The organism is Streptomyces sp. NPDC002463 (assembly GCF_042889835.1).
Classification (GTDB): Bacteria; Actinomycetota; Actinomycetes; order Streptomycetales; family Streptomycetaceae; genus Streptomyces; species Streptomyces nymphaeiformis.
On sequence record NZ_JBIARL010000002.1, the window covers coordinates 206,383 to 436,596 of the forward strand.

The 230,214-nt window shown below is 72.4% G+C and carries 202 protein-coding genes, 1 tRNA gene, 3 pseudogenes and 2 riboswitches (1 of these 208 only partly in view); of the genes and pseudogenes, 127 read left to right on the forward strand and 79 right to left on the reverse strand.

Annotation, left to right across the window (positions count from 1 at the left end; genetic code table 11):
• Positions 1–172: 172 nt before the first annotated feature.
• The 3 genes from ACFYX3_RS06080 to ACFYX3_RS06090 all read right to left on the reverse strand — a co-directional run bounded on the left by ACFYX3_RS06080 (position 173) and on the right by ACFYX3_RS06090 (position 2,772).
• Complete coding sequence (locus ACFYX3_RS06080; protein WP_389008641.1) at positions 173–1,252, reverse strand: S1C family serine protease; 1,080 nt, start codon at positions 1,250–1,252, stop codon at positions 173–175.
• A 72-nt stretch (positions 1,253–1,324) separates the two neighbouring features.
• On the reverse strand, positions 1,325–2,101 hold the full coding sequence (locus ACFYX3_RS06085; protein ID WP_359518225.1) for a methyltransferase domain-containing protein: 777 nt from the start codon (positions 2,099–2,101) through the stop codon (positions 1,325–1,327).
• 65 nt (positions 2,102–2,166) lie between these two features.
• Complete coding sequence (locus ACFYX3_RS06090) at positions 2,167–2,772, reverse strand: DUF3043 domain-containing protein (RefSeq protein ID WP_389008645.1); 606 nt, start codon at positions 2,770–2,772, stop codon at positions 2,167–2,169.
• Positions 2,773–3,045: 273 nt separating this feature from the next.
• Here ACFYX3_RS06090 and ACFYX3_RS06095 point away from each other — a divergent pair, with 273 nt between their 5' ends.
• The 5 genes from ACFYX3_RS06095 to ACFYX3_RS06115 all read left to right on the forward strand — a co-directional run bounded on the left by ACFYX3_RS06095 (position 3,046) and on the right by ACFYX3_RS06115 (position 9,460).
• A complete protein-coding gene (locus ACFYX3_RS06095) occupies positions 3,046–3,843 on the forward strand; it encodes a PspA/IM30 family protein (protein ID WP_359518231.1) in 798 nt (265 codons plus the stop codon).
• 31 nt (positions 3,844–3,874) lie between these two features.
• The gene (locus ACFYX3_RS06100; protein WP_389008648.1) at positions 3,875–4,153 is read left to right on the forward strand and encodes a hypothetical protein; all 279 of its coding nucleotides are present in this window, start codon (positions 3,875–3,877) and stop codon (positions 4,151–4,153) included.
• A gap of 63 nt (positions 4,154–4,216) precedes the next feature.
• Positions 4,217–5,473: a sensor histidine kinase gene (locus ACFYX3_RS06105; protein WP_389008651.1), complete on the forward strand. Its 1,257-nt coding sequence runs from the start codon at positions 4,217–4,219 to the stop codon at positions 5,471–5,473.
• Positions 5,470–6,159 (forward strand): response regulator, encoded by a 690-nt coding sequence (locus ACFYX3_RS06110; RefSeq protein WP_376594911.1) that lies wholly within the window; start codon positions 5,470–5,472, stop codon positions 6,157–6,159. The genes ACFYX3_RS06105 and ACFYX3_RS06110 overlap by 4 nt, the downstream gene beginning before the upstream one ends.
• 178 nt (positions 6,160–6,337) lie before the next feature.
• A complete protein-coding gene (locus tag ACFYX3_RS06115) occupies positions 6,338–9,460 on the forward strand; it encodes an efflux RND transporter permease subunit (protein WP_389008655.1) in 3,123 nt (1,040 codons plus the stop codon).
• Between the two features lie 91 nt (positions 9,461–9,551).
• Here ACFYX3_RS06115 and nadA read toward each other — a convergent pair whose 3' ends face one another.
• Positions 9,552–10,730, reverse strand: coding sequence for a quinolinate synthase NadA (gene nadA, locus ACFYX3_RS06120; RefSeq protein WP_184930039.1), 1,179 nt, complete (start codon positions 10,728–10,730; stop codon positions 9,552–9,554).
• A 239-nt stretch (positions 10,731–10,969) separates the two neighbouring features.
• Here nadA and ACFYX3_RS06125 point away from each other — a divergent pair, with 239 nt between their 5' ends.
• A complete protein-coding gene (locus tag ACFYX3_RS06125) occupies positions 10,970–11,326 on the forward strand; it encodes an iron-sulfur cluster assembly accessory protein (protein WP_015033024.1) in 357 nt (118 codons plus the stop codon).
• 72 nt (positions 11,327–11,398) lie between these two features.
• Here the strand turns inward: ACFYX3_RS06125 and ACFYX3_RS06130 are convergent, their stop codons facing one another.
• Both ACFYX3_RS06130 and ACFYX3_RS06135 read right to left on the reverse strand, forming a co-directional pair.
• Positions 11,399–12,853, reverse strand: a complete 1,455-nt coding sequence (locus tag ACFYX3_RS06130; RefSeq protein ID WP_389008660.1) for a hypothetical protein — start codon at positions 12,851–12,853, stop codon at positions 11,399–11,401.
• Positions 12,854–12,919: 66 nt separating this feature from the next.
• Entirely contained in the window at positions 12,920–13,126 is a 207-nt protein-coding gene (locus ACFYX3_RS06135) for a hypothetical protein (RefSeq protein ID WP_359518245.1), read from the reverse strand.
• Between the two features lie 130 nt (positions 13,127–13,256).
• On the opposite strand from ACFYX3_RS06135, the gene ACFYX3_RS06140 reads away from it, so the two are divergent.
• Entirely contained in the window at positions 13,257–14,231 is a 975-nt protein-coding gene (locus ACFYX3_RS06140; RefSeq protein WP_389008665.1) for a carbohydrate kinase family protein, read from the forward strand.
• Positions 14,232–14,629: 398 nt separating this feature from the next.
• On the opposite strand, the gene ACFYX3_RS06145 is transcribed toward ACFYX3_RS06140, so the two are convergent.
• Entirely contained in the window at positions 14,630–16,015 is a 1,386-nt protein-coding gene (locus tag ACFYX3_RS06145) for a cysteine desulfurase/sulfurtransferase TusA family protein (protein WP_389008668.1), read from the reverse strand.
• A 493-nt stretch (positions 16,016–16,508) separates the two neighbouring features.
• Between ACFYX3_RS06145 and coxB the strand changes: the two genes are divergently transcribed.
• The 4 genes from coxB to ACFYX3_RS06165 all read left to right on the forward strand — a co-directional run bounded on the left by coxB (position 16,509) and on the right by ACFYX3_RS06165 (position 20,975).
• Positions 16,509–17,474 (forward strand): cytochrome c oxidase subunit II, encoded by a 966-nt coding sequence (gene coxB / locus ACFYX3_RS06150; protein WP_389008671.1) that lies wholly within the window; start codon positions 16,509–16,511, stop codon positions 17,472–17,474.
• Positions 17,471–19,204, forward strand: a complete 1,734-nt coding sequence (ctaD, locus tag ACFYX3_RS06155; RefSeq protein WP_376594079.1) for a cytochrome c oxidase subunit I — start codon at positions 17,471–17,473, stop codon at positions 19,202–19,204. Before coxB ends, ctaD begins: the two co-directional genes overlap by 4 nt.
• Positions 19,201–19,599 carry a cytochrome c oxidase subunit 4 gene (locus ACFYX3_RS06160; protein ID WP_376594080.1) on the forward strand — a complete coding sequence of 133 codons (399 nt, stop codon included), beginning with the start codon at positions 19,201–19,203 and terminating at the stop codon, positions 19,597–19,599. Before ctaD ends, ACFYX3_RS06160 begins: the two co-directional genes overlap by 4 nt.
• Positions 19,600–19,721: 122 nt before the next feature.
• Entirely contained in the window at positions 19,722–20,975 is a 1,254-nt protein-coding gene (locus ACFYX3_RS06165; RefSeq protein WP_389008675.1) for an Ig-like domain-containing protein, read from the forward strand.
• A gap of 17 nt (positions 20,976–20,992) precedes the next feature.
• On the opposite strand, the gene ACFYX3_RS06170 is transcribed toward ACFYX3_RS06165, so the two are convergent.
• The gene (locus ACFYX3_RS06170) at positions 20,993–21,394 is read right to left on the reverse strand and encodes a hypothetical protein (protein ID WP_123451510.1); all 402 of its coding nucleotides are present in this window, start codon (positions 21,392–21,394) and stop codon (positions 20,993–20,995) included.
• 202 nt (positions 21,395–21,596) lie between these two features.
• On the opposite strand from ACFYX3_RS06170, the gene ACFYX3_RS06175 reads away from it, so the two are divergent.
• The 6 genes from ACFYX3_RS06175 to ACFYX3_RS06200 all read left to right on the forward strand — a co-directional run bounded on the left by ACFYX3_RS06175 (position 21,597) and on the right by ACFYX3_RS06200 (position 28,752).
• Entirely contained in the window at positions 21,597–22,217 is a 621-nt protein-coding gene (locus tag ACFYX3_RS06175; protein WP_389008679.1) for a heme-copper oxidase subunit III, read from the forward strand.
• Positions 22,218–22,291: 74 nt separating this feature from the next.
• Entirely contained in the window at positions 22,292–23,101 is an 810-nt protein-coding gene (locus ACFYX3_RS06180; RefSeq protein WP_389008682.1) for a c-type cytochrome, read from the forward strand.
• Positions 23,098–24,150, forward strand: coding sequence for a Rieske 2Fe-2S domain-containing protein (locus ACFYX3_RS06185; protein WP_382651770.1), 1,053 nt, complete (start codon positions 23,098–23,100; stop codon positions 24,148–24,150). The genes ACFYX3_RS06180 and ACFYX3_RS06185 overlap by 4 nt, the downstream gene beginning before the upstream one ends.
• Positions 24,147–25,769, forward strand: coding sequence for a cytochrome bc complex cytochrome b subunit (locus ACFYX3_RS06190; RefSeq protein ID WP_389008685.1), 1,623 nt, complete (start codon positions 24,147–24,149; stop codon positions 25,767–25,769). Before ACFYX3_RS06185 ends, ACFYX3_RS06190 begins: the two co-directional genes overlap by 4 nt.
• Positions 25,770–25,899: 130 nt before the next feature.
• On the forward strand, positions 25,900–26,964 hold the full coding sequence (gene trpD / locus ACFYX3_RS06195) for an anthranilate phosphoribosyltransferase (RefSeq protein WP_389008688.1): 1,065 nt from the start codon (positions 25,900–25,902) through the stop codon (positions 26,962–26,964).
• Positions 26,965–27,051: 87 nt separating this feature from the next.
• Positions 27,052–27,168, forward strand: a riboswitch (SAM riboswitch).
• Positions 27,169–27,354: 186 nt separating this feature from the next.
• Entirely contained in the window at positions 27,355–28,752 is a 1,398-nt protein-coding gene (locus ACFYX3_RS06200; protein ID WP_389008691.1) for an aminotransferase class V-fold PLP-dependent enzyme, read from the forward strand.
• Between the two features lie 69 nt (positions 28,753–28,821).
• Here ACFYX3_RS06200 and ACFYX3_RS06205 read toward each other — a convergent pair whose 3' ends face one another.
• On the reverse strand, positions 28,822–29,103 hold the full coding sequence (locus tag ACFYX3_RS06205) for an Lrp/AsnC family transcriptional regulator (protein ID WP_017238849.1): 282 nt from the start codon (positions 29,101–29,103) through the stop codon (positions 28,822–28,824).
• A complete protein-coding gene (locus ACFYX3_RS06210) occupies positions 29,100–29,834 on the reverse strand; it encodes a rhomboid family intramembrane serine protease (RefSeq protein WP_359515905.1) in 735 nt (244 codons plus the stop codon). Before ACFYX3_RS06210 ends, ACFYX3_RS06205 begins: the two co-directional genes overlap by 4 nt.
• 159 nt (positions 29,835–29,993) lie before the next feature.
• Here ACFYX3_RS06210 and ACFYX3_RS06215 point away from each other — a divergent pair, with 159 nt between their 5' ends.
• From ACFYX3_RS06215 to ACFYX3_RS06235, 5 genes are all read left to right on the forward strand, one after another.
• Positions 29,994–30,236, forward strand: a complete 243-nt coding sequence (locus ACFYX3_RS06215; protein ID WP_055644001.1) for a hypothetical protein — start codon at positions 29,994–29,996, stop codon at positions 30,234–30,236.
• 33 nt (positions 30,237–30,269) lie between these two features.
• A complete protein-coding gene (locus tag ACFYX3_RS06220; RefSeq protein WP_389008696.1) occupies positions 30,270–31,634 on the forward strand; it encodes an NYN domain-containing protein in 1,365 nt (454 codons plus the stop codon).
• A gap of 256 nt (positions 31,635–31,890) precedes the next feature.
• Complete coding sequence (locus tag ACFYX3_RS06225) at positions 31,891–32,922, forward strand: NlpC/P60 family protein (protein ID WP_389008699.1); 1,032 nt, start codon at positions 31,891–31,893, stop codon at positions 32,920–32,922.
• A gap of 195 nt (positions 32,923–33,117) precedes the next feature.
• Positions 33,118–34,152, forward strand: a complete 1,035-nt coding sequence (locus ACFYX3_RS06230) for an NlpC/P60 family protein (protein WP_389008702.1) — start codon at positions 33,118–33,120, stop codon at positions 34,150–34,152.
• A 92-nt stretch (positions 34,153–34,244) separates the two neighbouring features.
• On the forward strand, positions 34,245–35,459 hold the full coding sequence (locus ACFYX3_RS06235; RefSeq protein WP_389008705.1) for a hypothetical protein: 1,215 nt from the start codon (positions 34,245–34,247) through the stop codon (positions 35,457–35,459).
• Here ACFYX3_RS06235 and ACFYX3_RS06240 read toward each other — a convergent pair.
• Positions 35,456–35,980 carry a PadR family transcriptional regulator gene (locus ACFYX3_RS06240; RefSeq protein ID WP_389008708.1) on the reverse strand — a complete coding sequence of 175 codons (525 nt, stop codon included), beginning with the start codon at positions 35,978–35,980 and terminating at the stop codon, positions 35,456–35,458. The two genes, ACFYX3_RS06235 and ACFYX3_RS06240, sit on opposite strands and share 4 nt — an antisense overlap.
• Positions 35,981–36,081: 101 nt before the next feature.
• Here ACFYX3_RS06240 and ACFYX3_RS06245 point away from each other — a divergent pair, with 101 nt between their 5' ends.
• Positions 36,082–37,437, forward strand: a complete 1,356-nt coding sequence (locus ACFYX3_RS06245; protein ID WP_389008711.1) for an MATE family efflux transporter — start codon at positions 36,082–36,084, stop codon at positions 37,435–37,437.
• Here the strand turns inward: ACFYX3_RS06245 and ACFYX3_RS06250 are convergent.
• Entirely contained in the window at positions 37,398–38,675 is a 1,278-nt protein-coding gene (locus ACFYX3_RS06250) for a glycosyltransferase 87 family protein (RefSeq protein ID WP_389008714.1), read from the reverse strand. The genes ACFYX3_RS06245 and ACFYX3_RS06250 overlap by 40 nt on opposite strands.
• A 122-nt stretch (positions 38,676–38,797) precedes the next feature.
• Here ACFYX3_RS06250 and ACFYX3_RS06255 point away from each other — a divergent pair, with 122 nt between their 5' ends.
• Positions 38,798–39,940, forward strand: a complete 1,143-nt coding sequence (locus ACFYX3_RS06255) for a glycosyltransferase family 4 protein (RefSeq protein WP_184930048.1) — start codon at positions 38,798–38,800, stop codon at positions 39,938–39,940.
• A gap of 58 nt (positions 39,941–39,998) precedes the next feature.
• On the opposite strand, the gene ACFYX3_RS06260 is transcribed toward ACFYX3_RS06255, so the two are convergent.
• Entirely contained in the window at positions 39,999–41,795 is a 1,797-nt protein-coding gene (locus ACFYX3_RS06260; RefSeq protein WP_382651737.1) for an AMP-dependent synthetase/ligase, read from the reverse strand.
• Between the two features lie 258 nt (positions 41,796–42,053).
• On the opposite strand from ACFYX3_RS06260, the gene ACFYX3_RS06265 reads away from it, so the two are divergent.
• The 6 genes from ACFYX3_RS06265 (at position 42,054) to ACFYX3_RS06290 (ending at position 47,127) form a co-directional block, all read left to right on the forward strand.
• Entirely contained in the window at positions 42,054–42,821 is a 768-nt protein-coding gene (locus ACFYX3_RS06265) for a metallophosphoesterase (RefSeq protein WP_389008719.1), read from the forward strand.
• 101 nt (positions 42,822–42,922) lie between these two features.
• Positions 42,923–43,363 (forward strand): SRPBCC family protein, encoded by a 441-nt coding sequence (locus ACFYX3_RS06270; protein ID WP_352025280.1) that lies wholly within the window; start codon positions 42,923–42,925, stop codon positions 43,361–43,363.
• 313 nt (positions 43,364–43,676) lie between these two features.
• Entirely contained in the window at positions 43,677–44,798 is a 1,122-nt protein-coding gene (locus ACFYX3_RS06275) for an ArsA family ATPase (protein ID WP_389008724.1), read from the forward strand.
• A gap of 44 nt (positions 44,799–44,842) precedes the next feature.
• Positions 44,843–45,298, forward strand: coding sequence for a DUF5304 domain-containing protein (locus ACFYX3_RS06280; RefSeq protein ID WP_389008727.1), 456 nt, complete (start codon positions 44,843–44,845; stop codon positions 45,296–45,298).
• A 66-nt stretch (positions 45,299–45,364) separates the two neighbouring features.
• Entirely contained in the window at positions 45,365–46,306 is a 942-nt protein-coding gene (locus ACFYX3_RS06285; RefSeq protein WP_389008730.1) for an ROK family glucokinase, read from the forward strand.
• 77 nt (positions 46,307–46,383) lie between these two features.
• Positions 46,384–47,127 (forward strand): endonuclease/exonuclease/phosphatase family protein, encoded by a 744-nt coding sequence (locus ACFYX3_RS06290; protein ID WP_376584648.1) that lies wholly within the window; start codon positions 46,384–46,386, stop codon positions 47,125–47,127.
• A gap of 6 nt (positions 47,128–47,133) precedes the next feature.
• Here ACFYX3_RS06290 and ACFYX3_RS06295 read toward each other — a convergent pair whose 3' ends face one another.
• Both ACFYX3_RS06295 and ACFYX3_RS06300 read right to left on the reverse strand, forming a co-directional pair.
• Positions 47,134–47,772, reverse strand: coding sequence for a hypothetical protein (locus ACFYX3_RS06295; protein ID WP_389008734.1), 639 nt, complete (start codon positions 47,770–47,772; stop codon positions 47,134–47,136).
• Positions 47,765–48,547: an alpha/beta hydrolase gene (locus ACFYX3_RS06300; RefSeq protein ID WP_376584651.1), complete on the reverse strand. Its 783-nt coding sequence runs from the start codon at positions 48,545–48,547 to the stop codon at positions 47,765–47,767. The genes ACFYX3_RS06295 and ACFYX3_RS06300 overlap by 8 nt, the downstream gene beginning before the upstream one ends.
• Before the next feature lie 188 nt (positions 48,548–48,735).
• Here ACFYX3_RS06300 and ACFYX3_RS06305 point away from each other — a divergent pair, with 188 nt between their 5' ends.
• The 4 genes from ACFYX3_RS06305 (at position 48,736) to ACFYX3_RS06320 (ending at position 52,493) form a co-directional block, all read left to right on the forward strand.
• Positions 48,736–49,467, forward strand: a complete 732-nt coding sequence (locus ACFYX3_RS06305; protein WP_116161434.1) for a lysophospholipid acyltransferase family protein — start codon at positions 48,736–48,738, stop codon at positions 49,465–49,467.
• Positions 49,468–49,500: 33 nt separating this feature from the next.
• The gene (gene macS, locus ACFYX3_RS06310; protein WP_389008739.1) at positions 49,501–50,712 is read left to right on the forward strand and encodes a MacS family sensor histidine kinase; all 1,212 of its coding nucleotides are present in this window, start codon (positions 49,501–49,503) and stop codon (positions 50,710–50,712) included.
• Positions 50,709–51,380 carry a response regulator gene (locus ACFYX3_RS06315; RefSeq protein ID WP_382651717.1) on the forward strand — a complete coding sequence of 224 codons (672 nt, stop codon included), beginning with the start codon at positions 50,709–50,711 and terminating at the stop codon, positions 51,378–51,380. The genes macS and ACFYX3_RS06315 overlap by 4 nt, the downstream gene beginning before the upstream one ends.
• A gap of 114 nt (positions 51,381–51,494) precedes the next feature.
• On the forward strand, positions 51,495–52,493 hold the full coding sequence (locus ACFYX3_RS06320; protein WP_389008743.1) for a 2-hydroxyacid dehydrogenase: 999 nt from the start codon (positions 51,495–51,497) through the stop codon (positions 52,491–52,493).
• On the opposite strand, the gene ACFYX3_RS06325 is transcribed toward ACFYX3_RS06320, so the two are convergent.
• The 3 genes from ACFYX3_RS06325 to ACFYX3_RS06335 form a co-directional block, all read right to left on the reverse strand.
• Positions 52,490–54,415, reverse strand: a complete 1,926-nt coding sequence (locus ACFYX3_RS06325) for an anthranilate synthase family protein (RefSeq protein WP_389008746.1) — start codon at positions 54,413–54,415, stop codon at positions 52,490–52,492. The genes ACFYX3_RS06320 and ACFYX3_RS06325 overlap by 4 nt on opposite strands.
• A 108-nt stretch (positions 54,416–54,523) precedes the next feature.
• Positions 54,524–54,580 (reverse strand): trp operon leader peptide, encoded by a 57-nt coding sequence (locus tag ACFYX3_RS06330; protein WP_101392327.1) that lies wholly within the window; start codon positions 54,578–54,580, stop codon positions 54,524–54,526.
• A gap of 92 nt (positions 54,581–54,672) precedes the next feature.
• Positions 54,673–57,483 (reverse strand): N-acetylmuramoyl-L-alanine amidase, encoded by a 2,811-nt coding sequence (locus tag ACFYX3_RS06335; protein ID WP_389008749.1) that lies wholly within the window; start codon positions 57,481–57,483, stop codon positions 54,673–54,675.
• A 119-nt stretch (positions 57,484–57,602) separates the two neighbouring features.
• On the opposite strand from ACFYX3_RS06335, the gene ACFYX3_RS06340 reads away from it, so the two are divergent.
• Complete coding sequence (locus ACFYX3_RS06340) at positions 57,603–59,003, forward strand: class II 3-deoxy-7-phosphoheptulonate synthase (protein WP_221517657.1); 1,401 nt, start codon at positions 57,603–57,605, stop codon at positions 59,001–59,003.
• A gap of 122 nt (positions 59,004–59,125) precedes the next feature.
• A complete protein-coding gene (locus ACFYX3_RS06345) occupies positions 59,126–59,374 on the forward strand; it encodes a bacterioferritin-associated ferredoxin (protein WP_385665331.1) in 249 nt (82 codons plus the stop codon).
• Positions 59,375–59,390: 16 nt separating this feature from the next.
• Here the strand turns inward: ACFYX3_RS06345 and bfr are convergent, their stop codons facing one another.
• Positions 59,391–59,867, reverse strand: a complete 477-nt coding sequence (bfr, locus tag ACFYX3_RS06350; RefSeq protein ID WP_043223049.1) for a bacterioferritin — start codon at positions 59,865–59,867, stop codon at positions 59,391–59,393.
• Between the two features lie 178 nt (positions 59,868–60,045).
• On the opposite strand from bfr, the gene ACFYX3_RS06355 reads away from it, so the two are divergent.
• On the forward strand, positions 60,046–60,702 hold the full coding sequence (locus tag ACFYX3_RS06355; RefSeq protein ID WP_382651702.1) for a sulfite oxidase-like oxidoreductase: 657 nt from the start codon (positions 60,046–60,048) through the stop codon (positions 60,700–60,702).
• A gap of 31 nt (positions 60,703–60,733) precedes the next feature.
• Here ACFYX3_RS06355 and ACFYX3_RS06360 read toward each other — a convergent pair.
• The 6 genes and pseudogenes from ACFYX3_RS06360 to thiO form a co-directional block, all read right to left on the reverse strand.
• Positions 60,734–61,246: pseudogene (locus ACFYX3_RS06360) on the reverse strand (DUF4396 domain-containing protein); the annotation flags it as partial.
• A 274-nt stretch (positions 61,247–61,520) separates the two neighbouring features.
• Positions 61,521–62,381 carry a deoxyribonuclease IV gene (locus ACFYX3_RS06365; protein WP_359515864.1) on the reverse strand — a complete coding sequence of 287 codons (861 nt, stop codon included), beginning with the start codon at positions 62,379–62,381 and terminating at the stop codon, positions 61,521–61,523.
• A 6-nt stretch (positions 62,382–62,387) separates the two neighbouring features.
• Positions 62,388–64,283 (reverse strand): Stk1 family PASTA domain-containing Ser/Thr kinase, encoded by a 1,896-nt coding sequence (gene pknB / locus ACFYX3_RS06370; protein WP_389008755.1) that lies wholly within the window; start codon positions 64,281–64,283, stop codon positions 62,388–62,390.
• Between the two features lie 92 nt (positions 64,284–64,375).
• A complete protein-coding gene (locus tag ACFYX3_RS06375; RefSeq protein WP_389008758.1) occupies positions 64,376–65,170 on the reverse strand; it encodes a thiazole synthase in 795 nt (264 codons plus the stop codon).
• A gap of 5 nt (positions 65,171–65,175) precedes the next feature.
• Complete coding sequence (thiS, locus tag ACFYX3_RS06380) at positions 65,176–65,376, reverse strand: sulfur carrier protein ThiS (protein ID WP_376584672.1); 201 nt, start codon at positions 65,374–65,376, stop codon at positions 65,176–65,178.
• Positions 65,373–66,572: a glycine oxidase ThiO gene (gene thiO / locus ACFYX3_RS06385; protein ID WP_389008761.1), complete on the reverse strand. Its 1,200-nt coding sequence runs from the start codon at positions 66,570–66,572 to the stop codon at positions 65,373–65,375. The genes thiS and thiO overlap by 4 nt, the downstream gene beginning before the upstream one ends.
• A riboswitch (TPP riboswitch) is annotated at positions 66,570–66,682 on the reverse strand. Its footprint overlaps the gene before it by 3 nt.
• A 133-nt stretch (positions 66,683–66,815) precedes the next feature.
• Here thiO and ACFYX3_RS06390 point away from each other — a divergent pair.
• From ACFYX3_RS06390 to ACFYX3_RS06410, 5 genes are all read left to right on the forward strand, one after another.
• A complete protein-coding gene (locus ACFYX3_RS06390) occupies positions 66,816–67,979 on the forward strand; it encodes an NAD(P)/FAD-dependent oxidoreductase (RefSeq protein ID WP_382652744.1) in 1,164 nt (387 codons plus the stop codon).
• A gap of 43 nt (positions 67,980–68,022) precedes the next feature.
• Positions 68,023–68,388, forward strand: a complete 366-nt coding sequence (locus tag ACFYX3_RS06395; protein WP_376584676.1) for an Rv2175c family DNA-binding protein — start codon at positions 68,023–68,025, stop codon at positions 68,386–68,388.
• 118 nt (positions 68,389–68,506) lie between these two features.
• On the forward strand, positions 68,507–69,160 hold the full coding sequence (thiE, locus tag ACFYX3_RS06400) for a thiamine phosphate synthase (RefSeq protein ID WP_389008764.1): 654 nt from the start codon (positions 68,507–68,509) through the stop codon (positions 69,158–69,160).
• 116 nt (positions 69,161–69,276) lie between these two features.
• Positions 69,277–70,194, forward strand: a complete 918-nt coding sequence (gene metF / locus ACFYX3_RS06405; RefSeq protein ID WP_389008767.1) for a methylenetetrahydrofolate reductase [NAD(P)H] — start codon at positions 69,277–69,279, stop codon at positions 70,192–70,194.
• 54 nt (positions 70,195–70,248) lie between these two features.
• On the forward strand, positions 70,249–71,076 hold the full coding sequence (locus tag ACFYX3_RS06410; RefSeq protein ID WP_389008770.1) for a hypothetical protein: 828 nt from the start codon (positions 70,249–70,251) through the stop codon (positions 71,074–71,076).
• Positions 71,077–71,080: 4 nt separating this feature from the next.
• On the opposite strand, the gene ACFYX3_RS06415 is transcribed toward ACFYX3_RS06410, so the two are convergent.
• From ACFYX3_RS06415 to ACFYX3_RS06435, 5 genes are all read right to left on the reverse strand, one after another.
• Positions 71,081–72,490, reverse strand: coding sequence for a phytoene desaturase family protein (locus tag ACFYX3_RS06415; RefSeq protein ID WP_389008773.1), 1,410 nt, complete (start codon positions 72,488–72,490; stop codon positions 71,081–71,083).
• Positions 72,491–72,544: 54 nt separating this feature from the next.
• Entirely contained in the window at positions 72,545–73,192 is a 648-nt protein-coding gene (locus ACFYX3_RS06420) for a DUF4126 domain-containing protein (protein WP_382651685.1), read from the reverse strand.
• A 325-nt stretch (positions 73,193–73,517) separates the two neighbouring features.
• Entirely contained in the window at positions 73,518–74,126 is a 609-nt protein-coding gene (locus tag ACFYX3_RS06425; RefSeq protein WP_376584688.1) for a TetR/AcrR family transcriptional regulator, read from the reverse strand.
• A gap of 19 nt (positions 74,127–74,145) precedes the next feature.
• Positions 74,146–76,254, reverse strand: a complete 2,109-nt coding sequence (locus ACFYX3_RS06430) for a YhgE/Pip family protein (RefSeq protein WP_389008777.1) — start codon at positions 76,252–76,254, stop codon at positions 74,146–74,148.
• Positions 76,226–77,188 carry an ATP-binding cassette domain-containing protein gene (locus ACFYX3_RS06435; protein WP_389008780.1) on the reverse strand — a complete coding sequence of 321 codons (963 nt, stop codon included), beginning with the start codon at positions 77,186–77,188 and terminating at the stop codon, positions 76,226–76,228. The genes ACFYX3_RS06430 and ACFYX3_RS06435 overlap by 29 nt, the downstream gene beginning before the upstream one ends.
• Positions 77,189–77,349: 161 nt before the next feature.
• Here ACFYX3_RS06435 and ACFYX3_RS06440 point away from each other — a divergent pair, with 161 nt between their 5' ends.
• The 3 genes from ACFYX3_RS06440 (at position 77,350) to ACFYX3_RS06450 (ending at position 79,384) form a co-directional block, all read left to right on the forward strand.
• On the forward strand, positions 77,350–77,868 hold the full coding sequence (locus ACFYX3_RS06440) for an SAV_6107 family HEPN domain-containing protein (protein WP_389008783.1): 519 nt from the start codon (positions 77,350–77,352) through the stop codon (positions 77,866–77,868).
• Between the two features lie 68 nt (positions 77,869–77,936).
• A complete protein-coding gene (locus tag ACFYX3_RS06445) occupies positions 77,937–78,725 on the forward strand; it encodes a class I SAM-dependent methyltransferase (RefSeq protein WP_389008786.1) in 789 nt (262 codons plus the stop codon).
• A gap of 269 nt (positions 78,726–78,994) precedes the next feature.
• Complete coding sequence (locus tag ACFYX3_RS06450; protein ID WP_116161464.1) at positions 78,995–79,384, forward strand: DUF3040 domain-containing protein; 390 nt, start codon at positions 78,995–78,997, stop codon at positions 79,382–79,384.
• A 191-nt stretch (positions 79,385–79,575) separates the two neighbouring features.
• Here the strand turns inward: ACFYX3_RS06450 and ACFYX3_RS06455 are convergent, their stop codons facing one another.
• The 4 genes from ACFYX3_RS06455 to ACFYX3_RS06470 all read right to left on the reverse strand — a co-directional run bounded on the left by ACFYX3_RS06455 (position 79,576) and on the right by ACFYX3_RS06470 (position 85,000).
• A complete protein-coding gene (locus ACFYX3_RS06455) occupies positions 79,576–81,966 on the reverse strand; it encodes a DUF3488 and DUF4129 domain-containing transglutaminase family protein (protein WP_389008789.1) in 2,391 nt (796 codons plus the stop codon).
• Entirely contained in the window at positions 81,963–83,318 is a 1,356-nt protein-coding gene (locus tag ACFYX3_RS06460) for a DUF58 domain-containing protein (protein WP_376584701.1), read from the reverse strand. The genes ACFYX3_RS06455 and ACFYX3_RS06460 overlap by 4 nt, the downstream gene beginning before the upstream one ends.
• Complete coding sequence (locus tag ACFYX3_RS06465) at positions 83,318–84,337, reverse strand: AAA family ATPase (protein WP_389008792.1); 1,020 nt, start codon at positions 84,335–84,337, stop codon at positions 83,318–83,320. Before ACFYX3_RS06465 ends, ACFYX3_RS06460 begins: the two co-directional genes overlap by 1 nt.
• A gap of 123 nt (positions 84,338–84,460) precedes the next feature.
• Complete coding sequence (locus ACFYX3_RS06470) at positions 84,461–85,000, reverse strand: beta-class carbonic anhydrase (protein ID WP_389008795.1); 540 nt, start codon at positions 84,998–85,000, stop codon at positions 84,461–84,463.
• Positions 85,001–85,279: 279 nt separating this feature from the next.
• Between ACFYX3_RS06470 and rsmH the strand changes: the two genes are divergently transcribed.
• From rsmH to ACFYX3_RS06550, 16 genes are all read left to right on the forward strand, one after another.
• Positions 85,280–86,236: a 16S rRNA (cytosine(1402)-N(4))-methyltransferase RsmH gene (gene rsmH / locus ACFYX3_RS06475; RefSeq protein ID WP_382651665.1), complete on the forward strand. Its 957-nt coding sequence runs from the start codon at positions 85,280–85,282 to the stop codon at positions 86,234–86,236.
• Positions 86,233–86,733: a hypothetical protein gene (locus ACFYX3_RS06480; RefSeq protein WP_376584705.1), complete on the forward strand. Its 501-nt coding sequence runs from the start codon at positions 86,233–86,235 to the stop codon at positions 86,731–86,733. The genes rsmH and ACFYX3_RS06480 overlap by 4 nt, the downstream gene beginning before the upstream one ends.
• A gap of 7 nt (positions 86,734–86,740) precedes the next feature.
• Entirely contained in the window at positions 86,741–88,723 is a 1,983-nt protein-coding gene (locus ACFYX3_RS06485; RefSeq protein WP_389008800.1) for a penicillin-binding transpeptidase domain-containing protein, read from the forward strand.
• Positions 88,724–88,739: 16 nt separating this feature from the next.
• Complete coding sequence (locus ACFYX3_RS06490) at positions 88,740–90,413, forward strand: UDP-N-acetylmuramoyl-L-alanyl-D-glutamate--2,6-diaminopimelate ligase (protein WP_389008802.1); 1,674 nt, start codon at positions 88,740–88,742, stop codon at positions 90,411–90,413.
• 4 nt (positions 90,414–90,417) lie between these two features.
• Positions 90,418–91,842, forward strand: a complete 1,425-nt coding sequence (murF, locus tag ACFYX3_RS06495; RefSeq protein ID WP_389008805.1) for a UDP-N-acetylmuramoyl-tripeptide--D-alanyl-D-alanine ligase — start codon at positions 90,418–90,420, stop codon at positions 91,840–91,842.
• On the forward strand, positions 91,839–92,909 hold the full coding sequence (gene mraY / locus ACFYX3_RS06500) for a phospho-N-acetylmuramoyl-pentapeptide-transferase (protein WP_376584713.1): 1,071 nt from the start codon (positions 91,839–91,841) through the stop codon (positions 92,907–92,909). The genes murF and mraY overlap by 4 nt, the downstream gene beginning before the upstream one ends.
• Positions 92,891–94,330 (forward strand): UDP-N-acetylmuramoyl-L-alanine--D-glutamate ligase, encoded by a 1,440-nt coding sequence (gene murD, locus ACFYX3_RS06505; protein ID WP_376584714.1) that lies wholly within the window; start codon positions 92,891–92,893, stop codon positions 94,328–94,330. The genes mraY and murD overlap by 19 nt, the downstream gene beginning before the upstream one ends.
• Positions 94,331–94,385: 55 nt before the next feature.
• The gene (gene ftsW, locus ACFYX3_RS06510; RefSeq protein ID WP_389008809.1) at positions 94,386–95,726 is read left to right on the forward strand and encodes a putative lipid II flippase FtsW; all 1,341 of its coding nucleotides are present in this window, start codon (positions 94,386–94,388) and stop codon (positions 95,724–95,726) included.
• A gap of 6 nt (positions 95,727–95,732) precedes the next feature.
• On the forward strand, positions 95,733–96,818 hold the full coding sequence (murG, locus tag ACFYX3_RS06515; RefSeq protein ID WP_351180661.1) for an undecaprenyldiphospho-muramoylpentapeptide beta-N-acetylglucosaminyltransferase: 1,086 nt from the start codon (positions 95,733–95,735) through the stop codon (positions 96,816–96,818).
• 36 nt (positions 96,819–96,854) lie between these two features.
• The gene (locus tag ACFYX3_RS06520; protein WP_389008812.1) at positions 96,855–97,658 is read left to right on the forward strand and encodes a cell division protein FtsQ/DivIB; all 804 of its coding nucleotides are present in this window, start codon (positions 96,855–96,857) and stop codon (positions 97,656–97,658) included.
• Between the two features lie 277 nt (positions 97,659–97,935).
• Complete coding sequence (ftsZ, locus tag ACFYX3_RS06525; RefSeq protein ID WP_359515802.1) at positions 97,936–99,150, forward strand: cell division protein FtsZ; 1,215 nt, start codon at positions 97,936–97,938, stop codon at positions 99,148–99,150.
• Positions 99,147–99,887, forward strand: coding sequence for a peptidoglycan editing factor PgeF (pgeF, locus tag ACFYX3_RS06530; protein WP_389008816.1), 741 nt, complete (start codon positions 99,147–99,149; stop codon positions 99,885–99,887). Before ftsZ ends, pgeF begins: the two co-directional genes overlap by 4 nt.
• Positions 99,884–100,603 (forward strand): YggS family pyridoxal phosphate-dependent enzyme, encoded by a 720-nt coding sequence (locus ACFYX3_RS06535; RefSeq protein ID WP_116161481.1) that lies wholly within the window; start codon positions 99,884–99,886, stop codon positions 100,601–100,603. Before pgeF ends, ACFYX3_RS06535 begins: the two co-directional genes overlap by 4 nt.
• Positions 100,604–100,725: 122 nt before the next feature.
• A complete protein-coding gene (locus tag ACFYX3_RS06540) occupies positions 100,726–101,346 on the forward strand; it encodes a cell division protein SepF (protein WP_030693462.1) in 621 nt (206 codons plus the stop codon).
• 80 nt (positions 101,347–101,426) lie between these two features.
• A complete protein-coding gene (locus tag ACFYX3_RS06545) occupies positions 101,427–101,717 on the forward strand; it encodes a YggT family protein (RefSeq protein ID WP_017238790.1) in 291 nt (96 codons plus the stop codon).
• Positions 101,718–101,784: 67 nt separating this feature from the next.
• Positions 101,785–102,894 carry a DivIVA domain-containing protein gene (locus tag ACFYX3_RS06550; RefSeq protein WP_389008821.1) on the forward strand — a complete coding sequence of 370 codons (1,110 nt, stop codon included), beginning with the start codon at positions 101,785–101,787 and terminating at the stop codon, positions 102,892–102,894.
• Between the two features lie 398 nt (positions 102,895–103,292).
• On the opposite strand, the gene ileS is transcribed toward ACFYX3_RS06550, so the two are convergent.
• Positions 103,293–106,427: an isoleucine--tRNA ligase gene (gene ileS, locus ACFYX3_RS06555; RefSeq protein ID WP_389008824.1), complete on the reverse strand. Its 3,135-nt coding sequence runs from the start codon at positions 106,425–106,427 to the stop codon at positions 103,293–103,295.
• 543 nt (positions 106,428–106,970) lie between these two features.
• Here ileS and ACFYX3_RS06560 point away from each other — a divergent pair.
• The 6 genes from ACFYX3_RS06560 (at position 106,971) to ACFYX3_RS06585 (ending at position 112,232) form a co-directional block, all read left to right on the forward strand.
• A complete protein-coding gene (locus tag ACFYX3_RS06560; protein ID WP_389008827.1) occupies positions 106,971–107,786 on the forward strand; it encodes a TraR/DksA C4-type zinc finger protein in 816 nt (271 codons plus the stop codon).
• A gap of 80 nt (positions 107,787–107,866) precedes the next feature.
• Complete coding sequence (gene lspA, locus ACFYX3_RS06565; protein WP_389008830.1) at positions 107,867–108,523, forward strand: signal peptidase II; 657 nt, start codon at positions 107,867–107,869, stop codon at positions 108,521–108,523.
• Positions 108,524–108,540: 17 nt separating this feature from the next.
• Positions 108,541–109,482 (forward strand): RluA family pseudouridine synthase, encoded by a 942-nt coding sequence (locus ACFYX3_RS06570; RefSeq protein WP_359515787.1) that lies wholly within the window; start codon positions 108,541–108,543, stop codon positions 109,480–109,482.
• On the forward strand, positions 109,479–109,946 hold the full coding sequence (locus tag ACFYX3_RS06575; protein ID WP_382651633.1) for a GNAT family N-acetyltransferase: 468 nt from the start codon (positions 109,479–109,481) through the stop codon (positions 109,944–109,946). The genes ACFYX3_RS06570 and ACFYX3_RS06575 overlap by 4 nt, the downstream gene beginning before the upstream one ends.
• Before the next feature lie 70 nt (positions 109,947–110,016).
• The gene (locus ACFYX3_RS06580; protein ID WP_116161488.1) at positions 110,017–111,603 is read left to right on the forward strand and encodes a Na+/H+ antiporter; all 1,587 of its coding nucleotides are present in this window, start codon (positions 110,017–110,019) and stop codon (positions 111,601–111,603) included.
• Between the two features lie 59 nt (positions 111,604–111,662).
• Positions 111,663–112,232, forward strand: coding sequence for a dienelactone hydrolase family protein (locus ACFYX3_RS06585; protein WP_382651630.1), 570 nt, complete (start codon positions 111,663–111,665; stop codon positions 112,230–112,232).
• Positions 112,233–112,312: 80 nt separating this feature from the next.
• On the opposite strand, the gene ACFYX3_RS06590 is transcribed toward ACFYX3_RS06585, so the two are convergent.
• The 5 genes from ACFYX3_RS06590 to ACFYX3_RS06610 form a co-directional block, all read right to left on the reverse strand.
• Positions 112,313–113,272 (reverse strand): zinc metalloprotease, encoded by a 960-nt coding sequence (locus ACFYX3_RS06590; protein WP_376584741.1) that lies wholly within the window; start codon positions 113,270–113,272, stop codon positions 112,313–112,315.
• Positions 113,273–113,598: 326 nt separating this feature from the next.
• Positions 113,599–115,248 carry an alkaline phosphatase D family protein gene (locus ACFYX3_RS06595; RefSeq protein ID WP_389008837.1) on the reverse strand — a complete coding sequence of 550 codons (1,650 nt, stop codon included), beginning with the start codon at positions 115,246–115,248 and terminating at the stop codon, positions 113,599–113,601.
• A gap of 185 nt (positions 115,249–115,433) precedes the next feature.
• Positions 115,434–116,249: a DsbA family protein gene (locus ACFYX3_RS06600; RefSeq protein WP_389008840.1), complete on the reverse strand. Its 816-nt coding sequence runs from the start codon at positions 116,247–116,249 to the stop codon at positions 115,434–115,436.
• Positions 116,250–116,300: 51 nt separating this feature from the next.
• Complete coding sequence (locus tag ACFYX3_RS06605; protein ID WP_389008843.1) at positions 116,301–116,987, reverse strand: hypothetical protein; 687 nt, start codon at positions 116,985–116,987, stop codon at positions 116,301–116,303.
• Positions 116,988–117,047: 60 nt separating this feature from the next.
• Complete coding sequence (locus tag ACFYX3_RS06610) at positions 117,048–118,373, reverse strand: DUF2252 domain-containing protein (protein ID WP_389008846.1); 1,326 nt, start codon at positions 118,371–118,373, stop codon at positions 117,048–117,050.
• 233 nt (positions 118,374–118,606) lie between these two features.
• Between ACFYX3_RS06610 and dnaE the strand changes: the two genes are divergently transcribed.
• The gene (gene dnaE / locus ACFYX3_RS06615; protein ID WP_389008849.1) at positions 118,607–122,146 is read left to right on the forward strand and encodes a DNA polymerase III subunit alpha; all 3,540 of its coding nucleotides are present in this window, start codon (positions 118,607–118,609) and stop codon (positions 122,144–122,146) included.
• A 68-nt stretch (positions 122,147–122,214) separates the two neighbouring features.
• On the opposite strand, the gene ACFYX3_RS06620 is transcribed toward dnaE, so the two are convergent.
• The gene (locus tag ACFYX3_RS06620; protein ID WP_376584751.1) at positions 122,215–122,388 is read right to left on the reverse strand and encodes a hypothetical protein; all 174 of its coding nucleotides are present in this window, start codon (positions 122,386–122,388) and stop codon (positions 122,215–122,217) included.
• A gap of 216 nt (positions 122,389–122,604) precedes the next feature.
• On the opposite strand from ACFYX3_RS06620, the gene ACFYX3_RS06625 reads away from it, so the two are divergent.
• The 4 genes from ACFYX3_RS06625 to ACFYX3_RS06640 are packed head-to-tail and all read left to right on the forward strand — an operon-like array spanning position 122,605 to position 126,469.
• Positions 122,605–123,936, forward strand: coding sequence for an NYN domain-containing protein (locus ACFYX3_RS06625; protein WP_389008852.1), 1,332 nt, complete (start codon positions 122,605–122,607; stop codon positions 123,934–123,936).
• 20 nt (positions 123,937–123,956) lie between these two features.
• Positions 123,957–124,928 carry an ABC transporter ATP-binding protein gene (locus ACFYX3_RS06630; protein WP_181924894.1) on the forward strand — a complete coding sequence of 324 codons (972 nt, stop codon included), beginning with the start codon at positions 123,957–123,959 and terminating at the stop codon, positions 124,926–124,928.
• A gap of 40 nt (positions 124,929–124,968) precedes the next feature.
• Positions 124,969–125,796: an ABC transporter permease gene (locus ACFYX3_RS06635; RefSeq protein ID WP_389008855.1), complete on the forward strand. Its 828-nt coding sequence runs from the start codon at positions 124,969–124,971 to the stop codon at positions 125,794–125,796.
• Positions 125,797–125,830: 34 nt separating this feature from the next.
• Positions 125,831–126,469, forward strand: a complete 639-nt coding sequence (locus tag ACFYX3_RS06640; RefSeq protein ID WP_389008858.1) for a DUF2567 domain-containing protein — start codon at positions 125,831–125,833, stop codon at positions 126,467–126,469.
• A gap of 27 nt (positions 126,470–126,496) precedes the next feature.
• Here ACFYX3_RS06640 and ybaK read toward each other — a convergent pair whose 3' ends face one another.
• From ybaK to ACFYX3_RS06660, 4 genes are all read right to left on the reverse strand, one after another.
• Positions 126,497–126,994, reverse strand: coding sequence for a Cys-tRNA(Pro) deacylase (ybaK, locus tag ACFYX3_RS06645; protein WP_116161498.1), 498 nt, complete (start codon positions 126,992–126,994; stop codon positions 126,497–126,499).
• Between the two features lie 57 nt (positions 126,995–127,051).
• A complete protein-coding gene (locus tag ACFYX3_RS06650; protein ID WP_376584759.1) occupies positions 127,052–127,789 on the reverse strand; it encodes an LON peptidase substrate-binding domain-containing protein in 738 nt (245 codons plus the stop codon).
• An 11-nt stretch (positions 127,790–127,800) separates the two neighbouring features.
• The gene (locus ACFYX3_RS06655) at positions 127,801–128,892 is read right to left on the reverse strand and encodes a hypothetical protein (RefSeq protein ID WP_389008861.1); all 1,092 of its coding nucleotides are present in this window, start codon (positions 128,890–128,892) and stop codon (positions 127,801–127,803) included.
• Between the two features lie 106 nt (positions 128,893–128,998).
• Positions 128,999–130,603: an oxidoreductase gene (locus ACFYX3_RS06660; RefSeq protein WP_389008864.1), complete on the reverse strand. Its 1,605-nt coding sequence runs from the start codon at positions 130,601–130,603 to the stop codon at positions 128,999–129,001.
• A 215-nt stretch (positions 130,604–130,818) separates the two neighbouring features.
• Here ACFYX3_RS06660 and hisD point away from each other — a divergent pair, with 215 nt between their 5' ends.
• The 10 genes from hisD (at position 130,819) to ACFYX3_RS06710 (ending at position 138,476) form a co-directional block, all read left to right on the forward strand.
• Complete coding sequence (hisD, locus tag ACFYX3_RS06665; protein WP_389008866.1) at positions 130,819–132,162, forward strand: histidinol dehydrogenase; 1,344 nt, start codon at positions 130,819–130,821, stop codon at positions 132,160–132,162.
• On the forward strand, positions 132,159–133,271 hold the full coding sequence (locus ACFYX3_RS06670) for a histidinol-phosphate transaminase (RefSeq protein ID WP_376584766.1): 1,113 nt from the start codon (positions 132,159–132,161) through the stop codon (positions 133,269–133,271). Before hisD ends, ACFYX3_RS06670 begins: the two co-directional genes overlap by 4 nt.
• On the forward strand, positions 133,268–133,861 hold the full coding sequence (gene hisB, locus ACFYX3_RS06675; RefSeq protein ID WP_030492957.1) for an imidazoleglycerol-phosphate dehydratase HisB: 594 nt from the start codon (positions 133,268–133,270) through the stop codon (positions 133,859–133,861). Before ACFYX3_RS06670 ends, hisB begins: the two co-directional genes overlap by 4 nt.
• A gap of 2 nt (positions 133,862–133,863) precedes the next feature.
• Entirely contained in the window at positions 133,864–134,028 is a 165-nt protein-coding gene (locus ACFYX3_RS06680; protein ID WP_389008869.1) for a hypothetical protein, read from the forward strand.
• Positions 134,025–134,672 carry an imidazole glycerol phosphate synthase subunit HisH gene (gene hisH / locus ACFYX3_RS06685; RefSeq protein WP_359518856.1) on the forward strand — a complete coding sequence of 216 codons (648 nt, stop codon included), beginning with the start codon at positions 134,025–134,027 and terminating at the stop codon, positions 134,670–134,672. The genes ACFYX3_RS06680 and hisH overlap by 4 nt, the downstream gene beginning before the upstream one ends.
• Positions 134,669–135,397 (forward strand): bifunctional 1-(5-phosphoribosyl)-5-((5-phosphoribosylamino)methylideneamino)imidazole-4-carboxamide isomerase/phosphoribosylanthranilate isomerase PriA, encoded by a 729-nt coding sequence (gene priA, locus ACFYX3_RS06690; RefSeq protein ID WP_389008872.1) that lies wholly within the window; start codon positions 134,669–134,671, stop codon positions 135,395–135,397. Before hisH ends, priA begins: the two co-directional genes overlap by 4 nt.
• Positions 135,394–135,786: a RidA family protein gene (locus tag ACFYX3_RS06695; protein WP_389008875.1), complete on the forward strand. Its 393-nt coding sequence runs from the start codon at positions 135,394–135,396 to the stop codon at positions 135,784–135,786. Before priA ends, ACFYX3_RS06695 begins: the two co-directional genes overlap by 4 nt.
• On the forward strand, positions 135,783–136,538 hold the full coding sequence (gene hisF / locus ACFYX3_RS06700) for an imidazole glycerol phosphate synthase subunit HisF (protein WP_389008878.1): 756 nt from the start codon (positions 135,783–135,785) through the stop codon (positions 136,536–136,538). Before ACFYX3_RS06695 ends, hisF begins: the two co-directional genes overlap by 4 nt.
• Positions 136,539–136,656: 118 nt before the next feature.
• Positions 136,657–137,244, forward strand: coding sequence for a helix-turn-helix domain-containing protein (locus tag ACFYX3_RS06705; RefSeq protein WP_389008881.1), 588 nt, complete (start codon positions 136,657–136,659; stop codon positions 137,242–137,244).
• A complete protein-coding gene (locus ACFYX3_RS06710) occupies positions 137,241–138,476 on the forward strand; it encodes an MFS transporter (RefSeq protein WP_389008884.1) in 1,236 nt (411 codons plus the stop codon). The genes ACFYX3_RS06705 and ACFYX3_RS06710 overlap by 4 nt, the downstream gene beginning before the upstream one ends.
• Before the next feature lie 9 nt (positions 138,477–138,485).
• Here the strand turns inward: ACFYX3_RS06710 and ACFYX3_RS06715 are convergent, their stop codons facing one another.
• Positions 138,486–139,121, reverse strand: a complete 636-nt coding sequence (locus ACFYX3_RS06715) for a TIGR03085 family metal-binding protein (RefSeq protein ID WP_382651580.1) — start codon at positions 139,119–139,121, stop codon at positions 138,486–138,488.
• 76 nt (positions 139,122–139,197) lie between these two features.
• Here ACFYX3_RS06715 and hisI point away from each other — a divergent pair, with 76 nt between their 5' ends.
• The 11 genes from hisI (at position 139,198) to lgt (ending at position 148,515) form a co-directional block, all read left to right on the forward strand.
• On the forward strand, positions 139,198–139,572 hold the full coding sequence (gene hisI, locus ACFYX3_RS06720; RefSeq protein ID WP_389009447.1) for a phosphoribosyl-AMP cyclohydrolase: 375 nt from the start codon (positions 139,198–139,200) through the stop codon (positions 139,570–139,572).
• 11 nt (positions 139,573–139,583) lie between these two features.
• On the forward strand, positions 139,584–141,074 hold the full coding sequence (locus tag ACFYX3_RS06725; protein ID WP_389008888.1) for an anthranilate synthase component I: 1,491 nt from the start codon (positions 139,584–139,586) through the stop codon (positions 141,072–141,074).
• A gap of 14 nt (positions 141,075–141,088) precedes the next feature.
• Complete coding sequence (locus tag ACFYX3_RS06730; protein ID WP_382651574.1) at positions 141,089–141,739, forward strand: TIGR02234 family membrane protein; 651 nt, start codon at positions 141,089–141,091, stop codon at positions 141,737–141,739.
• 124 nt (positions 141,740–141,863) lie between these two features.
• Positions 141,864–142,118: an HGxxPAAW family protein gene (locus tag ACFYX3_RS06735; protein WP_376584784.1), complete on the forward strand. Its 255-nt coding sequence runs from the start codon at positions 141,864–141,866 to the stop codon at positions 142,116–142,118.
• A 308-nt stretch (positions 142,119–142,426) separates the two neighbouring features.
• The gene (locus tag ACFYX3_RS06740) at positions 142,427–142,903 is read left to right on the forward strand and encodes a DUF2752 domain-containing protein (RefSeq protein WP_389009450.1); all 477 of its coding nucleotides are present in this window, start codon (positions 142,427–142,429) and stop codon (positions 142,901–142,903) included.
• A 127-nt stretch (positions 142,904–143,030) separates the two neighbouring features.
• On the forward strand, positions 143,031–143,840 hold the full coding sequence (gene trpC / locus ACFYX3_RS06745) for an indole-3-glycerol phosphate synthase TrpC (RefSeq protein WP_376584785.1): 810 nt from the start codon (positions 143,031–143,033) through the stop codon (positions 143,838–143,840).
• 7 nt (positions 143,841–143,847) lie between these two features.
• The gene (trpM, locus tag ACFYX3_RS06750) at positions 143,848–144,135 is read left to right on the forward strand and encodes a tryptophan biosynthesis modulator TrpM (protein WP_389008893.1); all 288 of its coding nucleotides are present in this window, start codon (positions 143,848–143,850) and stop codon (positions 144,133–144,135) included.
• Between the two features lie 356 nt (positions 144,136–144,491).
• Positions 144,492–145,739 carry a tryptophan synthase subunit beta gene (trpB, locus tag ACFYX3_RS06755; protein ID WP_359520171.1) on the forward strand — a complete coding sequence of 416 codons (1,248 nt, stop codon included), beginning with the start codon at positions 144,492–144,494 and terminating at the stop codon, positions 145,737–145,739.
• Positions 145,736–146,557: a tryptophan synthase subunit alpha gene (trpA, locus tag ACFYX3_RS06760; protein ID WP_389008897.1), complete on the forward strand. Its 822-nt coding sequence runs from the start codon at positions 145,736–145,738 to the stop codon at positions 146,555–146,557. Before trpB ends, trpA begins: the two co-directional genes overlap by 4 nt.
• Before the next feature lie 64 nt (positions 146,558–146,621).
• Complete coding sequence (locus ACFYX3_RS06765) at positions 146,622–147,443, forward strand: thioredoxin domain-containing protein (protein WP_389008900.1); 822 nt, start codon at positions 146,622–146,624, stop codon at positions 147,441–147,443.
• An 88-nt stretch (positions 147,444–147,531) separates the two neighbouring features.
• Complete coding sequence (lgt, locus tag ACFYX3_RS06770) at positions 147,532–148,515, forward strand: prolipoprotein diacylglyceryl transferase (RefSeq protein ID WP_389008903.1); 984 nt, start codon at positions 147,532–147,534, stop codon at positions 148,513–148,515.
• Between the two features lie 72 nt (positions 148,516–148,587).
• Here lgt and ACFYX3_RS06775 read toward each other — a convergent pair whose 3' ends face one another.
• The 7 genes from ACFYX3_RS06775 to ACFYX3_RS06805 all read right to left on the reverse strand — a co-directional run bounded on the left by ACFYX3_RS06775 (position 148,588) and on the right by ACFYX3_RS06805 (position 156,797).
• Positions 148,588–149,448, reverse strand: coding sequence for an HpcH/HpaI aldolase/citrate lyase family protein (locus ACFYX3_RS06775; protein WP_389008906.1), 861 nt, complete (start codon positions 149,446–149,448; stop codon positions 148,588–148,590).
• Positions 149,445–150,647, reverse strand: a complete 1,203-nt coding sequence (locus tag ACFYX3_RS06780; protein ID WP_376584797.1) for a CaiB/BaiF CoA transferase family protein — start codon at positions 150,645–150,647, stop codon at positions 149,445–149,447. Before ACFYX3_RS06780 ends, ACFYX3_RS06775 begins: the two co-directional genes overlap by 4 nt.
• Positions 150,644–151,564 (reverse strand): ribokinase, encoded by a 921-nt coding sequence (rbsK, locus tag ACFYX3_RS06785; RefSeq protein ID WP_389008910.1) that lies wholly within the window; start codon positions 151,562–151,564, stop codon positions 150,644–150,646. The genes ACFYX3_RS06780 and rbsK overlap by 4 nt, the downstream gene beginning before the upstream one ends.
• Positions 151,561–153,171, reverse strand: a complete 1,611-nt coding sequence (locus tag ACFYX3_RS06790; RefSeq protein ID WP_389008913.1) for an ADP-ribosylglycohydrolase family protein — start codon at positions 153,169–153,171, stop codon at positions 151,561–151,563. The genes rbsK and ACFYX3_RS06790 overlap by 4 nt, the downstream gene beginning before the upstream one ends.
• A complete protein-coding gene (locus ACFYX3_RS06795) occupies positions 153,168–154,319 on the reverse strand; it encodes an ADP-ribosylglycohydrolase family protein (protein WP_389008916.1) in 1,152 nt (383 codons plus the stop codon). The genes ACFYX3_RS06790 and ACFYX3_RS06795 overlap by 4 nt, the downstream gene beginning before the upstream one ends.
• A complete protein-coding gene (locus ACFYX3_RS06800) occupies positions 154,300–155,634 on the reverse strand; it encodes an ADP-ribosylglycohydrolase family protein (protein WP_389008919.1) in 1,335 nt (444 codons plus the stop codon). Before ACFYX3_RS06800 ends, ACFYX3_RS06795 begins: the two co-directional genes overlap by 20 nt.
• Before the next feature lie 167 nt (positions 155,635–155,801).
• The gene (locus ACFYX3_RS06805) at positions 155,802–156,797 is read right to left on the reverse strand and encodes an ADP-ribosylglycohydrolase family protein (RefSeq protein ID WP_389008922.1); all 996 of its coding nucleotides are present in this window, start codon (positions 156,795–156,797) and stop codon (positions 155,802–155,804) included.
• 261 nt (positions 156,798–157,058) lie between these two features.
• Here ACFYX3_RS06805 and ACFYX3_RS06810 point away from each other — a divergent pair, with 261 nt between their 5' ends.
• The 3 genes from ACFYX3_RS06810 to ACFYX3_RS06820 all read left to right on the forward strand — a co-directional run bounded on the left by ACFYX3_RS06810 (position 157,059) and on the right by ACFYX3_RS06820 (position 164,300).
• Positions 157,059–157,787 carry a VIT1/CCC1 transporter family protein gene (locus tag ACFYX3_RS06810; RefSeq protein WP_382651542.1) on the forward strand — a complete coding sequence of 243 codons (729 nt, stop codon included), beginning with the start codon at positions 157,059–157,061 and terminating at the stop codon, positions 157,785–157,787.
• Positions 157,788–158,284: 497 nt separating this feature from the next.
• Complete coding sequence (gene gltB, locus ACFYX3_RS06815) at positions 158,285–162,847, forward strand: glutamate synthase large subunit (RefSeq protein WP_389008925.1); 4,563 nt, start codon at positions 158,285–158,287, stop codon at positions 162,845–162,847.
• Entirely contained in the window at positions 162,840–164,300 is a 1,461-nt protein-coding gene (locus ACFYX3_RS06820; RefSeq protein WP_389008928.1) for a glutamate synthase subunit beta, read from the forward strand. Before gltB ends, ACFYX3_RS06820 begins: the two co-directional genes overlap by 8 nt.
• A 98-nt stretch (positions 164,301–164,398) precedes the next feature.
• Here the strand turns inward: ACFYX3_RS06820 and ACFYX3_RS06825 are convergent, their stop codons facing one another.
• Complete coding sequence (locus tag ACFYX3_RS06825) at positions 164,399–165,514, reverse strand: LLM class flavin-dependent oxidoreductase (protein WP_389008931.1); 1,116 nt, start codon at positions 165,512–165,514, stop codon at positions 164,399–164,401.
• A 94-nt stretch (positions 165,515–165,608) separates the two neighbouring features.
• On the opposite strand from ACFYX3_RS06825, the gene ACFYX3_RS06830 reads away from it, so the two are divergent.
• Together ACFYX3_RS06830 and ACFYX3_RS06835 are read left to right on the forward strand one after the other, a co-directional pair.
• Positions 165,609–166,223, forward strand: coding sequence for a PadR family transcriptional regulator (locus ACFYX3_RS06830; RefSeq protein ID WP_389008934.1), 615 nt, complete (start codon positions 165,609–165,611; stop codon positions 166,221–166,223).
• Positions 166,214–166,933 carry a vWA domain-containing protein gene (locus ACFYX3_RS06835; RefSeq protein WP_389008937.1) on the forward strand — a complete coding sequence of 240 codons (720 nt, stop codon included), beginning with the start codon at positions 166,214–166,216 and terminating at the stop codon, positions 166,931–166,933. The genes ACFYX3_RS06830 and ACFYX3_RS06835 overlap by 10 nt, the downstream gene beginning before the upstream one ends.
• On the opposite strand, the gene ACFYX3_RS06840 is transcribed toward ACFYX3_RS06835, so the two are convergent.
• Positions 166,928–167,827, reverse strand: coding sequence for an aldo/keto reductase (locus ACFYX3_RS06840; protein ID WP_389008940.1), 900 nt, complete (start codon positions 167,825–167,827; stop codon positions 166,928–166,930). The genes ACFYX3_RS06835 and ACFYX3_RS06840 overlap by 6 nt on opposite strands.
• Positions 167,828–167,896: 69 nt before the next feature.
• Between ACFYX3_RS06840 and ACFYX3_RS06845 the strand changes: the two genes are divergently transcribed.
• The 5 genes and pseudogenes from ACFYX3_RS06845 (at position 167,897) to ACFYX3_RS06865 (ending at position 171,977) form a co-directional block, all read left to right on the forward strand.
• Positions 167,897–168,259 carry a MerR family transcriptional regulator gene (locus ACFYX3_RS06845; protein ID WP_389008943.1) on the forward strand — a complete coding sequence of 121 codons (363 nt, stop codon included), beginning with the start codon at positions 167,897–167,899 and terminating at the stop codon, positions 168,257–168,259.
• 122 nt (positions 168,260–168,381) lie between these two features.
• Positions 168,382–168,753, forward strand: a pseudogene (locus ACFYX3_RS06850) (VOC family protein); the annotation flags it as partial.
• A gap of 93 nt (positions 168,754–168,846) precedes the next feature.
• Positions 168,847–169,365 carry a pyridoxamine 5'-phosphate oxidase family protein gene (locus ACFYX3_RS06855; RefSeq protein ID WP_389008946.1) on the forward strand — a complete coding sequence of 173 codons (519 nt, stop codon included), beginning with the start codon at positions 168,847–168,849 and terminating at the stop codon, positions 169,363–169,365.
• Positions 169,366–169,405: 40 nt separating this feature from the next.
• Complete coding sequence (locus ACFYX3_RS06860; RefSeq protein ID WP_389008949.1) at positions 169,406–170,068, forward strand: TetR/AcrR family transcriptional regulator; 663 nt, start codon at positions 169,406–169,408, stop codon at positions 170,066–170,068.
• Positions 170,069–170,225: 157 nt separating this feature from the next.
• The gene (locus tag ACFYX3_RS06865; RefSeq protein WP_389008952.1) at positions 170,226–171,977 is read left to right on the forward strand and encodes a DEAD/DEAH box helicase; all 1,752 of its coding nucleotides are present in this window, start codon (positions 170,226–170,228) and stop codon (positions 171,975–171,977) included.
• Here the strand turns inward: ACFYX3_RS06865 and ACFYX3_RS06870 are convergent.
• A complete protein-coding gene (locus ACFYX3_RS06870) occupies positions 171,902–172,801 on the reverse strand; it encodes a tyrosine-protein phosphatase (protein WP_389008955.1) in 900 nt (299 codons plus the stop codon). The two genes, ACFYX3_RS06865 and ACFYX3_RS06870, sit on opposite strands and share 76 nt — an antisense overlap.
• Positions 172,802–173,225: 424 nt before the next feature.
• On the opposite strand from ACFYX3_RS06870, the gene ACFYX3_RS06875 reads away from it, so the two are divergent.
• Positions 173,226–173,651: a ribonuclease domain-containing protein gene (locus ACFYX3_RS06875; protein WP_389008958.1), complete on the forward strand. Its 426-nt coding sequence runs from the start codon at positions 173,226–173,228 to the stop codon at positions 173,649–173,651.
• A gap of 11 nt (positions 173,652–173,662) precedes the next feature.
• On the opposite strand, the gene ACFYX3_RS06880 is transcribed toward ACFYX3_RS06875, so the two are convergent.
• Together ACFYX3_RS06880 and ACFYX3_RS06885 are read right to left on the reverse strand one after the other, a co-directional pair.
• Complete coding sequence (locus ACFYX3_RS06880; RefSeq protein ID WP_389008961.1) at positions 173,663–175,129, reverse strand: ankyrin repeat domain-containing protein; 1,467 nt, start codon at positions 175,127–175,129, stop codon at positions 173,663–173,665.
• Positions 175,130–175,192: 63 nt separating this feature from the next.
• Entirely contained in the window at positions 175,193–178,783 is a 3,591-nt protein-coding gene (locus tag ACFYX3_RS06885; protein ID WP_389008964.1) for an NACHT domain-containing protein, read from the reverse strand.
• Positions 178,784–178,983: 200 nt separating this feature from the next.
• Here ACFYX3_RS06885 and ACFYX3_RS06890 point away from each other — a divergent pair, with 200 nt between their 5' ends.
• Positions 178,984–179,202, forward strand: a complete 219-nt coding sequence (locus tag ACFYX3_RS06890) for a hypothetical protein (protein WP_376584834.1) — start codon at positions 178,984–178,986, stop codon at positions 179,200–179,202.
• An 85-nt stretch (positions 179,203–179,287) separates the two neighbouring features.
• On the opposite strand, the gene ACFYX3_RS06895 is transcribed toward ACFYX3_RS06890, so the two are convergent.
• Entirely contained in the window at positions 179,288–180,172 is an 885-nt protein-coding gene (locus ACFYX3_RS06895; protein ID WP_389008967.1) for a hypothetical protein, read from the reverse strand.
• Between the two features lie 191 nt (positions 180,173–180,363).
• Here ACFYX3_RS06895 and ACFYX3_RS06900 point away from each other — a divergent pair, with 191 nt between their 5' ends.
• On the forward strand, positions 180,364–181,134 hold the full coding sequence (locus tag ACFYX3_RS06900; protein WP_389009453.1) for a serine protease: 771 nt from the start codon (positions 180,364–180,366) through the stop codon (positions 181,132–181,134).
• A gap of 54 nt (positions 181,135–181,188) precedes the next feature.
• Here the strand turns inward: ACFYX3_RS06900 and ACFYX3_RS06905 are convergent, their stop codons facing one another.
• On the reverse strand, positions 181,189–182,958 hold the full coding sequence (locus ACFYX3_RS06905) for a beta-galactosidase family protein (RefSeq protein WP_389008970.1): 1,770 nt from the start codon (positions 182,956–182,958) through the stop codon (positions 181,189–181,191).
• Positions 182,959–183,040: 82 nt separating this feature from the next.
• Here ACFYX3_RS06905 and ACFYX3_RS06910 point away from each other — a divergent pair, with 82 nt between their 5' ends.
• The 6 genes from ACFYX3_RS06910 to ACFYX3_RS06935 all read left to right on the forward strand — a co-directional run bounded on the left by ACFYX3_RS06910 (position 183,041) and on the right by ACFYX3_RS06935 (position 190,671).
• A complete protein-coding gene (locus ACFYX3_RS06910; RefSeq protein ID WP_389008973.1) occupies positions 183,041–183,928 on the forward strand; it encodes an AraC family transcriptional regulator in 888 nt (295 codons plus the stop codon).
• 11 nt (positions 183,929–183,939) lie between these two features.
• Positions 183,940–184,263, forward strand: coding sequence for a chorismate mutase (locus ACFYX3_RS06915; protein WP_116161543.1), 324 nt, complete (start codon positions 183,940–183,942; stop codon positions 184,261–184,263).
• Complete coding sequence (locus ACFYX3_RS06920; RefSeq protein WP_389008977.1) at positions 184,263–185,252, forward strand: asparaginase; 990 nt, start codon at positions 184,263–184,265, stop codon at positions 185,250–185,252. Before ACFYX3_RS06915 ends, ACFYX3_RS06920 begins: the two co-directional genes overlap by 1 nt.
• A 51-nt stretch (positions 185,253–185,303) precedes the next feature.
• Positions 185,304–187,790, forward strand: coding sequence for an aminopeptidase N (gene pepN, locus ACFYX3_RS06925; RefSeq protein WP_389008980.1), 2,487 nt, complete (start codon positions 185,304–185,306; stop codon positions 187,788–187,790).
• Between the two features lie 101 nt (positions 187,791–187,891).
• Complete coding sequence (locus tag ACFYX3_RS06930) at positions 187,892–189,262, forward strand: pyridoxal phosphate-dependent decarboxylase family protein (protein WP_389008983.1); 1,371 nt, start codon at positions 187,892–187,894, stop codon at positions 189,260–189,262.
• Positions 189,259–190,671: a lysine N(6)-hydroxylase/L-ornithine N(5)-oxygenase family protein gene (locus ACFYX3_RS06935; RefSeq protein ID WP_376584850.1), complete on the forward strand. Its 1,413-nt coding sequence runs from the start codon at positions 189,259–189,261 to the stop codon at positions 190,669–190,671. Before ACFYX3_RS06930 ends, ACFYX3_RS06935 begins: the two co-directional genes overlap by 4 nt.
• 3 nt (positions 190,672–190,674) lie before the next feature.
• Here ACFYX3_RS06935 and ACFYX3_RS06940 read toward each other — a convergent pair whose 3' ends face one another.
• Positions 190,675–192,471 carry a bifunctional metallophosphatase/5'-nucleotidase gene (locus ACFYX3_RS06940; protein ID WP_389008986.1) on the reverse strand — a complete coding sequence of 599 codons (1,797 nt, stop codon included), beginning with the start codon at positions 192,469–192,471 and terminating at the stop codon, positions 190,675–190,677.
• A gap of 113 nt (positions 192,472–192,584) precedes the next feature.
• Here ACFYX3_RS06940 and ACFYX3_RS06945 point away from each other — a divergent pair, with 113 nt between their 5' ends.
• Together ACFYX3_RS06945 and pyk are read left to right on the forward strand one after the other, a co-directional pair.
• Complete coding sequence (locus ACFYX3_RS06945) at positions 192,585–193,259, forward strand: SIMPL domain-containing protein (RefSeq protein ID WP_389008989.1); 675 nt, start codon at positions 192,585–192,587, stop codon at positions 193,257–193,259.
• A gap of 146 nt (positions 193,260–193,405) precedes the next feature.
• Positions 193,406–194,833, forward strand: coding sequence for a pyruvate kinase (gene pyk, locus ACFYX3_RS06950; RefSeq protein WP_389008992.1), 1,428 nt, complete (start codon positions 193,406–193,408; stop codon positions 194,831–194,833).
• Between the two features lie 64 nt (positions 194,834–194,897).
• Here pyk and ACFYX3_RS06955 read toward each other — a convergent pair.
• Positions 194,898–194,970 (reverse strand) — tRNA-Leu (locus ACFYX3_RS06955).
• Between the two features lie 115 nt (positions 194,971–195,085).
• Here ACFYX3_RS06955 and ACFYX3_RS06960 point away from each other — a divergent pair.
• Entirely contained in the window at positions 195,086–195,739 is a 654-nt protein-coding gene (locus tag ACFYX3_RS06960) for an ANTAR domain-containing response regulator (protein WP_116161551.1), read from the forward strand.
• A 74-nt stretch (positions 195,740–195,813) separates the two neighbouring features.
• On the opposite strand, the gene ACFYX3_RS06965 is transcribed toward ACFYX3_RS06960, so the two are convergent.
• The 9 genes from ACFYX3_RS06965 to ACFYX3_RS07005 form a co-directional block, all read right to left on the reverse strand.
• The gene (locus ACFYX3_RS06965) at positions 195,814–196,530 is read right to left on the reverse strand and encodes an ABC transporter ATP-binding protein (RefSeq protein ID WP_376584858.1); all 717 of its coding nucleotides are present in this window, start codon (positions 196,528–196,530) and stop codon (positions 195,814–195,816) included.
• The gene (locus ACFYX3_RS06970) at positions 196,527–197,651 is read right to left on the reverse strand and encodes an ABC transporter ATP-binding protein (RefSeq protein ID WP_389008997.1); all 1,125 of its coding nucleotides are present in this window, start codon (positions 197,649–197,651) and stop codon (positions 196,527–196,529) included. Before ACFYX3_RS06970 ends, ACFYX3_RS06965 begins: the two co-directional genes overlap by 4 nt.
• 5 nt (positions 197,652–197,656) lie before the next feature.
• Positions 197,657–199,411 carry a branched-chain amino acid ABC transporter permease gene (locus ACFYX3_RS06975; RefSeq protein WP_389009000.1) on the reverse strand — a complete coding sequence of 585 codons (1,755 nt, stop codon included), beginning with the start codon at positions 199,409–199,411 and terminating at the stop codon, positions 197,657–197,659.
• Positions 199,412–199,416: 5 nt separating this feature from the next.
• Positions 199,417–200,349 carry a branched-chain amino acid ABC transporter permease gene (locus ACFYX3_RS06980; protein ID WP_376584864.1) on the reverse strand — a complete coding sequence of 311 codons (933 nt, stop codon included), beginning with the start codon at positions 200,347–200,349 and terminating at the stop codon, positions 199,417–199,419.
• Positions 200,350–200,465: 116 nt separating this feature from the next.
• Positions 200,466–201,707 carry a branched-chain amino acid ABC transporter substrate-binding protein gene (locus ACFYX3_RS06985; protein ID WP_382651496.1) on the reverse strand — a complete coding sequence of 414 codons (1,242 nt, stop codon included), beginning with the start codon at positions 201,705–201,707 and terminating at the stop codon, positions 200,466–200,468.
• 469 nt (positions 201,708–202,176) lie between these two features.
• Complete coding sequence (locus ACFYX3_RS06990) at positions 202,177–202,635, reverse strand: hypothetical protein (RefSeq protein WP_389009005.1); 459 nt, start codon at positions 202,633–202,635, stop codon at positions 202,177–202,179.
• Complete coding sequence (locus ACFYX3_RS06995; protein WP_389009008.1) at positions 202,632–203,516, reverse strand: trypsin-like serine protease; 885 nt, start codon at positions 203,514–203,516, stop codon at positions 202,632–202,634. Before ACFYX3_RS06995 ends, ACFYX3_RS06990 begins: the two co-directional genes overlap by 4 nt.
• A 188-nt stretch (positions 203,517–203,704) precedes the next feature.
• Positions 203,705–204,208 (reverse strand): hotdog fold thioesterase, encoded by a 504-nt coding sequence (locus tag ACFYX3_RS07000; protein WP_359509064.1) that lies wholly within the window; start codon positions 204,206–204,208, stop codon positions 203,705–203,707.
• A 62-nt stretch (positions 204,209–204,270) separates the two neighbouring features.
• The gene (locus tag ACFYX3_RS07005) at positions 204,271–206,553 is read right to left on the reverse strand and encodes an FdhF/YdeP family oxidoreductase (protein ID WP_389009011.1); all 2,283 of its coding nucleotides are present in this window, start codon (positions 206,551–206,553) and stop codon (positions 204,271–204,273) included.
• Between the two features lie 122 nt (positions 206,554–206,675).
• On the opposite strand from ACFYX3_RS07005, the gene polA reads away from it, so the two are divergent.
• A complete protein-coding gene (gene polA / locus ACFYX3_RS07010) occupies positions 206,676–209,390 on the forward strand; it encodes a DNA polymerase I (protein WP_389009014.1) in 2,715 nt (904 codons plus the stop codon).
• A gap of 627 nt (positions 209,391–210,017) precedes the next feature.
• Positions 210,018–210,341, forward strand: a pseudogene (locus ACFYX3_RS07015) (serine hydrolase); the annotation flags it as partial.
• 292 nt (positions 210,342–210,633) lie between these two features.
• On the opposite strand, the gene ACFYX3_RS07020 reads toward ACFYX3_RS07015, so the two are convergent.
• The gene (locus ACFYX3_RS07020; protein WP_389009017.1) at positions 210,634–211,530 is read right to left on the reverse strand and encodes a DUF4184 family protein; all 897 of its coding nucleotides are present in this window, start codon (positions 211,528–211,530) and stop codon (positions 210,634–210,636) included.
• A gap of 242 nt (positions 211,531–211,772) precedes the next feature.
• Here ACFYX3_RS07020 and ACFYX3_RS07025 point away from each other — a divergent pair, with 242 nt between their 5' ends.
• From ACFYX3_RS07025 to ACFYX3_RS07035, 3 genes are all read left to right on the forward strand, one after another.
• Positions 211,773–213,581: a lytic transglycosylase gene (locus ACFYX3_RS07025; protein WP_389009020.1), complete on the forward strand. Its 1,809-nt coding sequence runs from the start codon at positions 211,773–211,775 to the stop codon at positions 213,579–213,581.
• Between the two features lie 181 nt (positions 213,582–213,762).
• Positions 213,763–213,903, forward strand: a complete 141-nt coding sequence (locus ACFYX3_RS07030; RefSeq protein WP_116161564.1) for an SPW_0924 family protein — start codon at positions 213,763–213,765, stop codon at positions 213,901–213,903.
• Positions 213,904–213,913: 10 nt separating this feature from the next.
• On the forward strand, positions 213,914–214,909 hold the full coding sequence (locus tag ACFYX3_RS07035; protein ID WP_389009023.1) for a DUF3068 domain-containing protein: 996 nt from the start codon (positions 213,914–213,916) through the stop codon (positions 214,907–214,909).
• Here ACFYX3_RS07035 and ACFYX3_RS07040 read toward each other — a convergent pair.
• Both ACFYX3_RS07040 and ACFYX3_RS07045 read right to left on the reverse strand, forming a co-directional pair.
• Positions 214,893–217,541 (reverse strand): ATP-dependent RNA helicase, encoded by a 2,649-nt coding sequence (locus tag ACFYX3_RS07040; RefSeq protein WP_389009026.1) that lies wholly within the window; start codon positions 217,539–217,541, stop codon positions 214,893–214,895. The genes ACFYX3_RS07035 and ACFYX3_RS07040 overlap by 17 nt on opposite strands.
• A 72-nt stretch (positions 217,542–217,613) precedes the next feature.
• Positions 217,614–218,462 carry a class I SAM-dependent methyltransferase gene (locus ACFYX3_RS07045; protein ID WP_389009029.1) on the reverse strand — a complete coding sequence of 283 codons (849 nt, stop codon included), beginning with the start codon at positions 218,460–218,462 and terminating at the stop codon, positions 217,614–217,616.
• A gap of 346 nt (positions 218,463–218,808) precedes the next feature.
• On the opposite strand from ACFYX3_RS07045, the gene rpsA reads away from it, so the two are divergent.
• From rpsA to ACFYX3_RS07065, 4 genes are all read left to right on the forward strand, one after another.
• The gene (gene rpsA, locus ACFYX3_RS07050) at positions 218,809–220,320 is read left to right on the forward strand and encodes a 30S ribosomal protein S1 (RefSeq protein WP_359509079.1); all 1,512 of its coding nucleotides are present in this window, start codon (positions 218,809–218,811) and stop codon (positions 220,318–220,320) included.
• A gap of 166 nt (positions 220,321–220,486) precedes the next feature.
• Positions 220,487–221,425, forward strand: coding sequence for a PAC2 family protein (locus ACFYX3_RS07055; RefSeq protein ID WP_116161567.1), 939 nt, complete (start codon positions 220,487–220,489; stop codon positions 221,423–221,425).
• A gap of 31 nt (positions 221,426–221,456) precedes the next feature.
• Entirely contained in the window at positions 221,457–222,068 is a 612-nt protein-coding gene (gene coaE / locus ACFYX3_RS07060; protein ID WP_389009034.1) for a dephospho-CoA kinase, read from the forward strand.
• Between the two features lie 63 nt (positions 222,069–222,131).
• Complete coding sequence (locus ACFYX3_RS07065) at positions 222,132–222,500, forward strand: tetratricopeptide repeat protein (protein ID WP_116165601.1); 369 nt, start codon at positions 222,132–222,134, stop codon at positions 222,498–222,500.
• A gap of 12 nt (positions 222,501–222,512) precedes the next feature.
• On the opposite strand, the gene ACFYX3_RS07070 is transcribed toward ACFYX3_RS07065, so the two are convergent.
• Together ACFYX3_RS07070 and ACFYX3_RS07075 are read right to left on the reverse strand one after the other, a co-directional pair.
• Entirely contained in the window at positions 222,513–222,782 is a 270-nt protein-coding gene (locus tag ACFYX3_RS07070) for a DUF6343 family protein (protein ID WP_389009038.1), read from the reverse strand.
• A gap of 92 nt (positions 222,783–222,874) precedes the next feature.
• Positions 222,875–223,210 carry a hypothetical protein gene (locus ACFYX3_RS07075; protein WP_389009041.1) on the reverse strand — a complete coding sequence of 112 codons (336 nt, stop codon included), beginning with the start codon at positions 223,208–223,210 and terminating at the stop codon, positions 222,875–222,877.
• A 170-nt stretch (positions 223,211–223,380) separates the two neighbouring features.
• On the opposite strand from ACFYX3_RS07075, the gene ACFYX3_RS07080 reads away from it, so the two are divergent.
• The 3 genes from ACFYX3_RS07080 (at position 223,381) to ACFYX3_RS07090 (ending at position 228,557) form a co-directional block, all read left to right on the forward strand.
• Positions 223,381–226,275: a DEAD/DEAH box helicase gene (locus ACFYX3_RS07080; protein WP_389009044.1), complete on the forward strand. Its 2,895-nt coding sequence runs from the start codon at positions 223,381–223,383 to the stop codon at positions 226,273–226,275.
• Complete coding sequence (locus ACFYX3_RS07085) at positions 226,272–227,552, forward strand: SWIM zinc finger family protein (protein WP_389009047.1); 1,281 nt, start codon at positions 226,272–226,274, stop codon at positions 227,550–227,552. The genes ACFYX3_RS07080 and ACFYX3_RS07085 overlap by 4 nt, the downstream gene beginning before the upstream one ends.
• A gap of 198 nt (positions 227,553–227,750) precedes the next feature.
• A complete protein-coding gene (locus tag ACFYX3_RS07090; RefSeq protein WP_389009050.1) occupies positions 227,751–228,557 on the forward strand; it encodes a chaplin in 807 nt (268 codons plus the stop codon).
• 46 nt (positions 228,558–228,603) lie between these two features.
• Here ACFYX3_RS07090 and ACFYX3_RS07095 read toward each other — a convergent pair whose 3' ends face one another.
• The 3 genes from ACFYX3_RS07095 to ACFYX3_RS07105 form a co-directional block, all read right to left on the reverse strand.
• Positions 228,604–229,293, reverse strand: coding sequence for a DUF2293 domain-containing protein (locus tag ACFYX3_RS07095; protein ID WP_389009053.1), 690 nt, complete (start codon positions 229,291–229,293; stop codon positions 228,604–228,606).
• 13 nt (positions 229,294–229,306) lie between these two features.
• Positions 229,307–229,765, reverse strand: coding sequence for a hypothetical protein (locus tag ACFYX3_RS07100; protein ID WP_376584901.1), 459 nt, complete (start codon positions 229,763–229,765; stop codon positions 229,307–229,309).
• A 78-nt stretch (positions 229,766–229,843) separates the two neighbouring features.
• Positions 229,844–230,214, reverse strand: partial view of a pyridoxal phosphate-dependent aminotransferase gene (locus ACFYX3_RS07105; protein WP_389009057.1) — the 3' end only. It continues 841 nt past the right edge of the window; only the last 371 of its 1,212 coding nucleotides appear in the window; its start codon lies beyond the right edge, outside the window — the gene reads right to left on this strand; the stop codon is at positions 229,844–229,846.

The window sequence follows — 230,214 nt, forward strand, 5'->3', positions numbered from 1 at the left end:
GGCCCCCGCGCGGGGGGGGGGGGGGGTGGGGGGGGGGGGGGGGGGGGGGGGGGGGGCGGGGGGGGGGGGGGGGGGTGTTGGGGGGGGGGGGGGGGGGGGGGGGGGGGGGGCGGGCGGGGGGGGGGGGGGGGGGGGGGGCCCCGGGGCCCCCCCCCCCCCCCGCGCCCCGCTCCTACAGCTCGCCCAGCGTGACCTGGGTCTTGTGGGGTGTGCCGTTCTGGACGTACTCCACCGTCACCTCGTCCCCCGGCTGCATCGCCGCCAGCGCCTCCGACAGCGACGTGATCGTCGTGATCTCGGTCTCGCCGAGGCGGGTGATCACGTCGCCCGGCTTCAGGCCCGCCTTCCCCGCCGCCCCGTCCGCCGGGGCCTCGACGATCGCGACGCCCGCCGGCTCGTAGTTGTCGTCGAGGACCGTACGGCCGGTGATGTTGAGCGCCGCCCGCCCCGAGTCCGTCACCTTGCCGTTCTTGATGATCTGGTCCGCGACCGTCCGCACCATCGACGCGGGGATCGCGAAGCCGATGCCGGGCGCCGAGCCGCCGCCGAGTTCGGGGTCGGTCGCGGCGAGCGTCGGGATGCCGATGACCTCGCTGTCGAGGTTCACGAGGGCGCCCCCGCTGTTGCCCGGGTTGATCGCGGCCGACGTCTGGACCATGTTCGCGATGGTCGCGCCCGTCCCACCGCCGTCCTGCCCCTCGCTGACCGTGCGGCCGGTCGCGGAGACGATGCCCTGGGTGACGCTGCCGGACAGGCCGAGGGGGGAGCCCATGGCGAGCACGATCTGCCCCATGTCGACCTCGGCGGAGTCGCCGAACCGCGCGGCCTTCAGCCCCTGCGGCACGGTGTCCAGCTTGAGCACGGCGAGGTCCTGCTCGGGGTACGAGGAGACGAGTCGTGCCGTCACGGACTGCCCGCCGGTCGCCGCCGTGACCTTGAAGCTCTTCTCCTGGCCGACCACGTGCGCGTTGGTGACGATGTGCCCCTTGTCGTCGTAGACGACCCCGGAGCCGAGGCTGTTCGACGCCTCGATCTGGACGACCGACGGCAGGACGTTCTTGATGACGGTCTGGTAGTCGTCCTGGAGCTCGTTGGAGACGTGCGGCACCGGCGTCTGGGTGGAGCGCTCCGGTGCGGCCGTGCCCCCGGCGGAGGAACAGCCGCCGACCAGTGCGACGGCGCAGGCCCCGGCGGCGAGGGGGAGAAGGGCACGACGGGCACGGACACGAGCATGGGCACGGAAGACGTCCATGTCCGGAGTATCCGATTCCGCCCTGCCCCCGGCCCGGCGGGCGCACCCGATCAGGGGTGCGCGACCAGGGCCCTAACCCCGTACCCCGCACAGGTGCAGCAGCGCCGCGATCCGCCGGTACGGCTCCGTGCGCCCGGCCCGGTCCTCGGCGGCGAGCAGCCGCTCCAGCTCCTCGGCGGCCGGCAGGCCCGCGTCGGCCGGCACGTCGTCGGTGAAGACCCGTACCCCGTACCAGGCGTGCAGCGGCGCCGCGATCCCCGCGAGCGTCGCCGTGAGCGCGTCGAGCCGGTCGGCCCGCACCTTCACGCCGTTGTCGTCGGTGTAGACGTCCGAGTCGAAGGCCGCGAGCGCGCCCGACCAGTCCCCGGCGAGCCCCGGCCGCATGGACAGGGCCTCCGCGTTCCGCACGACCAGGGACAGCAGGCCGCCGGGGGCCAGCATCCGGGCCAGGCCCGCGAGCAGCGCGTCGGGCTCGTCCGCGTACATGAGCACACCGTGGCAGAGGACCACGTCGAAACTGCCGGGCAGGAAGTGCACCCCGGTCTCGCGTCCGTCGCCCTCGATCATCCGGACCCGCTCGCGGATCCCGGCGGGCTCCGTCGCCAGCGACTCACGGGCCGCCTTCAGGAGGTCCGGATCGGCCTCCAGGCCGGTCACGGTGTGTCCGGCGCGGGCGAGGCGCAGGGCCTGGGTGCCCTGCCCCATGCCCGCGTCGAGGATCCGCAGCCGCTGCCCCACCGGGTAGCGGCTGGTTATCTGCTCGTCGAGCTGACGGGCGACTATCTCCTGCCGGATGGTGTCGCGCAGCCCGCCGGGACCGGCGGGCCAGTGCGCGACGACGGGCAGCACAGGGCCGCCCGACTCCGACGTGGCCTCGCCGAACGCGCGCCCGTCGAACTCCGAGCTGTCGGCGCTCAGGGCCGCTCTCCGCGCTTGACCTGCGGCTTCGGCAGACGCAGTCGGCGCATCTGGAGCGTGCGCATCAGGCCGTAGGCGATGGCGCCGCGCTTCGGCTCGTTCGGGAAGCGCTCGTTCAGCTGCTTCCGCAGACGGATCCAGATGCCGATCGAGTCGATGACGATCAGGACGATCACACCGAGCCACAGCAGCAGGGAGATGTTCTGCAGAGCACGGTTGGCGTTGCCGAACAGCGACAGCACGAGGATCACCACGGCCATCGGCAGGAAGAACTCGGCGATCACGAACCGCGAGTCGACGAAGTCGCGCACGAAACGGCGGACCGGACCCTTGTCGCGGGCGGGCAGGTAACGCTCGTCGCCGCTGGCCAGCGCCTCGCGCTGCCGGGCCAGGTCCGAGCGGCGTGCCTCGCGCTGACGCTTGGCGGCCTCCTTGCGGTCGGTCGGCACCGTCGCGGCACGCCGGCGCTGGGACTGCGCCTCGCTCCGCTTCGGAGTCGGGCGGCCCTTGGGGGCCTCGGGGTCGCGGGACTGCTTGCTGGAGAGGTCCGCCGTCACCTTGTCGGTGGGGGCCTTCTCGTCCTTCGAACGGCTACGGAACACAAAACCCAAGGGTACGGGGTGGCGGGCATGAACCCCATGCGGGCCGGGAACGATCCGCTAACGGACTGCGTCTTGGGGCGTACGTACGCGAGGACGGAGAGGGTCTCCCCGAGATCCACCTACTCCCTGCGCGGGAGGGAACACCCCGCGCAGTCGTCCTTGGGGAGGAGCGCATCCCGCTCCGAACAGTGCGGTAATGGAAGCAGGGCCCGTACTGTGGATCCTGTTGGAGAGCTGGAGCCGAAGTCCGTCAGAAGGGGGCGCGCGAAGCCCATGAGCGGTGTCATGAAGCGTATGGGGATGATCTTCCGCGCGAAGGCGAACAAGGCCCTTGACCGGGCCGAGGATCCGCGCGAGACGCTCGATTACTCCTACCAGAAGCAGCTGGAGCTGCTGCAGAAGGTGCGGCGGGGTGTCGCCGACGTCGCCACCTCCCGCAAGCGGCTCGAACTGCAGCTGAACCAGCTGCAGGGCCAGTCCGCCAAGCTGGAGGACCAGGGCCGCAAGGCGCTCGCGCTCGGCCGCGAGGACCTGGCGCGCGAGGCGCTGTCCCGCCGGGCCGCGCTCCAGCAGCAGGTCAGCGACCTGGAGGTGCAGCACCAGACGCTGCAGGGCGAGGAGGAGAAGCTCACCCTCGCCGCCCAGCGTCTGCAGGCCAAGGTGGACGCCTTCCGCACCAAGAAGGAGACCATCAAGGCGACCTACACGGCGGCCCAGGCGCAGACCCGGATCGCCGAGTCCTTCTCCGGCATCTCGGAGGAGATGAGCGACGTCGGCCTCGCGATCCAGCGGGCCGAGGACAAGACCGCCCAGCTCCAGGCGCGCGCCGGCGCGATCGACGAGCTGCTCGCCTCGGGCGCGCTCGACGACCAGTCGGGCCTGGGCAAGGACGACATCCAGGCCGAGCTGGACCGCCTCTCCGGCGGTACGGACGTCGAGCTGGAGCTCCAGCGCATGAAGGCCGAGCTGGCCGGTGGCCCCTCGGCGCAGCAGCAGGCCATCGAGGGCGGTGGCGCGGCGGCGCCGCAGGACCGCGATCAGCAGCAGTCCCACCCGCGCTTCGAGAAGTAGCTTTCGGCCTCGGCGACAGACAGGACGCGTCATGATCGTACGGATCATGGGGGAGGGCCAGCAGAAGCTGGCCGACAGCCACTTCGCCGAGCTGAACGCGCTCGACGACGAGCTGCTCGCGGAGATGGAGTCGGGGGACGAGGAAGGGTTCCGGCGCACGCTCGGTGCCCTCCTCGACGCCGTCCGCCGGCTCGGCGAGCCGCTCCCGGACGACGCCCTGGAACCCTCGGAACTGATCCTCCCGTCCCCGGACGCGACCCTGGACGAGGTCCGCGAGATGCTCTCCGGCGACGGCCTGATCCCCGGCTGAAGCGGCTGCGGGCCGCCGCCCGGTGCGGCGGCCCGCACCGGCGCGGGTCGTACCGTTGTCCCCGTGACCCCACCCGGCCCCGCCACCGGCACCCCCTACGTCCGCGCGCGTGACTGGTTTCGCGCGCATCCGCTCGCCTTCGACGCCGTGATCGCCGTCGGCGCGCTCGTCGCGATGGTCGCCGGGTCGTTCACCGACCCGCACGGCAGCCCGGACGGGCCGACCTTCGGGGACAAGGCGCCCAGCGCCTTGGGCGTGGTCGTCATGATCGCGGGGGCCGCCGCGCTGGTGTGCCGCCGGCGCAAGCCCTTCGCGGTGCTCGCGTTCACCGTCACGATCACCCTGTTCGAGCTCATCGACGACAACCGGCCCGCCCCGATCGCGATGAGCGCCGTCATCGCGCTCTACACGGTCGCCGCCCGCACCGACCGCCCCACCACCTGGCGGGTCGGCCTCGCCACGATGGCGGTGCTCACGGTCGCCGCCATGGCCTTCGGCCCGACCCCCTGGTACGCGCAGGAGAACCTCGGTGTCTTCGCCTGGACCGGGATGGCGGCGGCCGCCGGGGACGCGGTCCGCAGCCGCCGGGCCTTCATCGACGCGATGACGGAGCGCGCCGAGCGGGCCGAGCGCACCCGCGAGGAGGAGGCGGGCCGCCGGGTCGCCGAGGAGCGGCTGCGGATCGCCCGCGACCTCCACGACGTCGTCGCCCATCACATCGCCCTGGTGAACGTGCAGGCCGGCGTCGCCGCCCACGTCATGGACAAGCGCCCCGACCAGGCCAAGGAGGCCCTCGCGCACGTCCGCGAGGCCAGCCGCTCCGCCCTGGACGAGCTGCGCGCCACCGTCGGCCTGCTGCGTCAGTCCGGCGACCCGGAGGCCCCCACCGAGCCCGCGCCGGGCCTCGCGGTCCTCGACGGGCTGCTCGACAGCTTCCGCAAGGCCGGTCTCCCCGTCGCCCTGGCCCGCGCCGACGAGGGCCTGACGCTGCCCGCGACCGTCGACCTGGCCGCGTACCGGATCGTGCAGGAGGCCCTGACCAACGTCCGCAAGCACGCGGGCTCGGACGCGAAGGCCGAGGTGAGCGTCGTCAAGGTGGGCCGTACGGTCGAGATCACCGTCCTCGACAACGGCACGCCCCCCGCCGTCCCGCCCCCGGCCGCCGAGCAGCCCCCGGTCGGCGGCCACGGACTGCTCGGCATGCGGGAGCGGGTCGGCGCGCTCGGCGGCACCCTCACCGCCGCCCCCCGCTACGGCGGGGGCTTCCGCGTCCAGGCCATACTGCCGGTGACGTCCCGCACGGGGGAGGACCGCGCATGACCATCCGCGTACTGCTCGCCGACGACCAGGCCCTGCTGCGCAGCGCCTTCAAGGTCCTGGTGGACTCCGAGCCCGACATGGAGGTGGTCGGGGAGGCGCCCGACGGCGACGGCGCGGTCGCGCTGGCCCGGTCCACCCGGCCCGACGTCGTCCTGATGGACATCCGCATGCCGGGCACGGACGGCCTCGCCGCCACCCGGATGATCACGGCGGACCCCGAGCTCGCCGACGTACGGATCGTCATGCTGACCACCTTCGAGGTCGACGAGTACGTCGTGCAGTCGCTGCGCGCCGGCGCCTCCGGCTTCCTCGGCAAGGGCGCCGAGCCCGAGGAGCTCCTCGGCGCGATCCGCATCGCCCACGCCGGGGAGGCGCTGCTCTCGCCGGCCGCCACCAAGGGCCTGATCGCCTCCTTCCTCGCCCAGGGCCCCGGCGCCGACCCCGCGGACGCGGCGGGCGACGCCCGCACCGAGCGGCTCGCCGCGCTCACCGCCAGGGAGCGCGAGGTCCTCGTCCTCGTCGCGGGCGGCCTGTCGAACGACGAGATCGCCGAGCGGCTCGACGTCAGCCCGCTCACCGTGAAGACGCATGTCAACCGGACGATGGCCAAGCTGGGCGCCCGCGACCGGGCCCAGCTGGTGGTCACGGCCTACGAGTCCGGTCTCGTACGCCCGCGGGTGGAGTGAGCTCGTACTCCAGACGGAGTATGCGCGGGATAAGGAATTGGACCCGGGGGTCGAGGACTTTCGGCGCTTGATGGCAGATCGTAGGGACGGGGGGCACCTCCGGGCGGATCCAGCGGGTCCGGGCCGGGGTCTTGGCTGCTCCCGCCTGCCGACGAGTACGCCACAGAAGAGAGACCCCATGTCCTGGCTGTCGAGATTCAGCCTCGCGCAAAGGGCCCTGATCGGGCTGATGTCCATCGTCGCGATCGTGTTCGGGGCGATCGCGATCCCGCAGCTGAAGCAGCAGCTGTTCCCCTCGATCGAGCTGCCGATGGTCTCGATCCTCGCCCCCTACCAGGGCGCCTCTCCCGATGTGGTCGAGAAGCAGGTCGTCCAGCCGCTGGAGAACAACCTCAAGGCCGTCGACGGCATCAAGGGCATCACGTCCACCGCCTCCGAGGGAAGCGCCGTCATCATGGCCAGCTTCGACTACGGGGACGAGGGCACCAAGCAGCTCGTCGCCGACGTCCAGCAGGCCGTCAACCGGGCCCGCGCCCAGCTGCCGGACGCGGTCGACCCGCAGGTGGTGGCCGGCTCCACCGACGACATCCCGACCGTCGTGCTCGCCGTCACCTCCGACAAGGACCAGCAGGCGCTCGCCGACCAGCTGGACAGGACCGTCGTCCCCGCCCTGGAGGACATCGACGGCGTCGCCCAGGTCACCGTCGACGGCGTGCGCGACCTCCAGGTCTCCGTCACCCCGGACGACCGCAAGCTCGCCGCGGCCGGCCTGAGCCCGATGAAGCTCGCCGAGGCGATCCGCAACGGCGGCGGCACCATGCCCGCCGGTGCCTTCTCCGAGGCCGGCAAGAGCCGCACCGTCCAGGTCGGCGGCGGCTACACCTCGCTGCAGCAGATCCAGGACCTGCGGATCAAGCCCGAGAAGGGCAAGGCGGTCCGCCTCGCCGACGTCGCCACCGTGAAGCAGACGGAGGCCACCCCGGTCTCCCTGACCCGCACCGACGGCAAGCCCAGCCTCGCCGTCCTGGCCACCATGGACAAGGACGGCAGCGCCGTCGCCATCTCCGACGCGGTCAAGGACAAGCTGCCGGAGCTGCGCAAGGACCTCGGCGCCGGCGCCGAGCTGACCGTGGTCTCCGACCAGGGCCCGGCCGTCGCCAAGTCGATCTCCGGCCTCACCACCGAGGGTGCGCTCGGCCTCGTCATGGCCGTCCTCGTCATCCTGGTCTTCCTGGCCTCGCTGCGCTCCACGCTGGTCACCGCGGTCTCCATCCCGCTCTCGGTCGTCCTCGCCCTGATCGTGCTGTGGACCCGCGACCTGTCCCTGAACGTGCTGACGCTCGGCGCGCTCACCATCGCCATCGGCCGGGTCGTCGACGACTCGATCGTGGTCCTGGAGAACATCAAGCGGCACCTCGGATACGGCGAGGAGCGGCAGGCCGCGATCATCACCGCCGTCAAGGAGGTCGCCGGCGCGGTCACCTCCTCGACCCTCACCACCGTCGCCGTCTTCCTGCCGATCGGCCTGGTCGGCGGCATGATCGGCGAGCTGTTCGGCTCCTTCAGCCTCACCGTCACCGCCGCGCTGCTCGCCTCGCTGCTCGTCTCCCTGACGGTCGTCCCGGTCCTGTCGTACTGGTTCCTGCGCGCCCCCAAGGGCACCTCCGCGGACCCGGAGGAGGCCCGCCGACTGGCCGAGGAGAAGGAGACGAAGAGCCGTCTCCAGCGCGCGTACGTCCCGGTGCTGCGGTTCGCCACCCGGCGCCGCTTCACCAGCGTCGTCATCGCCCTCGTGGTCCTCTTCGGCACCTTCGGCATGGCGCCGCTCCTGAAGACCAACTTCTTCGACCAGGGCGAGCAGAAGGTCCTGACGGTCAAGCAGAAGCTGGCCCCGGGCACCAGCCTCGCCGCCTCCGACGAGGCCGCGAAGAAGGTCGAGAAGGTCCTCGCCGGCACCGAGGGCGTCAAGGACTACCAGGTCACCGTCGGCTCCTCCGGCTTCATGGCGGCCTTCGGCGGCGGCACCGGCTCCAACCAGGCGTCGTACCAGGTCACCCTGGAGGACTCCGCCTCGTACGAGAAGACCCGGGACGCCCTGCACGAGGCGCTCGGCAAGCTCGACGGCATCGGCGACACGACCGTCGCCGCCGGTGACGGCTTCGGCAACCAGGACCTCAGCGTGGTCGTCAAGGCCGCCGACCCGGCGATCCTGAAGAAGGCGGCCGAGCAGGTCACGCAGGCCGTCACCAAGCTGAAGAACGTCTCCGACGTGCAGAGCGACCTGTCCCAGTCGGTGCCGCGGATCTCGGTCCGGGCCAACGAGAAGGCGGCCGACGCCGGCTTCGACGACACCAGCCTCGGCATGGTCGTCGCCCAGGCGGTGCACGGCACCCCGGCCGCCAAGGCGATCCTCGACGACACCGAGCGGGACGTCCTGATCACCTCGGCCCACCCGGCCACCACGCTGGCCGCGCTGAAGGCGCTGCCGCTCGGCCCGGTGAAGCTCGGCGACATCGCGCACGTCGAGCTGGTGCCCGGTCCGGTCTCCATGACCCGGATCGACGGCGCCCGCGCGGCCACGATCACGGCCAAGCCGACCACGGACAACACCGGTGCGGTGAGCGCCGAGCTCCAGACGAAGATCAAGGCGCTCGACCTGCCCGAGGGTGCCACCGCCTCCATCGGCGGCGTCTCCCAGGACCAGTCCGAGGCCACCGGCAAGATGGCCCTGGCGATGCTCGCCGCCGTGGCGATCGTCTTCATGCTGCTCGTCGCGACCTTCCGGTCGCTGATCCAGCCGCTGATCCTGCTGGTCTCGATCCCGTTCGCCGCGACCGGCGCGATCGGTCTCCTCGTGGCCACCGGCACGGCGATGGGCGTCCCGGCGATGATCGGCATGCTGATGCTCATCGGCATCGTCGTCACCAACGCGATCGTCCTGATCGACCTGATCAACCAGTACCGGGCGCAGGGCCTGGGCGTCGTCGAAGCGGTGATCGAGGGTGGCCGGCACCGGCTCCGCCCGATCCTGATGACCGCCCTGGCGACGATCTTCGCCCTGCTGCCGATGGCCCTCGGCGTCACCGGCGAGGGCGGCTTCATCGCCCAGCCGCTGGCCGTGGTGGTGATCGGCGGTCTGATCACCTCGACGCTGCTCACCCTCCTCCTCGTCCCGACGCTCTACGCGATGGTGGAGCTCCGCAAGGAGCGCCGCGCGAAGAAGAAGGCGGCGAAGCGGGAGAAGAAGGCGGGCGGCGACGCCGCGGTCCCGCCGCAGGCCAAGGAGCCGGCCGCGGTCTGATCCGTACGGCATGACGAAGGGGCGCCCCGCAGCGTGCGGGGCGCCCCTTCCGTGTCTCCGTACGAGGAGCCGATGCCTGTACGGGGAATCGTTACGGCAGAGCCAGCATCCGCTCAAGCGCCAGCTTGGCGAAGCTCTCCGTCTCCTTGTCGACCTGGATCTGGTTGACGAGGTTGCCCTCGGCCAGGGACTCCAGCGTCCACACCAGGTGGGGGAGGTCGATGCGGTTCATGGTCGAGCAGAAGCAGACCGTCTTGTCGAGGAAGACGATCTCCTTGCCCTGGTCGGCGAACCGGTTCGCCAGCCGCTGGACGAGGTTCAGCTCCGTGCCGATCGCCCACTTGGAACCGGCCGGGGCCGCCTCCAGGGTGTTGATGATGTACTCGGTCGAGCCCACGTAGTCCGCGGCGGCGACGACCTCGTGCTTGCACTCGGGGTGGACGAGCACGTTCACGCCCGGGATGCGCTCGCGCACGTCGTTCACCGAGTCCAGCGAGAAGCGCCCGTGCACCGAGCAGTGGCCCCGCCACAGGATCATCTTGGCGGCGCGCAGCTCCTCGACGGTGAGCCCGCCGTTCGGCTTGTGCGGGTTGTAGAGCACGCAGTCGTCCAGGGACATGCCCATGTCGCGGACGGCGGTGTTGCGGCCCAGGTGCTGGTCCGGCAGGAACAGCACCTTCTCGCCCTGCTCGAAGGCCCAGTTCAGGGCGCGCTCGGCGTTGGACGAGGTGCAGATCGTGCCCCCGTGCTTGCCGGTGAAGGCCTTGATGTCGGCCGAGGAGTTCATGTACGAGACGGGCACGACCTGCTCGGCGATGCCGGCCTCGGTCAGCACGTCCCAGCACTCGGCGACCTGCTCGGCGGTGGCCATGTCGGCCATCGAGCAGCCGGCCGCGAGGTCGGGCAGGACGACCTTCTGCTCGTCGCCGGTGAGGATGTCGGCGGACTCCGCCATGAAGTGCACACCGCAGAAGACGATGTACTCGGCCTCGGGCTTGGCGGCGGCGTCGCGCGCGAGCTTGAAGGAGTCACCGGTCACATCGGCGAACTGGATGACCTCGTCGCGCTGGTAGTGGTGGCCGAGGACGAAGACCTTGTCCCCGAGCTTCTCCTTCGCGGCGCGGGCACGCTCCACGAGGTCAGGGTCGGAGGGCGACGGGAGATCGCCAGGACACTCCACGCCGCGCTCGCTCTTCGGGTCGGCCTCGCGGCCGAGCAGGAGCAGGGCGAGCGGCGTCGGCTGGACATCCAGGGGCTGGGCGGTGGTCACGTCACGCACCCTTTCTTCGGGGAAACCTTTTCGTCGAAATGACGCTATCTATCATAACCGGTTCACGTCAGATTGACGATGTCCATAGTGTCGATGTGACGAATTCGCTGTCCGCGCTCCTGGACAGGGTGTGCGAGCATGAAAGAAGGAAAGACCCTTGCTCGGCCCGGAATGATTCCGGGGCACCGTCGGTTGCAACCGTCGGCAAGCAGTCTCCGTACACACCGGGAGAGAAGCAGATGTCCGTATCGGACGAGAAGACCACTGTCAGCGACGGCATCCTCCTGTCCGACGCCGCCGCGGCCAAGGTCAAGGCCCTCCTCGACCAGGAAGGCCGTGAGGACCTGGCCCTGCGCGTCGCCGTTCAGCCCGGCGGCTGCTCCGGCCTGCGTTACCAGCTGTTCTTCGACGAGCGCTCGCTCGACGGCGACGTCGTGAAGGACTTCGACGGCGTCAAGGTCGTCACCGACCGCATGAGCGCCCCGTACCTGGGCGGCGCGTCGATCGACTTCGTCGACACGATCGAGAAGCAGGGCTTCACGATCGACAACCCGAACGCCACGGGCTCCTGCGCCTGCGGCGACTCGTTCAGCTAAGCCTGTACGTGGCTGAGGGCGGCGGCCCCGGGGATTCCCGGAGCCGCCGCCCTCACGCGTACCCGGGCGCGCTCAGCGCCGCGGCACGGCCTGCCCGCTGGCCGCGTCCACCACGGGCCGGTCGCCGAGCGGGCTCTGCAGCGTCACGGTCAGCGTGATCTCCTTGGCGATCATGATGCAGGCCCGCCCGGGGTCGGACTTCTCGTCGATCCGCACGGTCACCTTCTCCGGGGTCTCCACGGCCTTCGCGGTGTACGTGCTGCACACCCCGCCCCAGAAGGTGACCGTCAGCTTCCTGCCGTCCTCCGCCGTCCGGTACGACTCGATCCGGCTGGCCGGCGCCGTGCCCTCGTCCGGGGGCGACAGGTGCTCACGGGCCACCGCCGGCTCCACCACCGTGTACGGCGCCGCGTCCACCGGGTCCGCCGTGAACAGCCACGCCGGTACGAGCTGCCGCTCGCCCGCCACGTCCCGCGCGGCCAGCCCGAAGACGGCACCCGTCACCGGGACCTCGACCGGCGGCGCGATGTCCCCGGAGGTCCGGCAGGGCACGGCGGGGGCGGGCTTCCCGCTCTCCTTGCCGTTCCCGTCGACCCCGGCTCCGGCCGGCGGGTCGGTCGCGCAGCCGCCGATGCCGACCGGGCCGGTGCCCTTCGAGGCCTCGTTCAGCTCCGCGAGCGCCTTCTCCGCCCCGAGCACCGGATACGTGTCGCCCTTCACCGGCGCCTTGAGCGTCCCGCTCCCGGCGACCGGCCGGCCGTCCGAGCCGATGTGCAGCCCCGTCGACCAGCCGTAGGTCGGCAGCCCGTCCACCACCGGATCGGCGTTGACGACCCGCACCGAGCCGTTCATCACCTGGGTCGCGTCCACCTTCGCGTCGTCCTGGCCGAGGGCCTTCAGGACGGGGACGGCCGCCGCCTTCGCCGCGGCCTCGCTCACCGGCGTACGGCCCGCGGTCGGGGGCTTCGCCTGACCCGGGGGCGGGCACGCGGGGCCCTTGAGGCAGGCGTCGCCGGCCGGGCCGCCGTCGTACCAGGAGTACGTCCAGCTGCCGGGAGCCGCCTTCGCCACGTCCAGGCGCGGACCCTGACCGTCCTTCTCGGGCCGGATCGTCCAGACGTCCCCGACCAGGACCGGCCGGCCCTCGATCCCGAGCGCCTCGGCCAGCCTGGTCACCTCGGCCGAGGTGACCAGGCCCTCGGGCCGGTGGACCGCGGCCGAGGAGGGCCCATGGGGGAGGGGGCCCTTGGCTTTGTAGACCGTCCCGCGCGAACCGCCGCTCGGGTCGGGCTCACCGGGCGCGATCCCGTGAACGCCGCCCGTACCGCCGCCGGCCTCCGGGCGCGGCGGCGCCGGCGTCCCGGCCGCGTCGGCGGCCTTGGCCGCCGACGCGGCCGGCGTGCCCTCGCCCGGCGCCGTCGCGGCGACGGCCAGATAGACGCCACCGCCCCCGGCGAGCAGCACACCCGCCGCCACCGAGGCGGCCAGGACGTTCCGTCGCCTCCGCACGTTCTCCGTACCGCTCACCGCAACGCTCCCTCGTCTCGACCGGACGCCGATGGGACGGAGCGGACGCGCGGACGGTTCCCTCCGTCAGCCTCCGTACTCGGTGGTGGCGTCGATCAGCCGCGCCGAGGCCGCCGGGACGACGACCCCGTGGATCGACGCGGGGGAGACCCGTACGGGCTCGGGGGAGACCGGGGTGACCCAGTGGGGGGCCATCCGAGCGCCGTCCCCGCGCAGCTGGGCGAGGCTCAACTCGGACTCGTGTCGCTCTCGGGGAGCGGGGTACATGGTCATGGGCGCACCGTATGCACCGCACCACTCCAGGGAAAAGACCTACTCTGGGGTAGTTTCCACTGTTCGGCAGGACACCACCCAACGGGTAGCGTGAACTGTCATTACCGCCTTCCCGCAGGAGCGCCCCGCCGTGCGTATCGCAGTCACCGGCTCCATCGCCACCGACCACCTCATGACCTTCCCCGGCCGGTTCGCCGACCAGCTCGTGGCCGACCAGCTCCACACGGTGTCCCTCTCCTTCCTCGTCGACAACCTGGACGTGCGCCGGGGAGGTGTCGCCCCCAACATCTGCTTCGGCATGGGACAGCTCGGCGGCAACCCGATCCTGGTCGGCGCGGCCGGCTACGACTTCGACGAGTACCGCGCCTGGCTCGACCGCCACGGCGTCGACACGGCCTCCGTGCGGATCTCCGAGGTCCTGCACACCGCCCGCTTCGTCTGCACCACCGACGCGGACCACAACCAGATCGGCTCCTTCTACACCGGCGCGATGAGCGAGGCCCGGCTGATCGAGCTCAAGGCCGTCGCCGACCGCGTGGGCGGGCTCGACCTGGTCCTCATCGGCGCCGACGACCCCGAGGCGATGCTCCGCCACACGGAGGAGTGCCGGACCCGGTCCATCCCCTTCGCCGCCGACTTCTCCCAGCAGATCGCCCGCATGGACGGCGAGGAGATCCGCACGCTGCTCGACGGCGCCATGTACCTCTTCTCGAACGAGTACGAGAAGGGCCTCATCGAGTCCAAGACCGGCTGGACCGAGGAGGAGATCCTCTCCCGCGTCGGCCACCGCATCACCACCCTCGGCTCGCGCGGCGTCCGCATCGAGCGGGTCGGCGAGACCCCCATCGAGGTCGGCTGCGCCGAGGAGACCGCCAAGGTCGACCCCACCGGCGTCGGCGACGCCTTCCGCGCGGGCTTCCTCACGGGCCTGTCCTGGGGCGTCGGCCTGGAGCGGGCGGCGCAGGTCGGCTGCATGCTGGCGACGCTGGTCATCGAGACGCTGGGCACGCAGGAGTACACGCTGCGGCGGGCGCACTTCATGGAGCGCTTCACGAAGGCGTACGGCGAGGAAGCGGCCACGGAGATCCACCCCCACCTGGCCTGACGCCCCCGGGGCCCGAGCCTGCCCCGCCCGGCTGCGCCCGCACCCGGCGGGGCGGCGCCCCGGCCCACCCCCGTGTGCCCGCGCCCGCCGGGACGATGCCCCGGGCCACCCCCCCCGTGTGGGCAGGCGTCCCGCTGGGGCGAGGGGGGTCCCCCCTGCTCGAGCGAAGCCGAGAGCTCGGGGGAGGGTGGGCACACGGGACGGCGCCTTCAGCGGCGCCTCCGCGTTCCGTGCCTGGACCCGCACCACGAGTGCGGCGCACGTCAGGTGCGGGTCAGGGCGCGGGGGCCTCTGGCGCCGGCAAGGGCGCCGTTCCGTTGTGCCCACCCGTTCCGCCCCGGCGGAACGCATGCCCACAACGGGCGGGCCGCAGGCCCACAACGGGCGGGCGCGGGGCGCTATGAGGTCCGGCGGACGACGTACGCCGTGCCGCCCCCCGCCCACGGCGACTCGCCCACGTACTCCTGGCCCCGCATCTCGCACCACGCCGGAATGTCGAGCCGCGCCGCCTCGTCGTCCGAGAGGACCGTCACCGTCCCGCCCACCGGCACCTCGCCGATCACCTTCGCGAGTTCGATCACCGGGATCGGGCACCGCTTGCCCAGGGAGTCCACGACGAGGGAGCCCGAGGGCGCCGGCGCGGACGACGCGGAGACGGGGGCGCCCAGCCGCTCCCGTACCCCCGCCACCACCTCAGGCAGCACCGCGAGGAAGCGGTCCACGTCCTCCTCCGACGTCCCCGCCGGCAGCGACACCCGGACGTTCCCCTCGCTCAGCACCCCCATCGCGCGCAGCACATGGCTGGGCGTCAGCGTCGAGCTCGTGCACGACGAACCGGACGAAACGGAGAAACCCTCCCGGTCCAGCTCGTGCAGCAGCGTCTCCCCGTCGACGTACAGGCAGGAGAACGTGACGAGATGGGGGAGCCGGCGCTCCGCGTCGCCCACCACCTCCACGTCCGGCACCAGCTGAGGCACCCGTGCCCGGATCCGGTCCACGAGCGCCCGCAGCCGCGCCCCCTCGGCCTCCGCCTCCGCCCGGACCGCCCGCAGCGAGGCCGCCGCCGCCACGATCGCGGGCAGGTTCTCGAAGCCCGGGGCCCGGCCCGACTCCCGTTCGTCGGAGGGGCCTTGCGGTGCGAACCTGACCCCCTTTCGTACGGCGAGCAGCCCGACCCCCGCCGGCCCGCCCCACTTGTGCGCGCTCGCCGCGAGCAGCGACCAGCCGCCCGCCACCGGGCCCCAGCCCAGCGACTGCGCCGCGTCCACGAGCAGCGGCACCTCCGCCGCCCGGCAGGCCTCGACGGCCTCGGCCACCGGCTGCTCGGTCCCCACCTCGTGGTTGGCCGACTGGAGACACGCCAGGGCCGTGCCGGGGACGAGGGCCGCCGCGAAGGCGTCCGCGTCCACGGCCCCCGACCGGTCCACCGGCACCTCGGTCACCGTGCCGCCCGCCGCCGCGTGCGTCTCGCCCGCGTGCAGGACGGAGGAGTGCTCGACCGCGGAGACGACGAGCCGGTTTCCGACACGCCGACGCCCCGCGAGCGCGCCGGAGATTCCGGCGTGAACGGCGCGCGTCCCCGAAGGAGTGAACACGAGCTCGTCCGGCCGGCACCCCACGGCCTCCGCCGCGGCCTCCCGGGCCGCGTCGAGCAGCAGCCGGGCCCGCCGCCCCTCCCGGTACAGCCGGGCCGGGTCGGCCCAGCCCTCGTCGAGGGAGGCGAGCAGCGCCTGACGGGCGACGGGGTGCAGCGGAGCGGCGGACGCGGCGTCGAAGTACGGCATCCGCCCACGGTAGGCCCTGCGACGGGACGCCCCTGGCAGGCCCCTGGGCGAGCGCCCCTCGCCGGTACAGGGTCGGCGTCCCTCGCCGGCCCGGGTGAACGCCCGCCAGGGCGGCCGCGTCCCCTGCGGCAGGGCGGCGACCGGAGTGCCCGCGTCCCCTGACCCCCCGGCTACCGGAGGCCCCCGCTCCTCCATGACCCCCCGGCCACCGGAGGCCCCGCCCCTCCATGACCCCCCGTCACCACCCTGCCCCACCACGCCGCCAGCCCCCCGAACGGGCCTCCCCGACCCCCCTCCGGAGGGTCGGAGTCCACCCCTTCGGGGGCTCGGACGGCGCGTTGGGCACCCTCCCCGCGCGACCCCAAATAGCGTCCAGTAGGGTTTGGTCCGCATAAACATCCAAACCCCTGCCCGCGGCCGGGGCGGCGACCGACCAGCGAGACGGACGGCCGTGGCCGACCACTGCGGGCCGAGACTCTCGGGAAGGCGCTACGTGAGTCCCAACGGCTCCGACCGCTCGTCGCGGCGCCCGATGCGGCGGAAGCTGCCGCAGGTGCTGACTGCGGGCCTGATCCTGGCGACAGCCACGGGCTGCTCGTACAACTGGGAAGACTTCCCCCGCCTTGGCATGCCCACCCCCGTCACGGAAGAGGCGCCTCGGATCCTCTCCCTGTGGCAGGGTTCCTGGGCCGCCGCCCTCATCACGGGCATCCTGGTGTGGGGCCTGATCCTCTGGGCCACCATCTTCCACCGGCGCAGCCGGACCAAGGTCGAGGTACCTCCGCAGACCCGTTACAACATGCCCATCGAGGCGCTGTACACGGTCACCCCGCTCATCATCGTCTCGGTGCTCTTCTACTTCACCGCGCGCGACGAGTCGAAGCTCCTCGAGCTCACCCCGAAGCCGCCCCACACGGTCAACGTGGTCGGCTACCAGTGGAGCTGGGGCTTCAACTACGTCGAGAACGTGCCCGGTGTGAAGGGTGACGCCAAGACGGACAAGAACCTCGCCTCGCTCCCGGACAAGTTCCTCGCGGACTTCCCGGAGAACGCGGGCGGTGTCTACGACGCCGGCGTCCCCGGCGACCGGAACCCGCAGACCGGCAACCCGGGCCCGACCCTGTGGCTGCCGAAGGGCGAGAAGGTCCGTTTCGTCCTGACCTCCCGTGACGTCATCCACTCGTTCTGGGTGGTCCCCTTCCTCATGAAGCAGGACGTCATCCCGGGTCACACGAACGCCTTCGAGGTCATTCCGACGCAGGAAGGCACCTTCCTCGGCAAGTGCGCCGAGCTGTGCGGTGTCGACCACTCCCGGATGCTCTTCAACGTCAAGGTGGTCTCCCCGGAGCGCTACCAGCAGCACCTGAAGGAGCTGGCCGAGAAGGGGCAGACCGGCTACATCCCGTCTGGCATCGTGCAGTCGGACCCGGCCAGGAATGCGGAGAAGCACCAACTGTGAGCATCCACGACGAAACCCAGACCTCCGCAGCCGAGGACTCGTACGAGAACGAGCTGCCCGTCAGGCGCAAGCAGCCCGGCAACGTGGTCATCAAGTGGCTGACCACCACCGACCACAAGACGATCGGGACGATGTACCTGGTCACGTCGTTCGTCTTCTTCATCATCGGCGGACTCATGGCGCTCTTCATGCGCGCCGAGCTGGCCCGTCCGGGCACGCAGATCATGTCGAACGAGCAGTTCAACCAGGCGTTCACGATGCACGGCACGATCATGCTGCTGATGTTCGCGACGCCGCTGTTCGCCGGATTCGCGAACTGGATCATGCCGCTGCAGATCGGCGCGCCCGACGTGGCGTTCCCGCGGCTGAACATGTTCGCGTACTGGCTGTACCTCTTCGGCTCGATCATCGCGGTGGCCGGCTTCCTCACCCCGCAGGGTGCGGCCGACTTCGGCTGGTTCGCCTACTCCCCGCTGTCGGACGCCGTCCGCTCGCCGGGTGTCGGCGCCGACATGTGGATCATGGGTCTGGCCTTCTCCGGCTTCGGCACGATCCTCGGTTCGGTCAACTTCATCACCACGATCATCTGCATGCGCGCTCCGGGCATGACGATGTTCCGCATGCCGATCTTCACCTGGAACGTGCTGCTGACCGGTGTCCTGGTCCTGCTCGCCTTCCCGGTCCTGGCGGCCGCGCTGTTCGCCCTGGAGGCGGACCGCAAGTTCGGTGCCCACGTCTTCGACGCGGCGAACGGCGGAGCACTGCTCTGGCAACACCTCTTCTGGTTCTTCGGACACCCAGAGGTGTACATCATCGCCCTGCCGTTCTTCGGCATCATCTCCGAGGTCATCCCGGTCTTCAGCCGTAAGCCGATGTTCGGCTACATCGGTCTGGTGGCCGCGACCATCGCGATCGCCGGTCTGTCCGTGACCGTGTGGGCGCACCACATGTACGTCACCGGTGGCGTGCTCCTCCCGTTCTTCTCCTTCATGACGTTCCTCATCGCCGTACCGACCGGCGTGAAGTTCTTCAACTGGATCGGAACGATGTGGAAGGGCTCGCTGTCCTTCGAGACCCCGATGCTCTGGGCCGTCGGCTTCCTGATCACCTTCACCTTCGGTGGTCTGACCGGCGTCATCCTGGCCTCGCCCCCGATGGACTTCCACGTCTCGGACTCGTACTTCGTCGTGGCGCACTTCCACTACGTCATCTTCGGCACCGTCGTCTTCGCGATGTTCTCCGGCTTCCACTTCTGGTGGCCGAAGTTCACCGGCAAGATGCTCGACGAGCGCCTCGGCAAGATGACGTTCTGGACGCTGTTCGTGGGCTTCCACGGCACGTTCCTGGTGCAGCACTGGCTCGGTGCCGAGGGCATGCCGCGTCGTTACGCGGACTACCTGAACGCCGACGGCTTCACCACGCTGAACACGATCTCGACGATCTCCTCGTTCCTGCTCGGTCTGTCCATGCTGCCGTTCTTCTACAACGTCTGGAAGACCGCCAAGTACGGCAAGAAGATCGAGGTCGACGACCCGTGGGGCTACGGCCGTTCGCTCGAGTGGGCGACGTCCTGCCCGCCGCCGCGGCACAACTTCCTCACCCTGCCGCGGATCCGTTCGGAATCCCCGGCGTTCGACCTGCACCACCCTGAGATCGCCGCTCTCGACCAGCTCGAGAACAAGCCGCACGAGGCCGCGGCCCTCACGGGCAGCAAGGAGGCCGGCAAGTGAAGATCCAGGGCAAGATGTTCATCTGGCTGAGCGTCTTCATCCTTGCCATGGCGATCGTGTACGGCGTCTGGTCCAAGGAGCCGGTCGGTACGACGGCGCTCTTCCTGGCCTTCGGCCTGTCCATCATGATCGGCTACTACCTGGCCTTCACGGCCAAGCGTGTCGACGCGATGGCGCAGGACGACAAGGAGGCCGACGTCGCGGACGAGGCCGGTGAGGTGGGCTTCTTCGCCCCGCACAGCTGGCAGCCGCTCTCGCTGGCCGTCGGTGGCGCGCTCGCCTTCCTCGCGATCGCGATGGGCTGGTGGATCCTGTACTTCTCCGCCCCGCTGATCCTCGTCGGCCTGTTCGGCTGGGTCTTCGAGTTCTACCGCGGCGAGAACCAGAACCAGTAGCGGTACCCCGCTCCGCACCGGAGCACACCGAGGGGCCCGGACACTTCGTCACCGAAGCGTCCGGGCCCCTCTTTTGCAGCACTCGACGCGCCGGTCGCGAGGATCGTCCTTAGCGTGAAGTCATGAACGACACGCCGCGCATTCGGACTGTTCTGAGCTGCACTCTTCTGGCCGTCACCGTCACCGCCGGCGCCACGGCCTGCGCCGGCTCCGACAGCCACCCGCTGTCGGAGAAGGCCTACGACGCGGCGGACCAGCTCGCGGTCAACGCCCCCGCCGACGGCGCCAAGGCGGACCCGGAGAAGCCCCTGGAGATCACCGCCAAGGACGACGACGCCCGGATCACCGACGTCACCGCCATCGACGCCTCCGGCCACCACCTGGCCGGCGAACTCACCGCGGACGGACAGCGCTGGCGCTCCACGGCCTCCCTGGCGGCCGGCGCCCGCTACACGGTCCACGTGGCCACCGAGGACGAGGACGGCGCTCCAGGCGCCCGTACGTTCACTTTCGAGACGGCTCCGGCCAAACGGGCCCTGACCGTGACCTTCGGGCCGGAGGCGGGCACGTACGGCGTCGGACAGCCCATCACGGCGGAGCTCAGCCTCCCCGTCAAGGACCGGTCCTCGCGCGCGATCGTCGAACGGGCCCTCAAGGTCCGCTCCACGCCCGCCGTCGAGGGCTCCTGGTACTGGGTGGACGACAAGAACCTGCACTTCCGTCCGGAGGAGTACTGGCCGGCCGGGGCGCTCGTCACGGTCACCGGCAACCTGGACGGCCTCAAGGTCGGCGACAAGCTCTACGGCGGCGCCTCCAAGGCGCTGAAGCTGAAGATCGGCGACCGGATCGAGGCCGTCACGGACGCCGAGACGCACCAGATGACCGTGAAGCGCAACGGAGAAGTGATCAACACCATTCCGGTGACCACCGGCAAGCCCGGCTTCTCCACCCGAAACGGCATCAAGGTGGTGCTCGGCAAGGAGTACTACGTCCGGATGCGGGGCACCAGCATCGGCATCGCGGAGGGCAGCTCCGACTCGTACGACCTGCCCGTGTACTACGCCACCCGGGTCACCTGGAGCGGCGAGTACGTGCATGCGGCCCCCTGGTCCGTGGGCTCGCAGGGCGTGGAGAACGTCAGCCACGGCTGTGTCGGCATGTCGACGGAGAACGCGGCCTGGTTCTACGAGACCGTCCGCCCCGGGGACGTCGTCCGCGTCGTCAACAGCATCGGCGACACGATGGACACCTTCGGCAACGGCTTCGGCGACTGGAACATGGAGTGGAGCAAGTGGCGCCAGGGCAGCGCCCTGGTGGAGGCCGCCGGCGACCCGGCGACCACCACCGAGAAGGCCAATCTGAGGCCCTCGATCTGACTAACGCGGGCGCCCGCTCACGCGTCGATCGACAGGCGCGAGCGCAGCAGGGCCGCCAGGGACGCCGCGAACTCGACCGGTTCCACCGGAAGAGTGACCGCGGCGTCCGCGCGGCTCCAGGTGGCCAGCCAGGCGTCCTGCGGGCGCCCGATCAGCAGCAGCACCGGCGGGCAGTGGAAGACCTCGTCCTTGATCTGCCGGCAGACCCCCATGCCTCCGGCGGGCACCGCCTCGCCGTCGAGCACGCACACGTCGATCCCGCCCTCGTCGAGGCGCTTGAGCACGGCCGGCAGCGTCGCGCACTCCACGAACTCGACCGGGGGAACGTCGGTCGCGGGCCTGCGCCCGGCCGCGAGCCGCACCTGCGCGCGGGTGTTCGCGTCGTCGCTGTAGACCAGGACCGTGGCACTCGACTGCATCGTTCCTCCGTGGGGAAGTCCGTGGGAAGGTCGTCGATCGATGCGCCGGATGCTACTCCGCTCCACACCCCGTCAACACCCGTTCAACACCTGTTCGAACGGTGCTCGGCGGCCCCGGCGCTGGGCCGTTCGGGCAGGACACACCCCTCTGACACTCCGAACGGCACCCCCCGGAGTGAGGGCGGGATAAGCGACCGACATAATGTCGGTCGTGGCGACAGTAACGACAGTAGAAACAGGGCACGCGCACCCGTCGGTCAATCGACCGAACCTCACCAGCGTCGGAACCATCATCTGGTTGAGTTCCGAGCTGATGTTCTTCGCGGCCCTCTTCGCGATGTACTTCACCCTGCGATCGGTGATGGGCCCCGAGTTCTGGGAAGAACAGGCCTCGGCCCTGAACTTCCCGTTCTCGGCGACCAACACCACGATCCTGGTGCTCTCCTCCCTCACCTGCCAGCTCGGCGTCTTCGCCGCGGAGCGGGGCGATGTGAAGAAGCTCCGGACGTGGTTCGTGATCACGTTCGTGATGGGTGCGATCTTCATCGGCGGCCAGGTCTTCGAGTACACCGAGCTGGTCAAGACGGACGGCCTCTCGCTGTCCTCCAACCCGTACGGCTCGGTGTTCTACCTGACCACCGGCTTCCACGGCCTGCACGTGACGGGCGGTCTCATCGCCTTCCTGCTGGTCCTCGGCCGGACGTACGCCGCCAAGAGGTTCACTCACGAGCAGGCAACCGCCGCCATCGTCGTGTCCTACTACTGGCACTTCGTCGATGTCGTCTGGATCGGCCTCTTCGCCACGATCTACATGATCAAGTAATCGGTTCCGCCTCCACGGCGGACCGAGACATCCAGCAAGCATCGACGCAGAAGATCCTGACACCGGGGTAATCCGTGAAAAAGCTCTCCGCACGACGACGCCATCCGCTGGCGGCGGTCGTCGTCCTACTTCTCGCGCTGGCGGCCACTGGGGGGCTGTACGCCGCGTTCGCGCCCGCGGGCACGGCGAAGGCCGATGAAACCGCCCAGTCCCTCGCCATCGAGGAGGGCAAGAAGCTCTACTCCGTCGGCTGCGCCAGCTGCCACGGAACCGGCGGTCAGGGCACCACTGACGGCCCCTCCCTGGTCGGCGTGGGCTCGGCCGCCGTGGACTTCCAGGTCGGCACGGGCCGTATGCCGGCCCAGCAGCCGGGCGCCCAGGTCCCGAAGAAGCCGACCATCTACACGCAGGCTGAGATCGACCAGCTCGCGGCGTACGTGGCCTCCCTCGGTGCCGGCCCGATCAAGCCGACCGAGGGCCAGTACAGCCCTGACGGTGCCGACATCGCCAAGGGTGGCGAGCTGTTCCGCACCAACTGTGCCCAGTGCCACAACTTCACCGGTGAGGGTGGCGCGCTGACCTACGGCAAGTACGCCCCGTCCCTCGAGGGCGTGGACCCGAAGCACCTCTACGAGGCCATGCAGACCGGCCCGCAGAACATGCCGTCCTTCCCCGACACGACGATGCCGGAGAAGGAGAAGAAGGACATCATCGCGTACGTCCAGGCCGTCAACAGCGACAAGTCCGAGAGCCCGGGCGGTTTCAAGCTCGGTGGCCTCGGCCCCGTCAGCGAGGGCCTGTTCGCCTGGGTCTTCGGCCTGGGTGCGCTGATCGCAGTTGCCATCTGGGTCGCGGCCCACACCGCTAAGGCCAAGAAGTCATGAGTAGCCAAGAGATTCCAGAAGAGACCCTGCCGGCAGGGCAGGACACCGCGCACGGCGCGGTGAAGGTCGCCGACGACCCGTTCGCCGACCCGGGCCTCCCGCCCCACAAGCCCCGCATCCAGGACATCGACGAGCGGGCCGCCCGCCGGTCCGAGCGTGCGGTCGCCTTCATGTTCACGCTGTCGATGCTGGCCACCGTCGGCTTCATCGCCTCGTACGTGATCTTCCCGGTCGACAAGATCGTGTACATCTGGCCCTTCGGCCACGTGTCCGCGCTCAACTTCGCCCTGGGTCTGACCCTCGGTGCCGCCCTCTTCTTCATCGGCGCGGGCGCGGTCCACTGGGCCCGCACCCTGATGTCCGACGTCGAGGTCGCCGACGAGCGTCACCCGATGCAGGCGTCGCCCGAGGTCAAGGCGAAGGTCATGGCGGACTTCGCGGCCGGTGCCGCGGAGTCGGGCATGGGCCGCCGCAAGCTCATCCGCAACACGATGTTCGGCGCGCTGGCGCTCGTGCCGCTCTCCGGCATCGTGCTGCTGCGTGACATGGGCCCGCTGCCCGAGAAGAAGCTCCGGTCCACGCTGTGGGCCAAGGGTCTTCAGCTCATCAACATGAACACGAACGAGCCGCTGCGTCCCGAGGACGTCGCGGTCGGTTCGCTGACCTTCGCGATGCCCGAGGGCCTCTCGGAGCACGACGAGCACTTCCAGACCGAGATCGCCAAGGCCGCCCTGATGATCGTCCGGATCCAGCCGGAGGACATCAAGGACAAGCGCGAGCTCGAGTGGTCCCACGAGGGCATCGTCGCGTTCTCGAAGATCTGCACCCACGTGGGCTGCCCGATCTCCCTGTACGAGCAGCAGACGCACCACGTGCTCTGCCCGTGCCACCAGTCCACCTTCGACCTCTCCGACGGCGCCCGCGTCATCTTCGGCCCGGCCGGTCACGCCCTCCCGCAGCTGCGGATCGGCGTGAACGACAAGGGCTTCCTCGAGGCGCTCGGCGACTTCGACGAGCCCGTCGGTCCTGCCTTCTGGGAGCGCGGATGAGCACCGTGACCGAAACGAAGAAAGCGCCCGCCGGCGAGCGGGTCGCGGACTGGGCCGACGGCCGCCTGGGGATCTACACGCTGGCCAAGGCCAACATGCGGAAGATCTTCCCGGACCACTGGTCCTTCATGCTGGGCGAGGTCTGCCTCTACAGCTTCCTCATCATCATCCTGACGGGCGTCTACCTGACGATGTTCTTCCACCCGTCGATGAACGAGGTGGAGTACGTCGGACCGTACGTCCCGCTCCAGGGACAGCTGATGTCCGAGGCGTTCAACTCGACCATGCACATCTCCTTCGAGGTGCGCGGTGGTCTGCTGATCCGGCAGATCCACCACTGGGCGGCGCTGATCTTCCTCGCCGGCATGTTCGTGCACATGATGCGCGTGTTCTTCACCGGCGCGTTCCGCAAGCCGCGTGAGATCAACTGGCTGTTCGGCTTCCTGCTGTTCTTCCTGGGCATGTTCACCGGTTTCACCGGTTACTCGCTCCCGGACGACCTGCTCTCCGGCACCGGTGTCCGCTTCATGCAGGGCGCGATCCTGTCCGTGCCGGTCCTCGGCACGTACCTGTCGATGTTCCTGTTCGGCGGCGAGTTCCCCGGCGGCGACTTCGTCGCCCGGTTCTACTCGGCGCACGTGCTGCTGCTCCCCGGCATCATGCTGGGCCTCGTGGTCGCCCACCTCATCCTGGTGTTCGTCCACAAGCACACGCAGTTCGCCGGCCCCGGCCGGACGAACAACAACGTCGTCGGCATGCCGCTGCTGCCCGTGTACATGGCGAAGGCCGGAGGCTTCTTCTTCCTGGTCTTCGGTGTCATCGCGGTCATCGCGGCGATCGCCTCGATCAACCCGATCTGGGCCATCGGCCCGTACCGCCCGGACCAGGTGTCCACCGGCGCCCAGCCCGACTGGTACATGGGCTTCGCCGAGGGTCTGATCCGTGTCATGCCGGGCTGGGAGATCAACCTGTGGGGCCACACGCTGGTCCTCGGCGTGATGATCCCGCTGGCGATCTTCCCGGCGGTCCTCGCGGCCATCGCGGTCTACCCGTTCATCGAGTCCTGGATCACCGGCGACAAGCGCGAGCACCACATCGCGCAGCGCCCGCGCAACGCTCCGACGCGCACCGCCTTCGGTGTCGCCTGGATCACCGCGTACATGATCATGCTCGTGGGTGGTGGAAACGACCTCTGGGCGACGCACTTCCACCTGTCGCTCAACTCGATCACCTGGTTCGTGCGGATCTTCTTCTTCGCCGGTCCGGTCATCGCGTTCATCGCCACCAAGCGGATCTGCCTCGGCCTCCAGCGCCGCGACAAGGACAAGGTGCTGCACGGCCGCGAGTCGGGCATCATCAAGCGCCTGCCGCACGGTGAGTTCGTCGAGGTCCACGAGCCGCTCAGCCAGGGCGAGCTGCACCGCCTCACGGCGCACGAGCAGTACGAGGCCGCCGAGCTTCCGCCGGCCGTCGACGAGAACGGCGTCGAGCGCAAGATCGGCCGCATGGAGAAGCTCCGGGTCAAGCTCAACAAGGGCTACTACGGCGACGACAGCCAGATCGCCAAGCCCACGGTCGAGGAGTACAAGGAGATCCAGAGCGGCCACGGCCACCACTGATCACCCTGAACACCTGACCTTGTAGGTCGCCACGGCGAGAGCCCCGTCCATTCGATGGACGGGGCTCTTTGCCGTCCCCGGAGGTCGATAGGGTGGGTGTGTATCCGTCACGTGATCATCAGGAGCTGCCATGAGCGCTGCGACCCCCGCTGGAGGACCTACGTCGGCGGGCCGCTCCTGGCCCGTCCTGCTGAACGGCCTCCTCGACGGCAACGATCTGTCCGCCGACGACACCGCCTGGGCGATGGACCTGATCATGAGCGGCGAGGCGACCGACGCCCAGATCGCCGGGTTCATGGTGGCGCTGCGCGCCAAGGGCGAGACCGTCCAGGAGATCACCGGCCTCGTCCGGACCATGTACGCGCACGCCAACACGATCGAGGTGCCGGGACCGGCCGTCGACATCGTCGGCACCGGCGGCGACGGCGCCAAGACCGTCAACATCTCCACGATGGCGTCGATCGTCGTCGCCGGCACGGGCACCAAGGTCGTCAAGCACGGCAACCGCGCCGCGTCCTCCGCCTCCGGCTCCTCCGACGTCCTGGAGAAGCTCGGCATCAACCTGAACCTCACCCCGCGGCGGGTCGCCGAGGTCGCCGAGGAAGCCGGCATCACCATCTGCTTCGCGGTCAAGTTCCACCCCTCGCTGCGGCACGTCGCCGCGGCCCGAGGCCAGCTGGGCATCCGGACGACGTTCAACGTCCTCGGCCCGCTGACCAACCCGGCCAAGGTGCGGGCCCAGGCCGTCGGCGTCGCCGACCCGCGCATGGCGCCGGTCGTCGCCGGGGTCTTCGCCGAGCGCGGCAACTCCGCCCTCGTCTTCCGCGGCGACGACGGCCTCGACGAGCTGACCACCACCTCCACCTCCCGGGTCTGGGTGGTCAAGGACGGCGGCGTCACCGAGGAGCGCTTCGACCCTCGGGACGTCGGCATCGAGCTCGTCCCCCTGGAGGCCCTGCGCGGCGCCGACGCCTCGTACAACGCCGACGTGGCCCGCCGGCTGCTCGCGGGGGAGACCGGTCCGGTACGGGACGCGGTGCTGCTCAACGCGGCGGCGGCGCTCACCGCCCTGGATCCCGGCACGGGCACCCTGGCGGAGCAGCTGAGTGCCGGCATCGCGAAGGCGGCCGAATCGATCGACTCCGGCGCGGCCCGCCGCTCCCTGGAGCGGTGGATCGCCGCCAGCAACGCCTGAGGTCGTATGAACGGAGCATTGCGACCCCGTCCCGGATGCCGGGACGGGGTTGCGGCGTATTGATCGTCTGGCATAAGTTCTGGAACAGGTCATGAGTGACAGCTGCAAGGCCCCGGCCGGCTGTCCGGCAACCCTCCGTCCGTGGCGGGGTGCCCCGGGTGAAGACCAGGCCGTACGAGCAGAAGCCTGCGGCAAGCGCGGACCCCTGCGCCTAACCCTGGGGTCCTTGGTCCTCTAGGGAGCGTTGTCTCGTGAGCAAGCGAATGCGTTAGGGCCCTTTCGGCCCCTCTTCCCCTCTCCACCCGTAGTGCGGCGCAGCCCTTCGCGCGCTGCCGCCCCGCGGGCCCTTTCACGCCTTTTCGCGCCCTTTTTATGCCGGGAGATACCGCCATGTCCGCATGCCCGAACGCCGCCACCGCCACCGTCGACACCGCCGCCGAGTCCGCCGACCCCTGCTGCGCCGCCCCGCTCCCGGTCCTCGGCCGGGACGTGACCGTCCCGCTCGTCACCGGCGGCGAGGTGACCTACGCGGCGCTCGACTACGCGGCCAGCGCGCCGGCCCTCCAGCGGGTCTGGGACGACGTCGCCGCGTACGCCCCCTACTACGGCAGCGTCCACCGCGGCGCCGGGTACCTCTCCCAGCTCTCCACCGACCTCTTCGAGAACAGCCGCGCCACCGTCGCCGAGTTCCTCGACTGCCGCCCCGGCGACCAGGTCGTCTTCACCCGCTCCACCACCGACTCGCTCAACCTGCTCGCCGCCACCATCCCGGCCGACTGCGAGGTCTTCGTCTTCGAGACCGAGCACCACGCCTCGCTGCTGCCCTGGCGCGACGCCCGCGTGACCTACCTCAACGCGCCCCGCACCCCCGCGCAGGCCGTCGAGACCCTGGAGCGCGCCCTCGCCGAACGCGACCCCTACGGCCCCGCCCTCGTCTGCGTGACCGGCGCCTCCAACGTCACCGGCGAGCTGTGGCCGGTGACGGAGCTGGCCGCCGCCGCGCACGCGCACGGCGCCCGGATCGTGCTCGACGCCGCCCAGCTCGCGCCCCACCACCCCGTCTCCGTGCAGGAGTTGGACGTGGACTGGGTCGCCTTCTCCGGGCACAAGCTGTACGCGCCCTTCGGCTCCGGCGTGCTCGCCGGCCGCGCCGACTGGCTGCAGGATTCCGAGCCCTACCTCGCGGGCGGTGGAGCGTCCCGCAAGGTAGCCCGTCGGGCCGACGGTGGTGTGGACGTGGAGTGGCACACCACCGCGGCCCGACATGAAGCCGGTTCGCCGAACGTCATCGGCGTCTACTCGATCGCCTCCGCCTGCAAGGCGCTCACCGAGGCCGGCTTCGACTCCCTCGTCGCCCGCGAGCGGCACCTGATCGCGAAGGTGCGCGAGGGCCTGGCCGAGGTGCCCGAGGTTCGCGTCCTCTCGCTCTTCGGCGACGACGCGCCCCGCGTGGGCGTCATCTCCTTCGTCGTGGAGGGCTGGAACAGCTCCCACTTCGCCGCCGCGCTCTCCGCCGAGTACGGCATCGGCGTCCGCGACGGCCTCTTCTGCGCCCACCCGCTGGTCCGCACCCTGCTCGGCAGCGACCCGCAGGACCCGGGCGAGTGCGGTGCCCCCGAGGCGGCCCCGGGGGAGCGGTCCCTGAACGCCATCCGGGTGAGTTTCGGCGCCGGTACGCCGGACGAGCACGTGGAGCGGTTCGTCGGCGCCGTCAAGGAGCTCGTCCGGGACGGCGCGCAGTGGAAGTACCGCACCGAGGACGGCCGCTGCGTCCCGGACCGCGGCTGATCGCTCACTCGTACGGGTGAAGGGGGCCTCCCGGTCGGGAGGCCCCCTTCGGCCGTGCCACGCGCGGTGTCAGGACTCCAGGCCGATGGCGAACGCCGCCTCCAGGTCGTGCTGGGAGTACGTGCGGAAGGCGACGTGCGTGTCCGTGGCCTCGACTCCGGGGATCTTGCTGATGCGGCCGGGGATGACGTCCGCCAGGTCGTCGTGGCGCGGCACCCGGACCATGGCGATCAGGTCGTACGTACCGGTGACCGAGAAGACCTCGCTGACGCTGTCGAGCGCGGCGATCGACTCGGCGATCTCGGGGATGCGGTCCACGCTGGTCTTGATGAGCACGATCGCGGTGATCACGGCTGGCTTTCTCCCTCGGTCGCCGCGGCTTGGGCTTTCACTCTATCCCCACCGCGGAAGCGCCCCCAGGCGTAGAGGAAGCCGACGGAGAAGCCCACGACATGGGCCAGATAGGCGACGCCGGGCCCCGCGCCCGCCGCCCGCGCGGCCATCCACTGCAGCGTGAACCAGAAGATCAGCACGATCCAGGCGGGGAAGCGCAGCGGCAGGAAGAACAGGAAGGGGAAGAGGCTGGTGACCCGGGAGCGCGGGAAGAGGAAGAGGAAGGCCCCGAGCACCGCGGAGATCGCCCCGGAGGCCCCGACCAGGGTCTGGTCGCTGTCGGCGTGTGCCAGCGCGTACCCGGACAGGGCGACGTAGCCGGTCCCCAGGTAGAAGAGGCAGAACTCGACCGGCCCCATGCGCTCCTCGGCCATCGCCCCGAAGACGTAGAGGAAGAGCATGTTGCCCAGGAGGTGGAGCCAGCTGCCGTGGACGAAGAGCGCGGTCAGCGGGGTGAGCAGGGCGCGCGGCTCGCCGCCCGTCAGCTCGTCGGGGACGACGCCCCAGCGGCGGAAGTAGGCGCCCTGGGCGGCCAGGAGCTCGTCGCCCGTGCCGTACACCGGATTGAGTCCGGCGACCGGACTGATCACGAAGAGCAGGCAGCACGCGGCGATCAGTCCGTACGTCACCGTGGGTCCGCTGCGGGCGCCCCGCCAGGCACCGAGGACCGCGCCTCGCCAGTCGATCATGGACAGATCATGGCGTACCGGGGTCCATGTGGACAGAGTGCCTCGCCGTGCCCCGCTCTCCCCGGGAGGCCGTAGGGTTACGGGCAAAACCGACCGCAGTTCGACGGCGCACCGCGGCTCCCGCACCTGGTACCACGCAACAGGAAGAAGGATGGACCGATGACGACGGTTCCCCTGCCGACCGACGAGACCCGCTGGCGCTGCACGCTCTGCGGCAACCTGACCCGCTTCGACGTGACCCGTTCCTCGAAGGTCGTGGAGTACGTCCATCTGGACCTGGCCGGCGACCCGACGGTCGAGGAGCGGCAGGTGGTCAGTGAGACCATCGAGTCGGTCCGCTGCCGCTGGTGCAACGCGGTGGACCAGATCGAACTGGTGGACAGGCCGGGCGCCGCCTCCTGAGGGACGGCGCGGACGACATAGGGGTGACGGATCGTGGAGCAGCCCGCGCACGGTGGTGAGCCGGCCGGCGCGGCAGGTGACGCTGCCGAGACGCTCGACCACCCATTGCCGGAAGGTGTACGGCGGCGGGTCGTCGCGCTGGTCGCGGACGCCTTCGGCGGGCTCACCGTCGCGGAGCTGCCCGCGCCCCTGAGGCAGTACGCCCGTTTCACCGCGAGCCGGCGGGCCAGGTTCGCCGGCAACGCGATGGCCGCGGCGCTCGACACCGACGCCCTCTTCCGGCAGCGGATCGGCGAGCGGTTCAAGCAGGGCCAGCCCGAGCTGGCCGGAGCCGTGGAGGCCGGCACCCCGCCCGCGGCAGCCGACCCCGTCGACGTGGCGGCGGCCGCCTACGTGCTGCGCCCGCCCGGCTGGGTCAAGCTCGTCGCCGCCGCCGGCGAGGAGGCCGAGCGGGCCGACGCCGAGCGGGCCGACGAGGCCGGCCGGCGCGAGCTGGAGCGGCTGCGCGAGGAGCTCGCCGCCGCCAAGGACCGCTCCCGGGGCGAGACCGAGCAGCTCCGGCACGACCTGGACGCCGCCCGCAAGGAGGCGGAATCGCTTCACCGCAAGCTGCGCAGCGCCCAGAGCGACGTCAAGCGCGGCGAGGCCGCGCTGCGCAAGGTCCAGGGCGAGATCGAGGCCGCGCGGGCCGAGTCGGCGGCGCAGGTGTCGGCCGCCGAGAGCGAGACGCGGCGGCTCAAGGCCAGGCTCGGCGAGGTCGAGGCGGCCCTGGAGGCCAGCCGCAGGACCGCCCGCGAGGGCCGCTCGGTGGAGGACATGCGGCTGCGGCTGCTGCTCGACACGGTCCTCGACGCGGCCCAGGGGCTGCGCCGCGAACTCGCGCTGCCGCCCGTCTCGGTGCACCCGGCGGACACCGTGGACGCGGTGGAGCCGGGGCGGATGTCCCCGAAGGACATCGCGGCGCGGGCGCTCTCCGAGACCGATCCGGCGCTGCTCGACCAGCTGCTCGCGCTGCCGCAGGCGCACCTGGTCGTCGACGGCTACAACGTCACCAAGACCGGCTATCCGACGATGCCGCTGGAGAAGCAGCGGCTGCGGCTGCTCGGCAGTCTCTCGGCGCTCGCGGCCCGCTCCGGCGCCGAGGTCACCTGTGTCTTCGACGGGGCGGAGCTGGCGGCCCCGGTGCTGCTCGCGCCGCCGCGCGGGGTGCGGGTGCTGTTCTCCAAGCCCGGCGTCACGGCGGACGAGTTGATCCGGCAGCTGGTCCGGGCGGAGCCGCCGGGGCGGCCGGTCGTGGTGGTCTCCACCGACCGCGAGGTGGCCGACGGCGTCGCGAAGGCAGGGGCGCGGCCGGTGACGTCCGCCTTGCTGCTGAAGCGGCTTTCGCGCCTCTCGTGACACATCGCAAGTCCTGGGCGCTATGCCCGAATTGTGGGTGGCGCACGGTCAAGTGCCCATCACTGGCCGTGTGATGTATGTAAATAAAGTGGTGCGTGGGCGAGATTTTTGCCAGCGGGATTTGAACTGATCACAACTTGGTCACTAGGGTCGGGCTTCGAACCTTCGCGCGGTTGATCACCCATCCGGGGTGGCGGCGGAGGAACCGCCTGCCCCTGACCGGTTGGGCGGCTCGAGGAAGAAGGAGCTCGCCTTCGTGGCGTCCCACCGTCGACCCAAGCAGCCGAGCCGTACCCGTGTGACCGTGTTCACCGCGGCAGCGGCCGCCGCCGTCGCCCTCTCCGCCCAGTCCGGAGCGCAGGCGGCCCCCGCACAGCCCAAGATCGACGAGGTCAAGTCGAAGGTCGACAAGCTGAACCACGAGGCCGAGGAGGCCACCGAGCAGTACAACCTCGCCGAGGAGCGGCGGGGCAAGCTGCAGAAGGAGATCGGCCAGCTCCAGGACAAGGTGGCCCGCGGTCAGGAGGAGCTCAACACCCTCCGCGACCAGATCGGTTCGGTCGCCAGTGCCCAGTACCGCTCCGGCGGCATCGACCCGGCGCTGCAGCTCTTCCTCTCCGCCGACCCGGACACCTACCTCGACAAGGCGTCCGCGATCGACCAGCTGAGCGCCCAGCAGGCCGACGTCCTCACCTCGATCCAGGCGAAGCAGCGCACGCTCGCCCAGGAGCGGGCCGAGGCCACCACGAAGCTGGCCGACCTCGAGGACGTCCGCAAGACCCTCGGCGAGAAGAAGAAGAAGTTCCAGGGCAAGCTGGCCGAGGCCCGCCAGCTCCTCAACACCCTCACCGCCGAAGAGCGCGCCAAGGTGCGCCAGCAGGAGCAGCGCGCCAGCCGCGCCGCCGGCGACCGCGTCGACCTGGGCAACGAGGTCCCGGCCTCGCAGCGCGGTGCCGCCGCTCTCGCCGCCGCCGCCACCCAGATCGGCAAGCCGTACGCCTCCGGCATGGAGGGCCCCAACTCGTACGACTGCTCGGGTCTGACCCAGTGGGCCTACGGCCAGGCCGGCGTCGGCCTCACCCGCACCACCTACACCCAGCAGAACGACGGTGTGAAGATCGGCCGCAGCCAGCTCAAGCCGGGCGACCTGGTCTTCTTCAACGGCCTGTCGCACGTGGGCCTGTACGCGGGCAACAACACCGTCCTGCACGCCCCGTACACGGGTGCCTTCGTCCGCTACGAGTCCATGAACACCATCGGTGGCTTCATGTTCGGCGTCCGTATCTGACGCACTCCGAAACGCCGCGCCATGCCGCCCGAACGGGTGGTTCGCGGCGACGCGCACTGACCTGACGCCCCGCCGGTGACCTGTGTTCTCCGGCGGGGCGTCACTTTGTGTGCCCGGCGGCTTCGTTGGAGGAGGGCTGATCAGCGGCTACTGTCTGCCGCGCCAGTCAGCGTCGAGCCGAACGGAGCGCGATTCGTGGCGTCCCACCGCCGACCCGTCAGGGTCACCGTCCTCACCGCCGCCGCCGCCGCGGCCACCGCGGCGGCGTCCCTCGGGGCCGTCCCCGCGAGCGCCGACCCCGGGACCACGCCCGCGGCCACGCGCGCCACGGTCGACCGCCTCTTCGAGGAGGCCGAGAAGGCGACCGAGAGCTACAACCGGGCGGACGAGAAGGCGGACGCGCTGCGCCGGACGGTCTCCCAGGCGCAGGACGCCCTCGCCCGCGGCCAGGAGCGCGTCAACCGCATGCGGGGCGCGCTCGGTTCGGTCGCCGGGGCCCAGTACCGCTCCGGCGGCATCGACCCCGCCCTCGCCCTGCTGCTCTCCTCCGACCCCGACACCTACCTGGACCGGGCCTCCGCCCTGGACCGGGTCACCGCCCGCCAGAGCGCCGCGCTCGGCGAACTCCGCCGCGAGCTGCGCCGGCTGGGCCAGCAGCGCAGCGAGGCCCGCACGGCCCTCGCCGAACTGGAGCAGAGCCGGGCCGAGGTCGCCCGCCACAAGCGGACCGTCGAGCGGAAGCTGGCCGAGGCCCGTCGGGTGCTCGCCTCCCTCACCGTCGAGCAGCGCGCCGACTACGACCGAGCCTCCCGCACCGGCGAGCGCGCCGGGGGACCCGACGGCGCGACCGCCGAGGCGCTGCCGCCGCTCGGCGACCTCGGCCCCTCGCGGGCCGCCGCCGCGGTGCTCGCCGCCCGCAGCGCGATCGGCAGGCCGTACGTGTGGGGGGCGACCGGCCCCTCGGCCTTCGACTGCTCGGGCCTGATGGTCTGGTCGTACCGCAAGGCCGGGATCAGCCTGCCGCGCACCTCCTCGGCGCAGCGGTACGCGGGCCGGCAGGTGCCGCTCTCGCAGGCGCAGCCCGGCGACCTCGTCACGTACCGCGGCGACGCCAGCCACGTGGCGATCTACGCCGGGAACGGCCAGGTCATCCACGCCCCGTACCCGGGCGCGCGGGTCCGCTACGACCCGGTGAACATGATGTCCCACGTGACCGTCACCCGGGTCTAGCGCACTCCCTCTCCGCCGCTTGCCTCCGGGGCGAGCACGCACGGACCCGTGGGCCCGGCCGCGCCCCTTCGGCGCCCCGTACGATCGGGTGCGTGCGGGTTCGGCGGAGTGGAGCGGCGCGCGGCGTGGCGGCGGGGCTGCTCGCCGCGGTGCTGACCCTCGCCGGATGCGCGGCCCCCGCGCCGGAGCGACCGGCGACCGGGGAGATCCAGGGACTGCTCGACCGGCACGCGCGGGCGCTGCTCGACCGCGACGAGGCCGGATACCTCGCGGGCCTCGACCCCGCGCTCGCGCCGGCCGCGCGCACCGAGTTCGACCGGCTCGCGAAGATCCCGCTGGGCGGCTGGCACTACCGGGTCACCGACGTCGACCGGACCGGCGAGGGGCGGGCCACCGCCAGGGCCGAGCTCGGCTACCGGATCAAGGGCTACGACTCCGGGCCCGCCACCACCGAGCGGGTCCTCGACCTCACCGAGCGGGACGGCCGCTGGTACGTCACCGGCGACCGCGCCGCCGAGGGCGCCCCGCAGCAGCTGTGGCAGCAGGGCGAGGTCGCTGCGGTGACCGGCCGGCGCAGCCTCGTCCTCGGCGTGGGGCAGAGCGCGGCGCGGCTGCGGGAGATAGCGACGGCGGCGGACCGGGCGGTGCCCGCGGTCGGGGACGCCTGGCACGGGAACTGGGCGGGCCGGGTCGTGGTCCTCGTACCTGCCTCGATCGAGGCGATGGGCCGGCTCCTCGGCGGTCCCGCCGCCTCCTACCGCGGCATCGCGGCCGTCACGACCGGCCGGGCGGGCGGCGGGCCGACCGCGCCCGCGGACCGGGTGATCGTGAACCCCGACGCGTACGCGGTGCTCGGATCCTTCGGCCGGCAGCTGGTCCTCACCCACGAGACCACCCATGTCGCGACCCGCGTCCAGACGACCGGGTCCACCCCGGTCTGGCTCTCCGAGGGCTTCGCCGACTGGGTCGCCTACCGGGGGACCGAACGCACCGCCGCCCAGGCCGCCCCCGAGCTGCGCCGCGCGGTGCGGGCGGGCGACCTCCCGGCGGCGCTCCCCGACGACCGGTCCTTCGCCTTCGGCGGCGACGCGGAGGCGCTGGCCAGGGCCTACGAGGGCGGATGGCTGGCCTGCGAGCTGATCGCGAACCGCTGGGGCGAGGCGAAGCTGGCCGCCTTCTACCAGGCGGTCGGCGCGCATCCGGCCCGGGACGGCGCGGTGGAGAAGGCGCTCCGGGACGTCCTGGACACCACGCCGGAGCAGTTCACCGCGGACTGGCGCGCGTACCTGACCGAGCGGCTCGGCTAGCTCTCCAGGACGGCGAGGGCCTCGGCGAGCCAGGCCTTCTCCTCGGTGCCCGTCGCGCGGGCGATCCGGAGCATGCCCCGGCGGAAGAGGTCGGGCTCGCGCTCGGCGCGGACCGGGGTCCCGTCCTCGTAGAAGAAGCTGGCCGGGGTGTTCAGGAACTCCTGGCGGCGGCGGAGGACGGCCGCCTGGTCCGCCCGGTCGGGCAGGTGGCCCAGGAAGGCGAGCAGGGTGAAGAAGCGCTGGCCGTCGGTGATCTCGGCGTCCTTGGGGGTGCGCAGCCGGGCGAGGAGCTCCCGGCGGCCCTCGGGGGTGAGGGAGAGCGTCCGGCGCGGGGCCGCGCTCGCGCCCGGCTCCGTACGGCTGTCCACCAGGCCGTTCTTCACCAGGCGGGTGATGGCGGGGTAGAGGGCGCCGTCGCTGACCGGGCGGACGTGGCCGCTCAGGCCCTGGATGCGCTCCTTCAGCTCGTAGCCGTGCAGCGGCTTCTCGTACAGGAAGCCCAGGATCGACAGCTCCAGCACCGGGCACCTCTCCTTCGCGCTTGTCGGGGGCCGGGTTCTCATGCTACCTCTTTTCGAGGTGCCTCTATTCGAGGTACATCGGAAAGAGGGGGTCCCTTCGCATGTCGTCGCTGTCGTCGCCGTCCTCGCACCGCCGCACGCTCGTCCGGCTCGCCCGCCCGGTCTACTTCGAACTCCTCGCCGGAGTGGCCGCCGGCATCATCAACATGGTCTGGGTCGCCCGCCTCGGCGGGGACTCCGTCGCCGCCGTCGCCCTCGCCGGCAACGTCGAGAACCTGCTCCTCGGCGTCGTCCTCATGGCCGGCTCCGGCACCACCGTCCTCGTCGCCCGCGCCAGAGGCGCCGACGACCCCGGCGCCGTCCGCTCCGCCGTCCGCGGCGGCACCGCCCTCTGCGCCCTGCTCGTCCCGCCCGTCGCCCTCGGCGGATACCTGCTCCGCGAGCCGCTCGCCGCACTCCTGCTCGGCGGTTCGGACCACCCCGCGCACGCCCTGGCCAGTGCCTACTTCGCGATCTCGCTCCCCGGCACCGCCGTCTTCTTCGCCACGAACGTCCTCGACGGGATCCTCAAGGGCACCGGCGACACCCGCACCCCCATGCGGCTCGCCTTCCTCGCCAACGGCCTGATCCTGGTCCTCGACCCCCTGCTCATCCACGCGTACGGGGTGCCGGGCGCCGCCCTCGCCACCGTCACCGGCAGGACCGTCGCCCTCGCCGCCGGGCTCGTCGCCCTGCGCCGCGACCCGCTCCTCAGGGCCGCGCGGGCCGCCCGCGCCGCCCTGCCCACGGTGGCCGCCCTGCGCCGCACCGCCGCCACCGGACTGCCCATGTCCGTCGACTTCGCGGTCCGGATGGCCGGAGCCCTCGCGCTCGTCTCCGTCGTCGCCCGGCTCGGCGTCACCGAGATCGCCGCCTACGGCATCGCCACCAAGGCCATGTACGTGGCGACCATGGCCTTCTACGCCGTCCGGCAGGCCGCCGCCATCCACAGCGCCCACCTCCTCGGGGCAGGCCTGGACGAGCGCAGGGCCGTCGGCCGGCAGGCCCTCGTCCTCGCCGGGGTCCTCGGCGCGAGCGCAGCCGCGCTGCTGTTCCTGGGCGCCGGACCCGTCATGCGGGCCTTCGGCGCCGAGCCCGAGGTGGCGGCCGCGGGCGCGCTCTTCCTGCGCTGCCTCGGCCCGTACCTGCTGCTCATGGCCGGGTACATCGCGCTCGCCGGCGTCTTCGAGGGCACCGGGGCGAGCCCGTACCTCGCCCGGATCACCGTCACGGGCGTCCTGGTCCAGCTCCCGCTCGCGTACGCCCTCTCACGCCTCGGCCTCGGCGGGATCTGCCTGGCCATGGCCCTCGCCATGGCGGCCCAGTGCGCGGCGCTCGGCCTGCTGCACCGCCGTACGGTCACGGCCCCCCGGAAGTCTCAGCGGGTGCCGGAGAGGGCCTTCTCGCGCTCCGGCTGAGTCGCCTGCGCGGGGATCCTCGCGCCCTCGGCGAGACGCGGTTCCGTCACCGTGTGGCGCCACAGGATCCGGCAGGCGATGACGGTGGCGGCTATCAGCAGACCGTTCCGGGTGAACAGCACCGCCACGCCCAGCGGATCGCTCCGCGTCACGTGCGAGAACCACACCGGGAACTCGAACTGCGTCACCGCCGTCGCCCACAGCACCAGGTGCGCGGGCCGCCGCATCCGGCTCGACCGGTAGGCGAGGCACACCGCCGCCAGGCCGACCAGCCACAGCATGTACTGGGGGGAGAGCACCCGGCTCGTGGTCGTGAACAGCAGCACCGCCACGAAGGCCGCGTCCGCCACCGTCGACGAGCCGAAGTGGCGCGCCCGGATCCGCCACACGAGCAGCCAGCCGAACGCGGCGATCGTGAGGACGAGGGCGGCCGTCGAGACCGTGGACACGTGAGGCCCGAGGAACTCGATCGAGCCGTAGTTCATCCGCGCCTCGCCGTCCCAGCCGAAGTGCCGGACGACGTGGAAGACCATCGAGCCCAGCGACTCGACCTCCGTGCCCCGGTCGCGCTGGAACCCGAGGAAGGCCAGCGCCCCCGGCATCCACATCACGCAGAACGCGAGCACCGCCGCCGCCGCGCCCACCGCCGTCGACCAGGAGCGGAGGGTCGCCCGCCCCTTCGGGCTGCCCGCGAGCAGCAGCACCGGCCACACCTTCAGGACCGCGCCGAAACCGGCGAGCGCGCCGAGGACGCGCGGGCTCCGGCCCGCCGCGAGCAGCCCCGCCACCGCGACGGCGGTCACCATCACGTCGTACCGGGCGTACGCCGTCGGGCCGAGCAGCGGGACGCCCGCGAGCCAGAACCAGGCACCCCGGAGCGAGCGGCCGGAGCGGCGGCCCGTGTGCAGGAGCAGCCCGAAGACGAGCGCGTCGCAGAGGAACGCGAGGAGGAAGAAGGCGCTCGCGTAGCCGAGGAACGGCAGCAGCCCCGGGGCGAGGACGGCGAACGCCGCGGCCGGCGGGTACTGCCAGGTGACGTCGTCCAGCGGGTACGTGCCCGTCCGCAGGACCTCGTACCAGCCCTGGTAGATGTTCGAGACGTCGAAGGTGACGTCCGGTCCGGGGATCACCACGATCTTGAAGACGACGAGCAGCAGAATGGCCCGGGACAGACCCCAGAGGCCGAGCGGAAGCCGCAGACCCGTGCGTGACCCGTTCCCCGCCGCACCCGTCGTCACTGTCGCGTCCTTGTCCTGTCGGCCCGCGGTGGCGGGGGCAGTCGGTCGTGGTCCTGCCGGCCCGCGGTGGCGGGGCAGGCGTGTTGCCGGGTGGTGCAGGCGATCGCGTACTGTCGGCCACGATGCACAAGACCCTGATCGTAACCAACGACTTCCCGCCCCGTCCCGGCGGAATCCAGGCCTTCCTGCACAACATGGCCCTCCGCCTGGACCCCGACCGGATCGTGGTCTACGCCTCCACGTGGAAGCGCAGCCGCGAAGGGATCGAGGCGACGGCCGCGTTCGACGCCGAACAGCCTTTCACGGTCGTGCGGGATCGCACCACCATGCTGCTGCCGACTCCTCGGGTCACCGCCCGCGCCACCGCGCTCCTGCGCGAGCACGGCTGCGAGTCCGTGTGGTTCGGCGCGGCCGCCCCGCTCGGCCTGATGGCCCCCGCGCTCCGCCGGGCCGGCGCGCGCCGGCTCGTCGCCACCACGCACGGGCACGAGGCCGGCTGGGCCCAGCTGCCCGCCGCCCGGCAGCTGCTGCGCCGCATCGGCGAGGGTACCGACACGATCACCTACCTCGGCGAGTACACCCGCTCCCGGATCGCGACCGCCCTCACCCCCGCCGCCGCCGGCCGCATGGTCCAGCTCCCGCCCGGCGTCGACGAGAAGACCTTCCACCCCGACTCCGGTGGCGACGAGGTCCGCGCCCGCCTCGGGCTCAGCGACCGCCCGGTCGTCGTCTGCGTCTCCCGGCTCGTCCCCCGCAAGGGCCAGGACACCCTGATCAGGGCCATGCCCGAGATCCTCCGCCGGGTGCCGGACGCCGTCCTCCTGATCGTCGGCGGCGGACCGTACGAGAAGGACCTGCACCGCCTCGCGGCCGAGACCGGCGTGGCCGGATCCGTGCGCTTCACCGGCGCCGTCCCCTGGTCCGAGCTGCCCGCCCACTACGGGGCCGGCGACGTCTTCGCCATGCCCTGCCGCACCCGGCGCGGCGGTCTCGACGTCGAGGGCCTCGGCATCGTCTACCTGGAGGCCTCCGCGACCGGCCTGCCCGTCGTCGCCGGCGACTCCGGCGGCGCCCCCGACGCCGTCCTCGACGGCGAGACCGGCTGGGTCGTCCGCGGCGAGTCCGCCGAGGAGACCGCCGACCGCGTCGCCACCCTCCTCCTCGACCCCGAGCTCCGCGCCCGCATGGGCGAGCGGGGCAGGGCCTGGGTGGAGGACCGCTGGCGCTGGGACCTGCTCGCGGAGCGGCTGCGCGAGCTGCTGTAGGACGTACGGGAAGGGCCCGGGACGATGCGATCGCCCCGGGCCCTTCCCGTACTCGCCCCTACTTCGTGTAGATCGCCTCGATCTCGTCCGCGAAGTCCTTCGCCACCACGTTCCGCTTCAGCTTCAGCGACGGGGTGATGTGGCCCGCCTCCTCCGTGAACTGCGCCGGAAGGATGCGGAACTTGCGGACCGACTCCGCCTTCGACACCGCCGCGTTGCCGTCGTCGATCGCCCGCTGGACCTCGGCGATCAGCTCGGCGTCCTCCCGCAGGGACGCCGCCGTCGAACCGGCCGGCTTGCCGTGCTCGCTCGCCCAGCGGCCCAGGAACTCCTCGTCGATCGTGACCAGTGCGCCCACGAACGGACGCCCGTCGCCGACCACCATGCACTCCGCGACCAGCGCGTGCGCCCGGATCCGGTCCTCGATGACCGCCGGGGCGACGTTCTTGCCGCCCGCCGTCACCAGGATCTCCTTCTTGCGGCCGGTGATCGCGAGGTAGCCGTCCTCGTCGAGCGTGCCGATGTCACCCGTGTGGAACCAGCCGTCCGCCAGCGCCTCGGCCGTCGCCGCCGGGTTGTTCCAGTACTCCGTGAAGATGTGCTCGCCGTGCAGCAGCACCTCGCCGTCGTCGGCGATCCGCACCACCGAGCCCGGCAGCGGCTGGCCGACCGTGCCGATCTTCTGCCGGTCCCACGGGTTGAACGCCGTCGCGGCGCACGACTCCGTCAGGCCGTAGCCCTCCAGGACCGTGAAGCCGATGCCCCGGAAGAAGTGTCCGAGACGCTCGCCCAGCGGTGCGCCGCCCGAGATCGCGTACTCGCCGCGACCGCCGAGCACCGCCCGCAGCTTGCTGTAGACCAGCTTGTCGAAGACCTTGTGCTTCAGCTTGAGGCCGAAGGACGGACCCTGCGGGGTGCCGATCGCCCGGCTGTACGCGATGGCCGTGTGCGCGGCCTTGTCGAAGATCTTGCCCTTGCCGTCGGCCTGCGCCTTCGCCCGCGCCGAGTTGTAGACCTTCTCGAAGACGCGCGGCACGCCCAGGATCAGCGTCGGCCGGAACGAGGCCAGCTCGTCGGTGAGGTGCTTGATGTCCGGGACGCAGCCCAGCTTGATCGGCGCCATCACGGACGCGACCTCGACGAGCCGCCCGAAGACGTGCGCGGCCGGCAGGAACAGCAGCACCGAGCACTCGCCCGTACGGAAGAGGGGCTTGAGCCGCTCCACGATGTTGCCGCACTCGGCGAAGAAGGCCCGGTGGGACAGGACACAGCCCTTGGGGCGGCCGGTCGTGCCCGAGGTGTAGACGATCGTCGCCGGGTCGTCCGCGTTCGCCGCCGACATGCGCGCGTCGAGCAGCTGGTCGGAGACGTCCGCGCCGGTGGCCGTGAGCCGCGCGACCGCGTCGTCCTCGATCTGCCAGATGCCCTTGAGCTCCGGGAGCCGATCCCGCACGGACTCCACCGAGGCCTGGTGGGCGGCGCTCTCGGCCATCACCAGCTTCGCGCCCGAGTCGCCGAGGATCCACTGGATCTGCTCCGGCGAGCTCGTCTCGTACACCGGCACGGTCACCGCGCCCGCGCTCCAGATGGCGAAGTCGAGGAGCACCCACTCGTAGCGCGTACGGGACAGCAGCGCGACCCGGTCGCCCGGCTCCACGCCCTCGGCGATCAGACCCTTGGCGACCCCGCGGACCTCGGCGAGGAACTGCGTGGCGGTGACGTCCGTCCAGACGCCGTCGACCTTGCGCCCCATCACGGCGACGTCTGGGTGCTGGGAGGCGTTGCGGCGGATGAGATCCGTCAGGTTGCCGTCCGTGGGGACCTCGTACAGGGCCGGAAGGCTGAACTCGCGCAAGACTGCTGCTCCTCATCGGGCGCCGGCGCCACGGCTCTGTGTGATGCACCGGTGAAGTCCATGATCGGGCAGGTGCTCAGTGGGGGTGAGCACGACTGGTGGACTGCCCGGACGTTACTCGCCAGTACACGGTTCCCGGTAGGGGGTCCCGGCCAGATGTTCCGTGCGTCACATATGCGTGACCATGCTCTCCGCACAGTAATCCACCGGTTTCACGACTCCCAAGTAACCGCAGGTGACACCCCCTAAGGTGGGCACATGCGAGTCCATGTGGTCAGTGACGTGCACGGCAACGCCGGCGACCTCGCCAAGGCCGGAGAGGGCGCCGACGCCCTCATATGCCTCGGTGACCTGGTCCTCTTCCTCGACTACGCCGACCACAGCCGGGGGATCTTCCCCGACCTCTTCGGCGCCGAGAACGCCACCCGGCTCGTCGAACTGCGGACCGCCCGTCGCTTCGACGAGGCCCGCGACCTCGGCCGCAGCCTCTGGGCCGGACTCGACGTCGACCGCGACACCGCCATCGAGGCCGCCGTCCGGCGCCAGTACGCCGAACTCTTCGCCGCCTTCCCCACCCCCACCTACGCCACCTACGGCAACGTCGACATCCCCCGGCTCTGGCCCGACTTCGCCGGACCGGGGACGACCGTCCTCGACGGGCAGCGGATCGAGATCGGCGGCCTGGTCTTCGGCTTCGTCGGCGGCGGCCTGCAGACCCCCATGCGCACGCCGTACGAGATCCCCGACGAGGAGTACGCCGCCAAGGTCGAGGCCCTCGGCGACGTCGACGTCCTCTGCTCCCACATCCCGCCGGACGTCCCCGACCTCACCTACGACACCGTCGCCCGCCGCTTCGAGCGCGGCAGCCGGGCCCTCCTCGACGCCATCCACCGCGTCCGGCCCCGGTACGCCCTCTTCGGCCACGTCCACCAGCCGCTCGCCCGCCGGATGCGCATCGGCGCGACCGAGTGCGTGAACGTCGGACACTTCGCCTCGACCGGCAGGCCCTTCGCCCTGGAGTGGTGACGGCGCGGGCGCGGGGGCGCGATAGCCTTCCGTCGGCACGTCTGTGCCCTTTTGCTTCCGCCTTTACTTCCGCCGGACCGCACAGTGGAGGAGCCACCGCGATGGCCGAACACACCAGCTCGAGCATCACCATCGAGGCGGCGCCGACCGACGTCATGAGCGTGATCGCCGACTTCGCCCGCTACCCCGAGTGGACCGGCGAGGTGAAGGAGGCCCAGGTCCTGGAGACCGACGACGCCGGGCGCGCCTCGAAGGTCCGGCTCCTCCTCGACGCGGGCGCCATCAAGGACGACCACACCCTCGCGTACACCTGGACCGGGTCCGACGAGGTCAGCTGGACCCTGGTCAAGTCCCAGATGCTCCGCTCCCTCGACGGCTCCTACCTCCTGAAGCCCCTCGGCGGCGACCGCACGGAGGTCACCTACCAGCTGACGGTGGACGTCAAGATCCCCATGCTCGGCATGATCAAGCGCAAGGCGGAGAAGGTCATCATCGACCGCGCGCTGGACGGCCTGAAGAAGCGGGTGGAGTCGGGCGCGTAAGCCCTGCCGGGCGGCGCCCCCGCCGTTGTGGGCATGCGTTCCGCCGGGGCGGAACGGGTGGGCACAACGGGACGGCGCCCGTGCCGGCGCCAGAGGTTCCCGAGCCCGGACCCGCACCGCGAGCGACGGCGCGCACGTGGTGCGGGCCAGGGCGCGGAACGCGGAGGCGCCGCTGAAGGGCGCCGTCCCGTGCGCCCACCCTCCCCCGAGCTCTCGGCTTCGCTCGAGCAGAGGGACCCCCATCGCCCTGCGGGACGATTGCCCACACGGGCGGGGCGCAGGCCCACAGCGGGGGCCCGGTAAGTTCGGGCGCATGCGGATCATCCTTGTCACCGGTCCCGGCGGGGCCGGGCGTACCACCCTCGCCGCCGGTACCGCGCTCGCCGAGGCCCGCGCCGGCCGTCGGGTGCTGCTCGTCTCCGAGGCCGCGGAGCCCATGGAGGGGCTCCGCGTCCTGCGTCCGCAGCCCGGCGCCGACTTCCGCCGGGAGTTCCTCGCCCTCCAGGCCCGCTCCGCCGCCGCCCTCGACCTCCTCGGCGCCGCGCCCTTCGAGGACGCCGAGCTGACCGAGCTCCCCGGCAGCCGCCCGTTCGCCCTGCTGCGCGCCCTGCGCGACGCCGCCGAGGGCGACCACGACCTCGCCGTCGTCGACCTTCCCCCGCTCGACGAGGCCCTCGCCCTCCTCGCCCTCCCCGGGCAGCTCCGCCGCTACCTGCGCCGACTGCTGCCCCCCGAGCGCCAGGCCGCCCGCGCCCTGCGCCCGATGCTCGCGCAGCTCGCCGGCGTCCCGATGCCCGCGCAGTGGCTGTACGAGACGACCGCCCGCTGGGAGGCCGAGCTCGCCGCCGTCCAGGCGGTCGTCGAGGCCCCGGCCACCACCGTCCGCCTGGTCGTCGAGCCCGGCCCCGCCGCCGCCCGCGTCCTGCGCACCGCCCGGCTCGGGCTCGCCGTCCAGCGCCTCGCCCTCGGCGCCGTCGTCGCGAACCGGATCCTCCCCGCCGGCTCCGAGGACCCCTGGCTGGCCGGGCTCACCGCCGAACAGCACCGGTACCTCGCGGAGCTCCGTACCGAAGGCGCCGGAGAGCTGTACGAGCTCCCGCACCTGGGCCGGGCCCCGCGCGGGGCCGAGGACCTCGTCCTCCTCGCGTCCCCCCGGCCGGAGAAGACCGACCCCGTACCGGAGTGGGCCGTCGAGGACCGGCGCGTGGAGGACGGCGTCCTCGTCTGGCACATCCCCCTGCCGGGCGCCGTCAAGGAGGAGCTGTCGCTCGTCCGCCGCGGCGACGAACTGCTCCTGACCGTCGGCGCGTTCCGCCGCGGCGTCCCGCTCCCCGGCGCCCTGCGCCGCTGCACCGTCACCGGCGCCGGGCTCGTCGACGGGGACCTCCGGGTGCGCTTCACCCCCGACCCCGGGCTCTGGCCCCGCACCCCCTGAGGTGGCGTGTACCGTCGAAGTACGCAGCCACTGAGGAGTACGCCATGAGCGATTCGGACGCCTGGGCCAAGGCCTGTGCCGAGGACCTGGAGGCGGAGAAGGCCCGCCGCCGGGCGCAGCGCGCGACCGAGCCCGGCTCGCCCGCGGAGGAGTTCCGCAGGCTCTTCGAGGCTGTGGCCGACAAGGTCTCCGGCGGCCTCGGGGCCCCGCTCCTCGGCGGCCAGGCCGCGCAGACCGTGCAGCAGCTCGTCAACCAGGCGAAGGCCGTCGTCGAGCCCGTCATCGAGCGCAACCCGCAGGTCTTCGACCACCTCGCCGCCGCCGGCAGCGAGCTGCTCGCCGCCTACCGCTCCGCCGTCGAGGGCCACGAGAGCCGCTGGACCCGCGGCGGCGGCACCGTCCCCGAGGACGACGACCCGCGCCGGGACGCAGACCCGGACACACCCCGGAAGAAGGACGACGAGGGGCCCGGAACCGGCCAGCACATCGACCTCGACTGACCGGCGGGCCATCTCCCCTCGGGTACGGTTGGCCTTAGCGGGGCTCGACCGAAAACTGAGGGACACATGGGACTCACCATCGGCGTCGACATCGGCGGCACGAAGATCGCGGCCGGCGTGGTCGACGAGGAGGGCAACATCCTCGACACCCACACCGTGCCCACCCCGCCGACCCCCGAGGGCATCGTCGACGCCATCTGCGCCGCGGTCTCCGAGGCGGGCAAGGGGTACCAGATCGAGGCCGTCGGCATCGGAGCCGCGGGCTACGTCGACGACAAGCGTGCCACCGTCCTCTTCGCGCCGAACATCGACTGGCGGCACGAGCCGCTGAAGGACAAGGTCGAGCAGCGGGTCGGCCTGCCGGTGGTCGTCGAGAACGACGCCAACGCGGCGGCCTGGGGCGAGTACAAGTTCGGCGCCGGCAAGGGGCACGAGGACGTCATCTGCATCACCCTCGGCACCGGCCTCGGCGGCGGCATCATCATCGGCAACAAGCTGCGCCGCGGACGCTTCGGCGTGGCCGCCGAGTTCGGCCACATCCGGGTCGTCCCGGACGGTCTGCTGTGCGGCTGCGGCAGCCAGGGCTGCTGGGAGCAGTACGCTTCCGGGCGCGCGCTCGTCCGTTACGCCAAGCAGCGCGCCAACGCCACGCCGGAGCGCGCGGAGACCCTCCTCGGCCTCGGCGACGGCACCCCGGAGGGCATCGAGGGCAAGCACGTCAGCCAGGCCGCCCGCGCCGGCGACCCGGTGGCCGTCGACTCCTTCCGCGAGCTGGCCCGCTGGGCGGGCGCCGGTCTCGCCGACCTGGCCTCGCTCTTCGACCCCTCGGCGTTCATCGTCGGCGGCGGCGTCTCGGACGAGGGCGACCTCGTCCTCGACCCGATCCGCAAGTCCTTCCGCCGCTGGCTGATCGGCGGCCAGTGGCGCCCGCACGCGCAGGTCCTCGCGGCCCAGCTCGGCAACAAGGCCGGCCTGGTCGGCGCCGCGGACCTCGCCCGCCAGGGCTGAACCCGGTACGGAGCCATACGACGACCGCCCGCCGCGTCCTCTCGGACGCGGCGGGCGGTCGTCGTATGTTGGCCGTCATGGCGATCAGTGAGCTGCCCAACTCCCGCACCGAGAGCGACGGTTCGGCCGTCCTCCGGGTCCTGAGCTACAACGTCCGCTCGATGCGCGACGACGAGGACGCCCTCGCCCGGGTGATCCGCGCCTGCGCCCCGGACCTCGTCTTCGTCCAGGAGGCGCCCCGCTTCTTCCGCTGGCGCAAACACGCGGCCCGGCTCGCGGCCAAGAGCGAGCTCGTCATCCTGAGCGGCGGCGCCACCGCGGCCGGACCGATGCTGCTCTGCTCCCTGCGGGCCACCGTGGAGCGGACCGAGGACGTCCTGCTGCCGCTCACACCGGGCCTGCACCGGCGCGGCCTCGCGACCGCCGTCGTCCGCTTCGCCGGGGCCCGGCTCGGGGTGGTCAGCTGTCATCTGAGCCTGCGGAAGGACGAGCGGTACGCCCAGGCCGGGATGGTCCTCGACCGGGTCGCCGCCCTCGGCACCCCGCACGCCCTCGTCGCCGGCGACCTGAACGAACGCCCCGGGGGCCCCGCCTTCACCCGCCTCACGAAGGAGCTCCGGGACGGCTGGGCGGTCAGCCCCTGGGGCGGCGAGCACACCTCGACGCCCACCGACCCCCACCAGCGCATCGACGCGATCCTGGCGACCCCGGGCATCGAGTTCCTCGGCTGCGGCGTCCCGACGGACCTCGACCCGGCCGACCTGCGGGCCGCCACCGACCACCTTCCCGTGCTGGCGGCGGTCCGGGTCCCCGCGAGCTGAGGCCTGCTACACGACCGCCCCGCGCCCCGGGTCGTCGAAGCCGTCGTCATCGTCGTCGTGCTTCATGCGGGCCACCAGGGTCGCGAAGCCGCCCAGGAAGCCGCCCACGCAGAGGGTCGTCAGCCACCAGGTCATGTCCCACTGCAGCAGGACGGCGACCAGCATGAGGACAGGGCCGCCGACGACCGCGAGCCAGGCGAACTTGGTCGTGGTGTCCGCCTCGGGCAGCGGCGGCGGCTCCGGCGGGACGAAGTGGCCCTCGTCGGCGCCGCCCGCCGCGTCGTCCGGCTCGGCCGGCGAGTAGTCCCGCGGGCCGCCCACCTGCACCCCGGGCGCGAACACGATCGAGCTGCCGAGCGCGGGCCGCTCGGGGCCCGCCTCCGGGTCCTCGTCCGCGTCGTCCTCGGGCTCCACCGGCTTCGGCCTCGGCTTCCAGGCCGTGCCCTTCACCGGCCGGATCTCCTGGGCGGGCCCGTCCTCGTCCTCCTCGGGCTCGGGCAGCTGCAGGTTCTCGACGGGCCGGAACGGCTTCGTCCCCGGGGGGTCCGCGGGCTCCTCGCCGTACCCGGCGACGATCGCGGCCCAGGCCGCCTCCTCGTCGATGGGCTGCGGCTCCCGCTCCGGGCCGTCCTGCTGCTCAGCCACCGCTCCTGCTCCCCTTCCCGTCGACCAGATCCGGGGCCAGACGCTCGACGAAGGCCAGGCTCTCGTCGAAGATCCGCTCCGCATCATGGTCCAACGTCGCCACGTGGTAGCTCTGTTCCAGCAGGACCTCCTTGACGTCCGTCGAGGAGATCCGGGAGAGGATCCGGGCCGAGTCGACGGGCGGCACGACGTGGTCCTGGGGGCTGTGGAGCAGTACCACCGGCTGGGTGACCTGCGGGAGCTGCGCGTCCACCGTCTGGAAGAACCGGCGCAGGGAGTGCGCGGCGTGCAGCGGCACCCGGTCGTAGCCGACCTCGGCCACGCCCTCCTTGGCGATGTCGCTGGCGATGCCCTTCGTGGACGGGACCAGGTGGCGGGCGACGGGCAGCGCGTACGCGGCGAGGCCGTGCACCTTGTTCCCCGGGTTGACCAGGACGATGCCCCGGATCGCGTCGCCGTGCTGGGCGGCGAGACGCAGGGTGAGGGCCCCGCCCATGGAGAGGCCGAAGACGAAGACGGTCCGGCACCGCTCCAGGAGCTCGCGCAGGGCGCGGTCCACCTCCGCGTACCAGTCGTGCCAGGTGGTGAGCTGCATGTCCTGCCAGCGGGTGCCGTGGCCCGGCAGCAGCGGCACCGACACCGACAGGCCGCGCTCGGCCAGGTACTCGGCCCACGGGCGCATCGACTGCGGGGAACCGGTGAATCCGTGACAGAGAAGGACGCCGACCTCTCCGCCTTCATGGCGGTACGGCTCGGCTCCGGGAAGGACCGGCACCGGGGTCTCCTGTTCGGTTGCGACTCCGGCGTCTGCGGGTGCGCCGGAGCGACGGAAAGTGGGGAAGGACCTTCACGGTACGCGACCGGACCGACACCGACCAGGGCCGTAGCGGGGGCCGTGTGCCGGTACGGGATAAAGTCGGGGCGACGGCACACGGAAGGCATGGCGAGTTGATCTACGGCGCAATGAAGTTCTCCATCGGAGGGTCCCTGAAGCTCGCCTTCCGGCCCTGGGTGGAGGGTCTGGAGAACATCCCCGCCGAGGGCCCCGCGATCCTCGCGAGCAACCACCTGTCCTTCTCGGACTCCTTCTTCCTGCCCGCCGTCCTGGACCGCAAGGTCACCTTCATCGCCAAGGCCGAGTACTTCACCACCCCCGGTGTGAAGGGCAAGCTCACCGCCGCCTTCTTCAAGGGCGTCGGCCAGCTCCCGGTGGACCGTTCGGGTGCCCGCGGCGCGGGCGAGGCGGCCATCAAGGCCGGCATCGAGGTCATCGAGGGCGGCGGCCTCTTCGGCATCTACCCCGAGGGCACCCGCTCGCCCGACGGCCGCCTCTACCGGGGCAAGCCCGGCGGTCTGGCGCGCGTCGCCCTGGCCACCGGCGCGCCCGTGATCCCGGTCGCCATGATCGACACGGAGAAGATCCAGCCGCCCGGCAAGGTCGTCCCCAAGCTGATGCGCCCCGGGATCAAGATCGGCAAGCCGCTGGACTTCACCCGCTACCAGGGCATGGAGGGCGACCGCTTCATCCTCCGCTCGGTGACCGACGAGGTCATGTACGAGATCATGAAGCTGTCCGGCCAGGAGTACGTCGACATCTACGCGACGGCCGCCAAGCGGCAGATCGCGGAGGCGGAGAAGGCGGCCAAGGAGGCCGTCAAGGCCGAGATCGCCGCTCGGGAAGAGTCCGGCGCGTAAGTCCCCGCGAGGGGTTTTCCGGGGGGTGGGGAGATGGCCAAGCGCGAGCGTGTCGTGCGCATGTCGGTAGAGCAGCCGCTGTGGCGGGCGCTGACCGGTTACCGCGTCCTGACGATGGTCTACGCGGTGCTGATCTTCGTCTTCGGCCGGGAGCGGTACGAGCGGCCCTGGCTGGCCGTCGCCTATCTGGCGGTGCTGTGCTGCTGGACCCTCGCCACCCTCCCCAAGGTGGCGAACGCGGCCGGCTGCACCAGGCGCTTCCTCGTCGCCGACCTCGCCCTCGCCCTCGCCGGCATCCTCCTCACCCCGCTCGCCGACACCCACGCCCAGTCGATCGACGGCCCCACCCTGCCGTCGATATGGACGGCAGGATCGGTCCTCGCGTTCGCGCTCAAGGGCGGCTGGCGCTGGGCCGGAGTCGCCTCCTCCCTGGTCGCCGTCGCCAACATCGTCGAGCGCGGGCACCCCAGCCGGGACACCTTCCACAACGTGCTCCTGGTCTGGGTCGCCTCCATCGCCATCGGTTACGTCGTCGAGGTCGCCCGCGCCTCCGAGCGCACCCTCGCCCGCGCCCTGGAGATCGAGGCCGCGACCCGGGAGCGGGAGCGGCTCGCCCGGGACATCCACGACAGCGTCCTCCAGGTCCTCGCGATGGTGAAACGGCGCGGTATGGCGATGGGAGGCGAGGCCGCCGAGATCGCCAGGATGGCGGGGGAGCAGGAGGTCGCCCTCCGGGCCCTCGTCGCGGGTGGACTCACCCGCCCCAGCCTGGTCTCCGAGGACGAGTCCGAGGGCGCCTTCGTCCGGGTCGTCGAGGTGGACGAGGAACCGGACGACGACACCCCCGTCGACCTCCGCGTCCTGCTCGCCCCGCGTGCCGGGGCCCAGGTGACCCTCTCCGAGCCCGGCGCCCCGGTCCTCCTGCCGCCGCCCGCCGCCCGCGAGCTGGCCACCGCCGTCGGGGCCGCCCTGGACAACGTCCGGGTGCACGCCGGGGAGGACGCGCACGCGTGGATCCTGATCGAGGACTGGCCGGACGAGGTGGTCGTCACCGTCCGGGACGACGGCCCCGGCATCCCGGAGGGCCGCCTCGCGGAGGCCTGGGGCGAGGGCCGGATGGGCGTCGCCCTGTCCATCCGGGGGAGACTGCGGGATCTGGGCGGTTCGGCCGAGCTGATCTCGGTCCCCGGCCAGGGCACGGAAGTCGAGTTGAAGGTTCCACGGGGGAAGGCAGGGGAGAAGTGAGCGAGCAGCGGATCAAGGTGATGGTCGTCGACGACCATCCGATGTGGCGGGACGCGGTCGCCCGCGACCTCGCCGAGGCGGGCTTCGACGTGGTCGCCACCGCCGGCGACGGGGAGCAGGCAGTGCGCCGTGCCGGCGCGGCCGCCCCCGACGTCCTCGTCCTGGACCTGAACCTGCCGGTCAAGCCGGGCGTCCAGGTCTGCAAGGAGCTCGTCGGCGCCCGCCCCGAGCTGCGGGTCCTCGTCCTCTCGGCGAGCGGTGAGCACGCCGACGTCCTGGAAGCGGTCAAGTCCGGCGCCACCGGCTACCTCCTCAAGTCGGCCAGTACGGAGGAGCTGATCGACGCGGTCCGCAGGACGGCCGTCGGCGACCCCGTCTTCACGCCTGGCCTGGCCGGCCTCGTCCTCGGCGAGTACCGCAGGCTGGCCTCCGAGCCCGCCCCGGCGGCCGGCGCCGACGAGCCGAAGGCCCCGCAGCTGACCGAACGCGAGACCGAGGTCCTGCGCCTCGTCGCGAAGGGGCTCAGCTACAAGCAGATCGCCGAGCGCCTGGTCATCTCGCACCGCACGGTGCAGAACCACGTCCAGAACACCCTGGGCAAGCTCCAGCTGCACAACCGGGTGGAGCTCGTCCGGTACGCCATCGAGCGCGGCCTCGACGACGCCTGAGGCGGCCGGGGCGCCCGAAGGGCCGTACGCGCGCGATATGCGCGATATTCGTGGCCATCGCGCATATCGTGCACATCGAGCATGTGCGGCCCATCCTGACGGTGAGGGGACCTCGTGGAAATCCTGGCATTCGGCGTGCAGGCGGACGAGAAGCCCCTCCTGGAGAAGGCCTTCGCCGGCCACCACGACGTCCGCTGCGTGGGCGTCTTCCTCACCGAGGACACCGCCCCCATCGCCGCCGGCTACGAGATCATCTCCACCAGCGTCAACGCCGACCTGAACCACCGGGTCCTGCAGACCCTCGCGGCCGGCGGGACTCAGATGATCGCCCAGCGCTCCACGGGCTTCAACAACATCGACCTGGACGTCGCCGAGCGCCTCGGCCTCACCGTCGCCCGGGTCTCGTCCTACTCGCCGTACTCCGTGGCCGAGTTCGCCTGGACCCTCGCCCTGGCCGTCAACCGCCGGATCGTCCGCGCCTCCAACCGGACCCGCGACTTCGACTTCCGGCTCGACGGGCTGATGGGCCGTGACCTGCGGGGCCGTACCGTCGGCGTCCTCGGCACCGGCAAGATCGGCGAGGCCTTCACCCGGATCGCCCACGGCTTCGGCATGAGGCTCCTCGGCTGGGACGTCGCCGAGAACCCCGCCTGCCTGGAGCTCGGCATGACGTACGTCGACAAGGAGCGGCTCTTCGCCGAGGCCGACCTCGTCAGCCTCCACGTCCCGCTCGTGGAGGCCACCCACCACGTCGTCGACGCCGCCGCCCTCAAGGCCATGAAGGACGACGCCATCCTGGTGAACTCCAGCCGCGGCGGACTCGTCGACACCGAGGCCCTCGTCAGCGAGCTCCGGGCCGGCCGCTTCACCGGCGTCGGCCTCGACGTGTACGAGGCGGAGGCCGGGCTCTTCTTCCTCGACAAGTCCCTCGCGGGCATCGAGGACGACACCCTGGCCCGCCTCGTCACCTTCCCGAACGTGGTGGTCACCTCGCACCAGGCGTACTACACGCTGGACGCGGTCGGCCAGATCATCGACACGACGGTCCGGAACGTCCTCAACCACGTCGCACGGCGACGCGACGAGAACGTCCTGGTGCCGAGGATCGGCTAGACCAGCACGCCCGCGAGCAGCGAGGCGGTGAGCGCGGCCCCGTCCGTCGTGAGCACCGACTCCGGGTGGAACTGCACACCCGCGAAGCCCGGTCCGCGCAGGGCGTGCACCTCGCCGGTCTCCGCGTCCCGGCTCACCTCGATGCGGTGCAGTGCCAGCTCCGTCGCCGTCCGGTCGTCGCACCGCGCCGTGAAGCTGTTGTAGAAGCCGACCGTCCGCTGCTGCCCGAACAGGTCGATCCGCAGCTGGGCCCCCTGGAACGGGGTCCGCTTGCGGACGATGTCCAGGCCCAGTTCGGCCGCGATCAGCTCGTGGCCGAGACAGACGCCCAACAGGCAGGGGCGGCCCGAAGGGCCTCGATGAGGGGCGGTGGTCGGGCGACGGGCGGGCCCGTGGCGGTGGTCCCGTACGAGCTCCGCCGTCAGGCCGCGCAGGAAGCGCATCTTCGGGTCGGCGGCGTCCGACGGGTTCCCCGGCCCGGGGCCGAGGACGACCGGCCCCTCGTGGGCGAGGGCCAGCTCCCGCAGCCCCGGCTCGTCGTAGCGGAGTACCGACACCTCAAGGCCCGAGGAGCGCAGGACGTGCGCCAGCATCGCCGTGAAGGTGTCCTCGGCATCGATCACGAGCGCGTGCCCGGACAACTCCGCCGAACGGGCCTGCATCTTCAGCCAGAACGGCGCGAGGTCCGCCCGGCGCGCGTCGAGCGCGGCCCGCACCCGGGGGTCGTCGGCGAGCCGCGGCGGCACCGGCGCCGACGCGTCGACCGGCCGCCCCTCCCGTACGCCCAGGGCGGTGAGGACGCCCGCCGCCTTGGCGTGGGTCTCGGCGACCTCGCCCTCGGGGTCCGAGTGCCGCACGAGCGTGGCGCCGACCGGCACCCGCAGCCGGCCGTCGGCGGCGATGTCGGCGGTACGGATGAGGATGGGGGAGTCCAGCGTCTGCGCCCCGTTCGCGTCCGTGCCGAGCAGGGCGAGCGCCCCCGCGTAGTAGCCCCGGCCGCCCTCCTCGTGACGCTCGATCACCCGGCAGGCGTTCTGCACGGGCGACCCCGTCACGGTCGCCGCGAACATGGTCTCCCGCAGGACCTCCCGCACGTCCAGCGACGACCGCCCGCGCAACTCGTACTCCGTGTGCGCGAGATGGGCCATCTCCTTGAGCCGCGGCCCGACCACGACCCCGCCCATGTCGCCCACCGTGCACATCATCTTCAGCTCCTCGTCCACCACCATGGAGAGCTCCTCGGTCTCCTTGCGGTCGGCGAGGAAGGAGAGCAGGTCCTCGGCGGTGGGGGCGGCTCCGGCCGGGTAGCGGTACGTGCCGCTGATCGGGTTCATCACGACCGTCCCTCCCGACATCCGCACGTGCACCTCGGGGCTCGCCCCGACGAGCGTCCGGTCCCCGGCGTGCACGACGAACGTCCAGTACGCGCCCCGCTCGCCCGCGAGCAGCCGCCGGAACAGGGCGAGCGCGTCGGCGCGCCCGAAGCCCGGGATCTCACCGGTGTAGGTGCGCCGGATGACGAAGTTGGCGCCCTCGCCGGAGCCGATCTCCTCGTCGATGACCCGCCGCACGGTCTCCGCGTACTCCTCGTCCGAGACGTCGAAGCCACCGCCCTCCACCCGTACGTCATGGGCGGGCAGCACGGCCAGGGCCTCGGCGAGCGGCAGTTCGTACGCCTCGTCGGCGACGAGCACGGAGAGCGGGGTGCCGTCGTCCCGGACGTCGAAGCCGCGCTCCCGGATCTGCCGGAACGGCACGAGGGCGAGCGTCGGCATCGGCCCGACGGGCAGCTCCGCGAGGCGCTCGGCCTCGTGGACCCGGCCGATCAGCACCTCGACGGTGTCGTGGTCACGGCCGGGGGTGCGGCGGCGCAGCAGGGCGAAGGGAGGGCAGGAGTCGTCGAGGAGACGGGAGAGGTCCATGAGGGGTGTGTTCCTTCCGGGGCTTCGGATCGGAGAGGAACGGCCTCGTGGGTACGAGAAAGGCCGCCCCTCGGGGCGGCCTTCGCGTGTCTGTCGGTGTACGCGCGATCAGTGGGCCGCCGGATGAGCGGTCCACCACCAGTTCTGGTTCGAGTGCGCGAACATGCGAGCACTGTAACGCAACCGGGAACGGGAACGGGGCCCGGTCCGCACCGTGGACGGTGCGGACCGGGCCCCGAGGTGAGGCGGCTACCCGATCAGAAGATCAGGTTGTAGGACTGCCAACCGGGGCCGACCTGCACGCGCGCGGCGTACGGGGCGGTCGCGCTGCCGGTGCCCTTGTACAGCCACAGGGCGCCCGAGGCGTCGCGGGCCACGAAGTCGACCTTGCCGTCACCGGTGAGGTCGCTCGGACCGGTGATGCTGTTGTAGATCTGCCAGCCGGTGCCCACCTTGATGCGCGCGGCGTACGGGGCGGTGGCGCTGCCGGTGCCCTTGTACAGCCAGAGCGCGCCGGTGCCGTCGCGGCCGATCAGGTCCGGCTTGCCGTCGGAGGTGAGGTCGCCGGTGCTGACGATGTCGTTGTAGATCTGCCAGCCGGTGCCGATCTTCACGCGCGGCGCGAACGGCGTCGCCGGGGTGCCGGTGCCCTTGTACAGCCACAGCGCGCCGGACTTCTCGCGGGCGATCAGGTCCGGCTTGCCGTCGCCGGTCAGGTCGCGGACGCCGATGATCCGGTCGTAGATCTGCCAGCCGCCGCCGGTCCGCAGGCGGGCCTTGAACGGCGCGGACGGGTTGCCGCTGCCCTGGTAGTACCAGAGGGCGCCGGAGGCGTCGCGGGCCACGGCGTCACCGGTGCCGTCGGCGCGCAGCGCCGTCAGCGGGGTGATCGCGTTGTAGACCTGCCAGCCGCCGCCGACCTTGTACTTGGTCAGGAACGGGCTGGTGGCGCTGCCGGTGCCCTGGTACTGCCAGAGGACACCGGAGGCGTCGCGGGAGAGCAGGTTGTAGCGGTTGTCGGTGCGGACGGACGCCGTGGTGGCGACCTCCTTGACGTCGCTCGCCTTCACCCAGGCCATGCGGTGGTTGAAGCGGATCGGGATGAAGATGTTCGTCGTGCCGACGACGCGGGTGCCGTCGGTGTTGTAGGCGCTGTAGTAGTAGTCGCCCGCGACCGGCTCACCGGCCTTCACGTACAGCTGCCCGGCGGGGAGGCTGTACTTCGTCAGCGAGGCGCCGTTGCTGGCCTGGACCGGGACGCCGGTGCCCGTGTAGGCGGCGTCCTCCGGGTAGGCGCGGCCGTAGACCGGGACGGAGGTGAGGCCGTCCTTGGCGGTGATCGCCGTCTTCACGCCCGCGGGGGCCGTGTACTGGCCGCCCGGGTTGTAGAACCAGGCCTTCTTGCCGCCGTACCAGATGGCGGTCCAGTCGGTCCGGGACTCGGCGACGACGTGGGTGCTGCCGGCCGCGACCTTGTTCGCCCAGTTGGAGCCGTACGTGGCGCCCGAGGTGAAGTACGGGTCGGTCAGCGCCTTGGTCTGGTCGGCCACGGGCTCCGAGTAGAGGTAGCCGAAGTTGACCGGCAGCGGGACGGTCGTCTTGGTGGCGCCGTCCTCCGAGTACGTCATCTGCTGCTGGTTGGCCGAGGTGAACGGCGGGACGATCCGCACCAGCTGGCCGGCCTGGAGCAGGCCGCCCGCGCCACCGGCACCGGTGGGGGCGCCGACCAGGGTCATGAAGTGGTTCCAGTCCCAGAACGGGCCCGGGTCCCAGTGGTCCTGGATCTTGGAGTCCAGGATGCTCGGCACGTCGTCGTGGCCGATGATGTGCTCGCGGTCCAGCGGGACGGAGAACTTCGCGGCCAGGTACTTCACGAGGGCGGCGGAGGACTCGTACTCCGGCTCGGTGTACCAGCCGGCGTCGCCCTTGATCGCGTAACCCTCGTGCTCGATGCCGATCGAGTGCATGTTGAGGGTCTTGTTGCCGGCGTGGTACGCCTCGTTCTTGGTCTCCACCATCTGCGTCACACGGCCGTCGGCGCGCACGATGTAGTGGGCGCTGGCGTAGCTCAGCGGGTTCTGGAAGACACCGACCGCGCCGTCGTGGTTGCCCTCGATGTCGTGGATGACGATCTGGCGCACGTCGAAGCCGTTGGCGGGACGGCTCGCGATGTTGTAGTTGCCGTCGTTCTGCGAGTACGCGGCCGGGATGAAGGTGCAGTCCAGGCCGGTCGGGCACTCGACCGCCGGGGTCTCGTTCGTGGCCGTGAAGCTCGCGGCCAGCGGCACGTTCGCCGGCTTGACCGGCTTCACCGACGGGTCGGCCGGCAGGACGACCTGCTGGCCGTCGGCGGTGGTCTCCTGCTCGCCCGTCTTGATGGACTCGAAGACGCGCTTGGCGAAGAGGTCGGCGCCCTTGCGGTCCTCGGACTGGCTGTAGCGGGCCACGGCCGGGTACCAGTCGCCCGGGTCGTCGGACAGCTCGGCGCCGGCCTGCTTCTGGTACTCGGCGAGGAGCGCGGCGCCGGCGCGGATCGAGGCGGCGCTGTCCTTCTGCACGGACTCGGTCGAGCCGTCGATCAGCTCGGCGGCCTTGTCGAGCGTGTGCAGCGTCGGGTCGGAGGTGTCGATCTTCGTCTTCGACTCGGGGAGGGCGGCGAGCGCCTTCTTCCCGTCGAAGCGCTTCTCGACGCGCGGGTCGCCGCTGCGGTTCATCAGGTCGAGCAGCTGCTCGTCCGTGTCCTGCTCGACGTCCTCCGGGTCGACCTTCGTCAGACCCATGACGTTGTACGCACCCGTGGTGCTGGGCACGCCGTCGTGCGACTCCCAGCGGGTCTGGCGGTACGACACCGCCATCAGCACGCTCTGCGGCACATCGAACTCGCGGGCCGCGTTTGCGAACTGCGTCTGGAGGGAAGCATCGTCTCCGGACGTGCCGTCGCCGGCCGCGCCGAGAAGGCCCGGCGAGGCGACCGCGATGGTGCCGATGGTGGCGGTGGCGACGACGGCCGCCGCCGCTCCGTACAAGAGTCGTTTCTTCTTGCGATCCCTGCGGTGCCTCTGGGTCACGCCCACCCCTGTGATTCGACTTTGCTCTTGTTAAACGGGCCGCAGGGTAACACCCCTCGACGACTCGAAGATCCTCTGCGGACATTTCGGGCAGGCGTTCGAGACGCGCGTCTCAGCCAATGGGCAGAGGGACAGGACCGGACGAAGAACCCCTTACTGTGGTGCTTGTGACCGTGAACGCTGATTCCCACGCCGTCGCCAAGGCGACCTGGCGAGACCTGCCCGCGGCGCAGCAGCCCGAGTACCCCGATGCCGAGGCTCTGCGCGATGTGATCGCGGACCTCGAGTCGTATCCTCCGCTCGTCTTCGCCGGCGAGTGCGACCAGCTGCGCGCCCGGATGGGAGCCGTCGCCCGTGGCGAGGCGTTCCTGCTCCAGGGCGGCGACTGCGCCGAGGCCTTCGACGCCGTGTCCGCCGACCACATCAGGGCCAAGCTCAAGACGCTGCTCCAGATGAGCGCCGTCCTCACCTACGCGGCCTCCGTGCCCGTGGTGAAGGTCGGCCGCATCGCCGGCCAGTACTCGAAGCCCCGCTCCAAGGGCACCGAGACCCGCGACGGCGTGACGCTCCCGACCTACCGGGGCGACTCCGTCAACGGCTTCGACTTCAACGAGAAGGCCCGCATCCCGGACCCCGAGCGTCTGAAGCGGATGTACAACGCCTCCGCCTCCACGCTCAACCTGGTCCGCGCCTTCACCACCGGTGGCTACGCCGACCTGCGCCAGGTGCACGCCTGGAACCAGGACTTCGTGAAGTCGTCCCCCTCGGGCCAGCGCTACGAGGCGCTCGCCCGCGAGATCGACAACGCCCTGAACTTCATGAAGGCCTGCGGCACCGACCCGGCCGAGTTCAAGGCCGTCGAGTTCTACGCCTCCCACGAGGCGCTGCTGCTCGACTACGAGGGCGCCCTGACCCGCACGGACTCGCGCACCGGCAAGCTGTACGACACCTCCGGCCACATGGTCTGGATCGGTGAGCGCACCCGCCAGCTGGACCACGCGCACATCGAGTTCTGCTCGCAGATCGCCAACCCGATCGGCATCAAGCTCGGCCCGACCACCACGGTGGACGAGGCGCTCACGTACATCGACCGTCTCGACCCGGACCGCGAGCCGGGCCGGCTGACCTTCATCGTCCGCATGGGCGCCGACAAGGTCCGCGACAAGCTCCCCGAGCTGGTCGAGAAGGTCACCGCCTCCGGCGCCGTCGTCGCCTGGGTCACCGACCCGATGCACGGCAACACCTTCGAGGCGGCCTCCGGCCACAAGACGCGCCGCTTCGACGACGTGCTCGACGAGGTCAAGGGCTTCTTCGAGGTCCACAAGGAGCTGGGCACCCACCCGGGCGGCATCCACGTCGAGCTCACCGGTGACGACGTCACCGAGTGCGTGGGCGGCGGCGACGAGATCTTCGTCGACGACCTGCACCAGCGCTACGAGACGGCCTGCGACCCGCGGCTCAACCGCAGCCAGTCGCTCGACCTGGCGTTCCTGGTGGCGGAGATGTACCGCGATCAGTAAGTAGGTTCCTACGGAGATGGGGCGCGGATCGCTGTGATCCGCGCCCCATCGTCGTATCCGGGGCTTTTGGGGCCCCGGGTCGCCGGGTAAGGTTAGGTTAGCCTTAACGATCTCGGCGGGAGGTGAACCGCGTGTACGTCTGCTCATGCTTCGGTGTCACGGAGAAGCAGGTCAAGGAGCATGCGGACGCGGGCGCGTGTACGCCCCGCCAGATAGCCTCGGCCTGCAAGGCCGGAACGGACTGCGGTTCCTGCGTCCGTCGCATTCAGGCCATTCTCGGGCGCGGCAACTGCCCGCGACGCGAGCTCGTCGACCAGGGCGTGCCGGCCCTGACGGCGGAGACGGTCGCGGAGCTCCAGGAAGCCGCGTAGACCCTCGGGGCCTGCCCTAGCTGGGCTGCTCGATCAGCGTCGAGATGTACAGCGCCTCACCCAGGGACTCGATCAGCTCCAGCTGGGTGTCCAGGTAGTCGATGTGGTGCTCCTCGTCGGCCAGGATCTCCTCGAAGAGGTTGGCGGACGTGACGTCCCCCTTGGCCCGCATGACCTCGATCCCGCGCTTGAGGCGGTCGATCGCCTCCACCTCGACCTGGCGGTCCGCCTGGAACATCTCGGTGATCGTCTGGCCGACCCGTACGTGGAAGAGCCGCTGGTAGTTGGGCAGGCCGTCGAGCATCAGGATGCGCTCGGTCAGCTTGTCCGCGTGCTTCATCTCGTCGATGGACTCTTCGCGGGTGTACTTGGCGAGCTTCGTCCACCCCTTGTTGTCCTGGATGCGGTAGTGCAGCCAGTACTGGTTGATGGCCGTCAGCTCGCCGGTCAGCTGCTCGTTGAGGAACTCGAGGACCTCGGGGTCGCCCTGCATCGCTTCAGGATCCTTCCACGCTACGTGTCTACGCCGTCACTAGGCGGGATGGCCGCATCCTCGCACCCCGAATGGGGGGCGTCCAGTAAGTGCAGGCTTAGTCGTAGTTGCCCGAATCGCACCGCCCGGGTGGTCGCCTGGTCATGACCACCCCTCGCGGTCTGTCACCATGGATGACATGGGTCAGCCGGAGAGCGGAGTACACCGGGAAGCGGGTCAGCAGGATCGTTCGCCGGACCTTCCGCCGGATCTGCCCCCGGGGCAGCGGCTGCAGCGCGGCTGGCCGGTCACCCATTACGGGCCCGTCCCCAAGTTCAAGCCGGACCGCTGGGAGTTCCGCGTCTTCGGGGCGACCGCCGACGGCGACAAGCGGTGCTGGAACCACGAGGAGTTCTCGGCGCTCCCGTTCTCCACGGTCGTGGCCGATCTGCACTGCGTCACGAAGTTCAGCATGCTCGGGGCCGAATGGGGCGGTGTCCCCGCCCGCACGATCCTGGAGCTCGCCCCGCCCGCGCCCCACGTCACGCACGTGATGGTCTGGGCCGAGTACGGCTACAGCGCCAACATGCGGCTCGCCGACTTCGCCGCGGACCGCACGATCTTCGCCACCCACAAGGACGGGGAGCTGCTCACCGCCGAGCACGGCTTCCCGCTGCGGCTCGTCGTCCCGCACCTGTACGCCTGGAAGGGGCCCAAGTGGGTCCGGGGCGTGGAGTACATGGCGGCCGACCGCCGGGGCTTCTGGGAGGAGCGCGGCTACCACAACCTCGGTGACCCGTGGACGGAGCAGCGCTACTCGTACCAGGAGGAACCGGGAGACGGCCCGGAGCTGTAGCGGCTCCGGACCGTCCGTCGGTCGCTCCGGATCAGTGGTGGTACTGGTGGACCACCGCGTGGCCCTTGCCGCGGCCGATCATCCACTTGTTGACCGGCGTGGTCACCACGAAGGCGAGCGCGAGCGAGGCCGCGAGCGCGCCCCAGAAGAGCGGCTCGTCGAGGTGGGCGTCCATGGCGCCGGGCCAGAGGGCGATGACGCCGTTGTCGATGATCTCCATGGTGACGATGGAGAGGGTGTCGGCGGCGAGGGCGACCTTGAAGGCGGTCTTGAAGTCGACGCCGGCCTTGAGGATGCCGCGCAGGGTGAGCGCGTACCCGAAGAAGAAGGCCAGGATGATCGCGAGGACCATCGTCGGCAGGTTGCCCCAGCCGAACGCGGTGCCGATGATCATGCCGAGGATCTCACCGATGGCGCAGCCGGTGAGGCAGTGCAGTGTGGCCTGAGCGGCCATGGCCCAGGAGACGGTGCCGCCGGGGGTGTGGTGGTGACCGGCGTGGGCGTCGTGGCCGGTGTGGGTGCTGTGGTCCGTGTGGGCGTCGTGGCCGGTGTGGTCGGTGTGGTCGGCGTGGGCGCTGTGGTCCGTGTGGGCGTGGTGGCCCGCGTGGCCCTGGTGGTCGCCGTGACCTCCGTGACCCTCATGGCCTGCGTGGCCCTGGTGGCCGACATGGACCTCGTGGCCTGCGTGACCCTCATGGGCCTCATGTTCGTGGTGAGCGTGCGCCTCGTGCTTCATGGAGTGCCCCCGATCCCGTATGCGGATCCTGCCTTCACTGGGAACCGTATACCCCCCTAGGGTATTCCTCAAGAGGAAATGATCATCCTCGGCGCTCGCGGAGCTTCTTCAGGAGCTCGATGTCGGCGACGTGTCCTTCCTTGCCGCCGGGGGTCTCGATGATCAACGGCACGCCGTCGGTGGCGGGGTGGCGCAGGAGTTCTCCGAAGGCCTCCTCGCCGATGTGACCGGCCCCGATGTTCGCGTGGCGGTCCTTGTGCGCGCCCACGACGTCCTTCGAGTCGTTCGCGTGGATCAGCTTCAGCCGGCCCTCGCCGACCGTCTCCACGAGCAGGTCGAGGGTCTGCGCCGCCCCGTGCGGGCCGGCCAGGTCGTGCCCGGCCGCGAAGATGTGGCAGGTGTCGAGGCAGACGCCCAGCTTGGGGTGGTGGTCGAGCGCGTCGAAGTACGGGCCGAAGTCCCAGGTCCGCGAGCAGAGCGAGAAGCCCTGGCCCGCGGTCGACTCCAGGAGCAGGTACGGATCGTCCTCGTGCGTCAGCTCGTCGAGCAGCGGCAGCATCCGCTCCCGCACCTGGGCGAGGGCCACCTCGCGCGGACGGCCGCCGGTCGCCGAGCCGGTGTGGACGACGACGCCCTTCGCGCCGATCTCCCGGCCGCGGCGCAGCGAGTGCCGCAGCGACTCCACCGACTTCTCGACGGTGGCCTCGGTGTGGGAGCCGAAGTTGATCAGGTACGGGGCGTGCACCCAGGCCGAGATCGACTCGGCCTCGCACTCGGCCCGGAAGCGCTCGTCCTGGGCCGGGTTGCCGACCGGGGTCGCCCAGCCTCGCGGGTTGGCGACGAAGACCTGCACGGTCTCGGCGCCGAGCTCACGGGCGTAGCCGAGGCCGGTCGTGGCGAGGCCACCGGCCACGGGGACATGGCCGCCGACGGGGTTGCGCATGAGTCTCTAGAGTCCCTTGATCGTGATGGTGATGGTGGAGCCCTCGGGCGCGGTCCCGCCGCCGGCCACGGACTGGCTCGCGACGGTGTCGCCGAGATAGGGGAAGGACTTCTTGACCTCCACCTCGAAGCCCGCGTCCTCCAGGGCCGTGCGCGCGTCCGCGGTCGAGTCGCCCGTCACGTCGGGGACCTCGATCAGCTTCGGTCCCTTGGAGACGGTGAGGGTGATGACGTCGCCCTCCGCCGCCCGGCTGCCGCCGGCCAGGGACTGGGCCGCGACGGTGCCGGCGTCCTCGGGGGAGTTGATCCGCTCCGGGGCGATCCGGACGGTGAGCCCCTCCTCCTGGAGGGCGGCCGTGGCGTCGGCGACGGTCTCGCCGCTGACGTCGGGCACGTCGATCGGGGAGCCCTTGCTGACGACGAGGGCGACGGCCGAGTCGGGGGCGCGCTCGGTGCCGGGCTCGGGGTCGGAGCCGATCACGGAGCCCTGCGCGACGGAGTCGCTGAACTCGCTGGTGATCACCCCGGGGGCCAGGCCCTCCTCCTTCAGGAGACGCTTGGCCTCGGCGAGCGGCTTGCCCTTGAGGTTCGGCACCTTCACGATCTCCGGGCCGCGGGAGAGGGTCAGGGTGACGGTGCCGTTGCCCCGGACGCGCTCGCCGGGGGCCGGGTCGACGGCCATGACCGTGCCGCGCTCGTACACGTCGCTGAAGGCGCGCTTCGTGGTGTCGACGTCGAGTCCGGCGTCGGCGAGACGTTTCGTCGCGGCGGCCTCGGACTGGCCGAGGACGGCGGGGACGCGGGTGAACTGGCCGGAGTTGATGTACCAGACGCCGGCGCCCAGGCCGAGGGCGAGGAGGACGGCGACGACGAGGAGGAGGGGGCCGCGCGGGGGACGCCGGCGGGCGGTGGCGGGGGGCGCCTCCGGGGCGGGAAGCCGGTTGGTGTGCTGGACGTCGCTCTCCGCGGGTACGGGCCTGGCGATCACGCTGGTCCGGTCCTCGGCGGTGTCCCGGGCCTCGGAGCGGGCCAGCGGGGGCGCCGCGTCCAGCTGCTCGTCGCCGAGCGCGGCGCGGGCCTCGCGGAGCAGGGCGAGCAGGGCGACGGCGTCGTGCGGACGGACCTCGGGGTCGCGGGCCGTGGCCGCCGCGACCAGTCCGTCCAGCTCCGGGGCGAGCCCGGGGACGGTCGCGGAGGGGGCGGGGACGTCGGTGTTCAGGTGCTGGTAGAGGACCTGGGCGGGGGTGTCGCCGGTGTGCGGCTTGCCGCCGGTCAGCATCTCGTAGAGGACGACACCGCAGGCGTACACGTCGGCGCGGGTGTCGGCGGTGCCGTGCTCGATCTGCTCCGGCGCGAGGTACGAGACCGTGCCGAGGACCGAGCCGGTGGTGGCCGTCGCCGAGCCCACGGCGCGTACGAGACCGAAGTCGGCGACCTTCACGCGGCCGTCGTCCCCTATCAGGACGTTCTCCGGCTTCATGTCCCGGTGCACGAACCCGGCCCGGTGCGCGGCGCCCAGCGCGGCGAGCACCGGCTCCAGGATGTCGAGGGCGGCACGGGGGGAGAGGGCGCCGCGCTCGCGCAGCACGTCACGGAGGGTGCAGCCGGCGACGTACTCCATCGCCAGATAGACGTACGCGCCCTCGGCGCCCTGGTCGAAGACCCCGACGACGTTCGGGTGCGCGAGCCGCGCGACGGACTTCGCCTCGCGGATGAACCGCTCGACGAAGGCGGCGTCCGTGGCGAGCGACGGGTGCATCACCTTGAGCGCGAGGACGCGGTCGAGGCGGGTGTCCACGGCCCGGTAGACCGTGGCCATCCCGCCGACGGCGATGCGCGCGTCGACGCGGTAGCGGCCGTCGAGCAGCCGCCCGACGAGGGGGTCCTGAAGGGTCGTGTCCACGGCCCGAGTCTACGAGCCGGGGACGGGGGACCTGTGCCTCCGTCCCCCGACTGCAGCGCACCTGTGACGCGCGGCACGGCCGTGCGGCGGGGTCAGAACGCCGGGCGTTCCGGGTCCAGGGCCGCGCGCCCCTCCGCGGGAGAGGACGCCGAGGCGAAGTGGCGGCGGGGGATTCGGCCCGCGCGGTGGGCCAGGCGGCCCGCCGTGACCGCGTGGCGCATCGCCGACGCCATCAGGACCGGCTCCTGCGCGCGCGTCACCGCCGACGCCAGCATCACCGCCGCGCACCCCAGCTCCATCGCGAGCGCCGCGTCCGACGCCGTTCCCGCGCCGGCGTCGAGGATGACCGGGACCTCGGCCCGCTCCACGATCAGCTGGAAGTTGTGCGGGTTGCGGATGCCGAGCCCGGAGCCGATGGGGGAGCCGAGCGGCATGATCGCGGCGCAGCCGACGTCCTCCAGCTTGCGGGCGAGGACCGGGTCGTCGTTGGTGTAGGGGAGGACGGTGAAGCCGTCGTCGACCAGGGTCTCGGCCGCGGCGAGGAGCTCCTCGCCGTCCGGGAGGAGGGTGCGTTCGTCCGCCACCACCTCCAGCTTGATCCAGTCCGTGCCCAGCGCCTCGCGGGCCAGGCGGGCGGTCAGGACGGCCTCGCCGGCCGTGTAGCAGCCCGCCGTGTTCGGGAGGACCTGGATGCCGAGCCGGGTCAGGACGGAGAGGACCGAGCCCTGGACCGTCGGGTCCAGGCGCCGCATGGCGACCGTCGTCAGTTCCGTGCCGCTGGCGACGAGGGAGCGTTCCAGGACGTCGAGGCTGGGGGCGCCGCCGGTGCCCATGATGAGGCGGGAGGTGAACTCCGTACCGCCGAGGGTGAGGACGTCGTCGGACATCGCGGTCAGCCTCCCTGCACGGCCGTGAGGACTTCCACCCGGTCGCCCTCGCCGAGCAGCGTCGTGGCCCACTCGCCGCGCGGCACGACCGTCTCGTTGAGCGCGGCGGCGACCCCGGCGCGGGCCGTGGTGAGGGTGGCCACGAGGGCGTCCAGGGAGAGGGGGCCCGTCAGGACCCGGGCCTCGCCGTTCACGGACACGTTCATGCGGGCTGCTCCTGACGTACGGGGGAGAAACGGCGGGGGGTGAAGGGGCGCGCCTCGTCGGGGAGGGTGCCCGTGGTGAGCGCCTCGGCCATGACGTCGCCGGTGACGGGCGTGAGCAGCACCCCGTTGCGGTAGTGGCCGGTGGCCAGGTGCAGGCCGGGCAGGGCGCTCGGCCCGAGGAGGGGGGCGTTGTCCGGGGAGCCGGGGCGCAGGCCCGCGCACGTCTCGGTGAGCGGCAGTTCGGTGAGGCCGGGGACGAGTTCGTGGGCGTCGCGCAGCAGCTCGTACACCCCGCCCGCCGTCACCGTGGTGTCCCAGCCGAGTTCCTCGCTGGTGGCGCCGACGACGAGCTCGCCGTTCTCGCGGGGCACCAGGTAGACGTGGCTGCCGCGGACGACGGCCCGGACGGTGCGGGAGAGGAACGGGGCGTACGCGGGGGGCACCCGCAGCCGGAGGACCTGGCCCTTGACGGGGCGGACCGGCGGCAGCACCTCCGCGGGCACGCCCGCGAGCCGCCCGCTGAGGCTGCCCGCGGCGAGGACGACCTGGTCGGCCGTCAGTTCCCCGCCGCCGGCGAGCACGACGCCGCTCGCCCGGTCCCGTACGACCGTGAGCCGCTCGGCGAGGGTCCGGTGGAAGACCACTCCGACCCGCTCGCAGGCCGCCATCAGCGCGGCGGCGAGCCGGCGCGGGTCGACCTGGTGGTCGCCGTCGACGCGCAGCCCGCCCCGGACGCCGGGCGCGAGCATCGGTTCGAGGCGGCGGCACTCGCGGCCGCTGAGCCATTCGGAGACGAGCCCGCAGCGGGTCTGCAGGGCGTGCAGTTCGCGCAGATGGGCCCGGTCGTCGGCGTCGAGGGCGACGGCGAGGGTGCCGCAGGCGCGGTAGCCGACGTCGTGGCCGGTGGCTTCCTCGAGTTCGGCGACGAACGCGGGATAGCGCTCGGCGGAGGCGAGGTTGAGCCCGAGCAGGGTCTCCTCGCCGTAGTGGAGTTCGGTGACGGCGGCGAGCATGCCGGCCGCGACCCGCGCGGCGCCGCCGCCCGGGTCCGGGTCGACGACGGCGGTGCGCAGTCCGCGCTGCGCGGCCCGCCAGGCCGTGACCAGGCCGATGATGCCGCCCCCGACGACGAGGATGTCGGACACACGGCCGTCGGAAACACGGCCGTCGGACACATGGACATCGGAAGAACGCATGGGCGTCCAGCCCCTCCCTTCGCCGGCATGACCCGGATCAGGTTCGTACGGTCGGAGGCCGGCCAGCCTCCCTCTCAGCCCGGTGCGTCCGGGCTCCCGCGAGTGCTTTACGCCCGTCAGACTAGCCCGCGCGATCGGACCGCCACAGACCCCTCCCTTCCTGACGGTACGTCAGATGCGTAAGGTGGTCGGGTGAGCGAGCAGAAGCAGGCCCAGCAGCACGTCGTGATCGTCGGCGCCGGAATGGCGGGCGTCCAGACCGCCGTCGCCCTGCGCGAGCAGGGCTTCACCGGCCCCGTGACCCTCATCGGGGCCGAGCCCCACCAGCCCTACGACCGGCCCCCGCTCTCCAAGGCGATCCTCCTCGGCAAGGCAGAGGACTCCGCCTTCGAGATCGACTTCGAGGACCTCGCCATCGAGCTCCGCCTCGGCCTGGACGTCACCGGGCTGCGCGCCGCCGACCACGAGATCGACACCGAGGCCGGACCCGTCGCGTACGACACGCTCGTCGTCGCCACCGGGGCCCAGCCCGTCGTCCTGCCCGGCACCGAGGGCGTCCCCGGGGTCCATCTGCTGCGCACCCTCGACGACGCCGTGCGCCTCGGGCCCGTCCTGGAGCGCCGTCACTCCGTCGTGGTCGTGGGTGCCGGCTGGATCGGCGCCGAGTTCGCCACCGCCGCGCGCGAGGCCGGCTGTGCCGTCACCGTCGTCGAGGCCGCCGACCGCCCCCTCGCCGGAGCCCTGCCCGCCGAGGTCACCGCGCCCATGGCCGCCTGGTACGGGGCGAACGGCGCCGAACTCCTCACCCACGCGCGCGTGGACACCGTCGAACCCGGCCGCGTCGTCCTCGCCGACGGCCGCGCACTGCCCGCCGACGCCGTCGTCGTCGGCATCGGCGCCCGCCCCGCCACGAGCTGGCTCGCCGGCTCCGGCATCGCCCTCGACGCGGACGGCGCCGTCACCGCCGACGACCGGCTGCGCACCTCCCTGCCCGACGTCTACGCGGTCGGCGACTGCGCCTCCTTCCCCTCCGCCCGCTACGGCGAGCGCCTCCTCGTCCACCACTGGGACAACGCCCTCCAGGGCCCCCGCGCGGTCGCTGCGGCGATCACCGGCGCCGCCGACGCGCCGTACGACCCCGTGCCGTACTTCTGGTCCGAGCAGTTCGGCCGCTTCGTCCAGTACGCGGGGCACCACGCGGACGCCGACGAGCTGCTGTGGCGCGGCGACCCGGCCGACGAGGCCTGGTCCGTGCTCTGGCTGCGCGCCGGGGTGCCCGTCGCCCTCCTCGCGGTCGGCCGTCCCCGCGACCTGGCCCAGGGCCGCAAGCTCATCGAGGCCGCCGTCCCCGTCGACCCGGAGCGCGCCGCGGACCCGTCCGTCCCCCTGAAGGCCGCAGTCCGGTAGGGCCCGACTACCGACTGTCAGTCCGGGATGGCAGGCTTGTCCTGTGACCGAGATTGACGTAAAGATCGATGCTCTCGTCCCCGCCTGGCTCTACGTGCCCGACATCGCGGAGATGCTCGATATCGACGTGGTGCGCGTGCGACAGCTGATCAAGGAAGGCCAGCTCATCGCCGTGCGCCGCGGCGAGAACAACGCCCTGCAGATCCCCGCCGCCTTCATCCAGGGCGACAAGATCGTCAAGGGTCTCGTCGGGCTCCTGACCGTGCTGCGGGACGACGGCTTCACCAACGAGGAGATGCTGGAGTGGCTCTTCACTCCTGACGAGAGCCTGCCGGGCACGCCCGCGCAGGCGCTCAACGAGAACCGCGGCACGGAGGTGAAGCGCCGCGCCCAGGCGCTCGCCATCTGAGGCGCCCGCGCCGACGACGTACGAACGCACCGAAGACACCACCCGCGGGTGTCGCGGCGCCCCGCCCTCCATGGGCCGGGCGCCGCGGCGCCGGCGCACGAACGGGGGGAACCCACCCATGTCCACGCCTCGTGAGCTGCTCGCCGACGCCCGGCTCTACCTGTGCACCGACGCCCGGAAGCGCCAGGGCGACCTGCCGGACTTCCTCGACGCCGTGCTCTCCTCCGGCGTGGACATCGTGCAGCTCCGCGACAAGGGCATGGAGGCCGGTGAGGAGCTGGAGCACCTCGCCGTCTTCGCCGAGGCCGCCCGCCGGCACGGCAGGCTCCTCGCGGTGAACGACCGGGCCGACGTCGCCCACGCCATCGGCTCCGACGTCCTCCACCTCGGCCAGGGCGACCTGCCCGTGCCCGCCGCCCGCGCGATCCTCGGCGGCGGGGTGCTGATCGGCCGCTCCTGCCACGCCGAGACCGAGGTGGCCGCGGCCGCCGCCGAGCCGGGCGTGGACTACTTCTGCACCGGCCCCTGCTGGCCCACCCCCACCAAGCCCGGACGGTACGCGCCGGGGCTCGGCCTCGTCCGGTACGCGGCGGAGCTGGCCCAGGACCGGCCCTGGTTCGCCATCGGCGGCATCGACGAGACCAACCTCGACGAGGTCCTGGACGCGGGCGCCCGCCGGATCGTCGTCGTCCGCGCCATCACCGAGGCCGCCGACCCGGCCGCCGCGACGGCCGCCCTCGCCAAGCGCGTCCGCGAGCGCTCCGAGGCCTGAGCCCGCGGAGCAGCCGCCCGGCACCCGCCCGGTGGCCGTCCGGCAGTTGTCCGAAAACGTGTCCAACACTCGGACGGCATTCACACGGTTCCCTGGACCCCGTCTAACCTGCCCGTATGGCCCTTGGTACCGCTTCCGTCCGGTCGGACCGTGCGCGCACGGTCCGCGAGATCCTCGCGTCCGGCGACACGTCGTACTCCTTCGAGTTCTACGCGCCCCGGACCGAGAAGGGCGAGCAGGTCCTCTGGAACGCCATGCGCCGCGTCGAGGCGGTCGGCCCCAGCTTCGTCTCCGTGACCTACGGCGCCGGCGGCACCACCCGCGGCGGCACCGTCAAGGCCACCCAGAAGATCGCCTCCGACAGCACGCTCACCCCGGTCGCCCACCTCACGGCCGTCGACCACTCGGTCGCCGAGCTGCGCAACATCCTCGGCCAGTACGCCGACGCCGGCATCCGCAACATGCTCGCCGTCCGCGGCGACCCGCCGGGCGACCCGCTGGGGGAGTGGGTCGAGCACCCGGAGGGCGTGAAGTACGCCGCCGAGCTCGTCCGGCTGATCAAGGAGTCGGGAGACTTCTGCGTCGGCGTCGCCGCCTTCCCGGAGATGCACCCCCGGTCCACCGACTGGGACACGGACATCCGGCACTTCGTGGACAAGTGCCGCGCGGGCGCCGACTACGCGATCACCCAGATGTTCTTCGACCCGGAGAACTACCTGCGGTTCCGCGACAGCGTGGAGAAGGCGGGCTGCGAGACCCCGATCATCCCCGAGGTCATGCCCGTCGTGAACGTGAAGACCCTCGACCGGCTGCCCCAGCTCAGCAACGCCGTCTTCCCCTCGGACGTGAAAGACCGCATCCTCGCCGTCAAGGACGATCCCGCCGCTGTACGCTCCATCGGTATCGAGTTCGCGACGGAGTTCTGCGCGCGTCTGCTCTCCGAGGGTGTCCCCGGACTGCACTTCATCACGCTCAACAGCTCCACCGCGACACTCGAGATCTACGAGAATCTCGGACTGCACGAGCAGTCGTGACCGGTCGTAGCCGCCCCGACCCGCGGCGGTGACCGTGGAGAGGGGCGGCGGGGCATGGGGTGGACGGTCCTCTACATCGCGTTCGGCGTGGTCGCACTGTGGCTGCTGGGGGAGGTGCTCCTCCAGTACAAGGCGCGGCTGCGCTGGCGCCTGCTCGCCTTCGGCGGCTTCCTCTGCGTGGTCATCGGCGTCCTGCTGCCCTCGGTCCTCGTCATCGTCGCCGGGGCGGTGGCCTTCGCCGTCGGCCAGACCTATGTGACGCTCTCCTTCCGCCGCGGCTTCTCCACCGGCTGGGCGATCGGCGGCAGCCCGGGGGCGAGCCGCCGCCGCAAGGCCGCCGCGCAGGCCGGACCCACCCTGGAGGTCACCGAGCTCTCGTACGACTCGGAGGACGACGCGTACGGCACGGGGTACGACAAGGAGGGCGGGCCCGGCCACGATCCGCACCCCGAGACCGCCGCCGAGACGACGGCCGTCTACGAGCCGCAGCCCATGCCCGAGGACACCGGCCAGTACGGGGTCTACGGCACGGGTCACGACTCCTACCCGGCGTCCGGGTACGAGCAGCCGTCCTACGAGCAGCCCGCGTACGACCAGACCTCGTACGAGCAGCCCGGCTACGCCCAGCAGCCCGCCTACGACTACGGCGCCGCCGGGCAGCAGCAGTACGCCGCGTACTCCGACCCGTACATCGGCCCGGGCACGGACAGCCAGCAGTACACCCCGTACTACGCCGACCCCTACGCCCCCTCGTACACCTACGACACCCCGCCCGGCGGCGTCTGGGTCCCGCAGCAGCGCGACACCGACCACGCCCAGCAGCAGCCGCAGGCCCCGTACGGCCACGAGCAGCCGCACCCGGACGACCAGTACCGCTACTAGGGCCTCACCGGGAGCCGCGGAAGTCCGCGCCCTCCACGATGAGCCCGGCCACCAGCGCGCCCGACATGCCCGCGTGCGCGAGCCCGCCGCCGGGGTGGGACCAGCCGCCGGCGAAGTACAGGCCGGGCAGCGGGGAGCGGTTGGCGGCCGGCAGGAGCCGGCCGTCGGCCCCGGCCAGCGCGGGCCCCGGCACCTCGGCGACGCCCGTGTCCCGCCGTACGTCCTCCGGGGTGCGGACGTGCCGCCACAGCAGTCGCTCCGCGAGCCCCGGGACCGCCCGCCCGGCGGCCTCGACCATCCGGTCGGCGAAGGCCTCCCAATCCTGCCCGGGGGAGGTCCGCACGGTCGCCGTGACCGTCACCGACTCGTACGCACCGTCCGGGCGCAGCGCCGGGTCGTCCGGCCGCAGCACGGTCACGGTCGGCCGCCCGCCCTCGCCGTGCACGACGGTCCGGTGCACCGCGTCCGCCTCCCGGGGGCCGCGCAGGGCCAGACAGACCGTCACCCGGCCCGTGCCGATCGCCTGGTGACGCGGCGGGCCCTCGCCGTGGTGGAGCGCCGGCACGGGGGCCCCGGAGACCACGTGGTCGGCCTCGACGGTCGCGCCGCCGGCCAGCCGGACACCGGCCGCCCGGCCGTCCTTCTCCAGGACGTCCTCGACCGCCGTGTCGAACACGAACTCCACCCGTCGCTTCCGGCACCGCTCGTACACCGCGTCGGCGAGCGCCCGCAGGCCCCCGCCCACGTACCAGCTGCCGAAGGTCTGCTCCATGTACGGCAGGACGGCGGCCGAGGCCGGGGCGGCCGCCGGGTCGAAGCCGTACGACCACGCGTACGCGTCGAGGAGGGCCGCGAGCCGCGGGTCGCGCAGCTCCCGCACCCCGACCTGGGCGAGCGTGGTCGTCGGGCGGCGCAGCAGGCCCGCCTTCAGGGCCGGGTACGGCTCACGGGCGAGGGGAGCCGGGTCGGCCGGCTGCGGCTCCTCGAGGAGCGGCCGCCGGGTCCGGTCCCAGGCCTCGCGGGCCCGCGTCAGGAAGTCGCCCCAACGCTCGCCCGCCCCCGTGCCGAGCGCCGCGTCCAGGGCGGCGACCGTGCCGGCCCGGGAGGCGTTCGGCAGGTCGACGCGGGTGCCGTCGGCGAAGACGTGACGGGCCGCCGGATCGACCTGCGTCAGCGCGACGCACTCTTCCAGCGGCTCCTTGCCGGTCTTCACGAACAGGTCCCGGTAGACGGCGGGCAGATGCAGCAGCCCGGGGCCGGTGTCGAAGGCGAAGCCGTCGCGCTCGAAGCGGCCGACCGCGCCGCCGTACGTCGACGTCTTCTCGTACACCGTCACCGTGTGTCCGGCGACCGCCAGTCGGGCCGCCGCCGCCATGGCGCCGAGTCCCGCGCCGATCACCACAATCCGTGCCATGCGGGCGAGTCTATTGGGCGCCCCGGACACCGCAGGAAGCCCGGTCGGGCCCGGTCAGAAGTGTTCGGACCCGTCGTCGAGCGGGGCCCGGGCCCGTGGCCGCGCCCCCGTCGCCGCGAGCCGTCTCTCCTCCCGCCGCTGCGACCGGCGGCGCCAGAAGCGGCGGATCCGCCGGGCCAGGAAGACCAGTATCGCCAGGCCCGACAGGAGCAGGACGGCCGCGACGACCGAGGCCGCCACCGGATGGAAGACCGCGAAGGTGACGATCGCGGCCACCCCGAGGTCCTCCGCCAGGCTCAGCGCGACGTTCGAGAACGGCTCCGGCGTGGTGTTGACCGCCATCCTCGTCCCGGCCTTGACGAAGTGGCTGAGCAGGGCGGTCGAACCGCCGACCGCACCCGCCGCCAGCTCCGGCAGCGAACCGCTCTGCCCGGCCAGCAGGGCGCCGACCACGGCGCCCGCGATCGGCCGGATCACGGTGTGGACGGAGTCCCATATCGAGTCGACGTACGGAATCTTGTCCGCCACCGCCTCGCACAGGAACAGCACGCCGGCCGCGACGAGGACGTCGGTGCGCTGCAGGGACGCGGGCACCTCGTCGGTCAGCCCGGTCGCGCCGAAGACGCCGAACAGCAGGACCACCGCGTAGGCGTTGATCCCGCTCGCCCAGCCGCTGGTGAACACGAGGGGGAGTACGGACACGCCCGCGATCGTAACCAGGACTGAGTATCCGTACCTAGGGGGCGAGATGAGTAGGCGCGCGGATGGGCCCGGTGGTGCCCGGAGGAGAGAGTGGAGCCCACGGAAGGGGCGCGGCTCCGGTACCGCCGGCACGGGGCTGCGGAACGGGGGCGCGCACCTGCCGGCACGGGGGAGCGAAAGAGGCCGGTGCGGCGAGGCTCGGGGGGATCGAGCCTCACCGCACCGGCCTTTCGCGCGTGCGCCTCGGCGGCCTCGCGCGCGTGGCGCCGGCCTTTCGCCTGTCGGGGCGGGCGCGGGTCTTCGTCCGTGCGGTCCGGAAGGCCGCTCAGCGGCCGCCCACGCGCCCGTGCAGCAGTCGCGAGAGCGCCGCGTGCACGTCGTCGAGCGAACGCTCGCTCTGGAAGGCCTGCCAGTCGAGGGCCGCCACGAGCACCATCCCGACGAGCGCGGACGCCGTCAGCTGGACGTCGATCTCGTCGCTCAGCTCGCCGGCCGCCACCCCCTCGCGCAGGACGCCCTCCACCACCGCGACGGCCTCCTGACGGACCACCAGGAGCGTCGAGTTCCAGGCGCGCCCGGTGCGCCACAGCTCGGCCACGTACAGCTGGGTGAAGGCCGGGTAGCGGTCGATGAAGACGAGGCCCGCCCGGATCATCGCGTCCAGCGCCTCGACCCGGGTCCCGCCGCGCTCGACGGTCTCCTCTGCCGCCGAGCGCAGGGAGGCGGCGAGCAGCGACACCCCGTGGCGCAGCAGCTCCTCGAAGAGCTCGGTCTTGCTCTTGAAGTTGTAGTAGACCGTGCCCTTGGCCACGCCGGCCCGCTCGGCGATCTCGTCGACCGTCGTCGCGGAGAAGCCCTGCTCCGCGATGAGGGTGACGGCCGCCTCGTAGAGCTTCGTGCGTGTGGCCTGGCGTCGGGTGCTGCTGCTGTCCATGGCGTCGATTCTCACAGGTTCAGAGCGACAGTTCGGGGTGGAGACGGTCGAGCGTCCACACCTGCTTCTGCCGTGCCGAGACGGCGGTCAGGGCCAGGGCGCCGACGGTGAAGGCCGCCAGGACCGCGCAGGCCTGCCAGACCGGTCCGAGCCCGCCGCCCGTGATCAGCCGGCGCAGCGCCTCGACCACGTGGCTCATCGGCAGGAACGGGTGGACGGCGTTGAAGAAGGCCGGGCTGGTCTGGACGGGGTACGTGCCGCCCGCCGAGGTCAGCTGGAGCATCAGGAACGCGAGCACCAGGATCCGGCCCGCCGCGCCGAAGCGGGCGTTGAGCCACTGGATGATCGCGGCGAAGCAGCAGGTGACGAGGGCGAGGAAGCCGATCGTGCCGGCGGCCCGGGTCATCTGGAGGCCGAGGCCCCAGTGCAGGACCGACATCAGGGCCGCGACCTGGAGGATGCCGATGGCCGCCACCGGGAGCCAGCCCGCGAGCGCGATCCGCCAGGCGGAGCCGCCGGCGGCGAGGGCGCGCCGGTTGAGCGGCTGGATGATCATGTACGCGACCATCGCGCCGACCCAGAGGGAGAGCGGGATGAAGTACGGGGCGAAGCCGGTGCCGTAGTTGGGCGCCTTGTGCAGGGACTGCGAGGCCAGCTTGACCGGGTCGGCCATGACCTCCGTACGCCGGTCGCGGTCCTGCCGGTCGTAGTCGGGGATCTGGTCGACGCCGTCCTTCAGGCCGGTGGCGAGGGTGCCCGAGCCGTCGGCCAGCTTGAACAGGCCGCCGTCCAGGTCGCCCGCGCCCTTCTTCAGCTTGCCGACCCCCGTGTCCAGGCTGACCGAACCGGCCTTCGCCTCGGTGATGCCGGTGTGCAGCCGGTCCGCGCCCGCCGCGACCTTCTGCGCGCCCGTGTTGAGCTCGTTGATCTTCCTGATGGCGCCCTCGACGTCCTCGTCGAGGTGCGGGGCGCGGGCGGCCAGCTCGTCGGCCTGCTTCTGGAGCTTCTTCAGGCGCGCGTCGAGGGTCTTCAGGTCGTCGGTGTTGTCCTTGGTGAGCGTGTGCACGTCGTCGGCGATCGTGGCCACGTCGTCGGCGGACTGCGCGGCCTTCTTGAGCTCCTTGCAGATCCGCGGATCGAGGGCGGGAGCGCCGGGGGCGGGTGCGGGGGCGTCCACGCAGATCTCGCGGTGGAGGTTCGCGAGGCCGTCGTCCGCCTTGTGGGCGGCGGAGCGGACCAGGGGCGCGCGCCGCACGAGGTCGTCCAGGTTGTTGCGGGCGGCCGCGGCGGAGTCGGAGACGAGCCGGGCGGTGTCGCGGATCGACCTGCCGTTGTTCGCCAGGTACGGACGGACCTTGTCGGCGGTGCCGTTCACCTTGTCGGCGAGGGTCTGCGTGCCGTTCGCGACCTTGCGGGAGCCGCTCTCCAGGTCCTTGGCGCCCTTGTCGAGCTTCTTCAGGCCGGCGGCGAGGTCGCCGCTGCCGGCCTTGGCGTCCGTGAGGCCGTCCGACAGGCTCTTGGAGCCCTTCTTCGCCTTGTCCACGCCCGTCTTGAGGTCGGCCGCGCCCTTGGCTGCCTTCGCGGTGGCGTCGTGGATGTCGGAGAAGGAGATGAAGATCTTGTCGAGGAAGCTGCGCGAGGACTTCGTGGAGGCCGCGCTGCGCACCTCGGCGAAGACCGTCCGGGAGATCGAGCCGACGATGTAGTTGTTGGCGTCGTTCGTCCGGACCTGGAGCGCGCCGGTCTCGGGGGAGTCGCCGGAGCTGGAGGCGATGCGGGTGCTGAAGTCGCCGGGCATGGTCAGAGACAGGTAGTAGGTCCCGTCCTCCACGCCCTTGCGCGCCTCGGCGTCGCTCACCTGGTGCCACTCGAAGGTCTTGCTCTCCAGGAGCCCCTCGGTGATGTCGTCACCGGCGTGGATCTTCTTGCCGCCGGCGGTGGCGCCGCGGTCCTCGTTGACGAGGGCGACGGGGATCTTGTCGAGCCTGCTGTACGGGTCCCAGAACGAGTACAGGTACAGGGCGCCGTACAGCAGGGGCAGCAGCAGGATCGCGACGAGCGCGGCGCGCGGCAGCTTTCCCCTGCCGAAGCGCTTCAGCTCAAGCGCGGCCAGTTTCGGCGAGCGCATCGGCCGCCCCCTCCTCGGTCGTGGCATCGGTGGTGTCGTCACCCGCGGTCTCCCCGACGGCGGGCGTGGTGTCCCGGGCGGCCGCCTCGGCCTGCGGGGCGTCGGCCCTCTCGGCGCCGGTCCTCGCGACGGGGGCCTTCGCGAGGCGGGTCTTCGCGGCCTCGGTCCGCTCGGCGGGGGCCGTGTCCTCGGCGGCCTCGTCGGCGGCCTTCGCGGTGTCCTCGGCGGAGCGCGTCGTGATGCGCAGGGCGTCCTCGGGGGCCTCGCTGCAGACGGCGAGGACCGTCGTCCCGGACGCGGCCAGGGAGCGCAGCAGCGCCCAGGCCTCGGCGCGGTCGGCGTCCGAGAGCTTCAGGTCCGTGTCGTCCACGGCGAGCAGCCGGGGACGGCCGATCAGGGCGAGGGCGATCGACAGCCGCAGGGCTTCGAGACGCTCCAGATCCCGTACGGAGGTCCGCTCGCCCTTCGGCAGGGCGTCGAGGTCCAGACCCGCGGCCGTGACGGCCTCGTCGATCCGGGCCCCGGCCGACGCGGCCCGCTCGGCGGGGCGCCGCAGGAGCGCCCGTACGGAGCCGTCGAAGCGGCGCTGGAGCAGCGCCCGCTCGCGCAGGTGCTCGGCGACCGTGAAGGCCGGGTCCAGTTCGCTGACGCCCGGGACCTGGCCGAGCGCGGTGATCCGGCGCACGGCGGCCATCTTGCGGGGCAGGGGCAGGCCGCCGACCTCGGCGTGGCCCTCCTTGGCCTTCATCCGGCCGGTGAGCGCGAGCAGCAGACAGGTGCGCCCCGAGCCCGAAGGGCCCTCGATGGCCACCAGCGCGCCGGGCTCGGCGCGGAAGGAGACCTGCCGGAACGCCCAGCCCCGCGGCCCCTTCAGTCCGAAGCCGTCCGCGACGACGGCGGCGCCGTGCGGCTGCTCCTCGGTTTCCGTGCCCACGGACTCACCCCCCATTCCCCTTTTGAACTGACCAGTCAGTTCAAAAGTTACCCCCAGGTTGGGTTTCAGGCAAAACCCCAGGTCAGCGTGATTGTCAGTGGGGCGCGACACGATGAACACATACGGCCACAGCGCCGTCACGCGACGACAGGAGGCTCGTCATGGCCAGCCCATCCGCAGCAGCCACGCCCCGCCGCCGTCCGGCCGCCCGGGAGGCGGGACCCGGATCCGACATCCACCCCGTCCCGCGCCGCTCCGCCGCCCCGCCCGCCGCCCTCGACCTCCTCGCCAAGTCCCGCGCCGGACTCGCCGAGGCCGCCGTCCTCGACCGCCCCCACGAGCGGTACGCCACCGCCCACCTCGCCGCCCTGCGTGCCGCGGCCGCCGTGCTCGCCGCCCGGGCCAGACCCGACACCCGCCCCCGCCACCGGCAGCGGATAAGGAGTGCCTGGGAGCTCCTCCCCGACCTCGCCCCCGAGCTGACCGAATGGAGCGCCCTCTTCGAAGCCGGCGCCGGCCGCCGGGCCCGCGCCGAGGCCGGCATCGCCGGAGCGGCCACCCGCCGCGAGGCCGACGACCTGCTCAGGGACGCCGCGCACTTCCTGCGCCTGGTCGAGCGGCTGCTCGCCCTCCCGCCGGGACCGCCCCGCCGGCCCGGGGCCGACGAGGCAGGAGGATGATCCGAAAGCCGGGGGCGAGGCCATAGGGTGGGGGAGCGTCCACACCCGCCACCGAGGAGTCAACAGCCGTGCCGGACCCTTCCCCTGTCTTCGGTCGAGAGGCGTCATCGCGTCCGTCGCGCGCCTCCCTGCGTACCGCCGTCGTCTGGGACGTCCTCAAAGACGCCCTGGACCGCCGGGTCGAGGTCACCGGGAAGGACAGCCTCGACGTCCTCGACACGGGCGGCGGCTCCGGGAAGTTCGCGGTGCCGGTGGCAGGCCTCGGCCACCGGGTGACCGTCGTCGACCCCAGCCCCAACGCGCTCTTCGCGCTGGAGCGCCGGGCCGCCGAGGCCGGTGTCGCCGACCTCGTCACCGGCGTCCAGGGCGACATCCGCGGCCTCTTCGACGTGGTCGGACGCGAGGAGTACGACGCCGTGCTCTGCCACGGCGTCCTGGAGTACGTCGACGACCCCGCCGAGGGCGTGCGGAACGCCGCCGCGGCACTCCGCCCCGGCGGCAGCCTCAGCCTGCTCGCCGCCGGGGTCGGCGGCGCCGTCCTGGCCCGCGCCCTCGCCGGCCACTTCACCGAGGCCCGGCATGCGCTCGGCGACCCCGAGGGCCGCTGGGGCACCGGCGATCCCGTACCCCGGCGCTTCACCGCCGGGCAGCTCACCGAGCTGGCCGGCGAGGCCGGACTCGAGGTCGGCTCCGTGCACGGCGTCCGGGTCTTCGCCGACCTGGTCCCCGGGGTCCTCGTCGACACCGAGCCCGGCGCCGCCGAGGCCCTGCTCAAGCTGGAGGAGGCCGCCGCGGAGCTGCCCTCCTTCCACGCCATCGCCACCCAGCTGCACGTTCTCGGTGCGAAGCGGGGCTGAACAGGACGGCCGCCCGTTCGGCGGTACGGGCCGGGGCGCCCATGGAGTACGCCACAGCCCGCCCGATACGGGGCTCCGCCCCGTATGATCGGGGGACACCATCCGGCATGACGGACAGGGGGCTGGGGAATCAACGCCTCAGCAACCGATCCGCATGGCGGCCCGGATTGGCTATCGGTATGGAGGCGGGTTTCACGGGGGCGATTCCCTGCCTATCCTGAAAGGGCCGCAAACCGGTCGCCCCCGCGACCGACGACTAGGAGGACTCCGTGCCGCTCTCGGAGCACGAGCAGCGAATGCTCGAGCAGATGGAGCGAGCGCTGTACGCCGAAGATCCCAAGTTCGCGACAGCGCTCGAGGGAAGCGGACTGCGTACGTACACCCGGCGACGGGTTTACCAGGCAGTCGCCGGCTTCCTGGTGGGTATCGCGCTCCTCATGGCCGGAATGGTCGCACAGCAGATCTGGATCAGCGTGGTGGGATTCCTCGTCATGCTGGGCTGCGCGGTCCTGGCGGTCACCGGATGGCGCAAGGCGCCGAAGCCGGGTGAGCAGCGGGCGGCCGGTGGCCGTCAGGCTCGGCAGCGACGCTCCATGATGGACCGGATCGAAGCGCGGTGGCAGCGCCGCCGTGACGAACAGCAGGGCGGCGGCCACTGACGGCCCCCGCGCGATAGCGCCCGCCCCCACAACCACCCGAGCCCCGCAGGGCCCGCGCTTCCCAGCGCCTCCCCTGCGGGGCTCGTTCTGTTTGCGGGCCCGTGCCCGCTGCCGTGTGGGCAGTCGCCCCGCAGGGCGGAACGACTGCCCGCGACGGAGGCACTCGCCCGGCGGGCGCGCGCCGGGGCCGCCTAGTCCGCCTCGCGCGGAGACCGGCGCAGGCGGGACGTCGCCCGGGTTCTCGCGGTCTCCCAGCGGGTCCTCGTGGTGGTCCAGCGGGACGACCAGGTCCAGCGGAGGCGGGTCGCCGAGCGGGGGGCGAGGAGCGCGCGGAGGCGGGCGCGGCGGTCGGCGGCCGCGTGGAAGCCGGACCGGACCAGCGCAGCCGAGGACGCGAGGCCCGCGACCGGCTGCGGCCGAGGTGCGTACAGCACCTCCTCCACCGCCGACGCCACCCGGTGCACCGCCTCCGCCGGCTCGCCCCGCAGCTCACCGAGGTGGACGATCCGCTCCGCGGACTTCCGGGGCGTCAGGGAGTCGGAAGGCTCCACCCCGTAGTCCCAGGCGGTGTCGTTGATCTCCTCCCAGATCGCGAGCGGGTCCGAGCCCGAGCCGAGCCGCCGGGCCCTGATCCGGGTCCTCCAGAACAGGGGGAGGAAGGGGAGGGCCAGGACCAGGACGACCGCCAGGGACAGCAGCGTCACCGTCAGGGGGTCCGGACCCGAGCCGTCCGTGGACGCCCCCGCCACCGCCTCGTCCGGACCGCAGTCGCCGAGGCGGCGCTCCTGCGGGGTGCAGCTCGCCGAGGCGCTCGGCGCGGCGGACGGCTGCGCCGAGGCGGTCGCCTGCGGCTGCGCTGGCCCGGTGGCCGAGCCCGAGGGGGTGGTCTCCCGGGTGTACGAGGGCGTGGAGCCCCGCGAGGGCGTCGGCTCGAACCGGGTCCACCCGGCACCCTCGAAGTACAGCTCGGGCCAGGCGTGCGCGTCCCGGATGCCGACGGAGACCGATCCGTCGGTCTGGGTCGTGCCGGGCATGAAGCCGACGGCCACGCGGGCCGGGATGCCGAGGGCGCGGGCCATCGCCGCCATCGAGAAGGAGAAGTGGACGCAGAAGCCCTCCTTGTCCTTCAGGAAGCGGGAGATCGCCTGCACCCCGGTGCCGGACTCCACGTCCACGTCGTAGCGGAAGCCGCCGTCCTGGGCGAACCAGTCCTGGAGCTTCACCGCCCGCTCGTAGTCGTTCCGCGCGCCCTTGGTGACGGACAGGGCCGTCTCCCGCACGTCGGCGGGCAGCGTCGTGGGCACCTTGGTGTACTCGCGGCGCAGCTTCTCCGGGGCGGGCCCGGCTTCGGCCAGCTGCGCGGCCGTCGGCTGCACGTCGAAGCTGGCGACCTGGTAGCGGGCGCCGCTGGTGGTCTGCTTGTCGTCGCCGACGAGCATCCGGCCGGCCGGCTCGTACCGCCAGCGGCCGTCGATGTCGACCCGGCCGGCCGGGTACGGCATGGGCAGCCACTTCTGCTCGTACGCGTCGGAGGCGACGAAGTTGCTGGTCACCTCGGTGATCTTGACGCTCTGGGAGAGGCCGTCCGGCCAGGGCAGCTGCTTGGGCACGTCCTCGATCGGGCGGACGGAGGACTTCCACGAGGTGCCGTCGAACTGGTCGAGCGCGACGAGCCGCAGGTACATGCCGCTGGTGTCGCGGGCGTTGGTCCGGTAGCGCAGGACCTCCCGGTCCTCCGGCTGGCGGAGGTTGTTCTGCAGGGAGACCAGCGGGTTCACGGCGGAGATCGTGCCGCCCTTGCCCGCGCCGGCACCGCCCTCGCCGTCGCCGCCGCCGAAGAGGCCGCCGGAGAAGCCCGGCAGCGCGAACGGCACCACCAGCGCGATGCCCATGGCGACGGCGCCGATCCGGCGGCCGGTGCGGGCCGGGGCGAAGGCGGGTCCGCCGCCGGCGGCGACGGCGGAGCCGGGCCGGCCGGTGCGCTGGGCGCCGCCGAAGACGCGTCCCCACTGGGAGAGCCGGTCACGGCCCTCGGCGAGGAGGAGCAGCAGATAGCCGGAGGCCGCGAGGAGGAACCAGAGCCAGCCCGCGCCGCCGCCGGAGAGCCCGGCGGCCACGGAGTACAGGGCGAGCAGTGGCAGCCCGGCGGGGGCCGCCTTGCGGAAGGTGACCGCGAGGGTGTCCACGAGGAGCCCGATGGCGACGACCCCGCCGACCAGCATGAGCCGGATGCCCTCGGTGTCGGGCGCGGGGATCGCGTACCGGCCGACGTCCTCGGCGCCCGCCTGGAACAGCTCGACGGCGTGCGTGAGGGCCTGGGGGCCGGGGATCAGCCACAGGAGGGCCTGCTCGCGGGTGAAGATCAGGGTCAGCGCGAGGAGCACGGTGACGGTCTGGGCGAGCAGGGTCAGCGGCCGGGCCAGCGGCACCCGGCGGGCCAGCATGCCCACCCCGCTGACCAGGGCGAGGACGAAGGCCGCCGTGAAGATCCAGGTCGCCGGCTTCACCAGGGGGAGCAGCGCCCCGGCCGCCATCAGGGTGGCGCCCCAGGAAGCGAGCGTCAGCCGTGTGCGGCCGCTCATGACCATCCTCCGTAGGTGTCGGCGGCGGCGGTCTCCGGACGGAGCCCGGCCGCCTGCTGCCACAGGTCCGCGAGGGAGGCGCCGGGCGGTACGGCGAGCGCCGTCCAGCCCGCCTCGCGCAGCTGCCGCACCCGGTCGTCGACCGCTCCGGCGACCGCGCCGCCGGTGAGCCAGGTGCCGGAGTCCAGGACGAAGGCGACGGCCGCGCCGGACCGCCCGCGCATCTTGGCGGTGAGGGCGGCCTGCTCCTCGTCGAGGTCGCCGAGGAAGGCGATGAGCAGCCCGTCGCCGCCGCCGCGCAGCACGTCGGAGGCGCGGGAGAGCCCGGCCCCCTCGGAGTGGTCGACGACCGCGAGGGTGTCCATCATCAGTCCGGCCGCCTCGGCCGAGTCCTGTGCCGAGCCGGCGAAGCCCTCGGCCCCCTCGCCGGGGATCGCGCTGCCGGTGTCGGTGAGCAGCCGGACCGCGTAGCCGCGCTCCAGCATGTGGACGAGCACGGACGCGGTGCCGGAGACGGCCCATTCGAAGGCCGAGTCGGGGCCCCCGCCCTGGAAGGCGATCCGGCGGGTGTCGAGGAGGACCGTGCAGCGGGCCCGCTGGGGCAGCTCCTCGCGGCGGACCATCAGCTCGCCGTAGCGGGCGGTGGAGCGCCAGTGGACCCGGCGCAGGTCGTCGCCGTGGCGGTAGGTGCGCGGGATGACGTCGTCGTCGCCGGCGAGTGCGAGGGAGCGCGACTGCCCGTCCCCGTACCCCGAGGCCTCGCCGAAGAGCTTCACCGGCGGGAGGGCCTCGGTCCTCGGCACGACGGTGAGGGTGTCGTACGCGCTGAAGGAGCGGGTCAGCTCGCACATCCCGAAGGGGTCGTTGAGCCGCAGCTGGAGCGGGCCCAGCGGGAAGCGGCCGCGCAGGTCGGAGCGGACCCGGTAGGACACCTCGCGCCGCCCGCCGGCCTCGACCCGGTCGAGGACGAAGCGGGGGCGGGGCCCCAGCATGTACGGCACGTGGTCCTGGAGCATCAGGAGGCCGGTGGGCAGCTTGGAGACGTTCTCCATCCGCAGCTGGACCCGTGCCTCGGTGCCGGTCTCCACCCGCTGGGGGGTGAGCCGGCGGGAGGCGGCGACCCGGTAGCGGGTCCGGTGCAGCACGAGGACGCAGATCAGCGGGAGGGCGGCGAGCAGCAGTCCGACGCGCAGCAGATCGGCCTGGCCGAGGACGTACGCGCAGGCGGCGGCGGCCACTCCGGCGGCGAGGAAGGAGCGGCCGCGGGTGGTGAGACCGCCGAGGGCGGCCCGCAGCCCGCCCCGGTCGTCCTCGTCGCCCCGCGGTCCGTCCGGCACGGAGGCGCCACTCATCACAGCCGCCGGGCGCCGGGCTGCTGCTGGCCGTAGAGGGGTCCGGCGGGCGGGGCCGCGGCCGGGACGGGGGTGCGCTGCAGGATCTCCTGGACGACCTGCTCGGCGGTGCGGCGGTTCAGCTGGGCCTGCGCCGTCGGCAGCAGCCGGTGGGCGAGGACGGGCGCGGCGAGGGCCTGGAGGTCGTCGGGCAGGACGTACTCGCGGCCGCTGAGCGCCGCGGAGGCCTTGGCGGCCCGCAGCAGGTGGAGCGTGGCCCGGGGGGAGGCGCCGAGCCGCAGGTCGGGGTGGGTGCGGGTGGCGGCGACGATGTCGACCGCGTACCGCCGTACGGCGTCGGCGACGTGGACCCCGCGCACCGCGTCGATCAGCTTGAGGATGTCGTGGGCGTGGGCGACCGGCTGGAGGTCGTCCAGCGGGGAGACCGCGCCGTGCACGTCGAGCATCTGGAGCTCGGCCTCGGCGCTCGGGTAGCCCATGGAGACGCGGGCCATGAAGCGGTCGCGCTGGGCCTCGGGCAGCGGGTAGGTGCCCTCCATCTCGACCGGGTTCTGGGTGGCGACGACCATGAACGGGCTGGGCAGCTCGTACGTCTGGCCGTCGACCGTGACCTGGCGCTCCTCCATGGACTCCAGGAGCGCGGACTGGGTCTTCGGCGAGGCGCGGTTGATCTCGTCGCCGATCACGATCTGGGCGAAGATCGCGCCCGGCTTGAACTCGAAGTCCCGCCGCTGCTGGTCGAAGATCGACACGCCGGTGACGTCCGAGGGCAGCAGGTCGGGGGTGAACTGGATGCGGCGCACCGAGCAGTCGATGGACCGGGCCAGTGTCTTGGCCAGCATGGTCTTGCCCACGCCGGGGACATCCTCGATGAGGAGGTGTCCCTCGGCGAGCAGCACGGTCAGCGAAAGCCGTACGACCTCGGGCTTGCCCTCGATCACACTCTCCACCGATCGGCGGACTCGCTCCACAGTGGTGGTCAGATCAGCGAGGCTCGCTCGATCGTCATAGGTCGTCACCCCGGCCCTCCTCGGCCTTTCGGAACTGTCGTCCGAGCATTCTTGTTGCCGTGGCGAGGCCTGTCACTTGCATGCGGACAAGTGCGGGGGAAATGCCAGGGTTTGACGGTTTAAGTTGCTGGTTTAAGACGGGTCGATCTCGCGCAGCAGGCCGGTCGTCACGTCGAAGACGAAGCCGCGGACGTCGTCGGAGTGCAGCAGGAAGGGGGAGGTCCGCACCCGCTGCATCGACTGCCGGACGTCCTGGTCGACGTCGCGGAAGGCCTCGACCGCCCAGGCCGGGCGCTGGCCGACCTCGTCCTCCAGCTCGTGCCGGAAGTCCTCGGTGAGCGATTCGAGACCGCAGTTCGTGTGGTGCACCAGCATCACGCTGCGGGTGCCGAGCGCCCGCTGGCTGATGGTGAGCGAGCGGATCACGTCGTCGGTGACCACGCCGCCCGCGTTGCGGATGGTGTGGCAGTCGCCGAGTTCGAGGCCGAGGGCCGCGTGCAGGTCGAGACGGGCGTCCATGCAGGCGACGACGGCGACGCGCAGCACGGGACGCGCGTCCATTCCCGGGTCGCTGAAGTCGGAGGCGTAGTGGGCGTTGGCCTCGACGAGACGGTCGGTGACCGTCGAGCCGGTGCGTATGGCGTCGGCAGAGGGGTGCGCGGAGGTCGACATGGTTCCGACGGTAATGGTCACGCGCCTTTCCGGCCCGCTGTGAGAGCGGACAAAGAACATCAATGAGTCTTGTTGTGAGCTAACCCACAGATGGGGGCTCTCCGGGTCGCGCGGCACGCCAGTCGGTTGATTGACCGGCGCGTCCCGTGGACTAAAGTGACGCGAAGTTCACGGAGACAACGAGCGATTTCCGCGGTTTCTCCCCCGTGTGTGCGGCGGTACCTACGGCTCGGCCTCCTCCCGCGGTACGTGCCTCCGCGCCGGATCTGAGAGGGCGCATTGAGCAACGACCGACACGTCCCGGTGATGCTCCAGCGGTGCCTGGACATGTTGGCCCCCGCCTTGCAGCGCCCCGGCGCGGTCGTCGTCGACTGCACCCTGGGCCTCGGCGGCCACAGCGAGGCCCTGCTCGAGCGGTTCCCCGAGGCGCGGCTCGTCGCCCTCGACCGCGACAAGGAGGCCCTGCGGCTCTCCGGCGAGCGGCTCGCCCCGTACGGGGACCGGGCCACCCTCGTCCACGCCGTGTACGACGAGCTGCCCGAGGTCCTCGACCGGCTCGGCATCCCCAAGGTGGACGGCGTCCTCTTCGACCTGGGCGTCTCCTCCATGCAGCTGGACGAGGCCGACCGCGGCTTCGCCTACGCGCAGGACGCCCCGCTCGACATGCGCATGGACCAGACGACCGGCATCAGCGCGGCCGAGGTCCTCAACACCTACCCGGCGGGCGAGCTGGTCCGCATCCTGCGCGCGTACGGCGAGGAGAAGCAGGCCAAGCGGATCGTCTCCGCGATCGTGCGCGAGCGCGAGAAGGAGCCCTTCACCAACAGCGCCCGGCTCGTCGAGCTCATCCGCGACGCGCTGCCCCAGGCCGCCAAGCGCACCGGCGGCAACCCGGCCAAGCGGACCTTCCAGGCCCTGCGCATCGAGGTCAACCGCGAGCTCGACAGCGTCGAGAAGGCCATCCCGGCGGCCGTGAAGGCCCTCGCCGTCGGCGGACGGGTCGTCGTCCTCTCGTACCAGTCCCTGGAGGACCGGATCGTCAAGGGCGTCTTCGCGGCCGGCGCGGCCACCACCGCCCCGCCCGGACTTCCGGTCGTCCCCGAGAAGTACCAGCCCCGGCTCAAGCTGCTCACCCGGGGCGCCGAGCTGCCCACCGAGGAGGAGGTCGCCGAGAACCGGCGCGCCGCCCCCGCCCGGCTCCGGGGCGTCGAGCGCATCAGGGAAGACGTCCTGTGAGCACGGCGAAGGGGCCCCTCAAAGGGCGGGCCGCGCGGCTCGGACGGCTCATGCCGTCGGGGCCCAGCTCGGCCGCCCGCACCCCCTTCGTCCTGCTCGTCGTCGTCCTGCTCGGCGGCGGGCTGATCTCCCTGCTGCTGCTGAACTCGGCCCTCAACGAGGGCTCCTTCAAGCTGAACGAGCTCAAGGACAGGACGACCGAGCTCACCGACGAGGAGCAGGCCCTCCAGCGGGACGTCGACGACTACGCGGCCCCCGACGCCCTCGAGCGGCGGGCCCGCGAGCTCGGCATGGTCCCCGGCGGCAGCCCCGCCTTCCTGGGCCCGGACGGCAAGGTCCTCGGCGAACCCTCGGTCGCGGTCGCCCCCGAGCCGACCCCGAAGCCCAGGCCCAAGCCGGCGGGCACCCCGAAGCCGCCCGCGGCCACGAACACGCCCACGGCGCCGCGTACGCCCGCGAACCCGACCGCCGACCCCACCACTACTTCCGGTAGGTGACCGAGCCGTGCCCTCCAAGGAGCCCCCGCGTCGCCGTGTCCCCGGGCCCGCGCGGCCCGCACGTCCCCGGACCGCCTCCGCCGGAGGCCGCGCGCCCGGAGCGCGCCCGACCCGCCCCGCCCCGCGCCCGGCAGCGAAGCGGCCGCCGGCCCGGCAGCCCCGCACCATCCGGCTCGGCAGCCCCCGGCCCCGGCTGCGGCTGATCTCCCTCGGCCTGACGCTGGTCATGCTGGTCTTCGTGGTCCGGCTGCTCCAGGTCCAGGCCGTCGACGCCAGTGCGTACGCCGCGAAGGCCGACAAGTACCGCTTCCAGGAGTACACGCTCTCCGCCGAGCGCGGCGAGATCACCGACCGCAACGGCATCGCGCTCGCCGACAGCGTCGACGCGTACGACATCACCGCCGACCCCAAGCTCTTCACCCGCGAGGAGTCGAAGACCGCCGACGCCCCCGAGCAGGCGGCCGCGCTCCTCGCCCCGATCCTCGGCAAGGAACCCGCCGAGCTCGCGAAGAAGCTCCGTACCCCCAAGTCCCGCTACACCCTGCTCGCCCGCAAGCAGACCCCGCAGGTCTGGAACCAGATCAAGGACCTCAAGCGGGTCTACGGGCAGAAGGCGCAGGCCGTCGGCGGCAACGGGATCAACCTCCTCGGCGGCATCCTCAGCGAGCCCAGCACCAAGCGCGTGTACCCGAACGGCGAGCTCGCCGCCGGGATACTGGGATACGTCAACGCCGAGGGCCGCGGCGCCGGCGGCCTGGAGTCCATGCTCGACCAGGAGCTCGCCGGCAAGGACGGCAAGATCCGCTTCACCCAGTCCGGCGGCCGCCAGGTGCCCACCGCGGGCTCCCAGGGCACCCCCGCCGTCCCCGGCTCCGACATCGAGCTGACCATCGACCGGGACATCCAGTGGGCCGCCCAGCAGGCCATCACCGAGCAGGTGAAGAAGTCCAAGGCCGACCGCGGCTACGTCGTCGTGCAGAACACCAGGACCGGCGAGGTCCTCGCCATGGCCAACGCCCCCGGCTTCGACCCCAACGACCTCTCCGCCGCCAACGCCGCCGCCATGGGCAACGCCGCCCTCCAGGACGCCTACGAGCCCGGCTCCACCAGCAAGGTCATGTCCATGGCCGCCGTCCTGGAGGAGGGCAAGGCGGCCCCCGACACCCACGTCACCGTCCCCAACCGGCTCCACCGCGGCGACCGGCTCTTCAAGGACGACATCGACCACAGGACCTGGTACCTGACCCTCAACGGCGTCCTCGCCAAGTCCAGCAACATCGGCACCATCCTCGCCACCGGCCAGCTCGGCAAGACCCAGGCCGAGTCCAACCGGGTCCTCTACTCCTACCTGCGCAAGTTCGGCATCGGCAGCCCCACCGGCCTGCACTACCCGGGCGAGACCCCCGGCATCCTCGCCAAGCCGCAGGACTGGTCCACCTCGCAGCAGTACACGATCCCCTTCGGTCAGGGCCTCTCCGTCAGCGCCATGCAGGCCGCCTCCGTGTACTCGACCATCGCCAACGGAGGCGTACGGATCGAGCCGACCCTCGTGCGCGGCACCAAGGGCCCCGACGGACGCTTCACCGCGGCCCCCGCGCCCAAGGAGTCCCGGGTGATCAGCGAGAAGACCTCCAAGACCCTCGCGCGGATGCTGGAGTCCGTCGTGAAGGACCGGGAGGGCACCGGCACCAAGGCCGCCATCCCCGGCTACCGCGTCGCCGGCAAGACCGGCACCGCCAACCGCGTCGACCCCGAGCTCGGCCGCTACAAGGGCTACACGGCCTCCTTCGCCGGCTTCGCCCCCGCCGACGACCCGCAGATCACCGTCTACTGCGCCATCCAGAACCCCACCAAGGGCAGCTACTTCGGCGGCCAGATCTGCGGCCCCATCTACAAGAAGGTCATGGAGTTCGCGCTCAAGACCCTCCACGTCGCCCCCACGGGCAGCGCCCCCGCCCGACTGCCGGTCGACTTCGAACCCACCCCGTGACACTCCGGGAGCACCAGTGACAACGATCACCCCTCATTCCGGGAACCGGAAATCGAACTCCGGCGAGGCCCCGGGCTCTTTTGGCCCCGCACAGGGTGCGCCCGGTACGCTCACCGCCGTGCCACACGCTGATCAGTACCGAAACACCCCACCCCGGCCGGAGCAGGCCCGCCCGACACCCCTGGGCGACCTGGCCGCGCAGCTCGGGGTCGACGCCCCCCAGGCCGCCGAGATCTCGGGCATCACGCACGACTCGCGGGCCGTGCGCCCCGGTGACGTGTACGCGGCCCTGCCCGGCGCCCGCACCCACGGCGCGGACTTCGTCGCCCAGGCCGCCGGACTCGGCGCCGCCGCGATCCTCACCGACCCGGCCGGCGCCGAGCGCGCCGCCGCGACCGGCCTGCCGGTCCTCGTCGTGGAGAACCCGCGCGGCCGGATGGGCGAACTCGCCGCCGCGATCTACGGGCGCCCGGGCGAGGACCTCCTCCAGATCGGCATCACCGGCACCTCCGGCAAGACCACCACCGCCTACCTGGTCGAGGGGGGCCTGCGCGGCTCCGGGCGGAGGACCGGGCTCGTCGGCACCGTCGAGATGCGGATCGGTGACGAGCGCATCAAGTCCGAGCGCACCACCCCCGAGGCCACCGACCTCCAGGCCCTCTTCGCCGTCATGCGCGAGCGGGGCGTCGAGGCCGTCGCCATGGAGGTCTCCAGCCACGCCCTCGTGCTCGGCCGGGTCGACGGCTGCGTCTTCGACGTCGCCGTCTTCAACAACCTCAGCCCGGAGCACATGGAGTTCCACTCCGACATGGAGGACTACTTCCAGGCCAAGGCCGGGCTCTTCACGCCCGAGCGCAGCCGCCTGGGCGTGGTCAACCTCGACGACGCGTACGGCCGCAGGCTCGTCGCGGAGGCGAACGTCCCGGTCGTCACCTTCTCCGCCGAGGGCCGCACCGAGGCCGACTGGCGCGCCGAGGACCTCGTCCTCGGCTCCCACGACTCGACGTTCACCGCCGTCGGCCCCGGGGGAGAGCGGGTTCCGGCCACCGCCCCGCTGCCCGGCCCGTTCAACGTCGCCAACACCCTCGCCGCGATCGCGACCCTCGCCGCCGCCGGCCTCGACCCGAAGGCCGCCGCCGAGGGCGTCGCCGCCGTGCCCGGCGTCCCGGGCCGCCTGGAGCGGGTCGACGCCGGCCAGCCGTACCTCGCGGTCGTCGACTACGCGCACAAGACGGACGCCGTCGAATCGGTCCTGCGCTCCCTGCGCGAGGTCACCGAGGGCCGGCTGCACGTGGTCATCGGCTGCGGCGGCGACCGGGACACCACCAAGCGCGGCCCGATGGGCGCCGCCGCCGCCCGGCTCGCCGACACCGCCGTCCTGACCTCCGACAACCCCCGCTCCGAGGACCCCCTGGTGATCCTCAGCGCCATGCTCGCGGGCGCCGCCGAGGTGCCGGCGGAGGAGCGCGGCGACGTCCTGGTCGAACCCGACCGGGCCGCCGCCATCGCCGCGGCCGTCTCCCGCGCGCGGCCCGGCGACACCGTCCTGGTCGCCGGCAAGGGCCACGAGCAGGGCCAGGAGATCGCCGGGGTCGTACGCCCCTTCGACGACCGTCAGGTCCTGCGCGAGGCGATTCTCAGCCAGCAGAAGCAGCAGGACGCACACCGTCACGAGAACAGTCAGGGATGAAGCAGTGATCGCCCTCTCCCTCGCCGAGATCGCCGAAATCGTCGGCGGGCAGGCGCACGACATACCGGATCCGGCCACCCGGGTCACCGGGCCCGTCGTCATCGACTCCCGCGAGGTGCGGGCCGGCAGCCTGTTCGCGGCCTTCGCCGGTGAGCACGTCGACGGGCACGACTACGCGGAGCGCGCCGTCGCGGCGGGAGCGGTGGCCGTGCTCGCCGCCCGCCCCGTCGGCGTCCCCGCCATCGTCGTCGACGACGTCCAGACCGCGCTCGGGGCCCTCGCCCGAGCGGTGGTCGAACGGCTCGGCACCGATGTCGTCGCCCTGACCGGTTCGGCCGGCAAGACCTCCACCAAGGACCTGATCGCCCAGGTCCTCGACCGGCACGCGCCCACCGTGTGGACGCCCGGCTCCCTCAACAACGAGATCGGCCTGCCGCTCACGGCGCTCCGCGCGAGCGACGAGACCCGGCACCTGGTCCTGGAGATGGGCGCCCGCGGCATCGGCCACATCCGCTACCTGACGGAGCTCACCCCGCCCCGCATCGGCCTCGTCCTGAACGTGGGCACCGCCCACATCGGCGAGTTCGGCGGCCGGGAGCAGATCGCCGAGGCGAAGGGCGAGCTCGTCGAGTCCCTGCCGTCCGCCGAGGACGGCGGCATCGCCGTCCTCAACGCCGACGATCCGCTCGTCCGCGCGATGGCGGACCGCACCAAGGCCCGCGTGACCCTGTTCGGAGAAGCGGACGAAGCGGCCGTACGGGCCGAGAACGTCCACCTCACAGAGAGCGGACAGCCTTCTTTCAGGCTTCACACACCCACCGGGTGCAGTGACGTGACCTTGCGCCTGTACGGTGAGCACCACGTGTCGAACGCGCTCGCAGCGGCCGCCGTCGCGCACGAGCTGGGCATGCCTGTCGAAGAGATCGCCACCGCGCTCTCCGAGGCCGGCACCCTGTCGCGCTGGCGCATGGAGGTCACCGAGCGTCCGGACGGCGTGACGATCGTCAACGACGCCTACAACGCGAATCCCGAGTCCATGCGAGCCGCCCTGCGCGCGCTCGCGGCCATGGGCAGGGCCGCACAGGCCCGAGGGGCTCGTACGTGGGCGGTGCTCGGCAAGATGGCCGAGCTCGGTGACGCATCGCTCGTCGAGCACGACGCGGTCGGACGGCTCGCCGTCCGGCTCAACGTCAGCAAGCTCGTGGCGGTCGGGGACAGGGAAGCGTCCTGGCTGCAACTGGGCGCATATAACGAGGGTTCGTGGGGTGAGGAGTCGGTGCACGTGTCCGACGCGCAGGCGGCTGTCGACCTGTTGCGCAGGGAGCTGCGTCCGGGGGACGTCGTCCTTGTGAAGGCTTCCAGGTCGGTCGGTCTCGAACAGGTCGCGCTGGCGCTCCTCGACACCGAGGGCGAGGTCACCGGCCGATGAGGCAGATCCTCTTCGCGGGGGCCATCGGGCTCTTCCTGACCCTGATCGGCACGCCGCTGCTGATCAAGCTCCTCGCCCGCAAGGGGTACGGGCAGTTCATCCGGGACGACGGCCCGCGCGGTCACGCCGGGAAGAAGGGCACGCCCACCATGGGCGGCATCTCCTTCATCCTGGCCACGCTCATCGCGTACGCGCTGGCCAAGGTCATCACCGGCGAGGACCCGACGTACTCGGGCGTCCTGGTGCTGTTCCTGATGGCCGGCATGGGCCTGGTGGGCTTCCTCGACGACTACATCAAGATCGTCAAGCAGCGCTCGCTCGGTCTGCGGGCCAAGGCGAAGATGGCCGGCCAGCTGATCGTCGGCATCGCCTTCGCCGTGCTCGCGCTGCAGTTCGCCGACCTGCGCGGCAACACCCCGGCCTCCACGAAGCTCTCCTTCATCACGGACTTCGGCTGGGCCATCGGCCCGGTGCTCTTCGTGGTCTGGGCACTCTTCATGATCCTGGCCATGTCCAACGGCGTGAACCTGACGGACGGCCTGGACGGCCTCGCCACCGGCGCCTCGGTGATGGTCTTCGGCGCGTACACCTTCATCGGGCTCTGGCAGTTCCAGGAGTCCTGTGCCAACGCGATCACGCTGACCAACCCCAACGCCTGCTTCGAGGTCCGCGACCCGCTCGACCTCGCGGTCGTGGCCTCCGCGCTGATGGGCGCCTGCTTCGGCTTCCTCTGGTGGAACACCTCGCCCGCCAAGATCTTCATGGGCGACACCGGCTCGCTCGCCCTCGGCGGCGCCCTCGCCGGTCTCGCCATCTGCTCCCGTACGGAGCTCCTGCTGGCCCTGCTCGGCGGCCTGTTCGTCCTGATCACGATGTCCGTGGTCATCCAGGTCGGCTCGTTCAAGATGACCGGCAAGCGCGTCTTCCGGATGGCACCCCTCCAGCACCACTTCGAACTCAAGGGGTGGTCCGAGGTCCTGGTCGTCGTCCGGTTCTGGATCATCCAGGGCATGTGCGTGATCGTGGGCCTGGGCCTCTTCTACGCGGGATGGGCATCGGAAAAGTGACAGAACAGCTCGACTGGAACGGCAAGAAGGTCACCGTCGCGGGACTCGGGGTCTCCGGCATCCCGGCCGCCCGCGTCCTGCACGCCCGCGGCGCGCTCGTGACCGTCGTCAACGACGGCGATGACGAGCGCTCCCGGGCGCAGGCCGCGGAGTTGGAGGCGGAGGGCATCACCGTCCGCCTCGGCGACGGGGCCACCCTGCCGACCGGCACCGAGCTGATCGTCACCACCCCCGGCTGGCAGCCCGACAAGCCCCTCTTCACGGCCGCCGCCGAGGCGGGCGTGGAGGTCTGGGGCGACGTCGAGCTCGCGTGGCGCCTGCGAGGCCCCGATGCCGCCCCGTGGCTCGCGGTCACCGGCACCAACGGCAAGACCACGACCGTGCGGATGCTCGCCTCGATCCTGGAGGCGGCAGGCCTGCGGACCGCCGCCGTCGGCAACATCGGGGTCTCGCTCCTCGACGCCGTCCTCGGCGAGGAGACGTACGACGTCCTCGCCGTCGAGCTCTCCAGCTACCAGCTGCACTGGGCGCCCTCCGTCCGCGCCCACTCGGCCGCCGTGCTCAACCTGGCGCCCGACCACCTCGACTGGCACGGCTCCATGGAGGCGTACGCCGCCGACAAGGGCCGCATCTACGAGGGCAACCAGGTCGCCTGCGTCTACAACGTCGCCGACAAGGTCACCGAGGACCTGGTGCGCGAGGCCGACGTCGAGGAGGGCTGCCGGGCCATCGGCTTCACCCTCGGCACCCCCGGCCCCTCCCAGCTCGGCGTCGTCGAGGGCATCCTCGTCGACCGGGCCTTCGTCGCGAACCGGCAGAAGAACGCCCAGGAGCTCGCCGAGGTCGCCGACGTCCAGCCGCCGGCCCCGCACAACATCGCCAACGCCCTCGCCGCGGCCGCCCTCGCGCGCGCCTTCGGCGTCGAGCCGAAGGCCGTACGGGACGGTCTCAAGGCCTTCCGGCCCGACCCGCACCGCATCGAACTGGTCGAGGAGGTCCAGGGAGTCGCGTACGTCGACGACTCCAAGGCCACCAACACCCACGCCGCCGAAGCCTCGTTGGCCGCCTACGACCCGATCGTCTGGATCGCCGGCGGCCTCGCCAAGGGCGCGACCTTCGACGAGCTCGTCCAGCGGTCGGCGAAGCGGCTGCGCGGGGCCGTGCTGATCGGCGCCGACCGCGCCCTGATCCGCGAAGCCCTGGCGCGACACGCCCCGGAGGTCCCGGTGGTGGACCTCGACCGGACCGACACTGGGGCGATGTCCGAGGCGGTCCGCGAGGCGGCCCGGCTCGCCGCCCCGGGGGACACGGTCCTGCTCGCCCCGGCCTGCGCCTCGATGGACATGTTCACCAACTACAACAAGCGGGGCGAGGCCTTCGCGGACGCCGTCCGCGCCCTCGCCGCCACCGGGGACGCCTGACCCGACCAGCGGGAGGGTCCGGCCGGACCGGGCACGACTGGAGGGGACAGCGACCATGCCGAGCAAGATCGTCGGGACACGCCGGCCTTCCGCCGTACGCGGCGGAGGGCGGGCCCCCGCGACCCCGCGGCGGCCGCGCGGCGGAGGCGTCCGGGGCCTGTACGAACGGCTCCGCAAGGCCTGGGACCGCCCTCTCACGGCGTACTACGTGATCATCGGGGCCGGGCTGCTCATCACCACGCTCGGCCTCGTGATGGTCTACTCCGCCTCGATGATCACGGCGCTCCGCTACGACCTCGTGCCCTCGTACTTCTTCCGGAAGCAGTTCGTCGCCGCGCTCCTCGGCACCGGACTGCTCCTGATCGCCTCCCGGATGCCGGTCAAGCTGCACCGGGCGCTCGCCTACCCGATCCTGGCCGGCGCGGTCTTCCTCATGGTGCTCGTGCAGATCCCCGGGATAGGGCACGCGGTCAACGGCAACCGGAACTGGATCTCGCTCGGCGGCCCCTTCCAGCTCCAGCCCAGCGAGTTCGGCAAGCTGGGGCTGATCCTGTGGGGGGCCGACCTGCTCGCCCGCAAGCAGGACATGCGGCTCCTGACCCAGTGGAAGCACATGCTGGTGCCGCTGGTCCCCGGGGCGTTCATGCTGCTCGGGCTGATCATGCTCGGCGGCGACATGGGCACCTCGATCATCCTCGCGGCCATCCTCTTCGGCCTGCTGTGGACGGCCGGAGCGCCCACCCGGCTCTTCGTCGGCGTGCTCGCGGTGGCCGGTGCGATCGGCGTGCTGCTCATCAAGACGAGCTCGAACCGGATGAGGCGCTTCGACTGCATCGGCGCGACCGACCCCGGCGGCGAGGGAGCCCCCTGTCTGCAGGCCGCGCACGGAATCTATGCTCTGGCCTCGGGCGGATGGTTCGGTTCCGGGCTCGGTGCGAGCGTCGAGAAATGGGGCCAACTGCCCGAGGCGCACACCGACTTCATCTTCGCGGTCACCGGTGAGGAACTGGGTCTCGCGGGGACGCTGTCGGTACTCGCCCTGTTCGCGGCTCTAGGCTATGCGGGTATCCGCGTGGCCGGAGGCACGGAGGACCCCTTCGTGAGGTTCGCCGCGGGAGGTGTGACCACCTGGATCACGGCTCAGGCCGTGATCAACATCGGTGCGGTGCTCGGCCTGTTGCCGATCGCCGGTGTCCCGCTCCCGCTGTTCTCCTACGGAGGGTCGGCCCTGCTGCCGACCATGTTCGCCGTCGGGCTCCTCATCGCCTTCGCGCGACAGGAACCCGCCGCGAAAGCGGCCCTGGCCATGCGCCGCCCCGGCTGGGGCAAGCGGGCCGGGAAGAGATGGAAGTCGATGCGACGGCGCGTCAAGAAGCGCCCGTCCGGAGAGCGGTGAATTTCGGTGCATGTCGTACTCGCCGGCGGGGGGACCGCCGGCCACATCGAGCCCGCGCTCGCCCTCGCGGACGCCCTGCGCAGGCAGGACCCCAGCGTGGGGATCACGGCGCTCGGCACGGAGAAGGGTCTGGAGACCCGGCTCGTGCCCGAGCGGGGCTACGAGTTGGCGCTCATCCCCGCCGTACCGCTGCCCCGCAAGCCCACCCCCGAGCTGATCACCGTCCCCGGGCGGCTGCGCGGCACGATCAAGGCGGCCGAGCAGGTCCTGGAGCGCACCAAGGCGGACTGCGTGGTCGGCTTCGGCGGCTACGTGGCCCTGCCCGGCTATCTGGCGGCCAAGCGCCTCGGGGTGCCCATCGTGGTCCACGAGGCCAACGCCCGGCCCGGCCTCGCCAACAAGATCGGTTCGCGGTACGCGGCCGGGGTCGGCGTCGCCACCCCGGACAGCAAGCTGCGCAACGCCCGGTACATCGGCATCCCGCTGCGGCACACCATCGCGACCCTCGACCGGGCGCGGGTGCGGCCCGAGGCGCGTGCCGCCTTCGGCCTCGACCCGAACCTGCCGACGCTGCTGGTCTCCGGCGGTTCGCAGGGCGCCCGCCGGCTCAACGAGGTGATCCAGCAGATCGCCCCGGTGCTCCAGCGCTCCGGCATCCAGATCCTGCACGCGGTCGGCCCGAAGAACGAGCTGCCGCGCGTCGACAACATGCCCGGTATGCCGCCGTACGTGCCGGTACCGTACGTGGACCGGATGGATCTCGCGTACGCCGCGGCCGACATGATGCTCTGCCGCGCGGGCGCGATGACCGTCGCCGAGCTCTCCGCCGTCGGGCTGCCCGCCGCGTACGTCCCGCTGCCCATCGGCAACGGCGAACAGCGGCTCAACGCCCAGCCGGTGGTCAAGGCCGGCGGTGGACTCCTCGTCGACGACGCGGAACTGACGCCGCAGTGGGTGCAGGGCAACGTCCTGCCCGTACTGGCCGATCCGCACCGTTTGTACGAGATGTCCCGTGCCGCCGCCGAGTTCGGCCGCCGGGACGCCGACGACCTGCTCGTCGGCATGGTGTACGAGGCGATCGCCTCCCGCTAGCAGCGGCGGCGGGGGACTGAGGGCAGGAGGCGCCGGGTGGCAGCCGGACCGACGACCGCGGAGAAGCGCGGTACCAGCAAGTCGAAGGGGTCGTCGGGGCGGTCGTCCGGCGCCAACAACCGGAACCGTAGGTTCCGGGTACCCGCCCCCCGGGTCCTCCTCGTGGTGCTCGGCCTCGTCGCGCTCGTGGTCGGCGGGGTCTGGGCGCTCTACGGCTCGACCTGGTTCCGTGTGGAACGTGTGAAGACTTCCGGCACCCGGGTCCTGACCCCGGCCGAGGTCGAGGCGGTCGCCGCCGTCCCGATGGGCGCCCCGCTCGTCACCGTCGACACCGAAGCGATCGCGGCCCGGCTCCGGCAGGAGCTGCCGCGGATCGAGTCGATCGACGTCGAGCGGTCATGGCCGCACGGAATCGGGCTGAAAGTGACGGAACGGCAGCCTGTTCTTCTGGTGGAAAAGGGCGGAAAGTTCACCGAAGTGGACGCGACGGGGCTGCGGTTCGCCACCGTCGACACCGCCCCCCGCGGCGTCCCCCGGCTCGTCCTCGACGGCGCCTCCTCGCCGAGCCTCCGCCGCTTCGGCGCGGACCGCTTGCTCCGGGAGGCGGTCCGCGTCCGGGGTGAACTCCCGGCGCAGATCGTCCGGGACACTCGTGTCGTGCGCATCACCTCGTACGACTCCGTCACCCTGGAGCTGACCGGGGGCCGAACGGTCTTCTGGGGCAGTGGTGAGGACGGCTCGGTCAAGGCCCGGGTGCTGACCGCCCTCATGAAGGCAAGTCCCAAAGCGGGTCACTTCGACGTAAGTGCCCCCACAGCGCCCGCTTCGTCCGGGAGTTGACGGTCATCTCCGCTGGCCAGCACCCTGGTTGGCCAGCGCTACGGGTGATCACATAGGGTGAAAAGAAAAACGGGAGGTTCGGCGTGTTCGTTGAACGTGCGCCACTTGTCGACTTAGTGTCCTGTTCGGAAGAGTCCAGCGAACAGCGACACTGGTAACCCTAAACTTCAACGTTAGGGTTCGGGTCGGCGTTCGGACCGTCCCAATCGGCATCCGTCGGAGCGGCGCGACCAACCGCGCAGCGACGACACGTAACTCGAGGCGAGAGGCCTTCGACGTGGCAGCACCGCAGAACTACCTCGCAGTCATCAAGGTCATCGGTGTCGGCGGCGGTGGTGTCAATGCCATCAACCGAATGATCGAGGTCGGCCTCAAGGGCGTCGAGTTCATCGCGATCAACACCGACGCGCAAGCGCTGTTGATGAGCGACGCCGACGTCAAGCTCGACGTCGGCCGTGAACTCACCCGCGGCCTCGGGGCCGGGGCCAACCCGGCCGTCGGTCGCAAGGCGGCAGAGGACCACCGTGAGGAGATCGAGGAGGTCCTCAAGGGGGCCGACATGGTCTTCGTCACCGCAGGCGAGGGCGGTGGCACCGGCACCGGCGGCGCGCCCGTCGTCGCCAACATCGCGCGCTCGCTCGGCGCCCTGACGATCGGTGTGGTCACCCGGCCGTTCACCTTCGAGGGCCGCCGTCGCGCGAACCAGGCGGAGGACGGCATCGCCGAGCTCCGCGAAGAGGTCGACACCCTCATCGTCATCCCCAACGACCGACTGCTCTCGATCTCGGACCGCCAGGTCTCCGTGCTCGACGCCTTCAAGTCGGCCGACCAGGTCCTCCTGAGCGGTGTCCAGGGCATCACCGACCTCATCACCACCCCGGGTCTGATCAACCTCGACTTCGCCGACGTCAAGTCGGTCATGTCCGAGGCCGGTTCGGCGCTCATGGGCATCGGCTCCGCCCGCGGCGACGACCGCGCGGTGGCGGCGGCCGAGATGGCGATCTCCTCGCCGCTCCTCGAGGCCTCCATCGACGGCGCCCGCGGCGTGCTGCTCTCCATCTCCGGCGGCAGCGACCTCGGCCTCTTCGAGATCAACGAGGCCGCGCAGCTGGTCAGCGAGGCGGCCCACCCCGAGGCCAACATCATCTTCGGCGCCGTCATCGACGACGCCCTCGGCGACGAGGTCCGGGTCACCGTCATCGCGGCCGGCTTCGACGGCGGCCAGCCGCCGGCCCGCCGGGACAACATCATCGGCTCGGTCTCGGCCAAGCGCGAGGAGCCGGCCCCGGCGCCCCGCATCACCGAGACCCCCCGCCCGCTGGGCGGCCTCGGCACCGTCGCCCCGCGCGAGGAGCCGGTCTCGATCCCGGTCGAGCCCGCCCCGGTCGTCAACGAGGTCCCGCTGACGCCCGCCCCGCCGGTCGTCCCCCCGGCCCGTCCGTACGCGGACAGCCAGGCCGAGGAGCTGGACGTCCCGGACTTCCTGAAGTGATAGGACACCGCTTCGACGCGAACGGCGCCCGCTTCGCCTTCACCGACCGGTGGGGCGGGGTGAGCGCCGTTCCGTACGAGGAGCTCAACCTCGGTGGAGCGGTCGGGGACGACCCCGCGGCCGTCCTCGCCAACCGGGCCGCCGCCGCCGGAGCCCTCGGGCTCGACCCGGCGCGGGTGGTCTGGATGAACCAGGTGCACGGCGCAGACGTCGTCGAGGTCGACGGACCCTGGGGCGACGCGGACATCCCGTCCGTCGACGCGATCGTCACCGCCCGGCCGGGACTCGCCCTCGCGGTGCTCACCGCGGACTGCGTCCCCGTCCTCCTCGCAGATCCGGTCGCCGGAGTCGCGGCCGCCGCCCACGCCGGGCGGCCCGGGATGGTCGCCGGCGTCGTCCCCGCCGCCGTCGCGGCGATGACGAAGCTCGGCGCCGACCCCGCCCGGATCGTCGCCCGCACCGGACCCGCCGTCTGCGGCCGGTGCTACGAAGTGCCCGAGGCGATGCGCGCCGAGGTCGCGGCCGTCGAACCCGCCGCGCACGCGGAGACCTCCTGGGGAACCCCGGCCGTCGACGTCGCCGCCGGAGTGCGCGCGCAGTTGGCGCGGCTCGGGGTCCGGGACATCGAGGACGCCGGGGTCTGCACCCTGGAATCGCGCGACCACTACTCGTACCGCCGCGATCGCACCACAGGGCGACTCGCGGGATATGTCTGGTTGAACCGAGAAGAGACATGACGGATCGCAAGTCGGAACTCGCCGCGAACCTCGCCGCGGTGGAGGAGCGCATCGCCGCCGCGTGCGCCGCAGCCGGGCGCCCGCGGGAGGAGGTGACCCTGATCGTGGTCACCAAGACCTACCCCGCGAGCGACGTCAGACTCCTGCACGAGCTCGGGGTCCGGCACGTCGCCGAGAACCGGGACCAGGACGCCGCCCCCAAGGCGGCCGCCTGTGCCGACCTCGACCTGACCTGGCACTTCGTGGGCCAGTTGCAGACCAATAAGGTCAGATCTGTGGTGGGTTATGCCGATGTGGTGCAGTCCGTCGACCGTTTGAAGCTCGTTTCCTCGCTCTCCGCGGCCGCGGAGAAGGAGGGCCGCGAGCTCGGCTGCCTGATCCAGGTCGCGCTCGACGCCGAGTCCGGCGAGCGGGGCGACCGCGGCGGTGTCGCGCCGGACGGGGTCGAGGAGTTGGCCGCGGCCGTGGACGCCGCGCCGGGACTGCGACTCGCCGGACTGATGACCGTCGCCCCGCTCGCGGGGGAGTACGCGGGACGGCAACGCGCGGCCTTCGACCGGCTGATGGATTTGTCGACTGTCCTGCGCGCGACCCGTCCGGCTGCGAACATGGTGTCAGCAGGGATGAGTGCGGACCTCGAGGAGGCCGTCGCTGCCGGGGCGACACACGTACGCGTCGGTACGGCGGTACTCGGAGTCCGCCCGAAGCTCGGGTAACGTCGCGAAGCAAGTCGGACCACAGCAGAAAATATGGTCATTCCGTAGAGCAGCGGGACGACCCGTGGATCGCCGGCCCTTGGTGACAAGGCCGATCCACCACAGAGCGGAGGACTCAGAGCATGGCCGGCGCGATGCGCAAGATGGCGGTCTACCTCGGCCTCGTGGAGGACGATGGGTACGACGGCCGGGGCTTCGACCCCGACGACGACTTCGAACCCGAGCTGGAGCCGGAGCCCGAGCGCGACCGGCGCCACACCCCCCCGCGTCAGGTGGAGCGCGAGGAGCCGGTACGAGTGGTGCAGCCCCCGGCCCCCCGGGAGCCGATCGCCCATTCCGTCCCGGTACTCGCCGAAAGCGGACGTCCGGCCCGAATTGCCCCCGTGGCATCCATCACACCCGAACGTCCGAGCCTGGAGAAGAACGCACCGGTGATCATGCCCAAGGTCGTGTCCGAGCGGGAGCCGTACCGCATCACCACGCTGCACCCGCGGACCTACAACGAGGCCCGTACCATCGGGGAACACTTCCGTGAGGGCACCCCGGTGATCATGAACCTCACGGAGATGGACGACACGGACGCGAAGCGACTTGTCGACTTTGCCGCCGGACTCGTCTTCGGGCTCCATGGCAGCATTGAGCGCGTGACGCAGAAGGTGTTCCTGTTGTCGCCTGCTAACGTCGATGTCACGGCGGAGGACAAGGCCCGGATCGCAGAGGGCGGATTCTTCAACCAGAGCTGAGAACACGAGAACCGGACGGACCGGTCGCCTAGCGGCCGGACAAGCGAGAGCACGAAAGCCAGGGGAGAGGGAAACGCGGGATGGGCGTCGCACTACAGGTGGTCTACATCGTGCTGATGTGCTTCCTCGTCCTCCTGATCGTCCGGCTTGTCATGGACTACGTCTTCCAGTTCGCCCGTTCATGGCAACCCGGTAAGGCGATGGTGGTCGTCCTTGAGGCCACCTACACTGTCACCGATCCACCGCTCAAGCTTCTGCGGCGACTCATCCCGCCGCTGCGTCTCGGGGGCGTGGCACTCGACCTGTCCTTCTTCGTTCTGATGATCATCGTTTACATCCTGATCTCCATCGTGAGCAGCTTCGCGAGGTGATGGTGGAGGAACAAGTGGACGATACGGTCTTGCCGACTGCCGACGACTACGTAGAGGTGAAGAAGAGATGCCGCTGACCCCCGAGGACGTGCGGAACAAGCAGTTCACGACCGTCCGCCTTCGAGAAGGCTATGACGAGGACGAGGTCGATGCCTTCCTCGACGAGGTCGAAGCCGAACTGACCCGCCTGCTCCGCGAGAACGAGGACCTGCGCGCCAAGCTGGCCGCCGCGACGCGTGCCGCCGCGCAGAACCAGCAGCAGGCCATGCGCAAGCCCCCGGAGCCGCAGGATCGTCCCGTCGGTCCCGGCGCGCCCGTGCCCGCCGCCATATCCGGACCGCCGGCCCAGCAGCAGCCGCAGATGGGCCCGCCGCAGCTGCCGTCCGGTGCCCCCGCGCTTCCCGCCGGCCCGATGCAGGGCGGCCCCATGCAGGGCGGGCCCATGGGCCCCGGCCCGATGCAGGGTGGCCCCATGCAGGGCGGCCCGATGGGTCCCGGCCCGATGCAGGGCGGCCCCATGGGCCACCCGCAGCAGCAGCAGATGCAGCCGCCGCAGATGCAGCAGCCGCAGCAGGGTCCCGGTGGCGACAGCGCCGCGCGTGTCCTCTCGCTCGCCCAGCAGACCGCCGACCAGGCGATCGCCGAGGCGCGCTCCGAGGCCAACAAGATCGTCGGCGAGGCGCGCTCCCGCGCCGAGGGCCTGGAGCGGGACGCCCGCGCCAAGGCGGACGCTCTTGAGCGGGACGCGCAGGAGAAGCACCGCGTCGCGATGGGCTCCCTCGAGTCCGCCCGCGCCACGCTGGAGCGCAAGGTCGAGGACCTGCGCGGCTTCGAGCGCGAGTACCGCACGCGTCTGAAGTCCTACCTGGAGTCGCAGCTGCGTCAGCTGGAGACCCAGGCGGACGACTCGCTGGCTCCGCCGCGCACCCCGGCCACGGCCTCGCTGCCGCCGGCCCCGTCCATGGCCTCGGCGGGCGCGAGCGCGCCGTCCTACGGCGGGAACGGCGCGATGGGCGGTGCGCCGTCCATGGGTGGCGCGCCCTCCTACGGCGGCCAGCAGCAGATGTCCCCGGCGATGACCCAGCCCATGGCTCCGGTCCGGCCGCAGGCACCGCAGCCGATGCAGCAGGCGCCGGCGCCGATGCGGGGCTTTCTGATCGACGAGGACGACAACTGAGGCGGCGGGCGCCAGCGCGCTGAGCGCGTAGCCGTCGGCAGCCTGAAGGGCCGGTTCCCCTCCCCGGGGAACCGGCCCTTCGGCGTGCCCACGCCGCGCCCGTGTGGGCAGGCGTCCCGCAGGGCGGGACGGGTGGGCACGCGGGACGGCGCCCTCAGCGGCGCCTCCGCGTTCCGTGCCTGGATCCGCACCACGAGTGCGGCGCACAAGGTGGTGCGGGTCAGGGCGCGGGAGCCTCTGGCGCCGGCAGGGCGCGGGTCCGTTGTGCCCACCCTCCCCCGAGCTCTCGGCTTCGCTCGAGCAGGGGACCCCCCTCGCCCCAGCGGAACGATTGCCCACAACGGCGGGTATGGCGAAGGGCCCGGCACCGTTCCGGTGCCGGGCCCTTCGGTGTGGGGTTACGCCTTGCGCAGCTGGAACGTGAGGGCGAGGCCCTCGTCTTCGAAGGCCGGGCCGTACGCGGCGTCCGCCTCGCCCTGCGCGTAGTCCGTCGACAGGACCTCGTCCGCGATCAGGGACGCATGGGCCGTCAGGGCCTCCACCGTCTCCGGGGACGCGGACGTCCAGCGGAGGGCGATGCGGTCCGCCACGTCCAGGCCGCTGTTCTTGCGGGCTTCCTGGATCAGGCGGATCGCGTCACGGGCCAGGCCCGCGCGCCGGAGCTCGGGGGTGATCTCCAGGTCGAGCGCGACCGTCGCGCCGGCGTCGGAGGCGACCGACCAGCCCTCACGGGGGGTCTCCGTGATGATGATCTCCTCCGGCGTGACGGTGATGTCCTCGCCGTTCACCGAGAGCGTCGCCTCGCCGGAGCGGAGGGCCAGCGACAGGGCCGCCGCGTCGGCCGCGGCCACCGCCTTGGCCACGTCCTGGACGCCCTTGCCGAAGCGCTTGCCCAGGGCCCGGAAGTTCGCCTTGGCGGTGGTGTCGACGAGCGAGCCGCCGACCTCCGACAGGGACGCGAGCGAGGAGACGTTCAGCTCCTCCGTGATCTGGGCCTGGAGCTCCGGCGACAGGGCCGAGAAGCCCGTGGCCGCGACCAGCGCGCGGGACAGCGGCTGGCGGGTCTTCACGCCCGACTCGGCGCGCGTCGCCCGGCCCAGCTCGACCAGGCGGCGGACCAGGAGCATCTGCTCCGAGAGGGTGCCGTCGATCAGGGCGGCGTCCGCCTCCGGCCAGGTCGCCAGGTGGACCGACTCCGGGGCGTCCGGGGTGACCGGCACCACCAGGTCCTGCCAGACCCGCTCGGTGATGAACGGGGTCAGCGGGGCCATCAGGCGCGTGACCGTCTCGATGACGTCGTGCAGGGTGCGGAGCGCGGCGGCGTCGCCCTGCCAGAAGCGGCGGCGCGAGCGGCGCACGTACCAGTTGGAGAGGTCGTCGACGAACGCCGAGATCAGCTTGCCGGTGCGCTGGGTGTCGTACGACTCCATCGCCTCGGTCGTCTGGGCGACGAGCGTGTTCAGCTCGGAGAGCAGCCAGCGGTCGAGGACCGTGCGGTCGGCCGGCGCCGGGTCCGCCGCGGACGGCGCCCAGCCGGACGTACGGGCGTAGAGCGCCTGGAAGGCGACCGTGTTCCAGTAGGTGAGGAGCGTCTTGCGGACGACCTCCTGGATGGTGCCGTGGCCCACGCGGCGGGCCGCCCACGGCGAGCCGCCGGCCGCCATGAACCAGCGGACGGCGTCGGCGCCGTGCTGGTCCATCAGCGGGATCGGCTGGAGGATGTTGCCCAGGTGCTTGGACATCTTGCGGCCGTCCTCGGCGAGGATGTGGCCGAGGCAGACCACGTTCTCGTACGAGGACTTGTCGAAGACGAGGGTGCCCACCGCCATCAGCGTGTAGAACCAGCCGCGGGTCTGGTCGATGGCCTCGGAGATGAACTGCGCCGGGTAGCGGGACTCGAAGAGTTCCTTGTTCTTGTACGGGTAGCCGTACTGCGCGAACGGCATGGAACCCGAGTCGTACCAGGCGTCGATGACCTCCGGCACGCGCGTGGCGGTCTTCGAGCAGCTGGGGCACGGGAAGGTGACCGCGTCGATGTACGGGCGGTGCGGGTCGAGCTCCGACTGGTCGGCGCCCGTCAGCTCCGTCAGCTCCGCGCGGGAGCCCACGCAGGTCAGGTGGCCGTCCTCGCAGCGCCAGATCGGCAGCGGGGTGCCCCAGTAGCGGTTCCGGGAGAGGGCCCAGTCGACGTTGTTCGTCAGCCAGTCGCCGAAGCGGCCGTGCTTGACCGACTCCGGGAACCAGTTGGTCTTCTCGTTCTCCTGGAGCAGACGGTCCTTGACGGCGGTCGTCCGGATGTACCAGGACGGCTGCGCGTAGTAGAGCAGGGCCGTGTGGCAGCGCCAGCAGTGCGGGTAGCTGTGCTCGTACGCGATGTGCTTGAAGAGCAGCCCGCGCGCGTCCAGGTCGGCGGTGAGCGCCTCGTCGGCCTTCTTGAAGAAGACGCCGCCGACGAGCGGCACGTCCTCCTCGAAGGTGCCGTCGGGGCGGACCGGGTTCACGACCGGCAGGCCGTACGCCTTGCAGACCTTGAGGTCGTCCTCACCGAAGGCGGGGGACTGGTGGACCAGACCCGTGCCGTCCTCGGTCGTGACGTACTCGGCGTTGACCACGTAGTGGGCCTCGGCCGGGAACTCCACCAGCTCGAAGGGGCGCTGGTACGTCCAGCGCTCCATCTCCGCGCCCGTGAAGGACTCGCCTGTGGTGACCCAGCCCTCGCCGAGAGCCTTCTCGACCAGCGGCTGCGCGACGACGACGCGCTCGTCGCCGTCCGTGGCGACCACGTACGTCACCTCGGGGTGCGCGGCGACCGCCGTGTTGGACACCAGGGTCCAGGGGGTCGTCGTCCAGACCAGGAGGGCCGCCTTGCCCGCGAGCGGGCCGGACGTGAGCGGGAAGCGCACGTACACGGAGGGGTCGACGACCGTCTCGTACCCCTGCGCCAGCTCGTGGTCGGAGAGGCCGGTGCCGCAGCGGGGGCACCAGGGGGCGACGCGGTGGTCCTGGACGAGCAGGCCCTTGTCGAAGATCTGCTTGAGCGACCACCAGACCGACTCGATGTACGAGGGGTCCATGGTCCGGTACGCGTCGTCGAGGTCGACCCAGTAGCCCATGCGGGTCGTGAGCTCGGCGAACGCGTCGGTGTGCCGGGTCACGGACTCGCGGCACTTGTCGTTGAACTCGGCGATGCCGTAGGCCTCGATGTCCTTCTTGCCGGAGAAGCCGAGCTCCTTCTCGACGGCGAGCTCGACCGGCAGGCCGTGGCAGTCCCAGCCGGCCTTGCGGGCCACGTGGTAGCCGCGCATGGTCCGGAAGCGGGGGAACACGTCCTTGAAGACGCGGGCCTCGATGTGGTGGGCGCCGGGCATGCCGTTGGCGGTCGGCGGGCCCTCGTAGAACACCCACTCGGGGCGTCCCTCGGACTGCTCAAGGGTCTTGGCGAAGACCTTGTTGTCGCGCCAGAAGTCGAGCACGGCGTGCTCGAGGGCGGACAGGTCTACCTGGGCGGGTACCTGGCGGTACTGCGAAGACATCGATCTTCCTCCGGCGGATGTTCCTCGTTCCGTCCGGAGGGACGAGAGCACTGCTCCCGCGGTACCACCCTCCTTGGCCCCGGGCGCGGACGCCCTGAGCCCCCTCATTGGGGTCGCGACGCCGGGTCTAGTCGCCGCGCTGTGCTGCGGCTTTCTTCCGACGGCTCCGGGGTGATGCTTCACATCGGGCTCGCCCCCGGGCTCTCACCGTCCCCGGGTCGCTCATGGCTGCTTGCGACGCTACTCGTCCCCATCCAAGCCTTTCGCTCCGCCCAGTGTACGGGGCGGAGCGCAGGGTGGCAGACCGGTTTTCGCGTGACCCGAATGGCCATACGGGGCGGGCCGGAGTTCCGCTGCGGCCATGTGGGGGAGGGGCGGGACGGATAACCGGGCGGGGAGCTGGGCACAACGGAGGCAGGCCCGCCCCGCGGGGAGCGGGGGCGGGTGGGAACGGCGGCGTGCCCCGTTGCCGCGGGCCTCGGGCCGATTTATCGTCCCAGCACGATTCGCGAGCAAGATCACAAAATGTGAAGGGGCCGCGACATGGTGGCGAAGAAGACCGCCGCGAAGAAGACCTCGGCCGCCGGTTCCACCGGTGCGGCCGGGGTCGCCAAGGACGTGGCCGGCAAGAAGTCGACGGTCGACGGGAAGGCGCCGGCCAAGAAGACGGTCGCGAAATCGGTCGCGAAGAAGACGTCGGCCAGGAAGACCGCGGCCCGCAGGACGGCCCCGAAGGACGCCGCCCCGGAGCACGCGGCCCCGGAGGACGGCGTCGCGGCCTCGGAGGGCGCTGCCCCGGAGGACGCCGCGGTGCCCGCCAGGAAGGCCGTGGCGAAGAAGGCGGCAGCCAGGAAGGCGTCCGCCGCGAAGAAGCAGACAGGAGCCAGGACGGTGGCAGCGAAGAAGACCGCGGGTGGCGTCACGACCGTCGGGGACGAGGTGGCGGTGCCCCCGGCGCGTCCCGGCGAGCTCGCGGTGCGTCCCGGCGAGGACCCCTGGACGCCGGAGGAGGTCGCCGAGGCCCGCAGCGCGCTCCAGGCGGAGGTGCTGCGGCTCGGCAGCGAGCTGGTCCACTCCCAGGAGGAGCTGACCGGCCTGATGCGGGACTCGGGCGACGGCGCCGGCGACGACCAGGCCGACACCGGCAGCAAGAACATCACCCGCGAGCACGAGCTGGCCCTGGCCGCGAACGCCCGGGAGATGCTGGAGCAGACCGAGCACGCCCTGGAGCGGCTCGACGCGGGCACGTACGGCCTGTGCGAGGTGTGCGGGAAGCCGATCGGCAAGGCGCGGATGCAGGCCTTCCCGCGGGCCACGCTCTGCGTCGAGGACAAACAGCGACAGGAGCGGCGCGGCTGACGATCTCGGCTGCCGGTCTCGTACGCCTGTGCCGTACCCTCGGTGCACGGTCAGGCATCGAGGTCGAGGGACTCACTCACGTGGCAGAGGCGGAGCGCATCATCGGTACGCCGGATTCAGCAGGGGCCGACGAGACGGCCGCCTCCGACGCGTCGGCGGCCCGCGAGGAGACCGCGGCCCCGGGCGGCACGTCGGACCACGACGGCACGCCGGCCCCCGAGGGCCAGGCCGCTCCCGAGGAGCGGCCGAAGGGCAGGCGCAGGATCGTCGCCCTCTTCGTCGTGGCCGTCCTCGCCTACCTGCTCGACCTCGGCAGCAAGATGCTGGTGGTCGCCAAGCTTGAGGGCCACGAGCCGATCGACCTGATCGGCGACCTGCTGCGGCTCGACGCCATCCGGAACCCGGGCGCCGCCTTCGGCATGGGCGAGGCCTTCACGATCATCTTCACCTGCATCGCGGCCGCCGTGATCGTCGTGATCATCCGGCTCGCGCGGAAGCTCTACAGCCTGCCCTGGGCGATCGCGCTCGGCCTGCTGCTCGGCGGCGCGCTGGGCAACCTCACGGACCGGATCTTCCGCTCGCCCGGCGTCTTCGAGGGCGCGGTCGTGGACTTCATCGCCCCCGCGCACTTCGCCGTCTTCAACCTAGCCGACTCGGCGATCGTCTGCGGCGGCATCCTGATCGTCATCCTGTCGTTCCGGGGCCTGGACCCCGACGGCACCGTCCACAAGGACTGACAAGGCATACTCGACGGGTGAGCACGAGTCCCGAGATCCGCACGCTGCCCGTTCCCGATGGCCTGGAGGGCGAGCGCGTCGACGCCGCCATCGCCCGAATGTTCGGGTTCTCCCGTACGAAGGCGGCCGAGCTGGCCGCCGCAGGGAAGGTCCAGGTCGACGGCTCCGTCGTCGGCAAGTCCGAGCGGGTCAGCGGCGGCGCGTGGCTCGAGGTCGAGATGCCGGGCGCGCCCGCGCCCGTCCAGATCGTCGCCGAGCCCGTCGAGGGCATGGAGATCGTCCACGACGACGACGACATCGTCGTGATCATGAAGCCGATCGGCGTCGCCGCGCACCCCAGCCCCGGCTGGACCGGCACCACGGTCATCGGCGGCCTCGCCGCCGCCGGGTACCGCATCTCCACCTCCGGCGCCGCCGAGCGCCAGGGCATCGTGCACCGCCTCGACGTCGGCACCTCCGGTCTGATGGTGGTCGCCAAGTCGGAGTACGCGTACACCTCGCTCAAGCGCCAGTTCAAGGAGCGGACGGTCGACAAGCGCTACAACGCGCTGGTCCAGGGCCACCCCGACCCGATGAGCGGCACCATCGACGCGCCGATCGGCCGGCACCCGAACCACGACTACAAGTGGGCGGTCACCGCCGACGGCAAGCCCTCGGTCACGCACTACGACCTCATCGAGGCGTACCGCTCGGCCTCGCTGCTCGACATCAAGCTGGAGACGGGCCGCACCCACCAGATCCGGGTGCACATGTCCGCCCACCGCCACCCCTGCGTCGGCGACCTCACCTACGGCGCCGACCCGACGCTCGCCAAGCGCCTCGGCCTGACCCGGCAGTGGCTGCACGCCGTCCGCCTCGGCTTCGAGCACCCGGGCGACGGCTCCTGGGTCGAGTTCGAGAGCACCTACCCCGCGGACCTGCAGAAGGCCCTCGACCGGATCGCCTCGGAGAGCCAGTGACCACCGCGTACACCGTCAAGGAGGCCCTGGGCCGCGACGACCGGGACGCGTGCTTCGCGGTCCGCCGCGAGGTCTTCGTCGAGGAGCAGGGCGTCCCGCAGGAGATCGAGTACGACACGTACGACGAGACCGCGGTGCACGTCCTCGCCGTCCGCGCGGACGGACTGCCGCTCGGCACCGGGCGCCTGCTGCACGGGGCGGACGCGGTCGGCAAGACCGGCGCCGACGCCTCGGTCGGCTCCCTCGGCCGGCTCGCCGTCTCCGAGGCCGCGCGAGGCCTCGGCGTGGGCGCCGCCCTGGTCCGCGCCATCGAGGACGCGGCGCGGGAGCGCGGTCTGAGCGCCGTCGACCTGCACGCGCAGACCCACGCGCTCGGCTTCTACGAGCGGCTCGGCTACGAGGCGTACGGCCCCGAGTTCCCCGACGCGGACATGCCGCACCGGGCGATGCGCAAGGCGCTGTAGCAGCCGCCGCCTCACGGCACATACGGGGGCCAATCGCCTCCAAAACGGGCGTACGTGACAGGGTGGGGCCGTGGATCAATTGGCCCTGCTCTTCCTGCTGCTCCTCGGCGCCCTGGTCACCGTGCCCCTCGGCGACCGGCTCGGGCTGCCCGCGCCCGTCCTGATGACCCTCGTCGGGATCGTGCTGGCCCTCCTGCCCTTCGTGCCGAACGTCGAGGTCCCGCCGGAGTTCATCCTCCCGCTGGTGCTGCCGCCCCTGCTGTACGCCTCCGTGCAGCGGACCTCCTGGCGGCAGTTCGCGGCCAACAGACGGCCCATCTTCCTGCTCGCGGTCGCCCTGGTCTTCGTGACCACGGCCGCCGTCGGCGCGGTCGCGCACTCGCTCGTGCCCGGCCTCCCGCTGGCCGCCGCCCTCGCGCTCGGCGCCCTCGTCGCGCCGCCCGACCCGGTCGCCGCCACCGCCGTGGCCGGCTCGCTCGGGCTGCCCCGCCGGCTCGTGTCGATCCTGGAGGGCGAGGGGCTCTTCAACGACGTCACCGCGATCGTGCTCTACCACGTGGCGATCTCCGCCGTCGTCAGCGGCCACTTCTCCTGGCCCGAGGCGCTCGGCCAGTTCGTGCTGTCCGCCGTCGTCGCCGTCGTCGTCGGTCTGGTGCTGGGCTGGCTCGCGAACAAGCTCATCGGACTGCTCGGCGACGTCACCCTCCAGACCGGCCTCACCCTCCTCGTCCCCTTCGTGAGCTACGTCCTCGCCGAGGAGCTGCACGGCTCCGGCGTCCTCGCCGTCCTGCTCACCGCGCTCTTCCTGGCCGAGCACGCGGCCGACGCCGACGACGTCATGGGCCGGCTCGCCGGGCAGACCTTCTGGCAGGTCGTCGACACCCTCGTCACCGGCATCGCCTTCGGCCTCATCGGCCTGGAGCTCATCCACGTCTTCGGCGTGGCGAAGGGGCACGGCGCGGAGATGCTCGGCTGGGGCGCCGCCGTCGTCGGCGTGGTCGTCGGCGTCCGGCTCCTCTGGTTGCTCCCCGCCACCTGGCTGGCGAAGCGGCTGCACACGCTCCGGGACGTCGACGAGGAGATCCCGATGAGCTGGCGGGAGACCGTCGTCATGTGGTGGGCGGGGATGCGCGGCGTGGCCTCGGTCGCCCTCGCGCTCGCCATCCCGCTCCGCACCGACGACGGCTCGCCCTTCCCCGGCCGCGACGAGATCGTCTTCATCGCCTTCTGCGTGATCATCGCCACCCTCGTCGTCCAGGGCCTCACCCTGCCCTGGCTGGTCAGGCGGCTCGGGGTGCGGGCCGACACGGACGCCGAGCGTGCCCTGGAGCGGGACCTCGCGATCCGGGCCGCGAAGGCCGCCAAGCGCAGGCTGAAGGAGATCGAGGAGGTCGAGGAGCTGCCCGAGGAGGTCCAGGAGCGGCTGCTGCGCGGGGCGTACGACATCGGGGCGCGGATCAGCCCCGACATGGTGGACGACGAGCGGCGGGCCGCCTACGTGGAGCGGACGAAGCGCTTCAAGGCGGTGCAGCGGATCCAGCGGGAGCTGATGTCGGCCGCCCGGCACGAGGTCCTCTCGGCCCGCAGCGAACCCGGCGCCGACCCCGAGGTGGTGGACCGGGTGCTGCGCCACCTGGACGTGCGCAGCATGCGCTGACGGCGGGGGCCGTCGGCGGCGGACCGGGCCTGTCCGCGGCGGGTGGCAGGATGGGGCGCATGGACATCATGCTCTTCCACTCGGCCTACGGGCTGACCCCTTCCGTCGAGGCGGCCGCCGAGCGGCTCCGGGCCGCCGGGCACCAGGTCTGGACGCCGGACCTCTACGACGGCCGGACGGTCGGGACCGTCGAGGAGGGCGTGGTGCTCCGGGACGAGATCGGCAAGGACGAGCTGCTGAAGCGCGCGGTCCTGGCCGCCGCCCCCTACTCCGAGCGGGGCCTGGTCTACATGGGCCTCTCCCTCGGCGCCTCGATCGCCCAGACGCTGGCGCTCGGCGACGAGAAGGCGCGCGGGCTGCTGCTGCTCCACGGCACCTCGGACATCGCGGAGTCCGCCTCGGTGGACGAGCTGCCGGTCCAGCTGCACGTGGCCGAGCCCGACCCCTTCGAGACGGACGACTGGCTGTCCTCCTGGTACCTCCAGATGCGCAGGGCCGGGGCGGACGTGGAGATCTACCGCTACCGCGGCGCGGGCCACATCTACACGGATCCGGAGCTGCCGGACTACGACGCGGAGGCGGCGGAGCGGACCTGGTCGGTCGCGCTCTCCTTCATCGACGGTCTGTAGGGGCCGGAGGGCGTACGGAGAAGGGGTGTGGCCCCGGGGAGTTCCCCCGGGGCCACACCCCTTCTTCAGCGGACGGGCCGTCAGGCGCGGTACGCGGTCCAGGCGTCGTTCATCCGGGTCACCTGACCCGCGGTGAACTGGTACATGCAGGAGTCGTACGTGTAGTCCATGAAGTTGTGGATCGGGTCCACGCCGGCCTTGGAGGTGCAGGAGTCACGGCCGGTCGGGCACTCGTACGCCGGGCTCTTCTCGGCCGGGGTGTCGGAGACGTAGTCGCCGTTGCCCGTGCAGCCGCCCTGGAAGGTGTGGTAGAGGCCCATCCAGTGGCCGACCTCGTGGGTGGCGGTGTCGCCCTCGTTGTAGTTGGCCGCGGAGCCGCCCGGGAGGGAGGCGTCGAGGATGACGACGCCGTCCATGTTCGGGGCGCTCTTGTACGAGGACGGGAAGGTCGCCCAGCCGAGCAGGCCGCCGCCGAGGTTGGCGGTGTAGATGTTCAGCGCGTTGGCGCCGCCCTTGCGCAGGGCGGTCTTCATGTCCTTCTCGGCCTGGGTGCCGTCGGTGATGTTGTACCAGGTGGCGTTGTCCGTGTAGTCGGTGCCGGCCAGCGAGAACTGGAAGCCCGTGTTGACGTTGCCGGTGCCCTGGCCCGCGTAGGCGGCGTTGAGGACGGCCATCTGGTTGTTGATGGCCGTGGCGCTGAGCTTGCCCGTCGTGCCGCTGTGGATGACGTGGAAGTAGACGGGGATGGTGGCGCCGGCGGTGACGTTGGCGGCGCCGAGGCGGCCGGAGGTCCGCGCGGCGGCGACCTTCTTCTTCAGGTCGTCGTCCATGGCCTTGGCCTGGGCGGCGGTGACGGCGTTGGGCTCGGCCTTGGTGGAGCTGCCCTTGGCCTTGCGGGCGCCGGACAGGGCCGTGGCGCCGTCCGCGCACTTCTCGGCCGAGGCCAGCGTGGTGGTCGACGGGGTGGCCGCCGGGGCGGACAGCGGGGCCATGGCCAGGGTTCCGGCCATCACGGCGGTGCCGAGCATACGACGTGACATACGCGGCGATATACGGACAAGAGCACGCACGGGTGACTCCTCGCGGGGGGTGGTGGGAGGAACTTCCTCGCCACGCCGGGGAGATTACGCGTCCATGTCAGAGATCGTTGAGCATTGATCAGGCCCAATCATTCATGGGGCAATTCGGGTCATCGGGAAGAAAAACTTGCGCCGCTTCCAGGGTTTGAGACGCGGACGTAACGAGCGACGTGACAGAGGCGGGTGGTGTGTCCGGATTCGATCTCCGGAACCCGCCACCCGCCGTAGCGATGTGATCTCCCGTTAACAAGAGAGATCATGGCTGAAAATCGCCGCCTAGTGGGCGGCTACAGCACCGGCTGGTACACCCGCTCGACACGCTGCGTTCCGCTCAGCGTCCGGTACGAGCGCGCCCAGGACGTCGTCGCGGCCGGGTCCGTCTTGTCGGAGACCGTGTAGTAGTCCATCTGCGAGCGTGCGGCGGTCACGTCGAGGACGCCGTACCCGTGATGGTCCATGTCCACCCACTTCACATGGCGGTTGGCGGCCTTCACGGCGCCCGCGGCCACCACCGACAGCGTGCCCGGAGCCACGTGCAGCAGGTCGTCCAGGTTGTCCGAGGTCACCGAGGTGACCACGAACTCGGTCGCCGCCGAGGCCGAGAGCGGATACGTCGCGGCCTTCACCGGCACGTCGTTGGCCCAGGCCATGTGGATGTCACCGGTCAGGAAGACCGTGTTCCGGATCGCCCGCTCGGTCAGGTGCGCAAGCAGCTCCCTGCGGTCGTCGGTGTAGCCGTCCCACTGGTCGACGTTGACCGCGAGCCCCTCCTTCGGCAGGCCGAGCAGCCCGGCGAGCGGCTCCAGGAGGTAGGCCGGCAGCGAGCCGAAGGCGACCGGCGAGATCATCACCGAGGTGCCGACCAGCTGCCAGGTCGCGTCCGAACCAGCGAGACCGGACTTCAGCCAGTCCAGCTGCGCGCGGCCGGTGATGCTCCGCTCCGGGTCGTCGACCGTGCCGCTGCCCGTCTTCGCCTGCGCGGACCGGAACGACCGCAGGTCGAGCAGATGCAGATCGGCCAGCTTGCCGAAGCGCAGCCGCCGGAAGACCGTGCCCTCCGTGGAGGTGCGGACCGGCATCCACTCGAAGTACGCCTGCTTCGCCGCGGCCACCCGGGCCGCCCAGTCGCCCTCGGTGCCGGGGGTGTGGTTCTCGGCGCCGCCCGACCAGGCGTCGTTGGCGAACTCGTGGTCGTCCCAGATGGCGACGATCGGGTGCGCCGCGTGCATCGCCTGGAGGTCGGGGTCCGTCTTGTACTTGCCGTGCCGGGTGCGGTAGTCGGCCAGCGACAGGATCTCGTGGCGCGGCTCGTGCTGCCGGACGACGTACTTCGCCTCGGGGTAGGCGCCGGTGGCGTACTCGTAGATGTAGTCGCCGAGGTGGAGCACCGCGTCCAGGTCGGCGCGGGCCGCGAGATGGCGGTACGCGGAGAAGTGGCCGGCCTCCCAGTTCGCGCAGGAGACCACGCCGAAGCGGACACCGGGCGCGGCGGAGTCGGCGGCCGGCGCGGTGCGGGTGCGGGCGGCGGGGGAGACGACGGAGCCGGCGGTGAAGCGGAACCAGTAGGCGGTGGCCGGGCGCAGGCCCCGGACGTCGGCCTTCACCGTGTGGTCGGAGGCGGCGCTCGCCGTGGTGGTGCCGGAGGCGACGACCCGGGTGAAGTTGCGGTCCTCGGCGAGCTCCCAGCCGACCTGGACGTCGGGGCCGAGGCCGGATCCGGGCACGGCCTCGGGGGTGGGGGTGACGCGCGTCCAGAGCAGGACGCCGTCGGGCAGCGGGTCGCCGGAGGCGACGCCGTGGAGGAAGGCGGGTGCCCCGGTGTCCGCGAGCGCCGGGGCGGCCGCGCCCAGGAGGGCGGGCGCGACGACGGCGGTGGCGGCGGCGGCCTTGACGACCGTGCGGCGGGTGGGGGCAGGAGATATGAAACGACTGGTCACGGGCAGTCAGATTACTGACGAGTACGCCTCAAGGGCAGCCCCGTGACAGAAGTTCGCCGACTCGTCGCCCGGCGTATGCCCGGGGCATGCCTCTACCCCGTAGGGCCGACGCCCCGTCATGCCTCGGCCCCGTGACACCTCGGCCCCGGACCGAGGGTCCGGGGCCAGGCCGGTGCCGTGGGGCGTCAGGCCTTGAGTGCCGCGTCGATCGCCGTGTCGAACTCGGCCACCGTCATCGGGGGGTTGGTCGTGCCCTGGACCGTGACCGGCTTGCCGTTCATCTTCAGCGTCGGGGTGCCCTGTACCCCGCTGGCGTCGAAGGCCTTCGACATCTTCATCGCCCACGCGTCGAACGTGCCGTCCTCGACGTTCTTCTTGAACTCGGCGTTGCCCTTGAGGGCCGGGACCGAGTCCGCCACCTCCAGGAGGTAGGAGTCCTTGGCGAACTTGTCGTCCTTCTCCTCCGGGTGGAACTTCGCCGAGTACAGGGCGGACTTGTACTTGAGGAAGGCCTCGGGGCTGACGTTCAGCGCGGCGCCGAGCGCCGAGAGGGCGTTCTTCGAGCCCTCGCCCGGGATGCCGTTGTCGATGAAGGTGGCACCGACGTACCGGATCTTGTACTTGCCGGCCTCGACGTCCTTCTCGACCGTGGAGCCCACGCTCTGCTCGAAGGTCGCGCAGACCGGGCAGCGCGAGTCCTCGTACAGCTCCAGGGTCTTCTTCGCGGAGTCCTTGCCGATGACGACGGTCGTGCCGTTCGCGCCCGTCGTGTTCTTCGGGGCCGTCACGGACTTCGCGTCGGCCACCGACTCCCAGTGGGAGGGCTTGTTCGACTGGACGACCGCGTAGCCGATGCCGCCGGCGGCGGCCAGGACGGCCACGGCCGAGACGCCGACGATCACCTGCCGGCGCGCCCGGTCCTTCTTCGCCTGGCGCTCGCGCTCCTCGCGCAGTCGCTCGCGGGCGGCGGCCTTGTTGGCGTGGCTGTTGCGTGCACTCATGATGCTGATCTCCGTGAAAGGTGGGGAAGGGCAGGGGGCGCGCGGGCCCGCTCAGACGAGAGCGAGCACCTGACGCGGCGGCCCCCGCCGCCCGACGGAGTGCACGAGGAGCCGGGCCCGGGAGGACCGGGGCCGCGCGACGGGCCGGCCGGCCCGCAGCGGCGCCGGACCCGCGGCCCGGAAGAAGGCCGCCACCAGGAGCAGCGGCCGGAACGCGAAGGCCTCCACCGCGCGCAGCAGCCGGGCGAGCGCCCGCTCGCCGCCGCGCAGCCACGCCGCCGCCGAGAGCCCCACGCCCACATGGGCCAGGAGCAGCAGCCAGGGCAGCGCGGGGTCGGGGGAGGAGAGCAGGGCGGCCGCGCTCCCGCTCTCCGGGGTCGCGACGCCGGGCAGCGGCGTGCCCACGGCGCCGCCGCAGAACCCCTCCACGCCCAACGAGCGCAGCGAACCGGCGACCGGCCCGCCGGCGGGGCCGTAACAGACCGCCTGACCGCTGGTGAAGAGGGTGTCGGCGGCCAGCTCCAGCGGGACGAGGAGCCCGGCGATCGGGCCGAGGCCGCGCTCGCGGCCGGCCAGCGCGTACGCCACGGCGAAGACGGCGACCGCGACCGGGACGACCGTCCCGAGCGGCAGCGGCACGCGGGAGAGCAGCACGTGGGACGCCACGGACAGCGTCACGACCAGTGCCGTGAAGAACGCCGCCCGCAGCGCCCTCAGCTGCGTCCCTGCCATGTCCATCGTGGTGGAGTGTCCCATGCCGGCCCGTAAGGGGTCCCTAAGGACAAGCTGTGCGTCTTCCTACAGCCCCGGGATCCGGCCGTTGCGGAAGAGGTCCACGAAGATCTGGTGGTCCGCCCGCGCCCGCGCCCCGTACGTGTGCGCGAAGTCGACCAGGAGCTGCGCGAAGCCCTCCTCGTCGGCCGCGATCGCCGCGTCGATGGCCCGCTCCGTCGAGAACGGCACCAGGGAGTGCCCGCTGGAGTCGTCCGCCGCCGCGTGCATCGTGGCGGTCGCCCGGCCCAGGTCGGCGACGGTGGCCGCGATCTCCTGCGGGTCGTCGATGTCCGACCAGTCCAGGTCCACGGCGTACGGCGACACCTCGGCGACGAGCTGGCCGGCCCCGTCCAGCTCCGTCCAGCCGAGCCACGGGTCGGCGTGTGCCTGGAGCGCCCGCTGCGAGATCACGGTGCGGTGGCCCTCGTGCCGGAAGTACGCCCGTACCGCCGCGTCCGTGACGTGCCGCGAGACCGCCGGGGTCTGCGCCTGCTTCACGTAGATCACGACGTCGTTCTCGAGGGCGTCGCTGTTGCCCTCAAGGAGGATGTTGTACGAGGGGAGGCCTGCCGAGCCGATGCCGATCCCGCGCCGCCCGACGACGTCCTTCACGCGGTACGAGTCGGGGCGGGCGAGGGAGGACTCGGGCAGGGTCTCCAGGTAGCCGTCGAAGGCCGCGAGGACCTTGTACCGGGTGGCCGCGTCCAGCTCGATCGAGCCGCCGCCCGCCGCGAAGCGCCGCTCGAAGTCGCGGATCTCGGTCATCGAGTCGAGCAGCCCGAAGCGGGTCAGGGCCCGGGCCTCGCGCAGGGCACCGAGCAGCGCACCCTCGGCGGTCTCCAGGGTGAAGGCGGGGACCTCGTCGCCCTTGGCGCCGGTCGCGAGGGCGTGGATCCGCTCCCGGTACGCGCCCGCGTAGATCCGGACGAGCTCGGTGATCTGCTCGTCGCTGAGCGCCTTCGCGTAGCCGATCAGCGCGAGGGAGGCGGACAGCCGCTTGAGGTCCCAGGTGAAGGGGCCGACGTAGGCCTCGTCGAAGTCGTTGACGTTGAAGACGAGGCGCCCGTTGGCGTCCATGTACGTGCCGAAGTTCTCGGCGTGGAGATCGCCGTGGATCCAGACCCGGCCGGTCTGCTCGTCCAGGTAGGGGCCGCCGTGGGCCTCGTGCTCCAGGTCCGAGTAGAACAGGCAGGCCGTGCCCCGGTAGAACGCGAAGGCGGATCCGGCCATCTTCCGGAACTTGACGCGGAAGGCCGCGGGGTCGGCGGCGAGGAGCTCGCCGAAGGCGGTGTCGAAGACGGCGAGGATGTGCTCACCGCGCTCTGCCACGGTGGGCTGCGGGACCGACATCGAGGGTGCCTCCTGGTGCGGGGTGGTGCGAGAATGTTCACGACAATACGGACACGTGTTCCGTGTCTCTCAACGCGCGACCCTAGCCCCGAGTGCCCGTCGGCTGTCAGTCGCGCGACGTAGACTTCCACGCTGTCCCCCCAGACTGTCCGCAGCCTGTCTCCCACCCGTCGCCCGACCGCCACCCCTGCACGAGGCGCTGCGCGCCGCAGACACATCCGGAGGCCTCCCCCGTGACCAAGCCGCCCTTCACGCACCTCCACGTCCACACCCAGTACTCGCTGCTGGACGGTGCCGCGCGGCTGAAGGACATGTTCAACGCGTGCAACGAGATGGGCATGACCCATATCGCCATGTCCGACCACGGCAACCTGCACGGGGCGTACGACTTCTTCCACACCGCGAAGAAGGCCGGTGTGACGCCGATCATCGGCATCGAGGCGTACGTGGCGCCCGAGTCCCGGCGCAACAAGCGGAAGATCCAGTGGGGCCAGCCGCACCAGAAGCGGGACGACGTCTCCGGTTCCGGCGGTTACACCCACAAGACGATCTGGGCGGCGAACTCCACCGGACTCCACAACCTCTTCAAGCTCTCCTCCGACGCGTACGCCGAGGGCTGGCTGCAGAAGTGGCCCCGGATGGACAAGGAGACCATCTCCCAGTGGTCCGAGGGCCTGATCGCCTCCACCGGCTGCCCCTCCGGCGAGCTGCAGACCCGCCTCCGCCTCGGCCAGTTCGACGAGGCCCTGAAGTCCGCCTCCGAGTACCAGGACATCTTCGGCAAGGACCGGTACTTCCTGGAGCTGATGGACCACGGCATCGAGATCGAGCACCGGGTCCGTGACGGGCTCCTGGAGATCGGCAAGAAGCTCGGCATCCCGCCGCTGGTGACGAACGACTCGCACTACACGTACGCGCACGAGGCCGGCGCGCACGACGCCCTGCTCTGCATCCAGACCGGCAAGAACCTGTCGGACCCGGACCGCTTCAAGTTCGACGGAACCGGCTACTACCTGAAGTCGACGGACGAGATGTACGCCGTCGACTCCTCGGACGCCTGGCAGGAGGGCTGCCGCAACACGCTCCTCGTCGCGGAGCAGATCGACACCTCCGGCATGTTCGAGGCCAAGAACCTCATGCCGAAGTTCGACATCCCCGAGGGCTACACCGAGGTCACCTGGTTCCGCGCGGAGACCATGAAGGGCATGCACCGCCGCTTCCCCGGCGGCATCCCCGAGGACCGCATGAAGCAGGTCGAGTACGAGATGGACACCATCATCTCGATGGGCTTCCCGGGCTACTTCCTCGTGGTCGCCGACTTCATCATGTGGGCCAAGAGCCAGGGCATCGCCGTCGGCCCCGGCCGAGGCTCCGCGGCCGGCTCGATCGTCGCGTACGCCATGGGCATCACCGACCTCGACCCGATTCCGCACGGTCTGATCTTCGAGCGCTTCCTCAACCCCGAGCGCATCTCGATGCCCGATGTCGACATCGACTTCGACGAGCGTCGGCGCGTCGAGGTGATCCGGTACGTGACCGAGAAGTACGGCTCCGACAAGGTCGCCATGATCGGCACGTACGGAAAGATCAAGGCGAAGAACGCCATCAAGGACTCCGCGCGCGTCCTGGGCTACCCGTACGCCATGGGCGACCGCCTCACCAAGGCCATGCCCGCCGACGTCCTCGGCAAGGGCATCGACCTCAACGGCATCACCGACCCCTCGCACCCGCGCTACAGCGAGGCCGGCGAGATCCGCGCGATGTACGAGAACGAGCCGGACGTCAAGAAGGTCATCGACACCGCCCGCGGCGTCGAGGGCCTGGTCCGCCAGATGGGCGTGCACGCCGCCGGCGTCATCATGTCCAGCGAGCCGATCGTCGACCACGCCCCGATCTGGGTGCGGCACACCGACGGCGTCACCATCACGCAGTGGGACTACCCGCAGTGCGAGTCGCTCGGCCTGCTGAAGATGGACTTCCTCGGCCTGCGCAACCTCACGATCATGGACGACGCCGTCAAGATGGTGAAGTCCAACAAGGGGATCGACATCGATCTCCTGGCGCTGCCGCTCGACGACCAGAAGACCTTCGAACTGCTCCAGCGCGGTGACACCCTCGGTGTCTTCCAGTTCGACGGCGGGCCCATGCGTTCGCTGCTGCGGCTGATGAAGCCCGACAACTTCGAAGACATCTCCGCCGTGTCCGCCCTGTACCGGCCGGGCCCGATGGGCATGAACTCGCACACGAACTACGCCCTGCGCAAGAACGGCCAGCAGGAGATCACCCCGATCCACCCCGAGCTGGAGAAGCCGCTCGAAGAGGTGCTCGCGGTCACCTACGGCCTCATCGTGTACCAGGAGCAGGTGCAGAAGGCCGCGCAGATCATCGCCGGCTACTCGCTCGGCGAGGCCGACATCCTCCGCCGGGTGATGGGCAAGAAGAAGCCCGAGGAGCTGGCGAAGAACTTCACCATCTTCCAGGCCGGAGCCAAGAAGAACGGCTACAGCGACGAGGCCATCCAGGCCCTCTGGGACGTCCTGGTCCCCTTCGCCGGCTACGCCTTCAACAAGGCGCACTCCGCCGCGTACGGCCTGGTCTCCTACTGGACCGCCTACCTCAAGGCGAACCACCCCGCCGAGTACATGGCGGGACTGCTCACCTCGGTCAAGGACGACAAGGACAAGTCCGCGGTCTACCTGAACGAGTGCCGCCGCATGGGCATCAAGGTCCTCCCGCCGAACGTGAACGAGTCCGAGTCGAACTTCGCCGCCCAGGGCGACGACGTGATCCTCTTCGGCCTCACCGCCGTCCGGAACGTCGGCGCCAACGTCGTCGAGTCGATCATCAAGTCGCGCAAGGCCAAGGGGAAGTACTCCTCCTTCCCCGACTTCCTCGACAAGGTCGAGGCCGTCGTCTGCAACAAGCGGACCGTCGAGTCGCTGATCAAGGCCGGCGCCTTCGACGAGATGGGCCACACCCGCAAGGGCCTGGTCGCCCACCACGAACCCATGATCGACAACGTGGTGGCGGTCAAGCGCAAGGAGGCCGAGGGACAGTTCGACCTCTTCGGCGGGATGGGCGACGAGGCGAGCGACGAGCCCGGCTTCGGCCTGGACGTCGAGTTCTCCGACGTCGAGTGGGAGAAGTCCTACCTGCTCGCCCAGGAGCGCGAGATGCTCGGCCTGTACGTCTCCGACCACCCGCTCTTCGGCATCGAGCACGTCCTGTCCGACAAGACGGACGCGGCGATCTCCCAGCTCACCGGCGGAGAGCACGCCGACGGCGCGGTCGTCACCATCGGCGGCATCATCTCCGGCCTCCAGCGCAAGATGACCAAGCAGGGCAACGCCTGGGCGATCGCCACCGTCGAGGACCTGGCCGGCTCCATCGAGTGCATGTTCTTCCCGGCCACGTACCAGCTGGTCTCCACCCAGCTGGTCGAGGACACGGTCGTCTTCGTGAAGGGCCGCCTCGACAAGCGCGAGGACGTGCCCCGCCTCGTCGCCATGGAGCTGATGGTCCCCGACCTGTCGAACGCCGGGACCAACGCGCCGGTGGTCCTCACCATCCCGACGGTGAAGGTGACCCCGCCGATGGTCAGCAGGCTCGGCGAGATCCTCAAGCACCACAAGGGCAACACCGAGGTGCGGATCAAGCTCCAGGGCCCGCGGAAGACCACCGTGCTCCGGCTCGACCGGCACCGGGTGACGGCCGACCCGGCGCTCTTCGGCGACCTGAAGGTGCTGCTCGGCCCGTCCTGCCTGGCCGGCTGACCTCCGTACGCATGCGCAAGGGGCGCGCCCGTCGTCACGGGCGCGCCCCTTTGCCGTATGTGAAGCCGTCAGTTGTGGCCGAAGCGCTTCTGACGGCCCTTGCGGGCCATGTCGCCGGGTGTCACCTGGCTCGCGCGCTGCTCGGCCTGCGACTCCATCGCGGACTGCTGCGCCTGCTGCGTGCCGCGCTCGGCGGGCGACTGCTGCTTCTGGCTGCGGTTCTGGTTGCGGTTCTTGGCCATGGGGTGTGCCTCCTCAAAGGGACTAGGGGCCAGGGCCGCTGTCAGACTCACATACGGTATGAACCGCCGCATGTTGGATCATTACGGAGCGTAGGGGCGGCTTCGGCGTGATGCTCGCCACGCCGATGATCCAGTTCCGGACGTCAAGCACCTGGCCGTCGGGCAGACTCGAAGGAACCCGAAGCACCCTTTCGAACCCGAGGCTCCCGAAAGAGGGTGGAACACGTGGACCGCTGCGTCGTCCTGGTGGACGCCGGCTACCTGCTGGGCGCCGCCGCCAGCCTCCTCGCCGGGGAACCGGCCCGCTCCCGGATCACCGTCGACCACGCCGGGCTGATCCAGCAGCTGCGGCAGCGCGCCGAGGCCGAGACCGCCCTGCCGCTCCTGCGGATCTACTGGTTCGACGGCGCGCCCGACCGGGTGCCCCAGCCCGAGCACCGCAGACTGCGCGTGATGCCCCGCGTCACCGTCCGGCTCGGCGCCCTGACCAGGAGCGACGGGCGCTGGGCGCAGAAGGGCGTCGACGCGGCCATGCACACCGAGCTGACCGAGCTCGCCAGGAACAGGGCCTGCTCCGACATCGTGCTCGTCACCGGCGACGGCGACCTGCTGCCCGGCCTCATGTCGGCCAAGGAGCACGGCGTCGCCGTCCACCTGTGGGCCGTCCAGGCCGCCGACGGCGACTACAACCAGTCCGAGGACCTGGTCGCCGAGGCCGACGAGCGGCGGGTCCTCGACCGGGCCTGGATCACCCGCGCCGTCCGCGCCAAGGACCTCACCGGCATCTGCACGCCGCCGCCCGCCCCGCGCCCGGAGATCGCCGCCATCCTCTCCGCGCCGCTGCCCGAGGCCGCCCTCGCCGCCTCCGCCGAACGGGCCGCCGAGGCGGCCGCCGCCGCGGCCGCCCGGAACGGCGTACCAGCCCCCGTGGAGCCTGGCGGCGACGGCCACGAGCACGTCCACACCAACGGCCACGTCCGCGAGGACCAGGAGGTCCACGGCCCCGGGGTGCCCGCCCCGGCGAACGGCAAGGGCGTCCCCACCCCCAAGGACCTCGCCGGACTGCGCGGACCCGCCACCGCCGGCACCCCGGTCCCGCAGGGCGCGAGCGCGCTCCGCTGGTCCTCCGACCGGGGCTGGATCGACCGCCCCGCCCCCTCCCTGGGCGAGCCGGCCGAGACCGCCACCCTGCCCACCCTCGCCGCGCTCACCAGCGCGGAGCAGCGCTGGGCGGACCGCGAGGAGGACATCACCACCGTCGGCGGCGACCCGTTCGAGGTCGGACAGGTGTTCGCCCGCCGCTGGATGGAGCGGCTCCCCGAGCAGAGCCACGTCCAGAAACTCTCCACCCTCTACCCGCGCATCCCGCACCGCATCGACGGCGAACTCCTCCGCTACGCCGCGCGTTTCGGACTTCTCGCCCACAAGGACGACCAGATCGACGAGCACGACCGGTACGCGATCCGGGCCGGATTCTGGCGTGAGATCGACGTCCGGGCCGCCGCCGAACCCGCCCCCGCGCCCGGAGCGGGCCCGGCGACCCCGTAATCTCTTTCTCCGTGAGTACGGTGTGCGTGGTGCGGGATCTGGTCAAGACGTACCCCGCCACGCGCGGCAGGCGCGGCGCGCCCGCGACCCCCGAGGTGCGGGCCACCGACGGGATCAGCCTCGACGTGCGCGGCGGCGAGATCTTCGGCCTGCTCGGCCCCAACGGCGCCGGCAAGTCCACCCTCGTCCGCCAGCTCACCGGGCTCATGCGCCCCGACTCCGGCACCGTCGAGCTCCTCGGCCACGACCTCGTGCGCCATCCCGAGCGGGCGGCCCGGCTCCTCGCCTACCTCGGCCAGGAGTCCACCGCCCTCGACGAGCTGACCGTCTCCCTCGCCGCCGAGACCACCGGACGCCTGCGCGGCCTCTCCGCCCACGACGCCCGCGCCGAGCGCGACGCCGTCCTGGACGAGCTCGGCCTCGGCGAGATCGCCGGCCGCCCCCTCAAGAAGCTCTCCGGCGGACAGCGGCGCCTCGCCTGCTTCGCCGCCGCGCTCGTCGGCCGCCGGCCCGTCCTCGTCCTCGACGAACCCACCACCGGCATGGACCCCGTCGCCCGGCGCGCCGTCTGGGCCGCCGTCGACCGGCGCCGCGCCGAGCACGGCGCCACCGTGCTCCTCGTCACCCACAACGTCATCGAGGCCGAGACCGTCCTCGACCGGGTCGCCGTCATCGACCGCGGCCGGGTCATCGCCTGCGACACCCCCGCCGGACTCAAGGAGCGGGTCGCCGGAGAGGTCCGCGTCGAGCTGGTCTGGCGCGACGCCCCGCCGGTCCACCTGCCCGAGGTCGCCGCCCTGCGCGCGCTCGCCCAGGAGACCGGACGCCGCTGGCACCTCAGGCTCGCCCCCGACGCCGCCCGCGCGGCCGTCGCCACCGTCACCGGCGGGGCCGCGTTCGCCGCGCTCGACGACTTCACCCTGGCCACGCCCAGCCTGGAGGACGTGTACCTCTCGCTGGGCGGCGCGACCGAGGGACTGGTGAAGGCGTGACCCGCCACGAACCGCCCGTGACCATCAGGAGCTGTACGCAGTGAGCACCGTGCCCGCCGAGGTCCTGCCGACCGGCGCGCTCCCCGCCACGAGCCGGGACGCCGTCGACGGCGCCGCGCCGCTCGCACCGCGCGCCCGTCTCCTTCCGGCCATGGCCGCCGTCTACCGCGCCCAGCTCTCCCGCGCCCGTGTGGCCCGCATCCCGCTGCTCTTCGTCGCCACCTTCCAGTCGATCGGGATCATGATCCTGATGCGCGGGGTCGTCGACGGCGGCTCCGAGGCGCGCGCCGTCGTGGCCGGCTCCACCGTCCTCGTCGTCGCCTTCGTCGCGCTCAACCTGCTCGCCCAGTACTTCGGGCAGCTGCGGGCCGGCGGCGGCCTCGACCACTACGCCACCCTGCCCGTGCCGCCCGCCGCCGTCGTGCTCGGCGCCGCCGGGGCGTACGCCTCCTTCACCGTGCCCGGGACCGCCTTCACCGCCGTCGCCGGCTCCGTCCTCTTCGGGCTGCCCCTCGGCCACCTGTGGATCCTCGGCGCCGTCGTCCCGCTCGCCGGGGCGGCGCTCGCCGGGCTCGGCGCGGCCCTCGGGCTCCTCGCGCCCCGCCAGGAGCTGGCCACCCTCCTCGGCCAGCTCGGCATGTCGGCGGCCCTGCTCCTCGGGGTCCTCCCCGCCGAGCGGCTGCCGGGTCCGATCGGCTGGGCACGGGACCTGCTGCCGTCGACGTACGGCGTGGAAGCCCTCGCCCGCACCTTCGGACCGCACCCCGACTGGGCGGCCGTCGCCGTCGACCTCGCCGTGTGCGGGGCGGTCGGCGTCGCCTCGCTCGCCGTCGCCACCTGGGCCTACCGGCGGGCCGCCGTCCGCTGAGGCGGGCCACAGGGACACCTGGCACGATGGCGGAGTGACCGCACCCCTGACTCCGCCTCACCAGCCGTCGAACGACCCCGACTGGCCCCCGCAGCCTCCGCCGCCGCTCGGCCCGGCCGGCGACCCGATCACGGCGGCCGAGGTCGTGCAGGGCGTGGTGGTGACGTTCGCCTCCGCGGTCGCGGGGGCCCTGCTCGGAGTGCTGTGGCTGAACCTGGCCCCGCGCGTCCTGCTCATCTCGGACGGCAAGGGCGTCTACCTCCGGAACTCGGAGGGGGAGCAGGCCATCGGCGCCGACGGAACGTTCGTGCTCCTCGCGCTGGCCTTCGGCGCGGTCGCCGCGCTCGTCGTCTTCCTGCTGCGCCGCAAGGGCGGGGTCCCGCTCGTGCTCGGCCTGGCCCTCGGCGGCGGCCTGGGCTCGCTGATCGCCTGGTGGATCGGAACGCACTTCGGACCCACCGCCGACGTCGTCGCCCACGCGAAGGCCGTCGGCCCGAACGTCACCTTCGAGGCGCCGCTCGAACTCGACTTCGCGGCCGCCGCGATGCTGGCCTGGCCGCTCGCCGCGATGATCGTGCACCTGGCCCTCACGGCCGTCTTCGGTCCCCGCGACCCGGAACCGGAGCCCTGGGGGCAGCCGAAGCCGTACACACAGGGCCCCGGCACCCACTGACCGCCCTCGCGGAGGCCGCGCCCGGTGTCAGGCGCGGCCGATGGGGGCCACGACCGCCGAGGTGAGCGCCGCCAGGTCCGCGGGGGAGAGCTCCACCTCCAGGCCGCGGCGGCCCGCCGAGATGCACACGGTCGCGTGGTCCGAGGCCGAGGAGTCGAGCACGGTACGGAGCCGCTTGCGCTGGCCCAGCGGGGAGATCCCGCCCCGGACGTACCCTGTGGTGCGCTCCGCCGCCGCCGGGTCGGCCATCGCGGCCCGCTTCCCGCCGACCGCCGAGGCCAGTGCCTTCAGGTCCAGCTGGCCCGCCACCGGGACCACCGCGACCGTCAGCTCGCCGTCGACGTCCGCGACCAGCGTCTTGAAGACCCGGTCGGGGGAGACGCCGAGCGCCTCCGCCGCCTCCTCGCCGTACGAGGGGGAGGCCGGGTCGTGCTCGTACGCGTGCAGCGTGAACGGCGTGCCGGCCGCCGTCAGGGCCACCGTCGCCGGTGTGCCGCCGCTGTTCTTCTTCTGCTTCTTCGCCACGCGCTCTTCCTCGGCTCGGTCAGCTCGGTCAGCTCGGTCGGTCCGACGGGGGCCGGGTCAGTTCGGGTACGTCGGGGCCTGCGTCAGGTCCACCACCGGCAGCGACGGAAGGTGCCGCAGCACCGCGGTCTCCGCGCGCAGCAGCGTCAGCTCCTCGCGCAGCCGGGTCGCCGTGTCCGGCGCCTGCAGCAGCCGCTGCTTCGACGGGGTGTCGAGCACCGCCGCCGCCGCGACCAGGTACGACACGACGGAGGGCTCGTCCGGCAGCTCGCTGGTCGTCAGCGAACGCTCCCGGGCCCCCGCGAGGCGCTTCTGGTAGTTGCGGAAAGCCCGCAGCACGCCCTCGGCGAGCGTGCCCGCCTCCTCGCCCTGCTCCTCGGGGATCTCCTCGACCTCGGCCGTCAGGAACGGCCCGGACGCGTCGACGGACAGCAGCTTCACCCGGGTCGTACCGGTGGCCATCACCTCGAAGCTGCCGTCGGCGCGCTCCCGGATCGATGCCGCGTCGGCGATGCAGCCGACGCGGTGGAAGGACTGGATGGGATCGGAGCCGAAGCCCGCCGCCGGGCCCTTCTCCGGCAGCGCCGTCTGGTCCGGCATGCCCGGAGCCGTCGGCGCGACCTCACGGCCGTCGCGGATCGCGACGACGGCGAACCGGCGCGGCTCCGCGTCGTCGAGGGTGAGCAGCTCGCGCATCATGGCGCGATAACGTTCCTCGAAGACGTTCAGCGGCAGCACGAGGCCGGGGAACAGCACCGCGTTGAGCGGGAAGAGAGGCAGGCGAGCGGTGGTCACAGCCGCTTAGCCTAATGGCCGCCGGGCCCGCCCCGTCCGGCCTGTCCACGACCGGTGCCCCGCAGCGGCGTCCGGCGGGCCAGTTCGCCCCGCACCCGGTCCCGCTCGGCCAGGAACCGGAGGAGGGGGTCCCCCCTGCCCGAGCGAAGCCGAGAGCCCGGGGGCGGATCCTCCGGTGCGGCGTCCCGCGCGGCACCCCAGGGGAACGAGGTCGCGAACGCGCCGATCCGCCCGAACTCCTCCCACGCCTCCTCCCAGCGCCCCCGCTCCACCAGCACGTACGCGAGCAGGTTGCGGACCTCGGCCGGCCACGGGTCGCCCGCGGGGAACGCCGCCGACAGGGCCAGGGCGCCGGCCACCGCCCGGTCGACCCGGTCGGCGGGCACGGACCCGTCGGGGCCCGGCGGCACCCGGAGCCCGTCGTAGGCCGCGCGGACCGGCAGCGCCCGGACGAGCGAGTCCGCCGCCGAGTCCTCGGCGGCCTGTTCGGCGAAGTCGAAGGCGGCGCGGTGCGAGCCGTACCACTGCGCGGAGAGGTACTTCAGCGCGGCGACATGGCAGCCGTAGTGGTGCGGGGCGCGGCGCACGGCCTGCTCCCACAGCGACTCGAAGACCGCGTGCCCGGCGTGCGCCCCGCGTGCGTGGTCCAGGGCAAGACGCCACGGCACCGGGTCGTGCGGGGCCTCCGCGGCGACCTCCCGCACCAGCGGGGCGAGCTCGCGCAGCCGCTCGGCCCGCGCCGGCGACTCCCAGGCCCGGCGGACGGCTAGCTGCGCCATGACGAGGAGGGCGTCGGGATCGCCGGGCGTCGCGGAGAGCCACTCGGTGAGCCAGTCGCCCCTGCCGTACGCGAAGGTGGCGAGCCGGGTGACGTACCGGTCGCGGTCCTCCCACTCGCCGGCGTCCCGGGTGGTGGCGAGCAGCTTCGCCGCGGGCTCCGGGTCGCCGAGCGCGGCTGCGACCAGGGCGGGGGCGAGCCGCTCGTCCGGGGTGTCGAGCAGCACGTCGTCGTCCGGCACGAGCGCCGCGGCGAGCCGTGGTGCGTGCCGGACCGAGCGGACGGTGCCGAGCAGGGCGCGGAGCATGGACATGGTGCTGTGCATTGTCCCCCGCCGCAGCCCTCCCCGGCAGCCGCGTCACGAGGCCGCGACAGCACCCTCACCCCGTGGCGACACCGCTTTCACTCCACCGCGCCCGGGGCGGCCGTCCTCACCCCCTGCGCAGCAGCCGGGTCGCGCCCGCCGCGACCGTCGTCGCCAGGATCCAGCCGAGGAGGATCAGCACCGCCGCCACCCACTGCCAGATGCCCTCCAGGCGCCAGTAGCCGTCCTGGCCGAGGGTGATCACGGGCAGCAGCAGGTCGAGCGCGTACAGCGTGCCGTTCCACTCGGGCCCCTCGTCCGCCTTCATCGGTATCGGGCGGTAGTGGGAGAAGACCACCGTGCCCGCCGCCCACAGCACGGCCATCCACAGCGCGGCCCGGCCCGGCCGGTAGCCGTACGCCACGGTCCAGTCCTGGAGGTAGCCCCACAGCTTCCCCGCGATCGGCAGGGTCTCCCGTCTGCGCCGCTGCTTGGCGAGCAGCACCTCGCGGGCGTCCGCGTCCTCGCCGCTGTTCCGCAGGACCGTCGCCAGGCGCTCGTACGGCTCGGGGGCGTACTCCGGGGTCGCCGCCGCCACCCACTCCAGGCGCCGGGCCAGCGGGAAGTGGCCGTACGGCACGAGGTTCTCGTAGGCGAAGCCGCCCATCGCGAGCCCGCCGGGCCCCGGCCAGCTGGTCGACAGGTCGATCAGGGTGACGACCTTCGCGCCGTTCAGCACGACGCGCCCCTCCTCCGGGCGCTCGCCGTTGAACCGCAGCTCCGGGGTCACGATCCGGCGCAGCGACAGCTCGTCCCGCCGGGCGCCGTTCAGCAGGAAACGGGCGCTGTGCAGGTCCACCGCGTCCCCGAACCGGCCGTCGTCGAGCCGCACCCCGCCGTGGCACTCCACGGGCTTGCGCCGGGTGCCCTGGGCGGGCGTGACCCCGTACGGCGGGGTGGCCGTGGAGCCGCCCCGGTTCTCCCGGCCCTCGTACACCCAGGCGGCGTTCAGATAGAGCGAGCGCTCCACCGTCAGCTGCGGCGCGTTCAGCGCGCGGCGGCCCTGCGCCCCGCGCAGCACGCTGCCCCGCAGGCTGAGCGAGACCCCGACCTTCGCCCCGCGCAGGCTCAGCTCCCCGTGCGTCTCGATCAGCTCGGCCTGGAGGTCCTGGGCGACCACCATCCCGTCGGCCGTGATCGCCCGCCCCCTCCGGTCCGGCCACACCTGGATCTGGTTGATCAGCAGGTCCGTGCCGATCTGGGCGTCCGTCAGCCGGATGCCCCGCCGCACCCGGCAGCGCGGCAGATGCAGGTCCCCCTCCGTGTGCAGCCGGGCCGCCTCCAGGCGCGGCAGCGCGCACTCCACCATCCGCAGGGTGCCGAACCGGGCCTCGGGCAGCACCACCTCGCCGTCGAACCGGCAGCTGTGCAGCTCCACGTACGGCCCTATCGTCCCGCCCGCCAGGTTCAGCACGCCGGTGATCCTGACCCCGCGCAGCTTCAGCGCGGCCACCCGCCCCGACCGGGCCGGCGGCCCGTCGAGCAGCAGCAGCGCCACCACGTCGGCGCGGACGCTCCGCTCCTCCCCCCATTCCCTCGCCCCGAAGGGGTCGTCCCGCTCCGCGATCCCCTCCGTCAGATCGCAGGTCCTGCCGATCCGGAACGCCCGCCACACGGCCCGCTCCGGGCCCGTGAGACCGTCCGGCATCCCGTCCTCGTGCGGCTCGGTCACTGCCGCCCCCTCGCTTTCCACGTCCGCTCCCACGATTCCGCTTTCCGGGATTCGTGGATTCGTACAGCCGTTCTTTCCCGCTGAGTGACGGGCTGAACGCTAACGGTCAGCTGTGGCGACAAGACGCCACTGTGACGCGTATCAGTCACCGATTGGCATGTATCAGCTGTTGATACGGACGACCGGCGTTGTAGGCCGTCTGCGAGAATTGACCCGTGATCTCTCGAATCGATCTGCGCGGTGAGACCCTGCCCGAGGGTTCCGCCCTGCGCGACCTGCTGCCCCGTGCCGAGTTCGACGTGGAAGCCGCCCTGGAGAAGGTGCGGCCGATCTGCGAGGACGTCCGGCATCATGGCGCCGCAGCGGTGATCGACTACGGGGAGAAATTCGACGGCGTCCGCGTCCAGAGCCTCCGCGTGCCCGCCGAGGCGATCGGCCGCGCCCTCGACGAGCTCGACCCGGCCGTCCGGGCCGCCCTCGAGGAGTCCATCCGGCGCGCCCGGCTCGTCCACCGCGAGCAGCGCCGCACCACCCACACCACCCAGGTCGTCCCCGGCGGCACGGTCACCGAGAAGTGGATCCCGGTCGAGCGCGTCGGCCTGTACGTGCCGGGCGGCCGCTCCGTCTACCCGTCCTCCGTCGTGATGAACGTCGTCCCCGCCCAGGAGGCCGGCGTCGAGGGCGTGGCCATCGCCTCGCCCCCGCAGAAGGAGTTCGGCGGACTGCCGCACCCGACGATCCTGGCCGCCTGCGCCCTCCTCGGCGTCGACGAGGTCTACGCCGCCGGCGGCGCCCAGGCCATCGCCATGTTCGCGTACGGCACGGAGGGCACCGCCGACGAGCCCGGCTGCGCTCCCGTCAACCTGGTCACCGGCCCCGGCAACATCTACGTGGCCGCCGCCAAGCGCCTGCTCAAGGGCCGCATCGGCATCGACGCCGAGGCCGGCCCGACGGAGATCGCGATTCTCGCGGACTCCACCGCCGACCCCGTGCACGTCGCCGCCGACCTGATCAGCCAGGCCGAGCACGACCCGATGGCCGCCTCCGTCCTCGTCACCGACTCGGACGAGCTGGCCGCCGCCACAGAGGCCGAGCTGAAGACCCAGGTAGCCGCCTCCAAGCACGTCGACGACCGGATCGTCCCGGCCCTGGCCGGCCGCCAGTCCGCGATCGTCCTCGTCCGCGACCTCGCCGACGGCCTCAAGGTCGTCGACGCGTACGGCGCCGAGCACCTGGAGATCCAGACCGCCGACGCCGCCGCCGTCGCCGACCGCGTCCGCAACGCCGGCGCGATCTTCGTCGGCCCCTGGGCGCCGGTCTCGCTCGGCGACTACTGCGCCGGCTCCAACCACGTCCTGCCCACCGGCGGCTGCGCCTGCCACTCCTCGGGCCTCTCCGTGCAGTCCTTCCTGCGCGGCGTGCACATCGTGGACTACACGCGCGACGCCCTCGCCGACGTGGCCCACCACGTGGTGACCCTCGCCGAGGCCGAGGACCTCCCGGCCCACGGCGCTGCGATCAAGGCCCGTTTCGGTTGGAAGGTGCCGCAGAGCCAGTGAGCAAGATCAAGATCGACGACCTGCCCGTCCGGGACGAGCTGCGCGGCAAGTCCCCCTACGGCGCGCCCCAGCTCGACGTCCCCGTCCAGCTGAACACCAACGAGAACCCCTACCCGCTGCCCGAGCCCCTGGTGGCCCGGATCGCGGAGCGGGTCGCCGAGGCCGCCCGCGGCCTCAACCGCTACCCCGACCGGGACGCGATCGAGCTCCGCACCGAGCTCGCCGCCTACCTCACCCGCACCGGCGGGCACCGCGTCGGCGTCGAGAACGTCTGGGCGGCCAACGGCTCCAACGAGGTCCTCCAGCAGCTGCTGCAGACCTTCGGCGGCCCCGGCCGCACCGCGATCGGCTTCGAGCCCTCGTACTCGATGCACGCGCTGATCGCCCGCGGCACCGGCACCGGCTGGATCTCCGGACCGCGCAACGAGGACTTCTCGATCGACGTCGAGGCGGCCGTCCAGGCCATCGCGGAGAACGCGCCGGACGTCGTCTTCGTCACCTCGCCCAACAACCCCACCGGCACCGCGGTCGAGGCCGGCACCGTCCTCGCCCTGTACGAGGCGGCCCAGGCGGCCAAGCCCTCGATGGTGGTCGTGGACGAGGCGTACGTGGAGTTCAGCCACCGCGACTCGCTGCTGCCGCTCCTGGAGGGCCGCCCGCACCTGGTGGTCTCCCGGACGATGTCCAAGGCCTTCGGCGCCGCCGGGCTCCGCCTCGGCTACCTCGCCGCCCACCCGGCCGTGGTCGACGCCGTGCAGCTGGTCCGGCTGCCGTACCACCTCTCGGCCGTCACCCAGGCCACCGCCCTCGCCGCCCTGGAGCACACCGACACCCTCCTCGGGTACGTCGAGCAGCTCAAGGCCGAGCGCGACCGGCTCGTCACCGAGCTGCGCGCACTGGGCTGCGAGGTCACCGAGTCCGACGCCAACTTCGTGCAGTTCGGGAGGTTCCCCGACCCGCACGAGGCCTGGCAGAAGATCCTCGACCGGGGCGTCCTGGTCCGGGACAACGGCGTACCGGGATGGCTGCGGGTCACCGCCGGCACCCCCGAAGAGAACGACGCGTTCCTCGACGCGGTCCGTGAACTGATGAAGGAGCAGGAACGATGAGCCGCGTAGGCCGCGTTGAGCGCACCACCAAGGAGACCTCGGTCGTCGTCGAGATCGACCTCGACGGCACCGGCAAGGTCGACGTGTCGACCGGGGTCGGCTTCTACGACCACATGCTCGACCAGCTCGGCCGGCACGGCCTCTTCGACCTGACCGTCAAGACCGACGGCGACCTGCACATCGACTCGCACCACACCATCGAGGACACCGCCCTCGCCCTCGGTGCCGCCTTCAAGCAGGCCCTCGGCGACAAGGTCGGCATCTACCGCTTCGGCAACTGCACCGTCCCGCTGGACGAGTCGCTCGCCCAGGTCACCGTCGACCTCTCCGGCCGCCCGTACCTCGTGCACACCGAGCCCGAGAACATGGCGCCGATGATCGGCTCGTACGACACGACGATGACCCGGCACATCCTGGAGTCCTTCGTCGCCCAGGCGCAGATCGCGCTGCACGTCCACGTGCCGTACGGCCGCAACGCCCACCACATCGTGGAGTGCCAGTTCAAGGCCCTGGCCCGCGCTCTGCGCTACGCCTCCGAGCGCGACCCGCGCGCCGCCGGAATCCTCCCCTCCACGAAGGGCGCGCTCTAGTCGTGAACGGCCTCTCCACCATCCTGATCGTCGTCGGGCTCTTCCTGCTCGGCGGCATCTACTCCTTCGTCAAGCAGCAGATGCCCAAGGGCCTCATCGTGCTGCTCTCCATCGGCGCCGCGATGTGTCTCTCCGCCGGCGTGCTGCGTCTGGACGTGTGGTCATGAGCACGAGCTCCCCGAAGAAGGTCGTCGTCTTCGACTACGGCTTCGGCAACGTGCGCTCCGCCGAGCGCGCGCTCGCCCGGGTCGGCGCCGACGTCGAGATCACCCGCGACTACGACACGGCCATGAACGCCGACGGGCTGCTCGTCCCCGGCGTCGGTGCCTTCTCCGCCTGCATGAAGGGCCTCAGGGAGGCCCGCGGCGACTGGATCATCGGCCGCCGGCTCTCCGGCGGACGCCCGGTCATGGGCATCTGCGTCGGCATGCAGATCCTCTTCGCCGAGGGCATCGAGCACGGCGTGGAGACCGAGGGCCTCGACGAGTGGCCCGGCAGGGTCGAGCCGCTGAACGCCCCCGTCGTCCCCCACATGGGCTGGAACACGGTCGACGCGCCCGCCGACACGCAGCTGTTCGCGGGGCTCGACGCCGACGCGCGGTACTACTTCGTGCACTCCTACGCGGTGCGCGAGTGGACCCTGGAGGTCGGCAACCCCAACATCCGCGCCCCCAAGGTCACCTGGGCCACCCACGGCGAGCCCTTCGTCGCCGCCGTGGAGAACGGCGCCCTGTGGGCCACCCAGTTCCACCCCGAGAAGTCCGGCGACGCCGGAGCCCAGCTCCTCACCAACTGGATCGGAACCCTGTGAGCACGCTCGAACTCCTCCCCGCCGTCGACGTCCGCGACGGCCAGGCCGTCCGGCTCGTCCACGGCGAGTCCGGCAGCGAGACCTCCTACGGCTCCCCGCTGGAGGCCGCCCTGGCCTGGCAGCGCGCCGGGGCCGAGTGGCTCCACCTGGTCGACCTGGACGCCGCCTTCGGCACCGGCGACAACCGCGCCCTGGTCCGCGAGGTCACCGAGGCCATGGACATCAAGGTCGAGCTCTCCGGCGGCATCCGCGACGACGCCACGCTCGCCGCCGCCCTCGCCACCGGCTGCACCCGTGTCAACCTCGGCACCGCCGCCCTGGAGACCCCCGAGTGGGTCGCCAAGGTCATCGCCGAGTTCGGCGACAAGATCGCCGTCGGCCTCGACGTCCGCGGCACGACCCTGCGCGGCCGAGGCTGGACCCGCGACGGCGGCGACCTGTACGAGACGCTGGCCCGCCTCGACTCCGAGGGCTGCTCCCGTTACGTCGTCACCGACATCGCCAAGGACGGCACCCTCCAGGGCCCCAACCTGGAGCTCCTGAAGAACGTCTGCGCGGCCACCGACAGGCCCGTCGTCGCCTCCGGCGGCGTGTCGTCCCTGGACGACCTGCGGGCCCTGTCCGGCCTGGTCCCGCTGGGCGTCGAGGGCGCGATCGTCGGCAAGGCGCTGTACGCCAAGGCCTTCACCCTCGAAGAGGCGCTCGCGGCGGTGGCGTCGGCATGAGCGTGCGCAAGGTCGTGACCGGCGCTCCCTGGGAGGAGCAGTTCGGCTACTCCCGCGCGGTCGAGCTGCCCAACGGGACCGTCCTGGTCTCCGGCTGTACGTCCGTGATCGGCGGGGCGATCGCCGACGGCGGCCCGTACGAGCAGGCCATCAACTCCTTCAACGTGGCCTTCGACGCCCTGAAGCAGCTGAACCTCGGCCCCGAGGACGTCGTCCGGACCCGGATGTACCTCACCCACGCCCGGGACGTGGAGGAGGTCGGCCGCGCCCACAAGGAGCTGTTCGACGCCGTCCGCCCCGCCGCTTCGATGATCATCGTCTCCGGCTTCGTCGACCCCCGCCTGGTGGTCGAGGTCGAGGTCGAGGCCTACAGGAGTGATGCGGCATGAGCCTCGCCGTACGCGTGATCCCCTGCCTGGACGTGGACAACGGCCGGGTCGTCAAGGGCGTCAACTTCCAGAACCTGCGCGACGCGGGCGACCCCGTCGAGATGGCCAAGCTGTACGACGCCGAGGGCGCCGACGAGCTGACCTTCCTCGACATCACCGCCTCCTCCGGCAACCGGGAGACCACCTACGACGTGGTGCGCCGCACCGCCGAGCAGGTCTTCATCCCGCTCACGGTCGGCGGCGGCGTCCGCTCGGCCGAGGACGTCGACAAGCTGCTGCGGGCCGGCGCCGACAAGGTGGGCGTCAACACCGCCGCGATCGAGCGCCCCGAGCTGATCCGGGAGATCGCGGAGCGCTTCGGCCGCCAGGTCCTCGTCCTGTCGGTCGACGCCCGCCGTACCTCCACCGGCTCCTTCGAGGTGACGACGCACGGCGGCCGCAAGGGCACCGGCATCGACGCCGTCGAGTGGGCGCACCGGGCCGCCGAGCTCGGCGCGGGGGAGATCCTGCTCAACTCGATGGACGCCGACGGCACGAAGGACGGCTACGACACCGAGATGATCGCGGCCGTGCGCAAGCACGTGACGGTCCCGGTGATCGCCTCCGGCGGCGCCGGCAAGCTCGCCGACTTCCCGCCGGCCGTGGCGGCGGGCGCGGACGCGGTGCTCGCGGCCTCCGTCTTCCACTTCGGCGACCTGCGGATCTCGCAGGTCAAGGACATGCTGCGGGAAGCCGGTCACCCGGTCCGCTGAGGCGTCGTCCCGGTGGAGAGAAGGGCCCCTTCGGGGGCCCTTCTTCGTGCCCGGATGCACAGGATCAGTTGCGCAATTTTTGTTGCGCAAGTTTTCTTTCGCATCTAGGGTCGGTGTCATGACCTCGTCGGAGAACCGCCGGATCACCGATCTCGGCACCCTCAAAGCCATCTCGCACCCGCTGCGCATGAGCCTCTACCGGGCCCTCTTCGTGGCCCGCACCGCCACCGCGTCCCAGCTCGCCGAGCAGGTCGACGAGGCCGTCTCCCTCGTCAGCTACCACCTGCGCAAGCTCGCCGAGCACGGCCTCATCGAGGAGGCGGAGACGCAGTCGGCGGACGGGCGGGAGCGGTGGTGGCAGCCGAGCTCGTACGGCTTCAGCGTCCAGGAGGAGGACCTCCGCGACGCCCCCGAGCTGCTCGCCGCGAGCGCCACCCTCGGCCGCACCATCAACCAGCAGCGCGCCGAACTGCACAGCCGCTTCCTCGACGAGCGGCTCACCTGGTCCAGCGAGTGGCGCGCCGCCTCCGTCAGCTCCGAATGGCTGCCCCGGCTCACCGCAGCCGAACTCACCGCCCTCGGCGAGGAGCTCGAAGCCGTCCTCCAGAAGTACGACCAGCGGGCCCGCGCCGCCGAAGAGGCCGGCGACACCGAGGGCCGCGAGAACGTCGCCGTCCACCTCCACGCGTTCCCCTACCACTCATGACGGCCACCGTCGTCGCGCCGACGACCGTCCCCGCCCACCGCAGCCCCCAGGTCCTGCGCTGGCTCGGCGCCTACACCGCCTCCACGCTCGGCGACAGCGTCTACCACCTGGCCCTCTCCTGGACCGCCGTCAGCAGCGGCACCCCCGCCCAGGCCGGACTCGTCATGGCCGTCTCCGCCGTGCCCCGCGCGCTGCTCATGCTCGGCGGGGGAGTCATCGCCGACCGCCTCGGCCCGCGCCGGGTCGTCATCGCCTCCGACACCGTCCGCGCCCTGGTCGTCCTCGGCCTGGCCGCGACCCTGTTCCTCGCCTCGCCCGGCCTGTGGATCCTCGCCGCGGTCGCCCTCGTCTTCGGCGTCGTCGACGCCCTCTTCCTGCCCGCCGTCGGCGCCCTGCCGCCCCGCATCGCCGACCACGACCAGCTCGCCCGCGTCCAGGGGATGCGCGGCCTCTCGTACCGCCTCGGAGCGGTCCTCGGCGGCCCGCTCGGCGGCCTCGCCGTCGCCCTCGGCGGCACGGCCGGCGCCTTCGGCGTCGCCGGAGTGCTCTTCACCCTCTCGATCCCCCTGCTGAGCACCCTCCGCCTCCGGTCGCTGCCCGCCGAGGACGAGGCCCGCGACGGCACCGCCCTGCGCGACCTCGCCGACGGCCTGCGCTACCTGCGCGGACACCGCGTCCTGGGCCCGCTGATGATCGTCGTGCTCCTCAGCGACCTCGGCTTCGCAGGCCCCTTCAACGTCGGCCTCGCCCTCCTCGCCGACCAGCGCGGCTGGGGCGCCTCCGGCATCGGCTGGATCCTCGCCGGCTTCGGCACCGGCGCCGGCGCCGCCTCGCTGCTCCTGACCGTCTGGGGACGCGTCCCGCGCGCCGGAGCCGTCAGCGGCTGGACCATGGCGGTGGGCGCCGTCTGCATCGGCGCCCTCGGCGTCACCTCGTACCTGCCCGTCGCGGTCGCCGTCGCCCTGTCCGTCGGCCTGCTCGCCGGGCTCTCCGGGGCGCTGTGCAACGCCCTCGTCCAGACCGAGTGCGACCCCGCCTACCTCGGCCGCGTCAGCGCCGTCTCCAGCCTGCTCTCGCTCGGCATCGCACCGCTCAGCCTCCCCCTCACGGGCGCGGCGATCGAGCTGTGGGGCCTCGGCCCGGTGTACGCCGTGAGCGCGGCCGTCTGCGGCCTCGCAGGCGTCTACATGCTCCTCGTCACCGCCGTACGCCGGGCCGAACTGCCCCGTTAGGGGGCGGGGTCAGATCCCCAGCTGCTTCGTCTCCCGCAGCCGCTCGATCGCCTCCGGCTCGCCCTCGAGGGCCACTTTCGCCGAGTCCTGGCGGCCGTACAAGTACATCACCAGCTCGCCCGGCTCCCCGGAGGCCGTCACCACCGGGGTGCCGCGGTGGGCGACCGCCGTCTGGCCGTTCGGGCGGCGCAGGACCAGGCCGACCGGCGCCTTCCGGCCGAGCAGCCGGGCCATCCGCTCCAGGCGCGACCACAGCGCGTCCGCGAAGACCGGGTCCAGCTCGCGGGCCGACCAGTCGGGCTGCGCGCGACGCACGTCCTCCGCGTGCACATAGAACTCGACGACGTTCGCCCCCTCGTCCACCTGCTTGATCGTGAACGGCGAGAACCGCGGCGGACCCGTACGGATCAGCTGGATCAGCTCCTCGTACGGCTTCTCGGCGAACTCCTGCTGCACCCGGTCGAGCCGATCCTTCAGCGCCGGTACGAGGTTCCCCGCCGCCGCGTCCGGACGCCGCTCCCGCACCACCACATGGGCCGCCAGGTCCCGGGTCCGCCAGCCCTCGCAGAGCGTCGGCGCGTCCGGGCCCGCAGCCTCCAACAGATCGGCGAGCAGAAGCCGTTCACGTTTCGCATGGGTCGACATGTCCGCCAGCGTACGGCGGACACTCCCCGTCCGCCCAGTGGACGCCACGCCGGACACCGTCCCCGAGCGCGGCACAATGGGCCCCATGAGCACGCCCCGGACCCCCAGCGACCTCGACCCCGCCATCGCCGCCCGCCTCAAGCGCAGCGCCGACGGGCTCGTCCCCGCCATCGCCCAGCAGTACGACACCGGCGAGGTGCTGATGCTCGGCTGGATGGATGACGAGGCGCTCCACCGCACCCTCACCACCGGCCGCTGCACCTACTGGTCCCGCAGCCGGAACGAGTACTGGGTCAAGGGCGACACCTCCGGGCACGTCCAGCACGTCAAGTCCGTCGCCCTCGACTGCGACGCCGACACCCTCCTCGTCAAGGTCGACCAGGTCGGCGCCGCCTGCCACACCGGCACCCGCACCTGCTTCGACGCCGACGTGCTCCCCGTATCCCAGTAAGGTCCCGTGCCATGGATCTCGAGACGTTCCGCAAGCTGGCGGCCGACCGCCGCGTCATCCCCGTCAGCCGCAGGCTCCTCGCGGACGGCGACACCCCGGTCGGGCTCTACCGCAAGCTCGCCGCCGAACGCCCCGGCACCTTCCTCCTCGAATCCGCGGAGAACGGCCGCAGCTGGTCCCGCTACTCCTTCATCGGAGTCCGCAGCGACGCGACCCTGACGGTGAAGGACGGACAGGCGCACTGGCTCGGCACCCCGCCCGTCGGCGTCCCCACGGACGGCGACCCGCTCGCCGCCCTGCGCGCCACCGTCGAGACCCTCCACACCCCGCGCGACCTCGCCTCCGGGATGCCCCCGTTCACCGGCGGCATGGTCGGCTACCTCGGCTACGACATCGTCCGCCGTCTGGAGAAGATCGGCGAGCACGGCCGCGACGACCTGAAGCTCCCCGAGCTGACCATGCTCCTCACCAGCGACCTCGCCGTCCTCGACCACTGGGACGGCTCGGTCCTGCTGATCGCCAACGCGATCAACCACAACGACCTGGAGACCGGCGTCGACGAGGCGTACGCGCACGCCGTCGCCCGCCTCGACGCCATGGAGGCCGACCTGGCCCGCCCGGTCGCGACCGTCCCCGCCTCCCTCCCCGCCTCGGAACTCCCCGAGTCCTCCGCCCTCTGGGGCGGCCCGGCCTACCAGGACGCCGTCGAGGACATCAAGGAGCGCATCCGCGCCGGCGAGGCCTTCCAGGTCGTTCCCTCGCAGCGCTTCGAGACCCCCTGCACCGCCTCCGCGCTCGACGTGTACCGGGTCCTGCGGGCCACCAACCCCTCCCCGTACATGTACCTCTTCCGCTTCGAGAACGGCTTCGACGTCGTCGGCTCCTCGCCCGAGGCCCTCGTCAAGGTCGAGGACGGGCGCGCGATGCTCCACCCCATCGCCGGCACCCGGCACCGCGGCGCCACCCCGCAGGAGGACCACGACCTCGCCGAGGAGCTGCTCGCCGACCCCAAGGAGCGCGCCGAGCACCTCATGCTCGTCGACCTCGGCCGCAACGACCTCGGCCGGGTCTGCACGCCCGGCTCCGTCGAGGTCGTCGACTTCATGTCGATCGAGCGCTACTCGCACGTCATGCACATCGTCTCCACCGTCACCGGCGAGGTCGCCGAGGGCCGCACAGCCTTCGACGTCCTCACCGCCTGCTTCCCCGCCGGCACGCTCTCCGGCGCGCCCAAGCCCCGCGCCATGCAGATCATCGAGGAGCTCGAACCCTCCCGGCGCGGCCTCTACGGCGGATGTGTCGGTTATCTCGATTTCGCCGGGGACGCGGACACCGCCATCGCCATCCGCACCGCCCTGCTCCGGGACGGAACGGCGTACGTGCAGGCCGGAGCGGGTGTCGTCGCCGACTCCGACCCGGTCGCCGAGGACAACGAATGCCGCAACAAGGCCGCGGCCGTCCTCCGTGCCGTCCACACCGCCAACCGGATGAACGACAACTGAGGACGTAGGGGATAGTGGGGTACGTGAGTGCCGTACCCGTACCCCAGCCCCGGGCCGCCCGCGCGGCCGTCCCCACCGGCGGCCGCCGCAGCCTGGCCGCGGCCCTCCTCCTCGGCGCCCTCGGCGCCACCGTCGTCCTGCTCTCCGCGGGCCAGATCTGGGCGGAGGGCACCGCGTCCGTCGGCGGCGGCACCGTCCCCGTCGAGGCCGACGGCGGCACCGTCACCGGCGTGCCGACCGCCCTCGCGATCGTCGGCCTCGCCGCGCTCTTCGCCGTCTTCGCCGTCCGCCGCACCGGCCGCACGCTCGTCTCCGCGCTCCTCGCGCTGAGCGGCGCGGGCGCCGCGCTCGCCGCGGTCCTCGGCGCCTCCGACAGCGCCGCGCTCGACGCCGAGGCCGCCCGGATCAGCGGCGACACGGCCGCGGCCGTCGCGCACCTCACCCACACCGTCTGGCCGTACGTGACCGCCGCGGGCGCCGTCCTCATCCTGCTCGCCGGCCTCTTCGCCCTCCGCTTCGGCAAGAACTGGCCGGCGATGGGAGGCCGCTACGAGCGGTCCGGCGCCCCGCGCGCCGGCCGCAAGGCCCCCACGACCGACCCGGACCGTCCGGAGGACCTGTGGAAGGCCCTGGACCGCGGCGAGGACCCCACACAGGGCGGCTGACCGCGACGCGTGATCGTCCCGGCACCCCCGATTCATCCTCGCGCGCCCGCGTGCGGGACAATGAGCGCCGAGTGTCCGCGCACGCGAGACCTCACCATCGAGCAACTGCAACGAGGAGCAACTCATGGCGGGCAGCGCCCACGGACACACCCCGGCCGCCTGGACCGGTGTCATCATCTCCTTCATCGGCTTCTGCATCGCCGGCGTCTTCATGGTGGCCGCCAACCTGCCCGGCTTCTGGGCCGGCGTGGGCGTCATCGTCCTCGGTGGCATCGTGGGCGGCGGGATGAAGATCGCCGGCCTCGGCATGCCGAAGGACTCGGACGCCGTCGTCGCCGCCCGTGAGGCCGCGACCGAGACCGCCCGGGCCCGCGCCTGACGCGACACGACGCACCCGAGGGCGCGGTCCGGCGACGCCGGGCTGCGCCCTCGCGCGTCAGCAGCGACAATCACCGCGTGGACGCGCAGCCGACGGCCGAAGCCGTGACCGACGATTCCCTCACCCACCCGGGTGAACGCCCCGCCCCGGATCCCACCGATCCGGACTCGGCGGGGCCGAAGACCGCAGCGACCCCGGCTGCCGCCGGGACGGCGGGCGTTCAGGCCCCGCAGGCCGCCGCGCCGGCGGGGGCCGTGGTTCCGGCAGGCGCCGCGTCGGCAGGCGCCGTGGTTCCGGGTACCGCCGCCCTGGCGGGGGCGCCCGGACAGCCGGGGTCCGCCGTCTGGGACGGGCCGTATGCGCCGGCGCCCGTACCGCTCGCGCCGCGGTCGCTCGTGCGGCGGCTCCTCACGCCCGTCGCGGTCCTCGGCGGCGTCGTCGCCGCGTTCGCGTACGTCGGGGCCGTCGACCCCAACGAGCCCGGGCACTACCCCGTCTGCCCGCTGCTGCGCTTCACCGGCATCTACTGCCCCGGCTGCGGCGGGCTCCGCAGTGCGCACGCCGTCGCACACGGCGACCTCCCGGCCGCCCTCGGTGCCAACGCCCTCGCCGTCGTCGGCTACGGGATCTTCGCCGTCGTCATGGCCGTATGGCTGATTCGCGCCGTCCGAGGCGCACCCATGCGCCTCACGATCTCCCCGCGGCTCTCGTGGGCCATCGGGGCCGTCCTCGTCCTCTTCACCCTGGTCCGGAACCTTCCCTTCGGCTCCGCCCTCGCTCCCTGAGCACCCCTCGGAAGTCCCAGCAGGTGGGACGCACCTCCGGCCGATGCGAATCCGGAGCCGTCCTGCGGATAGGATCGAAGTGGCTGAACCTGGTTCATCATCACCGTCCCGGAAGGGGGCCCCTCGCGTGAGTGTGCTCGACGAGATCATCGACGGCGTGCGCGCCGACCTCGCAGAGCGGCAGGCGCGGGTCACCCTCGACGAGCTCAAGGAGCGCGCCGCCAAGGCGCCGCAGGCCAAGGACGGCGTCGCCGCACTGCGCGGGGACGGCGTCAAGGTGATCTGCGAAGTGAAGCGCTCCAGCCCGTCCAAGGGCGCACTCGCCGCGATCGCCGACCCGGCGGGACTCGCCGCGGACTACGAGGCCGGCGGCGCCGCCGTCATCTCCGTCCTCACCGAGCAGCGCCGCTTCGGCGGCTCGCTCGCCGACCTGGAGGCCGTCCGCGCCCGGGTCGACATCCCCGTGCTGCGCAAGGACTTCATCGTCACCGCGTACCAGCTCTGGGAAGCGCGGGCGTACGGAGCGGATCTCGCCCTCCTCATCGTCGCCGCCCTGGAGCAGGAGGCGCTGGTCTCCCTCATCGAGCGTGCCGAGTCCATCGGTCTCACCCCGCTGGTCGAGGTCCACGACGAGGAGGAGGTCGAGCGCGCCGTCGACGCGGGCGCCCGCATCATCGGCGTCAACGCGCGCAACCTCAAGACCCTCAAGGTCGACCGCTCCACCTTCGAGCGCGTCGCCCCCGAGATCCCCGCGCACATCGTCAAGGTCGCCGAGTCCGGCGTCCGCGGCCCGCACGACCTCATCGCCTACGCCAACGCGGGCGCCGACGCGGTCCTCGTCGGCGAGTCCCTCGTCACCGGCCGCGACCCGAAGGCGGCCGTCGCCGACCTCGTCGCCGCCGGCGCGCACCCGGCCCTCCGCCACGGCCGGAGCTGACCGGATCATGACCCTCGTCCGCGCCACGCCGACCGCCCTGGGCTCCGCCCCGGGCGGCTCGGTCGTGCCCGCGGACGCCTCGGGCCGTCGCGGCCGGCTCCGTACCGCCGCGGCCCCCGTCTCCAAGCACGCGCCGCTGGCCAGGGGCTGCCGCCCGCGTGGCTGCCGCGCGCCCGCCCGCCGTGTCCACGGCCGCCGGGTCCGCTACGTCATCGGCTCCGAGCCGGGACAGGTCAACGGCATGCGATGGCGCCCGCGCCTCGCGCGCACTCTCACGTACAGCAGCAACGCCTAGCCGTTCAGGCCCTGGCCCTTCGGCCCACCCCCGTGTGGGCAATCGTCCCGCTGGGGCGGGACGGGTGGGCACACGGGACGGCGCCCTCTGCGGGCGCCTCCACCCCTGTGCCTCGGCCCGCACCCCCGGCGCGCCGCACACGGGGCGCGGGTCCAGGCGCGGAAGCCTGGGCCCGGCAAGGGGCGCCGTCCGTTGTGCCCACCCGTTCCGCCCTGCGGAACGATTGCCCACAACGGCGGAGCGCAAGCCCGCACGTGCCCGGGCGAGGCGTTGCCGCATGCGTGACCGGTCGCGCGCATAACGTGACCACCAACCCCACGTATCCCGGGGCCCCGCCCCGCGAGGAGCGCATCCGCATGTCCAGCGAGTTCTTCATCCCGGACCTGGAAGGCCAGGTCCCCAGCCCGGAGGGCTACTTCGGCGCCTACGGCGGCAAGTTCATCCCGGAGGCCCTCGTCGCCGCCGTCGACGAGGTCGCCGTCGAGTACGAGAAGGCCAAGGCGGACCCCGAGTTCGCCCGCGAGCTCAACGACCTGATGGTCAACTACACCGGCCGGCCCAGCGCCCTCACCGAGGTGCCGCGGTTCGCCGAGCACGCCGGCGGTGCCCGGATCTTCCTCAAGCGCGAGGACCTCAACCACACCGGCTCGCACAAGATCAACAACGTGCTCGGTCAGGCCCTCCTGACCAAGCGCATGGGCAAGACGCGGGTCATCGCCGAGACCGGCGCCGGCCAGCACGGCGTGGCCACGGCCACCGCCTGCGCCCTGTTCGGCCTCGAGTGCACCATCTACATGGGCGAGGTCGACACCCAGCGCCAGGCCCTCAACGTGGCCCGGATGCGGATGCTCGGCGCCGAGGTCGTCGCCGTGAAGTCCGGCAGCCGCACCCTCAAGGACGCCATCAACGAGGCCTTCCGCGACTGGGTCGCGAACGTGGACCGGACGCACTACCTCTTCGGCACGGTCGCGGGACCCCACCCCTTCCCCGCCATGGTCCGCGACTTCCACCGGGTCATCGGCGTCGAGGCCCGCCGCCAGATCCTGGAGCGCGCCGGGCGGCTGCCCGACGCGGCCATCGCCTGCGTCGGCGGCGGCTCCAACGCCATCGGCCTCTTCCACGCCTTCGTCCCGGACGCGGACGTGCGCCTGATCGGCTGCGAGCCGGCCGGCCACGGCGTCGAGACCGGCGAGCACGCGGCCACCCTCACCGCCGGCGAGCCCGGCATCCTCCACGGGTCCCGCTCCTACGTCCTCCAGGACGAGGAGGGCCAGATCACCGAGCCGTACTCGATCTCGGCGGGCCTCGACTACCCGGGCATCGGCCCCGAGCACGCGTACCTGAAGGACAGCGGCCGCGGTGAGTACCGCGCCGTCACCGACGACGCCGCCATGCAGGCGCTGCGCCTGCTCTCCCGTACGGAGGGCATCATCCCGGCCATCGAGTCGGCGCACGCCCTCGCCGGGGCCCTGGAGGTCGGCAAGGAGCTCGGCAAGGACGCCCTGCTCCTGGTGAACCTCTCCGGGCGCGGCGACAAGGACATGGACACCGCCGCTCGCTACTTCGGGCTCTACGACAACGGCGCCGAGGGGGGCTCCAAGTGACCACCGGAAACATCCAGCTGCTGAGCGACACCCTCGCCAAGGCCAAGGCCGAGAACCGGGCCGCGCTGATCGCGTACCTGCCGGCCGGCTTCCCGACCGTCGACGGCGGCATCGCCGCCATCAAGGCCGTCTTCGACGGAGGCGCCGACGTCGTCGAGGTCGGGCTTCCGCACAGCGACCCGGTCCTCGACGGGCCGGTCATCCAGACCGCCGACGACATCGCGCTGCGCGGCGGCGTGAAGATCGCCGACGTCATGCGGACGGTGAAGGAGGCCCACGCGGCCACCGGCAAGCCGGTCCTGGTCATGACGTACTGGAACCCGATCGACCGGTACGGCATCGAGCGCTTCACCGAGGAGCTCGCCGCGGCCGGCGGCGCGGGCTGCATCCTGCCCGACCTGCCGGTCCAGGAGTCCGCCGTCTGGCGCGAGCACGCCGACAAGCACGGTCTCGCGACCGTCTTCGTCGTCGCGCCCAGCAGCAAGGACGAGCGCCTCGCCACCATCACCGCGGCCGGCTCCGGCTTCGTCTACGCCGCCTCGCTGATGGGCGTCACCGGCACTCGCGAGTCGGTCGGCGAGTCGGCCGCCGACCTGGTCCGCCGCACCCGCGCCACCTCGGACCTGCCGGTGTGCGTCGGGCTCGGCGTCTCCAACGCCACGCAGGCGAAGGAGGTCGCCGGCTTCGCCGACGGCGTCATCGTCGGCTCCGCCTTCGTGCAGCGCCTCCTCGACGCCGACGGCGACGAGGCGGCCGGACTCACCGCCGTAAGGGAACTGGCGGCCGAACTCACCGAGGGCGTCCGCCGCGCTCCGTAGCCCGTTCGGGTGGATATGGGACCGGGGAGGCGCGGATGTGCCTCCCCGGTTCGTTGCCTGGGGCGTGAGCGAGAACAAGCGGAACGGTCCGCAGAGTGCCCGGGAGCGGCTCAAGGAGCAGCGCGAGCGCGACAAGGCCCGCGAGAAGCAGCGGCGCGTCCTGATCGTGTCGGCGGCGGTGGTCGGCGTCCTCGGCCTGGCCGCGGTCGTCGGCGTGATCGCCGCGGGCGGCGACGACAACAGCGGATCCGACAAGGCGGGGCCGGTGGTCGCGCCGACCGGGGCGACCGACGAGGACGGCAAGCCCGCCATCCCCACGGGCAAGGCGGACGCCCCGTCGACGCTCGCGGTCTGGGAGGACTTCCGCTGCCCGGCGTGCGCCCAGTTCGAGAACGTCATGCGGGACACGATCCACGAGCTGCAGGCCTCCGGCGCGCTCCGGGTCGACTACCACCTCGCCACCCTCATCGACGGGAACATGGGCGGCAGCGGCTCGCTGCGCGCGGCGAACGCGGCGGCGTGCGCCCAGGACGCGGGGAAGTTCACCGCGTACCACGACACGCTGTACATCAACCAGCCGCCGGAGACGGACGACGCCTACGGGAAGAACGACAAGCTGATCGAGCTGGCGGCGAAGGTCCCGGGGCTCGACACGCCGGCCTTCCGCAGCTGTGTGAACGACGGCACGCACGACAGCTGGGTGAAGAAGTCGAACGAGGCCTTCCAGAACGGCGGCTTCCGCGGCACCCCGACCGTTCTCCTCAACGGAGAGTCGATCTTCCCGACCAAGGGGAACGAGCAGATCTCCCCGGAGAACCTGAAGAAGTGGGTCGCCGAGGCCAACAAGGGCAAGAAGCCGGGCACCGCCTCCCCGTCGGCGGGTTAGCCGGCGGCTCGGCAGACCGATTGGTTACCCAGAAGTTGCCGGGCGGGCTGCCGTCATGCCCGCCCGGCAGGGTAGCGTCGGTTCTGCCATGGACCTTGCCTACATTCCCAGCCCGTCGACCGGCGTGATCCACCTCGGACCGATCCCGCTGCGCGGCTATGCCTTCTGCATCATCATCGGTGTCTTCGTTGCCGTCTGGCTCGGCAACAAGCGCTGGATCGCCCGGGGCGGCACCGCCGGCACCGTGGCCGACATCGCCGTCTGGGCGGTGCCCTTCGGCCTCGTCGGCGGACGCCTCTACCACGTGATCACCGACTACCAGCTGTACTTCAGCGAGGGTGAGAACTGGGTCGACGCCTTCAAGATCTGGGAGGGCGGCCTCGGTATCTGGGGCGCCATCGCGCTCGGCGCGGTGGGCGCCTGGATCGGCTGCCGCCGTCGCGGGATCTCCCTGCCGGCGTACGCGGACGCCATCGCCCCCGGCATCGCCTTCGCCCAGGCCATCGGCCGCTGGGGCAACTGGTTCAACCAGGAGCTCTACGGCAAGCCGACCGACGTGCCGTGGGCGCTGAAGATCACCGAGGGGCCCAACCGCGAGGCAGGGCTCTACCACCCGACCTTCCTGTACGAGTCGCTGTGGAACGTCGCCGTCGGCTTCCTGGTCATCTGGGCCGACCGCCGCTTCAAGCTCGGCCACGGACGGGCGTTCGCCCTGTACGTCGCCGCGTACTGCTCGGGCCGCGTGTGGACGGAGGCGCTGCGCGTCGACGAGGCGCACCACATCCTGGGCCTGCGGCTCAACGTGTGGACGGCGATCATCGTCGGCCTGCTGGCCGTCGTCTACTTCGTGGTCTCGGCCCGCCTGCGGCCCGGCCGCGAGGAGATCGTGGAACCGCGGACCGCGGCCGCGGAGAAGGCCGACGGGAACACGGACGCCGTCGAGGGTGCCGAGGCCGCCGAGGCCGAGGCCGCGGACGCCGTCGAGGACGAGGCCGCAGGGCCCGGGGACGAGGACAAGGAAACCGACGGCAACGGCGCCGACCACGGCGCGGGGTCGGCCGCCAAGAGCTGACCGGCCCGAACGTCACGAGGGCCGCCGGAGCCGAAAGGTTCCGGCGGCCCTTTCGCATGCGGGGGTTACGGGTCAGCCGGCGCGGGCCGCGAGGGCGAGGACCCGGTGGGCGCCCTCCACCACCGCCGCGTCGACGAAGCGGCCGTCCGGGAGGGCGAGGGCGCCCCGCTCGGTCGCGGCCGCCGCGACGACCTCACGGGCCGCGTCGACCTCCGCCGGGGTGGGCAGATAGGCGCGCTCGATGACCGGGAGCTGACGGGGGTGGATGGCCGCCCGGCCGAAGAAGCCCATGGCCCGGCCCCGGGCGCAGCCTGCGGCCAGCGCGTCCAGGTCGCGGATGTCCGGGTGGACGGACTGGGCCGGCGGGGGGAGGGCGGCCGCGCGGGCCGCGACCACCACCCGCCCGCGCGACCAGTCGAGGCCGGTGTCCTGCCGTACCCCCAGGTCGGCGCGGAGATCGGCCTCGCCGAGGGCGATGCCGCGCACGGCGGGATGGGCGGACGCGATGGCGTAGGCGTGCTCGACGGCGAGGGCGCTCTCCAGGAGCGGATAGAGCGCGCGGCCGGGGGCGAGCCCGGCGATCCGCTGGATGTCAGTGGCCTGTGTCACCTTGGGTACACGGAGACCTGAGAGGCCGGGGAGGGGGGCCAGGGTGGGGATGTCGCGCGGGGTGTGGATGCGGACGTGCACCGGGACGGGGTGGACGTCGGCGAGGAGATCGGCCGTGGCGTCGAGGGCGTACGCCTTGCGCTGCGGGGCGACCGCGTCCTCCAGATCGACGATCACGACGTCGGCGCCGGAGGACATGGCCTTGCGCACGACCTCGGGGCGGTCGCCGGGGGCGTACAGCCAGGTGAGGGGCGCGACGGGGTGCGCGGTGGCGTCCTCGGCGCGCCCGACGGCCGAGCCGGTGGGGCCGCTGAGGGGGCTCATACCGCTCCTTGCTCGCGCAGGGCGTCGATCTCGGCGGGGGTGAGGCCGAGCTCGGAGAGGACGGCGGTCGTGTCGGCGCCGTGCGGGCGGCCGGACCAGCGGATGCCGCCGGGGGTCTCGGAGAGGCGGAACAGGACGTTCTGCATCTTGATCGGGCCGAGCTCGGGATCCTGCACCTCGGTCACGGTGCGGAGCGCCCGGTACTGCGGATCGTCCATGACGTCCCGGACGTCGTAGACGGGGGCGATGGCCGCCTCCGCCTTCTCGAAGGCCGCCATCGCCTCGTCGCGGGTGTGCCGGGCGATCCACGAGCCGACCGCCTCGTCGAGGACGTCCGCGTGCTCGGCGCGGCCCGTGCCGTCGGCGAACCACGGCTCGTCGATCAGCTCCGGGCGGCCCACGAGCCGCAGCACCCGCTCGGCGATCGACTGGGCGGAGGTGGAGACGGCGACCCAGGAGCCGTCGGCGGTCCGGTAGGTGTTGCGCGGGGCGTTGTTGCGGGAGCGGTTGCCGGTCCGGGGCTGGACGTAACCGAGCTGGTCGTACCAGAGGGGGTGGGGTCCGATGACGGAGAGCATCGGTTCGATGATCGCCATGTCGACGACCTGGCCGCGGCCGGTCGTGGTCCTGGCGGTGAGCGCGGTCATCACCGCGTACGCCGTGGCGAGGGCGGCGATCGAGTCGGCCAGGCCGAAGGGCGGCAGGGTCGGCGGGCCGTCCGGCTCGCCGGTGATCGCGGCGAAGCCGCTCATCGCCTCGGCGAGGGTGCCGAAGCCGGGGCGGTGGGCGTACGGACCGAACTGGCCGAAGCCGGTGACCCGGGCGAGCACCAGACGCGGGTTGACGGTCGACAGCTCCTCCCAGCCCAGACCCCAGCGCTCCAGGGTGCCCGGGCGGAAGTTCTCCACGATCACGTCCGCGTCGGCGGCGAGCGCGAGGAGGGTGTCGCGGCCGCCCGGTGACGACAGATCGAGGGTGATCGCCCGCTTGTTGCGGCCGAGGACCTTCCACCACAGGCCGATCCCGTCCTTGGCGGGGCCGTGGCCACGGGACGGATCCGGCTTGCGGGGGTGCTCGACCTTCACGACGTCGGCGCCGAAGTCGCCCAGCATCATGGCCGCGAGCGGGCCGGCGAACAGGGTCGCGAGATCCAGGACGCGCAGCCCCCGCAGGGGCGCCGTGGACGTCTCGGTGGTCATACGGCGTTCGCCTCCAGCGTGTCGGGGGAGCGGAAGGCGGCCTCGATCTCGACGCGGTACGGCATCGAGGTCGACGCGCCCTCGCGCCGGACGGAGAGCGCGGCGGCCGTCTGCGCCCAGGCGAGGGCCTCCGGGGCGGGGCGGCCCTCGCCGAGGGCGACCGCGAGGGCGCCGACGAAGGTGTCGCCCGCCCCCGTGGTGTCCACGGCCCGGACCCGGGGCGCGGGCACGGCGACCGGCTCGGCGCCGCGCACCGCGTACAGGCTGCCGGCCGCGCCCAGGGTGACGACCACCTCGGGGACGTCCCGCAGCAGGGCCTGCGCGGCCTCGCGCGGGTCGGTGAGGCCGGTGAGCGCGGCGGCCTCGTGCTCGTTGGGCACCAACAGGTCGGTGGCGGCGAGGAGTTCCGGCGGCAGAGGCTGCGCGGGGGCGGGGGTGAGGACCGTGCGGACGCCGAGCCGGCGGGCGGTCTCGGCGCCCTCGACGACGACGGACAGGGGGAGTTCGAGCTGGAGGAGCAGGGCGTCGGCGGTGCCGATGAGGGCCTCGTCGCCGTGGGTGAGGGAGGTGACGGTGCCGTTGGCGCCGGGGACGACGACGATCGCGTTGCCGCCCTCGTCGTCGACGACGACATGGGCGGTGCCGGAGGGGCCCTCGGCGGTGCGGAGCAGATCGATGTCGACCGCGCAGTGCTCCAGGGTGGCGCGCAGCTGTGCCCCGAAGCCGTCCGCGCCGACCGCGCCGATCATCGCGACCTCGCCGCCCGCGCGGGCGGCGGCGACGGCCTGGTTGGCGCCCTTGCCGCCGGGGATCGTACGGAAGGAGCGGCCGGTGACCGTCTCGCCGAGGGCGGGGGCCCGCGGCACGTAGACGACGAGATCCATGTTCGTGCTGCCGAGCACGACGATGCTGGTCATGGGCGTACTGCCTCCAGGTGTGTCAGTTCGGCCAGGGTGTCGAAGCCGATGCCGTCGAAGGACGGCACCGAGGTCGCGAGGCGGTTCTTGAGCGGGGAGGTCCAGCGCTCCGGCAGCCGGTCGGGGTGCCCGGCGAGCAGCCCGGCGAGCGAACCGGCGGTGGCGCCGTTGGAGTCGGTGTCCCAGCCGCCCGAGACCGCCGCGCAGATCGAGCGCGAGAAGTCGCCGTCGGCGTGGGTGAGGGCGGCGGCGAGCAGGGCGGCGTTCGGGACGGCATGCACCCAGTGGTACCCGCCGAGTTCGGCGTGCAGCCGGTCGACGACGGTGTCGAAGTCGGGCTCTGTCCGGGCGTACGCGATGCCGCGCCGGACCGCCTCCGCGAGACGGGAGCGCGGCGGGACGACGGCGAGGCCGGCGGCGAGGGACCGGTGGACGTCGGCCGTACCGGTCGCCGCGGTGGCGAGGGCGGCGGCGACGAACATGGCGCCGTAGACGCCGTTCGCGGTGTGCGTGAGCACCGCGTCCCGGTGCGCCTGCGCGGCGGCGGCCACCGGGTCGCCCGGGTGCGTCCAGCCGTGGACATCGGCCCGGATCTGGGCGCCGATCCACTCGCGGAAGGGGTTGCGGCGGACGGCGGTCAGCGGGGGTTCCACACCGTCCAGGAGATTGCGGTAGGCGACGCGCTCGGCCGTGAAGGTGCGGCCGGCGGGGAGCTCGTCGAGCCAGAGGCGGGCGACGTCGGCGGTGGTGAAGTCGCGGCCGTACCGCTGGAGGAGCAGCAGGTTGAGGAGGGGGTAGTTGAGGTCGTCGTCCTCGGGCATCCCGTCGATGTTCTCGGCGAGCGACGTGGCGGCGGAGCGACGGTTCCAGGGGTGTGCGGCGAGCAGCTCGGGCGGGACGCCGCGGGCGGTGAACCAGGTGGAGAGGGGCCAGTTGCCGGCGGCGCGGGCGAGGGCGCGGAGGGCGGCGAGGGGGAGCTTCTCGACGGGCTTGCCGAGGAGGCAGCCGACGGCTCGGCCGAGCCAGGCGGCGTGGAGGCGGTCGCGGAGGGCCGCTTCCCGTCCCGTTGTGGGCACGACGGACGGCGCCCCTGCCGGCGCCAGAGGCTCCCGCGCCCTGACCCGCGTGACGTCGTGCGCCGCCGCTGTGGTGCGGGTCGAGGCGCGGAACGCGGAGGCGCCGCTAGGGGCGCCGTCCCGTGTGCCCACCCTCCCCCGAGTTCTCGGCTTCGCTCGAACAGGGGGGACTCCCATCGCCCCAGCGGGACGATTGCCCACACGGGCGGGGGCACCGTCCGCCTCGGCGTGGGGCCACACGGGTGCGGGTTCGGGGGCTGTCGCCAGGGCCTGGATCGCGGGCAGGGCCGTGGGCTCGTGGGCCGACAGGGGCGCGGGCAGGGACGCCAAGGCGTCCAGGAGTTCCTCCGCCAGGGGGCGGAGGTCCGGACGGGGGATCCCGGAGGCGCCCGCCGTCTCCGGGGCCGGGGGGCCGCCCGCCTCCGTCCAGCGGGCGGTCAGGGCGGCGGTGTCGCGGCCGTCCTCCGCCGCCTGGCGGAGTTCGTGGCCCACCAGGTCCTCCGGCTGGACCCAGGTCAGACGGAGGGTCACCGGTCCGCGCTCGTCAGGGTGGCGAAGGCCGATTCGTGGGACCGGCGGGTCTGCGCGTCCCCGGCGAAGATCTCGCGGGCCACGCGCGCCAGCGCTCTCGCCGGGGCGTGCAGGTCCAGGCGGCTCGCCTCCGCCACCTGCTTCGCCCACTCCGCGGGGACGGCCGCCTCGCCGTGCAGCGCGCCGACGATCGCGCCCGCCATCGTGGCGATCGAGTCGCAGTCGCGGCCGTAGTTGACCGCGCCCAGGACCGTGCGGCGGAAGTCGCCCTCGCCGACGAGCAGCATGCCCAGGGCGATCGGGAGTTCCTCGATCGCGTGGAGGCGGGAGGGGCGGCGGGCACCGAGGGACGGGGAGCGGTAGTCGGGGCCGACCGTGTCGAAGGGGGCGACCGCCCTGCGGAGGGGGTCGAGCGCGGACTCGAAGTCCGTGTGGGCGGAGGCCGCTTCGGCGACCGCCTCGATCGCCGCGTGCGTACCGTCCTTCGCGAGGGACAGGGCCTCCTCCACCACCGACGACGGTGTCGCGCCCGGCGTGCACGCCGCCGCGACCGCCGCCGCGAAGACACCCGCCGCCTCCCGGCCGTACGAGGACTGGTGCGCGCCCGTCAGGTCGATCGCCTCGGCGTAGGCGGCCGCCGGGTGGGCGGCGTTGACCAGGCCGACGGGCGCCATGTACATCGCCGCCCCGCAGTTGACGACGTTGCCGCTGCCCGCCTCGCGCGGGTCGACGTGGCCGTAGTGGAGCCGGGTCACGATCCACTTCTCGGCCAGGAAGATCCGCTGGAGGGGGAGTGCCTCGGCCTCCAGCTCGGGGATCCAGACGGGGGAGCCCATGAGTTCGGGGACGAGGTGGTCCGCGACCGCGTACGCGTCGAGGTGGCCGCGGACCTTCTCGTACACCCGGATCAGCGCGTGCGTCATCAAGGTGTCGTCGGTGACGTGCCCGTCGCCCTTGTGGTACGGCGCGATGGGCCGCGCGGTGCGCCAGTCGCCGCCGTTCCAGGGGCCGACGATCCCGGTGACGCGGCCGCCGTGGCGTTCCAGGATCTGCTCGGGGGTGTAGCCCTCGACGGGGCCGCCGAGGGCGTCGCCGACGGCGGCCCCGAGGAGACTGCCGGTGATCCGGTCATCCAGTGTGGGTGTCATGTCTGAATTGTCCACCTGGGGTGGCCGGTTCCGCGGCTCCGAGCAGCCCGGCGAGTTCCACCAGATCCGTACCCGCGAGCCGGGGCAGCGCGCAGCCCGCGAGCGTCCTGCACGCCTCGCGCCAGCTGCCCGGGACCGAACGGCCGCCGCCCAGCGCGCCGGTGAGCGCGCCCGCGAGCGCGGGGGCCGAGTCGGCGACCCGGGAGAGACAGACGGCGGCCGGTACCGCCGCCGTCATCTCGCCCCGGGCGGCGGTGGCGAGGGCCAGGGCGACCGGGACGGTCTCGGCGGCGGCGATGCCGTAGCTGTAGACGTGGTCGACGATCTGGTGCTCCAGGAGCGGGACGAGCTCGAAGGCGGAGTCGGCGGCCCGGGCCAGTTTCACGGCGTGCCGGGCGTTGCGGCCGATCTCGGTGACGGGCGGGAGTTCGGCGAGCGCCGCCTCGACGGCCTCGTCGACCGTCGCCCCGCCGAGGGCCGTGGCGACGGCCGCCGCCGTCGCGCGGGCGCCGTGGACGCCGTCGCCGTCCTGCGTGTACCGGGCGTCGAACTCGGCGAGTTCGGCGGCGGCGCGGGGGTCGCCCGGGTGGACCAGGGCCAGGACGGCGGCGCGGACGCAGGCCGCGTCGTCGAAGTAGTGCGGGTTGTCGTGACCGGTGGCGGGCGGGCGCAGGCCGGTGGCGAGGTTGCCGAGGCCGGCGCGTACCGAGATGCGGGCGCGGAGGGGGAGTACGGCCGACTCGACCTCGGGGGCGCGGTCCGCCGCGGCGGCGACCTGGCCCGCGAGGGCGTTCCAGGCGAGGTCGACGGCGGCGCGGAGCCTTCGGTCCGCGGGGAGGCCCCCGAAGACCGGGCCTGCGGCGGCGAGGATCGCCTCGGCGGTGAAGACCGCCCACTCGGCGTCGTCCGAGGGGCCGAGGCGGAGGGGCTCGGGGGGCTGGTTGAGGGCGATGGGGACGGGGAGGGTGGTCGTCGCGTTCTGCTCGGCGAAGGTGTCGAGTTCGCGGGTGAGGCGGCGGGTCCATTCGGGCATGCGGGCGGCGCGGTGCCGTGCGGCGGGCCAGCCGGCGGCGTCGCCTGCGGCGATGCCGAGGAGGAGGCCCTCGACCGCGTCGCGCTTCGGGCGGGTCCCGTTCGGTGCGCCCGGCACCGGGGGCGCCGCGCGGTCCTGGTGGACGCCGTTCCAGGAGCCGGTGCCCCGCACCGGGGCGGGGTCCTGCGAGGCCGGGCCGTGTGGGGTCAGGTCCAGCAGTTCCGCGTTCTGTGCCGGGGTGAGGTCCTGCGGGTCACCGAGCAGGGGTCCGGAACCCGGCATCGGGGGCTGTGCCCACCCTCCCCCGAGCTCTCGGCTTCGCTCGACCAGGGGGGACCCCCCTCGCCCTGCGGAACGATCGCCCACAGCTGGTGCGGCGACCGCGCCCGCCTCCGGGGCCTCGCCCACAGCAGGTGCGCCGGCGCCGGCAACCGTCGTCAGGTCCGCGCTCATGCCGCCTCCTCCGGGGTCAGGAGGTCCGCCACGTCCAGGACGTGGTAGCCGCGCATCGAGGGGAGGCAGCTGCCGGTGACCGGGGCGATGGCTGTGGCCCAGTCGGGTGGGATCGCGTTCACGCCGCCCGCCGCGCCGGCCAGGGCGCCCGCCACCGCCGCCGTGGTGTCGGCGTCGCGGCCCATGTTGACGGCCGTGAGGACGGCGGTGCGGAAGTTGCCCCGGGCCGCCGCGAAGGCGCCGAACGCCAGGCCCACCGCCTCCGGCGCCAGGTCCGTCCAGGGGTAGCCGCCGATGACGACAGCCGAGCGGACCTGGCGTTCGCGGGTGAGCGGGTCCGGCTGGACGCGCTGGGCCGCGACGACCGCGCGGCGCAGGGAGCGGGCCGTCCAGGAGTCCATGGGGATGACGGAGAGGGCCGCCGCGATGACGGACGTCACCGTCGCCCCCGTCATCGCCGCCGCCACGCCCGCCGCCACCGCCTGGCCCCCGTAGATGCCCTCGCCCTCGTGGCTGACGCTGCCGTCGATGGCGACCAGTCGGGCCGCCTCCGCCGGGCGCCCGGCGGCGAAGACCCCGAAGGGCGCCGCCCGCATGGCGAGGCCGTCCGACCACGCGTGGCGGTGCTGGGCGGAGATGGGGGCCGCCAGGCCCCGGCGGAGGTTCTCCAGGGTGCCGCGCTCGGAGAAGCCCGCCCCGCGGAACGGGCCTTCGTCGAGGTCGGCGATCCAGTGGTGCCAGGCCCGTTCGACGTGGTGGACGGTGAGCGCGGAGCCGTGCCGCGCGAGGAGCAGCGCCGAGAAGATGGCGTACTCGGTGTCGTCGGTGCCCGCCGGGCTGTCCGTGACGAAGCCCTCGATGCGGCCCCAGCGGCGGCGGATCTCGGAGGGCTTCATGTTCTCGGCGGGCGCGCCGAGCGCGTCGCCGACGGCGAGGCCGAGGAGCGCTCCCCTCGCCCGTTCACGCGTGTCGCAGGCCGTCCTCGTCACCATCTCGCGCCCCTTCCTCGACTTCCTCGACGGAGCGCCGACAGCGGCGCCCCGATGCCTGGATCTGTGCCACGACAGGCCGCGAACTCGCCGAAGAAACGTCTCTGTCACCCGGCTGACACCCCGCCAGGTTGGGATGCCCTCACTGAGGCGGGCCTTAGTAAGTACGGCCTGGCTTGCTGGCGAGCCCCTTACATCGGGCGTATTTTCGACGGTGTTGGGGGCGGCGGGTGCATCCCGGCCCGCCGGATCGAGGGGAGAGCCATGTCCATCATCGAAGCTCAGGCGCCACTGCACGAGGCCCACCGCGACAACCACACGCACCGCGACGTGAACGGCGGTTGGCTGCGCCCGGCGGTGTTCGGCGCGATGGACGGACTCGTCTCCAACCTCGCCCTGATGACCGGTGTCGCCGGTGGCGCGGTCTCCTCGGGGACCGTCGTCATCACGGGCCTCGCGGGCCTCGCGGCCGGCGCCTTCTCCATGGCGGCCGGCGAGTACACCTCCGTCGCCTCGCAGCGCGAGCTCGTCCAGGCGGAACTGGACGTCGAGCGCCGCCAGTTGCGCAAGCACCCCGTCGACGAGATGGAGGAGCTCGCCGCGCTCTACGTCTCCCGCGGTGTCGAGCCCGCGCTCGCCCGCGAGGTCGCGATGCAGCTGTCGAAGGACCCCGAGCAGGCGCTCGAGATCCACGCCCGCGAGGAGCTCGGCATCGACCCGGACGACCTGCCGTCGCCGATGGTCGCCGCCGTCTCGTCCTTCGGCTCGTTCGCGCTCGGCGCGCTCCTGCCCGTGCTGCCGTACCTGCTCGGGGCGACCGCGCTCTGGCCGGCCGTGCTCCTCGCGCTCCTCGGGCTCTTCGCCTGCGGCGCCGTGGTGGCCCGGGTGACGGCCCGCGGCTGGCTCTTCAGCGGTATGCGCCAGCTCGTCCTGGGCGGAGCCGCCGCGGCCGTCACGTACGGGCTCGGCATGCTCTTCGGGGCCGCCTTGTAGCCCACCGGGACCGGTACGGATTCCGTACCCCCCTACAAGACCGAGAGGCCCTCGAAAGGGGCCTCTCGGTCTTTTCGCGTCCTCTTTTCAGGACATAGGGCGCGGAACGGCTGTGACGTATATCCCTGGTCCATTCCGCTGCGGCGATGAGACACTATGCACGACGCCACATATGTAGCCGGTTACTCGGCGGTTTCGAACCCGTGACCAACGGGAAAGAGGCCTGAGCGTCACCGGGCAACGAAGCCCACGCTCAGCGACGGGTCGCCGGAGTCCCGAAGAACCTCCGGATCCCGATCCGTCCCCCGCGGGACAGCCTCTGTCGCCGCATCCCACAGGTGAACCCACACCACCGCTGCGTATCGGCGGTGTCCGCATGTTGGAACGAGCTTTCCACTTCGCGAGAAGCCGGCCATCATGTAACCTGCACGAAATTTCGCGGAGGGCCAACGTCGTCCCTCGGCAGCTCCATTGCCACGACGACGACGGGAGAGCCGATGCGTTCCGACGCCTGGTCGCCCATGGACGGTCGCCCCGCTGCTCAGGGGATGTACGACCCCCGTAACGAACACGACGCCTGCGGTGTCGGGTTCGTGGCCACCCTCACCGGTGTTGCCAGCCACGCGCTGGTCGAGCAGGCGCTGACCGTACTGCGCAACCTCGAGCACCGCGGCGCCACCGGCTCCGAGCCCGACTCCGGTGACGGCGCCGGCATCCTGCTCCAGGTCCCGGACGCCTTCCTCCGCGAGGTCGCCGGATTCGAGCTCCCCGAGGCCGGCGCGTACGCCGTCGGCATCGCCTTCCTCCCCGAGGACGGCACCGACGAGACCGCCGCGCAGATCGAGGCCATCGCCGCCGAAGAGGGCCTGAACGTCCTCGGCTGGCGCGAGGTCCCCGTCGCCCCCGAGCTCCTCGGCGCCTCCGCCCGCTCCACCATGCCGGTCTTCCGCCAGCTCTTCGTCGCCGACGGCGAGAGCACGGGCATCGCGCTCGACCGCAAGGCCTTCGTCCTGCGCAAGCGCGCCGAGCGCGAGGCCGCGACGTACTTCCCGTCGCTCTCCGCCCGCACCATCATCTACAAGGGCATGCTGACCACCGGCCAGCTGGAGCCCTTCTTCCCGGACCTGTCGGACCGCCGCTGCGCCACCGCCGTGGCCCTGGTCCACTCCCGGTTCTCCACCAACACCTTCCCGAGCTGGCCGCTGGCCCACCCGTACCGCTTCATCGCCCACAACGGTGAGATCAACACCGTCAAGGGCAACCGGAACTGGATGACCGCCCGCGAGGCCCAGCTCGACTCCACGGCCTTCGGCGAGGGCTCGCTGGAGCGGATCTTCCCGATCTGCACCCCGGACGCCTCCGACTCGGCCTCCTTCGACGAGGTCCTGGAGCTCCTCCACCTCGGCGGCCGCTCCCTGCCGCACGCGGTCCTGATGATGGTCCCGGAGGCGTGGGAGAACCACGAGACCATGGACCCGGCCCGCCGCGCCTTCTACCAGTACCACTCCACGATGATGGAGCCCTGGGACGGCCCGGCCTGCGTCACCTTCACCGACGGCGTCCAGGTCGGCGCGGTCCTCGACCGCAACGGCCTGCGCCCCGGCCGCTACTGGGTCACCGACGAGGGCCTCGTCGTCCTCTCCTCCGAGGTCGGCGTCCTCGACATCGACCCCGCCAAGGTCGTCCGCAAGGGCCGCCTCCAGCCCGGCAAGATGTTCCTCGTCGACACCGCCGAGCACCGCATCGTCGAGGACGACGAGATCAAGGCCGCCCTCGCCGCCGAGCACCCCTACGAGGAGTGGCTGGAGACCGGCGAGATCGAGCTCTCCGACCTCCCCGAGCGCGAGCACATCGTGCACACCCACGCCTCGGTCACCCGCCGCCAGCAGACCTTCGGCTACACCGAGGAAGAGCTCCGCGTCATCCTCGCGCCGATGGCCCGCACGGCCGGCGAGCCCCTCGGCTCCATGGGCACGGACTCGCCGATCGCGGCCCTGTCCGCCCGCCCGCGGCTGCTCTTCGACTACTTCACCCAGCTCTTCGCGCAGGTCACCAACCCGCCGCTGGACGCCATCCGCGAGGAGCTCGTCACCTCGCTCCGGTCCTCCCTCGGCCCCGGCAGCAACCTGCTCGATCCCACCGCCGGCTCGTGTCGCAGCGTCACCCTGCCCTTCCCGGTGATCGACAACGACGAGCTGGCCAAGCTCATCCACATCAACGCCGACGGCGACATGCCCGGCATGAAGGCCGCGACCCTCTCCGGCCTCTACCGCGTCTCCGGCGGCGGCGAGTCCCTCGCCGCCCGCATCGAGGCCATCTGCGCCGAGGCCGACACCGCCATCGAGGGCGGCGCCCGCCTCATCGTGCTCTCCGACCGGCACTCCGACGCCGAGCACGCGCCGATCCCCTCGCTGCTGCTCACCGCGGCCGTCCACCACCACCTCATCCGCACCAAGCAGCGCACCAAGGTGGGCCTGCTCGTCGAGGCCGGTGACGTCCGCGAGGTCCACCACGTCGCCCTGCTCATCGGCTACGGCGCCGCGGCGGTCAACCCGTACCTCGCCATGGAGTCCGTCGAGGACCTGGTCCGCGCCGGCACCTTCATCGAGGGCCTGGAGCCCGAGCAGGCCATCCGGAACCTGATCTACGCCCTCGGCAAGGGCGTCCTCAAGGTCATGTCCAAGATGGGCATCTCCACCGTCGCCTCCTACCGCGGCGCCCAGGTCTTCGAGGCCGTCGGCCTCGACGAGACCTTCGTCGCCACGTACTTCAACGGCACGGCCACCAAGATCGGCGGCGCCGGTCTCGACGTCGTCGCCAAGGAGGTCGCCGCCCGCCACGCCAAGGCGTACCCCGTCTCCGGCGTCCCCTCGGCGCACCGCGCCCTGGAGATCGGCGGCGAGTACCAGTGGCGCCGCGAGGGCGAGCCGCACCTGTTCGACCCGGAGACCGTCTTCCGCCTCCAGCACGCCACGCGCACCAAGCGGTACGACATCTTCAAGAAGTACACGGAGCGGGTGAACGAGCAGTCCGAGCGCCTCATGACGCTCCGCGGCCTGTTCGGCTTCGCCGCCGAAGGCCGTACCCCGATCTCCATCGACGAGGTCGAGCCGGTCTCCGAGATCGTCAAGCGCTTCTCCACCGGCGCCATGTCGTACGGCTCCATCTCCCGCGAGGCCCACGAGACGCTCGCGATCGCCATGAACCAGCTGGGCGCCAAGTCCAACACCGGTGAGGGCGGCGAGGACCCGGAGCGCCTGTACGACCCGGCGCGCCGCTCCGCGATCAAGCAGGTCGCCTCCGGCCGCTTCGGCGTCACCAGCGAGTACCTGGTCAACGCCGACGACATCCAGATCAAGATGGCCCAGGGCGCCAAGCCCGGCGAGGGCGGCCAGCTGCCCGGCCACAAGGTCTACCCGTGGGTCGCCAAGACGCGTCACTCGACGCCCGGCGTCGGCCTCATCTCGCCGCCGCCGCACCACGACATCTACTCCATCGAGGACCTGGCTCAGCTGATCCACGACCTCAAGAACGCCAACCCGGCCGCCCGCATCCACGTGAAGCTGGTCTCCGAGGTCGGTGTCGGCACGGTCGCCGCCGGTGTCTCCAAGGCCCACGCGGACGTCGTCCTCATCTCCGGCCACGACGGCGGAACGGGCGCCTCCCCGCTGACCTCCCTGAAGCACGCGGGCGGCCCCTGGGAGCTCGGCCTCGCCGAGACCCAGCAGACGCTGCTGCTCAACGGCCTGCGCGACCGGATCGTCGTCCAGACCGACGGCCAGCTGAAGACCGGCCGCGACGTGGTCATCGCCGCGCTGCTCGGCGCCGAGGAGTTCGGTTTCGCGACCGCGCCGCTCGTCGTCTCCGGCTGCGTCATGATGCGCGTCTGCCACCTCGACACCTGCCCGGTCGGCATCGCCACCCAGAACCCGGTCCTGCGCGACCGCTTCTCCGGCAAGGCCGAGTTCGTCGTCAACTTCTTCGAGTTCATCGCCGAGGAGGTCCGCGAGCTCCTCGCCGAGCTGGGCTTCCGCACCCTCGAAGAGGCCGTCGGCCACGCCGAGCTGCTCGACACCAGCCGCGCGGTCACGCACTGGAAGGCGCAGGGTCTCGACCTGGAGCCGCTCTTCTACGTGCCCGAGCTGCCCGAGGGCGCGGTCCGCCACGCCCGCGTCGAGCAGGACCACGGCCTGGAGAAGGCCCTCGACAACGAGCTGATCCAGCTCGCCGCCGAGGCCCTGGGCGCCGCCTCCGCCGAGGAGGCCCAGCCGGTCCGCGCCCAGGTCGCGATCCGCAACATCAACCGCACCGTCGGCACCATGCTCGGCCACCAGGTGACCAAGAAGTTCGGTGGCGCCGGCCTCCCGGCCGACACCGTCGACATCACCTTCACCGGCTCCGCCGGCCAGTCCTTCGGCGCCTTCCTGCCGGCCGGTGTCACCCTCCGCCTGGAGGGCGACGCCAACGACTACGTCGGCAAGGGCCTCTCCGGCGGCCGAGTGATCGTCCGCCCGGACCGCGGCGCCGACCACCTGGCCGAGTACTCGACCATCGCGGGCAACACGATCGGCTACGGCGCCACCGGCGGCGAGCTGTTCCTCCGCGGCCGCACCGGCGAGCGCTTCTGCGTCCGCAACTCCGGCGCCCTGGTCGTCTCGGAGGGCGTGGGCGACCACGGCTGCGAGTACATGACCGGCGGTACGGCGGTCGTCCTCGGTGAGACGGGCCGCAACTTCGCGGCCGGCATGTCCGGCGGCGTGGCCTACGTGATCGACCTCGACCGGGACAACGTCAACTCCGGGAACCTGGACGCGATCGAGACCCCGTCGGACACCGACAGGACCTGGCTGCACGACGTCGTGCGCCGCCACTTCGAGGAGACCGGCTCCACGGTCGCCGAGAAGCTCCTCGCCGACTGGGACGCCGCCGCGGCCCGGTTCAGCAAGATCATCCCCACCACGTACAAGGCAGTGCTCGCCGCCAAGGACGCCGCTGAGCTCGCCGGTCTCTCCGAGACCGAGACCACCGAGAAGATGATGGAGGCTGCGTCCCATGGCTGACCCCAAGGGCTTCCTGACCACCGGGCGCGAAGTCGCCCAGACCCGGCCGGTGGAAGAGCGCGTCAGGGACTGGAACGAGGTCTACGTCCCCGGCTCCCTGCTGCCGATCATCAGCAAGCAGGCCGGCCGCTGCATGGACTGCGGCATCCCGTTCTGCCACAACGGCTGCCCCCTCGGGAACCTGATCCCCGAGTGGAACGACTACGCCTACCGCGAGGACTGGTCGGCGGCGCAGGAGCGCCTGCACGCCACCAACAACTTCCCGGAGTTCACCGGCCGCCTGTGCCCGGCTCCCTGCGAGTCGGCGTGCGTGCTCGGCATCAACCAGCCGGCCGTCACCATCAAGAACGTCGAAGTCTCCATCATCGACAAGGCCTGGGACGCCAACGACGTCAAGCCGCAGGCGCCCGACCGCCTCTCCGGCAAGACCGTCGCCGTCATCGGCTCGGGCCCGGCCGGTCTCGCCGCCGCCCAGCAGCTGACCCGGGCCGGCCACACGGTCGCCGTCTACGAGCGGGCCGACCGCATCGGTGGTCTCCTCCGGTACGGCATCCCCGAGTTCAAGATGGAGAAGCGGCACATCAACCGCCGCATCGAGCAGATGCGCGCGGAGGGAACCAAGTTCCGCACGGGCGTCGAGATCGGCCGCGACATGCCGGCGACGGCGCTGCGCAACCGGTACGACGCGGTCGTCATCGCCGCCGGTGCCACCACCGCCCGCGACCTGCCCGTCCCGGGCCGCGAGCTGAACGGCATCCACCAGGCGATGGAGTACCTGCCGCTCGCCAACAAGGTCGTCGAGGGCGACTTCGTGGCCCCGCCGATCACCGCCGAGGGCAAGCACGTCGTCGTCATCGGCGGCGGCGACACCGGTGCCGACTGCGTCGGCACGGCGCACCGCCAGGGCGCGGCCTCGGTCACGCAGCTGGAGATCATGCCGAAGCCGGGCGACGAGCGGAACGCCGGCCAGCCCTGGCCGACCTTCCCCATGCTCTACAAGGTCACCTCGGCGCACGAGGAGGGCGGCGAGCGGGTCTACTCCGTCTCCACCACCCACTTCGAGGGCGACGAGGACGGCAACGTCCAGTTCCTCCACCTCGTCGAGGTCGAGTTCGTCGACGGCAAGCTGACCCAGAAGCCGGGCACGGAGCGCAAGATCCCCGCCCAGCTGGTCACGCTCGCGATGGGCTTCACCGGCACGGACGTGGAGAACGGCCTGGTCGCGCAGTTCGGCCTGGACCTGGACGAGCGGGGCAACATCGCCCGCGACGCCGACTTCGCCACCAACATCGACGGCGTCTTCGTCGCCGGCGACGCCGGCCGCGGCCAGTCCCTCATCGTCTGGGCCATCGCCGAGGGCCGCTCCGCCGCCCGCGGCGTGGACCGCTACCTGACGGGCGCCAGCTCCCTGCCGGCCCCGATTCGCCCGACGGACCGCGCCCTGATGGTCTGACCGGCCCCCGAAGACGTCCCGTACAACGACGTACGGAACTGAGCGCAGCGCCCCCCGAATGTCCCCGACCGGACGACTGGGGGCGCTGCAGCGCGTGGTCAGGCGGCGCGGAAGCGCGGGATGACGTGTTCGCCCCACTGCCGGATCGTCTCCAGGCAGACCTCCTGCGGCACCGTGCCCATCTGGATCAGGCACATCACCTCGTCGACGCCGATCTCCCGGAGGCGTTCCACGTAGGCGATCGCGGTGGTCGCGTCGCCGTAGGCGTGGTCCGTGTTGTACGTGCCGGTGTCGACCGGGCGGGCGGGGATGTCCGCCTCGTGGAGGCGGGCGATCAGCTTCTGCCTGCTCTCGTCGAGCGCTCCCGTGTGGTCCTCGTACTCCGCGTAGCCCGTGGGTGCCGGGGCGCCGCTGTACCAGTGGGCGATCGACTCGGCGAAGAAGCGCTGGCCCCGGGTGCCGAGCCGGAGGGCGCGGGCGGCGTCGTCGAGGACGATCGTGGGGCAGAGGGCGGAGAAGTGGTCGTTGACCTCGGTGGAGACGAACCGGGAGCCGTCCCGGGCGTCGATGGCCTCGTCGTACACCGCGCGCATCGCCCGGACGTCGGCGGCGCCCGCGAAGCCCATCACCAGGGCGCCGATGCCGAGTTCGGCGGCCTGCCGGAGCGACTCGTGCCGGGAGCAGGCCATGAAGAGCGGCGGATGGGGCGTCTGCACGGGGCGGGGCAGGACCGCGCCGGGGCCGATGTCGAGGGTGCCGTGCCACTCGAACTCCGGCTCCCGCCAGGCGGCGGCGAAGATCCGCAGGGCCTCCTCGGTCTGCGCGCGGGTGTCCTCCGGGCGCACCCCGAACATCCGGGTCTCCTGGCGGGTCGCGCCCCGGCCGGCGCCCACGTCGACCCGGCCGCCCGAGAGCACGTCGAGCATGGCGGCGCGTTCGGCGACCCGGACCGGGTGCTGGTAGCCGAAGGGCATCGTGACCACGCCGTGGCCGACGCGGATGCGCTCGGTCCGGGCGGCGACCCAGGTCAGGAAGACCTCGGACGCGCTCATGTGGGCGTACTGGGCGAGGGAGTGGTGCTCGACCGCCCAGATCCGGTCGAAGCCCATCTCCTCGGCGAAGACGGCCTGTTCGACGCAGTCGTGGATGACCTGGCGTTCGCGGTCGGGGGTCGGGTCGACGAGCTGCGCTTCGAAGATCATGGAGAACTTCACGGGACGCTCCTCCCGGGGCAGGCCGTCACTATGCCTAATCAAAATACTTCTAGCAGGCATAGAGGACAGGGGGAAGGGTCGTAGACTGCCGTCCGTGGTGGACCGAGAGAGCGTGCCAGAGCTTCCCGCGACCAGCTGGGCCGTGCTCGGACTGCTGTCCCACGGACGGGAGTTGTCCGGCTACGACGTCAAGAAGTGGGCCGACCGGTCCCTCGGCCTCTTCTACTGGAGCCCCTCCTTCAGCCAGGTCTACAGCGAGCTCAAACGCCTGGAGAACCGCGGCTACGCCACCTCGCGGCTCGTCGCCCCCGAGACCGGCACCCGCGACAAGCGCGTCTACCGCATCACCGGCGAGGGCCTCGCCGCCGTCCGCACCTGGGCCCGCACGGCCCCCCTCGACCCGCCCGTCCTCAAGCACGGGCCGATGCTGCGGCTCTGGCTCGGACACCTCCTCGAACCCGAACGGATGCGGGAGATCCTGGCCGCGCACCGGGAGTACGCCGAGGGCATGCGGCGGCGCGCCGAGGCGGACGTGGCCGACGCGGGGGCGGACGAGGCGTGGGCGTACCCCCGGCTCACCCTGGCCTGGGCCGAGCGGTACTACACGGCCGAACGCGACCTGGCCGACGCCATGCTCGCGGACATCGAGGAGTTGGAGCGCGCGGAGCCGGAGCGCGCGGAGCCGGAGGGGGAGCAGTCATGGCACTGAGTCTGCGGAAGGTCGAGGAGACCGCGCCCGCGCTGGTGAGTCTCTACAAGGAGGCCGGGGCCTCGCTCGCGCGGCACGGGGTCGGCGGGCAGCGGGTCGCCGTCTACCTCGTCATCGACTACTCCGGATCGATGAAGCCGTACTACGCCAACGGCACCGTCCAGGCCCTCGCCGACCGGGTCCTCGGGCTCTCCGCGCACCTCGACGACGACGGACGGGTCCCGGTGGTCTTCTTCTCCACCGACATCGACGCGGAGACCGACATCCGGCTCGACGACCACGTCGGCAGGATCGACCGGATCGTCGCCGGACTCGGCCACATGGGGAAGACGAGCTACCACCTCGCCATGGACGCCGTCATCGACCACTACCTGGACAGCGGCTCCACCGCGCCCGCGCTCGTCGTCTTCCAGACCGACGGCGGGCCGATCAACAAGCTCGCCGCCGAGCGGTACGTCTGCAAGGCGGCCCGGCTGCCGATCTTCTGGCAGTTCATCGGCTTCGGCGACCCCGGCAGCCGGCAGTTCGAGTTCCTGCGCAGGCTCGACGAGCTCGACGTGCCGGCGAAGCGGCCCCTCGACAACGCCGGCTTCTTCCACGCGGGCCAGGACCCGAGCCGGGTCCCGGACGCCGAGCTGTACGACCGGCTCGTGTCCGAGTTCCCCGCCTGGCTCGCCGCCGCCCGGGCCCAGGGCGTCGTACGGTCATGAACCCGAAGGCGCGCCCAGGCGGGCGAACTGCCCCTCGGTGAGCGTGACGTCGAGCGCGCCCAGGTTCTCCACGAGGTGGGCCGCCGAGGACGTGCCCGGGATCGGGAGGATGTGCGGGGCCCGGTGCAGCAGCCAGGCGAGCGCCGTCTGGGACGGGGTCGCGCCGACCTCGCGGGCGACCTGCGCCACCGGCCCGTCCGGGCCCGCGTGCCCGCCCATGGCGACCGGGAAGAAGGGGACGAACGCGATCCCGCGCCCGGCGGTGTGCTCGACGACGGCCTCGTGGTCGCGGGTCGCCAGGTTGTAGAGGTTCTGCACGGCCGCGACCGGGGCGACCGCCTCGGCCTCCTCCAGCTGGGCGACCGTCACCTCGGAGAGCCCGATGTGCCGGACCTTTCCCTCCTCCTGAAGCCGCTTCAGGGCGCCGACCTGCTCGGCCACGGGGAAGTTCTCGTCGAGCCGGTGCAGGTAGAGGAGGTCGATCCGCTCCGTACGCAGCCGGCGCAGGCTCAGTTCGGCCTGCTGGCGCAGATAGGCGGGGTGGCCGAGCGGCACCCACTCGGTGGGGGAGGGCCGGACCACGCCGACCTTGGTCGCCACCGCGACCCCGTCGCCGTACGGGCGCAGCGCATCGGCGAGCAGTTCCTCGCCGGCCCCCAGGGCGTACGCGTCGGCCGTGTCGAAGAGGGTGACGCCCGCCTCGGCGGCCGTACGGAGGAGGTCCACCGCAGCCGCCCGGTCGGCCGGGGCCGTCCAGATGCGGGCCTCCGGGCCGGCCGGGTCGCCGGGGCCGTCGGCGAGCCGCATCGTGCCGTACCCGATGCGGCGGACCGGGAGGTCGCCGCCGAGCTGGAATATCGTCGTGCCGGTAGGGGGGTTCGTGTTGTTCGTCATGGTCCGGACCGTAGGAGCTCACACAGGTGTGAGGTTCAAGCGCGGACGGGTTGATGTGAGGGGGATCACATGAAGATCGGTGAGCTGGCGCGCGAGACCGGGGTCAGCGTCCGGCTGCTCCGCTACTACGAGGAGCAGGGCCTCCTCGACTCGGAGCGCACCTCCGGCGGGCAGCGGGTGTACGGCCCCGACGCCCCCGCCGTCGTACGCCGCATCCGCGCCCTCCTCGGCGCCGGACTGCCGACCCGGGTCATCGCCGAGGTCCTCGACTGCGTCTGCGGCAGCGAGGCGGAGATCGAGCCCTGCCTCAGCCCGATGCTCGTCGCCCGGCTCGACGCCATCGACGAGAAGATCCATGACCTCCAGGGCACCCGCTCCTCCCTGGCCGCGCTCGTGGCTGCGACGGAGGGACGGCCCCTCGCCGCCGGCTGAGCGGCGACGGAGGGGGCCTCTCGCCGCCGGCTGAGCGGCGAGGAAGGGACGCCCCCCCCGTCGTCGTCCGCGCGCCGGGAAATGGCTGGCCTCCGGCCGCCGGCGGGGGCGATCATGCGGCCATGAGTTCTCTCGTGCGACACGTGACCATCGACTGCGCCGACGCCTACACCCTGGCGACCTTCTGGGCGAAGGTGCTCGACGCCAAGGTCTCCGACGACGACAAGCCCGGCGACCCGGAGGCCCTCGTCGACTCGCCCGGCGCCGACCTCCTCTTCATCCAGGTCCCGGAGCCGAAGGCGGTGAAGAACCGCGTCCACCTCGACCTCCAGCCCCAGGACCGCACCCGCGACGAGGAGGTCGAGCGGCTGATCGCCCTCGGCGCCACCCTGGTCGACGACCGCCGGAACGCCGACGGCACCGGCTGGGCGACCATGGCGGACCCGGAGGGCAACGAGTTCTGCGTGGAGCGCAGCGCCGCCGAGCGCGCGGCGACCTCCTGAACCGGAGGAACCCCGGAGGAACCCCGGAGGAACCCCGGAGTAATCCGGACAGTGGTTGTCGGGTATCCGGTGTTTCCTGGACTCATGGGAGACACCGGACACCCGACGACCACCTGGTCGGCCTTCGAGGCCGCCGAGCCCGAGCTCGCCGCGATCGTGCGGGAGCGCTTCGGGCGGTACACCCACCACGCCCTCGCCACCGTGCGGAAGGACGGCTCGCCCCGCCTCAGCGGCATCGAGGCCGACTTCCGCCACGGCGAGCTCTGGCTCGGCATGATGCCGAACTCCCGCAAGGCGCTCGACCTGCGCCGCGACCCCCGGTTCGCACTGATGGCCAACCCGGGCCCCGGCACCGACATGGGCGGCGGGGACGTCCGGATCTCCGGGCGGGCGGTCGAGATCACCGACCAGGAGACCCTGGACCGGTACGCGGCCGAGGCGGGTGCGCCGCAGCCCTTCCACCTCTTCCGGGCGGAGCCGGCGGAGGTCGTACGGATCTGGGTGGACGGCGAGGAGATCGTCTTCCACAGCTGGGCGCAGGGACGCCCGACGAAGACGCTCCGGCGCGGCAACGACGACGGCCCGCCGAGGCAGGAGGCCTGACTCCTGGGTGGCACGGGCCGGGTGGGACCAGAATGGGCACGTGCCGAACACAGCAAGCAAGAAGAAAAACCAGGTGAGCGGCGGGCCCGAGCGGCGCCGTGAACTCCTCGACACGGCGGCCGAGGTGTTCGCCGCCCAGGGGTACAACGCCACCACCGTCCGCAAGATCGCGGACGCCGCCGGGATGCTCGCCGGCAGCCTCTACTACCACTTCGACTCCAAGGAGTCGATGCTGGACGAGATCCTCTCCACCTTCCTGAACGAGCTGTGGGAGGGGTACGACGCCGTCCTCGACGCCGAGCTCGGCCCCCGCGAGACCATCGAGGCCCTGGTCACCGAGTCCTTCCGGGAGATCGACCGGCACCGCGCCGCCGTCGCCATCTACCAGAAGGAGTCCCAGCACCTCGTCGACCAGGACCGCTTCGGCTACCTCGTCGACTCGCAGCGCAAGTTCGAGAAGGCCTGGCTCGGGACCCTGGAGCGCGGCGTCGCCGCCGGGGTCTTCCGCGCGGACCTCGACGTGCGCCTGACCTACCGGTTCGTCCGCGACACCGTCTGGGTCGCCGCGTCCTGGTACCGGCCGGGCGGGCAGCACAGCCCGGAGGAGATCGCCCGCCAGTACCTGTCGATGGTCCTGGACGGGATCGCCGTACGCGCTCCCGGGGAGCCCGGGGAGCGGGGGGCCGGGGCGGGAAGGTCCTGAGGCGCACTATTGTTCCGGTAGACATCCGGGACCTGTATCGCGCGTCCCGGGAGAGACAGCCGGGGCCCGCATCTGGTGTTCCGGGTAGAAACAGCCGGGGCCCGCATCGCGCAGGTGCGGGCCCCGGCTGTGCCGCGCACCGGCCAGGAAGGCACGAATGACCCGCTCCGAACGCTCCCACAAGCGCGGCCCCCGCACCGCCCAGGCGAAGTCCACGTCCCAGCCGAAGGGCCCCCGCGGCGGCCGTCGTCCCGCCGCGCCCCCGCCGCCGCAGGAGTTCACTCCGCCGGAGACGGTGACGCCCGCGCTGCCGCCCGTGGCCTCCTTCGAGGACCTGGACATGCCGGCCGCGCTGGTGCGGACGCTCGCCGAGCAGGGTGTCACCGAGCCCTTCCCGATCCAGGCCGCGACCCTGCCGAACTCGATCGCCGGGCGCGACGTCCTCGGCCGGGGGCGTACCGGCTCCGGCAAGACCCTCGCCTTCGGGCTCGCGCTCCTCGCCCGCACCGCCGGCCGCCGCGCCGAGCCGACCGCGCCGCTCGCGCTGGTCCTGGTGCCGACCCGCGAGCTCGCGCAGCAGGTGACGGACGCGCTCACGCCGTACGCCTCCGCGCTGCGGCTGCGGATCACCACGGTCGTCGGCGGCATGTCGATCACCCGGCAGTCCTCGTCCCTGCGGCGCGGCGCCGAGGTCCTCATCGCCACGCCGGGCCGGCTCCACGACCTCATCGAGCGGGGCGACTGCCGCCTCGACCAGGTCGCCGTCACGGTCCTCGACGAGGCCGACCAGATGGCCGACATGGGCTTCCTGCCGCAGGTGACGAAGCTGCTGAAGCAGGTCGAGCCGGACGGTCAGCGGCTGCTGTTCTCCGCGACCCTCGACCGGAACATCGACAAGCTGGTCAAGATGTTCCTGGACGACCCGGTCGTGCACTCGGTCGACCCGTCGGCCGGTGCGGTCACCACGATGGAGCACCACGTCCTGTACGTGATGGACGAGACCGACAAGAAGGCGGTCACGCTGCGGATCGCGGCCCGCGACGGCCGGACGATCCTCTTCCTCGACACCAAGCGGTCCGTGGACCGGCTGGTCAAGCGGCTGCTCGCCAACGGCGTCCGGGCCTCCGGGCTGCACGGCGGCCGTTCGCAGCCGCAGCGCAACCGGACCCTGGACCAGTTCAAGACCGGCCAGGTCACCACGCTGGTCGCGACGAACGTGGCGGCCCGCGGCATCCACGTCGACGACCTCGACATGGTCGTGAACGTCGACCCGCCGATCGACCACAAGGACTACCTGCACCGGGGCGGCCGCACGGCCCGCGCCGGCGAGTCCGGCAGCGTCTTCACGCTGGTCCTGCCCGAGCAGAAGCGGGACATGGGCCGGCTGATGTCGAACGCGGGCATCAGCCCGCGGACGGCGCAGATCAAGTCGAGCGACGAGGAGCTCGCCGAGCTCACCGGCGCCCGGGAGCCCTCGGGCGTCCCCGTCGTCATCGAGACGCCGCAGCCGACCCCGCCGCGCAAGCCGGCGGCGGCCGGCGGCGGCACGGGCGGTGGCCGTCGCCGTCGCCGTCCGTCCGGTTCCGGTGGCGGTGGTACGGGCACGGCCGCACCGGCCGCGGGCCGCGCCTCCGGCACGTCCGGCGGCCGCGGGTCCGCCACCCCCGCCGGAAACCGGACCTCCGGCACCACGACGGGCACGGGCCGGGGCTCCGGAGGCACGGGCGGCTCCGGACGGGCGGCGGCCGGTTCGGGGCGCGGCTCCGGCACCGGCCGGGGTTCCGGCGCGGGCGCCGGGCGCGGTGCGGCGGCGGGCGGCGGCCGGGGCGGGCGTCAGGCCCCGGGCACCAGCCGTTCGCGGAGCGCCGCGAGCTCGCGCAGCTCCAGGCCGAGGCCGACCGACACGTAACGGAAGAGGCTCCCGTACGAGGTGCGGACCTGGTCGAGGGCGGTGTCCAGGTACTCGTCCCGCACCTCCTGGAGCGGCACGATCAGGTCCGGGTTCTGCATGAGCCCGCCCTGCTCGAGGCCCTCCCGCACGCGCGCGTCGTTCGCGGCGCGGAAGGTGTTGGAGGCCAGGTAGTCCGCGCGGGCGGAGGCCGAGGGCACCCCGAGCAGGGTGAGCAGGAGCCAGCTCGTCCAGCCGGTGCGGTCCTTGCCGGAGGTGCAGTGCAGGAGCAGCGGCCCCCGGCGGGGATCGGCCAGGTCCCGCAGGGTCGCCGCGAGGGCGGCCCGGTTGGCGGGGTCGGTGACGAAGGTGCGGTACACCTCGCGCATGAAGGCGGCGGCCCGGTCGCCGCCGAGCATCTCCTCCTGCCGCACCGGGTCGCGGGAGGAGATCGCGGCCATCAGCTGCCCGAAGAGGCCGTGGTCGGTGACGGGCCGGGCGACCGGGACCGGTCCCGCGGGCAGCCGGTCGGCGCCGTCGTAGCCGACCTCCAGCGGGATGCGCAGGTCGACCACGGTGCCGAGGCCGAGCCCGGCGAGGGTGGTGAGGTCGGCGTCGGTGAGCCTGGCGAGGTGGTCGCCGCGGTAGGCGAGACCGTGCCGGACCCGTGCGCCGTCGTAGGTGACGTATCCGCCGAGGTCGCGGACGTTGACCGCGCCCTGGAGCGGGATCTGCCGGATCGCCGTGGCGGTCGCGGGGCGGGGGCGGGCGACGGCGGGCGGCGCGGCGCCGAGGAGGAGTGCGGCGCCGGTGGTGGCGAGCAGGGCGCGTCGGGACAGGGGCATGGCTGGGCTCCCTTACGGACTGACGGACGTACGGCCGGTGGCGGTACGGCAGACGGACTCGGGTGGGACAGCCGTGGGCGGACGGGCCCGCGGGGCCGCTCTTCCATCTAACGTTAGTTAGGTGACGTGTCGGCGAGGAACGTAGCACCCGGAGGGGTCGAACGGGAGGGGTGTGTCGGCGCCGGTGCGCGGGGAGATGGGGCGGGCCACTCCGTGAGGCGCTTGGTCGCGGCGCGCTGGAAGCCGCCGCCCCTGTCCGCACCGGCGCCCGGCCCCTGGCCCCCGGCCTCGCCGTCGCGGGCGCCGACCTCGGGTTCCTCGTCGTCCACGGGATCCGCACGTTGGGGAGGCTTCGGTTAACGTCCGTGGAACTGAAGGCTGTTGGGGTTCCCGACGGGGATCTACGCGCGTCATCATCGCAGTCATGCGAATCCCCCCTCGAATCACCCTCGCCGGCGGTGTCGCCGCCGCCCTCCTCTCCTCCCTCCTCCTCGGCGCCCCGGCCACCGCCGCGCCGGCCCCCGCGCCCGTCGCCTCCGTGTCCTCGATCGCGGCGATCTCGTCCGTCGGGGACATCTGCTACTCGGACCTGCCCGCCCAGGCGTACGACACCCTGCGTCTGATCGACGTCGGCGGCCCCTTCCCGTACAGCCAGGACGGGGTCGTCTTCCAGAACCGGGAAGGCGTCCTGCCGGCCCACACCTACGGCTACTACCACGAGTACACGGTGAAGACCCCGGGCGTCTCCACCCGCGGCGCCCGCCGGATCGTGACCGGGAAGGCGCTCGACGAGGACTACTACACCTCCGACCACTACGCCACGTTCGACCTGATCGACTACGCCTGCTGACGTTCCGTCGGTCAGCGGCGCGGGGTCGTCCACTCCAGGCGGGTCCTGACCCGCGGGTCGCGGACGTGTTCCAGGGCGGCGAGCGCCGTCTCGCGCGGCGCGCCGTCCGCCTCCCCGTCCGCGAGGATCGCCGCGAGCGCGTCGACGGCGCGGGGATCCTGACGGATAGCCAGGCCCCGCGCCGCCTCCGCCGCCGTCTCCGGGTCGGCGTCGCCGAGCCGCTCCGCAAGACCCTCCCGTACGAGCGGGGTGTCGTCGGGCAGCTCGGCGAGCGCCAGCGTCGCCCAGTCCCGCACCCGGGCGTCGCCGTCCCGGCTCAGCGTGAGCAGCACCCCGAGCGCCTCGACGTGGCCGGGCGGCACGATCCCGGCGAGCGCGGCCGCGACCGCCCGCCGCACCACCGGGTCGGGATGTCCGGCCGTCGCGAGCAGTTCCGGTACGGCGGCCGCGTCCGCGCACTCCCCGAGCGCCAGGACCGCCGAGAGCAGCGGCTCCCGCGCCGGGGGCACCGCCTCGGCCGCGAGCCGCCGCAGGACCGGGACCGCGCTCGGCCCGAAGCCCGGCAGCGCGCCGAGGACCCGCGCGCCGAGCGCCCGGCGCAGCGGATCGCGGTAGGCGCACCAGCCGGCCGCCGCCACGAAGGTCTCCTCGTCGGCCCGGCCCGCCAGTTCGGCCACCGCCGTCGTCCAGTCGTCGAGCTCGGGGTCGCCGCAGTGCAGCGCCCGCGCCGCGAGCTCCTCGTGCGGGGTGCGCAGGCCGAGCGAGGCCTCCAGGAGCGTGGCGATCGCCGCGTGGCCGGTCCCCCGGTCGTCACCGCGCCCGGGGGCGCCGTTCTCCCGCAGCAGTTCGACGCACACCGTGATCCCGCCGTCCTCCCGGATCCGCCGGACGGCCGCCTCGTACGTCTGCCCGCCCTCGTTCCCGGCGACGAGCCCGCGCCGCAGCTCGGCCGCGATGTCCGCGCCGATCCACCGCCGGGCCTCCCGCAGGGCGGCCTCCCGGGCCTGCGCCCCGTGGTCGAGGAGCGCCCGCACGCAGCCGCTGGAGCCGCGCCGGGCGGCGGCGACGAGCGGGAGGACACCGTCGGGTCCCGGCCGCTCCGGGTCGGCGCCGTGCTCCAGGAGGGCCCGGGCCGTGTCGGCGTAGCCGAGGCGGAGGGCCCAGGCGAGGGCGGTGAAGCCGTACGACTCCTCCTGGTCGGCCGCGGCGCCCGCCGCGAGCAGCGCCCGCACGACCTCGGTGTGCCCGGCGCAGGCCGCCCCGCACAGCGGCAGGTCGCCGTCGTCCTCGCCGCTGAGCCGGCCCGGGTCGGCCCCGGCGGCGAGCAGCACCCGCACGATGCCGGCCTCGCCGTCGACGGCCGCCCGGTACAGGGCGGTCTCCCCGTCCTCCCGGCCCTCCGGGTCGGCCCCGTCCCGCAGGGCGCGTACGGCCCCGTCCTCGTCCCCGTGCCGGATCGCGTCGAACAACGTGCTCATGCCCCGACCCTGACCCTCCGTCGGGCCCTGGCGCAAATCCATTGCGGACGGCGGCCGGGTGGGTCAGGGGGCGACCGCGCGCCTCCGGGCCTTGAGCAGCCGCTCGAATCCGGTGAGCAGCCGGTGCCGGAACACGGCACGGGCCGTGCGCTCGGGAGCCTCCTGGAGCAGACGGACGTGCCGCAGCTGCTCCCGGACCGGCGCTTCCGGTTCCGCCGCGAGCCCGCGCGTCAGCTCCTCGTCGCGTCCGCCGGAGGCGAGCGCCTTGAGTCGCAGCAGTCGTTCGTCCCGTCCGCCGCCCGGGGCGTCCGTGCCGAACAGGGCCTCCCACCCGGGATGGTCCGGCCACCACTGGGCCATCCAGTTCAGCGCGTGGAGCCGCACGTCGGCGTCCGGGTCACCGACCGCGCACGTGTACAGGACGTCACGGACGGCGGGGCGGTGCGAGCAGTCGCGGGCGAGCGACCGGACGAGGGAGAGCCGGACGGCGGGTACAGGATCGTGCTGGGCGAGGTCCAGTAGAAGGGCGGCCACCGCAGGATCGTCGTTCCGTGTCTCGGCGAGGACGAGCGCCGCCTCGACCCGTAGTTCGTCGTCGGGGAGCTCCTGGGCGCAGGCGACGAGGAAGTCGCGCGTGTCCTCCCCGGGTACGAGGCCGATGATCGCCAGGGCGGCGCTCCGGATCCTGAACGAGCTCAGGGGCCGGTACTCCTGGAGGTCCCGGTTCAGGGCCTTCGACAGGCTCCGGAGCGTGTCCTCCGTGAGGCGGTGGACGTCGCGCATCAGCATGCGGAGATCGTCCGGGTGGTTCCGCAGCCAGAGGGTCAGCTCCTTCTCGACGGAGGCCGGCCGGAACGGCTCGCTCAGATCGACCAGCAGGCGGTACTTGCCGGACCACCAAGCCCTCAGCGCCCATGCGGCCTCGCTCTCGTGGCCTTCCTCCTCAAGCCGGTCTTCGAGCCGCGCGAGCGCGCGCTGTCGCGCGATCAGCGGGATGCGCGCGTCCTCGTGCTTCTCTCCGCCGCCGTCAGGCGAGGCGAGCCGGTCCACCAGGCTCTCGGCATGGGCGCGCACCGCATCGAACCGGTCGTGGACCGCACGCTCCTCGAAGAAGCGGCGGGTGCGGTCGTCGGGGTACCCGGCCAGCAGGTGGTCCAGCGCCTGCTTGCGCGGACCGGGCGCGGGATCCTGTACCGCCCGGTCCTGGAGGAACGCGCGTAGCTCCTCGGTCCGTTCGGAGTCGGCCGTCGCGGAGACCAGGACACGCAGTGCCGTGCCCCGCACATGGACGTCCTCGTCGTGGACGGCGCAGGTCCTGACCGTCTCCAGGGCGACGGGGCTGCCGGACCACCGCGCAGCCAGTTCGGTGACGGCGGCGGCGCGGCCGCCCGGCGACCAGGTGAAGCGCGCGTACGCGATGACGGCCGTCTCGTCCCGGTGCAGGGCGCAGGCGAGCCGGGCCGCGGTGGGGCCGGACAGGAACTGGCCCCAGACGTGGAACCAGGCCAGAAAGCGGCCGCGCCCAGTCCAGTGCTCGCTGAAGGAGGCCAGTGCGGGAGTGGCGGCCTCGACCGGCAGGTACGACGGGCCGACGGTGAAGTACTCCCCGCGTCTGAGGCTCTCCAGGCCGAGGAAGCGGGTGATCCCGTCGACCACCGTGGTGCTCTGCGGGGCGAGCACGCCGATCTTCTTGACCTCGGCGAGCGCGCGGAGCGCCAGGGACAGCCTTTCGCCCAGGTCGCCGGAGGCCGCCGCGTCGACGAGCCCGTCCACCAGTGTCCCGGTGTCGCGCTCGCGAAGCTGTCCGGCGAGCAGCAGGATCACCTCGTGCCAGGTTGTGTCCCGGGCCCGCGGCAGGAGGACCTCGTGGACGAGCGCCTCGGGGGTCCACTCGCGTTCGTGTTCGTAGCGGTGCACGATGTCGGCCGCGGCGAGGTACTCCAGGAACGTGCGGTGGACGAAGCCCCAGGCGCCCCCACCGTAGCGGGCGAGGATGAAGTTGCGCTCCCGCAGCTGCTGGACCATGGCGCGGGCGGCGCGGCGCGCGACGTCCGGGGGGATGTCGCAGAGTTGGAGGTACTGGCGGAAGACGTCCTCGATGTCGGCTTCGGGGATGTAGTTGCCGGAGATCCCGCCGACCCCCTCCTGCATCCTGCGGGCCAGCAGACGGAGCATCTCAAGACGTTCGACCTGGCCGAGGGCGTCGAGGGCGTCGGCGACCGAGCCTGACAGATGGGTGGTGAGGTGCTTGGCGTCCCGGTCCCAGCGGGCGACGAGCACCGTGACGGCGTGCTGGTACACCCCGTGCCGGTCGCGGGGGAGGGTCTGGCGGCGGCCGAGGATGGCGAGGATGGTCAGCAGGAGCGGGTTGCCGGCCAGTTCCCGTACGGACGCCGAATGGGCGACGGCGTCCTTGAAGCGGTTGAAGAGCCGGTCCGCGAGCGCGGGTTGTTCCGGGCAGGCCGTGTCGAACCACCGGCGCGCGAAGGCGTGGATCCGCGGGGTGTCGAGGTCCTGGATCATGTAGTGGGCGAAGTCCGCCCCGTCGAGCGTCTTCCGCTGGTAGCCGACGACCCGGGACGTGACGACGACCCGGCAGCGCTCGTGGCGGGCGGCGAAGCCGGCGATCCGGCGGGCCGTCTCCGCCCTGAACTCGGGGTCGAAGATCTCGTCCAGACCGTCGAAGACCAGGATGATCCGGCCTTCCCCGAGGAGTCGGGACAGCGTCGGGCGGGGGAGAGCCATCCCCTCGGTGGCCCAAAGGTGTTCGAGGAAGTCCTCGAACGTCGTCTGCCGCCAGGCGGGCTGCGCGTAGTGCCGCAGCTCGACGACGAGCGGCACGTGTCCCGCGAGCGGTGCCAGAGGGCCGCAAGGGTCCGGATCGGCGGTCAGGGTCATCGCGAGGTAGTGCGCGAGGGTGGACTTGCCCGCTCCGGGGTCGCCGAGGAGGACGACCCGGCGGTTCTCCTCCCGTGCGAGGATCTCCAGGACGTGTTCCGGCGGCCGCTGCCGGTAGGCCTCGACGAGGCTGTCGAGTAGGGCCAGGTCGAGGCCGGGCGGCAGCTCGTCCTCCACGGCGAGCTCCTCGCCTTGGAGGAGTCGCACCATGAGCTCGCGGGAGAGCTCCACGGGCGGGGGGTCGGCCCGTACCGTCGGCACGACGAAGACCTCGCGCAGCTCCACCTTCTGCTGCACGCTCTGGTCGTTGTCCGGGGTCAGCACCTCCAGGTCGAGCCGTCCGTACGACTCGCGGACCCGCCGGGCGTACGTCTTCACGGCGTGGGCGTCGGAGGGCTCGTCGCTCTGCCCGCCCCGGCTCCGGGCGGGACTCTTCGTCGTGGCGAGGACGGTGACGAGCCGCTGGTGCCGGCTCCACCACAACGGCCGTGCCACCAGCGCGGCGGGCACCGGCGCGGAGGCCGGGGCGCAGGCGACACAGGCGTCGAGGAAGGCCGTCACGAACTCCCACTCGGGGGCCTTGACGAGCCGCCCGCTCAGCAGGCGCTGGACGCCCGAGCTGCTGAGGGCGCGGCCCTTGCGCCCGGCCGCGCGGCTACTGGCCTCCAGCCTGTCGGCACTCGGCGTGCCCGCGGCCACGTGCACCTCGTGCAGCCAGTCGGCGAACCGCCGCCGGGCCTCCGCTCCCCGCTCCAATGACGCTCCCTCCCCGCCGGTCGCGACCCCGGGGCGCCCCGGATCGCCCCGGGGTACCCCGGATCCGGGCCCCAGGGTATGCCGTGGCCTGCGGCGATGTCCGGCGTCCGCCGATTCCGCCCGGGACCCGCCGACGGGTGGCGGGGCACCGGAGAGTACTCCCCGTCTCCACGCGTCACCCAACCGAGAGGGAGTCCTCCATGTCCGCCGAAGTCCGCCCCGAGTCCACCGTGTCCCTGCTCTCCGAGGTTCTCGAACTCCTCGGCCCCGTCGGCCTCCTGGTGCTCCTCGGCGCCCTGCTGATCTTCGTCGGGGTCGTGCTGCCGACGATCTGGTCGCGGCATGCCTACCGCCGTTCCGCGGCCCGTAGCACCATGAACACGCTGCTGAAGGTGGTGAGGCGGCTCTACCCCTTCTGACGGGGCGTCGACACCGGGTGGGGCGTCCCGCGACGGCAGGACGCCCCTCAGGGCCCGCACTCCAGCAGCCGGTACGCGGAGCCGCTCACGGCCCGCACTCGTGCACCGAACGGCACACCCCGCACCGGGCCCGCAGCGCGCATCCCGCCGGGACCCGCAGGCGCTGGCCGCAGACCGGGCAGAGGAAGGAGACGCCGGTCGCCGGGGCGCCGCCCTCGAAGGCGTACGGGGCGTCCTCGGCGGCCCGGCCCCTGCGCCGCTGCAGGGCGTACCGGCGGCGCTCGGCCCAGCCCGCCCCGGCCAGCGGCGGCGCGCTCCGCTCCCGCGCGGCCTCGGCACGGCCCCGTACCCACGCCTCGTACGCGACGGCACTGGTGAACCACGGCGAGGGGTCCTCGGAGAAGACCTCGGCCCGCTTGGCGAGGACGTAGCCGAACTCCTCCGGGGTGAGGTAGCCGAGCTTCTGGCTCTCGACGCCGTCCCGCCGGTAGGCGTCGAGCAGCAGCCAGCCGGCGCCCAGGTAGGCGGTGGTGACGTCGGTGAGGATCTCGTTCTCCGCGGTGGAGGGGAAGCCGAGGCCGAGCCGGTGCAGCAGGACGTGGGTGATCTCGTGGGCCAGGGCCGCGCCGATGTCCCTGCGGCGGGTCCGGAAGCGGTCGTTGAGCTCCACGAAGTACTCGGGTCCCGCCGCGAGCTCGACGGCCGCCGCGTACTCCATGGGGCGGAAGCTCACCACGATGCGCGCCTTCGGCAGCTGCAGGTGGCGGAGGAGGGCGCGGGCGACCCGCTGGGTGCCGAGGTGGAGGTCCTCGTCGTCGCCGAGTTCCACGTCGTCGGCGGTGACGCTGGCGGGATAGCGGTGCACTCCGTCGGGGGAGAGGCGGCGGTAGAGCGCGGTGAGCGAGGCCCGCACGGCGGCGCGGTGCGGGAAGCCGTGGATGACACGGTCGGCCCCATCACGGTTCTGCATGCCGGATCCCCCCTCCCGTCCACTGTACGGTCCCTCCACCGGGTCTGGCCGAAAAGGCTTTCTTGTGGCCTCAGTTGGGCGCTGTTCATAATCCGGACATGCCTTGACGAGCGCATGTCATCGCGTACATGCCATCCCTCCGTCGAGGCCGACCCCCCACGAGTGAAGGAAGACACGTGAAGCAGAACCGCATGGTCCGTGCCCTCCAGAAGCTGGCGGCCGCAGGCGCCGTCGTCCTGGCGGCCGTCAGCCTCCAGCCCACCACCACCGCCTCCGCCGCCCCGGCCCCCGTCGTCGGCGGCACCCGCGCAGCCCAGGGAGAGTTCCCCTGGATGGTCAGGCTCTCCATGGGCTGCGGCGGCTCCCTGATCAGCCCTCAGATCGTCCTCACCGCCGCCCACTGCGTCAGCGGCTCCGGCGCCAACACCAGCATCACCGCCACCGCCGGAGTCGTGGACCTCCAGTCGGGCAGCGCCATCAAGGTCCGGTCGACCAAGGTCCTCCAGGCCCCCGGCTACAACGGCCAGGGCAAGGACTGGGCGCTCATCAAGCTCGCCAGCCCGATCACCTCGCTGGCCAACCTGAAGATCGCCGACACCACCGCCTACAACAACGGCACCTTCACCGTCGCCGGCTGGGGCGCCGCCCGCGAGGGAGGGGCGCAGCAGCGCTACCTCCTCAAGGCGAACGTCCCGTTCGTCTCCGACGCCTCCTGCCAGGCGGCGTACGGCAGCGACCTCGTCCCGAGCGACGAGATCTGCGCCGGCTACAGCCAGGGCGGGGTCGACACCTGCCAGGGCGACTCCGGCGGCCCCATGTTCCGCAAGGACGACGCCGGAGCCTGGATCCAGGTCGGCATCGTGAGCTGGGGCGAGGGCTGTGCGCGGCCCGGCTTCCCCGGCGTCTACACGGAGGTCTCGACCTTCGCCGCCGCCATCAAGTCCGCCGCCGCCACGCTGTAGCGGCCCTGTGAACGGGCGCCCCGGAGCGGCCTCGGCTCCGGGGCGCCCTCACGTTCACGCAGGCTCCAGCCCCACCGCTGACGGAGCCCCGCCCTCCAGTTCGAGCACCCACACCTCGTTCGCGCCCTCCCGCAGCACCGGCCCCGGCACGAACAGCGCCTCCTGGGGGCCGGCCGACCAGTAGCGGCCCAGGCAGAAGCCGTTCACCCACACGAAGCCGCGGGTCGAGCCCGGCAGCCGCAGCCACGCGTCGCCGGCCCCCGCCACGTCGAGCGCCCCCCGATACAGCCCCGGGCCACCGGAGACCGGACCGAACGGCACCTTGCCGACCGCCGCCGGCTCGAAGGCGTCGAGCCGCAGACCCCGGGCCCGTACCCCGTGCAGATACTGCCGTTCGTGCCGTACGCCCCCGGTGATCCCCTTCGGCTCCGCGAGGCGCGGCCCGTAGTTGACCCGGCCGAGCGACTCCACCCACAGGTCCACGAGCGCCGGGCCCGCCACCGGCTCGGGAAGGACGGCGTCCTCCCCGTCCGAGGTGTCGAGCACCCCCGCCGGCAGCCCGTCGACGTACACCACCGCCCGGTCCCGCAGCCCCGTCACACCCAGCGGGTACGGCTGCCGGGGGCCCGGCACCGCCACCCGGTAGCGGACCAGACCCCGGTCCACGCCCAGCTCCTCGAAGGTCGGCGGCAGCGGCGTCTCGGTCTCCTCGCCGCCGAGGACCTCCAGGACCCCGTCCAGCGGCGCCCAGCCGTCGAGCACCCCGGACACGGCCGCCCCGAGCCGGGCCGGTGGTTCCGGCACCTCCGGCAGCGGCCCCTCCGCGTACTCCGCGAGCACCTCGCGGAAGGCCCGGTACTTCTCCGTCGGCCGCCCCGCCTCGTCGATCGGCGCGTCGTAGTCGTACGAGGTCACCGTCGCCCGCAGCGGACCGTCGTGCAGCTCACCGTCCCGGTTCGCGCCCGCCCAGCCGCCGAAGTTCGTCCCGCCGTGCGCCATGTAGACGTTGACCGAGGCCCCGCACTCCAGGATCTCCCGCAGCGCCGTCGCCGCGTCCGCCGCGCCCCGCACCATGTGCCCCCGGCCCCAGTGGTCGAACCAGCCGCACCAGAACTCCATGCACATCAGCGGCCCCGACGGCTGGTGCCGCCGCAGCGTCGCGAAACCCTCCCGCGCCCCCGAGCCGAAGTTCGCCGTCGCCAGGACCCCCGGCACCGAACCGCCCGTCAGCATGTGGTCCTCGGGCCCGTCCGAGGTGAACAGCGGCACGCTCACCCCGCAGTCCCGCAGCAGCCCCGCCAGCCACTCCAGATAGCCCCGGTCGCTGCCGTAACTCCCGTACTCGTTCTCCACCTGCACCAGGACCACCGGCCCGCCCCGGTCGATCTGCCGCTCCACCACCTGCGGGAGCAGCCGCCGGAACCAGGCCTCCACCGGCGCCAGGAACTCCGGGTCCAGGGTCCGCACCCGTCGCCCGAGCGGCCCGGTCAGCCAGTGCGGAAGCCCGCCGTTCTCCCACTCGGCGCAGATGTACGGACCCGGGCGCACGATCGCCCGCATCCCGGCCCGCCCCACCGCGTCCAGGAACCGCCCGAGCGCGTCCGCGTCGGCGTACCGGCCGGGCTCCGGTTCGTGCAGGTTCCACGGCACGTACGTCTCGACGCAGTCCAGGCCCATCGCGCGCAGCATCCCGAGCCGGTGCTCCCAATGACCCTCGTGCACCCGGAAGTAGTGCAGCGCCCCCGAGAGCAGCCGCACCGGCCGCCCGTCGAGCAGAAAGTCCTCGTCACCGACAGCGAAGTCACCCACAGCGAACGTGCTCATGGCCTCACCCTCGCCCTCTGGCGGCGGCGCGGTCCATGGACAAAGATCGTTGCAGTTTGGACGTTAGGGAAAGGCCCGCGGCATGTACCACACCTGGATGCGCTACTTCACGCCCGGACCCGTCCACCACCGCCTCGGACTCGTCTGCCTCGGCGTCGGACTCCAGCACGGCACCCTGCCCACCGTCGGCCCGCGCACCCTCGACCACCACGTCGCCGTCGTCGTCTCCGCCGGCAGCGGCTGGTACCGGGGCGCCGACGGGCGCCGCACCACCGTCACCGCCCCCGCACTCCTCTGGCTCACCCCCGGCACCCCCCACCACTACGCCGCCGACCCCGGCACCGGCTGGGACGAGGCCTTCGTCGACTTCACCGGACCCGCCACCGCCACGTACACCGAACTCGGCTACATCGAGCCCGACCGGCCCGTCGTCCCCCTCTCCGACGCCGCCCCCGCCCGCGCCGCCATCGGCCGGATCGCCCGCGCCGCCCGACCCGGCAACCCCTTCCTCGAGGTCGAGACCGGCGCCGCCGTCCACGAGCTGCTCGTCGCCCTGCGCCGGGCCCGCGCCGACACCAACGCCGACGGCGACCCCGTCCTCACCGCCCTCGCCCGCGACGCCTTCCAGCCGCTGTCCGTCGCCGAGCACGCCGCCCGGCACGGCATGACCCCCGCCGAGCTGCGCAGCGCCGTCCGCCGCGCCGCCGGATGCAGCCCCAAGGACTACCTGCTCACCGTCCGCCTCGGCCGCGCCAAGGAGCTCCTCGCCGCCACCGAGCTGCCCGTCGCCGCCGTCGCCCGCCGCGTCGGCTACGACGACCCCGCCTACTTCTCCCGGCTCTTCACCCGCCGGGTCGGCACCGCGCCCATCCGCTTCCGGGAGCAGCAGGGGCGCTCCGTGCACGGCGGCTGGAGCACCAGCGTTCCGGATCCCGAACACCCGCCCACGATCCTCCCGCGATCCGTCTAAGCTCGCAGATCATGAGCGACACCAGCGGCACCAGTGACATCGACCCCTCCGTCCTCGCCGAGCTGACCCGGCTGCGCGAAAGCATCGACAACATCGACGCCGCGGTCGTGCACATGCTCGCCGAGCGCTTCAAGTGCACCCAGCAGGTCGGCGTCCTCAAGGCCGGACACCACCTCCCGCCCGCCGACCCCGCCCGCGAGGCCCGCCAGATCGCCCGGCTGCGGGAACTCGCCGCGAGCGCGAAACTGGACCCGGCCTTCGCGGAGAAACTCCTCAACTTCATCATCGCCGAGGTCATCCGGCACCACGAGACGATTGCGGACGGAGCACGCTGATGGCGCGCGTCACGGTCTTCACCCTCGGAGGCACCATCTCCGCCCGGGGCGGTGACGCCGCCCGCATGACCGGCCGGGAGGTCCTCGCCGAGCTCGGCGCCCCCGAGGACGTCGTCCTGCGGGACTTCCGCCGGGTCCCCAGCTCCACCCTCTCCTTCGAGGACCTCGCCGCCCTCGCGGACGAGGTCCGGGCGGCCGTCGCCGAAGGCTCCGGCGTGGTCGTGGTCCAGGGCACCGACACCCTGGAGGAGACCGCCTTCCTCCTCGACCTGCTCTGCAGCACCGAACAGGCACCGATCGCCGTCACCGGCGCGATGCGCCGCCCCGACCTGCCGGGCGCCGACGGCCCCGCCAACCTCGCCGCCGCCCTCGCGGTCGCCGCCGACCCGGGCTGCCGCGGCCTCGGCGTCCTGGTCGTCCTCGGCGACGAGATCCACGCGGCCCGCCTCGCCCGCAAGACCCACACCACCTCGATCACCACCTTCGCCTCGCCCGGCGCCGGCCCGCTCGGCACCGTCGTCGAGGGCGAACCCCGGATCCTTCTCCGCCCCGCCGTCACCGCCGCGGCCTGCACGCTGAAGCTCGACCCCTCGGTACGCGTCGCCCTGGTGACCCTCTCCCTCGGCGACCGAGGCGAACTCCTCGACGCCGTCGACGACCGCTTCCAGGGCCTCGTCGTCGCCGCGTTCGGCGGCGGACACGCCCCCGCGCCGCTCGTCGAGCCCCTCGCCGAGATCGCCCGGCGCATCCCGGTCGTCCTCGCCTCCCGCACCGGCGGCGGCGCCACCCTCACCGACACCTACCGCAGCCCCGGCTCCGAGCACGACCTGCTGCACCACGGACTGATCCCCGCCGGCCCGCTCGACCCCGCCAAGGCCCGGATCCTGCTCCACACCCTGATCTCCAGCGGCGCCGCGGGCCCGACCGGCTACGACCGGCCCCGTATCACCGCCGCCTTCGCCCACCTGAACGGCTCCGGCCTGGCCTGAGGTCCCGATACCCCCTGCCCGGGAACGGGGCGATCGGGCAGCATAGGGCCCATGTCCGTACTGACGCGCGACGAAGCGCAGACCCGTGCCCAGCTCCTCGACGTCCACCACTACCGCGTGGACCTCGACCTCACCACCGGCGACGAGACCTTCCGGTCACGCAGCCTCATCCGCTTCACGGCCCGCGCCGCGGGGGACACCTTCGTCGAGCTCAAGCCCGAGACGCTGCACTCCGCCCTCCTCGACGACGAGCCCCTCGACATCACCGCCCTCGACGGCAACCGGCTCCCGCTGAGCCTCACCGAGGGCGAGCACACCCTCCGCGTCAGCACCACCATGCGGTACTCCCGCACCGGTGAGGGCATGCACCGCTTCACCGACCCCACGGACGGCGAGTCGTACGTCTACACCCAGCTGTTCATGGAGGACGTCCAGCGCGTCTTCGCCGCCTTCGACCAGCCCGACCTGAAGGCCGTCTTCGAGGTGGGCGTCACCGCCCCCGAGGGCTGGACCGTCCTCTCCAACGGCATCACCGAGCAGCAGCCCGACGGCCGCTGGCAGGCCGCCCCCACCCCGCTGCTCTCCACCTACTTCGTCTGCGTCGCCGCCGGCCCCTTCCACAGCATCCGCACCGAGCACGCCGGCCTGCCCTTCGGCATCCACTGCCGCCGCTCGCTCGCCGCCCACCTCGACGCCGACGCCGACGAGATCCTCGCCGTCACCAAGGCCTGCTACGACCGGTACCACGAGAAGTTCGACGAGCCCTACCCGTTCGACTCGTACGACCAGGCCTTCGTCCCCGAGTTCAACGCCGGCGCCATGGAGAACCCCGGACTCGTCACCTTCCGCGACGAGTTCGTCTTCCGCTCCGCCGTCACCGTCACCGAGCGCCAGACCCGCGCCATGGTCATCGCCCACGAGATGGCCCACATGTGGTTCGGCGACCTCGTCACCCTCCGCTGGTGGGACGACATCTGGCTGAACGAGTCCTTCGCCGAGTACATGGGCTTCCAGACCGTCAACGAGGCCTGCTCCGACCTCTTCCCCGACACCTGGATCGACTTCGGCGTCACCCGCAAGGCCTGGGGTTACGAGGCGGACCAGCGCCCCTCCACCCACCCCGTCGCCCCCGACCCGGAAGCCGTCCCCGACACCGCCTCCGCCCTCCTCAACTTCGACGGCATCTCCTACGCCAAGGGCGCCTCCGCGCTCCGCCAGCTCGTCGCCTGGCTCGGCGAGAAGGACTTCCTCGCCGGCATCAACATCCACTTCAAGCGCCACAAGTTCGGCAACGCCACCCTCGCCGACTTCATCGACAACCTCGCCGCCGCCACCGACCGCGACGTCCACGCCTGGGCCGAGCAGTGGCTGCGCACGACGGGCGTCGACACGCTCACGTCCCGGCTGGAGGGCGAAGGCACCCACTGGCTGCTCCACGTCGACCGCGACGGCAGCCGCCCGCACCGGATCCAGGCCGGGATCTTCGACCGGCAGCCCGACGGCGAACTCGCCCTCCGCGAGCGCCGCGAGCTCGACGTCCCCCAGGAGGCGCCCGGCGAACTGACCGGCCCGCGCCCCGCCCTCGTCGTCCTCAACGACGGCGACCTCACCTACGCCAAGCTCCGCTTCGACGAGGTCTCCGAGGAATCCGCCCTGCGCGGCCTCTCCCGCATCCCCGACGCCCTCACCCGGGCCGTCGTCTGGAACGCGCTGCGCGACATGGTCCGCGACGGCGACCTCGCCCCCGCCGACTACCTGGAGGTCGCCCTCGCGCACCTGCCCGAGGAGACCGAACTCGCCCTCGTCCAGGGCGTCCTCGGCTTCGCGCGCACCCAGATCGCCGACCGGTACGTGCCGGAGGAGGAGCGCCCGGCCGCCCTCGCGAAGATCGGCGAGATCGCCCGCGCGCTGCTGCGCCGCACCGAGGACGGCGAGGAGCCCGGCCTGCGCCTCACCGCCGTCCGCGCCTGCGTCGACAGCGCCACCACCCCGGACAAGATCGCCTCCTGGCTCGGCGAGGGCACCGTCCACGGCGGACCCGAGCTCGACCCCGAGCTGCGCTGGCGGATCCTCGCCCGCCTGGCCGTCCTCGGCGCCACGGACGAGACCGTGATCGCCGCCGAGCTGGAGCGGGACCCGAGCGCCACCGGCCAGGAGGGTGCCGCCCGCTGCCGGGCCGGCCTCCCGACCCCGGAGGCGAAGGAGGCCGCCTGGGCGGCGATGTTCTCCTCCGACGACCTCTCCAACTACCTCTTCACCGCCACCGCCCAGGGCTTCTGGCAGCCCGAACAGGCCGAGCTCGTACGGGAGTACGTGCCGCGCTTCTACGAGGCGGCCGTCGCGCTCGGCGACCGCCGGGGCCCGGCGATGGCCGAGGCCGCGGGGCGCTACGCCTTCCCGTCGTACGCGATCGACGCGGACTCCCTGGCCCTGGGCGAGTCCCACCTCACGTCCGACACGATGATCCCGGCCCTCCACCGCAAGCTGGTCGACCAGCTCGACGACCTGCGCAGGGCGCTGGCGGTACGCGGCGCGTAGCTGCGAGGACGGCGCCCTGGAACCAGGGCGCCGTCCCTCGTTCGGGTCACAGGACCCGACTCCCCGGACAAACCCCGGCAAGCCGCGCCACCCTGTCGTCCATGCGTGCCGTACCCCCACCCCTCGCCGCCGACGTCTTCGCCCTGAGCCGGCTCCTGGGCACCGCCCTCGACGCTCTGAACGAAGGAGCGCAGGCCAGGGGCGGGCCGCTTCCGGCGGGAGGGCCGGAGGCCGTGGCGCGGCGGGTGCGGGAGGCGCTCGGGGAGCCGCTGCCGGAGACGGGCCGGGGAGCCGAGGAGGCGCTGCGCGCCCTCGTCCGGGTCCTGGCCGAGGGCGCCGCCGACCCGGCTGACCCCCTCTGCGCCGCCCATCTCCACACCCCGCCCCTAGCCCTCGCCGCCGCGGCCGATCTCGCCGCCTCCGCGCTGAACCCGTCCATGGACTCCTGGGACCAGGCGCCCGCGGCATCCGCCCTGGAGGCCGAGGTGACGGCGGCCCTGGCCGCCGAGGTGTTCCCCGCCGCGCGAGCGGCCGACGCGCTCGTCACCACCGGCGGCACCGAGTCCAACCAGCTCGCCCTGCTCCTCGCCCGGGAGCGGCACGGCAGCGTGACGACCGTCGCCGGCGCCGCCGCCCACCACTCCTTCCGCCGCGCCGCCTGGCTCCTCGGCCTGCCCGATCCGGTCGTCGTGCCCACCCCGAGCGGCACGATCGACCCGGAGGCCCTCCAGGACGTCCTGGCCCGCACCGAGGGGCCCGTGCTCGTCGCCGCCACCGCGGGCACCACCGACGAGGGCCTGATCGACCCGCTCCCGGAGCTCGCCGACGTCTGCGCCGGCGCCGACGCCGAGCTCCACGTCGACGCCGCGTACGGCGGCCCCGTCCTGTTCAGCCGCACGCACCGAAGGCTCCTCGACGGCCTCGACCGGGCCCGTACCGTCACCGTCGACCTGCACAAACTCGGCTGGCAGCCGGCCGCCGCAGGGCTCCTCGCCGTACGCGACGCCGACGACCTCGCCGTCCTCGGCCACACCGCCGACTACCTCAACGCCGACGACGACACCGAGGCCGGCCTCCCCGACCTCCTCGGCCGCTCCCTGCGCACCACCCGCCGCCCCGACGTCCTCAAGACCGCCGTCACCCTCCGGGCGTTCGGCCGCACGGGCCTCGGCGCCCTCGTCGACCGGTGCATGGACCTCGCCCAGGAGCTCGCCGACCTGGTGGAGAAGACCCCGGGCCTCGACCTCAAGGGCCGCCCCACCCTCACCACCGTCCTCTTCCGCCCCACCGGCGCCGACGACGAGACCGTCGCGGCGATCCGCCGCACCCTCCTCGCCGAGGGCCGCGCCGTCCTCGGCCGGGCCGCGGCCGACGGCCGTCTGTGGCTCAAGGCCACCCTGCTCAACCCCCACACCACCTCCGGCGACCTCGCAGACATCCTCACCCTCGTGGAAGGCAGCACGCACCGATGACCGGCAGCACCCCCCAGCAGGACCTCGACCAGCCCCACGACCTGGTGGGCGTCGGCATCGGCCCCTTCAACCTCTCGCTCGCCGCCCTCGCGCACGGCGTCCCCGGCGGTCTCGCCGCGACCTTCTACGAACAGCGGCCGGCCTTCCACTGGCACCCCGGGCTCCTCCTCGACGGCGCCACCCTCCAGGTCCCCTTCCTCGCCGACCTGGTGACCCTCGCCGACCCCGCGAGCCCCTGGACCTTCCTCAACTACCTGAAGAGCCGCGAGCGCCTCTTCCCCTTCTACTTCGCCGAGAAGTTCCACATCCAGCGCGCCGAGTACGACGCCTACTGCCGCTGGGTCAGCGAGCGGCTCCCCGGCCTCCACTTCGGGCACCAGGTCGACTCCGTCCGCTGGAACCCCGAGCGCCGCCTGTTCGAGGTCGACTTCACCCAGGTCGACCCGGAGGGCGAGGCCGAGGCCCTGGGCCGCGCCTACACCCGGAACGTCGTCCTGGGCGTCGGCACCGAGCCGTACGTCCCCGAGCCGCTCCGGCCGCTCGCCGACGCCCCCGGCGTGCCCGTCCTCCACTCGGCCGACTACCTCACCCACCGCGAGTCGCTGCTGCGCGCCGGGCACGTCACCGTCATCGGCTCCGGCCAGTCCGGCGCCGAGATCTTCCTCGACCTGCTCCGCGCCCGCCCCGCCGGGGCCGAGCGGATCCACTGGCTGGCCAGGACCGAGGCCTTCTCGCCCATGGAGTACTCCAAGCTCGGCCTGGAGCACTTCACCCCCGACTACACCCGCTACTTCCACGCCCTGCCCGAGCCCGTGCGCGGCGAACTCATGCCCCGCCAGTGGCAGTTGCACAAGGGCATCGACGCGGACACCATCGCCGCCATCCACGACGAGCTCTACCGCCGCACCCTGCACGGCGGCTGGCCCGACGCCGTCCTCACCCCCGGCGTCCGGGTCCGCACCGCAGGGCGGGTCGCCACCACCCAGGTCGAGCTGCACCTGGAGCACGTGCAGCAGTCCACCCGCTCCCGGCTCACCACCGACGCCGTCGTCCTCGCGACCGGCTACCGGGAGCGCCCGGTGGACCGGATGCTCGCCGGGCTCGACCCGTACCTGCGGCACGACTCGGCCGGGCGCGCGCGGATCGACGAGCGGTACCGCCTGGCCCTCGACCCGTCCGTCACCGGCTCCGTGTACGTCCAGAACGCCGAGCGCCACACCCACGGCGTCGGCGCCCCCGACCTGGGCCTCGCGGCCTGGCGCAGCGCGGTCATCCTCAACTCGGTCACCGGCAAGGAGTCGTACCCGCTGCCCCGCCGCACCGCCTTCACCACCTTCGGCCTGGACGCGCGAGAGGCGCCGAGCATCCCGGCCCAGGACCGGAAGCTGACGCCTCTCGTACAGCAGTAGGAACTAGAAGACCGGCACGCCGTCCCGGGTCAGCTTCCAGTCCACCGACGCGAAGGTGCCCGGGTCGACCGTCCCCTTCGCCTTCACCCAGCCGATGATCGTGTTGCGGATCTCGTCCGAGTTCGCCCACAGCTGCTGGGCCTTGGCGACGTGCGGGAACGCGCCGCCGCCGGAGGCGCGGTAGTTGTTGACCGCGAGGACGAACTGCGCGGCCGGGTCGAGCGGCTTGCCCTGGAAGGACAGGCCGTTGATCCGCTGCCCGACGGGCTTGGCGATGTCGATGTCGTACGTCAGACCCGACACGGCGTCGTAGTTGTAGTCGGGGGTGGCGTCCGCGTTGGTGAGCTTCGCGGTGTCGACGGGCGCACCCGCCGGGGTCTGGACGTAGTACTTCGCCGAGTACTCCAGGTAGTCCTTCAGCTGGGCGCCCGTGAGCAGTCGGGCCTCCAGGGTGTTCTCGAAGGGGTAGAGGCCGGCGGCGTCCTTGATGCTGATCTCGCCGGCCGGGATCCGGGCCGTGCGCGAGAAGCAGGAGGCCTGCGAGAGCACCGGCAGCCCGGCGTACGCGCCGCCCGCGAGGGCCGCCTTCACCGTCTCGGCCTGGACGACGTTGATCAGGTCGATGATCGGCTCGTCCTTCCACGGCGCGTCGGCCGTGGTCATGGCGGCGGTCGAGGTGCCGATGACCTGGTTGACGTACGCGACGACCTTCTTGTGCTCGTCCGCGAGCAGCCCGGTGATCTCCGGGTCCTCGGCGACCGTGTTGGAGTTGAGGACCTGCGCGCCGGCCTTCTCGACCACCCAGCGGCCCTTCTCCCACACCAGGTCGAAGTCGAAGAGGGTGAGGCGCTGGCCCCACTTCAGCGGCTCGGACAGGACGACGTCCTTGCCGGTCTCCTTGTTCTTCACCCGGTACTCGGGGATCTCGGTGTGCGCGTGGCCGACGAGGATCGCGTCGATGCCGGGCACCTGCTCGGCGACGAGCCCGGCGGCGTTCTCGATGTACGGGAGCTGGTCACCGTACGAGGAGGTGCCGGAGGAGCCGGAGTGCGCCGAGACGATCACGACGTCGGCGCCCATCGAGCGCAGCTTCGGCACCCACTTCGCGGCCTGCTCCTCCAGGCCGGGGAAGACCATCCTGCCGGTGACGTTCGCCTTGTCCCAGATGGCGATGCCCGGGTTGGTCAGGCCGAGGATCGCGACCTTGACGTCCCGGCCGTGCGGGGTGCGCAGGCAGTGCATGCTGTACGGGGCGAAGGCCGGGCGCAGCGTCTTGGCGTCGAGCGCGTTGGCGCCGAGCAGCGGGAAGTCGCACTGCTCCTCGAACTTGCGCAGCACCGGGATGCCGTAGTTGAACTCGTGGTTGCCGAGCGCGGCGGCGTCGTAGCCGATGGCGTTCATGGCCTGGGCCATCGGGTGGACGGGGCCGCCGGTCTGGGTGATCGGGTCGACCTTGGCGTAGTAGTAGGACAGCTGGGTGCCCTGGATGGTGTCGCCGGCGTCGATGAGGAGCGTGTTCTCCTCGCCCTTCGCCGCGCGGACCTGGTCGACCAGGGTGGAGATCTTGGCGAGGCCGACGTCGTTGTGCGCCTTGTCGTCGAACTCCTTGTCCGTGAAGTAGTCCCAGTTGAAGACGTTTCCGTGCAGGTCGGTGGTGCCCATCACGGTGAACGAGTACCGCTTGGCCGGCCGGGGGCGGGCTTCGTGGGCCTCGGCGGGGGCGGCGACGCCGGTGGTGAGGGCGGCTCCGGCTCCGACGGCGGCGGAGGCCTCCAAGAAGGCACGGCGGTTCAGCGGCATGTGGTTCTCCCCTTGATTCGGCGCCTGCCATGGCGCACAACGCGCGTAGATTCTGGCCTGGAACGCACTGTCGCAACAGACCTTTCGGGTTACGGAGTGGGAAAGTGTTCGGTATGACACACCCGCACCCCACCCCAGAGGCGCCCCAGGTGACGGTCCGCGGCGAGGGCCGCCTGGAGGTGGAGCCGGAACTGGCCAGGATCGGCGTGTCGGTACGCGCCAGGGGCACCGACCGGGCCTCGGTGCTCGCCGCCCTGACGAGCCGTAACGCCGAGGCGATCGCCCTGGTGAAGTCCTACGGGGAGGCCGTCGCCGCGCTGGAGACGGGCGCCCTGTCCGTCACCCCGGAGCCGGCCCGGCACGGCCGCGGCGAGCGGGTGCGCGGCTACCAGGGCTGGGTGCACCTGTCGGCCGAGCTGACCGACTTCACCGCGCTCGGCGAGCTCGTCACGCACCTCGCGGACCTGGAGTGGACCCGGGTGGACGGCCCCTGGTGGTCGCTGCGCCCGGACTCCCCGGCGCACGCGGAGTCGCGCCGGCAGGCCGTACGGGACGCGGTGCGCCGGGCGCGCGAGTACGCGGAGGCGCTCGGCACCTCCCTGGCGGCGCTGCTCGAACTCTCCGACACCGGACTCGCCCCCGGCATGCCGGCCCAGGCCGGCGGGATGCGCATGGCCTTCGCCGCGGAGTCGGTGGAGGCGCCCGCTCCGCTGGACCTGGAACCCCAGCGGCAGACGGTCACCGCGGAGGTCGCGGCGCGGTTCACGATGGCGCCGCCCGCACTCTGAGACGAACGGTTTTTCGGCCCCTAACCCGCTCATCGGAGCAACCCGCCGCACAGATTCAAGACTTGTCAACAACCTTTCATGGAAAGGTTGTTGGCTTGTCATGGTGGGCGCCTTCGCTACCCACTGGTAAGCCCTAGGCTCGCCTCATGCGCCGAGCGAAAATCGTTTGTACCCTTGGGCCCGCCACCGAAACATACGACCAGATCAAGGCGTTGATCGAGGCCGGAATGGACGTGGCCCGCTTCAACCTCAGCCACGGCAGCTACGCCGAACACGAGAAGCGCTACCAGCACGTGCGCGAGGCCGCCGACGAGACCGGCCGGAGCGTCGGAGTCCTGGCCGACCTTCAAGGCCCGAAGATCCGTCTCGGCCGCTTCCGCGAGGGTCCCGTACTCCTTGAACGCGGCGACGAGTTCACCATCACCGTCGAGCCGGCGGAGGGCGACCGCCACTGCTGCGGCACGACCTACTCCGGCCTCGCCGGGGACGTGACCGCCGGCGAGCGGATCCTCGTCGACGACGGCCGCGTCACCCTGGAGGTCACCTCCGTCGACGGCCCCCGCGTGCACACCCGGGTGATCGAGGGCGGCATGGTCTCCGACCACAAGGGCCTCAACCTGCCCGGCGTCGCCGTCTCCGTCCCGGCCCTCTCCGAGAAGGACATCGAGGACCTGCGCTGGGCGCTGCGCACCGGCGCCGACGTCATCGCCCTCTCCTTCGTCCGCAGCGCCCGCGACATCGACGACGTGCACCGGATCATGGACGAGGAGGGCCGCCGGCTCCCCGTCATCGCCAAGATCGAGAAGCCGCAGGCCGTCGAGAACATCGACGAGATCGTCGCCGCCTTCGACGGCATCATGGTCGCCCGCGGCGACCTGGGCGTCGAGATGCCCCTGGAGCAGGTGCCGATCGTCCAGAAGCGCGCGGTGAAGCTGGCCAAGCGCAACGCCAAGCCGGTCATCGTCGCCACCCAGATGCTCGACTCGATGATCGACAACTCCCGTCCCACGCGCGCCGAGGCGAGCGACGTGGCGAACGCGGTCATCGACGGCACCGACGCCGTGATGCTCTCCGGCGAGACCAGCGTCGGCCGCTTCCCGATCGAGACGGTCCGCACCATGAGCCGGATCGTCGAGGCCGCCGAGGAGGACGTCCTCGCCAAGGGGCTGCCCCCGCTGACCGAACGGAACAAGCCCCGCACCCAGGGCGGCGCCGTGGCCCGCGCGGCCGCCGAGATGGGCGACTTCCTGGGCGCCAGGTTCCTCGTGGCCTTCACGCAGTCCGGCGACACGGCCAAGCGGCTCTCCCGCTACCGCTCGCCGATCCCGCTGCTCGCCTTCACCCCGGACCCGGCGACCCGCTCCCAGCTCAACCTCACCTGGGGCGTCGAGACCTTCCTCGGCCCGTCGGTGGACTCCACGGACGCGATGGTGGCCCAGGTCGACGAGCAGCTGCTGAGGATCGGCCGCTGCCGGCCCGGCGACATCGTGGTCATCACGGCCGGCTCCCCGCCGGGCGTCGCGGGCTCCACGAACCTGGTCCGGGTGCATCACATCGGAGACCCGCTGAACTAGGGAGGCGGCGGGGACGGGGCCTTGATCGGCCTATTCGTCTCAGACCTTGGAATCAAAGGTAAAGTGCCCCGGGTGGGATTCGAACCCACGCTGTATGGTGTTTGAGACCACTGCCTCTTCCGCTGGGCTACCGGGGCATCCTTCGAAACGAAGGTCGGTGATCACCCGCCGTGTCCCTACCTTACAGGAGGTAGGTAGGCTCATGGGGAGCTGTATCCGCCTCGGAACGAGGCCATCGAACGAGGAGCCCGTGTGACCGCCCCCGAGTCGCCCCAGCCCGCCGACGACGCCGAGCCGTCGCACGTTCCGCCGCTGACGACCCGCGTCGTCATCGCCGAGGACGAGGCCCTCATCCGCCTCGACCTCAAAGAGATGCTGGAGGAAGAGGGCTACACGGTCGTCGGTGAGGCCGGTGACGGCGCCACGGCCGTCGAGCTCGCCCGCGAGCACCGCCCCGACCTCGTCATCCTCGACGTGAAGATGCCCGTCCTCGACGGCATCTCCGCCGCCGAGAAGATCGCCGGCGAGTCCATCGCCCCGGTCCTCATGCTCACCGCCTTCTCGCAGCGCGAGCTCGTCGAGCGGGCCCGGGACGCCGGCGCCATGGCGTACCTGGTGAAGCCGTTCAGCAAGAGCGACGTCGTGCCGGCCATCGAGATGGCCGTCTCCCGCTTCGCCGAGCTCCGCGCCCTGGAGAAGGAGGTCGCCGACCTCTCCCAGCGCCTGGAGACCCGCAAGCTCGTCGACCGCGCCAAGTCGATCCTGCAGACCCAGTACGGCCTGACGGAGCCGGCCGCGTTCCGCTGGATCCAGAAGACCTCGATGGACCGCCGCATGTCGATGCAGCAGGTCGCCGAGGCCGTCATCGAGGACGCCGAGGAGAAGAAGGCGGCGAAGGGCCAGTAGCCCTCGCACTCCGCACAGGAGGAGGCCCGCCCCACGACCTTGTGGGGCGGGCCTCCTCGTACTTGTGACGGGTCCTACTCCTCGCCGAGGTACGTCTTGCGGACGTCGTCGTTCACGAGCAGGTCGCGGCCGGTGCCGGACAGCTTCATCGTGCCGACCTCCAGGACGTACCCGTAGTCCGCGAGGGAGAGCGCGGCCTGCGCGTTCTGCTCGATGAGCAGGATCGTCATGCCCTCGGACTTCAGCGTCGCGATGGTCTCCATGATCTTCTGCATCATGATCGGGGAGAGGCCCATCGAGGGCTCGTCCAGCATCAGCAGCTTGGGGCGGGACATCAGGGCCCTGCCCATCGCCAGCATCTGCTGCTCACCGCCGGAGAGGGTGCCCGCGGCCTGCTTGCGGCGCTCGCCCAGGATCGGGAAGAGGTCGTAGGACTTCTGGATGTCCTGTTCGATCCCGTCCTTGTCCTTGCGGAGGAAGGCGCCGAGCCGGAGGTTCTCCTCGATGGTGAGCCGGGGGAAGATGTGCCGGCCCTCGGGGGAGTGCGCCAGGCCGAGCGACACCACCTTGTGGGCCGGGATGCTGCTGAGCGACTGGCCGTCGAAGGTGATCTTGCCGGACGACGGCTTGAGCAGACCGGAGAGGGTGCGCAGGGTCGTGGTCTTGCCGGCGCCGTTGGTGCCGATCAGGGCGACGACCTGGCCCGCCTCGACGGAGAAGGAGATGCCCTTGACGGCCTCGATCTTGCCGTAGGCGACCCTGAGGTCCTCGACCTCCAGAAGTGCGGTCACTTGGAGTCTCCTTCGGTGGTGCTGTCCGCGTCGGCGGCCGGAGCCTCGTCGGCGGGGGTGTCGTCGGCGGGAGCCTCGTCGGCCTCGGCCTCGGGAGCCTGGTCGGCCTCGGGGGCCTCGTCGGCAGGCGCCTCGTCGGCCTCGGCGGCGGGCTCTTCCGCCTCCTCGACCTCGGCCTCGGCGGCGGGCTCTTCCGCCTCCTCGACCTCGGCCTCGGCGGCGGCCTCTTCCGCCTCCTCGACCTCGGCCTCGGCGGCGGACCCGGCAGCCTGCTCCGCGGCCTCGACCTCGGCCGCCTCCTCCGCGCCGGGCGCGTCCTCGTACGGCGTGCCCAGGTACGCGGCCACGACGCGCTCGTCGCCCTGGACGACCTCGGCCGTGCCCTCGACGAGCTTCTCGCCCTGGACGAGGACGGCCACGCGGTCGCACAGCTTGAAGATGAACTTCATGTCGTGCTCGATGACCAGGACGGCGATGCCGCGGTCGCGGATCGCGAAGACGAGCTCCTCGGTGGTGCGGGTCTCGCTCTGGTTCATGCCGGCGGTCGGCTCGTCGAGCAGCAGCAGACCGGGCTCGCTGGCGAGCGCGCGGGCGATCTCCAGCTTGCGCTGCTCGCCGTACGGCAGGTTGCGCGCCAGGTGCTCCGCCTTGCCCGCGAGACCCACGAACTCCAGGAGTTCCATGGCGCGTTCGCGGGAGGCGGCCTCCGCCTTCTTGAAGCCGGGGCCGCGCAGCAGCGCGGACCACAGGCCCTCCTTGGTCCGGGTGTGCCGTCCGACGAGGACGTTCTCCAGGACCGTCATGTTGGAGAAGAGACGGATGTTCTGGAAGGTACGGGCGATGCCGGCCTGGGTGACCAGGTGCGGCTTCGGCGGCAGGACGGTCCCCTTGTAGCTGACCTGGCCCTCGGTCGGGACGTACAGACCGGTCAGGCAGTTGAAGAAGGTCGTCTTGCCGGCGCCGTTGGGGCCGATCAGGCCGACGATCTCGCCCTCGCGGACGGTCAGGTCGACCCCGCGCACGGCGGTCAGACCGCCGAAGCGCATCGTGACGCCGCTCGCCTCCAGGACCGGGGAGGCCTTCTTCGTACCGACAGCGGTGTCGATGGTGGTGGTCGTCATGGCTTTCACGCCCCTGCCTTCGCCGTGCCGACGCCCGCGTCCTCGGACTGCCGCTGCTCCGGCACGACCCGCTGGTCGTCGTCGTTCTCGTGGAATTCCAGCCGCGCCCGCTTGTTGGCGATGAGGCCCTCGGGACGGGTACGCATCAGCACGATCAGGGCGATGCCGAAGCCGAGCAGCTGGTAGTCCTGGAGGAACGACAGCTTGGCCGGGATGAGGAAGAGCAGCGCGGAGCCGACGATGGGACCGGAGATGGTTCCCATGCCGCCGAGGATGACGGCCGCGAGGAGGAACGCGGAGTTCGGCGGCACGGGGCCGGCGAAGACGTAGTTCTCGGGGACGACCGTGGTGTTGACGTGCGCCTGCACCGTACCCGCGAGGCCGGCGAGGCACGCGCCGAGGGCGAAGGCGACCAGCTTGACCCGGAAGCCGTTGATGCCCATCGCGGTGGCGGCGGTCTCGTCCTCGCGGATGGCGACCCAGGCGCGGCCGATGCGGCTGTTGCCGGCGCGGGAGAAGACGACCACGACCAGCGCCATGACGAGGATCATGAGCAGGTAGTAGTTGGCGTAGGCGCCGAGCTCGATGCCGAGCACGGTGTGCGACTCGCCGAAGTTGTACCCGAAGAACTCCAGCTGGGGGATGTTCGGGATGCCGTTCGGGCCGTTGGTGATCTGCGGGCCCGAGGTGCCGTCGAGGTTGCCCATGGCGATGCGGAAGATCTCACCGAAGCCGAGGGTCACGATGGCGAGGTAGTCGCCGCGCAGCCGCAGGGTCGGCGCGCCGATGACGACGCCGAAGACCAGCGAGGCGGCCATGCCGGTCAGCGCCGCCGCCCAGAAGGGGAACTGGATGCCGAACGCGGAGCTGGTGGCACCGGAGACGAGGGCCGCGGTGTACGCGCCGACGCCGAGGAAGGCGACGTAACCGAGGTCGAGGAGACCGGCGAGGCCGACGACGATGTTCAGGCCGAGGGCGACGGTCGCGAAGATCAGGATGTTGACCGCGATCAGCGTGTACGTGTCGCCGCTCTGCTGGAGGAACGGGAAGGCGATCGCCATGACGATGGCGGACGTGACCGTCACCTGCCGGTTGCGCGCGGTGATCGCGGAGAGCCTCCGGGTCAGCCCGGACTTGACCAGCGCGGTGGCGGAGAAGCCGACGATGATCAGGTACGCGATGAAGAGCTGCGGCTCCGAGTCGTCGGTGTCGATGCCGAAAGTGACGACGTACAGGCCGAGGGCGAAGACCGCGACGATGATCAGGATCTCGGCCCAGGACGGCAGCTGCTTGGCCGGGGCGGCCTTGCGCGTGTCGTCGGGCAGCAGGTACGAGGCGACGGCCGGGACGGCCGCGGCGAGGACGGCGACGCCGGCGCCGGGCTCCAGGTCCACCAGGGCGCCCAGCTCCACGATGATCGAGATCGCGGTGAAGAGGGTGGTGGCGAAGGTGCCGAGGGCGAGGATCCACACGGCCTTGCGGGCGCCGGCCGGCGTCAGCCAGCCGAGGCCCTTCACGCCGAGGGCGGAGAGTGCGTGCAGCCCGGTGAGGACCGCGCCGACCAGCGTGAGGAGCTGGAGCGGGGCGGGGTTGCCGTAGATCGTGAGGTTGCCGGGGAACGCGGTGGTCCACGTCCACGCGAGGAAGGTGCTCACGGCGGTGACGACGCTGCCGGCGACGGCCGTCCAGAGCAGCGCGGCCGGCTTCGGCGCGGCGGAGCCCTCGGTGGTGTTCTCGGTCTGGGTCTTGGTCTCGGTCATGGTGCTCACGCCCTGTCCGCGACGCGCTCGCCCAGCAGGCCCTGCGGCCGTACGAGGAGCACGAGGATGAGGAGGACGAAGGCCCACACGTTGGACCAGGCACCGCCGCCGAGCTGCTGCATGCCGGGGATGTCCTCGATGTAGGCGATCGAGAGGGACTCGGCGATGCCGAGGACGACGCCGCCGACCATGGCGCCGTAGATGTTGCCGATGCCGCCGAGGACGGCCGCGGTGAAGGCCTTGAGACCGAGGATGAAGCCCATCTCGAAGTTGATCTGGCCCTTGTCGACGCCGTAGGCGACGGCGGCCACGGCGGCGAACGCGGCACCGATGGCGAAGGCCATGACGATGATGCGGTCGGTGTTGATGCCCATCAGCTTCGCGGTGTCCGGGTCCTGCGCGGTGGCCTGCATGGCGCGGCCGCTGCGGCTCTTGGAGACGAAGAGGCCGAGGGCGAGCATGCACAGCGGTGCGAGGACGAGCACGAAGGCGTCGGAGCGCTGGATCGAGAGGCTCGAGGTGATCTGGAACGCCTCGCCCGGGAACTCGGGGAAGCTCACGGCCTTCTTGGCGTCCGGGTAGAACTGCCAGACCAGCTGCTGGAGCGCGATGGACAGACCGATCGCCGTGATGAGCGGGGCCAGTCGGGGCGCGTTGCGCAGTGGACGGTAGGCGAACCGCTCGGCGGCGGTCGCGACGGCCACGGAGGCTATCGCGCCACCGACGATCATGAGCGGTATCGCCACCAGCAGGGACGTGCCGCTCGGGAGAGCGGTGTAGGTGGTGAGGGCGCCGAAGCCCCCGATCATGAAGATCTCGCCGTGGGCGAAGTTGATGAGCTGAACGATGCCGTAGACCATGGTGTACCCGATGGCGATGAGGCCATAGAGGGCACCGAGGGCCAGGCCGTTGGCCAGCTGTTGCGGCAGTTCGTGCACCGCAGGCCTCCGATGAGCTTGTCGGATATGACTCCGCGCGAGGGCGCTGTTTGCGCCCTCGCGCGGCTTGGTTCAGATGGAGCGGGCTCCCTTACGGGCGCCGGTGGTGCAGGGGATTACTGGTTGAAGGTGTCGCTCTTGACGTCGACCCACTTGCCGCCCTCGACCTTGTAGACCGTGAGCTGCTTGTTGGTGGTGTCGCCGTACTCGTCGAAGGAGACCTTGCCGGTCACACCGTCGAAGGAGACCTTGCCCAGGGCCTCGGTGACCTTGGCGCGGGCGTCGGACGGCAGCTTGCCGCCGTTGGCCTGGACGACGGCCTTCACGGCCTGGATGATCGCCCAGCCGGCGTCGTAGGAGTAGCCGCCGTAGGCCGCGTACGGGTCCTTGTAGCCGCCCGCGTTGTAGTCCGCGATGAACTTCTTGGCGGTGTCGAGCTTCTCGACCGGGTAGCCGATCGAGGTGGCCAGGTCACCGTCGTTGGCCTCGGCGGAGGCGCTGATGAAGGCCGGGTCGTAGATGCCGTCGCCGCCCATGACGGGGATCTTGGCGCCGGTCTTCTTGACCTGGTCGGAGAGCAGACCGCCCTCGGGGTACTGGCCGCCGAAGTAGACGGAGTCGGCGCCGGAGGCCTTGACCTTGTCGGCGGTGGAGGAGAAGTCGGTCTCCTTCACGGTGACGTGGTCGGTGTCGACGACCTGGCCGCCGAGGCGCTTGAACTCGTCGGAGAAGATCGCCGCGAGGCCGGCACCGTAGGTCTGCTTGTCGTCGACGACGAAGACCTTCTTCTTGCCGGCGTCCTTGAAGAGGTACTGGGCGGCGAACTTGCCCTGGACCACGTCGGTGGCGGCGGTGCGGAAGTAGGTCTTGAAGGGGCGCTTGAACTCGCCCTTGCCCCAGTTGTCGCCCTGGCTGAGCGCCGGGTTGGTGTTGGCCGGGGAGACCTGGGCCAGGTTGGCGGAGGCGAAGACGCCCTGCATCTGCTGGGAGACGCCGGAGTTCAGCGGGCCGACCACGCCGAGGACGTCCTTGTTGCCGACGAGCTTGGTGGCGTTGGCCTGGCCGGAGGCCGGGACGGCCTGGTCGTCGAGGCCCTCGATCTTGAAGGTGACGCCAGGGACTTCCTTGTTCTTGTTGGCCGTCTGGACCGCCAGGTCCACGGAGTTCTTGATGCCCTGGCCGAGCGCCGAGAGGGAGCCGGTCAGCGGGGCGTCGACGCCGATGACGACGGTGACGTCGCCGCCACCGCTCGCGTTGTTGTCACTGCCACCCTTGTCGTCGCGCGAACCGCAGGCGGTGAGAGTGAGCGCTCCCGTGGTGAGCACGCTGGTGAGGATGAGCAAAGAACGGTGTCGCACGAAGAATCCTTTCCCTGGCGCGGCCCCCTCAAGCTGAGGCGGTGCCGTGAAGCTGTGTAGCTAGAGGTGCCGTTTTCGATGCCGGGCCGTACTGGGTCGAGCAGGCCGTGCAGTGGAAGCGCCCGGCGGCGCGGTGACTGGCCGTGACTCTAGGCGCAGGTGGGGAACGGCGGGGAGCGCCCAGGTCAGGATGTGACTGTCTTGTTATGCCGACGGGCGGAGACGGTGTGCACGCGGGGTGCAAACCCGGGCACAGCGGTCGGTAGTGCGGTGTTCGCATGCTGAGAATCCCCAGTTCCGCTAAGGGGCTTGAAGGGATCACGGTCCTGACGAACGACCCGTGAGGGTCTCCGGATATCGGACACCGCCCCATTCGTCAGCGGACGGAGAGCAGGGCGGGCGCCGATCCGGCCATTCCGCTCCCGAATGGCTTGGATGTCACGCAGGGTTACGGCGATCATGGCCGGGATCATTCGCCGGGGGAGGGTCCGGAGCTCCCGGGAGGGGTCGGGGCGGTGGTCCACTCGTCGGGCGGACGCCAGTTCTCCGAGCTTCCCGTCGCCCCGTTCGCCGCCTCGCAACGCCGTCGCGACTCCCGGTCGGCCAGCGCCTCGGCGGCCCTCCGTCCCGAGCGTCCGTCCTCGGCCCGGGCGGCCGCGAGCACCTCGTCGTGGATCTCGTACTGCTCGTTGGAGAGCCCCTTCTGCTCCCAGTCGAGTCCCGCCCACTTCGATCCCTTGAGCGCCTCCTTCACCCAGTACGACACCAGGTTCGCGCAGACGTCGGCGGGGGTGCTGGTCCGGGGTGCGGGCGACGGTGCGGGGCGAGGGTCCGGAGCGCGGCCGCAGCCGGCGGACAGGGTGAGCGCGCACCCGGCCAGGGCCGCCGCCAGGGCGGCCCCGGCCGACCGTGAACGGGCGCGTGTCACGGGAGTTGGACGAACGGCTTCAGGAAGTCGCGCGCGCCGGGAGTGTCCAGGCGGTACGTGACGTTCGTGGCGTAGCAGGGCGTGTCGCCGGTGATCGTGGTGGCGACGAGCGTCAGCTTCCCGTTCAGCGTCGCGAAGTTGGGGCCTCCCGAATCGCCGTAGCAGGCACCGCCGTTGCCCTGGGGTGCGGTCATCGCGAGCCGGACCCACGCGTCGTTGAGGGCGTTGAAGGAGACCGGCGCCTTCATGCGGACCCCGCCGCCCGGGTGGGTCTGGCCGCCCGGTCCGCGCGACGCCTCCTGCGTGCCGTATCCGGAGACGAGGAACGCCGTGGAGTTCAGCCCCTGCGGGCCGAGCGCGGCCAGCGCGCCCGCCTTCGGCAGTGTCGCCGGCGTGAAGGACCAGCGGGCCTTCACCGCCTTCTCCGGCAGTTCGATCACCGAGATGTCATGGGTGTCGGAGGCGGGGCCGGGGTAGGCGGGGTGGCTGTGGGCGGCGCCCTCGACGGCCACGCTCCGTGCAACGGCGCCGGGGTCGCCGGGGTGCTCGGCGGCCGCCCGGTCCAGGCCGGCCTGGACGTCCTGGTCGAGCGAGACGTAGAAGCGGACGTTCGCCGGCCAGTCCGTGGTGCAGTGGGCGGCCGTGAGGAAGGTGTCCGCGTCGATCATGGTGCCGGAGCAGACCCAGTCGACCCGGTCCGGCGTCGCCGGGTCGTCGTCGTTGTCCCAGGTCGCGACGAGCGCGCCGACCTCGGTGCGCTCGGGGGCGGGGGCCGCGTTGTACGAGTTGATGGCCGAGGACGGGATCGCGGTGGCGATCACTGCGGCGCAGGCGGCGGCGGTGACGGCGGTCATCGCGGTGGTGGTGCGTACGGCTGTCACGAAGAACCCCTCGATGGGTGAATGGATCAGGTGTTCTCCTGTGGGGGAGGCCGCCAGTGAAGCGGCTGCGACCGTGTGGGGCAAGAGGGGGCGGCGGCAGGGGAGTTGAGACGCGAACGGCGCGGTGCCGGACGGTCACCCGTCCCGCACCGCGCCGTCCGTACCGGCTCGGAGTCCGCTCGGTCGGCTCAGGCGCCGTCCGCCCGGCCCGCCGCCGGCAGGTTCCCCGCGTCCTTCGCGTCGATGTCGCGCAGCAGGCACGTCAGCCGCGCCGAGCACACCCGCTTGCCCTGCTCGTCGCTGATCACGATCTCGTACGTCGCGGTGGTCCGTCCGCGGTGGACCGGGGTCGCCACGCCGGTCACCAGACCGCTGCGCACCCCGCGGTGGTGGGTGCAGTTCAGGTCGACGCCGACGGCGATCTTCGAGACCCCGCCGTGCAGCATCGAGCCGACGGAGCCCAGCGTCTCGGCGAGCACCGCCGACGCCCCGCCGTGCAGCAGCCCGTACGGCTGGGTGTTGCCCTCGACCGGCATGGTGCCGACGACCCGCTCGGCCGAGGCCTCCACGATCTGGACGCCCATCCGGTTCCCGAGGTGTCCGGCCGAGAAGAGCGCCGGGAGGTCGACGCCCAGCGCCGCGTACTCGTCGATGACCTCCTGCGGGAACTTCACGTGCTGCTGCTCACCCATGGGCCCGGCTCCGTTCGTCTTCGTGCGGCTGCTTGTCGCGTTCAGGACGCCTGAGCAAACGCTTAGGCGGACTGTGATTGTTCCAGACGCACGATCACGGACTTGCTGGCGGGGGTGTTGCTGATGTCCGCCGTCGACTCCAGCGGGACCAGCACGTTCGTCTCCGGGTAGTAGGCGGCCGCGCACCCCCGGGACGTCGGGTAGTGCACCACCCGGAAGCCGGGCGCCCGCCGCTCCGTGCCGTCGGCCCACTCGCTCACCAGGTCCGCGTACTGCCCGTCGGCGAAGCCGAGCGCCGCCGCGTCCTGCGGGTGCACCAGGACGACCCGGCGGCCGCCCTTGATCCCCCGGTAGCGGTCGTCCAGACCGTAGATCGTGGTGTTGTACTGATCGTGCGAGCGGAGCGTCTGCAGCAGCAGCCGGCCCTCGGGCACCTTCGGGTACTCGACGGGGGCGGCCGTGAAGTTGGCCTTGCCGGTCTTCGTGGGGAAGCGGCGCTCGTCACGCGGGCCGTGCGGCAGCGCGAAACCGCCGGGGTTCGCCGCGAGACGGGCGTTGAAGTCCTCGAAACCGGGGACCACGCGCGCGATGCGGTCCCGGATCCGGGCGTAGTCCGCCTCGAACTCCTCCCAGGGCGTCGCCGATCCCCCGCCGAGCACGGCCCGGGCCATCCGCGCCACGATCGCCGGCTCGGACAGCAGGTGCGGGCTCGCCGGCGGCAGGTTGCCCCGGGAGGCGTGCACCAGGCTCATCGAGTCCTCGACCGTCACGAACTGCCGGCCGCTCTTCTGCGCGTCCTTGTCGGTGCGGCCGAGCGTCGGCAGGATCAGCGCGCGCGTGCCCGTCACCGCGTGCGAGCGGTTCAGCTTCGTCGAGACGTGCACGGTCAGGCGCGCGTTCCGCATGGCCGCCTCCGTCACCTCCGTGTCGGGCGTCGCCCCCACGAAGTTGCCGCCCATCGCGAAGAACACCTTCGCCTCGCCGTCGCGCAGCGCCTGGATCGAGCGCACCACGTCGAAGCCGTGGTGACGCGGCGAGACGATCCCGAACTCCTTGTCCAGGGCGTCGAGGAAGGCCGGTGCGGGGCGCTCGAAGATGCCCATCGTGCGGTCGCCCTGCACGTTCGAATGGCCGCGCACCGGGCACACGCCCGCGCCCGGCCGCCCGATGTTCCCGCGCAGCAGCAGGAAGTTGACCACCTCGCGGATGGTCGGCACGGAGTGCTTGTGCTGGGTGAGGCCCATCGCCCAGCAGACGATCGTCCGCTCCGAGGCGAGCACCATCTCCAGGGCCCGCTCGATCTCGGACCGGTCGAGGCCCGTCGCGGCGAGCGTCTCGTCCCAGTCGGCCGCCTTCGCCGCCGCTGCGAACTCCTCGTACCCGTGGGTGTGTTCGCGTACGAACTCCTCGTCGACCGCCCCGGCCGTCTCCAGGACCAGCTTGTTGAGCAGGCGGAAGAGGGCCTGGTCGCCGCCGATCCGGATCTGCAGGAAGAGGTCGGTGAGCGCCGCGCCCTTGAGCATGCCCTGCGGGGTCTGCGGGTTCTTGAAGCGCTCCAGGCCCGCCTCCGGCAGCGGGTTCACCGAGATGATCCGGGCGCCCGAGGCCTTCGCCTTCTCCAGGGCCGACAGCATCCGCGGATGGTTCGTCCCCGGGTTCTGCCCGGCGACGATGATCAGGTCCGCCCGGTGCAGGTCCTCCAGGGAGACGCTGCCCTTGCCGATGCCGATCGTCTCGGTCAGCGCCGAGCCCGAGGACTCGTGGCACATGTTGGAGCAGTCCGGCAGGTTGTTCGTGCCGAACTCGCGCGCGAAGAGCTGGAGCAGGAACGCCGCCTCGTTGCTCGTCCGCCCCGAGGTGTAGAAGAGCGCCTCGTCCGGGGAGGCCAGGGCCCGCAGCTCCTCCGCGATGATCGAGAACGCCCGCTCCCAGGTCACCGGCTCGTACCGCTCGCCGCCCTCGTCCAGGAGCATCGGCTGCGTGATCCGGCCCTGCTGGCCCAGCCAGTACCCGCTGCGGGTCGCCAGGTCCGCCACCGGGTGCGCCGCGAAGAACTCCGGGGTCACCCGGCGCAGCGTCGCCTCCTCGGCGACCGCCTTCGCGCCGTTCTCGCAGAACTCCGCCACATGCCGCTTGTCACCCTCGGGCCAGGCGCAGCCGGGACAGTCGAAGCCGTCCTTCTGATTGACCTTGAGCAGGGTCCGCGCGGTGCGCCGCAGCCCCATCTGCTCCTGCGCGATCCGCAGGGTGTGCCCGATGGCGGGCAGGCCCGCGGCGGCGTGCTGCGGCGGCGTGACCTGCGGTGCGTCCTGGACCGGGTCACCGGCCGGCGGCTTGCTGACCATCGCGCTCTCCCTTGAGCGGTAATCCTCTGGCGTACGTCTCCGATCCTGTCACGCGGCACCGACAACCCGGCACCCCGGCCGGTGTGGACGGGATTGTCAGCGGGCCGTGGCAGGATCGTCGTGTGGCCGAGACAGCATCGAAGAACCCCGCAGACACCCGCCCCCGCCTGCTCCTCATGGACGGGCACTCGCTCGCGTACCGGGCGTTCTTCGCGCTGCCCGCGGAGAACTTCACCACCGCGACCGGGCAGCCGACGAACGCGATCTACGGCTTCGCGTCGATGCTGGCGAACACGCTCCGCGACGAGGCACCCACCCACTTCGCGGTCGCGTTCGACGTGTCCCGGAAGACCTGGCGGTCCGAGGAGTTCCCGGAGTACAAGGCGAACCGCTCGAAGACCCCCGACGAGTTCAAGGGGCAGGTCGAGCTGATCGGCGAGCTCCTCGACGCGATGCACGCGCCGCGCTTCGCCGTCGACGGCTTCGAGGCCGACGACGTCATCGCGACCCTCGCCACCCAGGCCGAGGCCGAGGGCTTCGAGGTGCTCATCGTCACCGGCGACCGGGACTCCTTCCAGCTCGTCACCGACCACACCACCGTGCTCTACCCGACCAAGGGCGTCTCGGAGCTCACCCGCTTCACCCCGGAGAAGGTCCAGGAGAAGTACGGCCTGAGCCCCTCGCAGTACCCCGACTTCGCCGCCCTGCGCGGCGACCCGTCCGACAACCTCCCGGGCATCCCCGGCGTCGGCGAGAAGACCGCCGCCAAGTGGATCAACCAGTTCGGCTCCTTCGCCGAGCTCGTCGAGCGCGCCGAGGAGGTCAAGGGCAAGGCCGGGCAGAACTTCCGCGACCACCTGGAGTCGGTCAAGCTCAACCGCCGCCTGACCGAGATGGTCCGGGACGTCGAGCTGCCGAAGACCGTCACCGACCTCGCCCGCGAGCCGTACGACCGCGCGGCCGTCGCCCTCGTCCTCGACACCCTGGAGATCCGCAACCCCTCGCTCCGCGAGCGGCTCCTCGCCGTCGACCCGGGCAGCGCCGAGGAGGCCGCCCCGGCCCCCGCCGCGGGCGTCGAGCTCGACTTCACCGTCCTCGGCGCCGGCGAGCTCGCCCCCTGGCTCGCCGAGCACGCCGGCGAGCCCCTCGGCATCGCCACCGTCGACAGCTGGACCCTCGGCACGGGGAACGTCGGCGAGGTCGCCCTCGCCGCCGCCGGCGGAGCGGCCGCCTGGTTCGACCCCAGCGCGCTCGACGAGGCCGACGAGCAGGCCTGGGCCGCGTGGATCTCCGACCCCGAGCGGCCGAAGGTCATGCACAACGCCAAGGGCGCCATGCGGGTCTTCCCCGAGCACGGCTGGAGCATCGCGGGCGTCACCATGGACACCGCCCTCGCCGCCTACCTGGTCAAGCCCGGCCGGCGCTCCTTCGCCCTCGACGCCCTCACCGTCGAGTACCTCGGCCGCGAGCTCGCCCCGGCGGCGGCCGCCACCGACGGCCAGCTCGCCTTCGGCGCCGACGACACCGCCGAGGCCGAGGCCCTCATGAGCCAGGCGCGGGCCGTCCTCGACCTCGGCGGGGCCTTCGACGAGCGGCTCGCCGAGGTCGGCGCCCGCGAGCTCCTCCACGAGGTCGAGCTCCCCACCTCCGTCCTCCTCGCCCGCCTGGAGCGGCACGGCATCGCCGCCGACCGCGACCACCTGGAGGCCATGGAGCAGCAGTTCGCCGGCGCGGTGCAGCAGGCCGTGAAGGAGGCCCACGCCTCCGTCGGTCACGAGTTCAACCTCGGCTCGCCCAAGCAGCTCCAGGAGGTCTTCTTCGGCGAGCTGAACCTGCCGAAGACGAAGAAGACCAAGACCGGGTACACGACGGACGCCGACGCGCTCGCCTGGCTGGCCGGACAGACCGAGCACGAGCTCCCGGTGATCATGCTCCGCCACCGCGAGCAGGCCCGCCTGCGCTCGACGGTCGAGGGCCTGATCAAGACCGTCGCCGCGGACGGCCGCATCCACACCACCTTCAGCCAGACCGTCGCCGCGACCGGCCGCCTCTCCTCCACCGACCCGAACCTGCAGAACGTGCCGGTCCGGACGGACGAGGGCCGCGCCATCCGGCACGGCTTCGTCGTCGGAGAGGGCTTCGAGGCCCTCATGACCGCCGACTACAGCCAGATCGAGCTCCGCGTCATGGCCCACCTCTCCGAGGACGAGGGCCTCATCGAGGCCTTCACCTCCGGCGAGGACCTGCACACCACCGTCGCCTCCCAGGTCTTCGGCGTCGAGCGGTCCGCCGTCGACGCCGAGATGCGCCGCAAGATCAAGGCCATGTCGTACGGCCTGGCCTACGGCCTGTCGGCGTTCGGCCTCTCCCAGCAGCTGAACATCGACCCGGGCGAGGCGCGGGGCCTGATGGACACCTACTTCGAGCGCTTCGGCGGGGTACGGGACTACCTGCGCCGCGTCGTCGACGAGGCCCGTGCCACCGGGTACACCGAGACGATGCTCGGCCGCCGCCGCTACCTCCCGGACCTCAACAGCGACAACCGCCAGCGCCGCGAGGCCGCGGAGCGGATGGCGCTCAACGCCCCCATCCAGGGCACGGCCGCCGACATCGTCAAGGTCGCCATGCTGAACGTGGACCGCGCCCTCACCGACGCGGGCCTCGCCTCCCGGATGCTCCTCCAGGTCCACGACGAAATCGTCCTCGAACTCGCCCCCGGCGAGCGCGAACAGGTCGAGTCCCTGGTCCGCGAACAGATGTCAGCCGCCGCCGACCTCCGAGCCCCCCTGGACGTCTCGGTAGGCGTGGGCCCGAACTGGGACTCGGCGGCGCACTGACCGTTGTGGGCGGTGCCCACCCGCCGTGTGGGCAATCGTCCCGCTGGGCGATGGGGGTCCCCCTGCTCGAGCGAAGCCGAGAGCTCGGGGAGGGTGGGCACACGGGGCGGCGCCCCCAGCGGCGCCTCCGCGTTCCGCGCCCGGACCCGCACCCCGAGGACGATGCCCTCGCGGTGCGGGTCCCGCACCAGGCGGCGGACTGTGCGCCACTCGGACCAGTCAAGGCGCGCCCCCGCGCCCCCGCTCCCGAAACTGGGGAGCATGATCCCGCGCCGCCGCTCGGCCCTCCCCGCCTGGGCCCTCCTCACCGCCCTGCTCGGCGCCTCCGGCACCGCCTGGCCCTGGCCCGCCGAGGCACACCCGGCGCCCGCCCTCTGCACCTCGTCCCGCGAGCCGGCTCTCGCCGCCCGCCTGTCCCAGGACATCGCGACGGCGCTGAAGGGCCGCGAGGGAACGGTCTCCCTGGCGATCCACGACCCCGGGCGCGGACTGCGCTGCCGGCTGGCCGACACCCTGGCGTACGACTCCGCGAGCATCGCCAAGGTCCTGATCATGCAGGCCGTCCTCGGACGCGCGGAGGAGCTCGGCCGGGCGCCGACGCGCCTCGAGGCGCGTCGGCTGAAGGCGATGATCACCCGCTCGGACAACAAGGCCGCCACCGCACTGTGGCAGGGCCTGTCCCGCGCCCGGCTGAACAGGGTGCTGCGGGAGGCCGGAGCGCAGGACACCGTTCTCGGTCGCGGCAACTACTGGGGCCTCACCCGCACCACCGCACGCGACCAACTCGCCCTCCTCGCCGCGGTGTCACGGCGCACCGAGGCGCTGTCCCTGATGGGTCAGGTCGTCCACTCGCAGGCCTGGGGCGTCACCGCGGGCGCACCGCGCACGGTCAAGGTCCACCTCAAGAACGGCTGGTTGTCCCGGGCGACCCACGCGTGGCGCGTGCACAGCATCGGCATCGTGCGTCCGGTGGCGGCCCCCACGCCGGAAACGGGCACGAACACCACCACGGACCCCAGCAGGACCACGGACCCCGCCACGGACACGAGCGCAGACACGAGCGCGTACACAGGCGCAGACACCGGCACGGAAGACCCCGCCGTCGACTACCGGATCGCCCTCCTCAGCCACGACAACCCCACCATGAAGTACGGCGTCCGCACCCTGGAGAGCGTCGCCCTCGTCGTGCACCGCAGGCTCTCCGGCGGCGCGGCCGCCCGTGGCTACACCCCGCCGGAGAAGATCACCGAGATCCCGGACGGGAGCGTTCCCGCCGGGGCGCCGGATCCGGGGGCTCCCGGTGGACCGGCGCGGCCGGAGCCGTCCGGGCCCGCGACGATCGGAGGAGCCGCACCCCCGTCCCGTACAGCACGAGCCCGACGGCGAGCCCCGCGCCGGCGCCGAAGCAGGCCGTCGGGATGACGTCGAGGGGCGTCTCGATCCGGTTCCAGCCCCAGTACGCGGCCCAGCGCAGCACTCGGTGGGCGACCCCCGCGAGGACGCAGCCGCCGATCAGCACGGCGGCGAGGAGCCGGCCGCGCCGGCCGGGCATCACGGCCCCGGACGGCAGTTCCGCCTCCGGGGCACCGGAGCGCAGCGCCCGCGCCGTGCACCAGCCGAGGAGGCCGAGGGCCAGCGCCGAACCCCCGTACTGCGCGTAGAGATAGACCGGGAACCCGGCGACGATCTCGCCGAGGAGAGGGATCGCGCGGGTGCCCCAGCGGTCGAGGTGGGTGAAGGAGTCCCACACCACATGGGTCGTGGCGCCGATCATCGACGAGAGGCAGAACCATCCGGCGAGCGCGGCCGGGTGCCGCTCCCGCCACGGGCGGCCCCGGACGAGCCCGTACACCCGGCCGCGCCACCGGGCGGGCAGCAGTGCGACGAGCGGTTCGCGCACCGTCAGCCAGAGGGCCACGAGCGCGGCGGTGATCAGGACGTCGGCCGTGACGATCCCGACGGGGGAGTGGGTGACGTCCCCGAAGACCATCGCCCCCGGGAACGCGGTCGCGGCGAAGTAGGTCATGTCGGGCGAGAAGGACCCGGCGACGAGTGCGGACGCGACCAGAGGTCCGCGCGCGGTCCCGTCGCGGCGCAGGGCGGGCAGCACGGCGGCGGCGTGGCTCAGCGTGAACGGCAACGGGAGTTCCCCCAGGGCTCGGGTGGTGACGGCGGGCCGGAGTGCGTGGCCGACCGGAGTGCAAGAGGGCCGGGACGCTCCGGTCGGTTCCCCGACTCGCCTGGTCGGCAGGCGGCCAAGAGGTGACGAAACCGTGAAACACGGTCAGGGGCCGGTGTCCGGTGGTCCGGAGTTGGCATAGGGTCGCCTGAGGTCTCGCGCGGGGAGCGTGGGACCGCGTCGATGGGGAGGGGACGACGGATATGGCAGCGCACATCGGCCGCCGACTGCGCAGGGGAGCCACCAGTGGTGCGGTGGTGGCCGCGGCGGTCGCGGCGCTCGCCGCCTCACAGGCACCGGAGGCGACCACTCCGGCCGCGGACAACAGCGGCGGGGACCAGGCCGTCGGCGCCGGTGACTCGGCCTCGCCGTCCCCGGACGGCTCGGTGACGGGCAATTCCCCGTACTACACGGACCTGCCGCCGCTGAACACGCCCAACAAGCCCGGGGCGAGCACCAATCTGCCGGTGATCACCGGCCCCGCCGAGGCCGGCATACCCGCGTCCGTCTACGCCGCCTACAAGCGCGCCGAGCTGTCGATACGCTCGACCGACCCCGGCTGCAACCTGCCGTGGCAGGTGCTCGCCGGCATCGGCAAGGTGGAGTCCGGGCAGGCGCGCGGCGGCCGGGTCGACGCCAACGGCACCGCGTCCCCGCCGATCCTCGGCCCCGTGCTCGACGGCGTCGGCTTCGCCAGGATCACCGACACCGACGGCGGCGCCTTCGACGGCGACAAGGTCCACGACCGGGCCGTCGGCCCGATGCAGTTCATCCCGTCCACCTGGGCCACCTGGGGCCAGGACGCCAACAGCGACGGGAAGAAGGACCCGAACAACATCTACGACGCGGCGCAGGCCGCCGGCCTCTACCTCTGCGCGAACGACCGCAACCTCGCGCTCCAGGCCGACCTCGACCAGGCGATCCTCAGCTACAACCACTCCAGGGAGTATCTGAACACGGTCATGTCCTGGGTCGCCTTCTACCAGCGCGGCACCCACCAGGTCCCGGACGGCACGGGCGTGCTGCCGGGCTCGCGCAGCGACGGCGGCAACAGGGGCAACGGCCTCCACCCGGCCACCCCGCTCCCGACGGCCCCCACGACTCCGTCGCCGACCCCGGTCGCGCCGAAGCCGAAGCCCTCGGAGAACCGCCCCGTCACGCCCAAGCCGCCGACCGTCCCCGACAAGCCCCCGGTCACCCCGCCGGTGACGCCGCCCACCCTCCCGCCGGCGGCCCAGGTCGCACGGCTCGCGATCGTGGCCAACGAGGAGCTGACCGCGACCACCGGCAACGCCTTCGCCGGATCCCCGAGGGTCGCGGCGCTCGACGCCTCGGGCAAGCCGGTCTCCGGCGTGAGCGTCCGCTTCGAGATCTTCGGCACCACCGACACCCGCTTCGCCGGCGGCGGGACCACCGCCACCGTCACCACCGGCTCGACCGGCCTCGCCACCTCGCCCGTCCTCCGGGCCGGCGAGAAGACGGGCTCCTTCACCGTGAAGGCCACCGTCGTGGGCCGCACCCTGGACGCGGCCAAGTTCGCCGCGACCGTCACGGCGCGCACGGCGGACACCCTCGCGCGGGTCGCCGGCGACCCGCTGACGGCCGCGACCGGCACCTCCTTCGCCCAGGAGATCCAGGTGAAGGCCACCGACAAGGGCGCCCTCGCCCCCGGCGTGACCGTCACCGCGGTGATCGTCACCTCGAAGACGGACCCCAAGGAGAGCACCGAGGGCCCGTCCTTCAAGACCGCGGACGGCACCACGGTCCGTACCGTCACCCTGAAGACCGGGGCGAACGGACTGCTCACCTTCGCCTCCGGCGACCTCCTCGCGGGTGCCGAGGCGGGCACGTACTACCTCCAGCTGACCGCGCCGGGCGGCGGAACGACCTTCATCGACCTGACGGTCACCGCGCCCGCGACGACGGACCCGCAGCCGACCCCGGAGCCGACGCCCTCCGGCAGCGGCACGCCCGAGGCCACCCCCTCGCCCAGCACCTCCCCCTCGGCCTGACGGTCAGGGCCTCCGGGCCCCGCCCCTCCGCGCCGCGAGCCACCGCGCCGTCCCCCCGTCCGCACCGGGCGGGGGGACGGCGCTTCGCGTTACCCGGGTGCAACGTGTTCTCATCTCGCGGCCGCGTTGCTACGGTGCCCCCGCCCTGACGACCTATCAGATCGCACCCGGGAGGCCGACCATGCGCGCCCTCGTCGCCGCCGCCATCGGACTCGCCCCAGTCCTCCTCTTCGTCCTGCTCCTCTCCGTGGTCGATCTGCCGCCGGAAGGCCCCACCTCGCCCAAGCCCCTCCTGACCGCCGATCCCGGCGTCAAGAAGTAGGAGGCCGACCGTGCGCCGCCGAGCCAGCCTCGTCCTGCTCGCCCTCGCCGTCTTCTGCGCCGCGATGGCCCCGACCCTGCGCTGGTACGCCTTCCCGCGCCTGGCGAAGATCCCGGCCAACCAGTACCAGGAGACCGTCCTGGAGGCGCGGCCCGCGACCCTCCTCGACTACTCCACGCTCAAGGCCGAGAAGGTCGACAAGATCACGATCATCCAGACCCTCAAGGGCAACGTGGAGGAGTCGCGGCGCATCGAACGCGACGCCGGCCGCGACGTCGTCGTCTGGGACGCCCTCGCCTACGTCACCGGGCCCGACGGCAAGATGGTCTCCAAGGTCCCGGAGCGGTACGTCTTCGACGCCCACACCCAGGACCCCGTCCACGCCACCGGCGAATCGGTCGACGACGACCCGGTCCGGCGCGAGGGCATCGAGTTCAAGTTCCCCTTCCTGACCGAGAAGCGCGACTACCAGTACTTCGACGCCCAGACCCGCACCGCCGCCCCCATCCACTACAAGGGCACCCGCACCTTCCGCGGCATGGAGGTCTACTACTTCGAGCAGACCATCCCCTGGACCAAGGTCCCCATGCCCAAGGCCATGCCGGTCAAGGGCATCACCCCGAAGATCCTCGCCGACTCCGGCCTCACCCGCTGGTACACGACCAAGCGGATGTTCTGGATCGAGCCGGTCACCGGGGCCCCCGTCAACGGCGAGGAGATCCACAAGGAGGAGCTCCGCAACGCCAAGAAGCTGATGGGGCAGGACACCCTCACCGTCTTCGCGGGGCACGTGAAGATGCGCGAGGACTACCTCGAGAGCGTCGGCGCGATGGTCTCCTCCAACCGCCTGATGGTCCTCATGCTCGTCTCCTACGTCCCGTGGACCCTCACCTTCCTGGCACTGGCCCTCCTCGCCCTCTCCCTCTGGCTGGAGGCCCGCTCGCGGCGCCCCGAGCCCGAGCCGCCCGCCGCCCCGGCCCCGACCCCGGTCAGCGCTCCCCTCTGAGCCGCGCGCTGGTGTGCCGGGTCGGCACCGCGGCCGACGGATCCTCCGGCCACGGGTGCTTCGGGTACCGCCCCCGCAGCTCCGCCCGCACCGCGCGGTAGCCCTCCCGCCAGAACGACGCCAGGTCGGCCGTCACCGCGGCCGGCCGGCCGGCGGGGGAGAGGAGGTGGACGAGCACCGGGACCCCGGCCACCCGGGGCGTCTCGGCCAGCCCGAACATCTCCTGGAGCTTCACCGCGAGCACCGGCCGCTCACCCCCGTACTCGACCCGTATCCGCGAACCGCTCGGAACCTCGATCCGCTCCGGCGCCAGCTCGTCGAGGCGCACCGCCTCGCCCGACGCCCACGGCAGCAGCCGCCGCAGCGCCTCCCCGGCGTCGATCCGCCCCAGATCGGCCCGGCGCGACGCCCGGGACAGCTCCGGCTCCAGCCACTCCTCGGCCCGGTCGACCAGCGTCCCCTCCGACACGTCCGGCCAGAGCCCGCCCAGCTCCCGATGGAGGAAGGCGAGCCGCTCGCGCAGCTCCCCGGCCTCCTTGCGCCACCGCAGCAGCCCGAGCCCCTCGCGCCGCAGGCCGTCGAGAAGTGCCTCCCGCACGAGAGCCGGCTCGGCCCCCGCGCCCAGCGGGCGGACCGTCAGCTCGACCGCCCCCAGCCGGTCCACGGACCGCGCGGCCACGTCCCCGTCCTCCCAGCGCACCTCCTCGCCGGTGCTCCGCAGATGCCCCGCCGCCCGCCGCGCCATGGCCTCGTCCACCACGGCCGCGAGCCGCACCCGCGCCGTGGCGTCCCGCGCGGTACGGTCCGCCACCGCCACGGCGAGCCACGGACTGGACCGCAGCCGCGACCCCTCGGCCAACCGCGCCCCGCTCCCCGACACCATCAGATATCCACCCTGCTCCCGAGCCCTGGCCACCCGCTCGGGAAACGCCAGCGCGGTCACAAGGCCGGCCACGGCATCGTCGCCGCCCACGGGCCCGCTCCCGGCCCCGCTCCCGGCCCCGGCCCCAGCCGCGGCCCCGGCCGCGGCCCCGGCGCCGGCGCCGGCCTCGGACCCAGCCCCGGCCCGGCCCCCGGTACCCGCCGTCCCGCCCGCGCCCGCCACCTCCCCCGCCGACCGCTCCAGGCGCCGTGCCTCCGTCCTCCAGCGGGCGCCGTATCCGTCGGTGCCCTGGCGGGCCGTGCGCCAGGCCGCCGCCAGGTCGTCGCCGTAGTCGCGCGGCGGCTCCTCGCTGAGCAGGGCCACCACCTCCGCCGCCCGACGCACCCCGACCTCGGGCGCACCGTCCAGGAGCGCGCGCCCCAGCCGGGGGTGCAGCCCGAGCCGGGACATCCGTACCCCCCGCTCCGTGGCCCGGCCGTCCCCGTCCACCGCACCGATCGACCCGAGCACCGCGCGCGCCGCCGCCATCGCCCCCGCAGGCGGCGGGTCGAGCAGCGCGAGCCCCTCCGCCGCCGGGTCGCCCCAGCAGGCGGCCCGCAGCGCGAAGTCCGCCAGGTCGGCGATCCTGATCTCCGGCGAGGGGAACCGCGCCCGGCTGCCGTCCTCCGCCTCGGACCAGCAGCGGTAGACCACGCCGGGCTCCTCGCGGCCCGAGCGCCCCGCCCGCTGGGTCGCCGCCGCGGTCGACACCGGCACCGTCGCGAGGGAGCCGAGACCCCGCGCATGGTCCGTGCGGGGCTCCCGGGCGAGCCCCGAGTCCACCACGATCCGCACCCCCGGAACCGTCAGGCTCGACTCCGCCACCGACGTCGACAGCACCACCCGCCTCCGCCCGTCCGGCCCCGCACCCCGCAGCACCGCGTCCTGCACGGCGGCGGGAGCCCGACCGTGCAGCTGGAGCACCTCCGCGTCCACGCCGTCGAGCAGCCCCGCCGTCCGCGCGATCTCCCCCGTCCCCGGCAGGAAACAGAGGACGTCGCCCCGGTGCCGCTCCAGCGCGAGCCGGACCGTCGACGCCACGTGCCGCAGCAGGGCCGGGTCCACCCAGGTGCCGTGCGCGGGCCTGATCCCGGCCGGCGGCGCGGCGAACCTCACCGCGTACCCATGGCCCTCGCCCTTGCTCCGCACGATCGGCGCGGGCCCGCCGCCGTCCAGGACCGTGAGCAGCTCCGCCCACGCCTCGGCGTCGCTCGTCGCGGAGGCCGCGATCAGTTTCAGCTCCGGCCGCAGCGCCGCCCGGACGTCCACCAGGAAGGCCATGGCCGTGTCGGCGTCGAGATGCCGCTCGTGGCACTCGTCGAGCAGCACCACGTCCACGCCCGCCAGCTCCGGATCGCGCTGGAGCCGCTGGAGCAGGATGCCCGTGGTCACCACCTCGACCCGCGTCGCGGCACCGGTCCGCCGCTCACCGCGCACCGAGAAGCCGACCGTGCCACCTGCCTCCTCGCCGAGCAGCCAGGCCATCCGCCGGGCCGCCGCCCGCACCGCCATCCTCCGCGGCTCGGCCACCATCACCCGCCGCGCCGGCCCGTCCCCTATGAGCCCCGCCAGAGCCAGCGGCACCAGCGTCGTCTTGCCGGTGCCGGGAGGAGCGGACAGCACCGCCGTGCCGCGCTCCGCGAGCGCGGCGAGCAGCTCGGGGACGGCATGGCGGACGGGGAGACGGTCGAGAGCGTCGTTTCGGATCACGCACTCAGTCTCGTACGCGCGAGAAAAAAGAAGAGCCCCGTCATCCACAGGGCCCTTCATTAGTAGGACTGATCAGGGGGACTGGTCGTCCCGCTCGCAGACGAAGATCGCCGTCCCCGGGATCAGGTTCCCCCGCAGCGGGGACCAGCCGCCCCACTCCTGGCCGTTCCAGGCCGGCCACTCCGGCTCGATCAGGTCCACGAGCCGGAAGCCGCCGGCCACCACGTCCCGCACCCGGTCCCCGATGGTCCGGTGGTGCTCCACGTACACCGCCCGCCCCTGCTCGTCCTGCTCGACGTACGGCGTGCGGTCGAAGTAGGAGGCGGCGACCGAGAGGCCCTCGGGACCCGGCTCGTCCGGGAACGCCCAGCGGATCGGGTGCGTCACCGAGAACACCCAGCGGCCGCCCGGCCGCAGCACCCGGCGCACCTCGAGGAAGACCCGCACCGGGTCGGCGACGAACGGCACCGCCCCGTACGCCGAGCACGCCAGGTCGAAGGAGCCGTCCCGGAAGGGCAGGGCCCCCGCGTCCGCCTCCACCAGCGGCACCTCCCCGCCGATCCGGAGCGCGTGCTGGAGCTGCCGGTGCGAGAGGTCGAGGGCCACCGGCCGCGCCCCCTGGGCCGCCAGCCACCGCGAGCACTGTGCCGCGCCCGCGCCGATCTCCAGGACGTCGAGGCCCTTCAGCGAGGCGGCCGGTCCGAGGAGCCCGGCCTCCGCCTCGTCGAGGCCCTCGGGACCCCACACGAACCGGTCGTCGCCCAGGAAGGAGCCGTGCTCGCTCTGGTACTCGTCGGCGTTCCGGTCCCACCAGCCGCGGCTCGCCCGGCTGCTCTCCGCGTCCCCCGCGTCACGCCGGGTCGCCTCGGCCCCGTCGTCGTCCCCGTCGACCGCGTCTTCGTGTCCGTACTCTTGGTTCATCTCGCCCGCCGATGTAGTTTGCGCTCAGTGCCGGCGTGCGGCGGACCCCCGCCGTGGTGGCGCAAGAGGCATGACTGGTGCCGGAATTGCTCAGACCTGCCCCGGGTGCGCGCTTCGCGCATTGACCCTGTCCGGCCGCCCCCGTATGCTAAAGGTTGCGCTGCGGGCCTGCGCGCCTCAGACGGAGCAGGCCGCGCTCGTACCTGTTGTATGTCCCCTCGGTTCTCGAGGTTCCCTCCCGTTCGCGGAAGGGCGCTTCATTGGCTGTCCGGCTTCTTGGTGCGATACGGGCTCTCGGCGTAGCAGTACCTACGACTTTCTGTCCGTAACCGGAGCCCTTTCCCACATGACGAGCAGCACCGAGACCACCGCCACCAGCACCACCCCGCAGGTTGCGGTCAACGACATCGGTAACGAGGAAGCCTTCCTCGCCGCGATCGACGAGACGATCAAGTACTTCAACGACGGCGACATCGTCGACGGCGTCATCGTGAAGGTCGACCGGGACGAGGTCCTGCTCGACATCGGTTACAAGACCGAAGGTGTCATCCCGAGCCGCGAGCTCTCGATCAAGCACGACGTCGACCCGAACGAGGTCGTCAAGGTCGGCGACGAGATCGAGGCCCTGGTCCTCCAGAAGGAGGACAAGGAAGGCCGCCTGATCCTCTCGAAGAAGCGTGCCCAGTACGAGCGCGCCTGGGGCACCATCGAGAAGATCAAGGAAGAGGACGGCATCGTCACCGGTACCGTCATCGAGGTCGTCAAGGGTGGTCTCATCCTCGACATCGGCCTCCGCGGCTTCCTCCCGGCCTCCCTGGTCGAGATGCGTCGCGTCCGCGACCTCCAGCCCTACGTGGGCAAGGAGCTCGAGGCGAAGATCATCGAGCTGGACAAGAACCGCAACAACGTGGTCCTGTCCCGCCGCGCCTGGCTCGAGCAGACCCAGTCCGAGGTTCGCCAGACCTTCCTCACGACCCTCCAGAAGGGTCAGGTCCGCTCCGGCGTCGTGTCCTCGATCGTCAACTTCGGTGCCTTCGTGGACCTGGGTGGCGTCGACGGCCTCGTGCACGTCTCCGAGCTGTCCTGGAAGCACATCGACCACCCGTCCGAGGTTGTCGAGGTCGGCCAGGAGGTCACCGTCGAGGTTCTCGACGTCGACATGGACCGCGAGCGTGTCTCCCTGTCGCTGAAGGCGACGCAGGAGGACCCGTGGCAGCAGTTCGCCCGGACCCACCAGATCGGCCAGGTCGTCCCGGGTAAGGTCACCAAGCTGGTTCCGTTCGGTGCGTTCGTCCGCGTGGACGAGGGCATCGAGGGCCTGGTCCACATCTCCGAGCTGGCCGAGCGCCACGTGGAGATCCCGGAGCAGGTCGTCCAGGTCAACGACGAGATCTTCGTCAAGGTCATCGACATCGACCTCGAGCGTCGTCGCATCAGCCTCTCGCTGAAGCAGGCCAACGAGTCCTTCGGTGCCGACCCGGCCTCGGTCGAGTTCGACCCGACCCTGTACGGCATGGCCGCGTCCTACGACGACCAGGGCAACTACATCTACCCCGAGGGCTTCGACCCCGAGACCAACGACTGGCTCGAGGGCTACGAGGCTCAGCGCGAGGCCTGGGAGACCCAGTACGCCGAGGCGCAGGCTCGCTTCGAGCAGCACCAGGCTCAGGTCATCAAGTCCCGCGAGGCCGACGAGGCCGCCGCTGCCGAGGGCGCTGCCGCCCCGGCCGCCGGCAACGCCGGTGCGGGCATCTCGGGCGGTTCGTACTCCTCGGAGTCGGACGACAACTCCGGCGCCCTGGCGTCGGACGAGGCCCTCGCCGCCCTGCGCGAGAAGCTGGCCGGCGGCCAGAGCTGAACAGGCTCTCCGCTGAGCGCTAGCCGCTAGCGAATCGAGGCCCGCTCCCCTTCGGGGGAGCGGGCCTCGGTCGTTTCCGCGTTCGTTCCCCGGAAGATCGCGCGACCCGGGAATGGCCGTGCCGCGCCCGGCGTTTCCAGAGAGAACACGAGGAGGAGCGGTAATCGTGCTTGATCCCCAGGATTTGTACGAATGGGACGCGAAGGGCGTGGCCGTCGTCGACCTCGCCCTGGCGCAGGAGTCGGCCGGGCTGGTCATGCTGTACCACTTCGACGGCTACATCGACGCGGGCGAGACCGGTGAGCAGATCATCGACGGGCTGCTCGACACCCTCCCGCACCAGCTGGTGGCCCGCTTCGACCACGACCGGCTCGTGGACTACCGCGCCCGCCGCCCCCTGCTGACCTTCCGGCGCGACCGCTGGACCGCGTACGAGACGCCGTCCATCGAGGTCCGCCTCGTGCAGGACGCCACCGGGGCGCCCTTCCTCGTCCTCTCCGGCCCGGAGCCGGACGTGGAGTGGGAGCGCTTCGCCGTCGCCGTCCGGCAGATCGTCGAGCGCCTCGGGGTGCGCCTGGCCGTCAACTTCCACGGCATCCCCATGGGCGTGCCGCACACCCGCCCGGTCGGCCTCACCCCGCACGGCAGCCGCACCGACCTCATGCCGGGCCACCGCAGCCCCTTCGACGAGGCCCAGGTCCCCGGCAGCGCCGAGTCCCTCGTCGAGTACCGGCTCACCGAGGCCGGCCACGACACCCTCGGCGTCGCCGCCCATGTCCCGCACTACGTGGCCCGGTCCCCGTACCCGGACGCGGCCCTGACCGCCCTGGAGGCCGTCACCGCGGCCACCGGCCTCGTCCTCCCGGGCGTCGCCCACTCCCTGCGGACCGAGGCCCGCCGCACCCAGACCGAGATCGACCGCCAGATCGGCGAGGGCGACGAGGAGCTGGTCGCACTCGTGCAGGGCCTTGAGCACCAGTACGACGCGGCGGCCGGCGCCGAGACGCGCGGCAGCCTGGTCGCCGAGCCGGTCGACCTGCCGTCGGCCGACGAGCTGGGCCGTGAGTTCGAGCGCTTCCTCGCGGAGCGGGAGGGCGACTCCTAGCCCCGCCGGGCCAGGCCCTAAGCTGCCGCTCATGCTGAAGGTGGGCCTGACCGGCGGGATCGGCGCCGGCAAGAGCGAAGTGTCGCGGCTGCTCGTCTCGTACGGAGCCGTGCTGATCGACGCGGACCGGATCGCGCGCGAGGTCGTCGAGCCCGGGACCCCGGGCCTCGCGGCCGTCGTCGCGGCCTTCGGGGACGGCGTCCTCACCGAGGAGGGGACGCTCGACCGGCCCAAGCTCGGCTCCATCGTGTTCGCCGACGCCGACCGCCTGGCCACCCTCAACGCCATCGTGCATCCGCTGGTCGGGGCCCGGTCGGCGGAGCTGGAGAGCCGCGCGGGCGCCGGCGACGTCGTCGTCCACGACGTACCCCTGCTCACCGAGAACGGGCTCGCGCCGCTGTACGACCTCGTCGTGGTCGTGGACGCGGCCCCGGAGACCCAGCTCGACCGGCTCGTACGGCTCCGCGGCATGGCCGCGCCCGAGGCCGAGGCCCGGATGGCGGCCCAGGCCACGCGCGCGCAGCGGCTGGCCGTCGCCGACCTCGTGATCGACAACGACGGGCCGCTCGAAGCGCTCGAACCCCAGGTGCGGAAGGTCTGGGAGGACCTGGAGCGCCGCGCGAAGGCCGCCGCCGGGGAATAAGCGGCGGAATGCGGTCCCCTCGATCCGGTGTTCAACCACCGGATCGAGGGGAAGGATGCCATCGTGGCCGACAGCAACCCGGAAACGCACGTCATCGACTTCCGCGCCGCCGAGCACCTGCTGGCCGCGCGGGACCCTCGCGGGGCCGTGAAGCTGCTGGACTCGGTGATCGCCGCCCACCCCGAGAACACGGCCGCGCGCCTGCTGCGCGCCCGCGCGTTCTTCGCGGCGGCCCAGCTCCGTCCGGCGCAGCTGGAGTTCGAGCTGGTCCTGGAGCGCGAGCCGGACAACGCCTTCGCGCACTTCGCGCTGGCCCGCACCTTCGAGCGCGCCGGGAAGACCGCCCAGGCCACGCGCCACTTCCGCCTCGCCGCGGCGCTCGACCCGAAGCCGGAGTACCTCCAGGCGGCGGGCTTCGACACCCGGAACTGAGCGGGCGGGGCGTCAATGCCGCGGGCCGCCGTGATCGGGTTCGTACGGCGGGACGTTCCGGCCCGGCTGCCAGTGCGGGCCCTGGTGGAGGTGGTGCACCACCACCGCGAGGTCGACCGTGACCACCAGGAGCAGCACCCCGCAGGCAGCCGCCCAGCCGGGGCGCTCCAGCAGGGCGAACACGGTCGTGCCGAAGGCCGCCCAGAGCAGCCCCCACATGCTCAGCCAGAACCGCAGGCGCAGAGCGCTCCGCGCGTTCACCGGCTCGTTCCCGGTACGCATGACGGTCGCATCTCCCCTCGGACTCCCGAGGTCACTTCCAGCATGTACCCGGGGTGGGGGAAACGGAACGGCTGCCAGGAGGTACGGGCGGCTCAGTGGACGATGCTGTAGCTGCGCCAGGGCAGGGTGTCCGGGGCGATCCAGTTCGCGGAGTTGGTTGCCACGTAGGTGGAGTTCCCGCCCTTACAGTCGCGGGTCCGGTACATCATGATGTCGTTCAGGGAGTTGTTGTGGACCTTGGTCACGCCCGACGGGGCCAGGCGATGGCAGCCCTGCACCAAGGGGCTCGTCACGGTCACCACGAACTCGCGCTGCGTCTCGGACCTGATCGTACCCACGGCGGTGCGGCCGAGGCCCGAGCAGCCGGCGACGGCGACGGTGAGCAGCACGGCCCCGGTGGCGGTCGTGAGACGCCGGCGAACGGACATGGCGGATCCTCTTCTGTCGTGTCGTTTCAGGCCACCATGCCGCCCCCTGCGGCCGTCGGCATCCTGTGCTGGGCCGTCCGGGGGAACCGCCCGGAGCCCGTTGTCAGACCCCACCCGTAAGGTCGGAGGTCCGGTCGGGAGACGACGGACAGCGGAAGGAGAGCGGAGCCGTGGCACACACCTGGACGACCAACGCCGCCGTCTTCCTGCCGGCCGCCCTTCCCCGCGAAGGCCGGGTCGCCTTCTGGGCCCCCGACGGCGGCGCGCTCCCGGACCCTGAGGCGAGCGGAGCCCTGGAGACGAGCGGTGTCCTGGAGACGAGCGGTGCCGAGCGGATCGAGCTGACCGTGGCCCGGCGGCACGGCAGCGGCGCCCGGGGCCGCTCCGTGCCCGCCGTGACCCTGCCCGTCGAGGCCGCCCTGCCGCACCTCGTCGCGGCCCGTCACCACCCGGCCGCGCACCCCGCCACCGCCGGCTGGGGCGCCGCCGCCCTCCACGCCCTGCACCTGGCCGCGCGCGGGCGGATGCTGCCGGGGCTGACCGCCGACGACCTGGACGCCTGGCGCGCCGGACCCCTGGACGCCGAGGACATCGCCCATCTGCGGGCCGTCGCCGCCGCCCTGCCGTACGAGGGGTACGCGGTGCCGGTGCCGGGGCGCGGTCCGCTGCGGCTGCCCGAGCCCGAGGCCCTCGTGCGGGCCTTCCTCGACGCCGTCGCCGACGTCCTGCCCCGCACCCCGGCCGCCGCCCACGCGGTCGGGGCGCCGTTCGCGGCGCGCGCCCCGCAGCACCTGCCCCGGGCGCGTGCCTGGGCCGCCGAGGCGGCGGCCGGGATGGACGCCGGGGTGCGGGTCTCGCTCCGCCTCGACCTCTCGCCGTACGAACTCTTCGACAGCACGGACACCCCGGACGCCATGAGCAGTGCGGGGGAGGGCGGGGAGCGGCACGCCGCCGCCGCGCTCCTCCAGATCCACAGCCTCGCCGACCCCACCCTCGTCATCGACGCCGCGGACCTGTGGGCGGGGGACGGCGAGCACTTCGGGCCCCGCGCCCGGATCGACGCCGTGCTCGCCCTGCGCCGGGCCGCCCGCGTCTGGCCCCCGCTCTCCCGGCTCCTGGAGCGGGACGTGCCCGACGTCCTCGCCGTCACCGAGGACGAGCTGTACGAACTGCTCGGCCCGGCCGCGGCCCGGCTCGCCGACGCCGGCGTCGCCCTCCACTGGCCGCGCGAACTCGCCCGCTCGCTCAGCGCCTCCGCCGTCGTCCGCCCCGCCCACGCCGCGCCCGGCTCCGCCACCGACGGCACCTCCTTCTTCGACAGCGAGGAGCTCCTGCGGTTCAACTGGCAGCTGGCCCTCGACGGCGATCCGCTCACCGAGCGCGAGATGGACCTCCTGGCCGAGGCCCACCGGCCGATCGTGCGCCTCCGCGACCAGTGGGTCGTCGTCGACCCCGCGCTCGTCCGCAAGGCCCGCAAGCGCGAACTCGGCCTGCTCGAACCGGTCGACGCCCTCGCCGCCGCGCTCACCGGCACCGCCGAGGTGGACGGCGAGTCCGTCCCCGCCGTCCCCGTCGGGGCCCTCGCCGCGCTCCGCGACCGGCTCCTTGCCGGCCCCGAGGACGTGCAGGCCCCGCCCGGCCTCACCGCCACCCTGCGCGACTACCAGCTCCGCGGCCTCGCCTGGCTGGACCTGATGACCTCCCTCGGCCTCGGCGGCTGCCTCGCCGACGACATGGGACTCGGCAAGACCGTCACCCTCATCGCCCTCCACCTGCGCCGCGCCCGCCGTGCCCCCACCCTCGTCGTCTGTCCGGCCTCCCTCCTCGGCAACTGGCAGCGGGAAGTACGGAGGTTCGCCCCCGATGTGCCCGTCCGGCGCTTCCACGGCACGGACCGGGACCTCGACGGCACCGAGGGCGGCTTCGTCCTCACCACCTACGGCACCCTGCGCACCAGCGCCGCCCGGCTGGCCGAGCGGGAGTGGGGGATGGTCGTCGCCGACGAGGCGCAGCACGTCAAGAACCCGTTCTCCGCGACCGCTAAGGCGCTCCGCGAGATCCCCGCGCCCGCCAGGGTCGCCCTCACCGGCACCCCCGTGGAGAACAACCTCTCCGAGCTCTGGGCGCTCCTCGACTGGACCACCCCCGGGCTCCTCGGCCCGCTCAAGGCCTTCCGCTCCCGGCACGCGCGGGCCGTGGAGAACCACGAGGAGATCGAGCACGAGGAGGCCGTCGAGCGGCTCGCCCGGCTCGTGCGGCCCTTCCTTCTGCGCCGCCGCAAGTCCGACCCCGGCATCGTCCCCGAGCTCCCGCCGAAGACGGAGTCCGACCATCCCGTCGCCCTCACCCGGGAGCAGGCCTCGCTCTACGAGGCGGTCGTCCGCGAGACCATGACGCGGATCGAGGGAGCCGAGGGCATGGCCCGCCGCGGCCTCGTCATGAGCCTGCTCACCTCCCTCAAGCAGATCTGCAACCACCCCGCGCAGTACCTCAAGGAGCAGGCCCCGCGCGGCAGCGGCACCGCCCGGCTCGCCGGCCGCTCCGGGAAGCTCGCCCTGCTCGACGAGCTCCTCGACACGATCCTCGCGGAGGACGGGTCGGTGCTCGTCTTCACCCAGTACGTGTCGATGGCGCGGCTCCTCGCCGACCACCTGGCCGCGCGCGGCATCCCCGCCCAACTCCTGCACGGCGGCACCCCGGTGGCCGAGCGGGAGCGGATGGTCGACCGCTTCCAGGCCGGAGAGGTCCCCGTCTTCCTGCTCTCCCTGAAGGCCGCCGGCACAGGCCTCAACCTCACCCGGGCCGGCCATGTCGTGCACTACGACCGCTGGTGGAACCCGGCCGTCGAGGAGCAGGCCACCGACCGGGCCTACCGCATCGGGCAGACCCAGCCGGTGCAGGTCCACCGGCTCGTCGCCGAGGGCACCGTCGAGGACCGCATCGCCGAGATGCTCCGCGCCAAACGGGCCCTGGCCGACGCCGTCCTCGGCTCCGGCGAGGCCGCCCTCACCGAACTCACCGACCGGGAGCTCGCCGACCTGGTGTCCCTCAGGAGGCCCTCGTGAACCACGCCAGGGGCGCGCGGGGCGCTCGGGGCGCCGCCCCCCGCCACGACGACCGCCGCCGCACCTTCCCGCAGCTCGCTCCGCGCTCGGCCCCCGACGGCCGGTTCGCCGCCACCTGGTGGGGGAACGCCTGGGTCACGGCCCTGGAGAACACCGCCCTCGACCCGGCCCGGCTCGCGCGCGGCAAGGCGTACGCGGGGCGCGGCCACGTCGACGCGATCACGGTCACCCCCGGCCGGGTCGTCGCCTACGTCCACGGCACCCGGCCCCGCCCGTACCGCACCGAGATCAGGATGCGGACCCTCGGCGACGACGGCTGGGAGCGGTTCCTCGACGAGGCCGCCGCCCGCCCCGAGCACATCGCCGCCCTCCTCGACAAGGACGTGCCGCACGCCCTGGAGGCGGTCACCGGACTGCTGCCCGCACCGGGCGACCTCGTCCCCGACTGCTCCTGCCCGGACGACGGTTACCCCTGCAAGCACGCCGCCGCCCTCTGCTACCAGGCCGCCCGCCTTCTCGACGAGGACCCGTTCGTCCTCTTCCTGATGCGCGGCCGCGGCGAGCAGGAGCTCCTCGCCGAGCTGACCCGGCGCAACGCCGCCCAGGCCGCCGCCGAGACGGGTGCGGCCGCCCCGCCGATGCCCACGGTCCCCGCGCGCACCGCGCTCGACGCGGCCACCGGGCCCGGGCTCCCGCCGCTGCCGCCCGAGCTGCCCGTCCCGGACCGGCCCGGCCGCCCGGCGGTCTTCCCGCCGGACCCCGACGCCCCTGATCCGCTCGCCCTCGACCTCCTCGCCACCGAAGCGGCCGCCCGCGCCCACGTCTTCCTCGCCACGGGCCACGACCCGGTCGCCGCCCTCACCCCCTGGCAGGACGCGGTCCGGCTGGCCGCCGCGCACCCCGGCTCCGGACTCACCGCCTCGTCGCGCGCGCTCTACCGCGACCTGGCGTACGCCCTGGACCGCACCTCCACGGACCTCGCCCGCGCCGTCGCCGCCTGGCGCCAGGGCGGCGCCGCGGGCCTCTCCGTCCTCGAGGAGCCCTGGGACCCGCCGGCCGGTCCGTTCGACCGGGCCAGACCCGCGCTGCTCGCCGCCGACTTCCCCGCCTTCCGGCCCTGGCGCAACCGGCTCTCGGGGGAGTCCCTCCAGCTCCGGCTCGGCCGGGACGGCCTCTGGTACGGGTACGAGTCGGACGCCGGCCGCGAGGACTGGTGGCCGCGCGGCGCCCCGGACCCGGACCCGGTGGGCGCCCTCACCGATCTCCTGGGCCGCTGAAGGGCGTTGGAGAGCGAGGAAGTGCGAGGAACGGAGTCGAGAGGCGCCGGCGGGCGTCGACCGGGGTTGACCCGGCACTCGAACGGATTCCCACTCGATGGGGTGAAACCCGTCAACGGCCGGATCCGGCACGCACGTTTGTCGCGTTGATTCCGGTACGGGCACTTGCCCGTGTACACCTCCGGAAGGCAGGAAGCCATGAGGCAGATTCGCCGAAGTGGTCTGGCCACACTGTTGGTCACGGGCGGCGCGCTCGCCCTCTCGGCGGGCGCCGCGCACGCCGACGCCGGCGCCCAGGGCGCCGCGGTCGGTTCGCCGGGAGTCGGTTCCGGCAACACGATTCAGCTGCCGGTGCACGTGCCGGTCAACGCCTGCGGCAACACGGTCAGCGTCGTCGGGCTGCTCAACCCGGCCTTCGGCAACAGCTGCGCCAACCGCTCCGCCGAGCGCGAGACCGGGGGCTACGGGGACGAGAGCGGCGGCGTCCGCTCCCACAAGGACCAGCCCGCCACCCCGCGCGGCGGCGAGCAGGCCGGCGGCTCCCAGAGCGGCTCCCACGGCGGCTCCTCGCACGGCGGCTCCTCCAACGGCGGCGGGGCCACCGCCGAGACCCACGCCGGAGGATCCCCCGGCGTGCTCTCCGGGAACGGCCTCCAGCTGCCCGTCGACCTCCCCGCGAACGTCAGCGGGAACTCGGTCAACGTGGTGGGCATCCTCAACCCGGTCTTCGGCAACACCTCGGTGAACGGCCCGGCCAAGCCCCAGCAGCCGATCGAGACGCCGACGCCGCGCCCGCAGACCCCCGTGCGGAACGTGCCGGTGCCGCAGGCCGAGACCGTGACCCCCGCCGCCCCGGCCCCCGCGCCGCAGGGCGAGGCGGGCACGGCCTCGCTGGCCAGCACGGGTTCGGCCGCCATGGGCTACACCGGTGCCGCGAGCGCCGCACTGCTCCTCGGCGGCGCCGTGCTGTACCGCCGTGGACGCCGCACCGGCGACCAGGCCTGAGGACCGGGCCCCGGCGGCCGGTCGACGTGGGCCGACGCCCGAGCCGTCAGCCGCGTTCCCGGCCGCCGGAGGCCCCGACGTCCTGGCGCCAGGTCCGGAGCACCGCCTCGATGGCGGGCGCGATCCTCGTCCGGGCCTGGTGCCGGGGGATCCCCTGCATCAGCAGGGAGTCGTACGGCGTGTCGACATGCCGTACGGAGGCTCGTACCGCGGCGGTGACCGCGCCGCGGTCGAGCGAGCGGCCCGCGGCCGTGCGCCCCACCCGTCCGCTGCCCTTCGCCGAGGCGTGGACGGCGATCTCCGTGGCCCGGTCCACCGGGCAGGACGGGAAGAGCCGCAGGATCTCCGCCAGGAGGACCGTGGTGATCTCGGCGTCGAGGGCCGCCCGCCGCACCGCGTCCCGGGCCCGTCGCGCGGCCCGCGCGTCGGCGTCCGCCAGGCAGGCCCGTTCCGCCTCGGCGAGGGCGGCCTCCTCGACGAGCAGGCCCTGACGCTCGTACCGCGTACGGCGCCGGTTGTGCCGTACGACCACGGCCCAGAGCGTGCTGGACTCCCGGGCGCGGCGGGTGAGCGCCGTGTCGCCCCGGCGGAGGAAGACCAGATGTCCGAGGTCGGCGCAGTCCAGACAGACCGGCGCGTTGAACTCGACGATCATCCGTTCCAGCGGCCCCCGGTGGCATTCCGAGCAGCGGCGGCGCCGGAGCGGCTCGACGACGACGGGCGCGACGAGGTCCACGGCGGGTCCCCGCTCAGCGGACGCCGGGCGCGGCGGCGGCGATGAACACGGCGAGCGCCTCCTTGGCCTGCTCGGAGCGGAGGGCGCGGTCCGCCTCGTCGACGGCCTCGTGCATGCAGTGGGACTCCACGAAGGCCGTCTCGGCGAGGCGCCGGATCTCCGGGTCGTCGCAGACCAACTGGACGCGGAAGAGGGCCTGTCGGGCGGCGGTGCGCTGCCGGTAGGAGGCGTGGCGGGACTCCTCCGCCTCCTCCGAGCCCGGATGCGAACGGGCCCGGAACCAGCGGTCGTTCTGGCTGTGCCGGTAGTCGACGACCGCGCCCGCGAAGGCGCTGTACGTCTCGATCCGCTCCTGACGGAGCTGTTCGCCGCGGGCGAGCGCGGCCGTGCGCTCGGTGGCCCGCGCCTGGAACCAGTGCGTGAAGACCACGCCCAGCAGCGTTCCCGCCACGGCTATCAGCGCCGCATCCATGACCGGCCGCCCTCCCGTTTCCCTCAGCCGTCAGAGGCCTTCAGACCCGTAGATCATGACAGCACAGGGGGCCGGACGTCACTGCCGGTAGCCGCTCAGGAAGCGGCCGATGCGGCTGACGGCGGCGTCGAGGTCGTCGGCGTACGGCAGGGTCAGGATGCGGAAGTGGTCCGGCCGCGGCCAGTTGAAGCCGGTGCCCTGGACGACCTGGATCTTCTCCCGGAGCAGCAGGTCGAGGACGAACTTCTCGTCGTCGTGGATCCTGTGCACGGCGGGGTCGAGGCGCGGGAAGGCGTAGAGCGCGCCCTTCGGCTTCACGCAGGAGACGCCGGGGATCTCGTTGAGCTTCTCCCAGGCCCGGTCGCGCTGCTCGCGCAGCCTGCCGCCCGGGGCGCACAGCTCATGGATCGACTGCCGGCCGCCGAGCGCGGCCTGGATGGCGTACTGGG

Bases quoted from the DNA above. Each gene is read 5' to 3' on its own strand.
- ACFYX3_RS06080 (WP_389008641.1), bottom strand. From the start codon at position 1,252: ATGGACGTCTTCCGTGCCCATGCTCGTGTCCGTGCCCGTCGTGCCCTT.
- ACFYX3_RS06095 (WP_359518231.1), top strand. From the start codon at position 3,046: ATGAGCGGTGTCATGAAGCGTATGGGGATGATCTTCCGCGCGAAGGCG.
- ACFYX3_RS06100 (WP_389008648.1), top strand. From the start codon at position 3,875: ATGATCGTACGGATCATGGGGGAGGGCCAGCAGAAGCTGGCCGACAGC.
- ACFYX3_RS06110 (WP_376594911.1), top strand. From the start codon at position 5,470: ATGACCATCCGCGTACTGCTCGCCGACGACCAGGCCCTGCTGCGCAGC.
- ACFYX3_RS06115 (WP_389008655.1), top strand. From the start codon at position 6,338: ATGTCCTGGCTGTCGAGATTCAGCCTCGCGCAAAGGGCCCTGATCGGG.
- ACFYX3_RS06125 (WP_015033024.1), top strand. From the start codon at position 10,970: ATGTCCGTATCGGACGAGAAGACCACTGTCAGCGACGGCATCCTCCTG.
- ACFYX3_RS06135 (WP_359518245.1), bottom strand. From the start codon at position 13,126: ATGACCATGTACCCCGCTCCCCGAGAGCGACACGAGTCCGAGTTGAGC.
- ACFYX3_RS06145 (WP_389008668.1), bottom strand. From the start codon at position 16,015: ATGCCGTACTTCGACGCCGCGTCCGCCGCTCCGCTGCACCCCGTCGCC.
- ACFYX3_RS06165 (WP_389008675.1), top strand. From the start codon at position 19,722: ATGAACGACACGCCGCGCATTCGGACTGTTCTGAGCTGCACTCTTCTG.
- ACFYX3_RS06170 (WP_123451510.1), bottom strand. From the start codon at position 21,394: ATGCAGTCGAGTGCCACGGTCCTGGTCTACAGCGACGACGCGAACACC.
- ACFYX3_RS06175 (WP_389008679.1), top strand. From the start codon at position 21,597: ATGTCGGTCGTGGCGACAGTAACGACAGTAGAAACAGGGCACGCGCAC.
- ACFYX3_RS06185 (WP_382651770.1), top strand. From the start codon at position 23,098: ATGAGTAGCCAAGAGATTCCAGAAGAGACCCTGCCGGCAGGGCAGGAC.
- ACFYX3_RS06190 (WP_389008685.1), top strand. From the start codon at position 24,147: ATGAGCACCGTGACCGAAACGAAGAAAGCGCCCGCCGGCGAGCGGGTC.
- trpD (WP_389008688.1), top strand. From the start codon at position 25,900: ATGAGCGCTGCGACCCCCGCTGGAGGACCTACGTCGGCGGGCCGCTCC.
- ACFYX3_RS06200 (WP_389008691.1), top strand. From the start codon at position 27,355: ATGTCCGCATGCCCGAACGCCGCCACCGCCACCGTCGACACCGCCGCC.
- ACFYX3_RS06210 (WP_359515905.1), bottom strand. From the start codon at position 29,834: ATGATCGACTGGCGAGGCGCGGTCCTCGGTGCCTGGCGGGGCGCCCGC.
- ACFYX3_RS06215 (WP_055644001.1), top strand. From the start codon at position 29,994: ATGACGACGGTTCCCCTGCCGACCGACGAGACCCGCTGGCGCTGCACG.
- ACFYX3_RS06245 (WP_389008711.1), top strand. From the start codon at position 36,082: ATGTCGTCGCTGTCGTCGCCGTCCTCGCACCGCCGCACGCTCGTCCGG.
- ACFYX3_RS06255 (WP_184930048.1), top strand. From the start codon at position 38,798: ATGCACAAGACCCTGATCGTAACCAACGACTTCCCGCCCCGTCCCGGC.
- ACFYX3_RS06265 (WP_389008719.1), top strand. From the start codon at position 42,054: ATGCGAGTCCATGTGGTCAGTGACGTGCACGGCAACGCCGGCGACCTC.
- ACFYX3_RS06270 (WP_352025280.1), top strand. From the start codon at position 42,923: ATGGCCGAACACACCAGCTCGAGCATCACCATCGAGGCGGCGCCGACC.
- ACFYX3_RS06275 (WP_389008724.1), top strand. From the start codon at position 43,677: ATGCGGATCATCCTTGTCACCGGTCCCGGCGGGGCCGGGCGTACCACC.
- ACFYX3_RS06280 (WP_389008727.1), top strand. From the start codon at position 44,843: ATGAGCGATTCGGACGCCTGGGCCAAGGCCTGTGCCGAGGACCTGGAG.
- ACFYX3_RS06285 (WP_389008730.1), top strand. From the start codon at position 45,365: ATGGGACTCACCATCGGCGTCGACATCGGCGGCACGAAGATCGCGGCC.
- ACFYX3_RS06290 (WP_376584648.1), top strand. From the start codon at position 46,384: ATGGCGATCAGTGAGCTGCCCAACTCCCGCACCGAGAGCGACGGTTCG.
- ACFYX3_RS06305 (WP_116161434.1), top strand. From the start codon at position 48,736: ATGAAGTTCTCCATCGGAGGGTCCCTGAAGCTCGCCTTCCGGCCCTGG.
- macS (WP_389008739.1), top strand. From the start codon at position 49,501: ATGGCCAAGCGCGAGCGTGTCGTGCGCATGTCGGTAGAGCAGCCGCTG.
- ACFYX3_RS06325 (WP_389008746.1), bottom strand. From the start codon at position 54,415: ATGGACCTCTCCCGTCTCCTCGACGACTCCTGCCCTCCCTTCGCCCTG.
- ACFYX3_RS06340 (WP_221517657.1), top strand. From the start codon at position 57,603: ATGGGCAGAGGGACAGGACCGGACGAAGAACCCCTTACTGTGGTGCTT.
- bfr (WP_043223049.1), bottom strand. From the start codon at position 59,867: ATGCAGGGCGACCCCGAGGTCCTCGAGTTCCTCAACGAGCAGCTGACC.
- ACFYX3_RS06355 (WP_382651702.1), top strand. From the start codon at position 60,046: ATGGGTCAGCCGGAGAGCGGAGTACACCGGGAAGCGGGTCAGCAGGAT.
- ACFYX3_RS06365 (WP_359515864.1), bottom strand. From the start codon at position 62,381: ATGCGCAACCCCGTCGGCGGCCATGTCCCCGTGGCCGGTGGCCTCGCC.
- ACFYX3_RS06375 (WP_389008758.1), bottom strand. From the start codon at position 65,170: ATGTCCGACGACGTCCTCACCCTCGGCGGTACGGAGTTCACCTCCCGC.
- thiS (WP_376584672.1), bottom strand. From the start codon at position 65,376: ATGAACGTGTCCGTGAACGGCGAGGCCCGGGTCCTGACGGGCCCCCTC.
- thiO (WP_389008761.1), bottom strand. From the start codon at position 66,572: ATGCGTTCTTCCGATGTCCATGTGTCCGACGGCCGTGTTTCCGACGGC.
- ACFYX3_RS06390 (WP_382652744.1), top strand. From the start codon at position 66,816: ATGGCGGGCGTCCAGACCGCCGTCGCCCTGCGCGAGCAGGGCTTCACC.
- thiE (WP_389008764.1), top strand. From the start codon at position 68,507: ATGTCCACGCCTCGTGAGCTGCTCGCCGACGCCCGGCTCTACCTGTGC.
- metF (WP_389008767.1), top strand. From the start codon at position 69,277: ATGGCCCTTGGTACCGCTTCCGTCCGGTCGGACCGTGCGCGCACGGTC.
- ACFYX3_RS06410 (WP_389008770.1), top strand. From the start codon at position 70,249: ATGGGGTGGACGGTCCTCTACATCGCGTTCGGCGTGGTCGCACTGTGG.
- ACFYX3_RS06415 (WP_389008773.1), bottom strand. From the start codon at position 72,490: ATGGCACGGATTGTGGTGATCGGCGCGGGACTCGGCGCCATGGCGGCG.
- ACFYX3_RS06425 (WP_376584688.1), bottom strand. From the start codon at position 74,126: ATGGACAGCAGCAGCACCCGACGCCAGGCCACACGCACGAAGCTCTAC.
- ACFYX3_RS06430 (WP_389008777.1), bottom strand. From the start codon at position 76,254: ATGCGCTCGCCGAAACTGGCCGCGCTTGAGCTGAAGCGCTTCGGCAGG.
- ACFYX3_RS06440 (WP_389008783.1), top strand. From the start codon at position 77,350: ATGGCCAGCCCATCCGCAGCAGCCACGCCCCGCCGCCGTCCGGCCGCC.
- ACFYX3_RS06455 (WP_389008789.1), bottom strand. From the start codon at position 81,966: ATGAGCGGCCGCACACGGCTGACGCTCGCTTCCTGGGGCGCCACCCTG.
- ACFYX3_RS06460 (WP_376584701.1), bottom strand. From the start codon at position 83,318: ATGAGTGGCGCCTCCGTGCCGGACGGACCGCGGGGCGACGAGGACGAC.
- ACFYX3_RS06470 (WP_389008795.1), bottom strand. From the start codon at position 85,000: ATGTCGACCTCCGCGCACCCCTCTGCCGACGCCATACGCACCGGCTCG.
- mraY (WP_376584713.1), top strand. From the start codon at position 91,839: ATGAGGCAGATCCTCTTCGCGGGGGCCATCGGGCTCTTCCTGACCCTG.
- murD (WP_376584714.1), top strand. From the start codon at position 92,891: ATGGGCATCGGAAAAGTGACAGAACAGCTCGACTGGAACGGCAAGAAG.
- ftsW (WP_389008809.1), top strand. From the start codon at position 94,386: ATGCCGAGCAAGATCGTCGGGACACGCCGGCCTTCCGCCGTACGCGGC.
- ACFYX3_RS06535 (WP_116161481.1), top strand. From the start codon at position 99,884: ATGACGGATCGCAAGTCGGAACTCGCCGCGAACCTCGCCGCGGTGGAG.
- ACFYX3_RS06540 (WP_030693462.1), top strand. From the start codon at position 100,726: ATGGCCGGCGCGATGCGCAAGATGGCGGTCTACCTCGGCCTCGTGGAG.
- ACFYX3_RS06545 (WP_017238790.1), top strand. From the start codon at position 101,427: ATGGGCGTCGCACTACAGGTGGTCTACATCGTGCTGATGTGCTTCCTC.
- ACFYX3_RS06550 (WP_389008821.1), top strand. From the start codon at position 101,785: ATGCCGCTGACCCCCGAGGACGTGCGGAACAAGCAGTTCACGACCGTC.
- ileS (WP_389008824.1), bottom strand. From the start codon at position 106,427: ATGTCTTCGCAGTACCGCCAGGTACCCGCCCAGGTAGACCTGTCCGCC.
- ACFYX3_RS06560 (WP_389008827.1), top strand. From the start codon at position 106,971: ATGGTGGCGAAGAAGACCGCCGCGAAGAAGACCTCGGCCGCCGGTTCC.
- ACFYX3_RS06585 (WP_382651630.1), top strand. From the start codon at position 111,663: ATGGACATCATGCTCTTCCACTCGGCCTACGGGCTGACCCCTTCCGTC.
- ACFYX3_RS06590 (WP_376584741.1), bottom strand. From the start codon at position 113,272: ATGTCACGTCGTATGCTCGGCACCGCCGTGATGGCCGGAACCCTGGCC.
- ACFYX3_RS06600 (WP_389008840.1), bottom strand. From the start codon at position 116,249: ATGAGTGCACGCAACAGCCACGCCAACAAGGCCGCCGCCCGCGAGCGA.
- ACFYX3_RS06605 (WP_389008843.1), bottom strand. From the start codon at position 116,987: ATGGACATGGCAGGGACGCAGCTGAGGGCGCTGCGGGCGGCGTTCTTC.
- ACFYX3_RS06610 (WP_389008846.1), bottom strand. From the start codon at position 118,373: ATGTCGGTCCCGCAGCCCACCGTGGCAGAGCGCGGTGAGCACATCCTC.
- ACFYX3_RS06620 (WP_376584751.1), bottom strand. From the start codon at position 122,388: ATGGCCAAGAACCGCAACCAGAACCGCAGCCAGAAGCAGCAGTCGCCC.
- ACFYX3_RS06655 (WP_389008861.1), bottom strand. From the start codon at position 128,892: ATGCACAGCACCATGTCCATGCTCCGCGCCCTGCTCGGCACCGTCCGC.
- hisB (WP_030492957.1), top strand. From the start codon at position 133,268: ATGAGCCGCGTAGGCCGCGTTGAGCGCACCACCAAGGAGACCTCGGTC.
- hisH (WP_359518856.1), top strand. From the start codon at position 134,025: ATGAGCACGAGCTCCCCGAAGAAGGTCGTCGTCTTCGACTACGGCTTC.
- ACFYX3_RS06695 (WP_389008875.1), top strand. From the start codon at position 135,394: ATGAGCGTGCGCAAGGTCGTGACCGGCGCTCCCTGGGAGGAGCAGTTC.
- hisF (WP_389008878.1), top strand. From the start codon at position 135,783: ATGAGCCTCGCCGTACGCGTGATCCCCTGCCTGGACGTGGACAACGGC.
- ACFYX3_RS06705 (WP_389008881.1), top strand. From the start codon at position 136,657: ATGACCTCGTCGGAGAACCGCCGGATCACCGATCTCGGCACCCTCAAA.
- ACFYX3_RS06710 (WP_389008884.1), top strand. From the start codon at position 137,241: ATGACGGCCACCGTCGTCGCGCCGACGACCGTCCCCGCCCACCGCAGC.
- ACFYX3_RS06715 (WP_382651580.1), bottom strand. From the start codon at position 139,121: ATGTCGACCCATGCGAAACGTGAACGGCTTCTGCTCGCCGATCTGTTG.
- hisI (WP_389009447.1), top strand. From the start codon at position 139,198: ATGGGCCCCATGAGCACGCCCCGGACCCCCAGCGACCTCGACCCCGCC.
- ACFYX3_RS06725 (WP_389008888.1), top strand. From the start codon at position 139,584: ATGGATCTCGAGACGTTCCGCAAGCTGGCGGCCGACCGCCGCGTCATC.
- ACFYX3_RS06735 (WP_376584784.1), top strand. From the start codon at position 141,864: ATGGCGGGCAGCGCCCACGGACACACCCCGGCCGCCTGGACCGGTGTC.
- trpM (WP_389008893.1), top strand. From the start codon at position 143,848: ATGACCCTCGTCCGCGCCACGCCGACCGCCCTGGGCTCCGCCCCGGGC.
- trpB (WP_359520171.1), top strand. From the start codon at position 144,492: ATGTCCAGCGAGTTCTTCATCCCGGACCTGGAAGGCCAGGTCCCCAGC.
- lgt (WP_389008903.1), top strand. From the start codon at position 147,532: ATGGACCTTGCCTACATTCCCAGCCCGTCGACCGGCGTGATCCACCTC.
- ACFYX3_RS06775 (WP_389008906.1), bottom strand. From the start codon at position 149,448: ATGAGCCCCCTCAGCGGCCCCACCGGCTCGGCCGTCGGGCGCGCCGAG.
- ACFYX3_RS06780 (WP_376584797.1), bottom strand. From the start codon at position 150,647: ATGACCACCGAGACGTCCACGGCGCCCCTGCGGGGGCTGCGCGTCCTG.
- rbsK (WP_389008910.1), bottom strand. From the start codon at position 151,564: ATGACCAGCATCGTCGTGCTCGGCAGCACGAACATGGATCTCGTCGTC.
- ACFYX3_RS06795 (WP_389008916.1), bottom strand. From the start codon at position 154,319: ATGACACCCACACTGGATGACCGGATCACCGGCAGTCTCCTCGGGGCC.
- ACFYX3_RS06800 (WP_389008919.1), bottom strand. From the start codon at position 155,634: ATGCCGGGTTCCGGACCCCTGCTCGGTGACCCGCAGGACCTCACCCCG.
- ACFYX3_RS06805 (WP_389008922.1), bottom strand. From the start codon at position 156,797: ATGGTGACGAGGACGGCCTGCGACACGCGTGAACGGGCGAGGGGAGCG.
- ACFYX3_RS06810 (WP_382651542.1), top strand. From the start codon at position 157,059: ATGTCCATCATCGAAGCTCAGGCGCCACTGCACGAGGCCCACCGCGAC.
- gltB (WP_389008925.1), top strand. From the start codon at position 158,285: ATGCGTTCCGACGCCTGGTCGCCCATGGACGGTCGCCCCGCTGCTCAG.
- ACFYX3_RS06820 (WP_389008928.1), top strand. From the start codon at position 162,840: ATGGCTGACCCCAAGGGCTTCCTGACCACCGGGCGCGAAGTCGCCCAG.
- ACFYX3_RS06835 (WP_389008937.1), top strand. From the start codon at position 166,214: ATGGCACTGAGTCTGCGGAAGGTCGAGGAGACCGCGCCCGCGCTGGTG.
- ACFYX3_RS06840 (WP_389008940.1), bottom strand. From the start codon at position 167,827: ATGACGAACAACACGAACCCCCCTACCGGCACGACGATATTCCAGCTC.
- ACFYX3_RS06845 (WP_389008943.1), top strand. From the start codon at position 167,897: ATGAAGATCGGTGAGCTGGCGCGCGAGACCGGGGTCAGCGTCCGGCTG.
- ACFYX3_RS06855 (WP_389008946.1), top strand. From the start codon at position 168,847: ATGGGAGACACCGGACACCCGACGACCACCTGGTCGGCCTTCGAGGCC.
- ACFYX3_RS06865 (WP_389008952.1), top strand. From the start codon at position 170,226: ATGACCCGCTCCGAACGCTCCCACAAGCGCGGCCCCCGCACCGCCCAG.
- ACFYX3_RS06870 (WP_389008955.1), bottom strand. From the start codon at position 172,801: ATGCCCCTGTCCCGACGCGCCCTGCTCGCCACCACCGGCGCCGCACTC.
- ACFYX3_RS06875 (WP_389008958.1), top strand. From the start codon at position 173,226: ATGCGAATCCCCCCTCGAATCACCCTCGCCGGCGGTGTCGCCGCCGCC.
- ACFYX3_RS06880 (WP_389008961.1), bottom strand. From the start codon at position 175,129: ATGAGCACGTTGTTCGACGCGATCCGGCACGGGGACGAGGACGGGGCC.
- ACFYX3_RS06890 (WP_376584834.1), top strand. From the start codon at position 178,984: ATGTCCGCCGAAGTCCGCCCCGAGTCCACCGTGTCCCTGCTCTCCGAG.
- ACFYX3_RS06895 (WP_389008967.1), bottom strand. From the start codon at position 180,172: ATGCAGAACCGTGATGGGGCCGACCGTGTCATCCACGGCTTCCCGCAC.
- ACFYX3_RS06900 (WP_389009453.1), top strand. From the start codon at position 180,364: ATGGTCCGTGCCCTCCAGAAGCTGGCGGCCGCAGGCGCCGTCGTCCTG.
- ACFYX3_RS06905 (WP_389008970.1), bottom strand. From the start codon at position 182,958: ATGAGCACGTTCGCTGTGGGTGACTTCGCTGTCGGTGACGAGGACTTT.
- ACFYX3_RS06910 (WP_389008973.1), top strand. From the start codon at position 183,041: ATGTACCACACCTGGATGCGCTACTTCACGCCCGGACCCGTCCACCAC.
- ACFYX3_RS06915 (WP_116161543.1), top strand. From the start codon at position 183,940: ATGAGCGACACCAGCGGCACCAGTGACATCGACCCCTCCGTCCTCGCC.
- ACFYX3_RS06920 (WP_389008977.1), top strand. From the start codon at position 184,263: ATGGCGCGCGTCACGGTCTTCACCCTCGGAGGCACCATCTCCGCCCGG.
- pepN (WP_389008980.1), top strand. From the start codon at position 185,304: ATGTCCGTACTGACGCGCGACGAAGCGCAGACCCGTGCCCAGCTCCTC.
- ACFYX3_RS06930 (WP_389008983.1), top strand. From the start codon at position 187,892: ATGCGTGCCGTACCCCCACCCCTCGCCGCCGACGTCTTCGCCCTGAGC.
- ACFYX3_RS06935 (WP_376584850.1), top strand. From the start codon at position 189,259: ATGACCGGCAGCACCCCCCAGCAGGACCTCGACCAGCCCCACGACCTG.
- ACFYX3_RS06940 (WP_389008986.1), bottom strand. From the start codon at position 192,471: ATGCCGCTGAACCGCCGTGCCTTCTTGGAGGCCTCCGCCGCCGTCGGA.
- ACFYX3_RS06945 (WP_389008989.1), top strand. From the start codon at position 192,585: ATGACACACCCGCACCCCACCCCAGAGGCGCCCCAGGTGACGGTCCGC.
- pyk (WP_389008992.1), top strand. From the start codon at position 193,406: ATGCGCCGAGCGAAAATCGTTTGTACCCTTGGGCCCGCCACCGAAACA.
- ACFYX3_RS06970 (WP_389008997.1), bottom strand. From the start codon at position 197,651: ATGACGACCACCACCATCGACACCGCTGTCGGTACGAAGAAGGCCTCC.
- ACFYX3_RS06975 (WP_389009000.1), bottom strand. From the start codon at position 199,411: ATGACCGAGACCAAGACCCAGACCGAGAACACCACCGAGGGCTCCGCC.
- ACFYX3_RS07000 (WP_359509064.1), bottom strand. From the start codon at position 204,208: ATGGGTGAGCAGCAGCACGTGAAGTTCCCGCAGGAGGTCATCGACGAG.
- ACFYX3_RS07005 (WP_389009011.1), bottom strand. From the start codon at position 206,553: ATGGTCAGCAAGCCGCCGGCCGGTGACCCGGTCCAGGACGCACCGCAG.
- ACFYX3_RS07025 (WP_389009020.1), top strand. From the start codon at position 211,773: ATGGCAGCGCACATCGGCCGCCGACTGCGCAGGGGAGCCACCAGTGGT.
- ACFYX3_RS07030 (WP_116161564.1), top strand. From the start codon at position 213,763: ATGCGCGCCCTCGTCGCCGCCGCCATCGGACTCGCCCCAGTCCTCCTC.
- ACFYX3_RS07045 (WP_389009029.1), bottom strand. From the start codon at position 218,462: ATGAACCAAGAGTACGGACACGAAGACGCGGTCGACGGGGACGACGAC.
- rpsA (WP_359509079.1), top strand. From the start codon at position 218,809: ATGACGAGCAGCACCGAGACCACCGCCACCAGCACCACCCCGCAGGTT.
- coaE (WP_389009034.1), top strand. From the start codon at position 221,457: ATGCTGAAGGTGGGCCTGACCGGCGGGATCGGCGCCGGCAAGAGCGAA.
- ACFYX3_RS07070 (WP_389009038.1), bottom strand. From the start codon at position 222,782: ATGCGTACCGGGAACGAGCCGGTGAACGCGCGGAGCGCTCTGCGCCTG.
- ACFYX3_RS07075 (WP_389009041.1), bottom strand. From the start codon at position 223,210: ATGTCCGTTCGCCGGCGTCTCACGACCGCCACCGGGGCCGTGCTGCTC.
- ACFYX3_RS07090 (WP_389009050.1), top strand. From the start codon at position 227,751: ATGAGGCAGATTCGCCGAAGTGGTCTGGCCACACTGTTGGTCACGGGC.
- ACFYX3_RS07100 (WP_376584901.1), bottom strand. From the start codon at position 229,765: ATGGATGCGGCGCTGATAGCCGTGGCGGGAACGCTGCTGGGCGTGGTC.